Origin of the sequence: Kitasatospora sp. NPDC058115 (assembly GCF_042884635.1) — a bacterium.
Taxonomy (GTDB): domain Bacteria; phylum Actinomycetota; class Actinomycetes; order Streptomycetales; family Streptomycetaceae; genus Kitasatospora.
In genome coordinates this window covers 54,529-222,170 of record NZ_JBHVTL010000007.1, presented here as the reverse complement: position 1 = coordinate 222,170, position 167,642 = coordinate 54,529, and the positions used below count along the sequence as shown (strand labels likewise).

General features: G+C 74.5%; 155 protein-coding genes, 1 tRNA gene and 1 riboswitch (1 of these 157 running past the window's edge). Of the genes, 86 read left to right on the top strand and 70 right to left on the bottom strand.

Translation table 11 applies throughout. The features are described from left to right. The 6 genes from ACFVVL_RS10200 to folE all read left to right on the top strand — a co-directional run. The coding region (locus ACFVVL_RS10200; RefSeq protein WP_387673084.1) for a hypothetical protein at window positions 1-228 on the top strand (228 nt) is incomplete at its 5' end. 1,045 nt (window positions 229-1,273) lie between these two features. After that, a complete protein-coding gene (locus tag ACFVVL_RS10195) occupies window positions 1,274-2,458 on the top strand; it encodes a zinc-dependent metalloprotease (protein ID WP_380295683.1) in 1,185 nt (394 codons plus the stop codon). A gap of 267 nt (window positions 2,459-2,725) precedes the next feature. Continuing rightward, window positions 2,726-3,865, top strand: coding sequence for a tRNA lysidine(34) synthetase TilS (gene tilS, locus ACFVVL_RS10190; protein WP_380295685.1), 1,140 nt, complete (start codon window positions 2,726-2,728; stop codon window positions 3,863-3,865). A gap of 71 nt (window positions 3,866-3,936) precedes the next feature. Then, window positions 3,937-4,491, top strand: coding sequence for a hypoxanthine phosphoribosyltransferase (hpt, locus tag ACFVVL_RS10185; protein WP_350553213.1), 555 nt, complete (start codon window positions 3,937-3,939; stop codon window positions 4,489-4,491). 226 nt (window positions 4,492-4,717) lie between these two features. Then, window positions 4,718-6,772: an ATP-dependent zinc metalloprotease FtsH gene (gene ftsH, locus ACFVVL_RS10180; RefSeq protein ID WP_380295688.1), complete on the top strand. Its 2,055-nt coding sequence runs from the start codon at window positions 4,718-4,720 to the stop codon at window positions 6,770-6,772. A gap of 113 nt (window positions 6,773-6,885) precedes the next feature. Continuing rightward, the gene (gene folE, locus ACFVVL_RS10175) at window positions 6,886-7,491 is read left to right on the top strand and encodes a GTP cyclohydrolase I FolE (protein WP_376096460.1); all 606 of its coding nucleotides are present in this window, start codon (window positions 6,886-6,888) and stop codon (window positions 7,489-7,491) included. On the opposite strand, the gene ACFVVL_RS10170 is transcribed toward folE, so the two are convergent. Both ACFVVL_RS10170 and ACFVVL_RS10165 read right to left on the bottom strand, forming a co-directional pair. Continuing rightward, the gene (locus ACFVVL_RS10170) at window positions 7,478-8,299 is read right to left on the bottom strand and encodes a ferritin-like domain-containing protein (protein ID WP_387673079.1); all 822 of its coding nucleotides are present in this window, start codon (window positions 8,297-8,299) and stop codon (window positions 7,478-7,480) included. The two genes, folE and ACFVVL_RS10170, sit on opposite strands and share 14 nt — an antisense overlap. Before the next feature lie 134 nt (window positions 8,300-8,433). Beyond that, window positions 8,434-9,588 (bottom strand): alpha/beta hydrolase, encoded by a 1,155-nt coding sequence (locus tag ACFVVL_RS10165; RefSeq protein WP_387673076.1) that lies wholly within the window; start codon window positions 9,586-9,588, stop codon window positions 8,434-8,436. A 377-nt stretch (window positions 9,589-9,965) separates the two neighbouring features. Between ACFVVL_RS10165 and ACFVVL_RS10160 the strand changes: the two genes are divergently transcribed. The 7 genes from ACFVVL_RS10160 to ACFVVL_RS10130 all read left to right on the top strand — a co-directional run bounded on the left by ACFVVL_RS10160 (window position 9,966) and on the right by ACFVVL_RS10130 (window position 16,555). Next, window positions 9,966-11,804 carry a phosphatidylglycerol lysyltransferase domain-containing protein gene (locus ACFVVL_RS10160; protein ID WP_380295694.1) on the top strand — a complete coding sequence of 613 codons (1,839 nt, stop codon included), beginning with the start codon at window positions 9,966-9,968 and terminating at the stop codon, window positions 11,802-11,804. 113 nt (window positions 11,805-11,917) lie between these two features. Next, window positions 11,918-12,790: a dihydropteroate synthase gene (gene folP / locus ACFVVL_RS10155; RefSeq protein WP_380295696.1), complete on the top strand. Its 873-nt coding sequence runs from the start codon at window positions 11,918-11,920 to the stop codon at window positions 12,788-12,790. Window positions 12,791-12,814: 24 nt separating this feature from the next. Next, a complete protein-coding gene (locus ACFVVL_RS10150; RefSeq protein WP_380295698.1) occupies window positions 12,815-13,315 on the top strand; it encodes a nuclear transport factor 2 family protein in 501 nt (166 codons plus the stop codon). Window positions 13,316-13,573: 258 nt separating this feature from the next. Continuing rightward, a complete protein-coding gene (gene folB / locus ACFVVL_RS10145; RefSeq protein WP_380295705.1) occupies window positions 13,574-13,933 on the top strand; it encodes a dihydroneopterin aldolase in 360 nt (119 codons plus the stop codon). A gap of 58 nt (window positions 13,934-13,991) precedes the next feature. Then, window positions 13,992-14,591 (top strand): 2-amino-4-hydroxy-6-hydroxymethyldihydropteridine diphosphokinase, encoded by a 600-nt coding sequence (gene folK / locus ACFVVL_RS10140; RefSeq protein ID WP_380295699.1) that lies wholly within the window; start codon window positions 13,992-13,994, stop codon window positions 14,589-14,591. A gap of 170 nt (window positions 14,592-14,761) precedes the next feature. Next, complete coding sequence (locus ACFVVL_RS10135; protein ID WP_380295701.1) at window positions 14,762-15,256, top strand: DUF3180 domain-containing protein; 495 nt, start codon at window positions 14,762-14,764, stop codon at window positions 15,254-15,256. A 123-nt stretch (window positions 15,257-15,379) separates the two neighbouring features. After that, window positions 15,380-16,555 carry a hypothetical protein gene (locus ACFVVL_RS10130; RefSeq protein ID WP_387673070.1) on the top strand — a complete coding sequence of 392 codons (1,176 nt, stop codon included), beginning with the start codon at window positions 15,380-15,382 and terminating at the stop codon, window positions 16,553-16,555. 127 nt (window positions 16,556-16,682) lie between these two features. Here the strand turns inward: ACFVVL_RS10130 and ACFVVL_RS10125 are convergent, their stop codons facing one another. Together ACFVVL_RS10125 and ACFVVL_RS10120 are read right to left on the bottom strand one after the other, a co-directional pair. Next, window positions 16,683-17,258 carry a TerD family protein gene (locus ACFVVL_RS10125; protein ID WP_380290715.1) on the bottom strand — a complete coding sequence of 192 codons (576 nt, stop codon included), beginning with the start codon at window positions 17,256-17,258 and terminating at the stop codon, window positions 16,683-16,685. A gap of 114 nt (window positions 17,259-17,372) precedes the next feature. Then, window positions 17,373-17,870: a hypothetical protein gene (locus ACFVVL_RS10120; RefSeq protein WP_380290717.1), complete on the bottom strand. Its 498-nt coding sequence runs from the start codon at window positions 17,868-17,870 to the stop codon at window positions 17,373-17,375. Between the two features lie 69 nt (window positions 17,871-17,939). Between ACFVVL_RS10120 and arfB the strand changes: the two genes are divergently transcribed. Further along, window positions 17,940-18,374, top strand: coding sequence for an alternative ribosome rescue aminoacyl-tRNA hydrolase ArfB (gene arfB, locus ACFVVL_RS10115; protein WP_380290719.1), 435 nt, complete (start codon window positions 17,940-17,942; stop codon window positions 18,372-18,374). Window positions 18,375-18,402: 28 nt separating this feature from the next. On the opposite strand, the gene ACFVVL_RS10110 is transcribed toward arfB, so the two are convergent. Next, window positions 18,403-18,939: a flavin reductase family protein gene (locus tag ACFVVL_RS10110; RefSeq protein WP_380290721.1), complete on the bottom strand. Its 537-nt coding sequence runs from the start codon at window positions 18,937-18,939 to the stop codon at window positions 18,403-18,405. A gap of 385 nt (window positions 18,940-19,324) precedes the next feature. On the opposite strand from ACFVVL_RS10110, the gene ACFVVL_RS10105 reads away from it, so the two are divergent. Both ACFVVL_RS10105 and ACFVVL_RS10100 read left to right on the top strand, forming a co-directional pair. Next, on the top strand, window positions 19,325-21,199 hold the full coding sequence (locus ACFVVL_RS10105; RefSeq protein WP_387673064.1) for a diguanylate cyclase domain-containing protein: 1,875 nt from the start codon (window positions 19,325-19,327) through the stop codon (window positions 21,197-21,199). A 183-nt stretch (window positions 21,200-21,382) separates the two neighbouring features. Further along, window positions 21,383-22,366 (top strand): hypothetical protein, encoded by a 984-nt coding sequence (locus tag ACFVVL_RS10100; protein ID WP_380290725.1) that lies wholly within the window; start codon window positions 21,383-21,385, stop codon window positions 22,364-22,366. A gap of 70 nt (window positions 22,367-22,436) precedes the next feature. Here ACFVVL_RS10100 and nagA read toward each other — a convergent pair whose 3' ends face one another. Together nagA and ACFVVL_RS10090 are read right to left on the bottom strand one after the other, a co-directional pair. Next, entirely contained in the window at window positions 22,437-23,609 is a 1,173-nt protein-coding gene (nagA, locus tag ACFVVL_RS10095; protein WP_387673060.1) for an N-acetylglucosamine-6-phosphate deacetylase, read from the bottom strand. Further along, window positions 23,606-24,553, bottom strand: coding sequence for an ROK family protein (locus ACFVVL_RS10090; RefSeq protein WP_380290729.1), 948 nt, complete (start codon window positions 24,551-24,553; stop codon window positions 23,606-23,608). Before ACFVVL_RS10090 ends, nagA begins: the two co-directional genes overlap by 4 nt. 346 nt (window positions 24,554-24,899) lie before the next feature. On the opposite strand from ACFVVL_RS10090, the gene ACFVVL_RS10085 reads away from it, so the two are divergent. Next, complete coding sequence (locus tag ACFVVL_RS10085; protein WP_387673057.1) at window positions 24,900-26,183, top strand: extracellular solute-binding protein; 1,284 nt, start codon at window positions 24,900-24,902, stop codon at window positions 26,181-26,183. Between the two features lie 34 nt (window positions 26,184-26,217). On the opposite strand, the gene ACFVVL_RS10080 is transcribed toward ACFVVL_RS10085, so the two are convergent. Then, the gene (locus tag ACFVVL_RS10080) at window positions 26,218-26,568 is read right to left on the bottom strand and encodes a cupin domain-containing protein (RefSeq protein ID WP_380290733.1); all 351 of its coding nucleotides are present in this window, start codon (window positions 26,566-26,568) and stop codon (window positions 26,218-26,220) included. A gap of 103 nt (window positions 26,569-26,671) precedes the next feature. Between ACFVVL_RS10080 and ACFVVL_RS10075 the strand changes: the two genes are divergently transcribed. Beyond that, window positions 26,672-26,980: a DUF3263 domain-containing protein gene (locus tag ACFVVL_RS10075; protein ID WP_380290735.1), complete on the top strand. Its 309-nt coding sequence runs from the start codon at window positions 26,672-26,674 to the stop codon at window positions 26,978-26,980. Window positions 26,981-27,010: 30 nt separating this feature from the next. Next, window positions 27,011-27,862, top strand: coding sequence for a trehalose-phosphatase (gene otsB, locus ACFVVL_RS10070; RefSeq protein WP_380290737.1), 852 nt, complete (start codon window positions 27,011-27,013; stop codon window positions 27,860-27,862). Here otsB and ACFVVL_RS10065 read toward each other — a convergent pair. Together ACFVVL_RS10065 and ACFVVL_RS10060 are read right to left on the bottom strand one after the other, a co-directional pair. Next, on the bottom strand, window positions 27,846-29,315 hold the full coding sequence (locus ACFVVL_RS10065; RefSeq protein WP_380290739.1) for a trehalose-6-phosphate synthase: 1,470 nt from the start codon (window positions 29,313-29,315) through the stop codon (window positions 27,846-27,848). The genes otsB and ACFVVL_RS10065 overlap by 17 nt on opposite strands. 62 nt (window positions 29,316-29,377) lie before the next feature. Beyond that, complete coding sequence (locus ACFVVL_RS10060) at window positions 29,378-30,418, bottom strand: glucosyl-3-phosphoglycerate synthase (RefSeq protein WP_380290741.1); 1,041 nt, start codon at window positions 30,416-30,418, stop codon at window positions 29,378-29,380. Between the two features lie 161 nt (window positions 30,419-30,579). Then, window positions 30,580-30,711, top strand: a riboswitch (SAM riboswitch). Between the two features lie 16 nt (window positions 30,712-30,727). On the opposite strand from ACFVVL_RS10060, the gene thrC reads away from it, so the two are divergent. From thrC to ACFVVL_RS10025, 7 genes are all read left to right on the top strand, one after another. Next, the gene (gene thrC, locus ACFVVL_RS10055; protein WP_387673050.1) at window positions 30,728-32,008 is read left to right on the top strand and encodes a threonine synthase; all 1,281 of its coding nucleotides are present in this window, start codon (window positions 30,728-30,730) and stop codon (window positions 32,006-32,008) included. Between the two features lie 60 nt (window positions 32,009-32,068). Further along, complete coding sequence (locus tag ACFVVL_RS10050; protein ID WP_380290745.1) at window positions 32,069-32,344, top strand: MoaD/ThiS family protein; 276 nt, start codon at window positions 32,069-32,071, stop codon at window positions 32,342-32,344. A gap of 586 nt (window positions 32,345-32,930) precedes the next feature. Further along, on the top strand, window positions 32,931-33,134 hold the full coding sequence (locus ACFVVL_RS10045) for a cold-shock protein (protein ID WP_030289665.1): 204 nt from the start codon (window positions 32,931-32,933) through the stop codon (window positions 33,132-33,134). 315 nt (window positions 33,135-33,449) lie between these two features. Then, the gene (groL, locus tag ACFVVL_RS10040) at window positions 33,450-35,072 is read left to right on the top strand and encodes a chaperonin GroEL (RefSeq protein ID WP_380290747.1); all 1,623 of its coding nucleotides are present in this window, start codon (window positions 33,450-33,452) and stop codon (window positions 35,070-35,072) included. 96 nt (window positions 35,073-35,168) lie between these two features. Continuing rightward, window positions 35,169-35,528, top strand: coding sequence for a hypothetical protein (locus ACFVVL_RS10035; protein ID WP_380290749.1), 360 nt, complete (start codon window positions 35,169-35,171; stop codon window positions 35,526-35,528). Window positions 35,529-35,683: 155 nt separating this feature from the next. Then, entirely contained in the window at window positions 35,684-36,430 is a 747-nt protein-coding gene (locus ACFVVL_RS10030) for an ABC transporter ATP-binding protein (protein ID WP_380290751.1), read from the top strand. Continuing rightward, window positions 36,430-39,192 (top strand): FtsX-like permease family protein, encoded by a 2,763-nt coding sequence (locus ACFVVL_RS10025; RefSeq protein ID WP_387673045.1) that lies wholly within the window; start codon window positions 36,430-36,432, stop codon window positions 39,190-39,192. The genes ACFVVL_RS10030 and ACFVVL_RS10025 overlap by 1 nt, the downstream gene beginning before the upstream one ends. A 54-nt stretch (window positions 39,193-39,246) precedes the next feature. Here ACFVVL_RS10025 and ACFVVL_RS10020 read toward each other — a convergent pair whose 3' ends face one another. Next, window positions 39,247-39,897, bottom strand: coding sequence for a hypothetical protein (locus ACFVVL_RS10020; protein ID WP_387673042.1), 651 nt, complete (start codon window positions 39,895-39,897; stop codon window positions 39,247-39,249). An 81-nt stretch (window positions 39,898-39,978) separates the two neighbouring features. Here ACFVVL_RS10020 and ACFVVL_RS10015 point away from each other — a divergent pair, with 81 nt between their 5' ends. The 3 genes from ACFVVL_RS10015 (at window position 39,979) to ACFVVL_RS10005 (ending at window position 42,192) form a co-directional block, all read left to right on the top strand. After that, complete coding sequence (locus tag ACFVVL_RS10015; protein ID WP_387673039.1) at window positions 39,979-40,371, top strand: PadR family transcriptional regulator; 393 nt, start codon at window positions 39,979-39,981, stop codon at window positions 40,369-40,371. Beyond that, window positions 40,368-41,342 (top strand): hypothetical protein, encoded by a 975-nt coding sequence (locus tag ACFVVL_RS10010; RefSeq protein WP_387673036.1) that lies wholly within the window; start codon window positions 40,368-40,370, stop codon window positions 41,340-41,342. The genes ACFVVL_RS10015 and ACFVVL_RS10010 overlap by 4 nt, the downstream gene beginning before the upstream one ends. Before the next feature lie 163 nt (window positions 41,343-41,505). After that, window positions 41,506-42,192 carry a copper homeostasis protein CutC gene (locus tag ACFVVL_RS10005; RefSeq protein ID WP_380290760.1) on the top strand — a complete coding sequence of 229 codons (687 nt, stop codon included), beginning with the start codon at window positions 41,506-41,508 and terminating at the stop codon, window positions 42,190-42,192. Between the two features lie 64 nt (window positions 42,193-42,256). Here ACFVVL_RS10005 and ACFVVL_RS10000 read toward each other — a convergent pair whose 3' ends face one another. From ACFVVL_RS10000 to ACFVVL_RS09990, 3 genes are all read right to left on the bottom strand, one after another. Next, a complete protein-coding gene (locus tag ACFVVL_RS10000) occupies window positions 42,257-44,308 on the bottom strand; it encodes a HelD family protein (protein ID WP_387673032.1) in 2,052 nt (683 codons plus the stop codon). 193 nt (window positions 44,309-44,501) lie between these two features. Then, on the bottom strand, window positions 44,502-46,139 hold the full coding sequence (locus ACFVVL_RS09995) for a DNA repair helicase XPB (RefSeq protein ID WP_380290764.1): 1,638 nt from the start codon (window positions 46,137-46,139) through the stop codon (window positions 44,502-44,504). 124 nt (window positions 46,140-46,263) lie between these two features. Continuing rightward, complete coding sequence (locus tag ACFVVL_RS09990; protein ID WP_387673028.1) at window positions 46,264-46,668, bottom strand: hypothetical protein; 405 nt, start codon at window positions 46,666-46,668, stop codon at window positions 46,264-46,266. Between the two features lie 129 nt (window positions 46,669-46,797). On the opposite strand from ACFVVL_RS09990, the gene ACFVVL_RS09985 reads away from it, so the two are divergent. Beyond that, window positions 46,798-47,064 carry a hypothetical protein gene (locus tag ACFVVL_RS09985; protein WP_380290769.1) on the top strand — a complete coding sequence of 89 codons (267 nt, stop codon included), beginning with the start codon at window positions 46,798-46,800 and terminating at the stop codon, window positions 47,062-47,064. Window positions 47,065-47,097: 33 nt separating this feature from the next. Here the strand turns inward: ACFVVL_RS09985 and ACFVVL_RS09980 are convergent, their stop codons facing one another. Further along, on the bottom strand, window positions 47,098-49,605 hold the full coding sequence (locus ACFVVL_RS09980; protein ID WP_387673025.1) for a helicase C-terminal domain-containing protein: 2,508 nt from the start codon (window positions 49,603-49,605) through the stop codon (window positions 47,098-47,100). A gap of 198 nt (window positions 49,606-49,803) precedes the next feature. Here ACFVVL_RS09980 and ACFVVL_RS09975 point away from each other — a divergent pair, with 198 nt between their 5' ends. The 3 genes from ACFVVL_RS09975 to ACFVVL_RS09965 all read left to right on the top strand — a co-directional run bounded on the left by ACFVVL_RS09975 (window position 49,804) and on the right by ACFVVL_RS09965 (window position 53,123). Next, window positions 49,804-50,880: a hypothetical protein gene (locus tag ACFVVL_RS09975; protein ID WP_387673023.1), complete on the top strand. Its 1,077-nt coding sequence runs from the start codon at window positions 49,804-49,806 to the stop codon at window positions 50,878-50,880. A gap of 123 nt (window positions 50,881-51,003) precedes the next feature. Next, window positions 51,004-52,683 (top strand): alkaline phosphatase D family protein, encoded by a 1,680-nt coding sequence (locus ACFVVL_RS09970; RefSeq protein ID WP_387673020.1) that lies wholly within the window; start codon window positions 51,004-51,006, stop codon window positions 52,681-52,683. A gap of 53 nt (window positions 52,684-52,736) precedes the next feature. Beyond that, window positions 52,737-53,123, top strand: coding sequence for a VOC family protein (locus ACFVVL_RS09965; protein WP_387673017.1), 387 nt, complete (start codon window positions 52,737-52,739; stop codon window positions 53,121-53,123). 51 nt (window positions 53,124-53,174) lie between these two features. Here ACFVVL_RS09965 and ACFVVL_RS09960 read toward each other — a convergent pair whose 3' ends face one another. From ACFVVL_RS09960 to ACFVVL_RS09940, 5 genes are all read right to left on the bottom strand, one after another. Beyond that, a complete protein-coding gene (locus ACFVVL_RS09960; protein WP_380290779.1) occupies window positions 53,175-53,783 on the bottom strand; it encodes a potassium channel family protein in 609 nt (202 codons plus the stop codon). Beyond that, window positions 53,780-53,977 (bottom strand): hypothetical protein, encoded by a 198-nt coding sequence (locus ACFVVL_RS09955; RefSeq protein WP_387673013.1) that lies wholly within the window; start codon window positions 53,975-53,977, stop codon window positions 53,780-53,782. The genes ACFVVL_RS09960 and ACFVVL_RS09955 overlap by 4 nt, the downstream gene beginning before the upstream one ends. Before the next feature lie 153 nt (window positions 53,978-54,130). Further along, window positions 54,131-54,442 (bottom strand): Sec-independent protein translocase subunit TatA, encoded by a 312-nt coding sequence (tatA, locus tag ACFVVL_RS09950; RefSeq protein WP_380290783.1) that lies wholly within the window; start codon window positions 54,440-54,442, stop codon window positions 54,131-54,133. Between the two features lie 369 nt (window positions 54,443-54,811). Further along, window positions 54,812-55,450: a class I SAM-dependent DNA methyltransferase gene (locus ACFVVL_RS09945; protein WP_387673010.1), complete on the bottom strand. Its 639-nt coding sequence runs from the start codon at window positions 55,448-55,450 to the stop codon at window positions 54,812-54,814. Between the two features lie 200 nt (window positions 55,451-55,650). After that, window positions 55,651-57,192, bottom strand: coding sequence for an MFS transporter (locus tag ACFVVL_RS09940; protein ID WP_387673007.1), 1,542 nt, complete (start codon window positions 57,190-57,192; stop codon window positions 55,651-55,653). Between the two features lie 109 nt (window positions 57,193-57,301). Here ACFVVL_RS09940 and ACFVVL_RS09935 point away from each other — a divergent pair, with 109 nt between their 5' ends. After that, on the top strand, window positions 57,302-57,934 hold the full coding sequence (locus ACFVVL_RS09935) for a TetR/AcrR family transcriptional regulator (RefSeq protein ID WP_387673004.1): 633 nt from the start codon (window positions 57,302-57,304) through the stop codon (window positions 57,932-57,934). 29 nt (window positions 57,935-57,963) lie between these two features. On the opposite strand, the gene ACFVVL_RS09930 is transcribed toward ACFVVL_RS09935, so the two are convergent. Beyond that, entirely contained in the window at window positions 57,964-58,281 is a 318-nt protein-coding gene (locus tag ACFVVL_RS09930; protein ID WP_387673001.1) for a cupin, read from the bottom strand. 172 nt (window positions 58,282-58,453) lie between these two features. Here ACFVVL_RS09930 and ACFVVL_RS09925 point away from each other — a divergent pair, with 172 nt between their 5' ends. Continuing rightward, window positions 58,454-58,720, top strand: a complete 267-nt coding sequence (locus tag ACFVVL_RS09925) for a hypothetical protein (RefSeq protein WP_380290793.1) — start codon at window positions 58,454-58,456, stop codon at window positions 58,718-58,720. Window positions 58,721-58,816: 96 nt separating this feature from the next. Here ACFVVL_RS09925 and ACFVVL_RS09920 read toward each other — a convergent pair whose 3' ends face one another. Together ACFVVL_RS09920 and ACFVVL_RS09915 are read right to left on the bottom strand one after the other, a co-directional pair. Continuing rightward, window positions 58,817-59,974, bottom strand: coding sequence for an acyl-CoA dehydrogenase family protein (locus ACFVVL_RS09920; protein ID WP_387672998.1), 1,158 nt, complete (start codon window positions 59,972-59,974; stop codon window positions 58,817-58,819). A 362-nt stretch (window positions 59,975-60,336) separates the two neighbouring features. Continuing rightward, window positions 60,337-60,645: a hypothetical protein gene (locus ACFVVL_RS09915; protein ID WP_387672995.1), complete on the bottom strand. Its 309-nt coding sequence runs from the start codon at window positions 60,643-60,645 to the stop codon at window positions 60,337-60,339. Window positions 60,646-60,909: 264 nt separating this feature from the next. On the opposite strand from ACFVVL_RS09915, the gene ACFVVL_RS09910 reads away from it, so the two are divergent. The 4 genes from ACFVVL_RS09910 to ACFVVL_RS09895 all read left to right on the top strand — a co-directional run bounded on the left by ACFVVL_RS09910 (window position 60,910) and on the right by ACFVVL_RS09895 (window position 66,497). Beyond that, a complete protein-coding gene (locus ACFVVL_RS09910; RefSeq protein ID WP_380290799.1) occupies window positions 60,910-61,629 on the top strand; it encodes a DedA family protein in 720 nt (239 codons plus the stop codon). Between the two features lie 127 nt (window positions 61,630-61,756). Further along, on the top strand, window positions 61,757-63,649 hold the full coding sequence (locus ACFVVL_RS09905; RefSeq protein ID WP_387672992.1) for a threonine/serine exporter family protein: 1,893 nt from the start codon (window positions 61,757-61,759) through the stop codon (window positions 63,647-63,649). 69 nt (window positions 63,650-63,718) lie between these two features. Then, window positions 63,719-64,816 carry a hypothetical protein gene (locus ACFVVL_RS09900; RefSeq protein WP_380290803.1) on the top strand — a complete coding sequence of 366 codons (1,098 nt, stop codon included), beginning with the start codon at window positions 63,719-63,721 and terminating at the stop codon, window positions 64,814-64,816. Between the two features lie 253 nt (window positions 64,817-65,069). After that, window positions 65,070-66,497 carry a C40 family peptidase gene (locus ACFVVL_RS09895; protein ID WP_387672989.1) on the top strand — a complete coding sequence of 476 codons (1,428 nt, stop codon included), beginning with the start codon at window positions 65,070-65,072 and terminating at the stop codon, window positions 66,495-66,497. Between the two features lie 44 nt (window positions 66,498-66,541). On the opposite strand, the gene ACFVVL_RS09890 is transcribed toward ACFVVL_RS09895, so the two are convergent. After that, window positions 66,542-67,264, bottom strand: a complete 723-nt coding sequence (locus ACFVVL_RS09890) for a dienelactone hydrolase family protein (RefSeq protein ID WP_387672987.1) — start codon at window positions 67,262-67,264, stop codon at window positions 66,542-66,544. Window positions 67,265-67,397: 133 nt separating this feature from the next. Here ACFVVL_RS09890 and ACFVVL_RS09885 point away from each other — a divergent pair, with 133 nt between their 5' ends. Beyond that, window positions 67,398-68,711 (top strand): GNAT family N-acetyltransferase, encoded by a 1,314-nt coding sequence (locus ACFVVL_RS09885; protein ID WP_387672984.1) that lies wholly within the window; start codon window positions 67,398-67,400, stop codon window positions 68,709-68,711. Between the two features lie 42 nt (window positions 68,712-68,753). On the opposite strand, the gene ACFVVL_RS09880 is transcribed toward ACFVVL_RS09885, so the two are convergent. After that, window positions 68,754-69,551, bottom strand: a complete 798-nt coding sequence (locus ACFVVL_RS09880; protein ID WP_380294144.1) for a TetR family transcriptional regulator — start codon at window positions 69,549-69,551, stop codon at window positions 68,754-68,756. A 180-nt stretch (window positions 69,552-69,731) separates the two neighbouring features. Here ACFVVL_RS09880 and ACFVVL_RS09875 point away from each other — a divergent pair, with 180 nt between their 5' ends. Then, entirely contained in the window at window positions 69,732-70,271 is a 540-nt protein-coding gene (locus ACFVVL_RS09875) for a GNAT family N-acetyltransferase (protein WP_380294145.1), read from the top strand. On the opposite strand, the gene ACFVVL_RS09870 is transcribed toward ACFVVL_RS09875, so the two are convergent. Beyond that, on the bottom strand, window positions 70,259-70,744 hold the full coding sequence (locus tag ACFVVL_RS09870) for a macro domain-containing protein (protein WP_380294146.1): 486 nt from the start codon (window positions 70,742-70,744) through the stop codon (window positions 70,259-70,261). The two genes, ACFVVL_RS09875 and ACFVVL_RS09870, sit on opposite strands and share 13 nt — an antisense overlap. A 10-nt stretch (window positions 70,745-70,754) precedes the next feature. Beyond that, window positions 70,755-72,047, bottom strand: coding sequence for an MFS transporter (locus ACFVVL_RS09865; RefSeq protein ID WP_387672980.1), 1,293 nt, complete (start codon window positions 72,045-72,047; stop codon window positions 70,755-70,757). Window positions 72,048-72,209: 162 nt separating this feature from the next. Between ACFVVL_RS09865 and ACFVVL_RS09860 the strand changes: the two genes are divergently transcribed. Then, a complete protein-coding gene (locus tag ACFVVL_RS09860) occupies window positions 72,210-73,175 on the top strand; it encodes a LysR family transcriptional regulator (RefSeq protein WP_387672977.1) in 966 nt (321 codons plus the stop codon). Between the two features lie 229 nt (window positions 73,176-73,404). Here ACFVVL_RS09860 and ACFVVL_RS09855 read toward each other — a convergent pair whose 3' ends face one another. Beyond that, window positions 73,405-74,022 (bottom strand): YceI family protein, encoded by a 618-nt coding sequence (locus tag ACFVVL_RS09855; protein WP_380294149.1) that lies wholly within the window; start codon window positions 74,020-74,022, stop codon window positions 73,405-73,407. Window positions 74,023-74,194: 172 nt separating this feature from the next. On the opposite strand from ACFVVL_RS09855, the gene ACFVVL_RS09850 reads away from it, so the two are divergent. The 4 genes from ACFVVL_RS09850 (at window position 74,195) to ACFVVL_RS09835 (ending at window position 76,922) form a co-directional block, all read left to right on the top strand. Next, window positions 74,195-75,388: a MerR family transcriptional regulator gene (locus ACFVVL_RS09850; protein WP_387672974.1), complete on the top strand. Its 1,194-nt coding sequence runs from the start codon at window positions 74,195-74,197 to the stop codon at window positions 75,386-75,388. Between the two features lie 118 nt (window positions 75,389-75,506). After that, window positions 75,507-75,920 (top strand): helix-turn-helix domain-containing protein, encoded by a 414-nt coding sequence (locus tag ACFVVL_RS09845; protein WP_387672971.1) that lies wholly within the window; start codon window positions 75,507-75,509, stop codon window positions 75,918-75,920. A gap of 20 nt (window positions 75,921-75,940) precedes the next feature. Beyond that, window positions 75,941-76,456 carry a hypothetical protein gene (locus ACFVVL_RS09840; RefSeq protein WP_380294151.1) on the top strand — a complete coding sequence of 172 codons (516 nt, stop codon included), beginning with the start codon at window positions 75,941-75,943 and terminating at the stop codon, window positions 76,454-76,456. A 112-nt stretch (window positions 76,457-76,568) separates the two neighbouring features. Beyond that, entirely contained in the window at window positions 76,569-76,922 is a 354-nt protein-coding gene (locus ACFVVL_RS09835; RefSeq protein WP_380229649.1) for a DUF2516 family protein, read from the top strand. A gap of 102 nt (window positions 76,923-77,024) precedes the next feature. Here ACFVVL_RS09835 and ACFVVL_RS09830 read toward each other — a convergent pair whose 3' ends face one another. After that, the gene (locus ACFVVL_RS09830) at window positions 77,025-78,554 is read right to left on the bottom strand and encodes a SpoIIE family protein phosphatase (protein WP_387672968.1); all 1,530 of its coding nucleotides are present in this window, start codon (window positions 78,552-78,554) and stop codon (window positions 77,025-77,027) included. 238 nt (window positions 78,555-78,792) lie between these two features. On the opposite strand from ACFVVL_RS09830, the gene ACFVVL_RS09825 reads away from it, so the two are divergent. Next, window positions 78,793-79,347 (top strand): O-acetyl-ADP-ribose deacetylase, encoded by a 555-nt coding sequence (locus tag ACFVVL_RS09825; RefSeq protein ID WP_380294153.1) that lies wholly within the window; start codon window positions 78,793-78,795, stop codon window positions 79,345-79,347. A gap of 134 nt (window positions 79,348-79,481) precedes the next feature. Here ACFVVL_RS09825 and ACFVVL_RS09820 read toward each other — a convergent pair whose 3' ends face one another. Next, window positions 79,482-80,315 (bottom strand): class I SAM-dependent methyltransferase, encoded by an 834-nt coding sequence (locus ACFVVL_RS09820; protein WP_387672965.1) that lies wholly within the window; start codon window positions 80,313-80,315, stop codon window positions 79,482-79,484. Window positions 80,316-80,675: 360 nt separating this feature from the next. Here ACFVVL_RS09820 and mshA point away from each other — a divergent pair, with 360 nt between their 5' ends. Together mshA and ACFVVL_RS09810 are read left to right on the top strand one after the other, a co-directional pair. Then, window positions 80,676-81,998 (top strand): D-inositol-3-phosphate glycosyltransferase, encoded by a 1,323-nt coding sequence (gene mshA, locus ACFVVL_RS09815; protein WP_380294166.1) that lies wholly within the window; start codon window positions 80,676-80,678, stop codon window positions 81,996-81,998. 65 nt (window positions 81,999-82,063) lie between these two features. Continuing rightward, the gene (locus ACFVVL_RS09810) at window positions 82,064-82,588 is read left to right on the top strand and encodes a YbjN domain-containing protein (RefSeq protein ID WP_380294155.1); all 525 of its coding nucleotides are present in this window, start codon (window positions 82,064-82,066) and stop codon (window positions 82,586-82,588) included. A gap of 17 nt (window positions 82,589-82,605) precedes the next feature. On the opposite strand, the gene ACFVVL_RS09805 is transcribed toward ACFVVL_RS09810, so the two are convergent. After that, on the bottom strand, window positions 82,606-83,997 hold the full coding sequence (locus ACFVVL_RS09805; protein WP_387672962.1) for an MDR family MFS transporter: 1,392 nt from the start codon (window positions 83,995-83,997) through the stop codon (window positions 82,606-82,608). A 150-nt stretch (window positions 83,998-84,147) separates the two neighbouring features. On the opposite strand from ACFVVL_RS09805, the gene ACFVVL_RS09800 reads away from it, so the two are divergent. Further along, window positions 84,148-84,906, top strand: a complete 759-nt coding sequence (locus ACFVVL_RS09800; RefSeq protein ID WP_387672959.1) for a phosphoglyceromutase — start codon at window positions 84,148-84,150, stop codon at window positions 84,904-84,906. Between the two features lie 268 nt (window positions 84,907-85,174). Next, window positions 85,175-85,762, top strand: coding sequence for a lytic polysaccharide monooxygenase (locus ACFVVL_RS09795; protein WP_380294158.1), 588 nt, complete (start codon window positions 85,175-85,177; stop codon window positions 85,760-85,762). Window positions 85,763-85,882: 120 nt separating this feature from the next. Here ACFVVL_RS09795 and ACFVVL_RS09790 read toward each other — a convergent pair whose 3' ends face one another. Continuing rightward, on the bottom strand, window positions 85,883-86,059 hold the full coding sequence (locus tag ACFVVL_RS09790; RefSeq protein WP_376097053.1) for a hypothetical protein: 177 nt from the start codon (window positions 86,057-86,059) through the stop codon (window positions 85,883-85,885). Window positions 86,060-86,252: 193 nt separating this feature from the next. Beyond that, window positions 86,253-86,936, bottom strand: coding sequence for a phosphate signaling complex protein PhoU (phoU, locus tag ACFVVL_RS09785; protein WP_387672955.1), 684 nt, complete (start codon window positions 86,934-86,936; stop codon window positions 86,253-86,255). A 308-nt stretch (window positions 86,937-87,244) separates the two neighbouring features. Between phoU and ACFVVL_RS09780 the strand changes: the two genes are divergently transcribed. Beyond that, window positions 87,245-88,528, top strand: coding sequence for a sensor histidine kinase (locus ACFVVL_RS09780; protein WP_380294160.1), 1,284 nt, complete (start codon window positions 87,245-87,247; stop codon window positions 88,526-88,528). 2 nt (window positions 88,529-88,530) lie between these two features. Beyond that, window positions 88,531-89,223, top strand: coding sequence for a response regulator transcription factor (locus tag ACFVVL_RS09775; protein WP_030305055.1), 693 nt, complete (start codon window positions 88,531-88,533; stop codon window positions 89,221-89,223). A gap of 89 nt (window positions 89,224-89,312) precedes the next feature. Here ACFVVL_RS09775 and ACFVVL_RS09770 read toward each other — a convergent pair whose 3' ends face one another. Beyond that, on the bottom strand, window positions 89,313-90,002 hold the full coding sequence (locus ACFVVL_RS09770; protein WP_380294161.1) for a DUF461 domain-containing protein: 690 nt from the start codon (window positions 90,000-90,002) through the stop codon (window positions 89,313-89,315). Between the two features lie 416 nt (window positions 90,003-90,418). Here ACFVVL_RS09770 and ACFVVL_RS09765 point away from each other — a divergent pair, with 416 nt between their 5' ends. The 7 genes from ACFVVL_RS09765 to ACFVVL_RS09735 all read left to right on the top strand — a co-directional run bounded on the left by ACFVVL_RS09765 (window position 90,419) and on the right by ACFVVL_RS09735 (window position 97,577). Further along, a complete protein-coding gene (locus ACFVVL_RS09765; protein ID WP_030244332.1) occupies window positions 90,419-90,901 on the top strand; it encodes a CarD family transcriptional regulator in 483 nt (160 codons plus the stop codon). 258 nt (window positions 90,902-91,159) lie between these two features. Beyond that, window positions 91,160-91,918, top strand: a complete 759-nt coding sequence (gene ispD, locus ACFVVL_RS09760; RefSeq protein WP_387673187.1) for a 2-C-methyl-D-erythritol 4-phosphate cytidylyltransferase — start codon at window positions 91,160-91,162, stop codon at window positions 91,916-91,918. After that, window positions 91,908-92,408, top strand: a complete 501-nt coding sequence (ispF, locus tag ACFVVL_RS09755) for a 2-C-methyl-D-erythritol 2,4-cyclodiphosphate synthase (RefSeq protein WP_380294162.1) — start codon at window positions 91,908-91,910, stop codon at window positions 92,406-92,408. The genes ispD and ispF overlap by 11 nt, the downstream gene beginning before the upstream one ends. Window positions 92,409-92,550: 142 nt before the next feature. After that, window positions 92,551-92,943, top strand: coding sequence for a PPOX class F420-dependent oxidoreductase (locus ACFVVL_RS09750; RefSeq protein WP_380294163.1), 393 nt, complete (start codon window positions 92,551-92,553; stop codon window positions 92,941-92,943). A gap of 117 nt (window positions 92,944-93,060) precedes the next feature. Then, a complete protein-coding gene (cysS, locus tag ACFVVL_RS09745) occupies window positions 93,061-94,455 on the top strand; it encodes a cysteine--tRNA ligase (protein WP_380294164.1) in 1,395 nt (464 codons plus the stop codon). Window positions 94,456-94,593: 138 nt separating this feature from the next. Then, window positions 94,594-95,589 carry a 23S rRNA (guanosine(2251)-2'-O)-methyltransferase RlmB gene (gene rlmB, locus ACFVVL_RS09740; protein WP_344344715.1) on the top strand — a complete coding sequence of 332 codons (996 nt, stop codon included), beginning with the start codon at window positions 94,594-94,596 and terminating at the stop codon, window positions 95,587-95,589. Between the two features lie 203 nt (window positions 95,590-95,792). Next, window positions 95,793-97,577 (top strand): DoxX family membrane protein, encoded by a 1,785-nt coding sequence (locus tag ACFVVL_RS09735; RefSeq protein WP_387672947.1) that lies wholly within the window; start codon window positions 95,793-95,795, stop codon window positions 97,575-97,577. A 106-nt stretch (window positions 97,578-97,683) separates the two neighbouring features. Here the strand turns inward: ACFVVL_RS09735 and ACFVVL_RS09730 are convergent, their stop codons facing one another. The 3 genes from ACFVVL_RS09730 to ACFVVL_RS09720 form a co-directional block, all read right to left on the bottom strand. Then, on the bottom strand, window positions 97,684-98,463 hold the full coding sequence (locus ACFVVL_RS09730) for an NDP-sugar synthase (protein ID WP_380290122.1): 780 nt from the start codon (window positions 98,461-98,463) through the stop codon (window positions 97,684-97,686). 121 nt (window positions 98,464-98,584) lie between these two features. Beyond that, window positions 98,585-99,028, bottom strand: coding sequence for a hypothetical protein (locus tag ACFVVL_RS09725; RefSeq protein ID WP_380290124.1), 444 nt, complete (start codon window positions 99,026-99,028; stop codon window positions 98,585-98,587). Between the two features lie 184 nt (window positions 99,029-99,212). Further along, window positions 99,213-100,304 (bottom strand): ABC transporter ATP-binding protein, encoded by a 1,092-nt coding sequence (locus tag ACFVVL_RS09720; RefSeq protein WP_380290126.1) that lies wholly within the window; start codon window positions 100,302-100,304, stop codon window positions 99,213-99,215. A 286-nt stretch (window positions 100,305-100,590) separates the two neighbouring features. On the opposite strand from ACFVVL_RS09720, the gene ACFVVL_RS09715 reads away from it, so the two are divergent. Beyond that, window positions 100,591-100,664, top strand: a tRNA-Thr gene (locus tag ACFVVL_RS09715). Between the two features lie 58 nt (window positions 100,665-100,722). Here the strand turns inward: ACFVVL_RS09715 and ACFVVL_RS09710 are convergent. Continuing rightward, complete coding sequence (locus ACFVVL_RS09710; RefSeq protein ID WP_387672943.1) at window positions 100,723-101,511, bottom strand: hypothetical protein; 789 nt, start codon at window positions 101,509-101,511, stop codon at window positions 100,723-100,725. Between the two features lie 204 nt (window positions 101,512-101,715). Here ACFVVL_RS09710 and ACFVVL_RS09705 point away from each other — a divergent pair, with 204 nt between their 5' ends. The 3 genes from ACFVVL_RS09705 to ACFVVL_RS09695 all read left to right on the top strand — a co-directional run bounded on the left by ACFVVL_RS09705 (window position 101,716) and on the right by ACFVVL_RS09695 (window position 103,965). Then, window positions 101,716-103,035, top strand: a complete 1,320-nt coding sequence (locus ACFVVL_RS09705) for an MFS transporter (protein WP_380290130.1) — start codon at window positions 101,716-101,718, stop codon at window positions 103,033-103,035. 52 nt (window positions 103,036-103,087) lie between these two features. Continuing rightward, window positions 103,088-103,324, top strand: coding sequence for a hypothetical protein (locus ACFVVL_RS09700; RefSeq protein ID WP_387672940.1), 237 nt, complete (start codon window positions 103,088-103,090; stop codon window positions 103,322-103,324). Window positions 103,325-103,416: 92 nt separating this feature from the next. Beyond that, on the top strand, window positions 103,417-103,965 hold the full coding sequence (locus ACFVVL_RS09695; RefSeq protein ID WP_380290134.1) for a methylated-DNA--[protein]-cysteine S-methyltransferase: 549 nt from the start codon (window positions 103,417-103,419) through the stop codon (window positions 103,963-103,965). A gap of 19 nt (window positions 103,966-103,984) precedes the next feature. Here the strand turns inward: ACFVVL_RS09695 and ACFVVL_RS09690 are convergent, their stop codons facing one another. Further along, the gene (locus ACFVVL_RS09690; protein ID WP_387672937.1) at window positions 103,985-105,073 is read right to left on the bottom strand and encodes an ATP-grasp domain-containing protein; all 1,089 of its coding nucleotides are present in this window, start codon (window positions 105,071-105,073) and stop codon (window positions 103,985-103,987) included. Window positions 105,074-105,422: 349 nt separating this feature from the next. Here ACFVVL_RS09690 and ACFVVL_RS09685 point away from each other — a divergent pair, with 349 nt between their 5' ends. Continuing rightward, window positions 105,423-106,841 carry a family 2B encapsulin nanocompartment shell protein gene (locus tag ACFVVL_RS09685; RefSeq protein WP_380290138.1) on the top strand — a complete coding sequence of 473 codons (1,419 nt, stop codon included), beginning with the start codon at window positions 105,423-105,425 and terminating at the stop codon, window positions 106,839-106,841. A 65-nt stretch (window positions 106,842-106,906) separates the two neighbouring features. Next, the gene (locus tag ACFVVL_RS09680; RefSeq protein ID WP_387672933.1) at window positions 106,907-107,956 is read left to right on the top strand and encodes a family 2 encapsulin nanocompartment cargo protein polyprenyl transferase; all 1,050 of its coding nucleotides are present in this window, start codon (window positions 106,907-106,909) and stop codon (window positions 107,954-107,956) included. Between the two features lie 111 nt (window positions 107,957-108,067). Here the strand turns inward: ACFVVL_RS09680 and ACFVVL_RS09675 are convergent, their stop codons facing one another. Next, window positions 108,068-109,108, bottom strand: coding sequence for an NAD-dependent epimerase/dehydratase family protein (locus tag ACFVVL_RS09675; protein WP_380290142.1), 1,041 nt, complete (start codon window positions 109,106-109,108; stop codon window positions 108,068-108,070). A 230-nt stretch (window positions 109,109-109,338) separates the two neighbouring features. On the opposite strand from ACFVVL_RS09675, the gene ACFVVL_RS09670 reads away from it, so the two are divergent. From ACFVVL_RS09670 to ACFVVL_RS09660, 3 genes are read left to right on the top strand one after another with little or no spacing between them, the layout of a single operon-like run. After that, the gene (locus ACFVVL_RS09670; protein WP_387672930.1) at window positions 109,339-110,673 is read left to right on the top strand and encodes a DUF1254 domain-containing protein; all 1,335 of its coding nucleotides are present in this window, start codon (window positions 109,339-109,341) and stop codon (window positions 110,671-110,673) included. A gap of 40 nt (window positions 110,674-110,713) precedes the next feature. Beyond that, window positions 110,714-112,054, top strand: a complete 1,341-nt coding sequence (locus ACFVVL_RS09665; protein ID WP_380290146.1) for a DUF1254 domain-containing protein — start codon at window positions 110,714-110,716, stop codon at window positions 112,052-112,054. A 27-nt stretch (window positions 112,055-112,081) separates the two neighbouring features. After that, window positions 112,082-112,753: a GAP family protein gene (locus ACFVVL_RS09660; RefSeq protein ID WP_387672927.1), complete on the top strand. Its 672-nt coding sequence runs from the start codon at window positions 112,082-112,084 to the stop codon at window positions 112,751-112,753. Window positions 112,754-112,857: 104 nt separating this feature from the next. Here the strand turns inward: ACFVVL_RS09660 and ACFVVL_RS09655 are convergent, their stop codons facing one another. Further along, window positions 112,858-114,780 carry a sigma-70 family RNA polymerase sigma factor gene (locus ACFVVL_RS09655; RefSeq protein WP_387672924.1) on the bottom strand — a complete coding sequence of 641 codons (1,923 nt, stop codon included), beginning with the start codon at window positions 114,778-114,780 and terminating at the stop codon, window positions 112,858-112,860. 202 nt (window positions 114,781-114,982) lie between these two features. Between ACFVVL_RS09655 and radA the strand changes: the two genes are divergently transcribed. Both radA and disA read left to right on the top strand, forming a co-directional pair. Then, entirely contained in the window at window positions 114,983-116,482 is a 1,500-nt protein-coding gene (gene radA, locus ACFVVL_RS09650) for a DNA repair protein RadA (RefSeq protein WP_380290152.1), read from the top strand. A gap of 189 nt (window positions 116,483-116,671) precedes the next feature. Continuing rightward, on the top strand, window positions 116,672-117,730 hold the full coding sequence (gene disA / locus ACFVVL_RS09645) for a DNA integrity scanning diadenylate cyclase DisA (RefSeq protein WP_380290207.1): 1,059 nt from the start codon (window positions 116,672-116,674) through the stop codon (window positions 117,728-117,730). A gap of 87 nt (window positions 117,731-117,817) precedes the next feature. On the opposite strand, the gene ACFVVL_RS09640 is transcribed toward disA, so the two are convergent. After that, window positions 117,818-118,717: a hypothetical protein gene (locus ACFVVL_RS09640; protein WP_380290154.1), complete on the bottom strand. Its 900-nt coding sequence runs from the start codon at window positions 118,715-118,717 to the stop codon at window positions 117,818-117,820. A gap of 182 nt (window positions 118,718-118,899) precedes the next feature. Here ACFVVL_RS09640 and ACFVVL_RS09635 point away from each other — a divergent pair, with 182 nt between their 5' ends. Beyond that, window positions 118,900-119,862, top strand: coding sequence for an A/G-specific adenine glycosylase (locus ACFVVL_RS09635; protein ID WP_380290156.1), 963 nt, complete (start codon window positions 118,900-118,902; stop codon window positions 119,860-119,862). An 83-nt stretch (window positions 119,863-119,945) separates the two neighbouring features. On the opposite strand, the gene ACFVVL_RS09630 is transcribed toward ACFVVL_RS09635, so the two are convergent. Beyond that, entirely contained in the window at window positions 119,946-121,574 is a 1,629-nt protein-coding gene (locus ACFVVL_RS09630) for an MDR family MFS transporter (RefSeq protein WP_380290158.1), read from the bottom strand. A gap of 265 nt (window positions 121,575-121,839) precedes the next feature. On the opposite strand from ACFVVL_RS09630, the gene ACFVVL_RS09625 reads away from it, so the two are divergent. After that, window positions 121,840-122,457, top strand: coding sequence for a TetR/AcrR family transcriptional regulator (locus ACFVVL_RS09625; RefSeq protein ID WP_380290160.1), 618 nt, complete (start codon window positions 121,840-121,842; stop codon window positions 122,455-122,457). A 28-nt stretch (window positions 122,458-122,485) separates the two neighbouring features. Here the strand turns inward: ACFVVL_RS09625 and ACFVVL_RS09620 are convergent, their stop codons facing one another. From ACFVVL_RS09620 to ACFVVL_RS09505, 24 genes are all read right to left on the bottom strand, one after another. Beyond that, window positions 122,486-123,355, bottom strand: a complete 870-nt coding sequence (locus ACFVVL_RS09620) for a M23 family metallopeptidase (protein WP_387672919.1) — start codon at window positions 123,353-123,355, stop codon at window positions 122,486-122,488. Between the two features lie 411 nt (window positions 123,356-123,766). Further along, window positions 123,767-126,115 (bottom strand): immune inhibitor A domain-containing protein, encoded by a 2,349-nt coding sequence (locus ACFVVL_RS09615; protein ID WP_387672916.1) that lies wholly within the window; start codon window positions 126,113-126,115, stop codon window positions 123,767-123,769. Window positions 126,116-126,467: 352 nt separating this feature from the next. Beyond that, a complete protein-coding gene (locus tag ACFVVL_RS09610; RefSeq protein ID WP_350564470.1) occupies window positions 126,468-128,987 on the bottom strand; it encodes an ATP-dependent Clp protease ATP-binding subunit in 2,520 nt (839 codons plus the stop codon). Between the two features lie 661 nt (window positions 128,988-129,648). Then, window positions 129,649-129,999 (bottom strand): Lsr2 family protein, encoded by a 351-nt coding sequence (locus tag ACFVVL_RS09605; RefSeq protein WP_380290164.1) that lies wholly within the window; start codon window positions 129,997-129,999, stop codon window positions 129,649-129,651. A gap of 92 nt (window positions 130,000-130,091) precedes the next feature. Then, the gene (locus ACFVVL_RS09600; RefSeq protein ID WP_344339283.1) at window positions 130,092-130,628 is read right to left on the bottom strand and encodes an amino-acid N-acetyltransferase; all 537 of its coding nucleotides are present in this window, start codon (window positions 130,626-130,628) and stop codon (window positions 130,092-130,094) included. 9 nt (window positions 130,629-130,637) lie between these two features. Beyond that, entirely contained in the window at window positions 130,638-131,075 is a 438-nt protein-coding gene (locus ACFVVL_RS09595) for a BlaI/MecI/CopY family transcriptional regulator (protein WP_380290166.1), read from the bottom strand. Window positions 131,076-131,195: 120 nt separating this feature from the next. Continuing rightward, window positions 131,196-131,318: a hypothetical protein gene (locus ACFVVL_RS09590; protein WP_380290168.1), complete on the bottom strand. Its 123-nt coding sequence runs from the start codon at window positions 131,316-131,318 to the stop codon at window positions 131,196-131,198. A 4-nt stretch (window positions 131,319-131,322) separates the two neighbouring features. Next, a complete protein-coding gene (gene lysX, locus ACFVVL_RS09585; protein ID WP_380290170.1) occupies window positions 131,323-132,879 on the bottom strand; it encodes a bifunctional lysylphosphatidylglycerol synthetase/lysine--tRNA ligase LysX in 1,557 nt (518 codons plus the stop codon). 144 nt (window positions 132,880-133,023) lie between these two features. Next, window positions 133,024-133,797, bottom strand: a complete 774-nt coding sequence (locus ACFVVL_RS09580; RefSeq protein ID WP_387672910.1) for a hypothetical protein — start codon at window positions 133,795-133,797, stop codon at window positions 133,024-133,026. A 128-nt stretch (window positions 133,798-133,925) separates the two neighbouring features. Continuing rightward, window positions 133,926-135,164: an ABC transporter permease gene (locus ACFVVL_RS09575; RefSeq protein WP_380290174.1), complete on the bottom strand. Its 1,239-nt coding sequence runs from the start codon at window positions 135,162-135,164 to the stop codon at window positions 133,926-133,928. After that, on the bottom strand, window positions 135,161-135,931 hold the full coding sequence (locus ACFVVL_RS09570; RefSeq protein WP_387672907.1) for an ABC transporter ATP-binding protein: 771 nt from the start codon (window positions 135,929-135,931) through the stop codon (window positions 135,161-135,163). The genes ACFVVL_RS09575 and ACFVVL_RS09570 overlap by 4 nt, the downstream gene beginning before the upstream one ends. Further along, complete coding sequence (locus ACFVVL_RS09565; protein ID WP_387672904.1) at window positions 135,928-137,592, bottom strand: peptidoglycan-binding protein; 1,665 nt, start codon at window positions 137,590-137,592, stop codon at window positions 135,928-135,930. The genes ACFVVL_RS09570 and ACFVVL_RS09565 overlap by 4 nt, the downstream gene beginning before the upstream one ends. An 88-nt stretch (window positions 137,593-137,680) precedes the next feature. Further along, window positions 137,681-138,655: a hypothetical protein gene (locus tag ACFVVL_RS09560; RefSeq protein ID WP_387672901.1), complete on the bottom strand. Its 975-nt coding sequence runs from the start codon at window positions 138,653-138,655 to the stop codon at window positions 137,681-137,683. Window positions 138,656-138,744: 89 nt separating this feature from the next. Further along, the gene (locus ACFVVL_RS09555) at window positions 138,745-139,707 is read right to left on the bottom strand and encodes a hypothetical protein (RefSeq protein WP_387672898.1); all 963 of its coding nucleotides are present in this window, start codon (window positions 139,705-139,707) and stop codon (window positions 138,745-138,747) included. A gap of 75 nt (window positions 139,708-139,782) precedes the next feature. Then, a complete protein-coding gene (locus ACFVVL_RS09550; RefSeq protein WP_380290184.1) occupies window positions 139,783-140,199 on the bottom strand; it encodes a hypothetical protein in 417 nt (138 codons plus the stop codon). Window positions 140,200-140,312: 113 nt separating this feature from the next. Continuing rightward, window positions 140,313-140,606 carry a LuxR C-terminal-related transcriptional regulator gene (locus ACFVVL_RS09545; protein ID WP_380290186.1) on the bottom strand — a complete coding sequence of 98 codons (294 nt, stop codon included), beginning with the start codon at window positions 140,604-140,606 and terminating at the stop codon, window positions 140,313-140,315. 195 nt (window positions 140,607-140,801) lie between these two features. Further along, window positions 140,802-141,596 (bottom strand): type III pantothenate kinase, encoded by a 795-nt coding sequence (locus tag ACFVVL_RS09540; protein ID WP_387672893.1) that lies wholly within the window; start codon window positions 141,594-141,596, stop codon window positions 140,802-140,804. A 90-nt stretch (window positions 141,597-141,686) separates the two neighbouring features. Beyond that, window positions 141,687-142,679, bottom strand: coding sequence for a carboxylating nicotinate-nucleotide diphosphorylase (nadC, locus tag ACFVVL_RS09535; protein ID WP_380290188.1), 993 nt, complete (start codon window positions 142,677-142,679; stop codon window positions 141,687-141,689). Between the two features lie 4 nt (window positions 142,680-142,683). Next, window positions 142,684-144,360 (bottom strand): L-aspartate oxidase, encoded by a 1,677-nt coding sequence (locus tag ACFVVL_RS09530; RefSeq protein ID WP_387672890.1) that lies wholly within the window; start codon window positions 144,358-144,360, stop codon window positions 142,684-142,686. A 15-nt stretch (window positions 144,361-144,375) separates the two neighbouring features. Then, window positions 144,376-144,825, bottom strand: coding sequence for an aspartate 1-decarboxylase (gene panD, locus ACFVVL_RS09525; protein ID WP_380290192.1), 450 nt, complete (start codon window positions 144,823-144,825; stop codon window positions 144,376-144,378). A gap of 62 nt (window positions 144,826-144,887) precedes the next feature. Further along, window positions 144,888-145,793: a pantoate--beta-alanine ligase gene (gene panC, locus ACFVVL_RS09520; RefSeq protein WP_380290194.1), complete on the bottom strand. Its 906-nt coding sequence runs from the start codon at window positions 145,791-145,793 to the stop codon at window positions 144,888-144,890. Further along, complete coding sequence (locus ACFVVL_RS09515) at window positions 145,793-146,728, bottom strand: Rossmann-like and DUF2520 domain-containing protein (protein WP_387672885.1); 936 nt, start codon at window positions 146,726-146,728, stop codon at window positions 145,793-145,795. The genes panC and ACFVVL_RS09515 overlap by 1 nt, the downstream gene beginning before the upstream one ends. Window positions 146,729-146,848: 120 nt before the next feature. Continuing rightward, window positions 146,849-147,541, bottom strand: a complete 693-nt coding sequence (locus ACFVVL_RS09510; protein ID WP_380290198.1) for a response regulator — start codon at window positions 147,539-147,541, stop codon at window positions 146,849-146,851. Window positions 147,542-147,631: 90 nt separating this feature from the next. Further along, window positions 147,632-148,828, bottom strand: a complete 1,197-nt coding sequence (locus tag ACFVVL_RS09505; RefSeq protein ID WP_380290209.1) for a sensor histidine kinase — start codon at window positions 148,826-148,828, stop codon at window positions 147,632-147,634. A 175-nt stretch (window positions 148,829-149,003) separates the two neighbouring features. Between ACFVVL_RS09505 and ACFVVL_RS09500 the strand changes: the two genes are divergently transcribed. Continuing rightward, complete coding sequence (locus tag ACFVVL_RS09500; RefSeq protein WP_380290200.1) at window positions 149,004-150,059, top strand: SAM-dependent methyltransferase; 1,056 nt, start codon at window positions 149,004-149,006, stop codon at window positions 150,057-150,059. Continuing rightward, window positions 150,056-151,225, top strand: a complete 1,170-nt coding sequence (locus tag ACFVVL_RS09495; RefSeq protein ID WP_387672880.1) for an NADH-quinone oxidoreductase subunit D — start codon at window positions 150,056-150,058, stop codon at window positions 151,223-151,225. Before ACFVVL_RS09500 ends, ACFVVL_RS09495 begins: the two co-directional genes overlap by 4 nt. 44 nt (window positions 151,226-151,269) lie before the next feature. Here the strand turns inward: ACFVVL_RS09495 and ACFVVL_RS09490 are convergent, their stop codons facing one another. After that, on the bottom strand, window positions 151,270-152,097 hold the full coding sequence (locus ACFVVL_RS09490) for a hypothetical protein (RefSeq protein WP_380290211.1): 828 nt from the start codon (window positions 152,095-152,097) through the stop codon (window positions 151,270-151,272). 293 nt (window positions 152,098-152,390) lie between these two features. On the opposite strand from ACFVVL_RS09490, the gene ACFVVL_RS09485 reads away from it, so the two are divergent. The 9 genes from ACFVVL_RS09485 to ACFVVL_RS09445 all read left to right on the top strand — a co-directional run bounded on the left by ACFVVL_RS09485 (window position 152,391) and on the right by ACFVVL_RS09445 (window position 164,140). Then, on the top strand, window positions 152,391-152,750 hold the full coding sequence (locus ACFVVL_RS09485) for a hypothetical protein (RefSeq protein WP_380290204.1): 360 nt from the start codon (window positions 152,391-152,393) through the stop codon (window positions 152,748-152,750). Window positions 152,751-152,855: 105 nt separating this feature from the next. Further along, window positions 152,856-155,915, top strand: a complete 3,060-nt coding sequence (locus ACFVVL_RS09480) for a toxin glutamine deamidase domain-containing protein (RefSeq protein WP_387672877.1) — start codon at window positions 152,856-152,858, stop codon at window positions 155,913-155,915. A gap of 91 nt (window positions 155,916-156,006) precedes the next feature. After that, window positions 156,007-157,314, top strand: a complete 1,308-nt coding sequence (locus tag ACFVVL_RS09475) for an SUKH-4 family immunity protein (protein ID WP_387672874.1) — start codon at window positions 156,007-156,009, stop codon at window positions 157,312-157,314. Window positions 157,315-157,493: 179 nt separating this feature from the next. Next, entirely contained in the window at window positions 157,494-158,456 is a 963-nt protein-coding gene (locus tag ACFVVL_RS09470; RefSeq protein WP_380295945.1) for a Ppx/GppA family phosphatase, read from the top strand. Window positions 158,457-159,022: 566 nt separating this feature from the next. After that, window positions 159,023-159,850 (top strand): sugar phosphate isomerase/epimerase family protein, encoded by an 828-nt coding sequence (locus tag ACFVVL_RS09465; RefSeq protein ID WP_380295969.1) that lies wholly within the window; start codon window positions 159,023-159,025, stop codon window positions 159,848-159,850. 32 nt (window positions 159,851-159,882) lie between these two features. Then, window positions 159,883-160,677, top strand: coding sequence for a class I SAM-dependent methyltransferase (locus tag ACFVVL_RS09460; RefSeq protein WP_387672871.1), 795 nt, complete (start codon window positions 159,883-159,885; stop codon window positions 160,675-160,677). A gap of 39 nt (window positions 160,678-160,716) precedes the next feature. After that, window positions 160,717-161,487 (top strand): class I SAM-dependent methyltransferase, encoded by a 771-nt coding sequence (locus tag ACFVVL_RS09455; protein ID WP_387672868.1) that lies wholly within the window; start codon window positions 160,717-160,719, stop codon window positions 161,485-161,487. Window positions 161,488-161,675: 188 nt separating this feature from the next. Continuing rightward, entirely contained in the window at window positions 161,676-163,520 is a 1,845-nt protein-coding gene (ilvD, locus tag ACFVVL_RS09450; protein ID WP_387672865.1) for a dihydroxy-acid dehydratase, read from the top strand. A 92-nt stretch (window positions 163,521-163,612) separates the two neighbouring features. Beyond that, window positions 163,613-164,140, top strand: coding sequence for a hypothetical protein (locus tag ACFVVL_RS09445; RefSeq protein ID WP_380295952.1), 528 nt, complete (start codon window positions 163,613-163,615; stop codon window positions 164,138-164,140). Window positions 164,141-164,152: 12 nt separating this feature from the next. On the opposite strand, the gene ACFVVL_RS09440 is transcribed toward ACFVVL_RS09445, so the two are convergent. Together ACFVVL_RS09440 and ACFVVL_RS09435 are read right to left on the bottom strand one after the other, a co-directional pair. Continuing rightward, window positions 164,153-165,505, bottom strand: a complete 1,353-nt coding sequence (locus ACFVVL_RS09440; RefSeq protein WP_387672862.1) for a hypothetical protein — start codon at window positions 165,503-165,505, stop codon at window positions 164,153-164,155. Between the two features lie 135 nt (window positions 165,506-165,640). Continuing rightward, a complete protein-coding gene (locus ACFVVL_RS09435; protein ID WP_380295956.1) occupies window positions 165,641-166,075 on the bottom strand; it encodes a hypothetical protein in 435 nt (144 codons plus the stop codon). A gap of 190 nt (window positions 166,076-166,265) precedes the next feature. Here ACFVVL_RS09435 and proC point away from each other — a divergent pair, with 190 nt between their 5' ends. Continuing rightward, entirely contained in the window at window positions 166,266-167,093 is an 828-nt protein-coding gene (gene proC, locus ACFVVL_RS09430; protein ID WP_387672858.1) for a pyrroline-5-carboxylate reductase, read from the top strand. A 31-nt stretch (window positions 167,094-167,124) separates the two neighbouring features. Next, a protein-coding gene (locus tag ACFVVL_RS09425) for an HAD family hydrolase (RefSeq protein ID WP_387672855.1) crosses the window boundary here: on the top strand, window positions 167,125-167,642 show its 5' portion. It continues 136 nt past the right edge of the window; 518 of the gene's 654 nt are visible here — the first part of the coding sequence; it begins with the start codon at window positions 167,125-167,127; the stop codon falls past the right edge of the window.

Below are 167,642 nucleotides of genomic sequence, written 5' to 3'. Positions count from 1 at the left end.
GGCTTCGCCGCTGCCTTCGGCTGGGCGGGCTTCGCCGCTGCCTTCGGCTGGGCGGGCTTCGCCGCTGCCTTCGGCTGGGCGGGCTTCGCCGCTGCCTTCGGCTGGGCGGGCTTCGCCGCTGCGAGGCATCCCTGTTGGCCCGCCCTCTGGGCGGAAAGCGGCAGTCCGGCGACCGGCCGCGGACCGATTTGCCCTGGCGGACCGACCGGGGCGGGCCTGGCCCGCTGAGCCAAGGGTGAGCAGGGCGCGGTGCCACTGCGAGGACCCTCGGCGTGTGGTCGGACGCCCGGTCGGGCGGGGTTCCGCGTAGGGGTGGGCGTGCCGGGCCCAGGACGGATCAGCTGCGGCGCCTCCAGGAGGCGCCGCAGCGCACGGATCCGGTTCGGCCAGAGGCGCGCGTGGCCGGGCGCAGTGGCTCCAGGAGAGCTCGCGCGTTGGCTTGGCGGCACCCTGCGAAGGGGTTCGTGGGCATGCGACGGTGGCCGGCGAACTCCTGCGCCTCGGCTGGGCCGGTCGGGTTGGGCCAGGGTGGGGCTCGTGTGCTGGACGCCGCCGCCTCGGTGGCACTCCGCGGAGGGGCCGTGGGCGGTGTGAGTGCCGGTGTCGGCGCCGGGGAGGGCTCGGGTGGCGCCGGGGCAGGGCTCGCGTGGTGACGGCGGCCGCCTTGGCGGCACCTCGCCAAGGGGCTCGTGGGCGTGCGGCGGTGACCCGGTATCTGCGCGCTTTCGGCTGAGTCGGTCGTGTTGGGGCGGAGTGGGGCTCAGGTGGCGGAGGCGGCCGCTTTTGCGAAGCCTCGCGGGGGGCGCGTGGGTGATGCGAGTTGGGGGTGGGGCTCGGGCGGTGCCGGGGCAGGACTCGTGTGCTGGAGGCGGCCGCCTTGGGGACGCCTCGCGCAGGGGCTCGTGGGCGTGCGGCGGTGACCCGGCATCTGCGCGCCTTCGGCTGGGCCGGGCTACGGCTCGCATGCCGGACCGACTTGGCGGCACTCCGCGGAGAAGCCCCTGGCGTTGTGAGTGCCGGCCCCCGCGCGCCGGAGGCCGCCGTGAGGCCGCCGCAGTGGTGCCACCTCGCGGAGGCGCAGGTGTGCGCGCGGCCACGGGTTTCCGGTCGCGGAGGCGGACGTCGCGCAGGGCCCCGCGTGCCGGCGGTGGGTGAGGCGGTGCCTCCCGGACGGCGGGCACCGGGGGACGGATCCGCGGCGGCCCCCCGGTGGGTGGCCATTGACCGGCCGTTCCGGCTCCCCCCGGCGGGCGGGAGCACGTACGGTGAGGGCATGACGAGCGCGAGCGGCGGTGCTGACATGGTCGACTGGAATCTCGCGGTCGCAACCGCGACCAGGCTGGTGCGGCCGGGGCCGGAGGTGAGCCGGGCCGAGGCGGGCGCGGTGGTCGCCGAACTGCGCCGGCACGCCCTGGCGGCCGAGGAGCACGTCCGGGAGTTCACCGGCATGCGGTCCAGCAGTCTGACCGAGGCGGTCGCGACCCCGGTGCTGATCGTGGACCGGCCCGGCTGGGTGCGGGCGAACGTGGCGGGCTTCCGCACCATCGTGCAGCCGCTGGTGGAGAAGCTGCAGGCGCGCCGGACGACCGGCTCGGCCTCCGCGGTGTTCGGCACGGTGGGGGAGAAGGCCACCGGCATCGAGGTCGGCGCGCTGCTGGCGTTCCTGGCCACCAAGGTGCTCGGCCAGTACGAGACCTTCGCCCCGGCCGAGCCCTCGCTGGAGGCGCCGGACAGTCCGGCCGCGCTGTTCGACAAGCCGCGTCTCGGCCCCGAGGGCCCCGGTCCGGGGCGGCTGCTGCTGGTGGCGCCGAACATCGTGCACGTGGAGCGGGAGCTGGACGTCGATCCGGCCGATTTCCGGCTCTGGGTCTGCCTGCACGAGGAGACCCACCGCACCCAGTTCACCGCGGTGCCCTGGCTGCGCGACCACATCCAGTCCGAGGTGCAGTCCTTCCTGGCCGAGACGGACGTCGACCCCGGGGCGCTGCTGGAGCGGCTGCGGGACGCCGCCGGATCGCTGGGCGCGGGGCTGCCGGGCCTGGGCGGCGGCGGTCGCGGCGACGGCACCTCCTCGGCGGGTCTGCTGGAGATCGTCCAGTCGCCGGCCCAGCGGGAGATCCTCGGCCGGCTGACCGCCGTGATGTCCCTGCTGGAGGGGCACGCGGACGTGGTGATGGACGGCGTGGGCCCGGCCGTGGTGCCGAGCGTCGCGGAGATCCGGGAGAAGTTCCAGCAGCGCCGGGACCGCGGCGCCAACCGGTTGGACCTGGTGCTGCGCCGGCTGCTCGGTATGGACGCCAAGCTCCGCCAGTACCAGGACGGCGCGGTGTTCGTCCGGGGCGTGGTGGAGCAGGTCGGCATGGAGGGCTTCAACCGGGTCTGGACCTCGCCCAACACGCTGCCGACCAAGGAGGAGATCCACGACCCCGCCGCCTGGGTGGCCCGCGTCGCGCGCTGAGACGGGCCGCCCGTGACGCGGTGACGTGCGAACCGGTGGTTCAAACCCGTTCGTACGGGTGGTCCAGTCGTGCACATGGCGGGTGAAGATACGTTTCTTCATTCACCCGAACGTGGGACGGTGGTCGTACCGGTGGCGCGGGTGGCGTAGCGGGTGTCTCCTTTCTGCCACCATCTGTGAGCGCCCGGTAACAGGGTGCTCACAGATGCGCGGTCCCCCGCCGCGCCCACCGTCGTCCTGTCCCCCCTCCGCCGAGGAGTCGTCGCCGTGGGCCCTCACCCCGCCGTCGCCGCGATACGCCTGGCCGTTCGCCGCACCCTCACCGACCTCGCCGCCGAGGCCGGTTCCACCTTCACCGCGCCCGTCCGGCAGCCGCGCGAGCGCACCGGCGGCGCGCCGCTGGCCGCCGCCGCGCTGCCCGCCGCCGTCGGCACCACGCTGATCGGCAACGCCCACCGCCACCCGTCCGGGCTGCCCCGCACCCCCGCCGCGCCCGGCTCGCCGCTGGTCCTGGTCGCCGTCAGCGGCGGCGCGGACTCCATGGCGCTCGCCATCGCGGCCGCCTTCGAGGCCCCCAAGATCGGCTTGCGGGTCGGCGCCGTCACCGTCGACCACGGCCTGCAGCCGGGCTCCGCCGACCGCGCCGCCCAGGTCGCCGGCCGGCTGCGCGAGCTCGGCCTGGACCCGGTCGAGGCGGTCGCCGTGCGGGTCGGCCGCGAGGGCGGGCCCGAGGCCGCCGCCCGGGACGCCCGCTACGCCGCGCTGGACGAGGCCGCCGAGCGGCACGCCGCGCTCGCCGTCCTGCTCGGGCACACCCGTGACGACCAGGCCGAGACCGTGCTGCTGGGCCTGGCCCGCGGCTCGGGCTCCCGCTCGCTGGCCGGCATGCCGGCCCAGAAGGGCCGCTACCGCCGCCCGCTGCTGGAGCTGGACCGGGCCGCCACCCGGCAGGCCTGCTCCGCCCAGGCGATCCCGGTCTGGGACGACCCGCACAACTGCGACCCGGCCTACACCCGCTCCCGGGTCCGCCACGAGGTGCTGCCGGTGCTGGAGAAGCACCTGGGCGGCGGCGTGGTGGAGGCGCTCGCCCGCACCGCCCGGCTGTTCCGCGACGACGCCGACGCGCTCGACCAGTGGGCCGCGCTGGCGGAGCGCGACCTCCGCGCGGGCGACGGCGCCCTGGACGCCGGCAAGCTGGCCGAACTGCCCCCCGCGGTGCGCCGCCGGGTGCTGCGCCGGGCCGCGCTGCGGGCGGGCTGTCCGGCGGGGGACCTGTTCGCCCGGCACCTCGAAACGATCGACCTGCTCGTCACCGGATGGCGCGGCCAGGGGCCGCTGCACCTACCCGGGGGCGTCGAAGCGACCCGGCGGTGTGGCACGCTGGTCTTTCGGCGACAGGGCGACTGACGGGCGGGCATGCCCCGGGGGAGCCGGCCGCCGGCCATCCATACCCCGACACGTTTGAGGACGTATCCCCGGTGGACCAGAACGACATGGGCGCTGACCTCGCGAAGGTGCTCATCAGCAAGGACGAGATCGACGCCAAGCTCCTGGAGCTGGCCGAGCGCATCGACCGGGACTACGCAGGGAAGGACCTGCTGATCGTCGGCGTCCTCAAGGGGGCCGTGATGGTCATGGCGGATCTCGCCCGCACCCTGCACTCGCAGGTGACCATGGACTGGATGGCCGTCTCCTCCTACGGGATGGGCACCAAGTCCTCCGGCGTGGTGCGGATCCTGAAGGACCTCGACACCGACATCGCCGGCCGTGACGTCCTGATCGTCGAGGACATCATCGACTCCGGCCTGACCCTGTCCTGGCTGCTCGGCAACCTGAGCTCGCGCGGTCCGGCCTCCCTGGAGGTCTGCGCCCTGCTGCGCAAGCCGGACGCGGCGAAGGTCGAGATCGACGTCAAGTACGTGGGCTTCGACATCCCCAACGAGTTCGTCGTCGGCTACGGCCTCGACTACGCGGAGAAGCTGCGCAACCTGCCGTTCATCGGCACCCTCGCGCCGCACGTCTACGGCGGCTGAGACCCGTTCGGACGACGGACGGGAACAGGAGCCTGTTCCCGCCCGTTGGATCCGGGGGACCATAGAAGAACGTCGTATCGCGCTGCTCCCGCCACGTGGGGGTCGCACTGCGGTACGGTCCAATAAAACCGCTCTTCACATGAGCACTGACCGAATGCGCCGGCGGCCCACAGCCCCGCGGCGCCGTTGAGTGGCAGGAGGGACGGGGCGGCAACGCCCCGCATGGATGGACGTCAAGCGATACTTCCGTGCGCCGATCATGTGGATCGTGCTGGCCGTCCTCGCCGTCGTCGTGCTGATGCAGGTCGTTTCGGACTCGAACGGCTACAAGACGGTGGACACCGGGCAGGTCGTCGCGGCGATCGACGCGAAGCAGGTCAAGTCGGCGCAGATCACCACAGGTGACTCGAACACCATCAAGATCCAGCTGAAGGACGGCGCCAAGCTGCCCGCCGTGGGCACCGGCAAGCCGCAGTCCGGCAGCAAGTTCCAGGCCTCGTACATCGGCGACCAGGGTGTTGCGATCGCCGACAAGCTGCAGGCCCAGATCAACGACAACGACCAGAGCACGCTCTCCGAGGGCTACACCATCAGCCCGGAGAAGCAGAGCACCCTCGTCAGCCTGCTGCTGTCGATGCTGCCCATTGTGATCATCGTGCTGGTCTTCCTCTTCCTGATGAACCAGATGCAGGGCGGCGGCTCGCGCGTCATGCAGTTCGGCAAGTCGAAGGCGAAGCTGCTCACCAAGGACACCCCGAAGACCACCTTCGCCGACGTCGCGGGCGCCGACGAGGCGGTCGAGGAGCTCCACGAGATCAAGGAGTTCCTCCAGGAGCCGGCCAAGTTCCAGGCGGTCGGCGCCAAGATCCCCAAGGGCGTGCTGCTCTACGGCCCGCCCGGCACCGGCAAGACCCTGCTGGCGCGCGCCGTCGCGGGCGAGGCCGGGGTGCCGTTCTACTCGATCTCCGGCTCGGACTTCGTCGAGATGTTCGTCGGTGTCGGCGCCAGCCGCGTCCGCGACCTCTTCGAGCAGGCCAAGGCGAACGCCCCGGCGATCGTCTTCGTCGACGAGATCGACGCCGTCGGCCGGCACCGCGGCGCGGGCCTCGGCGGCGGTCACGACGAGCGCGAGCAGACCCTCAACCAGCTGCTGGTCGAGATGGACGGCTTCGACGTCAAGGGCGGCGTCATCCTGATCGCCGCCACCAACCGCCCGGACATCCTGGACCCGGCGCTGCTGCGCCCGGGCCGCTTCGACCGCCAGATCGCGGTCGAGCGCCCCGACCTCCAGGGCCGTCTGGACATCCTCAAGGTGCACCAGAAGGGCAAGCCGATCGCGCCCGACGTCGACCTCTCGGCCGTCGCCAAGCGCACCCCCGGCTTCACCGGTGCCGATCTGTCGAACGTCCTGAACGAGGCGGCGCTGCTGACCGCCCGCTCGGACAAGAAGCTGATCGACAACAACATCCTGGACGAGGCGATCGACCGCGTCGTGGCCGGTCCGCAGAAGCGCACGCGGATCATGTCCGACAAGGAGAAGAAGATCACCGCGTACCACGAGGGCGGTCACGCCCTGGTCGCGGCGGCCTGCCAGTACAGCGACCCGGTGCACAAGATCACCATCCTGTCCCGCGGCCGGGCCCTCGGCTACACCATGGTGCTGCCGGACGAGGACAAGTACTCCACCACCCGCAACGAGATGCTCGACCAGCTGGCGTACATGCTGGGCGGGCGCGCGGCGGAGGAGCTGGTCTTCCACGACCCGACCACCGGTGCCTCGAACGACATCGAGAAGGCCACCGCCACCGCGCGGGCCATGGTCACCCAGTACGGCATGACCGAGCGGCTGGGCGCGATCAAGTTCGGCAGCGACAACTCGGAGCCGTTCCTGGGCCGCGAGATGGGTCACCAGCGCGACTACTCGGAAGAGGTCGCCGGGCTGGTCGACGAAGAGGTCAAGAAGCTCATCGAGGCCGCGCACAACGAGGCCTGGGAGATCCTGGTCGAGAACCGCGACGTGCTCGACAACCTCGTTCTGGAGCTCCTGGAGAAGGAGACCCTGAACAAGGAGCAGATCGCCGAGATCTTCGCCCCGATCGTCAAGCGCCCGGCCCGTCCGGCGTGGACCGGCTCCGCCCGCCGGACGCCGTCCACCCGCCCGCCGGTGCAGTCGCCCAAGGAGCTGGCGCTCACCAACGGCGCCACCGCCACCACCGAGTCCGCCCCGGCCGACGTGGTGAAGCTCCCGCCGCTGCCGGTCGACCCGCCCGCCGAGGGCTGACGGGAAGCTCGGACACCCGACGGAATGGATGCCGCGTCACCGGGGTTTGTACCCTGGAGGCGCGGCATCCGTGCTGTTCAACCCTTGTTCGTCAACCAGTTAGCGAGGCCCGCATGATCGACCCGGTGACGCTCGACGGTTCGCCCGCCGTCGGCACCTTCGACCAGAAGCGGGCCGAGAACGCCATCCGCGAACTGCTGCTGGCCGTCGGCGAGGACCCGGACCGCGAGGGCCTGCTGGAGACGCCGGCCCGGGTGGCCCGCGCCTACAAGGAGATATTCGCGGGCCTCTGGCAGGAGCCCGAGGACGTCCTGACCACCACCTTCGACCTCGGCCACGACGAGATGGTGCTGGTCAAGGACATCGAGCTGACCTCGGTCTGCGAACACCACCTGGTGCCCTTCCGGGGCGTCGCGCACGTCGGCTACATCCCGTCCACCAGCGGCAAGATCACCGGCCTCTCCAAGCTGGCCCGGCTGGTCGACGTCTACGCCCGCCGGCCGCAGGTGCAGGAGCGCCTCACCAGCCAGGTCGCCGACGCGCTGATGCGGATCCTGGAGCCGCGCGGGGCGATCGTCGTGGTCGAGTGCGAGCACATGTGCATGTCGATGCGCGGCATCCGCAAGCCCGGCGCCAAGACGATCACCTCTTGCGTGCGCGGCCAGCTGCGCGACCCGGCCACCCGGGCCGAGGCGATGAGCCTGATCATCGGTCGCTGACCGGGTCCCGCTCGGGCTCGTGCCCGCGCTCGGTCTCGGTGTGCGGCGGGGCCGGGGTGCCCAGCGCGTTGCGGCGCGCGGGCATCCTCAGCCGCACCATCCGCCGCCAGCCGTACAGCAGGTCGTACAGGTAGAGCGCGTGCACGCCGGCCGAGACCACGGCCAGCTGCCAGCGCGGCCAGCGCAGGATCCGCGCCATCCGGGACGTCACCGCGAGGCCGACGTCCCGGTGGGTGCGGATCTCGCCGCGGGCGCTGGTCTCCAGCACGTGCCGGATGTACGGCCCGTGGCCCTCGGCGGCCAGCCGCAGCAGCTCCTCGTGGCAGTAGGCGAGGTGGTTGTCCTCGTCGGCCGAGATCAGCCGCATCGCCCGGCCGAGGTCGGGGTTGTCCCCGTACACCTTGACGAGCTGGCGCATCTGCTCGGCCGCGCGCTGCTCGGTGACCCGGCTGTGCGCCAGGTAGGTGATGATCTCGCGGTCGGTCAGCGGGATCCCGCTGGTCAGCCGCTCGTGGGCGAGGCCGACGCCCTGGCGCTCCAGCAGCATGCAGTAGTCGGCCTCGGCGGGCACCTCGACCTTCGGCAGGCCGCGCTTGTGGAGCAGCTGGGTGAAGATCCGGCCGTGTTTGCGCTCGTCGGCGCCGTGCCGGGCGACCTTCGGAGCGAGCACCGGGTCGCGGGTGAGCTCGGTGATCCGCTCGTTCTCCCACCCGCCCTGGTCCTCACCGCCGGCGGCGATGCTGCAGAACAGCTGGTAGGCCTCGTCGTTCCGGTAGATCTGGTCGAAGAGCGATCGGGTGCTGAGCATGGGGCCTCCTGCCCGGATCCGGGACGGCACCGGCCGTCGTTCGGCCGGGGCGGTCGAGATACGTCCCCCGCGGCGGCGGGCGCCGTGCCCGACCCGCCGGTATTCACTCCCCCGGAGGCGTCCGGGGGCCGGGGTCAGCCGAGGTGGTGGCCCATCCACTCCAGCGAGGCGGGCAGCTCGCGCACCCAGCTCTCGAAGTTGTGGCCGCCGTCGTCCAGGTACATCGACTCCGCCTGGAACTGCGGATTGGCGGCGGCGACCTGCTGGGCCAGCTCGACGAACTGGACGGTCTGCGGGTAGTCGGCCTCCTTGCGGGTGGAGACCACCAGCATCGACAGCGGCGGCGCGGGCAGGTTCTGCAGCCGCCAGGCGAGGTCGCTCTGCTCGGCCAGCGCCCTGTCCCCGCCGAACAGGCTGCCGCCGGTGAACTGGTCCTCGTTGACCTTGAAGTCGGCGTGCAGCCCGCCCGCGCTGCCGAAGACGGTCGGGAAGCGCATCGCCAGCCGCAGCGCGCAGCTGCCGCCGGTGGAGTAGCCGAAGACGCCCCAGGAGGCGGGGGAGCGGCCGATCCGGTAGGCGGAGCGCAGCGCGTCGGGGACGTCCTTGGTGAACCAGGTCTCGGTGCGCGGCCCGCCGGTGACGTCCACGCACTCGGTGTTGCGCGGCGGGGCGAGGGTCGGGCGGGCCAGCACCACGATGGCCGGCTGCATCTTCCCGGTGCGCTGGAGCTCCGCCGCGGTCTGGATGACCGGCAGGTCCTTCATCAGGTTGAGCGTGGTGCCGGGGTAGCCGGCGATGGCCAGCATCACCGGGAACCGGGTCAGGCCCAGCTTCGGGTCGAAGTACTCCGGCGGCAGGTAGACGAACATCTGGTCGGACAGTCCGGTCTCCTGGCCGGTGATCCGGACCGACTCGACCTTGCCGACCTCCTCGGGTGCCCCTTTGGGCAGATCCCCGACGCCCTCCATGCCGCCCTCGTCGGTCGGCACCAGGAGGGCGTCGCCGGCCGGGGCGCCGCCCTTGTGGTTCTCGTTGCTGGTGAGGGCGAGCTTGGTGCCGCCGGGGCTCAGCAGGTCGTCCCATGAGGTGTAGAACCCGAAGGAGTTGTTGACGCTGAGTGCCAGCACCGCCAGCACCGAGGCCTGAGTGACGGTCAGCAGGCCGACCCGGCCGAGCACCGGCAGCGGGCGCTGCCGGGCCAGCCTGGGCCAGATCCACAGGGTGGCGACGAGCGCCGCCGATCCCAGGGCAAGCAGCGAGTTCATCAGGGCGTCGCTGGTCAGTTCCATACCGTCGGCCTTCCGGTGGGACACTGTCGGTGCAGGCTTCATCGTCTGGCGGTGCGTCAGCCCCGGCCACCGCGGCTAGGCTGTCCGGACGCCGGGAGGGGCCCGGGAGGCCGACGGCGCGCGTACGCAACCGACGCCCTAAAATGCGGCGTCCACCGTACGTAGGACGCACGCGGGGGCCCGTCGCGCCACGCGGTGAGGGGCTCCGGCACCCACCCCACGGCTCAATTCGCAGTGCCCCCAGGGCGCCGGTTTACCCTTCGTTGCCGGTTCCTTGGTGTGCGTATTGCCTGATGAAGGAAAAGGCATGAAGGTCCATCACGGCTCCCACCCCGGAGTGGCCGGACACCCCGCCGCAGCCTCTACGCTGAATCCCCATGAGCGTTCCCGTGTCCGTTGAGCCGAGCCCCGAGCAGCCGCTGCGCCGTCGCGGCCTGCAGACGCTTCGTACCCAAGCGGCCGCCGTTCCGAGGGCCTGGCTCCCCGGCGCGGTCGGCTACGCCTGTCTGCTGATCGGGCTGGTGGACATCGCCAGCGCGGTGTTCCCCAAGCTGCGGCACACCAAGGTGCACACCTTCGCCGGGCAGCTGCCCGGCGGCACCACCACGCTGGCCGCCGCCGGCACCCTGATGATCGGCCTGCTGCTGGTGCTGCTGGCGCACGCGCTGCGCCGGCGCAAGCGGCGCGCCTGGCGCGCGGTGTGCGTGCTGCTGCCGGTCGGCGCGGCGCTGCACCTGCTGCGCTGGCACCAGCTCGGCCCGGCGGTCATCTCGCTGGTGCTGTTCGCGGTCGTGCTGATCCACCGGCGCGAGTTCTACGCCAAGGCCGACCCGCGCACCCGCTGGCGCGCCGTGGTCAACCTGGTCGTACTGGGCAGCTTCAGCATCGTGCTCGGCCTGCTGATCGTCAGCACCCGGACGAAGTACGAGCTGGGGCACCCCGGCCTGTCCCAGCGGCTGGAGCACGTGGTCTACGGGCTGTTCGGCTTCGAGGGCCCGGTGCACTACAACGCGGACCGGATCGAGGACCTGGTCGGCTACCTGCTCGGCGCGATGGGCCTGATCACCGCCCTCACCACCACCTACCTGGCGCTGCGGCCGGAGAAGCCGAAGCCGGAGCTGACCGCCGAGGACGAGGAGAAGGTCCGCGCGCTGCTGGAGCGGCACGGCGAGCGGGACTCGCTCGGCTACTTCGCGCTGCGCCGGGACAAGAGCGTGCTGTTCTCGCCCACCGGCAAGGCGGCGATCTCCTACCGGGTGGTCTCCGGCGTCATGCTCGCCTCCGGGGACCCGGTCGGCGACGTCGAGGCCTGGCCCGGCGCGATCAAGGTGTTCATGGCGGAGGCCCGCGAGCACGCCTGGGTGCCGGCCGTGATGGGCTGCAGCGAGGTCGGCGGCGAGGTCTGGACCCGCGAGGCGGGGCTGGACGCGCTGGAGCTGGGCGACGAGGCGATCGTCGACACCGCGACCTTCTCGCTGGCCGGGCGGGCCATGCGCAACGTCCGCCAGATGGTCAAGCGGATCGAGCGCAACGGCTACTCCTGCCGGGTCCGCCGGGTCGCCGAGCTGACCCGGGAGGAGAAGCAGCGGATCGCCGACGCCGCCGCCCGCTGGCGCGGCACCGACACCGAGCGCGGCTTCTCGATGGCGCTCGGCCGCTTCGGCGACCCGGGCGACGACGACTGCGTGGTGGTCACCGCCCACAAGGCGCCCGAGGAGGGCGAGGGCGGCGACGACCTCAAGGCCGTGCTGCACTTCGTGCCCTGGGGCGCGGACGGCATCTCGCTGGAGCTGATGCGCCGTGACCGGGCGGCCGACCCGGGCCTCAACGAGCTGCTCATCGTCGCCGCCCTGCAGGCCGTCCCGGCGATGGGGGTGCGCCGGGTGTCGCTCAACTTCGCGATGTTCCGCTCGGCGCTGGCGCGCGGCGAGCGGATCGGCGCCGGGCCGGTGCTGCGGGCCTGGCGCGGGCTGCTGGTGTTCCTGTCGCGCTGGTTCCAGATCGAGTCGCTGTACAAGTTCAACGCGAAGTTCCAGCCGGAGTGGGAGCCCCGGTTCCTGGTCTTCCCGAACAACCGCGACCTGCCGCGGATCGGCTTCGCCGCGATGCAGGCGGAGGCCTTCATCACCCTGGGCATGCCCCGCTTCGGCCGCAAGCCGCAGCGCCAGGGCCTGATGCCGGAGAGCACCCGCCAGGCGGTCGGCGAGGCCGCCTGAGCACCCGTGCGGCAGCGCCGCCGGCCCCCGTCGAGGACGCTCCCCGGCGGGGGCCGGCCGTTTCCCGGGGGTGGGGGCCGGGCGGCCGCGGGGGGCGGTCGGATAATGGGGGTATGAGCAATTCGGTGCCCTTCTCGCTGCCGCCCGGACTGCCGCGGCTGGACCGCTGCGCCGTCATGGGCGTGGTCAACGTGACCCCCGACTCCTTCTCGGACGGCGGGCTGTGGCACGACCCCGCCAAGGCGATCGCCCACGGGCTCGCCCTGCGCGCCCGGGGCGCCGACCTGGTCGACGTCGGCGGCGAGTCCACCCGCCCCGGCTCGCAGCGCGTCCCCGAGGAGGAGGAGCTGCGCCGGGTCGTCCCGGTGGTGCGCGAGCTGGCCGCCGCCGGGGTGGCGGTCTCCGTCGACACCATGCGGGCCTCGGTGGCCGAGCGGGCCGTCGAGGCGGGCGCGCTGGTCGTCAACGACGTCTCCGGCGGCCTGGCCGACCCGGCGATGGCCCGGGTGGTGGCGGAGACCGGCGCGCCGTTCGTGGTGATGCACTGGCGCGGGCAGTCCGCCGACATGGACCGGCTGGCCGTCTACGACGACGTGGTCGCCGACGTGGTGGGCGAGCTGGGCGCCCGGGTCGAGGCGCTGCTGGCCGCCGGCGTCAAGGAGGACCAGCTGATCCTCGACCCGGGGCTCGGCTTCGCCAAGACCTCCGCGCACAACTGGGCGCTGCTCGGCCGGCTCGACGCGCTCACCGCGCTCGGCCGGCCCGTCCTGGTCGCCGCATCGCGCAAGCGGTTCCTGGGTACGCTGCTCGCCGACCCGGAAACCGGGGAGCTGCGCCCGGCGCGGGAGCGCGACGACGCGACCGCCGCGGTGTCGGTGCTGTCGGCCCGGGCCGGCGCGTGGGCGGTGCGGGTGCACGACGTGTCCGGCACGGCGGACGCCGTCCGGGTCGTCGCGGCCTGGCAGCGTGCGGCCGGGCAGGGGTGAGCGGTAGGCGAAGACGGGAGGGTCATGGCGGGTGACGGCAGGTTGAGCGGGGAGACGGCGGGCCGACGGGCCGGCGGCGCGGACCGCGAGGCGGTCCTGGCCGCCAACCGGGCGCTCTACGAGGCGCTGGAGACCGGCGACCTCGCGGCGGTCGAGGACGCCTGGCTGGGCGCCGGCGAGGCGGACGACAAGGGGGGCGTGGTCTGCGTCCACCCGGGGTGGCCGGTGCTGCGCGGGCGGGCCCAGGTGACCCGTTCGTACATGCTGATCATGGCGAACACCGAGTACATCCAGTTCATCCTCACCGACGAGGAGGCGGAGGTGCACGGCGATGTGGCCCTTGTCACGTGCACCGAGAACATCCTTTCCGGCGGCGAGGCCGAACAGGAGGGCGAGCTCGGGCCGCTGGTCGGCGGAAAGGTCGTGTCGACCAATCTCTTCCGGCGCACTCCGGCCGGGTGGAAACTGTGGTCGCACCACGGTTCACCCGTTCTGACCAGCGCCGACGAGGACGACGAGGACTGATTCCGGGCCCCGGCGGGAAATCGCGGGAAAACGTCACCGGCCGGCGGCCGGGGAATTCCCGGCAGGTCACCGAACGTTCACGTCAATCGCCATTCCGGTGCGCGTGGCGACGGTTCGTGCCGGGTAGGACGGTCGGGTGTTGTCGGCGCGCGCGGGTAGATTCGAAAAGGTCAGCGGCGGGCGCGACGTCCGTCTCCGCCCTGTTCGCCTCCCTCCTCCGGGGCGGGGCCCGTCCGACTGGGAGCAGTGATTCGTTTGCTGGACCGCGTCACCCTGCGGGGCCTGCGCGCCCGTGGCCACCACGGCGTCTTCGAGCGCGAGCGGGCCGAGGGCCAGACCTTCGTGGTCGACCTGGTGCTGTACCTGGACACCCGCCCGGCCGCCGCGAGCGACGACCTGACCCGCACGGCGCACTACGGCATGGTGGCCGAGGAGGTCACCGCGATCATCGCCGGCGAGCCGGTCGAGCTGATCGAGACCCTGGCCCAGCGGATCGCGGACCAGTGCCTGAAGCACGAGCCGGTGGAGGAGGTCGAGGTGACCGTGCACAAGCCGGACGCCCCGATCACCGTGCCGTTCGACGACGTGACCGTGACCATCCACCGGACCCGCGGATGACCCGCACCGTCCGTCCGGTGCCCGCCGCAGCGCCCGTCCCAGCCCGAGGGGAAGTCCGATGACCACAAGTGACCCGACCGCCGCGCCGAGCGCCTTCGACCTGGAGCAGCGGGTGGACTCGGTGGACACCACCCTGCACAGCCAGCGCTTCGCCGTGATCGCCCTCGGCTCCAACCTCGGCAACCGCCTGGACACCCTCCAGGGGGCCGTGGACGCCCTCGCCGACACGCCCGGGCTCAAGATCAAGGCCGTCTCCGCGGTGTACGAGACGGAGGCCGTGGGCGGCCCCGCCGAGCAGCCCGCCTACTACAACGCGGTCGTGGTGCTGCGCACCTCGCTGCCGCCGCGCGACCTGCTGGAGCGCGGCAACGCGATCGAGGACGCCTTCGGCCGGGTGCGCACCGTGCACTGGGGCCCGCGCACCCTGGACGTCGACATCCTGGCCTACGAGGGCGTCGTCAGCGAGGACCCCCAGCTGCTGCTGCCGCACCCGCGCTCGCACGAGCGGGCCTTCGTGCTCGCCCCGTGGCTGGACGCCCAGCCGGACGCCGAGCTGCCCGGGCACGGGCCGGTGTCCGGGCTGCTGGAGGCGCTCGGCGGCCCGGACGCCCAGGGCGTGCGGCGGCGCGACGACATCCGGCTGACGCTGCCGGAGTAGGCCCCGCCGCCGCTGTTCGCGGACGGCCCCGTCCGCGCGGGCCGGGAACTCGTGCGGGGCCGCCGGCCGTACCCATGGGTGTCCGCCCCGGTCCGGGACCCCTCGGGCCGGGGCCCGGTACGGTGGCCTGACGCCGTCGTACCCGCCGCCCGGGAAAGGACCTCGTCCGAGTGAAGCTGCTTCGCCTCCGTCTGCTGATCGGCATCACGGCCGCCACGACGGCGCTGTCCTGGGCCGGCGCCAAGCTGTGGGCCTCCCTGGACACGCTGCCCGCGGTGCCGGGCGCGGCGCCGGTGGTGCTGGCCGCGGTGGCGGTGATCCTGCTCGCGACCGCGCTCTCGCTGCGCTCGCGGCTGAAGGCGGCGCGCGAGCGGCAGCCCGGGGCGAAGCGGGTGGACCCGCTGGGCGCGGCCCGGGCGGTGGTGCTCGGGCAGGCCAGCGCGCTGGTCTCGGCGGTGGTCACCGGGATCTACGCGGGCGCCGGGATCTACCTGCTGGGCGAGCTGGACGTGCCGGCCCGCAAGGACCAGGCAATCACCGCGGGCTTCGCGGTCCTGGCCGGCGCGGCCGTGATCGCGGCGGCGCTCTGGCTGCAGCACGTCTGCCGGCTGCCGGAGAACCACGACGACCCCGGTGGCCACGGGCCGGCGGCCACGCATCGCTGACCAGTGCTTTTCCGGTGATCTTGCGTGATTTTCCGGATGCGTCCGGTAAAGCCGGTGCGGTGTCAAGGGCCGAACCGGACCCTGGGCTGACACGGCCCCAATTCGCACGCTAGTTTCTTGAGCATGTCTCGCGGACGCCACCGTCATTCCTCCGTCCTCGGCCGGGTCTTTCCCCCCACCGCCGCCGGCGTGCTCATCGTCGCCGCGCTGGGGGCGTTGCTTTTCAGTCAGGACACCGTGCTGGTCCGTTCGGTGGGCGCGGCCGCGGTGCTCGCCACGCTCGGGTTCGCCGTCCTGCTGCGTCAGCGCGACCGGGCCGCGCGGGCGGCGGCCGAGGTCTCCGCGGCGCAGCGGCTGCGGTCCGAGGAGCGCTTCGAGGAGCAGCTCGCCGAGGCCGAGTACGCGGCCGAGGTGGCCGAGGAGCGGGCGACCCGGTTCGGACGGCGGCTGACCGCCGAGAAGTCCCGGCTGGCGAAGGCCGAGACGGAGATCGCCCGGCTGCTCAAGGAACGCGCGGTGACGGTCGCCGAGCAGGCGCTCAAGGAGGCCGAGGCGGCCCAGCGGGCGCTCGCCGCGAGCCGGCCCAAGCACCCGGCCAGCCCGGCCGCGTACGTCCGCGCCGCGGCCGTGCTGCGGCAGCTGGAGCGGCGCGCCGCGCAGCAGCAGGCGCAGCGGGAGCAGGACGCCCGGCGGGAGGCGGAGCGTGCGGCGGGCGCGGAGGTCGCGCTGCGCGCGCGGACGGCGCCCGCGACGACGTCCGCGTCGGCGCCCCGGCGGGTCACGACGGCGGTTCCGGCGCCGGCCGCGCCCTCGGTGCCCGAGCCCGGTGCGGCGCCCTCCGCGGCCGCTCCGGACGCCCCCGCGGCCCCGGTGCGGCCGGTGCTGACGGCGACCGTCGGGCAGCTCGGCGGGGCTCCCGCCGGGCCGGCCACGCCGGCCGTGCGGCCGGCCGAGCGGCAGCGTCCGCGCCCGGCGGCCGCCCCGGCCGCGCGCCCGCAGGGCTTCAGCTTCTTCGGCCGGGGCTCCGGCGCGGCGGTCCGCGCGGCGGCGCCGTCGCCGGCCGTGCGCAGCGTCGCCGAGCTCGGCGAGCGGGCGGACCTGGCGGACGTGGTCGGCGACGAGGCGGTCGCGGCCCAGGCGCTGGAGCAGACCCGGGAGCAGGAGCGGGCCTCGGCGCAGGCGGCGGCGGAGACCCGGCTGCTGCCGCAGGTCGGCGAGGACGCCCCCGAGGTGGTCGACCTGACCCCGCACGACGAGACCGAGCAGATCGAGGTCCCCGAACTGCGCGCCTCGCGCTAGGAGGCGCCCCCGCCGCGCCCCGCCGCGCGCCGTGGCAGCGCGCGGGTGCGGCGGGCCCGGGAACGGCGCGGCGCCCGCCCCGCCGGGTGGCGGGACGGGCGCCGGACGGCCCGCGGGTGCGGGAGCGTCAGATCTGCACGCCGAAGTCCTGGGCGATGCCGGCCAGGCCGGAGGCGTAGCCCTGGCCGACCGCGCGGAACTTCCACTCGGCGCCGTTGCGGTAGAGCTCGCCGAAGATCATGGCGGTCTCGGTGGCGGCGTCCTCGGAGAGGTCGTAGCGGGCGATCTCGGCACCGCCGGCGGAGTTCACCACGCGGATGTAGGCGTTGCGGACCTGGCCGAAGTTCTGCGACCGGGCGACGGCGTCGTAGATCGAGACCGGGAAGGTGATCCGGGCGGCCTCGGCCGGCAGCGAGGCGAGGTTGACGTTGATCGCCTCGTCGTCGCCGGCGCCCTCGCCGGTGCGGTTGTCACCGGTGTGGACGACGGTGTTGTCCGGCGTGCTGGTGTTGTTGAAGAAGACGAAGTGGCTGTTGGACAGCACCTTGCCGTCCGCGTTCAGCACGATCGCGCTGGCGTCCAGGTCGAACTCGGCACCGGTCGTGGTGCGGACGTCCCAGCCGAGGCCGACGGTGACCGCGGTCAGGCCGGGGGCCTCCTTGGTCAGCGAGACGTTGCCACCCTTGGAGAGGCTCACTGGCATGGTGTGTGCTGTCCCTTCGATTTGCTTGTTGCCGGGGATAACGCGGGAACCTCCGGGGATGGTTCCGCGCGGCCGGTCCTTTTCCGCCGCCGGCACGGCTGGGGTGTTCCCCCGTCAGACCCGCCGGAACCGGCCCTGGAGTTCCCAGACCACCGGATTGTCCGCGAGGTCCGGGTGCATGTCGAAGAGGTCGGCGAGCGTGTCCTGGAGGAAGTCGCGGGCCTCCCGGCGCAGGTCGCCGTGGCGCACCACGGCGGGCGGCTCGTCGGGGAGCCAGGTGGCGGTGATCTCGACCCAGTTGAAGCGGCGGGCGAACCGCAGCAGCTCGGTGTTCTGGGTGAAGTCGAGGTCGGCGCTCTGCACCCGGGCCGCGCGGGCGCCGGCCGGGTCGCGGTCGAGTTCCTCGACGATGTCGCAGAGCGCCCAGGCGAAGTCCAGCACCGGGACCCAGCCCCAGGCCGTGGACAGTCCGGCGCCCTCGGCGTCGAGGTAGACGTCGCCGCAGAACAGGTCGTACCGCAGCTCCCGCGCGCCCGCGGTCCGGTAGTCGGTCTGCGGGGGGTCGGGGAAACGGTTGGAGAGGGAGTAGCCGAGCTCGATCACACCGGACATTGTCGCGGCAGACCGGTCCTGGCCGGATAACCGGGTGACCGGCGCGGCCCGGCGCGGGATGATGGGCGCATGCCCGAGCCCATCCGCGTACGGGGGTCGGTGGTCGTCCCGGACGCCGAGCTCGTCTGGCGCTTCTCGCGTTCCTCCGGCCCCGGCGGCCAGCACGTCAACACCTCCGACACCCAGGTCGAGCTGCGCTACGACCTGGCGGCCTCCGCCGCGCTGCCCGAGGTGTGGAAGCAGCGCGCCCTGGAGCGGCTGGCGGGCCGGCTGGTGGACGGGCGGGTGCTGGTGGTCCGGGCCTCCGAGCACCGCTCGCAGTGGCGCAACCGGGAGGTCGCCGCGGCCCGGCTGGCGTCGCTGCTCGGCGAGGCGACCGCGCCGCCGCCGAAGGCGCGCCGGGCGACCCGGCCGAGCCGGGGCATGGTCGAGCGGCGGCTCAGCAACAAGCGGCACCGTTCCGAGCTGAAGCAGGGGCGGCGCGCTCCGCGCGGGGAGCAGTAGGGCGCGTCCTGACGCCCGGGGCGCCGGTTCAGCCCAGGGTGCGGTAGCCGCCGCGGAAGTACAGCAGCGGACGGCCGCCCGGGTCGGGCACGGTGGCCTCCAGCACGCGGCCGAGCAGCAGGGTGTGGTCACCCGCGGCCATCCGCTGTTCGGTGCGGCACTCCACGGTGGCGAGCGCGCCGTCGATCAGCGGGGCGCCGCTGTGCGGGCCGCGGTGGTGCGGGGCGTCGGCGAACAGCAGCCGGTCGCTGAGCCGGCCCTTCATGGCGAACCGCGAGCCGAGTGCCTTCTGGCCCTCCGACAGCAGGGAGACCGCCCAGGTGTCGGCCCGGCCGAGCACCTCGTCCATCCGGGAGTCCTCCCGGACGGAGATCAGGACCAGCGGCGGTTCCAGCGACACGGAGAGGAAGGACGTGGCGGTCATGCCGACGTCCTCCCCGTCGTCCGGGTCGTGGACGGTCACCAGGCTCACACCGGCGGCGAGCTGGGAGAGCGCCGCCCGGAACTCGTCGGGGGTCGCTTGGGTGGCAGCTTCGGGCTGCGGGGACGGGTACACGTACCGCACGGTAGCCCGCGACCGGGGGCGGCGACATCGGGCCCTGGTCGTAGGACCAGCGGCGCAGCACCGCTCGGCCCCCCGGGGCGGCGGAAAGGTTACGGTCCGCGCCCGCTCTCACCCGCAGGAGTGAAGGGGAGGGCCTGCCGGCGGTCAGGCGCTACAGCGCGCGGCCAATGCGACCGACCACGGGAAATGTTCCGATGGGCGGTGATGTCCCGGTATGGGACGGATGAACTGATTAAGGGCGCATTAGTGTTGTGTGATTTAAGTCACAAGTGCTGACCTATTGCTGACCGAGCGTGCCGAACGCTGTGCTCCCTGTGATTCAGTTCTTCTGGCAATCGGACGATAACCAATCAAGACCTATCCGAAGCAGCCGGGGAGCCCCCGCATGGAAGCCGAGTCGGAGCCGTACGTCCGTCTCGCGACCCTCCGCACCTTGCACCGGGTCGTGGCGGACCTCAACGCTGCCCGCAGCCTGGCGGGCACGCTGCAGGCCGTGGTCGAGGGCGCGGTGCACGGACTCGGTTTCGACGCCGCCGCGGTCAGCCTGGTGCGGCCGGACGGCGACCTCGTGGTGGCGGCCGTCTGGGAGCTGGAGGAGAGCGCCATGGGCGGCCCCTCCGTCCTGCTCGGCCAGGTCGGCTCCCGCGAGTCCTGGGACCGGCTGCTCGGCGTCAGCGACCACTGGGGCACCCTGCGCTTCCTCCCCTACGACCGCGGCTGGGCGGTGGCCAGCGACATCCCGCGCTGGATCGGGGACGGCCCGATGCCCGTCTACGCCAACGACTGGCACCCCGCCGACGGTCTGCTCGCCCCGATGTACAGCGCCGGCGGCGACCTGCTCGGCGTCCTCTCGGTGGACCGCCCGCGCAGCGGCAAGCGGCCCGGCGCCTGGACCCGCGAGGCCCTGGAGATGTTCTCCCTGCAGGCCTCCATCGCGATCGGCAACGCCCGGCTGCGCGCCGAGATGCAACGGGCGCTGGCCCGCCTGGAGAAGGAGCAGCAGGCCCTGCGGGCCAGCGAGGAGAGCTTCCGCCAGGCCTTCGAGTACGCCCCCAGCGGGATGGCCATCACCGAACTGCACGGCGCCGGCCGGGGCCAGCTGACCCGGGTCAACGACGCGCTCTGTCGACTGCTCGGCCGCCCCCGGGCGGTGCTGCGCCAGCAGAGCTTCGCCGACCTGGTCCACCCGGACGACCGGGCACTGCTGGAGCGCACCAGCGCCGAGAGCGGCCGGGCGGAACTGCGACTCTCCCGCCGGGACGGCGGATACCAGTGGGTGTGCCTGCGGAACTCGATCGTGGCGGACGCCGCCGAGGGGCCGAGCTTCCTGCTCACCCACGTCGAGGACATCGAGGACCGCAAGCGGCACGAGCTCCAGCTCGCCCACCGGGCCAGCCACGACGCCCTCACCGGGCTGCCGAACGGCGCCGAGCTCAAGGCGCGGCTCGGGCGCCGGCTCTGCGGGCAGCCGCAGGCGCCCGCCGCCGCCGGGCACCAGGGCGCGCCGGGCGGGACCGGCTACGGCGGCACGGGGTACGGCGACACCGGCTACGGGAGCACCGGGTACGGCGCCGGGGGCCCGGAGGACGGGTTCGCGGGGTACCCGGAGAGCCTGTTCGGCGACCCCCACCGCCCGGGCGACGGCTTCGGCGGCCCGGAGCCGGGGCGCGGCCAGGGCCCGCCGGACGGGTACCCGGTGCCCGCCGCCGACGGCCAGCCGGCCGGGGCGAACGGGTACGGCGAGCACGTGCACGCGGTGGTCCCGGCCGACCACGGCCCGGGCGGCGAGCCGTGGTCCGGCCCGTTCCGCTCCGGCAGCGCGGCCGCCGCCGTCGAGAAAGGGCTCGCGGTGCTCTTCTGCGACCTCGACGGCTTCAAGTCGATCAACGACCGGTTCGGCCACAACGCCGGTGACGCCGTCCTGGTCGAGGTGGCCCGCCGGCTCAGCGCGGCCGTGCGCGACGGCGACACGGTGGCCCGGCTCGGCGGCGACGAGTTCGTGGTGCTCGCCGACGGCATCGGCCGCGACGAGGCGAAGGACCTCGCCCACCGGCTGCGCAACGCGATCATCCCGCCGATGCGGATCGACGGCCGGGGGATGCGGGTCGGCGTGAGCCTCGGCATCGGCTGGGCCGGCTGCGGGATGAGCATCGAGGAGGTCCTGCACACCGCGGACGAGCGGATGTACGACGAGAAGCGGGCCCGCGGCGGCGCGGTGCGCGGGGCCCGCGGCGAGCGTTCGCACCGGCGGGCGGGCTAGGGACCCGCCCTCGCGGAGGCTGGGGACCCGCCCTCGCGGAGGCGGGGCCGGGCGGGGGCTACTCGCCGGTTGTCAAGGGGTCTTTCCGGGGCGTCCGGGGCGGCAGGTAGGGTTCCGGGGTACGAGCGACCACGACCAGCGCCGGCGGCACGGCAGCCCGGCGGCGCGACCGCGATGGGGGAGTTGACCACCGTGACCACCGCCGGCAGCAGCGGAGCGCCCCAGGGCCCGGAGGACGGCGCCCCGCAGGACGACGATCCCTTCGGCTACCTCTACCGTCCGGCCGACGGCGGCTCCGGTCAGCAGGCCGAGCCGCAGCAGGGCGTGCCGCGCACGTCCTACAGCCGCCCGATGGAGGTCGGCCGCGCCCAGTACGGCCAGCCGCCGCGACCGCAGCAGCCCTACCCGCCGCAGCCGGGCTACCCGCAGGCCCCGCCGCCGCAGCCGTACCCGCCGCAGGGCGACTTCGGCGCCGCCCCGACCCAGCAGGCCCGCTACGCCGAGCACTCCCGCCCGCAGCCGGGCGAGGAGCGGCCGCCGAGCGGCGGCCGGGGCAAGGGCGCGGTGATCGGTGCGGTCGCCGTGGTCGCGGCGATCGCGATCGGCGCAGGCATCGCCCTGTCCGGGGACCCGGACAAGGACCCGGACAAGGAGGCCAAGGGCGGCACCACCACGGCGAGCGCCCCGGCGGCCCCGGGCGGCGCCACCGCGAGCGCCGACCCGACGAGCGCCGCCGCGTCGGCCACCCCCTCGGCGACCGCCTCGGGCGGGCTGGGGCCGGTGGACGCCAGTCAGCTGCAGGGGCAGAACGCGCCGTCGGCGAACACCGTCAAGGGCACCAAGTCGGCCGACGGCAGCTACCTGACGCTCAACCCGGGCGGCACGGTCACCTGGACCGGTGACCTGGCGGCGGCCGGGACGTACAAGTTCACCGTGCACTACAACAACCCGGGCGCCGACGTGCGGGCGACGACGGCGGTGAACGGCAAGGACTGGCCGGGCGGCGCGAACTTCAAGAACTACTCGCCGGGCAAGGAGCCCGCCTCGTCCTGGTTCAACACCTACATAACCCCGCCGATGCAGGCCGGCACGAACACCATCGTGATCTCGCTGCCGCCGGGCAGCGGCACGATCCTGATCGACCAGGTGCTGCTGGAAGCGGCGTAGCCCCCGCAGCGCGACGGCCGCCCGTTCCCCGAGGGGAGCGGGCGGCCGTGTCGTGCGCGGGCCGCGCCGGTCAGCCGGCCGCGAGCGGGGCGAAGCGGTCGCCGCCGGTGATCCACTCGCCGCGGCGCATCACGGCGACCAGGTCGTAGGTCGTGGAGTCGACGACCGCGAGGTCGGCGGACTTGCCGGGCTCCAGGCTGCCGATCCGGTCGGCGAGGCCGAGCAGCCGGGCCGGGACGGTGGAGAGCGACTCGACGGCCTGGTTGAGGCTGAGGCCGTTGATGGTGACCGAGCGCTTGAACGCCACGTCCAGGGTGAGCGTCGAGCCGGCGATCGCGCCGCCCTCGACCAGGCGGGCGACGCCGTCCTTGACCTCGACCTGGAGCGGGCCGAGCGGGTAGAGGCCGTCGCCCATGCCGGCCGCGCCCATGGCGTCGGTGATGAGGGCGACCCGGGAGGCGCCGGCGGTGCCGTAGGCGAGGTCGAGCACGGACGGGTGCAGGTGCACGCCGTCGTTGATCAGCTCGACGGTGACCCGCTCGTCCTCCAGCAGCGCCACGATCGGGCCGGGCGCGCGGTGGGCGATGCCCGGCATGGCGTTGAACAGGTGGGTGGCGACGGTGGCGCCGGCCTCGATGGCCTCCAGCGTCTTGGCGTAGTCCGAGTCGGTGTGGCCGACGGCGGCGATCACGCCGAGGTCGGCGAGCATCCGCACGGAGTCCAGGCCGCCGGGCAGCTCGGGCGCCAGGGTGACCATCCTGGCCTGCCCGCGGGCGGCGTCGACCAGCTTGCGCACCAGCGCCGGGTCGGGGTCGCGCAGCAGGTCCGGGCGGTGGGCGCCGCAGCGGTTGTGCGAGATGAACGGGCCCTCGAAGTGGATGCCGGCGAGGACGCCGTCCTCGACGAGCTCGGAGAGCACGGCCGCCTGGCGGGCCAGGTCGTCGATCTCGCCGGTCACGGTGGAGGCGACCGTGGTGGTGGTGCCGTGCTCCAGGTGGGTGCGGGCGACCTGGAGGGCCTCCTCGGCGATGCCGGAGGAGTAGGACGCGCCGCCGCCGCCGTGCACGTGCAGGTCGACGAAGCCGGGGACCACGGTGTAGCCGGTGAGGTCGAGGTCGCCGGGCGTGGCGGAGCCGCCCAGACCGGCGATCCGGTCGCCCTCGACGGCGAGGCGGTCACCCTCGACGACGCCTCCGGGCAGGACCAGCCGGGCGCCGGTCAGTGCGAGTCGGTCCGCGGTCACGCGGTCACCTCCATGGAGAGCAGATCCCAGGCGAGCAGGCCCGCGCCCAGTGACGCGGCGGTGTCTTTGAGCATGGCGGGAACGACCTCGGGGGGCATCTGGAAGGTCAGCCGCTCGGTGACCGCCGCCCGCAGCGGGGTGAAGAGGGTGTCCCCGGCCTCGGCGAGGCCGCCGCCGACGATGACCCGGGACGGGTCGAGCAGGCTCTGGGCGAGGACGATGCCGTCGGCCAGGGCCTCCACGGCGTTCTGCCAGACCGCGATCGCGCGAGGGTCCCCGGCGTCCACCGCGACGGCGCAGGATGCCGCGTCGGCGTCGGGGTCGCCCACGGCCTCGGCCCAGGCGCGGGAGACGGCGGAGGCGGAGGCGAGGGTCTCCAGGCAGCCGCGGGCGCCGCAGCCGCACTGCGGTCCGCCGGGGCGGACCACCACGTGGCCGATCTCGCCGCCGTAGCCGTGGGCGCCCGCCTCGATCCGGCCGTCGATGCCGATGGCGCCGGCGATGCCGGTGCCGAGGGCGATGAACAGGAAGCGCCCGACACCCCGGCCGCCGCCGAGCCGGCCCTCGGCGAGGCCGCCGGAACGCACGTCGTGGCCCAGGGCGACCGGCATCGCGCCGCCGTCCGGGCCGGCCAGGCGCTCGCCCAGCAGCTTGCGCAGCGGGAGGTCGCGCCAGCCGATGTTGGCGGAGAAGACCGCGATGCCGTGCTTCTCGTCGATCGTCCCCGGGACGGCGACACCCGCCGCGAGGGGCGCGGCGCCGAAGCGGCTGCGGCCTTCGTCCGCCAGGTCGGCGGCGAAGTCGAGGATGGCGGTGACCACGGCGTCCGTGCCGTGCTCCCGCCCGGTCGGGCGGCGTGCTTCGAACAGCACGGAGCCGTCCTGGGCGAGCAGCGCGGCTTTCATGCCGGTGCCCCCCACATCGAGTGCGATGACGTGCTTCACGGAGGACAGTTTCCCTTGACCGGGTCTAAGAGGTCTAGTCCAGTTGTCGGATTGGTCTGGTCCAAAGGGGTGAGCTTTGTCGCAGAAGCGTGTGGTGTGCGGCACTTTGCACGAGCCCCTCGACGGACCCCCGGGCGGGGGCGGGACGGTTCTGGCGGGTCGGATCCGCGGATCTGTTGCGCGCTGCGCAACAAATCCCGCACTTCGATAACTACCCGGCGTTCCGGGGTCGGAGGTGTGGACCACCGTGCGCCCGGTTTGGCACCCTTGCGGCCTTCCCCCGGCCGGATCCCCCTGCATCCGGTCCGTTCCACCCCCAGGATCCCCCTCGAAGGCGGTACCCGCGTTGGACAGGCGCGCCCAGGTCCCCACCCGGTTGTTCGGCGTCGCGTTGGCCGGAGCCCTGGCCGGAGCACTGGTGCTCACCGGCTGCGGCGGCCAGGACGACGGCCCGGTCACCCTCAGGCTGGTCGCCGCCGACTACGGCGAGAGCGCGGACACCGGCTCCAAGCTGTACTGGGACGACCTCGCCCGCCGCTTCGAGGCCGCCAACCCGGGCATCAAGGTGGACGTCGAGGTGGCGAGCTGGACCGACATCGGCAAACGGGTCGACGAGCTGGTGAAGAGCGGCAAGTCCCCCGACCTGCTGCAGACCGGCGGCTTCGCCGACCAGGTCGCCGCCGACCGGCTGTACCCGGCCTCGGAGGTGCTCTCCCTGGACACCCAGGCCAACATCATCGAGTCGTTCTCGCACGCGGGGCAGGTGCTCGGCACGCAGTACGGCATCCCGTTCGTCTCCTCCTCCCGGGTGCTCTTCTACAACAAGTCGGTCTTCCAGAAGGCCGGCATCACCCAGCCGCCGGCCACCTGGAACGAGCTCAAGCAGGCCGCCGAGAAGATCAGGGCCAAGGTCCCGGGCGTCCTGCCGTACGGGCTGCCGCTCGGGCCCGAGGAGGCGCCGGCCGAGTCGATGCTCTGGACGCTGAGCGGCGGCGGCAGCCTCTCCGACGACGTCGGCAACTACACCATCGACAGCACCCAGAACCAGGCCACCTTCAATTGGCTGAAGACCAATCTGGTGGCCACCGGTCTGACCTACCCCGAGCCCGGCAAGGTGAACCGCACCCCGGTGTTCAGCGACTTCGCGGCCGGCAAGGTGGCGATGCTCAACGGGCACCCGACGCTGCTGCGGATGGCCACCAACGGCAAGATCGACTTCGGTACGGCGCCGATCCCGCGGAAGGACGGCCTGGCCAAGACCGGCAGCCTCGGGGTGGCCGACTGGATGATGGCGTTCAAGGCCAACGGCCACAAGAACGAGATCCGCCGGTTCCTGTCCTTCGTCTACACCAAGGACAACCAGCTCAGGTTCGACGAGACCTACAACCTGCTGCCGGTCACCCAGGACGCCTTCGACGCGATGACCCGGGACCCGAAGCACGAGGACCTCAAGCAGTTCGCGGCCGGCCTGGCCAACGCCAGCTTCTACCCGTTCGGCGACCCGGCCTGGGCGGAGGTCTCCAACCGCATCAAGGCCGGCATCGGAGCGGCGGTCACCGGTGACGCCAAGCCGGTGCTGGAGGACCTCCAGCAGGCGGCGGTGAAGGAGGCGGCCCGGATCCGCAAGTGAATCCGGGCCGGGCGGGCGCCGGCGGGCGCGAGCGTCAGTGGGTGACCGTGTAGACCTTGCGGAGCGTCTCGTGGACGGTCCAGGTGGTGCGGTCGCCCGCCCGCAGCACCCCGCAGTCGCCCGGGCCGAGCTCCAGCACCGGGCCGCCGTCGACCACGACGGTGGCCCGGCCGCTCAGCACCACGAACACCTCGTCCGCCTCGACGTCGGTGGCCACCCCCGGCGTGATCTGCCAGATGCCGCTCTCCCCGGTGGCGGACCCGGCGAGCACCAGGCCGGACACCTCGGGGGTGCCGGAGACGATCTGCGCCGGGTCGAGCGGGTCGGGGACGAGCTCGGCGCTCGGGACGTGCAGGGCGAAGGCGGCGGGCGGGATGCTGGTCATGGGGGTGACGCTAGCCGCCGGGCCGGGGCGGCACAGGCCGCAGAGTGTGTCGGGTCCGCGGGGGAGAATGACACTCCGTAGCGATGGACGGAGGTGGGCCCCGATGGGCGCGGACGACGAGACGGCACCGGAACCGGCTGCGCCCGGGGCCCTGGACGAGCGGGACCGGGCCGTCCTGGAGCTGGAGGGCCGCTCCTGGCGGACGGCCGGCGCCAAGGAGCGCGCCGTCCGGGAGGAGCTGGGGCTCTCCAGCACCCGGTACTACCAGCTGCTGAACGCACTGCTGGACCGGCCGGAGGCGCTGGCGCACGCCCCGGTCCTGGTCAACCGGCTGCGCCGGGTCCGCGACACCCGCCGGGCGGCGCGCCAGGCCCACCGGCCCGGCGGACCCGGTCCGGCGTCCGGCGGGTGACCCCCGGCCGGGCCGGGTACGGTGCCAGGCATGGGCCTTGCCGACATGACGCGACCGCTGACGGATGCCGGGCGCGCGGGGCTGGCGGCGGTGCTCGCCGCGCCCCGCGACGCCGTGATCGCCCTCGACTTCGACGGGACGCTCGCCCCGATCGTCCCCGACCCGAGCCGGGCCCGGGCGCACCCGGGCGTGGTGCCCGCGCTGCGCGTGCTGGCGCCGCGGGTCGGCGCGGTGGCGGTGGTCACCGGCCGCCCGGCCGCGCTGGCCGTGGAGTACGGCGGGCTCGCCGGGCTCGACGGGGTGGTGGTGCTCGGGCACTACGGCGCGGAGCGCTGGGAGGCCGGTGAGCTGACCGCGCCGCCGCCGCACCCGGGCGTCGACGCGGTGCGCGGGCGGCTGCCGCAGGTGCTGGCGGCGCTCGGCGCGCCGGACGGCACCTCGGTGGAGGACAAGGGCCGCTCGGTGGCCGTGCACACCCGGCGCACGGCCGAGCCGGCCGCCGCCTTCGAGCTGCTGCGCGGGCCGATGGAGGCGCTGGCCGGTGAGCACGGACTGGTGGTGGAACCGGGCCGGATGGTGCTGGAGCTGCGGCCGCCGGGCGTGGACAAGGGCGCGGCGCTGACCGGGCTGCTGCGGGAGCGCGGCGCCCGCTCGGTGCTCTACGCGGGCGACGACCTCGGGGACGTCCCGGCCTTCGCGGCGGTGGAGAAGCTGCGCGGGGAGGGCCTGGCCGGGCTGCTGGTGTGCAGCGGCACGGTGGGCGACGCGCCGGACGCGCCGGTGCGCGAGCTCGCCGACCGGGCGGACCTGGTGGTCCCGGGCCCGGCCGGCGTGGTGGAACTGCTCGGCGCGCTGGGGGAGGAGCTCAGCGCAGGGCGTTGAGCTGGTCGAGGAACCACTGCTGGGGCGGCAGCGCGGTCGCGGCGGCGGCCAGCCGCTTGGTGCGGTCGGCGCGTTCGCCGGCCGCCATGGTGAGCCCGGCGTGCAGCGCCTCGGCGGTGGCCACGATGTCGTACGGGTTGACGCTCAGCGCGTCCTCGCCGAGTTCGGCGTGGGCGCCGGCCTCCCGGGACAGCACGAGCGCGCAGCCCCGGTCGGAGACCACCGGGACCTCCTTGGCGACCAGGTTCATGCCGTCCCTGATCGGGTTGACCAGGGCGACGTCGGCCATCCGGTAGGCGGCCAGCGAGCGCGGGAAGTCGTCGTCGACGTGCAGGACCAGCGGCGTCCAGTCCGGCGTGCGGAACTCCGCGTCGATCTCGGCGGCGAGCGCCCGCACCTGGTCGGTGTAGGCCCGGTACTCGGCGAGGTCGGTGCGGGACGGGTAGGCGAAGGCGATGTGCACCACCCGGTCGTGCCACTCGGGGCGGGTGCGCAGCAGGTGCCGGTAGGCCAGGAAGCCGCGGACGATGTTCTTGCTCAGCTCCGTGCGGTCGACCCGGACGACGGTCTGCCGCTCGCCGACGGTGGCGCGCAGGGCGGCGAGCCGCTCGTCGACGTCGGGGCGGTGGGCGCGCTCGCGCAGGAAGTCGGCGTCGGCGCCGAGGCCGTGGACGCCGAGCGCGGTGGTGCGGCCGGCGTACGTGACGGTGAGCGCCTCGCGGTCGACCGTCGCGCCGAGGAACCGCTCGCAGCAGTCGGCGAAGGCGAGCGCCCAGCGGCGGGTGAGGAAGCCGGCCCGGTCGGCGCCGAGGATGCCGGTCAGGACGGCCTCGGAGACGTCGTCGGGCAGCAGCCGCAGGTACTCCGGCGGTGCCCAGGGGGTGTGCGAGAAGTGGCCGATCCGCAGGTCGGGGCGGGCGGCGCGGAGCAGCGCCGGGACGAGCGAGAGGTGGTAGTCCTGCACCAGGACGGCGGCGCCGGGGGCCGCCTCGGCGGCGAGCGCCTCGGCGAAGGCGGTGTTGTAGTCGGTGTAGGCCTCCCACTCGGTGCGGAAGCCGGCGTCGAAGGCGGGGGCGGTCGGGGTGTTCCAGAGCAGGTGGTGGACGAACCAGAGGGTGGAGTTGGCGACGCCGTTGTAGGCGCGGGCGAAGGTCCGGGGGTCTATGTCGAGCATCCGCACGGCCTGTCCGCCGACGTCGTGGCCGGCCCGGTCGAGGCGGCCGTCCGGGGCCTCCCGGGCGGCCCGGCGGTCGGGGTCGGAGAGCGCGGCACAGACCCAGACGGCGTCCGGGTCGTCGATGGCGGAGAGCCCGGAGACCAGGCCTCCGCCGCCTCTGCGGAGGGTCAGCGTGCCGTCGTCCGCGGTGCCGAAGGACACCGGCCCCCGGTTGGACGCCACCAGGACGGGGGCGGCGCCGGTCGGATTCGAACGCTCGGTCGTGTCAGGGCCCATGGTTGGTTGGTTGCCGGGGGTCCGGGGTGGCAAACCCCCCTGGGCCTGACACGTGGGTCAGGTCACGACCCCCGGCTGACCCGGAAGCCGGGCTCCCGGCGGCGGGTGGCGTACTCGGGGACGGTGTGCATGGGCGGGCGTTCGACGGCGGTCACCGGGTGGGTGTGGGCGGTGAAGGCGCGGGTGCGCGGGTCGCGGGTGAACTGGGTGAGCCGGGGGTGCAGCAGGTCGGCGGAGGCCTTGAGCCGGTGGGCGCGGTCGAGCCGTTCCAGCGCGGTGCGGTAGATGGTGGCGGCCATCCGGCCGAGCGCCTGGCCGTCCTGGTGCCGGTGGTGGCGCACGCCGACGTCCACCTGGGCGAGCGCGTCCAGTCCGGCCGTCTCCAGGGCGTCCACCAGCAGGCCGAGCTCGACGCCGTAGCCGGTCGGGAAGGGCAGCCGTTCGAGCAGCGAGCGGCGGGCCGCGTACTCACCGCCGAGCGGCTGGACGAAACCGGCGAGTTCCGGCCAGTGCAGGTTGAGCAGCGGGCGGGCGACCAGTTCGGTGACCCGGCCGCCGCCGGCCGGCACCACCGCGCCGTCCGTCTCCAGCGGGCGGTCGTACATCGCCTTGACCAGCTGGATGTCCGGTTCGGTGAGCAGCGGGCCGATGATGCCGGAGACCAGGGCCGGGTCGAACTCGCGCAGGTCGGCGTCCACGAAGCAGACGATCTCGCCGCGGGTGACCAGCAGCGAACGCCAGAGCACCTCGCCCTTGCCGGGGGCGGCGGGCAGCCGGGGCAGGATCGCGTCGCGGTGCACGACGGTCGCGCCGGCCCGCGCGGCGACCTCGGCGGTGGCGTCGGCGGAGCCGGAGTCGACCACCACCAGCTCGTCGACCAGCGGCAGCCGCTCCATCAGCTCGCGGCGGATGATCCGGACGATCTCGCCGACGGTGGCCTCCTCGTCCAGGGCGGGCAGCACGACGCTGACCGTGCCGGCCGGGCCGAGCGCGCGCTTGGCCGCCGGCAGCGTGTGCACCGGGCGGTCGGCCGCGCTCCACGAGCGCCGGCGCAGCCAGGACGCCGTCTCGGGGAGGAGCTCGGGGGTCGGTTCGGGGGGCACGGTGCTCTCCTCGGCGGGCTCGGGGACGGGGCCTGGTGGGACGGGGCATCTCGCGTGGCGGACGGTGCCGTTCGGGGTTGACGCCTTCGGATACAGTCTTCGTACAGCGGTCGGACCTTCGCACGCCGGGGTCACCGCTGAGCAGGACCACAACTTCACAGAGCTCATCCAGAGGGACTGAGGGAACGGCCCGTTGACGTCCCGGCAACCTTCTCGCACGGCTGGCGTACGGCCCCGGCGGGACAGGTGCCAATTCCGGCCCGGGCGCGACCGCGTCACGGGGAAGATGAGGAGAGAGGCCTCCGCCACATGTCCATCGACACCGCCGCACCCGTCACGGTCGACCTCGGCCCCGCCGCCCAGCTGTCCTGTCGCGAGTGCGGAACCCGCTTCCCGCTCGGCCCCAGCTTCGCCTGCCTGGAGTGCTTCGGCCCGCTGGAGATCGCCTACGACTTCGGCAGCGAGGGCGCCGAGGAGCTGCGCAAGCGCATCGAGGCCGGTCCCGCGTCCATCTGGCGCTACGCGCCGCTGCTGCCGGTGCCCGCCGACGTCGCGAGCAAGCCGAACCTGAACCCGGGCTGGACCCCGCTGGTGAAGGCCGACAACCTGGGCCGCGAGCTGGGCTTCACCGCGCAGCTGCACGTCAAGGACGACTCCGGCAACCCGACCCACTCCTTCAAGGACCGCGTGGTGGCCTGCGCCATCGAGGCGGCCCGCGCGTTCGGCTACACCACGCTGTCCTGCTCCTCGACCGGCAACCTGGCCGGCGCGGTGGGCGCGGCGGCGGCCCGGGCGGGCTTCCGGTCCTGCGTGTTCATCCCGCACGACCTGGAGCAGGGCAAGGTCGTGATGGCCGGGGTGTACGGCGGCGAGCTGGTCGGCATCGAGGGCAACTACGACGACGTGAACCGGTTCTGCTCGGAGCTGATCGGCGACCCGGCCGGCGAGGGCTGGGGCTTCGTCAACGTCAACCTGCGGCCGTACTACGGCGAGGGCTCCAAGACGCTCGCCTACGAGATCTGCGAGCAGCTGGGCTGGCGGCTGCCGGAGCAGATCGTGATCCCGATCGCCTCGGGCTCACAGCTCACCAAGATCGACAAGGGTCTGCAGGAGCTGATCAAGCTCGGCCTGGTCGAGGACCGGCCGTACCGCATCTTCGGCGCCCAGGCGGCGGGCTGCTCGCCGGTCTCGGCCGCGTTCAAGGCCGGCCACGACGTGATCCGGCCGGTCAAGCCGGACACCATCGCCAAGTCGCTCGCGATCGGCAACCCGGCCGACGGCCCGTACGTGCTGGACATCGCCCGGCGCACCGGCGGCGCGGTCGAGGACGTGACGGACGAGGAGGTCGTGGCCGCGATCCGGCTGCTGGCCCGCACCGAGGGCATCTTCGCGGAGACCGCGGGCGGCGTGACGGTCGGCGTGCTGAAGAAGCTGGTCGAGACCGGCCGGCTGGACCCGTCGAAGGAGACCGTCGCGATCAACACCGGCGACGGCCTGAAGACCCTCGACGCCGTCTCGGAGGCCGGGATGACCGCCGTCATCCGGCCGACCCTGGAGTCCTTCCGGGGCGCCGGCCTGGCGTCCGCCTGATCCCTCCACGCTCCACCCGCCCCCCCGCGCCGCCCCCGCGCCCGCACCGAGGAGACCCCCATGAGCGCCAACGTCCGCATCCCGACCATCCTGCGCACCTACACCGGCGGCGCCAGCGAGGTGCCCGCCGAGGGCACCACCCTGGGCGAGGTCATCGCCGACCTGGAGAAGAACCACGCCGGGATCGCCGCCCGCATCCTGGACGACACCGGCAAGCTGCGCCGCTTCGTCAACGTCTACGTGAACGACGACGACGTGCGCTTCGCCGAGGGCCTGGCGACGGAGATCAAGGACGGCGCCAACATCTCGATCATTCCGGCGGTCGCCGGCGGCTGAGCCCCGCCGCGCCCGTTCCCGCCGGGCGGATGTGCCGTTGACCGGCCGTCCGCGACACGGAATTCCGTGCCGCGGACGGCCGCGCGTATTTTGGCGGGAATATTTTCGGTCCCGGTCGGAGTAAAGTGTCGCTCGACCGGGAACAGGGGCCGCCCTCCTCCCCTTGTCCGGGAACGAATCCACCGCACCGCCACCGCCGTCGCCGGCCGCCCCTCGGGACGGGGCCGGGCGTGGGGCCCCGGGAAACATGTCAGGCCGGTGTCAGAATTCTGACAGGGATTTTGGGTAATACGTCCGCTATGTCCGGTGGGAATTGCGGCTTTCCTGTGGATTGCGCCCGTCCTGTCCGCTGCGGCTCCGGGTGAATTCCCCGACATTGGCCCTGTTGCAGAGGGCGTCGATCCGGATACATTCAGCCGCGGTCGACGCAATCGCCCGTTCGCCGGATGCCGTTCGGCGGACCCGGGAGGATTGCGGCATGCACGGCCGCGCCCAGGGGGGGTTCCCCGGGCCGGCCTCCAACCAGACCCGCGTCCGCAGACCTGCGGGGGCGTGAAGGGCCAGCACAGCACTAGGGGAGTTCGGAATGGCTCAGGGCACCGTCAAGTGGTTCAACGCGGAGAAGGGCTACGGCTTCATCGCGGTCGACGGTGGTGCGGACGTCTTCGTCCACTACAGCGCGATCCAGATGGACGGCTACCGCACCCTTGAGGAGGGCCAGCGGGTCGAGTTCGAGATCTCTCAGGGGCAGAAGGGCCCGCAGGCGGACATGGTCCGCGCGGCGGTCTGACCTTTCCGACACCCAGGAGTTCGGCTCGGCCCATCGGCTGGTGCGCCTCTTGCTTCACGGCGGGCCCGTGCGACACACGTCGCACGGGCCCGCCGTTCATGCTGCCGCGGCTCGCGCGGTTGCCCGCGGGGCTTGCACTCGCCCACCCAGAGTGCTAATCATTGGCGTTAGCACTCTGAGCTTGAGAGTGACAAGCGGACCGGGTCGGTGAGGCCCCCGGGAGCGGTAGGGGAATGGACCCCCGCACACCAGGGCCGTCCGTCGCGGGCACCCCTTGGTCCGAGCAGTCGACCGTGTCCCGGAGGACCACTTCAGATGGCCAAGATCATCGCCTTTGATGAGGAAGCTCGCCGCGGCCTTGAGCGTGGCATGAACCAGCTCGCCGACGCAGTGAAGGTCACGCTCGGCCCCAAGGGTCGCAACGTCGTGCTGGAGAAGAAGTGGGGCGCCCCCACCATCACCAACGACGGTGTCTCCATCGCCAAGGAGATCGAGCTCGAGGACCCGTACGAGAAGATCGGTGCGGAGCTCGTCAAGGAGGTCGCCAAGAAGACCGACGACGTCGCGGGTGACGGCACCACCACCGCCACCGTGCTGGCCCAGGCGCTCGTCCGAGAGGGTCTGCGCAACGTCGCCGCCGGCGCCAACCCGATGGCCCTGAAGCGTGGCATCGAGAAGGCCGTCACCGCCGTCTCCGACCAGCTCCTGGCCCAGGCCAAGGACGTGGAGACCAAGGAGCAGATCGCCTCCACCGCCTCCATCTCCGCCGCCGACACCCAGATCGGCGAGCTGATCGCCGAGGCCATGGACAAGGTCGGCAAGGAAGGCGTCATCACCGTCGAGGAGAGCAACACCTTCGGTCTGGAGCTTGAGCTCACCGAGGGCATGCGCTTCGACAAGGGCTACATCTCGGCCTACTTCGCCACCGACCTGGAGCGTATGGAGACCTCGTTCGAGGACCCGTACATCCTGATCGCCAACTCCAAGATCGGCTCGGTCAAGGACCTGCTGCCGCTGCTGGAGAAGGTCATGCAGAGCGGCAAGCCGCTCGTCATCATCGCCGAGGACGTCGAGGGCGAGGCCCTGTCGACCCTGGTCGTGAACAAGATCCGCGGCACCTTCAAGTCCGTCGCCGTCAAGGCCCCGGGCTTCGGCGACCGCCGCAAGGCCATGCTCCAGGACATCGCCATCCTCACCGGTGGCACCGTGATCTCCGAGGAGGTCGGCCTGAAGCTGGAGAACGCCGGCGTCGACCTGCTGGGCACCGCCCGCAAGGTGGTCATCACCAAGGACGAGACCACCATCGTCGACGGTGGCGGCGACAGCGAGCAGGTCGCGGGCCGCGTGAACCAGATCCGCGCCGAGATCGAGAACAGCGACTCGGACTACGACCGCGAGAAGCTCCAGGAGCGCCTCGCCAAGCTGGCCGGCGGCGTGGCCGTCATCAAGGCCGGCGCGGCCACCGAGGTGGAGCTCAAGGAGCGCAAGCACCGCATCGAGGACGCCGTCCGCAACGCGAAGGCCGCCGTCGAGGAGGGCATCGTCGCCGGTGGTGGCGTCGCCCTGCTGCAGGCCGGTGTCGCCTTCGAGAAGCTGGAGCTGGACGGCGACGAGGCCACCGGTGCCAACATCGTCAAGGTCGCGCTGGAGGCCCCGATCAAGCAGATCGCGACCAACGCCGGCCTTGAGGGCGGCGTCGTGGTGGAGAAGGTGCGCAACCTCCCCGCCGGTCACGGCCTGAACGCCGCCACCAACGAGTACGTCGACCTGGTCGCCGAGGGCATCATCGACCCGGCCAAGGTCACCCGCTCCGCGCTGCAGAACGCCGCCTCCATCGCGGCGCTGTTCCTCACCACCGAGGCCGTCATCGCCGACAAGCCGGAGAAGGCCGCCGCGGCCGCCGGCGGCGGCATGCCGGGCGGTGACATGGACTTCTGATCCGCTGGTCGGATCGGCTGTTCTCGCTCGCACGGGCGGTTCCCTCCGGGGAGCCGCCCGTGCGGCGTTCCCGGAGCTTCTTGGGAGACTGGACGGATGGCTACGACAGACGACATCGAGACGGCGCTGCACTCCGCGCGGGCGCTGATCCTGGCCGACCTGACCGCGCGGGACGCCGCCGACGCCGCCGTGGTGTCGCTGGTGGAGCAGGCCGTGACGCACCGGCGCTGGTGGCTGGAGCAGTGGCCGGACGGCGCCGCGTTCGTGCTGGGCCTGGTGGCCCAGGACGTCCAGGACGCGCTGCTGGAGAGCCACGGGCGCTGGCCGCTGTGCGAGGACTGCGCGGCGGACGGGGATCCGCACGCGCTGGGCGTGGAGCCCGAGCTGGGGCCGGACCCGCACTGGGTGTGCGGCAAGCGCGGCGTCGTGGTCGCCGCGGTGGGGGCGCTCACCTGACCTCCCCTCTCCTCCGGACGCCGGCTCCGACCGTCGTCGTGCCCCTGGGCACGGCGGCGGTTTTTTCACGGCTTGCGGAACCGATGGACGGCATATGTAGTCTACCGACTTATACAGTCCGTCTGAGCCTTCACGGCCAAGCGAGGGGGAGACCCATGTCCCAGTCAGATCCGACCCGGCCCGTCCTGGAGCTGCGGGCGGTCACCCGGGTGCACGGCGCGGGCGCGGCCGAGGTGCAGGCGCTGCGCGGCGTCGACCTGGCCGTCCGCCCCGGCGAGTTCGTCGCCGTCATGGGGCCCTCCGGCTCCGGGAAGTCCACCCTGCTCACGCTGGCCGGCGGCCTGGACCGGCCCAGCCGCGGACAGGTGCTGGTCGAGGGCGTCGAACTCGGCGCGCTGAGCCGCACCGGCCTGGCCGCCGTGCGGCGCCGCTCGGTCGGCTACGTCTTCCAGGACTACAACCTCGTCCCCGCGCTGACCGCCGCCGAGAACATCGCGCTGCCCCGGGAGCTGGACGGCGTCTCCGGGCGGACCGCCCGCCGCGAGGCCCGGGCCGCGCTGGACGAGCTGGGCATCGGCGAGCTGGCCGACCGCTTCCCCGAGCAGCTGTCCGGCGGCCAGCAGCAGCGGGTCGCGATCGCCCGCGCGCTGGTCGGCGACCGGCGGCTGGTGCTGGCCGACGAGCCCACCGGAGCCCTCGACTCGGCCACCGGCGAGGCCGTGCTCGGCGTGCTGCGGGCGCGCTGCGACGCGGGGGCCGCCGCCATGATGGTCACCCACGACGCCCGGCACGCCGTCTGGGCCGACCGGGTGGTCGTGCTGCGCGACGGCCTGGTGGTCCAGGAGACCAGCGGACGGCAGGCCGCGCAGCTGCTGCCGGTCGGCGGGAACGGCGGCCGGTGATGAAGCTCTCCGCCCTGCGCGTCGCCCTGCGGATCGCCCGCCGCGACGCCCTGCGCGCCAAGGGCCGCAGCGCCCTGGTGGCCGCCATGGTCGCGCTTCCGGTGCTCGGTGTCGCCGGCGCCGACGTCGTCCACCGCAGTGGACAGCTCACCCCCGGCGAACGGGTCGAACGGCTGATGGGCGGGGCGGACGCCCTGATCACCGCCCACCGGCCGGGCCGCTCGGTCGACCAGGGACCGTTCGCCGAGGACGGCGTGCAGGTGCTCCAGGAGGACCGGACCGATCCGGCCTCGGTGGCGGCCGCCGCCGCGGCGGGTTCCCCCAGCGGCCTGGTCGCCGGGCTGCTGCCCGCCGGCGCCCTGCTGCTGCCGGCCACCCCCGGGCCGGCGGTCAGCACCTCCACCCGCGAGGGCCTGTTCACCACCTCGACCTCCGAGGCGGACCTCACCGACCGGATCTGGCAGGGCCGGCTCGACCTGGTCGAGGGGAGGGCGCCGAGCGCGCCGCACGAGGCGGCCGTCACCCGGGCCTTCCTCACCGAGGCCGGACTGCGGATCGGTGACTCCACCACGGTCAAGGGCCTCGACACGACGCCGTTCCGGCTGACCGCCGTGGTCGAGTACCCCGGGGACCTCGACAAGGTCGAGCTGGTGGCCCGGCCCGGCGAGCTGACCGCCCCGCTGGCCGCGGCGGCCCCGTCCGCCGCGGGCGGCCCGTCCGGGCTGACCGTGGCCGGGGCGGACGAGGGCCGCCCGGAGCGCTGGCTGGTGCGGATGCCCGGCGGCGCCGCCCTGGACTGGCCCGCCGTCCGCACGCTCAACCGGTACGGCTTCACGGTGACCTCGCGCGCCGTGGCGCTCGATCCGCCGCCCGCGTCCGCCGTCACCTACGACCCCGATCTGTTCAGGCTCCCCGACGCGGACAAGCGGGTCGTGGTGCTGGCCACGGTGGCCGGGATGGCGCTGCTGGAGGTCGCCCTGCTGGCCGGACCGGCCTTCGCGGTGGGCGCCCGGCGCGCGCGCCGGCAGCTCGCCCTGATCGGCGCCGCCGGCGGCGACCGCGGCCACGTCCGCGCGGTCGTGCTCGGCTCCGGGCTGGTGCTCGGAACCGTCGGGGCGGCCGTCGGCCTGGTGACGGGCGTCGGACTGGTCGCCGTGCTGCGGACCTGGGCGGAGGAGGCCGGCGGCAGCCGCTTCGGACACTTCGCGATCGCGCCGCTCGACCTGCTGGCGATCGCCGCCGTGGGAGTGGTCACCGCGCTGCTGGCCGCCGTGGTGCCCGCGGTCCAGGCCGCGCGCCGCGACGTGGTGGCCGGCCTCACCGGCCGGGACGCCGTCGGTGCGCCGAGCCGCAGGCTCCCGCTGCTGGGCCTGGTCCTGGTCGTCGCGGGTGCGGGCCTGGCGCTCTACGGCGCCGGCGGCCAGGACGCCACCGGCCTGCCGGTGTTCCAGGGGCTCACCCGGAAGGCGCTCACCGTGCTCGCCGGGGCGGTCACCGCCGAGATCGGCTTCCTGCTCCTCACCCCGCTGCTGATCGCGCTGTCCGGCCGGCTCGCCGCCCGGCTGCCGCTCGGCCCCCGGCTGGCCCTGCGCGACTCGGCCCGCCACCGCGGACGCACCGCGCCCGCCGTGGCCGCGGTGATGGCCGCCGTCGCCGGAGCCGTCGCCGTCGGCGTCTACACCACCGGCACCGAGGCCCAGGACCGGGCCGCCTACCGGCCGGCCGCCCCGATGGGGGCCGTCGTGGTCGAGGCCCCGATGAAGCCGGACGACCCGCAGCTGCCGCGGCTGCGCGCCGCCGTCGAGCGGGACCTGCCGGACGCGGGCGCGCGCGCCGACGTCCACGGCATGCTGTACGTCTTCTGCGAGGGCTGCTCCAGCGCGGTGCGGGCCAAGGGCACGGGCGGCCGGTTCGAGGACGGCGGCCCCGGGAGCCGCGCGCTGGTCGGCGACGCGACGGTGCTGCGCAACCTGTTCGGGGTGGACGACCGGGCCGTCGAGGAGGCCCTGGCCGCCGGCCGGGCGATCGTCTTCGACCGCGACCGGCTGCACGACGGCCGGGCGGTGCTCACCATGATGGGCGCGGCCGGCGGTGGCCCGGTCCAGCCGGGGGAGGCGCCGCAGCCGGGCGTCAAGGAGATCGCGGTCGACGCGCTCCTGGTCGACAACCCGGACGCAGCCCGGTACGGGGGGCTGCTGATGAGCCCGGAGGCGGTGCGCAAGGCCGGTCTCGCCACCGAGTCGATCGGCTCGGTGTGGCGGCCCGCGCACCCGCCCACCGCCAAGGTGCAGCAGCGCGTGGAGGCCGACGTGGCCCAGGTCGTCCCGCGGGCGACGCTGCACGTGGAACGCGGTTTCCAGCCGAAGGACGACGTGATCGGCCTCGCGCTCGCCGGGTTCGCCGGGGTGGTGGTGCTGGGCGCCGCGGCCGTGGCCACCGGTCTCGCCGCCGCCGACTCCCTGGCCGACCGGGCCACCCTGGCCGCGGTCGGTGCGCCGCCGCGGATCCACCGGGTGCAGGCCGGCCTGCAGAGCACGCTGATCGCGGGGCTCGGGGCGGTGATCGGTACGGTCAGCGGGTTCGTGCCCGCGGCGGCGCTGCTGCGCTCGCACGCGAGCGGGCGGATCGGTGAGCCGGCGGCCGCGTTCACCGCGCCGTGGGGGCTGCTGGTGATGATCACGGTGGTGCTGCCGGTGGTGGCGGGGCTGGGCGCGGCCGCGTTCACCCGCTCGCGGCTGCCGCTGGCGCGCCGGGCGGCGTGACGCCGGGCGGCGTCACGCCGCCCGGCCCGGAGGCCGCCGGCCGGGTGGGTGCGCTCAGCCGGCGGTCTCCAGGCGGGCGAGTTCGGCGGCGAGGTTGGCCCGGGCGGCGGCGTCGAAGCGGGCGTGCGCGGTGGGCGTGCGGTAGAGCGCGGGGAGCGCGAGCAACTGCCGGAGCACGGCCGCGCGCCCGGCGCGGAAGTCCGGCGCCGGCACGAAGGCGTACTCCTCCCGGACGGCCGCCGCGTACGCCGCGTAGTCCTGCGGCGGACCGCCGAGCACGGCGAGGTCGGCGTCGCACAGCACCTCGCCGTCGCGGTCGCCCGGCGCGGGGTGGTGGGTGACGGTGAGCCGGACCAGCCGGGCGACCTCCTCCACCCGGGCCGCCGGCAGCCCCAGCCCGGCGAGCGCGCGGACGGCGAGGACAGCGCTGCGCTCCTCGTTCTCGGAGCGGTCCGGGCGGTAGACGGCGTCGTGGAACCAGGCGGCCAGCCGGACGGCGTCCGGGTCGCCGGCGTGCCCGGCGAGCGCGTCGACGTGGCCCAGCACCGCCCGCAGGTGGTCGGTGGTGTGGTAGCGGCGCTGCGGCTCGGACCAGCGGCGCAGCAGCTCCCGGCCGGCCGGGGCGGGGTCGGCGTGCGCGCCGCAGCGGTGCAGCAGGGCGGTCCAGGCGGCGAGCAGGTCGGCGGGGGCGTCGGCGTCGGGCATGGCGCCATTCTGCTGGGCGGCGCCGCACGAACGGTCGATTCCACTGGACTGGATATGTCGGCGAGAGGTATATGTAGCTCCATGACGGAACGGGCCATGCAGGAACCGACACTGCTTCTGCTCACTGCGCTGGCCGATGCCCCCAGGCACGGCTACGCGCTCATCCAGGAGATCTCCGCGATCTCCGAGGGCCGGGTCAAGATGCGCACCGGCACGCTGTACGGCGCCCTCGACCGGCTGCTCCAGCAGGGCCTGATCGAGGTCGCCTCCGAGGAGATCGTCGACGGGCGGGCCCGGCGCACCTACGCGCTCACCGAGGGCGGACGGGGCGCGCTGGCCACCGAGGCCGAGCGGCTGCGCGCCGTCGCCGAGGAGGCCGAGCGGCGGCTGGCGGCCGTCCGCCCGACCGTCGTCCGGCCCGCCGCGGGGTCGGCCAAGCTCGCATTCATCAAGGTCAGGGGGGCCTACGCATGACGATCCAGTCCTTCCCCGGGATGGTGGCGGACCCGGTGGCGTTCCGCGCCGCGCTCCGGCTCTACCCGGCCCGCTACCGGCGCGAGCGCGGTGACGAGCTGTCCGCCGTCTTCGCGGACAGCACGGAGGGGGCGGGCCGGCTCGCCACCGTCCGGGAGGCCCTCGACCTGGGGTCGTACGGGCTGCGGATGCGCACCGGTCTGACCGCCACCTCGCTCGCGGGCCGGCTGCTCGCGCTGGCCGCGCCGCTGATCGCCGGGGCGATCGCGGGCCTGAGCCTGACCCTGGTCGGGTACGACGCCCTCCGCCCCGGCGGGTACTCCCTGTTGTGGAGGCTGCCGGACCGGCTCGTCCAGGTGCCCTACTTCCTGTGGGGCGTCGGCATGGTGATCGCGCCGCTGCTGCTGGCCGCCGCGGTCCTGGCCGGCCGGTGGCGGCTCGCGCGGCTCGCGGCGCTCGCCGTGGCGTTCGTCGGGCTCTGGGGGGCGGTGTGGGCGGCCGTCGCCTACGCCCCCAACACCTGGCTCTGCTTCCTGGAGATCGCCCAGGCGTCCCCGGCGCTGCTCGCCGGCCTGCTCCTCGCGCTCGCGCCGCAGGAGCTGCTGGAGCGTCCGAGCTGGCGCGACCGGGCCGTGGTGGTCGCGGCGGCGGTGGGTGGCGGGCTGGTCCTGTGGGCGGAGGACTTCTACGGCTCCTTCGTGCTGATGGACGGCGCGGCGGCCGCGGCGCTGCTGCTCGTCCCGCTGTTCGCGCTGCTCTTCGCGGCGCGCGAGCGGTTGGTACCGGCGGCGATCGGGCTCGCGGTGCTGCCGCTGACGGCCGGGTTCAACCTGTTCCGCGTCTGGCAGACGGTCGGCGGCGTGTGGCGGCTGCTCCCGATGGCGGTCGCGGTGCTGGTGGTGCTGCTGGCGGCAGGCCGGCTGCTGCGCCGCGGCGGTGCCGGGGCGGGAGGTGGCCGGAGCCTCGCCTGAGGGCGGGGACGGCCGGGGCCTCGCCGCCCCGCGAACGGCCGGACGACCGGGGTGCGTGACCCGGGCGTCCGGCCGTCGCGCGTTCCCGGGAGGGGCGCGTTGTCCGGCCAACCGGCCGCACGGGGCTCGCCGGGGGGCGGACCGGTGTGGCAGGCTATCCGATATGTCTAGACCAATTTTCGAAGTCATCGCGCTGACGCCCCAGGACGCCCAGGCCGCCGAGTCGGGCGGCGCCGACCGGCTCGAACTGGTCACCGACATGGCCGCCGACGGTCTCACCCCGTCGGCCGAGGACTTCGCCAGGATCCGTGCCGCCGTCGAGCTGCCGCTGCGCGTCATGCTCCGCATCCGGGACGGCTTCGCCCCCGGCGACCTGGACGAGCTGCGCGCCCGCGCCGCCGCGCTGCGGGCCGAGGGCGCCGACGAGTTCGTCTTCGGCTTCCTCGACGCCGCGGGCGCTGTCGACCTCGCCGCCACCGAGGCCGTCGCCGAGGCGGTGGCCGGCTGCCGCTGGACCTTCCACCGGGCGATCGACCACAGCGCCGACCGGGCCGCCGTCCGCGCGGCCGTCGGCGCGCTGCCCGGGCTGGACACCTTCCTCACCTCCGGCGCGGCCGGCGGCGTGGACGCCGGCCGGGACGTCCTGCTGGCCGAGCTGGCCCGGGCCGGCGAGCCCGGCCACACCCAGCGGATCCTGATCGGCGGCGGCCTGCGGGCCGAGCACCTGCCGGGGCTGCGGGCGGCCGGGTTCGACGCCTTCCACGTCGGCGGGGCCGTCCGGGTGGACGGCTGGCAGACGCCGGTCGACGCCGCCAAGGTCGCCGAGTGGCGGGCGATGATCGACGGCTGAGCCGGCGGCCCGCCCTCGGGGCACCGGGGCCGGACCGTCGTGCCGACGGACCGGCCCCGCGCGTTCAGCCCAGCTGCTCCGGCAGCGGCTCGGCGTGCAGCACCTCCAGGCCGGAGACCGCACGGGTCAGCGCCACGTACAGCCGCCGCAGCCCGGTCCGCTCGTCCGGCTCGCCCGCGACCACCGCGGCCGGCTCGTCCAGCACCACGTAGTCGTACTCCAGACCCTTGGCCAGTGACGCCGGGACGAGCGTCAGCCGGGCCTCGGCACTGGTCTCGGTGCCGGGTGCGAGGTGCGCGAGCCCGGCCTCGGCCAGCGCCTGCGCGAGCAGCGGGACGCGCGCGTCGGCCGCGATCAGACCGGTCGACCCCTCCCGCTCCAGCGCCCGCCGGCAGGCCTCGACCACGGCCTCGGTCCGCTCCCCCTCGGTGACCCGGCGGACCGTCAGCGATCCCGGGGCCTCACGCACCGAACTGGCCGGATTCAGCCCGGGGGCGATCGACGGCAGCAGCCGGGAGGCGTACGCGATGACCTCCTCCGGTACCCGGAAGCCCTTGGTCAGCTCCTCGATGTGGGCGGCCGGCTTGCCCAGGTGGTGCAGCGCCTCCGGCCAACTCGCCGTCGCCCAGGGGGTGGTGCCCTGCGCGAGGTCGCCCAGCACGGTCGCCGAGCCGGTGGTGCAGCGGCGGCCGACCGCGCGGTACTGCATCGGCGAGAGGTCCTGCGCCTCGTCCAGCACCACGTGCCCCAGCGAGGGGGTGCGCCGCACCAGGTCCGTCGCCTCGTCGACGAGGACGGCGTCGGCGGCCGTCCAGCGGGCGGTCTTCACCGAGCGGCCCCGCTTGGGCCACAGCACGGCGGCCTGCTCCTCGGCGCTCAGCACGCCCTGCGCGCAGGCGGCCAGGAACTCCGGCTCGGAGAGCAGCCGCAGCACCAGCCTGGCCGGGTCGACGGCCGGCCAGCACGCCCTGACCATCGCCTTCACCGCGGAGTTGCGGGCCACCGCGTCCTGCACCCGGTCGTCCGGGGCCTCGCCGCCCTGCTCCATCTTCAGCAGCACGGCGTGCGCGATCCGCTGCGGCAGCGCCTCCGCGGCCGCCCCGTAGCGGATGTCACGGCCCTTCAGTTCCTCGATGATCGCGACCAGTTCGTGCACCGGGACGCGCCAGCGGCGGGAGCCGCGGACCACCACGCACGGTTCGGCGGGCAGCGCGATGCCGGAGCGCACCGCCCGGCGCAGCACCTCCGCCATCCGGGCGTCGCCCTTCAGGCGGGCCGCCTCGGGGGTGTCCTCGCCGCGCACCTCGACGTGCCCGACCAGCTGCTGCACGGTGGCCTGCGCGACGTCCAGCTCGCCCAGCGCGGGCAGCACCTGCTCGATGTAGGAGAGGAAGGCGTTGTTGGGGCCGATCACGAGGGTCCCGGTGCGGGCCAGCCGCTCGCGGTGCGCGTACAGCAGGTACGCCACGCGGTGCAGGCCGACGGCGGTCTTCCCGGTGCCGGGGGCGCCCTGCACGCAGAGGGTGCCGGAGATGTCGGCGCGGACGATCTCGTCCTGCTCCGGCTGGATGGTCGCCACGATGTCGCGCATCGGGCCGACGCGCGGCTTCTCGATCTCCGCGGCCAGCAGGGCGGAGGAGGTCTCGTCCTCGGCGGGGTCGGAGAGGTGCTCGTCCTCGTACGCGGTGAGCTCGCCGCCGGTGTAGCCGAAGCGGCGGCGGCGCTCGACGTCCAGCGGCTCGGTGCGGCTGGCCCGGTAGAACGGCTGGGAGACCGGCGCGCGCCAGTCGATCACCATCGGGTCGCCGTCCGCGTCGTGCACGTGCCGGCGCCCGATGTAGAAGCTCTCCCCGCCCGATCCCTCGCTCAACTCCTCGCTGATCGCGTGCAGGTAGTCGAGCCGGCCGAAGAACAGCGGGGTGTGCGAGAGGTCGGCCAGGGCGGCGATCCTGGCCTCGATCTGGTTCTGCAGCACGAGGGCGGTGACCCAGGTGCCGGTGACGTCGCGGATGTCCAGGGACTCGACGTCCTCGCGCATCGCGCGCAGCGCGGCCCTGGACGCGGCCAGGTGGTCGCGTTCGCGCTGCAGGGGGTCGGTGGTGGGGGTGGCGGGCACAGCGAACCTTCCCGGCTGCCCCGGACGCGGGCGCAGCGGATCGTAGGAGCTCACGGTGGATACCGGCCGGTTGCCGAACGGCCGGTACCTCCCCCGGCTGCCTGCGCGACTTCAGCAGGTACCACGGTTCGGGAGGGGGCAGACGGACGATCCTAGCCGCGTCCGCCCCTCCGAGCCACCCCCGTCCCCGCCGTTACAGGACGTCGTCCGCGTCGATGATCCGGTAGGCGTAGCCCTGTTCGGCGAGGAAGCGCTGGCGGTGGGCGGCGAAGTCCTGGTCGACGGTGTCGCGGGCGACCACCGAGTAGAAGTGGGCGGCGTGCCCGTCCGCCTTGGGGCGCAGCACCCGGCCGAGGCGCTGGGCCTCCTCCTGCCGGGAGCCGAAGGTCCCGGAGACCTGGATGGCGACGGTCGCCTCCGGCAGGTCGATGGAGAAGTTGGCGACCTTGGAGACCACCAGGACGCCGATCTCCTTGTTGCGGAAGGCGTCGAACAGCTTCTCGCGCTGGGCGTTGCTGGTCTCGCCCTTGATCACCGGGGCGTCCAGGGCCTCGCCGAGCTCGTCGAGCTGGTCGATGTACTGGCCGATGATCAGCGTCTGGTCCTTCTCGTGCTTCTTGACCAGGGCCTCCACCACCCGGCGCTTGGTCGCCGTGGTCGCGCAGAAGCGGTAGCGCTCCTCGGGCTCCGCGGTCGCGTAGGCGAGCCGCTCGGAGTCGGTGAGGGTGACCCGCACCTCGCAGCAGTCGGCGGGCGCGATGTAGCCCTGCGCCTCGATCTCCTTCCACGGGGCGTCGAAGCGCTTGGGCCCGATCAGGCTGAACACGTCGCCCTCGCGGCCGTCCTCGCGCACCAGGGTGGCGGTCAGGCCGAGCCGGCGGCGGGCCTGGAGGTCCGCGGTGAACTTGAACACCGGGGCCGGCAGCAGGTGGACCTCGTCGTAGACGACCAGGCCCCAGTTGCGGGCGTCGAACAGCTCCAGGTGGGCGTAGACGCCCTTCCGCTTGGTGGTCATCACCTGGTAGGTGGCGATGGTGACCGGGCGGATCTCCTTCCTGGTGCCGCTGTACTCGCCGATCTCGTCCTCGGTGAGCGAGGTCCGCCGGACCAGCTCGTGCTTCCACTGGCGGGCCGAGACGGTGTTGGTGACCAGGATCAGCGTGGTCGACTTGGCGTGCGCCATCGCCGCCGCGCCGACCAGCGTCTTGCCGGCGCCGCAGGGCAGCACGACGACGCCCGAGCCGCCGTGCCAGAAGCCCTCCACGGCCTGCGCCTGGTAGGGGCGCAGGCTCCAGCCGTCCTCCTCCAGGTCGATCGGGTGCGCCTCGCCGTCCACGTAGCCGGCGAGGTCCTCGGCGGGCCAGCCGAGTTTCAGCAGCACCTGCTTGATCTGGCCGCGCTCGGAGGGGTGCACCACCACGGTGTCCGGGTCGATCCGGGCGCCGACCAGCGGGACGATCTTCTTGGACCGCAGCACCTCCTCCAGCACCGGTCGGTCGGTGCTGGTGAGCACCAGCCCGTGGGTCGGGTGCCTGACCAGCCGCAGCCGCCCGTACCGGGCCATCGTGTCGGCCACGTCGACCAGCAGCGCGTGCGGCACCGGGTAGCGCGAGTACGTCACCAGGGCGTCCACGACCTGCTCGGCGTCGTGGCCCGCGGCCCGCGCGTTCCACAGCCCGAGCGGCGTCACCCGGTACGTGTGCACGTGCTCGGGCGCCCGCTCCAGCTCCGCGAACGGCGCGATGGCCCGGCGGCAGTCGGCGGCCTTGGGGTGGTCGATCTCCAGGAGAAGAGTTTTGTCGCTCTGGACGATGAGCGGTCCGTCGTTCACGCGGGGGTGCCCTCCACTGGCTGACAGGTCTGTCGGGTCTGCGGGTCCGTCGGGACGCCGACCCTCCAGTGTCGCGCATCCGGACGGGTGGGCGGGACCGCCGCGGGCCGGAAGGGCGGGAAGGCTACTTCCACTCGTGGAACGCGCCGGTGGACTTGCCGTCCGGGGCGACCTCGTACTCGAAGAGGCCGACGACGTGGTTGAGGCGGTCGAGCCGGGGCGAGGAGGTGGTGAAGAAGAGCGAGCCGCGCCAGCTGGTGCCGCCGCCCTCGGTGAAGCGGCCGATGCCGATGCCGCGCCACACGACGCTCTCGCCGTCGGCCGTCATGTCGACGCCCTGGCCCTCGCCGTGCAGGCTGCCGTCGGCGCGCAATTCGGACTCGTAGGTGCCGAAGCCGGTGACGGGGGTGCCGTAGTAGCTGCCGCTGCCCTCGAACGAGACCTCGACGACGACATGGCCGTCCCCGGCGTCGAGGACGCGCCGGCCGGTGTCATGGCCCTGGGTGTTGCCGATCGGATCGCCGAGCATGATGACTCCTTTCGTCACCCCCCGCACTCCGGACTACGCCGGTGGGGGCGGGGCGTCAACTGCCGGTACGGGCGGTGCGGAAGGGGTGGCGGGGGGTGACCGTCGGCGCGGTGGCTCGTTGGGCAGGGCATGAACAAGTCGAAGCGCGTCCTCACCGCTCTCGCCCTCGCCGGCACGGCCTTCGCCGCCACCGCCTCCTCGGCCGGCTCCGCGCACGCGATCGCCGGCGTCGGGGAGGGGCCGGGCGGTCTGCTGGCCTCGCCCGGGTTCCTGCTCGCCGACCTGACCGGGGCGACCTCCGTGATGCCGGTGGGGCAGGGCGACCTCGCCGCCATGGCGGACAAGGCGCTCAAGGAGAAGCAGGCGGAGCAGGCCGCCAAGCAGCAGGGGCACTGAGCCCGTTGCCCGTCGCCCGCTGCGCGGCGCGGGCTACTCGTCCAGTTCGGCGACGCCGGTGATCCGGTGCAGCGCGAAGGTGCGCAGTTCGCCGTCGTGGTGGTCGAAGGCGGTGACGTAGCCGCCTTCGACCTTGACCGGGTCGATGATCCGCTGGCTGGCCAGGCCCTCCGCGTTGAGGTAGCCGATCCACATCCGCTCGCCGAGCAGGACCGCCGTCTGCAGTGCGGCCAGGGTCTCGGCGGCGGCCGTGCGCGGGAGTTGACGCCCGGCCGGGGCGGTGGGCTCGCGGCGGACGGCGGTGGCGGCCCGGTCGCCGGCCCGGATCGCCTTGACCGCGGCGGCGAGCAGGGTGTCGTCCGGTGCGGGCGGGCCGTCCGGGACGGGCACCGGGGCGGCGCGCGGCGGGGTGCGGTGGCTGTCCGGGCGGGTGATCAGCACGTCGCCCTCGGCGGACTCGGCGGCCGGCGCGTACCCCATGGCGCGCAGGCCCGCGAGCAGCACGTCGGGCGCGGCCTGGGCGGCCAGCACGGTGGGGGCGAGCAGCCGCAGCCGCAGGTCGGCGGAGCGGCGGTCGGCCAGGATCTCGTTCAGCAGGGCCGGGTCGTCGCAGCGCAGGTAGGACGAGGCGGCGCCGACCCGCAGCAGGCCGTGCCGCCGGGCGACGTCGTCGATCAGATAGCCGAGCGGCTGCGGCACGGGCGTGCGGGAGTGCTGCGCCAGGAAGGCCCGCAGGTCGGCGGCGGTGCGGCCGGCGTCCAGGGCGCGGCGCACCGAGCCGGGGGTGAACCGGTAGACGGTCGCGCCGCCCTTGGACTCGATGTCGGCGCAGAGCGCGAGCGCCTGGGCGAGCGGGGTGAGCAGCGGGCCGGGGGCGATCGCGGTGAGGTCCGGCTGCAGGATGACGTGGTCGAGGGGCTGCGGCAGCAGCGGGGCGAGCACGGCGGCCGGGTCGTGCTCGGCGGTGAGCAGGGCCCGGGCGGGGGCGGCGAGCGCGCCGCGGCCGGTGACGCCGAGGAGTTCGGCCTCGGCGAGGGTCCAGGCCACCAGCTGGTCGCGCAGGTCGCCGCCGCCGTCGGGGGCGGTCGGTCCGCCGCGCAGCGGGCGCTGCCAGCGCAGCGTGGGCAGCAGTTCCCCGGCGGTGGCCGCGGTGCCGGGCGGGAGTTCGGCGAGCAGGGCGAGGGCGGCGCGGCGGACGGACGGGGCGAGGGTGCGGTCCAGCTCCGGGCCGAGCGCGGCCCGCGGCCGGCCCTTGCCGTCGGGGGCGCTGGCGAGGGCCGGGACGCGGGTGGCGGCGAGCCAGGCGCGGGCGAGCACGGTCCACCGCTCGGCGGTGTCCAGCCGCAGCCACTCGTCGTAGCCGGGGGTCGGCGCCCAGTGCTCGTCGACCTCGCCGTCCGGGGCCAGCAGGCCCGCGGTGTAGGCGAGTTCGAGCCAGAAGGCGGCGACCGGCTCGGTGCTGTCCAGGGCCTGGGCGGTGCGCTTGAGGTCGCGCACGCCGAGGCCGCCGGCGCGCAGGGTGGGCGGCGGGGTGAGGCCCCAGAGGTCGAGCAGTTCCTCGACGGTCCGCACGGCGGTGTGCGCCTGACCGGCGGCGGCGCCGTCCACCACCCGGGCTTCGCGCGGCGCGGCGGCGGGCGCCGGCTCCGGCGGCAGCGGTTCCACGGTGCGGTGCGCGCGGCCGCCGCGCAGGTGGAGGGCGAGTTCGCGGGGCAGCACCACGCTGCCCGGGCTGCTGGGCAGCAGCAGACCGCGGGCCAGCAGCCACTCGACCGGGCTCTGCGCGTCCTCGGCGGTGACCGGGCGGGTGGCGTCCGGGACGGTGCCGGTGGGCGGCCCCCAGACCAGCCGGTCGAGCAGCCGCAGGGCGGGTTCGGGCGCGGTGGCGAGCAGGTCCGCGCAGCGGGCGCGGTCGGAGAGCAGCGCGGTGAACGCGGCGACGGCGGTGACCGGGTCGGGCGTCGCGGGCTGTCCGGCGGAGGCGAGCAACTGCTGCAGGCGGGCCGGGGACATCCCGGTGGTGGCCTCGGCGAAGGTCGGGCCGAGGCCGGTGCGGCCGGGGTTGACGGCGGTCGGGGCGAGCGCCTCGCGGACCGCGATGACCAGGCGCAGGCCGTTGTCCGGGCCCCAGAGCAGTGCGCGGTCACGCAGGGTGGCCAGGGCGCGGGGGAGTGCGGCGGCGACGGCGGACCGGTCGGCGGCGCTCAGCGGGGTGGCGCCGGGGTGCGGCTTCACCTTGACCGGCCCGGCCAGCAGGGTGCGCACGGCGGCGGGCGTGGCGCCGTCGGGCAGGGCGGCGAGGGCCTCGGCGGTCTGCAGGGTGAAGCGGTCCAGCCGCTCCAGCGCGCGCAGGGCGGAGGCGCGGGAGGAGAGCCGGGCGGTGAGCTGGGTGAGGTCGCCGGGCACGGGGTTGAGCAGGTCGGGGCGGGACCGGAGCAGGGCGGCGAGGTCGTCGTCGGGCCGGGCGCGCAGTTCCTCGGCGAGGGTGCGGGGGCCGGCGGCGGACTTGGCCTGGCGTTGGGGGCCCTGCGGTGTGGTCATTCGACCTAGGTTAGTCGGGTGACGGCGGGCCGGGAGGGTCCCGGCGTCGACGCGACGGCCGGTGCGGCGGTGGCCGTCCGGGGCGTTGCGGCTCGCGTGGCGGGGTGGCGGGTGGGTAGCGTCACGGTCGGCGGGGACGACGCCGCGTCCGGGCGCGCGGCGGGTCCGGTTCGGTACGGGCAAGGCGGGGTGTGCGGGATGGCGGACGGCGAGTGGTGGCGCAAGCAGGGGCCCTGGAGCGAGCCGCCGGGTGCCCAGGGGGCCGGGGGCCGGGGCGGGGGTGGTGAGGGGGACAGCGTGTACGCGCAGGAGCCGGCGCCCGCCGCACCGCCGCGCCCCCCGGTGCCGCCGCGCCCTGCCGGACCGCCGTCCGCGCCGCCGTCCGCGCCGGGTGGTGGGGCGGACGGCGGCGCGCCCGCCGCGTTCCTGCCGCCGCCCGCGCGGTCCCCGAAGGCCGCGCCGTCTCCGGGGGCCGGGTCGTCCCCGAAGGCCGCGCCGTCCGCCGCCTCCGGGCGGGACGGCGGCTCGCCGTGGATCGCGAAGCCGGCCGAGGGCGCCCCCGTCGACCCCGAGGCGCTGCCGCCCGCGTACCGCGCCGTGCACACGGGCGACTGGGACTACGTGAGCATCGACTTCGGGGACGGCCCGGTCGCGTCCAACCGGCCGATCCCCGGGCAACGGACCGCCCCCGAGGACGAGACCGGCCCCGGGGCGGGCGGGGACGCCGCGCCGGGCGACCCGCCGGCGCCCGAGCCGGCCGAGCCGCCCGCCGCCCCCGGGACGAAGAAGCGCCGGGCGAAGAAGACCAAGGCGCGCAAGGGCAAGGGCGCTGCGCCGGACGCCGGGGCCGCCTCCGCCGACGGCGCGCCCGACGCCGCAGGCGGGCCCGCCAAGGCCGGGGCGTCCGTCCGCCGCCCCTCGGCGCTGCTGCTGCTCTCCGCCGCCGTGCTGATCGGCGGCGCCGTCACCGGGCAGCTCATCGCCATGCTGATCGGCTGGGCGCTCGGCTACCTCTCCCGCCAACTGTCCGACCTCACCCGCAAGGTGGCCGTGTTCGGGATCCCGCTGATGACGATCAGCAGCAGCTCGCTCTGGTTCTGGGGCCGCGCCCAGGGCCGCTGGGGCACCGCGATGGGCCCGGGCGAGCAGGCCGACCAGGCGGTCTGGGAGGCTGCGCCGGGCGTGCTGCGGGTGGCGGCCGTGCTGTCGGCCGTCTTCCTGCTCCTGATGTCGCTGCTCCGCCGTGGCGGGGGAGCGGACGGCGCGGGCCGGTAACTCCCGGGCGGAGGACGGGAGAAGGGGAAAGGCGTCGTCTCCTGTTCATGGCCGGGCGTACGTCGCTCTGATGGAATGTCGGCCTCGGTGTCCCCGAGCTTCAGCAGCCGCAGGAGGTCTCCCGTGCCGCCGTCCGCATCGTCCACGCCGTCCACGCCGTCCGCGTCCCCGGCACCCCCGCCGTCCGGCCCGTCGCGCCCCCGGTCCGCCGCGCTCAGCCGCCGCGGCCTGCTGGTCGGCGCGGCCGTCGCGGCCGGCGCCCAGGCGCTCGACCTCCGTACGGCGCACGCGGAACCGGTCCGCCGTGACCCGTTCCTCCTCGGCGTGGCCAGCGGCGACCCGCTGCCCGACGCCGTGGTCCTGTGGACCCGGCTGGTCGCCGACCCGTTCGACGCCGCCTCGATGGGCACCCGTACCGTGCCCGTCTCCTGGGAGGTCGCGACGGACCCGGACTTCCGCCGGGTCGTCCGGCGCGGCGTCGCCGCCGCCGAGGCCGGGCGCGCCCACAGCGTCCACGTCGACGTGCGCGGACTCCAGCCCGGCCGCGACCACTGGTACCGCTTCCGGGCCGGGCGCCACCTCAGCCCGGCCGCCCGCACCCGCACTGCCCCCGCGGCCGGCGCCCGCCCCGGCCGGCTGCGCCTCGGCGTGGTCAACTGCCAGGACTGGCAGCACGGTTACTGGCCCGCGTACACCGCGCTCGCCGCCGAGGACCTCGACGCCGTCGTGCACCTCGGCGACTACATCTACGAGACCGACCCGAACAGCGCCCTCCCGGACCGCCTGCACACCACCCCGCAGACCCCGGGCCTCAACCAGCTGGTCACCCTCGCCGACTACCGGGCCCGCCACGCCCAGTACAAGACCGACCCGGCCCTCCGGGCCGCGCACGCCGCCTTCCCCTGGATCGTCACCTGGGACGACCACGAGGTCGAGAACAACTACGCCGGCCTGGTCGACGAGATCGACGACACCGGCGCCGCCCACCAGGACACCGCCGCCATGGCCCGCGAGCGCGCCGCCGCCTACCAGGCGTACTACGAGCACATGCCGCTGCGGACCCCCTACCGCAACGGCTCCCCCGACTACCGGCTGTACCGCCGCTTCGACTTCGGTGACCTGCTGCGGCTCAACGTGCTCGACACCCGCCAGTACCGCACCGACCAACCAGGCGGCCACAGCCAGGACTTCGGACCCGTGGCGGACGGCCTCGGGAACACCGCCGGCACCCTGACCGGCGCGGAGCAGGAGGAGTGGCTGCGCCGCGGCCTGAGCGGCTCCCGGGCCCGCTGGAACGTCATCGCCCAGCAGGTGATGACGAGCCAGGTCCGCGTCCCCAACATCCTGGACCCGGCCCACCCGCTGCCACCGCTCGCCAACCTCGACCAGTGGGACGGCTACGACCCCGCCCGCGCCCGGCTGTTGCGCTTCCTGCGGGACGCCGCGGTGGCCAACCCGGTGGTGCTCGCCGGGGACATCCACTCCTCCTGGTTCAGCGACCTGCGGATCGACCGCGACGACCTCGCCGCCGCCCCGGTCGCCGTCGAGTTCACGGCCACCAGCGTCAGTTCGGAGTTCCCGGCCGCCTTCGACGCGGCGCTCAAGGCGTTCAACCCCTCGCTCAACCCGCACGTGCGCTACTTCGACGGCCTGCGCCGCGGCTACCTGCGGCTGGACGTGGACCGGGAGCGGTGGCTGACCGACGCCCGCACGGTCGACCGCGTCGACGTCCGCGAGTCGCCGGTGCGGACCTCCGCCTCCTGGGCCGTGGCGGCCGGCGAGCCCGGACTGGTCCCCGCCTGACCGTTCACCCGTCCGCCGGACGGGCGGCCCGCCCGTCCGGCAGAATCGGCGGCGTGCTGAGAATCGGTTCGGTGGTGCTCGGGGTGGCGGACGTCCGCCGCGCGGCGGCGTTCTGGGGCGAGGCCCTCGGCTACGTCCCCCGCGACGGCCTGGTCGAGGACCGCTGGGTGGTGCTCGTCCCGGCGGACGGCGCGCCCGGCGTCCAGGTGGCGCTCGGCCGCAGCACCACCCCGCCGCAGCACCACCCGCGCGTCCACCTGGACCTCTACGCGGCCGACGCGGCGGACCAGGCGGCCGAGGTGGCGCGGCTGGTCGCCCTCGGCGCCCGGCGGGTCGACTGGGACCTCTACCCGGAGGACCCGGACTTCGTGGTCGTCGAGGACCCGGACGGGAACCGCTTCTGCGTGATCGACGCCGGCCGCTCCCAGGGCGAGCCCTAGGGTCTGTCTCTTGGATTTTGGCGGACCCGGCAAGGATCCAAGAGACAGGCCCTAAGCCGCGTCGCCCCCGCGGTGCCCGCGGCCGCGGCGGTGCTCGCGGGGGTGCTCCTCCCGGTGGGCGGCGCGGGTCTCCATGCCGCTGCGGACGGTCCGGCCCAGCGCGCCGGCGGCCGCCGCCAGGAAGACGAAGTTGTAGGCGATCTGCAGCAGCACCACCAGCCGCGGCCCCTGTCCGGCCGGGGTGATGTCCCCGTAGCCGATGGTCGCCATCGTGACGACCGTGAAGTACAGCGAGTCGAGCCGGGTCTCCAGCCCGACGAACTCGCCCGGGCGGTCGGCCAGGACGTAGTAGGTGCCGGCGAAGACGGTCAGCGAGAGGCAGATCAGGAAGGCCAGCCAGACTCCGGGGTGACGGCCCGTGCCGCGGAAGGTGTCGACGATCCGGGCCACCAGCAGCCCGGTCAGGCCGGTCAGCACCACCCCGAAGAGCACCCAGCTCAGCCCCGGGCGGTCCTTGCCCAGGACGCGCAGCGGAAGGGTGAAGTAGCCGAGCATCAGCAGGGTGAACGAGCCGAGCAGCAGGCCCCAGGCCCGGAGGTCGGGATTGTCCCGGGAGGGCGACGCGGCCGGGACCGGGGGCGGGGGCTGCCGGGTGCTCATCGCGGTCGGCGCGCCCCGGCCGGACCGGCGCCGGGCTCGTCCGGGAACTCCGGCCGGGCGGGCCCGCCGGTCACCCGTTCGGTGCCGGCCGCCCGGACGGCCGGGCCGCCGTCCGCCCGGGCCCCGACGGCGGCGGGACGGGCGCGCAGCCCGGTGCGCTCGCCGGGCCGGGCGCCGGGCTCCTCGCTCGCCATGCCTGGACTCCGTTCCTCCGGTGGTGCACACCAGGAGACAACGGATCAAAACGGACGGCCAGTCGGGCCCGGGGGCGAGGCGGCCGAACAGCCGGACACGACGAAGCCCCCGCCACGGGGCGGGGGCTCCGGCCGGATTCGGGCCGCTGGGTCTCAGGCGGTGGTGGTGGACCGCGGCTGCTCGGTGGCCTTGGTCACATTGGTCGGGTTCACGGCCTGGCGGGGCTGCTCGGCAGCCGGCTGCGCCGGGGCGGCGGTGCTCTGGGCGGTGCTCTGCGCGGTGCCCTGGGACGCGTCGGCGGCGGGCGTGTCGTCCTCGCGCATCGCCTTCGTCTCCGCCTTGAGGATGCGCATCGACTTGCCGAGGCCGCGGGCCATCTCCGGCAGCTTCTTCGACCCGAACAGCAGGATCACGACAGCCAGCACCACGAGCACGTGCCAGGGCTCAAGACCGTTACGCAGCATCCCTGGCCACCGGTCCCTTCTCGTCTAGAGTGATACGTCACAGTTGGGCAAAGCGCCCGTCCTGGCCAGTATGCCTGCCCGTGGCGGCGAACGTATACACCGGCCGGGAAACGCTGGTCAAAAACCAGATGTTGCGGGGGCGGACGCCGCGCGGTGCGTCACGGCCCGTCCGGGGCACCGCTGTCCGCCGAGGTCAGGCCGGGTGGGACCGGCTCCGGCCGGCCGCCGTACGCCGGTGCCGCCCGGTCCGGCCGGGGAACGCGCGACCGGGGAGCACGCCTCCCGCGCCGGGGCCGCGCCCGCCTTTTGGCCGGTTCCGTCCCCCGCCCGCGGCCTGCCGTCGTCCCTCCCGGCCGCTGGGCCGGGCGGTCAGTCCCGGTGCGCGAACAGGTAGCCGCGGCGGGTCTGCGCCTCCTGCGGGTACGGGCCGCGCTCCAGCCGGGCCGTCACGGTGAACCCGGCCGAGGCGAGCAGTCCGGCCACCGTCCGCTCCTCCAGGAAGTGGAAGTCCAGGTCCACCCGGTGGCCCCACCACTCGTCCAGTCGCCGGACCTCGGTGCCGAGGTGGAACGCCACCAGCAGCACGCCGCCGGGCCGCAGCACCCGCCGGATCTCCTCGAAGGCCGGCCGCAGTTCCTCCGGCTCCAGGTGGATCACCGAGTAGAGCGCCACCGCGGCCGCGAACTCGCCGTCCCCGGCCGGCAGCCCCAGCAGGTCCCCGACCCGGAACTCCGCCCCGGGGTGGTCCCGCCGGGCGACCGCCACCATCGCGGGCGAGAGGTCCACCCCGACCGCGCGGACCCCCTGCCCGGCCAGCCACCCCGCGACATGCCCCGGCCCGCACCCCAGATCCGCCACCGTCCCCCCGGCGGCCCCCTCGACCACCACGCCCAACAGGGCCCGGTCCATCACCTTGAACGCCAGCTCGTCCCCCACCCGCTCCCGGTACTCCTCCGCCACCGCGTCATAACTCCCGCGCACCCGCCCGTGGTTCACCTCGTTGGTCATTCGGGAAGCCTGGCACGCGGCTCCCTCCGGCGCAGCCCGGCGAACCCCGGGCAGCGGCCCCGGGCGACCGGCCGTGCCGGGATCCACCGCGAGGAGCCGGCAGACCGGCGGCGGCCTCGGCCCCGGCGGAAGACGCGGCAGCCCCCGCCCGGGGTGGGCGGGGGCTGCGATGACGCGCTCGCGGGGGATCGGCGGTGGGGTCAGGCGGCGGCCGGCTCGGGGGCGGGGGCGGCGGCGGGGAGGTGGCGCATCAGGCGGTAGGCGAGGAGGGCGGCGCCGGCCGCGAGGACGAGGCCGACCACGGCGGCGACGTGCAGGCCGTCGGTGAACGCGGTGCGGGCGGTGGCGAGCAGATCGGTGCCGAGCCGGCCGGGCAGCTGGGCGGCGACGGCGACCGCGCCGCCGAGGGTGTCCTGCGCGGTGCGGGCGGCCTCGCCGTCCAGGCCGGCCGGGAGGGCGCCGTCCAGGTGGGAGCGGTAGACGGCGGCGCCGGCCGCGCCGAGCAGCGCGATGCCGAGGGAGCTGCCGAGTTCGACGGCGGTCTCGGAGGTGGCGGAGGCGGCGCCGGCCCGCTCGACGGGGGCGGCGGAGACGACCATCTCGGCGGTGAGGGTCATGGTGCCGACGGTGCCGGCGGCCAGCACGCCCGCCGCGGTGAGGATGAACGCCAGCGGGGAGTCCGCGCCGACCTGGGTCATCATCGCGAAGCCGGCCGCGCCGATCAGGAAGCCCCCGGCCATCATCACCGCCGGGCGGACCTTGCCGGCGAGCGCCGCGCCGAGGCCGACCGCGGCGCCCACGCCCACGCTGGGGACGAGCGACCAGAGCGAGGCGGTGAGCGGGCTCATGCCCTTGACCAGCTGCAGGTACTGCGAGGTGAAGAGGGTGAAGCCCATCATCGCGAACATCGCCACCGTGTTGACGCTGATCGCGCCGCTGAAGGTGCGGATCCGGAACAGGGCGAGGTCGAGCAGCGGGTTGGCGGCGGTGCGCTGCCGCCGGTAGAACGCGCCGCCGAGGAGCAGGCCGGCCGGGACGGCGAGCGCGGCGAGCGGGTCCCAGCCGTCCACCGCGAGCGTCTTGACGCCGTAGACCAGCGGAAGGACGGCGGCCAGTGAGAGGGCGGCGCCGAGCAGGTCGAAGCTGCCGTGCTGCGGGGAGCGGTACTCGGGGAGCAGCACCGGGGCGGTGAGCAGCACCAGGGCCATCACCGGCACGGCGAGCAGGAAGGCCGAGCCCCACCAGAAGTGGTCGAGCAGCAGGCCGCCCGCGACCGGCCCGAGGGTGGCGCCGGTGGTCAGGACGCCGCCCCAGGCGCCGAGTGCGATCTGGCGCTGCCTGGGGTCGTGGAACATGGTGCGGATCAGCGCGAGGGTCGAGGGCATCACGGTGGCCCCGGCGACACCCAGCAGGGCGCGGGCGGCGATCAGCTGGCCGGCGCTGTCCGCGGCGGCGGCGAGCAGCGAGGCCCCGGCGAAGCCGGCGGCGCCGATCATCAGCAGCCGGCGGCGGCCGATCCGGTCGCCCAGCGCACCCATGGTGATCAGCAGCCCGGCCAGCAGGAACGAGTACATGTCCATGATCCACAGCTGCTCGGTGCCGCTCGGCGCCAGCGTGGTGGAGATGTAGGGGACGGCGAAGAAGAGCACGCCCATGTCCATGGTCAGGACGAGGGTCGGGAGCAGGAGGACGGCGAGGCCGATCCATTCGCGACGGCCTGCGCGGCCGGTGGTTGCGGTCATGGGGGAGACAGTACGGGCGTGTCAGACGCTTGTCTAGTACGAGCGTCTGAATCGAGTGTGCGAGACGTTCGTGCAAGACGATCGTCTTGATCGGGCGTAGCATGCGGGCATGGGAAATCGCGAGGACCTCATGGCCGGCGCCAAGCGCTGCTTGATCGAGAAGGGCTACGGGCGCACCACCGCCCGGGACATCGCCACCGCCTCGGGCGTCAGCCTGGCGGCCATCGGCTACCACTTCGGCTCCAAGGAGGCGCTGCTCAACGCGGCGCTGATCGAGGCGACCGGGGAGTGGGGCCTGATGGTGGCGGCCGTCGTGGCGCGGGCCGACGAGGCGTCCGACGACCCGGAGGAGCGGTTCGTCGCGGTCTGGGACGGGGTGCGGGAGACCATCGCCGAACACCGGGGTCTGTGGGCCTCGCAGTTCGAGGCGATGGTGCAGGTGGAACGCGCGCCGGAGCTGCGGGAGGCGTTGGCCGGGGTCCAGAAGGACGGGCGGCTCGGGCTGGCGGCCGTGTTCCAGGGGCTCCCCGAGGTGCCGGACACCGCGGAGGAGCTGGCCCGCGGCGCCTTCTACCAGGCGCTGCTGGTGGGCCTGGCCGGGCAGTGGCTGGCCGCGCCCGAACTGGCGCCGGGCGGACGGGACCTGCTGCGCGGACTGGAGCTGGTCGGCGGTTCGGTGCTGAAGCCGGCGTCGGAGCGCGAGCCCGAGCCCGGGCCGGGCTGGCACGGCCCGACGGCCTGAGCGGCGGCCCCGGACCGGCCGGCCCCGGCTCAGACGGTGACGGCCGTCAGCAGCACCACCGAGTCGATGTGGGCCAGCAGGCCGTGCCGCTCCTGCGGGACGGCCTGCAACTGCCCGGCCGAGAGCTCCTGGCGCCGCCCGGCGATGGTGAGCGAGACGCGCCCGCGCAGCACCTGGACGCTGGCGGCGGCCGGGGCGTTGTGCTCGTCGAGCGAGGTGCCCGCCGTCAGCGCGATCACCGTCTGCCGCAGCACCCCGTCGTGCAGCACCAGGTGGGCGCTGCGCCCGTGCGGGCTCTCGGCCGCCAGGGCCGCGTGCTCCGCGACGAGCTGTTCGAGATCGACCATCGCGCGTCCTCCTGCCGTCGGGGTGCCGTCCTGCTGCGCGGGCGCTCCTGCGGCCCAGCGTCCCGGACGCGCCCCGCGCCCGCACGCCGGGGCGCACCGCGGTCCGCGCCGGTCCGCGCCGCGCGGGTGCGCTCGGCGTGCGGCGGCGGCCGACTGCCTCCATCGTGGAGGCATGGCGACCAACGAGCGTTTTCTCAGCGGGTTCCAGGTCAACCGCTCGCTGCTGGCCGGCGGCGCGGTGCTGACGGGCATCGGCGCGCTGTTCGGGACGGCGGGCGCGGTGATGGTGTGCGCGGCGCTGGCCACGGCCGGCCGCAAGTGGGTCCGGCGGCTGGAAACCCCGCCGACCGCCCTGGCCCAGCGGGCCCTGCACGAGGCCAAGGTGGCGTCCTCGGCCGGCTGGGACGCCTGGCGCACCGAGCACCACTCGCCCAACTGACCCCGGCTGCGCACCCGTTCACCCGCCCGTTCACCCGCCCGACTCCGCGGGACGACCGGCTCCGCCGGACGGGTGAACGGGCGTGCGGCCGAGGCCCTAGAGTCCGAGCGACTTGGCGACGATGCTGCGCATGACCTCGCTGGTGCCGCCGTAGATCCGGAACACCCGGTTGTCGGTGTAGAGCCGGGCGATCGGGTACTCCAGGATGTAGCCGTAACCGCCGTGCAGCTGAAGGCATTTGTCGATCACGCCGGACGCCGACTCGGTGCAGAACAGCTTCGCCGCCGCCGCGTCGGCCACCGTCAGCTCGCCGTCCTGGTACAGCTCCAGCGCACGGTCGACCATCGACTGCTGCGCCATCACCTGGGCCTCGCAGTCGGCGAGCGTGAACTTGGTGTTCTGGAACTCGGCGACCGTCTTGCCGAACACCTTGCGGTCCTTGACGTACTGCACCGCGAACCGCACCGCGGCCGTGGAGGCCGCGTACGCGCTGACCGCGATCGCCAGCCGCTCCTGCACCAGGTTGTGGGTCAGGTAGGCGAACGCCCTCCCCTCCTCGCCGAGCAGGTTCTCCACCGGCACCTTGACGTCCGAGAAGGCCAGTTCGGCGGTGTCCGAGGTGCGCAGGCCGATCTTCTGCAGCTTGCGGCCGACGCTGTAGCCGGGGGAGGTGGTGTCCACGCAGAGGATGGAGAGACCGGCCCGGCGGTTCTGCGGATCGTGCGGCGAGGTGCGGCAGACCACCAGGACGAGGTCGGCGAGGACCCCGCCGGTGATGAACGTCTTGGCGCCGTTGAGGACGTAGTGGGTGCCGTCCTCGGAGAGCCGTGCGGTGGTGGAGATGCCGGCGAGGTCGGAGCCGGCGCCCGGCTCGGTCATCGCGATCGCGGTCATCAGGTCGCCGGAGACGAAGCCGGGCAGCCAGCGCCGCTTCTGCTCCTCGGTCGCGTACTCCAGCAGGTAGGGCAGCACCAGGCCGGTGTGCACCCCGGAGGATCCGAAGCCGACCCCCGCCCGCGCCGTCTCCTCGGCGACCACGGCCTGGTACTTGAAGCCGCTCTCGCCCGCGCCGCCGTACTCCTCGGGCACCTCGATGCCGAAGACGCCGAGCGCACCGAGCTGACGGTAGAAGTCCCGCGGCGGGTGGCCCTCCGCCTCCCAGCTCTCGTAGACGGGGACGACCTCGTTGGCGATGAAGTCCCGGATGGTCTCCCGGAAGGCCTCGTGGTCCTCGGTGAACACGGTGCGGCGCACGGCGGCGCCTCCCTTCGACGGTGCCTGACGTTCGGTGGTCCACGTTCGACGGAGCCCGGCGCGGTGGGCCCCGGGGACCCGCCGATCGCCCCACAAGTCAATCCCGGGTAGCTTCGGCTGTCCAGGGTGGGGCCGGGGCACCGGGAGCGGTGTCCGCACGGCCGTGAACGGCCTGGTGACGGGTCCGGCGGGGCCTCGGGTGAACGGCTGCCGGCCTGCCGCGGGCCGGCGCCGGAGCGGCCGGCGGGCGGAGCGGATCCGGCCGTCGAGCGCCCGGCCGGATCCCGGCGCATGCCTGCTGCGCCCCGGCCGGCCGCCTCGGCCGACTCCGGCCGGGGCGGCCGGGCGTGCTCGGCGCGGGGTCAGTCGCCGGCCGGCGGGGCGACCGGGGCGGGGAGGTTGCCGTTCTCCTGCAGCACGCTGACGCTGCCGGTGTTGCCGGCCGTGGCGAGGGCGTTGGACTGGTTGCCCGCGCCGGAGCCGGTGGCGGTCTGCTGGGTGCCGACCGCGTTGCCGACGACGTTGCCGAGGACGTTGCCGGAGCCGGTGTTGCTCACCGTGCTCGTGGTGGACTGGCCGCCCGCGCCGTCGTCGGCGTGGGCGGTGCCGGCGCCTGCGAACAGGAGGGCCCCGAGGGCGGTGACGGCGGCGGCTGTGCGGATACGGGACACGGTGGTCTCCCCGGGGATGGACGGCGAATGGTGGCGGCTGCCGGAACGGCCGCTCCGCGGCCCGTCGCCCGGCGTCGCCCGCCCAGGATTCACCGGGGCCGCGGACGAACTCCACCGCACGGGCGCGGATTCCCCCGATGGTGGGATCCGGATGATGGTCCGACTACTTCCCGGGCCAGGGGCGCCGGATGGTCTCTTGGTGAATGCTTTACTGTTTCATTGCCAAGAGTCGACCTTCCTACAGGCCCTCAGGAGTCCCGCACCGTGACCAGCCTCGCCCTCGGCCCGTCCTGGCTCGATCCGACCCACCTGATCTCCACCTTCGGGCCGTTCGGCATCCTGGCCATCGTCTTCGCCGAGTCCGGCCTGCTGATCGGCTTCTTCCTCCCCGGTGACTCGCTGCTCTTCACCACCGGTCTGCTGGTGGCCGACGGCACCTACCTGCACCAGCCGCTCTGGCTGATCTGCGCGCTGATCGTGGTCGCGGCGGTGGCCGGCGACCAGGTCGGCTACCTGTTCGGGCGGAAGGTCGGCCCGAGCCTGTTCCGGCGACCCGACTCCCGGCTGTTCAAGCAGGAGAACGTGGAGAAGGCGGCGGCCTTCTTCGACCGGCACGGCCCGAAGGCGATCGTGCTGGCCCGCTTCGTGCCGATCGTCCGCACCTTCACCCCGATCGTCGCGGGCGTGAGCGGGATGAACTACCGCGTCTTCGTCCTCTTCAACGTGATCGGCGGCGTGCTGTGGGGCGCCGGTGTCACGGTGCTCGGCTACTTCCTCGGCCAGATCCCGTTCGTCCGGGACAACATCGAGGCGATCCTGGTCGGCATCGTGCTGGTCTCGGTGATCCCGGTGGCCGTCGAACTGCTCCGCGCCCGCCGCTCCGGCCGGTCCGCCCCGGCCGCCGACGCCGCCGGGACCGACGCCGTCCGGACCGACGCCGGGGCCCCGGTGGCCGGGCGCGGCGGCCGCCACCGCGCCGGGTAGGCGTCCGGGAGCGTCCCGGCCCGCCGCCGCGTACATGTGCGTCCCGCAGTTCGATCAGGCAAGGTGTAGGCGGAGATCGATCGGCGGCCCGGGGGACCGGCACCGCCAGGGGCGGCAAGGAGCGGAAGTGCCGAAGCGGGGCCGGCCGGGCGGCGGCAAGAGGGCCAGGGGCGGCCGGGGCGGCCGCCCGCAGCGGCAGGCCCGCCCGGCCGCCGCCGCGCGGCCGGTCCACCCGTCCGAGGCGCCGCCCACCGAGGGGCTGCTCGGACACCCCGCCCCGGTCGTCGAACCGACCGTGGAGATCCCGCTCGCCCTGCCCGTCCCCGAGACCAAGGGCCTGCTGGCCCCCGAGCCCGAGCCGGAACCCGAACCGGAACCCGGGCAGCCGGCCGCCCCCGCGGGCCCGCGGGACGCGGCCGCACGGGGCGCCGGTCCCCGGGACGCCGGCCCCCGGGACGCCGCCGAGGAACCGCGCGCCCCGGTCCACCGCCGCCGCTCCGCGGCCGAGGACACCCTCACCCCCGAGGAGTGGCGGGCCGCCGGCTACACCCCGCCGAGCGGCATCCCGCTCGGCGCCCTCAGCCCGGGCGCCCCCGGCGAGGCGCCCTGGCCGGACCGGATGCGCACCCTGCTGCGCACCCCGATGTCCGAGCGCCCGGCCTTCGAGCGGACCGCCCGCGAGCTGCACCCCGCCGCCGCGGCCGCCCGCAACGTTCCGCGCATCCTCGACCTGACCCTGCGCATCGGCGAACTGCTGCTGGCCAGCGGCGAGGCCGCCGAGGACGTCGAGGCGGCGATGCTCGGCATCGCGCACGCCTACCGGCTGGACCGCTGCGAACCGCAGGTCACCTTCACCCTGATCGGCATCTCGCACCAGCCCTCGCTGGTCGAGCCGCCGATCACCGCCGACCGCGTGGTCCGCCGCCGCACCTCCGACTACACCCGGTTGAACGCGGTGTACGAGCTGGTCGCGGACATCACCGCCGAGCAGGTCAGCGTCAACGACGCCTACCGCCGGCTCGCGGTGATCCGCCGCAACCGGCACCCGTACGCGGCCTGGCTGCTCGCGCTGAACACCGGCCTGCTGGCCGGCGCGGCGACCTTCCTGGTCGGCGGGCGGATCGACGACAAGGCCTGGCTGGTCTTCCTCAGCGCCTTCGTCGCCGCGGTGCTCGGCGACCGGCTGGCCTCGCTGATCGCCCGTCGCGGGCTCCCGGAGTTCTACCAGTTCGTGCTGGCCGCGATGCCGGCCGCGGCCTCCGGCATCGTGCTCTCCTTCAACGACCTGGGCCTGCGCGGTTCCGTGGTGATCACCGGCGGACTGTTCGCGCTGCTGCCCGGACGCGCCCTGGTCGCCGCCGTCCAGGACGGTCTGACCGGCTTCTACATCACCGCCGCGGCCCGTCTGCTGGAGGTGATCTACCTGGTGGCGGGCATCGTCATCGGCGTGATGCTGATCCTCTACCTGGGCGTCGGCTTCCAGGCGAAGCTCAAACCGGACGAGTCGCTGGTCGGGATCAGCTACCCGCCGGTGCAGATGGTCGCCGCCATGGTGCTGACCCTCGCCTTCGCGATGCTGCTGCAGACCGACCGCCGCTCGCTCGCGCTGGTCACCCTGAACAGCGGCATCGGCTGGGCCAGCTACGGCGTGCTGGCCTACAACGCCGGGGTCTCGCCGATCGTGGCGACCGGGGTGGCGGCCGGCCTGGTCGGCCTCTTCGGCCAGCTGATGGCGCGCTACCGCAACGGCTCCGCGCTGCCGTACGTCACCGCCGCGATCGGTCCGCTGATGCCCGGTTCGGCGCTCTACCTCGGCATGCTCTCGTTCGCCCAGGGCCACCCCAGCGGGGGCCTGGTCCAGATCACCAGGGCCGCCGCGATCGCCATGGCGCTGGCCATCGGCGTGAACCTGGGCGGGGAGATCGCCCGGCTCTTCATGAAGCTCCCGGTCGGGGTCGAGCGGCCGTCGCTCGCCCCGGTGATCCCGCGCCGGGCGGCCAAGCGCACCCGCGGCTTCTGACGCCGGCCGTTGGCCCCCGGGCCATGTCGCGGCAGGCCGCACGCAGCACCAGGAACGAAGGTAAGACCCATGACCACACTGCTGGACGGCTACCGCGACCACATCGTCGCCGCGCACAAGCAACCGCTGTTCCTGCTGCTGGTCGGGTTCATCGTCTCGTTCGTGTTCATCCGGTTCAGCGTGCGGATGATCAGGGCGCAGGTGCGCTGGTGGCCGGGCAACGTGACGCCCGGCGGGCTGCACATCCACCACATGGTCTTCGGCCTGGGCTTCCTGCTGGCCGGCGGCATCGGGGTGTTCGCGACCTACGGCGGGCATCCGTGGATCGACCTCTTCGGGCTGCTCTTCGGCATCGGCTGCGGCCTGGTGCTGGACGAGTTCGCGCTGATCCTGCACCTGGACGACGTGTACTGGAGCGAGCAGGGCCGCAAGTCGGTGGACGCGGTGATCTTCGGCATCCTCTTCACCGGCCTGCTGCTCGTCGGCTACGTCCCGCTCGGCGCCGAGCCCACCGGCGAGACCAGGTGGGGGCTGGTGACGGTCATCTCGGTGAACGCGCTGGCGATGGTCGTCACCCTGCTCAAGGGCAAGGTGTGGACCGGACTGCTCGGCATCATGGTGCCCGGTCTCTCCTGGATCGGCGCGGTCCGGCTGGCCCGCCCGAGCAGCCCCTGGGCGCGCTGGCGCTACGCGGCGAGCCCGCGCCTGCGGACCCGGGCGCTCCGGCGCGAGCGCCTGCTGCACCGGCGTGCGGACCGGGCCCGGACCTGGCTCTTCGACCTGATCGCCGGGGCCCCGGACAAGGTGCCGGCCCACCACCCGGCCGCCCACCGGGTGGCCGAGCAGATGGCCGCCCGGGCCACCGCCCACCTGGACGCCCACACCGCCCGGGCGCTGGCCCGGCGCTCCGCCCGGCTGGCCGACCGCCGCTCGGCGGCGGGCGCCGCGGAGCACCCCTCCGGCGGTCACCGCGGCGCCGGGACCTCCGGCGCACCGGCGTACGGCGCGCCGGGTGACCGGGCGGGGCGGCACGACCGTTCCGGGCAGCGGCGGCGAGCGGTCCGGGCCGGCCGCAGCCGGACGTACGCGATCGCCCCGTCCGGCCAGGAGCCCCGCCCGGGCCGGCGGCGCCGGCTGCGGACGCACACCCGCAGGATGAGCCGCTGAATCGGGCGTCCGGAGCCGGGCTTCGGTCGGATCATCCGATGGTCACCCGGTCGGCGGCGCGGGCTTGAAGGGGGAAAGCGGTCCCGCTTGAGACCATGGCGGACAGTGACTGCCCTGTCGCGGAAGGGGATGGTTCGCCGGGTCGCCGGCGGCGCCGGGCACCCCGCCGGTCCCGTCGCCACCCGCCGGTCCTGCGGCGGTGCGCGCGTGCGCGGCCGCTCCACCCCCTCGTGACCGTTCGAAGGGATGAATCGTGGCGCGCAGGCTCCTGCCGACCCTCCTGTTGTCCCTCACCGCCCTGCTCGGCCTGCTCCCCGCCGCGTCGGCCGCCCCGGGGGAGCCGGGCCCGCCGTCCGCCCCCGCCGACCCGTCGGCCGCGGCGGCGCCGGGGGAGCAGGCCTTCCCCTCCGCCGCGGAGATCGACCGGGCCCGGGCCGAGGCCGACCTCCGGGCCGGCACGGTCGCCGCCATCGAGGCCGGGCTCACCGCCGCCAAGGCCGAGGCCGACCGCGCCGCCCGGACCGCCGAACAGGCCGTCGAGGCCTACAACGGCGCCCAGCTGGCCCTCTCCCGGGCCCGCGCCGAGGAGTCCGCCGCCGCCGGCCGGTCGGCCACCGCCGAGGCCGAGCGGGCCGAGGCCGCCGAGGAGGCCGCCGAGCTGGCCGCCGAGACGTACCGGCAGGGCACCACCGCCGAACTCTCCGCGATCAACGCCGTGCTCGGCGCGCGCGGCCCGCGCGAGGCCGGGGACCGGGCCGCGGTGGTCGGGGTCGCCAGCGACCGCACCCGGCAGATCCTCGACGCGGCGGTCTCCACGGCCGCCGCGGCGGCCCGGGCCGCCGCCGCCGCGCGCGCCGCCACCGGGACCGCCGAACGCGCGGCCGCCGCGGTCGGCGCCGCCCGGGGCCGCGCCGAGGCCCGGCTGGCGGACCAGCAGAACCTGGTGGCGGCCACCGGGCTGCGCCGCGAGCAACTGCTCGCCGACCTGGCGGCCGCCCGCCACACCACCGTCGAGCTGGAACGGCAGCGGCGCGAGGCACTGGAGGCGATCGCCGCCCGGGAGGCCGAGGCCGCCGCCCGCGCGGCGGCCGAGAAGGCGGCGGCCGAGCGCGAGGCGGCGGAGCGGGCGGCCGCCGAGCAGGCCGCGGCGGAACAGGCCGCCCGGGAGGCCGAGGCCAGGGCCGCCGAGAAGGCGATGGCGGAGAAGGCGGCGGCCGAGAAGGCGGCCGCCGAAGCCGCCCGGGCCGCCGAAGCCGCGAAGAACACCCCGCCCGCCGCCTCCACCGCCGCACCCCCGCCGCCGCGCCCCTGGTCGGCCGACGGCGCGGCGGCGGCCATCGCCTTCGCCCGCGCCACGATCGGCCTGCCCTACGTCTGGGGCGGCGAGGGCCCGGGCGGCTACGACTGCTCCGGGCTGACCATGATGGCGTGGCGTCAGGGCGGCAAGCGCCTCAACCACTTCGCCGCCGACCAGTACGCCCAGTCCACCCCGGTCACCTACCGCCAGCTCCGCCCCGGCGACCTGGTCTTCTGGAGCACCACCGGCCGCGCCGCCGACATCCACCACGTCGGCCTCTACATCGGCGACGACCAGATGATCGAGGCCCCCCGGGCCGGCATGCCGGTCAAGCAGGCCAGCCTCTGGATCATGGGCACCCCGGACTTCTACGCCCGCCCCTGACCCGGCCCGGCCCCCTGACCCGGGCCGGGCGCGCGCTCGCCGCGTCAGGTCACCGGCAGGCACTCGGCGAGCAGGCCGAGGACGTCGCGCCAGGCGCGTTCCGCCTGCCGGGGGTGGTGGGCGACGCCGGGCCGCACGGCGTGGCCGACCGGCGGGTGGTGGAAGGCGTGCTCGGCCCCGCCGTAGACCACCAGGCGCCAGTCGACGCCCGCGGCCTGCATCTCGGCGGCGAACGCCTCGCGTTGGGCGGGCGCCATGATCGGGTCCTCCGACCCGACCCCGGCCCACACCGGGCAGCGGATGCGTTCCGTCTCGCCCGGCCGGCCCGTGACCAGGCCGTTGACCGTCCCGATCGCCCGCAGGTCCTCGCCGGCGCGTCCGAGTTCCAGCGCGATCGCGCCGCCGGTGCCGTAGCCGATGGCGGCGATCCGGCCGGGATCGGTCCGCGGTTCGTCGCGCAGCACGTCGAGGGCCGCGCGGCCGAGGTCCCGCAGCCGGTCGGGGTCGGCGAGCATGGGCATCACCCGCGCCAGCATCTCCTGCGGGTCGCTGATCCAGCGCCCGCCGTGCAGGTCGAAGGCGAAGACCACGTACCCCAGTTCGGCGAGGGCGTCGGCCCGTCGGCGCTGGACGTCGTTGAGGCCCGGCCCCTCGGGACCGAGCAGGACGGCGGGCCGGCGGCCGGTGCCGGCGGGCAGTGCGAGGTGCCCCAGCATCGTCAGTCCGTCGGCCGGATAGGCGATCGTGCGTGTGGTGACCGTCGTCATGGACCGGACGCTAGTGCGGCGCGGGCCGGCCCGGAACGGTCTTCGCCGTGGGCGGACAACGCGGCCGTGGGGCCGCCCGCCGCCCCGGAATAAATCGGGTGCCGTCGCCGAAATCCCGCCGTACGGTGAGCGAATGGGCAACGAGACGAACGGCGGCCCCGGTGATCCGGGCAGCGGCCGAGTGAAGGAACAGGGCGCCGGCGTCGAGGGGATCGCGATCCGGGCGATCGGCGAGGACGAGGTCGAGGAGTGGGACCGCGCGCTCGCCGTCGGCTTCCTGCGCTCGCACGTCGGCCGGGCGACGGAGTTCCGCCGCCGCCAGTGGGAGCCGGGCCGGATGATCGGGGCGTTCGACGGCGACCGGATCGTCGCCACCTTCCGCAGCTTCGACGCCGAACTGACCGTCCCCGGCGGCGCGGTGGTCAAGGCCGACGCGATCACCGCGGTCACCGTGACCGCCACCCACCGGCGGCGCGGCCTGCTGCGCCGGATGATGACCGGGGACCTCGCGGCCGCCCGGGACCGCGGCGCCGCCGTCGCCATCCTGGTCGCCGCCGAGTACAACATCTACGGCCGCTACGGCTTCGGGCCCGCCACCCGCGGTCACGGCTGGAACATCGACCTGCTCCGCGCCGGCGGCCTGCGGGACGGCCTGCCCACCGTGCCCGGCGGGCGGATCGACCTGGTGAGCATGGCGGAGTTGCGCAAGACCGGTCCCGAGCTGTTCGACCGCTGGCGGGTGACCCAGCCCGGCGCGATCGACCGCGACGAGCTGACCTGGGCGCGCCACACCGGCGAGATCGAGGTCCCCGGCTTCGACTGGAAGGAGCCCTTCGCCGTCGTCCACCGGGACGCCGAGGGTACCCCCACCGGCCAGGCCGTCTACAAGATCGACGACACCTGGGACGGCTCCTACCCGAACTGCACCCTCACCGTCCTCGACTTCTTCGCGCTCGACCGGGCGACCGCCACCGAGCTGTGGCGCTACCTCTTCTCGGTCGACTGGGTGCGCAAGGTCGCGGTGGAGAACGTCGGCCCGGACGACCCGCTGCCGATGCTGCTGAAGGAGCCGCGCGCCGCCACCCCGCACGTCGAGAACGCCGACTTCATGTGGCTGCGGGTGCTGGACGTCGAGGCCGCCTTCAACGCCCGGACCTACGGCGCGCCCGGCCGCGTGGTGCTGGAGGTCGAGGACCGGGACGGCTACGCCGCCGGCCGCTGGGCGCTGGAGACCGCCGCCGACGGCACCGGCCGCTGCGTGCGGACCACCGACGAGGCCGATCTCGCGCTGGACGCCTCGGCGCTCGGTGCGCTCTACCTGGCCGGCGAGACGCTGCCGCGGCTCGCGGTGGCCGGCCGGGTCACCGAACTGCGCCCGGGCGCGGTGGCCGCCGCGGACCTCCAACTGCGCACGCCGCTGCTGTCCTGGAACATCGACGGCTTCTGACGGGCGCTCACCCCCGGTCCCCGCGGCCGGGGGTGGGGTCCGCTACTTCACGGCGTTCTTCCCGATGGTGGGCAGGATGAAGTCCTGGATGAGGCCCTTGGCGTCGCGGACGATCGGCCGGAACACCCGGTAGCGGGAGAGGTTGATCACCCGGGCCGCCATGGGCGTGGACCGCCGCACGAACTCCCGGGTCCGCTCGGTGTCCTCGGTGCGGTCGAACACCCAGTAGAGCACCACGATCATGAGGTAGAGCCAGAGCACGTCGGGCAGCAGCTCGACCAGCTCGGCGTCCAGCTTCGGTGCCAGTTCGGAGCCCTGCAGCACCTCGCGGAACAGCTCGACGGCCGTCGCCCGGGCCGGGTGGGACTCGTTGGAGAACGGGCTGAGCGAGCTGTTCGGGTCGGCGGCCGTGCGGAAGAACTGCGCCGAGAACTCGTGGTACGGGGCGGCCGTGTCGAGCCAGGAGGCAAGGGCGATCTCCAGGCGCTCGGAGAAGTCCCGGGTGTCCGCCATGCGACGCCTGGCGTCCGCCGCGTGGTCGTAGGTCATCCGGTCGTAGAACCCCTGGATCAGGAATTCCTTGGCCGAGAAGTAGTAGTAGGCGTTGCCGACCGAGACGCCCGCCTCGGTGGCGATGGCGCGCATGGTGGTCTTCTCGTAGCCGCGTTCCTGGAACAGCCGCATCGCGGTCTCCAGGATCAGCGCCCGGGTCTGCTCGCTCTTGTCGGTCTTGGGCTGCGCGCGGCTGCCGCGGGCCTCGGCGGAGCCCCCGGCCCCTCCGCCCGCGCCGGTGCTGCCCTTCGCCGTGCTCGTGCCGTTCGTCGCTGCCAGGTCGTCCACGGCCCCGAGCCTAGCCCGACCGGGTCAGTCCCAGCCGGTGTCGGCGCGTGCGGCACCGGATGCCCCCTCCGCATCCGGTGCCGCCGCCGTTCCCGCGATGGTTTCGAACGTGTTCAAAGTCATGGGCCGACCCTAGGTCATCACTTGAACGTGTTCAAGGTCGGGTGGGATGCTGGACGCATGATCACCGTGATCCGGCAGGGCTCCGCCCGGGACGCCGGCGCCGTCGCCGAACTGCACGCCGACAGCTGGCGCACCGCGTACGCCGGCATCGTCCCCGACGAGGCCCTCGGCGACGGGCTGGCCGCCGAGCGGCGCGAGATCTGGGAGCTGCGGCTGGCCGCCGACTACGGCGGCCCGGAGACGACCCCCGAGCTGCTGATCGCCGAACGGGACGGTGCGGTCGTCGGGTTCGCCTACCTGGTGCCGCACTGGGACGGCCGGATCCTGCTCGACAACCTGCACGTCCGCCCCGGGCTGACCGGCGGCGGCATCGGCCGCGAGCTCCTGGACGCCGCCCGGACCCACACGGCCCGCCGTCACCCCGGGACCGACCTCTACCTGGAGGTGCTCCAGGCCAACACCCGGGCGGTCGCCTTCTACGAGCGCGAGGGCGCCCACCGCACCCGCGTGGGCGAGGGGGAGTTCCCCGGCGGCCACCTGCTGCCGGAGTACGAGTACACCTGGCCGGCCTCCGACCTGGCGCGTCACTGGTCGTAGACCGTCACCGGAACCCCCCGGTCGGCCAGCCGGGCCCTCACCAGCGGCTCCACCGACTCCCAGCGCCCGCCCGCGAGCCCGCACCCGATCCGCGGCATGTGCACGGAGGCGCCCAGGCCGAGCGCCTGCCCGCCCAGCGTCGCCAGCGCGGTGTCGATCGCCTCGTAGCGCACCGGCGGCCCGGAGGAGCGGCCCGTGCGGATGCCCCGCTGGCCGATCAGGTTGGCCACCCAGAGGGACTCCCCGACCCGTACCAACTGCACGGCGCCGAGCCCGAAGTCGTTCGACGCGCGCTCCCGGTGCCACCGCCGGTACGCCGCCTCCGGCTCGCTCCAGCGGTTCGAGAGCGCGAGGACGAACCCCTTCCCCCACCCCCCGAGGTCGTTGCAGACGTGCGCGATCACCTTCACGCCCTTGCCTCCGGGCGCCGTGGCATCGCCCCGGACGTACGTGATGGTGCTCGTCTCCGTCATGCCCCGAACGCTAGCGCGCCCCACTGACAAGGCGTTCGGGCTTCCCGGCCGGGGCGGCGCCGTCGACCGGGGCAGCGCCGTCGGCAGGGGCGGCGCCGTCCGCCGGGGCGACCAGGTGGCGGCGGCCCGCGAGGGCGATCAGCAGGGCGAGCGCCGCGGCCCCGGCCGGGATCCAGTAGCCGGTGCCGGGCCCGGCGTGCTCGGCGAGGGCGCCGGCCAGCGCCGAGCCGCCCGAGATGCCGACCAGGATGCCGGACACCGCGACGGCCATGCCCTCGTTCAACTGCCGCCGCGGCAGCATCTCCTGGAGCAGCGTCATGCCGGTGACCATGGTTGGCGCGGTCCCCGCCCCGGCCGTGAACAGCGCGACCCCGAGCAGCGCGAGCCCCGCGCCGCCCAGCCCGGCGGCCAGCGGCAGGAGCAGCAGCCCCGCCATCGCCGCGACGCCCCGCAGGAAGCGGGTGCCCGCCGGTCCGCCCGGCCGCAGCGTGCCGAAGACCAGCCCGGCTACGCAGGACCCGGCCGCCACCAGGGCCAGCAGGCCGCCCGCGACCGGCCGGTGCCCCAGCGCGTCCGCGTAGGCGACGGTGGTCAGGTCCAGCGCGCCGAAGACCATGCCGGTGCTGAGGAAGGTCAGGGTCAGCACCCGCAGGACCGGGACCCGCAGCGGCGAGCCGTGCCGTCCGCCGGCCGGGCGGGCGGCGAGCGGCGGCTCGGTGCGGCGCTGGGCCGCGAAGAGCAGCGCGCCGGTCGCGCCGAGTCCGCCGGCGGCGAGCAGTCCGGCCTCCGGCGCGACCGTGGTGCACAGCACCATGCCGAGCACCGGCCCGGCCATGAAGCAGAGTTCGTCCAGCACCTGTTCGAAGGAGTTGGCGAGGTGCAGCGCGTCCGGCTCGTCCCGCAGCAGGTGGGCCCAGCGGGCCCGGGCCATGCCGCCGAGGTTCGGCGCCGCCGCCCCGGCCGCCCAGCAGGCGTAGAGCGTCCAGTCGGGCGCCCCGGTGCGGACGCAGAGCAGCAGTGCGCAGAGCGGCACCACGTTGTAGAGCGCCGCCGGGACGGTGACCTTCGACTGCCCGAACCGGTCGACCAGTCGGCCGATCATCGGCATGCCGACCGCCCCGGTGATCAGCCCGGCCGCCCCGACGGTGCCCGCCAGCGCGTACGAGCCGCGCCGTTCGGCGAGCAGCACCACCAGGGAGACGCCGGTCATCGACAGCGAGAGCCGGCCGAGCAGCCCGGCCAGGGTGAAGGCGGCGGTGCCGGGGCGGGCGAACAGGCGTCGGTACGGGGCGAGGGCGGGCACGGGACTCCGGCGGACGAGGGGGCGGGGTGGAAGGTCCCCAGCCTCGGGCCGCCGGCCGTGCGCGGTCCAACACCTGTTCTGCCGCATTGACAACAGAACGATGTCGATGTGGCCGGGAGGAAGCGGGACCGCCCGGCCCGGGCGCGTTGCTAGCCTGCCGCCATGCCCCGTGACCTGCACCCCCGCCTGCTCCGCGGTTTCGTCGCGACCGCCGAGACGCTGCACTTCGGGCGGGCCGCCGAACGCCTGCACGTGGCCCAGCAGGCGCTCAGCCGGGACGTCCGGACGCTGGAGCGGCTGCTCGGCGACGCGCTGTTCACCCGCACCACCCGCAGCGTCGAACTCACCGCGGCCGGGCACGGGCTGCTGCCCAGGGCGCGCCGGCTGCTGGCGCTGCACGACGAGATTGTGGCCGGCGCCGCGCACCGTCCGCTGCTGCTCGACCTCAACAGCGATGTCACCGGGCCTGACCTCACCGGTGACCGGCTGCTCCGACGGGCCCGCGACGCCTGGCCGGAGGGCGAACTGCTGGCCCGCTTCCTCGGCGGTCTGGCGGCCGCCGCGAACGAACTGCTCGCCCACCGGCTGGACGTCTCGTTCGGCCGCTTCTCCGGCCTGCCGGCCGGGGTGCGTGCCCGACTCGCCCAGCGTCCGGTCCGGTTGGAGCGGATGTCGGTGATGATGGCGGCCGGTCATCCGCTCGCCGGCCGGGCGTTCCTGCGGCCGGCCGATCTGGCCGGTCATCCGGTGGACGTCTGCGCGGGCAACCCGGCCACCACCGAGTGGGCCGACCTCGGTCTGCGGCTGCTGCGCGAGCACGGTCTGACGCCGGCGGTGCCGCGCGTCCCGCCGGTGGGGGTGGAGGAGACGGCCCGCTACCTCGCCCGGCACGGGGACCCGATGCTGACCACGGTCGGCGGCCCGGTGCTGCCGGGCGCGGTGAACGTGCCGCTGGCCGGTCCGGTGCCGCTCAGCCTGGTGAGCCTGGTGCACCGCCCGGACCTGCGGCATCCCGGGCTGGCCGCGCTGCTCGCCGCGGCCGCCGAACTCGGCGCGCGCGAGGACTGGTTGCGGCGGCCGGCGGGCAGCTGGCTGCCAGCCCCGGACGCCGCGCTGCTGGCGCCCTGAGCGCTCCGCCGGCCGGGCGCGGAGCCCCCGGCGACGGCGGTGTACGAACCTGTCCGGGATCAGGAATCACCCGGCGCCGGACGGTTGTTCGAGCCGGAGACGGCTCCACCCCTGCCGCTCGGGGGTCGGCAGGGGTGGGGCCGGGTGCGGACGCGCAGGTGCTGGGGGAGCGGGCTGCGCGTCCGCGGTCGGGGTGGGCCCGCAGGGCCCGGTGCGGAGCTCGGCCGGGTCAGGCCGCCTTCACGGCGGAGATGTCGAAGGTGAGCTTCACCTTCTCGCCGATCAGCACGCCGCCGGTCTCCAGCGCCGCGTTGTAGGTCAGGCCCCAGTCGGTGCGGTCCAGGACGGCCTTGCCCTCGAAGCCGACCCGGTCCACGCCGTAGGCGTCGACGGCGGCACCCGTGTACTCCAGGTCCAGGACGATCGGGCGGGTGACGTCCTTGATGGTCAGGTTGCCGGTCATCCGGTAGGAGTCGTCGCGCAGCCGCTCGGCGGAGGTGCTGCGGAAGCTCATCTCGGGGAAGGTCTCGGCGGCGAAGAAGTCGCTGGTGCGCAGGTGCTCGTCGCGCTGGGACTGGTTGGTGTCGATGCTGCCGACCTTGATGGTCAGCTCGGCGCTGGAGTTGGTCGGCGTGCTGCCGTCGAGGTGCAGCTTGCCGTCGTACTCGGTGAAGCGGCCCTTGACGTTGGTGACCATCGCGTGGCGGACGGAGAAGCCGATCTCGCTGTGGGTGGCGTCGATGGTCCAGTCACCGGAGAGGTGGCCGAGGTCCGGGCCCTCGGTGACGGCGACGGCGGTGGGGGTCGCGGTGGCGGTGGTGTTCTTGTTGCGGTTGAAAAGGCCCATGGCTCCTCCTCGGGTTCGAAGCCACTTGTTTAGGCTTCAACTTGTTGGCTCCACTGTAGCCCGACTTCGTTCAAAGTTCAACCACTGGAATCGGGGGCCGTCGACGGGGCCGGAACCGGTCCGGCCGTCCGGGCTTGACCCTCGACCCGGTCGAGGCCCCAGAGTCCTTGCCATGGAGAGCGACCTGCGCAGCATCGGAGAGCTGGCCCGCGACAGCGGTCTGAGCGTGAGCGCCCTGCGTTTCTACGACGGCGCCGACGTGCTCACCCCCGCCCGGGTCGACCCGCGCACCGGCTACCGCTGGTACGCGCCCGGCCAGCTCGCCGACGCCCGGCTGCTCGCACGGCTGCGCCGGGTCGGCCTGCCGCTGGCCGGCATCCGGGCCGTGCTCGGCGCGGCCCCCGGCGGCGGCGCGGCCCACCGGGTGCTCGACGTGCACCTGCGCCGGCTGGAGGACGGCCTCGCCGACGCCCGCCGGGAGCTCTCCCTGATCCGTCGGCTGATCGACCAGAGGGAGAACCCGATGACCACCACCCCCGCCGAGTACCGCTTCACCGTCCCCGCCCGCGCCCTGGCCGAAGCCCTGGACGCGGTCCGCTTCGCCGTCGGCGGCGACCCCGGGCTGCCGGTCCTCGCCGGCGTGCTGTTCGACCTGGACGGCGGCCTGCTGCGGCTGGTCGCCAGTGACCGCTACCGGCTGGCCCTCGCCGAGGTCCCCGTCGGGAGTCCCGTCGACGCCCCGGTGGCCGAGGCCCCCGCGGACGGCGTCTCCGTGGACGGCGTCTCCGTGGACGGCCCGTCCGCGGCCGCGATCGTGCCGGCCGCCCTGGCCGACGCCCTCCGCGCCCTGCTCGGCTCCGCCACCGGCGCGGTCGAGCTGGCGCTCGGCGGTGGGGCGGTGCGGATCGAGGTGGACGGCCACCGCATCGAGGGTGCCGCCCTCGACCACGACTACCCCGACTACCGCGCGCTGGTCCGGCTGGATCCCGTCCGCCGGGTCGGGCTGCCCGCCGCCGACCTGCGCGCGGTGGTCGCCTCCGCCCCGACCCGCAGCCTTCCGTCCGGCCCGGACGGCGCCGACTGCGAGGTCGCCGTCCTGGCCGTCGACGAGGCCGGCCGCCTGACCGTCGCCGCCCCCGACGCGGACGGCGATGCGGGCGGCGGCGCGGACGCCGGTGCCGGGGTTCCGGGGCCGGACGCCCTCCGGGTGGCGGTCAACCGGGACTTCCTGCTGGAGGCCCTCCCGGCCGGAGCCGACGGCCCGCTCGTCCTCGAACTCGGCGGCCCGATCGCCCCCCTCGCCATCCGCACCCCCGGCCGGCCCGGCACCTTCTCCGTCCTGATGCCGGTCCGCCTCCCGGCCTGACCCGGTCTGGCCCGGCGGACCCCGCCCGGGCCCGGGCCGGCCCGGGCCCGGGCGGGGGGTGTTTGCTGGTGCTAGCGCCGCGCTTGCAAAAGCAAGCAGCCTGGGGCAGGGTGGTCGCATGGCCTCCCTGAACGTCGGCTCGCTGGGCGAGTACATCCGCGAACAGCGGCGCAACGCGCAGTACTCGCTGCGGCAGCTGGCGGAGGCCGCCGGCGTGTCCAACCCCTACCTCAGCCAGATCGAGCGAGGGTTGCGCAAGCCGAGCGCGGAGATCCTGCAGCAGATCGCCAAGGCGCTGCGGATCTCGGCGGAGACGCTCTACGTCCAGGCCGGGATCCTGGAGGAGCGGCGTGGTGAGGGCCTGGAACTGCGGGCCTCGATCCTGGCCGACCCACTGATCAACGAGCAGCAGAAGCAGGCGCTGCTCGCGGTCTACGACGCCTTCCTCAAGGAGAACGCCGCCGGGCAACCGACCGGCGCGGACGAGGGTGCGGGCGGGAGCGCGGACGAGCACGAGGGCAAGGCACCCTAGACACCACGGGAGGACCGGCCGTGCCGATCACGGACGACATCAAGAAGACCCTGACCGACCCCACCCCGCTGTACGCCCTCGCCGGCGCCGGGGACCTCGCCTACCGGAAGCTGCGGGAGGTGCCGGGCAGGGTCGAGGCGCTCGCGGCCGACCGCAAGGGCGCCCAGGAGAAGGCGACCGCCCGGCTGGCCGAGGCCCAGGCCCGGCTCGCCGAGGCGCAGACCAGGGTCACCGACACGGTCGGCGCACTGCCGGCCGACCTCAAGGTCCTGCAGGAGAAGGCGCAGACCTTCGCGCTCCAGCAGGTCGGCCGCGCCGTCGAGCTGGCGGTGAAGGCCAAGGAGACCTACGACGGGCTGGCCGAGCGCGGCAAGGTCGCGGTCGACCGCGGGCGCGGCGACGGGGCCGTCGAGGAGGCGATCGCCGAGCGGATCGACGCGGAGGCGGACGGGGCCGAGCTCGTCGAGGGCGAGCTGGTCGACGACCCGGCGCCCGCCGCCCCCAAGCGCGGCCGGGCCCGCAAGAACGCGGAGTAGCGCCCGAGGGGCCCGGGCGCATTCTGCGCCGCCGGGTCGTTGACCCCTTGGCGGACGCCCCGCCGTGCCAGGATGGACGGACGGGGTGCCGCAGCGAGACGAGGAGGCCGTGATGGGCGGAGTGGCCCAGATTCTGTTCCTGGACTACCTGAATCCGTTCTGGTGGCTGGCCGTCGCCATCCTGGGCTACAAGCTGTTCGCGCTGATCGACGCCGCCACCCGTCCGGAGGACGCCTACCGGGCCGCCGACAAGAAGACCAAGGGCTTCTGGCTCGCGGTCCTCGGCATCGCGTTCGGGCTGGACCTGCTGTTCGGCGCGAACTTCATGACCAGTTTCCTCACCCTGGCGGGCCTGGTCGCCGCGATCGTCTACGTGGTCGACGTCCGCCCGGCGATCCGGGCGCTCACCAACCGGGGCGGTGGCCGGGGCGACCAGCGGAACATGGGGCCGTACGGGCCCTGGTGACGGCGGAACGGGCGAGCCCCGGCGTCCGGCGGGTCCACCCGCCCGGACACCGGGGCTCGTTGGCGTTCCGGGCCCGGCGCGTCCGGGGCCCGTGCGGCCGTCTCAGCCCAGCAGCAGCTGCACCGGGTTGCGCTCCAGCAGCAGCACCGCGACGTCGTCCGTCAGGGCGCCGCCGTTCAGCTCCTCGACCTCGGCGATCGCGCTGTCGACCAGCCGGCCCCGGGTGAGCCCGGCGGACTGGTGGTCACCGATGAGGTCGGCCAGGCCGTCCTGGCCGAGGCGGCGGGAGCCGGCGCCGATCCGGCCCTCGATCAGCCCGTCGGTGTAGAGCAGCAGCCGCCAGCCGGGGCGCAGCTCGAACCGGTGGGCCGGCCAGACGGCCTGCCCGTCGTCGCAGGGGAGCAGGCCGAGCGCGGGGCCGGCGTGGTCGGCGGGCAGACCGATCGGGGTGTGGTCCTCGCCGAGCAGCAGCGGCGGCGGGTGGCCGGCGAGGTGGAGCCGGGCCCGTTCGGCGGCCTCCGGGGCCTCGGCGTCGGCCGGCTCGATGCTCAGCATGCAGAGCGTCGCGAAGATCTCGTCGCTGCGCCGTTCGTGTTCCAGCACGTGTTGCAGCGTGGTCAGCAGGGTCTCGCCGGTGAGTCCAGCGAAGACCAGGGTCCGCCACGCTATCCGCAGCGCCACGCCGAGCGCGGCCTCGTCGGGGCCGTGGCCGCAGACGTCGCCGATCACCACGTGGACGGTGCCGTCCTCGGTGCGCACGGCGTCGTAGAAATCGCCGCCGAGCAGGGCGCGGCGGCGGCCGGGGCGGTAGCGGCGGGTGAAGGAGAGGTTGGCGCCGTCGAGCAGCGGGGTGGGCAGCAGGTGGCGCTGCAGCCGGGCGTTCTCCTGGCCGCGGAGCTCGGCCTCGACGAGCCGGCGCTGCGACTCGTCGGCGCGCTTGCGCTCGACGGCGTAGCGCAGGGCGCGGGCCAGCAGCGGGCCGTCCGTCTCGTCCTTGACCAGGAAGTCCTGGGCGCCGGCGGCCACGGCGGCCGCGCCGAGTTCGGCTCCGGCGGCGTCGGTGAGCACCACGACGGCGGTGTGCGGGGCCCGGCGGAGCAGTTCGTGCAGGCCCTCCAGGCCGTCCGAGGGGTCGGAGGGGTGCGGCAGGTCGGCGGACGCGGCGAGGTCGAGCAGGACGCAGCTGAAGTCGCCGCGGAGGGGGTCGGGGGTGCGGGAGCGGCCGCGCCGGGAGCCGGGCGCGGCGGGGGCGAGCAGCGCGAAGGCCTGGGCGAGGCCGCGGGTCCAGTGGATCTCGATCGGGGCGCCGCTGTCGGCCACCGCGGCCTTGAGCAGCTGGGCGTCGGTGGCGTCGTCCTCGATCACCAGCAGCTTGAGCGGGGCGCCGGCGGCGGGCTCACGGACGGCGGGCGCGGGGGCGGCCGGGAGCGCGGGCGCGGCGTCCGACCGGGGGTGGGGTATCGGCGCGGGCGCCGTGGCCGGGCCGGCCGGCTGCCGGGGCGGTGCGGGGGAGTGGTCGGGGGCGGGCCGTTCGTGCTCGGACCGTTCGGGGGCGGGTCCGGGGCGGGCGCCGTTCCGGGCGTCCGGCGGGTCCGCGGCACCAGGTGCCCGCCCGTCTCCCGTTGCGGGCATCGGCTGATCCTCCCTTTCCCCGCATGCGTAACGGCCGGCGTCCGTCCGCAGTGCCCGCTTGGCACCCTGCGTCGGGGAACTTCTCGCGACCATAACGTGATCTCCGGGGATTTCTCTGACCGACCGGCACCGGTGTGGCTGGTGCCACGCCGGTGGCGGTGTGTTGGATGGACGGCGGGGGTACGAGTCGGGGCCGGTTCCGGCGGGTGCCGGGCCGGGCGAGGGAAGGGATGATGCGATGACGACGCGGATCACTCTGGTCGAGGGTGACATCACGGCACAGCAGGTGGACGTCGTCGTGAACGCGGCGAATTCCTCCCTGCTGGGCGGCGGTGGGGTGGACGGCGCGATCCACCGCCGGGGCGGGCCGCGGATCCTGGACGAGTGTCGCGCGCTGCGGGCCTCGCGGTACGGGCGGGGGCTGCCCACCGGGCAGGCGGTGGCGACCACGGCCGGCGACCTGCCGGCCCGCTGGGTGGTGCACACCGTGGGGCCGGTCTACCTGGCGGACGAGTACGAGGAGCGGGCGGGGTTGCTGGCCTCCTGCTACCGCGCGTCGCTCCGGGTGGCGGCGGAGCTGGGCGCGCGCACGGTGGCCTTCCCGGCCGTGTCGGCCGGGATCTTCGGGTGGCCGCCTGCGGACGCGGCCAGGATCGCGCTCGGCACCGTCGCGGCGGTGACGGCGGAGCCGGGGGGCGGGCCGGAGGAGGTGCGGTTCGTGTTGTTCGGGCCGGAGATGCACGGGGTGTTCGAGGAGGTCGGACGGGAGCTGGGGCTGACGGGACGGGAGTGAGCACCCGGCCGGGTCCCATGGTGGCGTGACGAGGCGTCAACACGCCAGAGATATTCGATAACTCGTTCGAGTGAAACCGTGGACTCGATCACCGGGCCCGGCCGGGCGGCGGAGCCGGCCGTTCGCCGGACCGCTCAGGGGGCCAGGGCCGTCCACGGCAGGGTGACCTCGCCCTGCCGCCACCGCCCGCGCGCGTCCACCAGCGGCCACGCCCCGGCCAGCGAGGTGCAGGCCGCCACCCAGCGCTGCCGGGCGCCGAACGCCCCGTACGGCGCGGCCGCCGCCCAGGCGCGGTCGAAGTCGCGCAGGAAGGCGTGCACCGGCCGCCCCGGCACGTTGTGGTGGATCAGCGCCTTGGGCAGCCGTTCGGCCAGGTCGGAGGGCCGGTCGAGGCCGCCCAGCCGGGCCGCGAAGGTCACCGTCCGCGGGCCCTGCGGGCCGAGCGCCACCCAGACGTGCCGGCGGCCGATCTCGTCGCAGGTGCCCTCGACCAGCAGCCCGTCCGGGGCCAGCCGGCCGCACAGCCGCTCCCAGACCCCGGCCACCGCCGACTCGTCGTACTGCCGCAGCACGTTGGCGGCCCGGATCAGCAGGGCGGGCGCGCCGCCGTCCAGCGGCACCTCGAAGCCGCCGCGCCGGAAGGTCAGCAGCGGCGGCACCGCGTACGGCAGCGCCGCGGTGACCCGGGCCGGTTCGATCTCGATCCCGACCACCCGGACGTCCGGCCGCACCGCCCGCAGCCGCCCGGACAGCTCGACGGCCGTCCACGGCGCCGCGCCGTAGCCGAGGTCGACGGCGACCGGCGGGTGCTCGGCGGAGCGCAGCGCGGGCCCGAGCGCGTGGGCGATCCAGCGGTCCATCCGGCGCAGCCGGTTGGTGTTGGTGGTGCCGCGGGTGACGGTGCCCACCGGCCGCCCGGCCCGTCCGCGGGCGGGCGCGCTCACGGTGTCGGGGGAGGAGGCGGCCATGCCCCACAGGGTACGGGCCCGGCGGTGGCGGCCGGCGGCGCGGCCCGGGCGCGGTCCGCTCCGGTCTCGGCGTGGCCCATCTCATGCCCCGGCCCGGGAATGCCGGTCGACGATCGCGTGGTTGGCAGACTGGTGGTGGTGTGTGCCCGGACGGGGCAGCGGGCCGGCGTACCGCACCGGGCGTCGGCGGCTGTGCGGCGCGCGGGCGGCAGCGCAACACCGGACAGCAGGCAGAACAGCAGGCGGCAGGCAAGCAGGGCTGCCGAGGCGGGCAGTACACGAGGAGGCTCCAGCCAGGTGATCCAGCACCCCGTCCGTTCGGTACGCCGTGCCCAGCCGGCCACGCCCGCGCGCGGCCGGATCCAGTCGCTCGTCCAGGGCGGCCGCCGCCGCCCGCGCCGGATAGCCATGCTCAGCGTCCACACCTCCCCGCTGCACCAGCCGGGGACGGGCGACGCGGGCGGCATGAACGTCTACATCGTGGAGCTGGCCAAGCGCCTGGCCGAGCTCAACATCGAGGTCGAGGTGTTCACCCGGGCGATCTGCTCGGACGACGCGCCCACCGTGGAGCTGGCCCCGGGCGTGCTGGTCCGGCACGTCACGGCGGGCCCGTACGAGGGCCTGCTGAAGGAGGACCTGCCGGCCCAGCTGTGCGCCTTCACCCACGGCGTGCTGCGCACCGAGGCCGGCCACCGTCCCGGCCACTACGACCTGGTGCACTCGCACTACTGGCTCTCCGGCCAGGTCGGCTGGCTGGCCGCCCAGCGCTGGGGCGTGCCGCTGGTGCACACCATGCACACCATGGCCAAGGTGAAGAACGCGGCGCTGGCGGAGGGCGACACCCCCGAGCCGCCGGCCCGGGTGATCGGCGAGACCCAGGTGGTGGAGGCGGCCGACCGGCTGATCGCCAACACCACCGAGGAGGCCGCCGAGCTGGCCCGGTTCTACGCGGCGCGCCCCGACCAGCTGGCCGTCGTCCACCCGGGCGTCAACCTGGACGTGTTCCGCCCGGCGGCCCCGGGCACCGCGGAGGCCCGCCGGGCCGCCCGGGCCCGGCTCGGGTTGCCCGCCGACGCCGCGGTGCTGCTCTTCGCCGGCCGCATCCAGCCGCTGAAGGCCCCGGACGTGCTGCTGCGCGCGGTCGCCGTCCTGCTGGAGCGGCGCCCCGAGCTGCGCGAACGGCTGGTGGTGCCGGTGGTCGGCGGCCCGTCCGGCACCGGGCTGGCGCGGCCGGAGAGCCTGCACAAGCTGGCCGCCCAGCTGGGCATCGGCGACGTGGTGCGGTTCCACCCGCCGGTGGGCCAGGCGCTGCTCGCCGAGTGGTACCGGGCCGCGACGGCGCTGGTGATGCCCTCGTACAGCGAGTCGTTCGGGCTGGTCGCGCTGGAGGCCCAGGCCTGCGGCACACCGGTGGTGGCGGCCGCGGTGGGCGGCCTGCCGGTCGCCGTCCGGGACGGCGAGACGGGCACCCTGGTGGGCGGCCACGACCCGGTGGACTGGTCGCACGCGCTGGAGCCGTACGTCACCGACCCGGAGCTGGTGGCCCGGCGCGGCGCGGCGGCGGCCCGGCACGCGGCCGGCTTCGGCTGGGACACCGCCGCCGCGACCACCGCCGAGGTGTACGCCGGCAGCCTGGTCCGGTCGATCGGCCGGCTCGCCGGGGCGCGCCAGCGGCGGGCCTGAGCCGCGCGGCGGCCGCGTCCGGTGCGCTGCTGCGCGCGGAGGTACCGCCGAGTAACGTCACCCCCATGGCAATCCGCACCAAGGACGAGGCCCTGACCCTCCTGCGCACCGCCCTGGACGAGGCCGGGGTGGCCTGGGAGCCGGCCCCCACCGACCCGTACACCCTGGTGGCGACGCTCCCCGGCACCCGGAAGCTGAGCACCACCTGCGCCCTGCGGGTCGGCGACCACACCCTCTCGGTGAACGCCTTCGTGGTCCGCCGCCCGGACGAGAACCACGAGGCGGTCTACCGCTGGCTGCTGGAGCGCAACACCCGGCTCTACGGCGTGGCGTACGCGGTCGACCGGCTGGGGGACGTCTACCTGGCGGGCCGGCTGCCCCTGGAGGCGCTGACCCCGCAGAGCGTGGACCGGCTGCTGGGCACGGTGCTGGAGAACGCCGACGAGCCGTTCAACACGCTGCTGGAGCTGGGCTTCGCCACGGCGATCCGGCGGGAGTGGGAGTGGCGCACCAAGCGCGGGGAGTCCACCCGCAACCTGGCCGCCTTCGCCCACCTCGCCGCCCCGGCCGAGGCGCCGGCCGCCGAGTAGGGGACGGCCGGGGGGCGTCAGCCGCCCGCCGCGGCCCGCTCCGGCCCGGCGGCCGGCGCCGTGTCCGGCACCTTCGCCGTGTCCGGAACCTTCACGGTGCCCGGGACCGCGTCCGCGACCTGTGCCGCGCCCGGGACCGGGGCCGCCTCCACCACCACCGCGGACTTCGCCAGCGCCGCCCCCGGCCGCCGCCCGAGCAGCACGTACCCGCCGGCGGCCACCGTGCCGAGCACCGCGCACGCCCCCCACATCACCCCGCTGCCGGCCCGCTCCAGCAGCACCCCGCCCACCGCCGGGCCGAGGAACGAGGCGAACGACCAGGAGAGCGAGTACACGCCCTGGTAGCGGCCGCGCGCCTCGGCCGGCGACAGCTCGGCGACCAGGCCCATCATGGTCGGCGCGTTGAGGATCTCGCCGAGCGTCCAGACCGCCACGGTGAAGGCGTAGAACCAGGCGGAGGAGCCGGCCAGCGCGGTCAGCCCGAAGCCCCAGCCGATGAACAGCGCGCTGGCGACCAGCAGGGCGGTGCGGTCCCGGCCCTCCATCCAGCGGGTGATCGGGATCTGCAGCACCACGATCAGCAGGCCGTTGAGCCCGATCACCAGGCCGTACTGGGTGGAGGTGATGCCGGCCCGGCCCATGTCCACGGCCAGCGTGGTGGAGCCCTGCTGGGCGACCAGGGCGAGCAGCAGGTTGAGCACCACCACCGCCATGAAGCGGCCGTCCTGGAACACCTCGGCGAGTCCGATCGCCGGCCGCTGCGCCGCTCCGCCCCCGGCCGCCGCGGGCGTCTTCGACGCCTCGGGCCTGGTCTCGGGGATCCGCACGAAGATGACGACCGCGCAGACCACCGTGGACAGCGCGTCCAGCAGGAAGAGCGTGAGGTAGCCGTGGGTGGCGATCAGTCCGGCGACCGCCGCGGAGAGGCCGAAGCCGATGTTGATCGCCCAGTAGTTGAGTGCGAAGGCACGGACCCGGTCCTCGGCGGGCACGATGTCCGCGATGATCGCCGAGGTCGCCGGCCGGGTCGCGTTGTTGCAGAAGCCGACCAGGAAGGCGACCACCGCGATGGCCACCTGCCCGTCGGTGAAGCCGAGCAGCGCGGTGAACAGGGCGGTCCCGAGCTGGGCGGCGACCAGGGTCGGCCGCCGGCCGATCCGGTCCGCCAGCACCCCGGCGACGACCGAGGCGAACGCCGAGCCCAGGCCGAACAGCGCGGCGACCAGGCCCGCGTACGAGGCCGAGTAGCCCCGTTCGGTGGTCAAGTAGAGTGCCAGGAAAGTGACGACGAACGCGCCCAGCTTGTTGATGAGCGTGCTGGTCCAGAGCCACCAGAACTGGCGCGGCAGCCCGGTCACCGCCTCGGCGACGGCTCTGGAGACGCGGGCGGACAGGGCGGAGTCGGGCATGTGGGGGCTCCCGGGCAGGCTGACGTCCGCTGAGCCGCACGGGCAGGACCGCTCAGCGGGAGGGTAAGAGTCTCTGGCGCGGAGCACACCTTACTCGCAGCGGCGAGGTCCCGGCCAGGGGGTTTTCCGGGCTCCACTAAGCTGGGGGCCATGGCTGACACGACGTACCGACTCATCCTGCTCCGCCACGGCGAGAGCCAGTGGAACCAGAAGAACCTGTTCACCGGTTGGGTCGACGTCGACCTCAACGAGAAGGGCGAGAAGGAGGCCGCGCGCGGTGGCGAACTGCTCGCCGCCGAGGGCTTCCTCCCGGACGTGCTGCACACCTCGCTGCTGCGCCGCGCCATCCGCACCTCGCAGATCGCCCTGGACAAGGCCGACCGCCACTGGATCCCGGTCAGCCGCAGCTGGCGCCTGAACGAGCGGCACTACGGCGCGCTCCAGGGCAAGGACAAGGCCCAGACCCTGGCCGAGTTCGGCGAGGAGCAGTTCCAGCTCTGGCGCCGCTCGTACGACACCCCGCCGCCGGTGCTGGCCGACGACGCCGAGTACTCGCAGGCCGGCGACGCCCGCTACGCGGAGATCCCGAGCGAGCTGCGTCCGCGCACCGAGTGCCTCAAGGACGTCGTCGACCGGATGCTGCCGTACTGGTACGACGCCATCGTCCCGGACCTCGCCGCGGGCCGGACCGTCCTGGTGACCGCCCACGGCAACAGCCTGCGCGCGCTGGTCAAGCACCTCGACGGCATCTCCGACGCCGACATCGCCGGCCTCAACATCCCGACCGGCATCCCGCTGGTCTACGAGCTGGACGCCGACTTCAAGCCGCTCACCAAGGGCGGCCGCTACCTCGACGCCGAAGCCGCCGCCGCCGCGATCGAGGCCGTCAAGAACCAGGGCAAGAAGTAAGCCGCTTGCCGCTACGGCCCCCCACCTGCGCCGATCGCGCCGGTGCGGGGCCGTCGTCGTTCCCGGGCCGCCTGCGGGCCGGGGCCTTTCGTGGGCAACTCGGTTGTGGGTGGGGCGAGTTCACCGTGCCGTAAAAATGGTTCAGACCATTGACGGTGCCGGTGGCGGCTCCTACCGTGTGAGCACCGACCCGGCGCAGGCATGCCATCCCCCACGCGCGCGTGTCCGCGCCCGGCGCACTCTCCATCCACCCCCACGGAGGAGCACCATGCGCACACGTCATGTCGTCGGAGCCGTGATCGCCGCCCTCGCGGTGCCGGTCGCGGTCGCCCTGCCGGCGCAGTCACACGGCTACATCACCACTCCGCCCAGCAGGGCCGCGCTCTGCGGTGCGGGCACGGTGACCGGATGCGGCGACATCCGCTGGGAACCGCAGAGCGTCGAGGGCACGAAGGGCTTCCCGGCCTCGGGGCCGGCCGACGGCACCATCTGTGCCGGGGGCAACAGCCGGTTCGCCGAGCTGGACGACCCGCGCGGCGGCGCCTGGCCGGCGACCGCCGTCTCGGCGGGCCAGCGGCTGACCTTCACCTGGCGGTTCACCGCCCGGCACGCCACGTCCGGCTTCCGGTACTACCTGACCAAGCCCGGCTACAGCGCCACGCAGAAGGTCACCCGGGCCAACCTGGAGCTGACCCCGTTCCTGAACGTCCCCTACAACGGCACCCAGGTGCCCAGCACGCTCAGCCACACCGCGACGCTGCCGTCCGGCCGGACCGGTCACCACGTGGTCGTCGCGGTCTGGGACGTCGCGGACACCGGCAACGCCTTCTACTCCTGCACCGACGTCACCTTCTGACGCAGCGGACCCCGTCGGCGCCCCGGCGGTGAAGGAGACCGGGGTGCACGGCCGTCTCCCACGGCAGCCGTGCACCCCGGAGCTCCGCGGCGGCACCGGCGGGAGGGACGGACGACCGCCTCAGTGGCCGCAGCAGCCGCCGTCGACCCCGCCGCACTGGCAGGGTGCGCCGGACTGGCAGCCGCAGCCGCAGCCCGGGCCGCAGCCGCAACCGGCCGCGAGGACGGGCAGCAGCTTCGGGGCGGGTGGTTCGATGGTCTCGGGAGCCGATGCCGGGCCGGTCGGGTTTGCCTTCATCGCGCTGACCCCTCCTTCTGACGGGCACACCTCGGTGCCTACGGGTTCGAGTGAAACCGCAGACCGGAGGGAGCGTCAACGGGCGCGCAGTGGTGGGGAGTCCGGCTGTCCGTGCTTCCCCACCACCCCGGCCCGGGGGTTTACCGCGCCCGCGTTCACCGCGCCGGCGTGTGCCCGGGACCGCGCCCGGAGGTCACTCGACCGCGGCCGCCGCCTCGGTGGCCGCGACGAACTCGTCCACGTGCTCGCCGGTCACCAGGTACACCACGCGCTTGGCCACCGAGACCGCGTGGTCGGCGAACCGCTCGTAGTAGCGGCCGACCAGGGTGACGTCCACCGCGGTCTCGATACCGTGGTGCCAGCGCTCGTCGATGAGGTGCGCGAACAGCTCGCGATGCAGCGCGTCGATCGCGTCGTCGTCCTGCTCCAGCTCCAGCGCCTTGTCGACGTCCTTGGTGGCGATCACCAGGCCGGCCTTGGCGACCAGCCGCTGCGCGAGCTGCCCCATCTCCAGGACGGTCGCGTGCAGGTCGCCGGGGACGGCCGACTCGGGGTAGCGCAGCCGGGCGACCTTGGCGACGTGCCGGGCGAGGTCGCCGCAGCGCTCCAGGTCGGAGCTCATCCGCAGCGAGGTGACGACGATGCGCAGGTCGGTGGCGACCGGCTGCTGACGGGCGAGCAGGTCGATCGCCCGGTTCTCCAGCTCGTGGTGCAGGTCGTTGATCTTCTCGTCGGCGGCGATCACGCTCTCCGCCAGCGCCAGGTCCGCGTCGAGGAGCGCGGTGGTGGCCCGCCCGAGGGCCGAACCGACCAGCCGGGCCATCTCGACCAGGCTGTCGCCGATCGAGTCGAGTTCCTCGTGGTACGCGTCGCGCATGTTCTCTCCTCAGTAGCTGTGTCGGTGGCGGTGCCGACCGGTCATCCGGTACGACGCTCCGAACGACGTATGGATGGCCGCTGCTGGTGGCGCGCATCGTACGCGCACACCCCGGGGCGGCGGATGGCCGTCCGGCCGGACCGCCCCTCCCACACGGGCTCCGGCGCCCACTCTCGGCCGTCCGGGCGACCACGCACGACCCGTTCGGTGAACCGGCAGCTACTTGAAGGTGAATTCTCGGCAACGCGTGGCCGATCCCTTGATCGGGCCCATGGGGAGTGCTCGCACCGTGCGCTTAGGCTGGCGTCATGGACGTGAACGTGGCCGCCGCCGCTGCCTGCGCCATAGCCGGGCTCGGCGTCGGCCTCACGGCCTCGATCGCCTTCCGTTGGAGCGAGCGCGAGCAGGCCAGGGGCAGGTACGGCGGAACCAACCGCAGCCAGGGCCGCAACCAGGGCCTGGGCCCCGCGCAGGAACCCCCGCTGCCCCCGGGGGTCGACACCGTGCTCTCCGTGCTGCGGTCCTGCGCGATCGTGCTCGGCGAGAGCGACGACGTGGTCAAGGCCAGCTCGGCGGCCTACGCGATGGGCCTGGTGCGCGGCGGCGCGGTCGCCGTCGACCAGCTGCTCGCGCTGGCCCGCTCCACCCGCCGGGACGGCGAGATCCGCCAGCTCGAACTGGAGCTGCCCCGCCCGGGTGCGGCGCGCGCCGTCGAACCGCTCGCGGTCTCGGCCCGGGTCGCCCCGCTGGGCTCCCGGCTGGTGCTGGTGCTGGTCGAGGACCAGACCGAGCGCCGCCGGGTGGAGGCGGTCCGCCGCGACTTCGTCGCCAACGTCAGCCATGAGCTCAAGACCCCGGTCGGCGCGCTCTCGCTGCTCTCCGAGGCGGTCGCGGACGCGTCCGACGACCCGGAGGCGGTGCAGCGCTTCGCCGGCCGGATGCAGATCGAGGCGACCAGGCTGGCCAGCCTGGTCCAGGAGATCATCGACCTCTCCCGGGTCCAGGACGACCGGCTGATGGTCGACCCGGAGCCGGTCGCGGTGGACGAGCTGATCGCCGAGGCGATCGACCGCTGCCGCCAGCAGGCCGCCGCCAAGCAGATCCTCATCGCGGCCGGCGGCATCGCCGGCCTCTACCTGCACGGCAACCGCGGCCAGCTCGCCGCGGCGCTCGGCAACCTCGTCGAGAACGCCGTCAACTACAGCCCGCCGCGGACCAGGGTCGCGATCGCCACCCGCCGGATCTCCAGCGCCGCCGCGCTGGGCGAGGCCGACGGCGAGCTCATCGAGATCTCGGTGACCGACCAGGGCATCGGCATCTCCGAGAAGGACCGCGAACGGGTCTTCGAACGCTTCTACCGGGTCGACCCCGCACGCTCCCGGCAGACCGGCGGCACCGGCCTCGGCCTCTCCATCGTCAAGCACGTGGCCGCCTCGCACGGCGGCACCGTGTCGGTGTGGAGCGTCGAGGGCCAGGGCTCCACCTTCACCCTCCGCCTGCCCGCCGGGCAGGCCCCCGTGGACCGGCCCCGTGCGGGGGAGTCCGCGGAACCCCTGTCAGAAACAACCCCCCAGCTTGCCCCGGAGGCCTGATCGTGACCCGAGTACTGGTGGTCGAGGACGAGGAGTCGTTCAGCGACGCCCTCTCGTACATGCTTCGCAAGGAGGGCTTCGAGGTGGCCATCGCCGCCACCGGCCCCGATGCCCTGGAGCAGTTCGAACGCAACGGCGCCGACCTCGTCCTGCTCGACCTGATGCTGCCGGGGCTGCCCGGCACCGAGGTCTGCCGCCAGCTGCGGGTCCGCTCCAACGTGCCGGTGATCATGGTCACCGCCAAGGACAGCGAGATCGACAAGGTGGTCGGTCTGGAGATAGGCGCGGACGACTACGTCACCAAGCCCTACTCCACCCGTGAGCTGGTCGCCCGGATCCGCGCGGTGCTGCGCCGCCGCGGCGAGAACGAGGGCCCCGGCGACGGCGGCGGCCCCGGCGCCCTGGAGGCGGGCCCGGTCCGGATGGACGTCGACCGGCACGTGGTGACCGTGGACGGCGCCAAGGTCGACCTGCCGCTCAAGGAGTTCGACCTGCTGGAGATGCTGCTGCGCAACGCCGGCCGGGTGCTCACCCGGATGCAGCTGATCGACCGGGTCTGGGGCGCGGACTACGTCGGCGACACCAAGACGCTGGACGTCCACGTCAAGCGGCTGCGGGCGAAGATCGAGCCGGACCCGGGCGCGCCGCGCTACCTGGTCACGGTCCGCGGCCTCGGCTACAAGTTCGAGCCGTAGACCCGGCCGTCCGGCCGCGGACACCCGAACGCCCCTCCGGTACCGGCCGGAGGGGCGTTCGCGCTTCAGCGGTGCGGCGGGGCCGGGCCTCAGTGGGCGGCCGGGACCGCCGGGGCCGACGCGCTGCCCGTGGCGGGGGCCGCCGGGGCGGTGGCCGTGCCGCTCGCGGCGGGAGCGGCCGGAGTGGTGGCACCGGCGGCCGGGGTGGCGGCACCGGTGGCGGGCGCGGCCGGGGTGGCGGCCTTGCTCGGCACGGCGGCCGGGGCGGTCGGGCCGAAGCCCTTGTACAGGTCCTTGTTCGGGCTGACCTGCGCCTCGGTGTCGAGCTTGTCGTGGTTCTTGAACGTGAAGGAGGTCGCCACGTAGCCGCCCACGGTCACGGTGGTGGAGGCGACCCTGGCGGTCGGGTTGCCCGGACCGCCGAGCAGCACCGCGCCGCCGGCCGGGACGGAGATGCTGGTCAGCGGGGCGCCCTTGTCGTCGGCGAAGGTGGCGGGGGAGCCGCCGGCGACGGTGATGGACTGCAGCTCCAGCGCCTCGGTCCCGCTGTTGCTGATGTTCACCGTCACGTTGGCGGGGCCGGTGTGTTCGCCGGAGGACTCGTCCCCGGTGACCACGACGATGTTGTTCAGGCGGACGTCGGTGCCCAGCGTGGCGGCCGCGTTGTCCGGCTTGATCTGCAGGGTTGCCGGGGTGTTCCCGGCGGCGCAGGCGGACAGCGGGGCGATGGCCAGGGCGGCGAGGGCGGCGATGCTGCCGCGTCGAAGGCTGCGGCTCACGGCGGCGGCTTCTCCTAAGTCACGTGTCGGAAGGTCAGGTCTCAGATTATCGACCTCGCTTATGCCGTCCTCACGGGGTGGTCCCTTCGTGTCGCGCGCCCGGTGCGGACGGGCGTCCGGACGGCGGCACGTCTGCGTGTCCAGGTCAAGCGCCGACCAAGATCGGATCACGATCCGGAAACGACCTGATAAACGGTGAAAACCCAAGATCAAATCACGGTTTCGGGCGTGTTGCCAGAGGTTTCAGCGGGCGGCGGAACCGCCTCCGACCTGCGGGAAGCCCTCCTCGAACACCGGTCGCAGCACGTCATGGGGGTCCTTGTCAAGCCCCGAGACCGGCCCTGACCTGCGAAAACGCCCTTCGGGTGCGCCGAAAAGCGTGTTATTCTGGAAAGCCACGGAAGGGGTCCTGTCACATGACGTTCAAGGTTGGCGACACGGTGGTCTACCCCCATCACGGGGCCGCGCTGATCGAGGCCATCGAAATTCGCCAGATCAAAGGTGTGGACAAGACCTACCTGGTGCTCAAGGTGCAGCAGGGAGACCTGACGCTCCGCGTGCCCGCCGAGAACGCGGAGTTCGTCGGCGTGCGCGATGTGGTCGGCCAGGAGGGTCTGGACCGGGTCTTCGAGGTGCTGCGCGCACCGTACACCGAAGAGCCGACCAACTGGTCCCGTCGCTACAAGGCGAACCTGGAGAAGCTCGCCTCGGGTGATGTCATCAAGGTCGCCGAGGTCGTCCGCGACCTGTGGCGTCGCGAGCGCGAGCGCGGCCTCTCCGCCGGTGAGAAGCGCATGCTCGCCAAGGCGCGCCAGATCCTCGTCAGCGAGCTCGCGCTGGCGGAGAACACCAACGAGGACAAGGCGGAGACGCTGCTCGACGAGGTGCTCGCCTCGTAGCGGCCGTCCGCTCCACAACGCTCACAGCGCCCGATGCCGGCGCGCCGCCCACCGGACCACGGGTCCGCGGGTGGTGCAGTGGCACTTCGGGCGCTGAGGCGTGTCCGGACGACGCCCCCGCACCCGAGCGGCCTGGCCGGCCTCGGGTCCGCATGACCGTTTCTGCTGCTGTGCGGGCGGAAGACGGTGGTGCTTCGGAAGGGGTCCGCGCCCGTCGTGCACGCCATGGCCATACCCACTTCGCCGAAGGAGTGAAACCTGAACGCCACAGCAGCAGTCGCAGCAGCAGTGGTGCCCGCCGCCGGCCGCGGTGAGCGCCTGGGACCGGGTGCCCCGAAGGCCCTGCGTGAACTGGGGGGCGTGCCGCTCCTGGTGCACGCCGTCCGGGCGCTGACCCGCAGCCGCGCGGTCGGCCTGGTCGTGGTCGCCGCGCCCGCCGACGGGGTGGCCGAGGTGGTCGCCCTGCTCGACAGCCACGGGCTGGAGGACAAGGACATCCGGGTGGTGGCCGGCGGGGCGACCCGCCAGGAGTCGGTCCGGCTGGGCCTGGCCGCCATCCCCGCCGAGGTCGGCATCGTGCTGGTGCACGACGCCGCCCGTCCGCTCGTCCCGGTCGAGGTGGTGGACGCGGTGGCGTCCGCCGTCCGGGCCGGCGCCGAGGCGGTGGTGCCGGCGGTGCCGCTGGCCGACACCGTCAAGCGGGTCGAGCCGGTGGCGGGCGGGCCCGAGCCGGTGCTCGACACGCCCGACCGCGCGACCCTGCGCGCGGTCCAGACCCCGCAGGGCTTCCGCCGGGAGACGCTGGCCGAGGTGCACGCCAAGGCGCTGGCCGAGGAGACCGCGCAGGACGGGGCCGGCCTGCCGCCGGTCACCGACGACGCGGGCCTGGTCGAGCGGTTCGGCGGCCGGGTGGTCGTGGTGCCCGGCCACGAGGAGGCGTTCAAGGTGACCCGTCCGCTGGACCTCGTGCTCGCCGAGGCCGTACTCGCCCGCCGGAGGGCCGCCGATGCCTACTGATCCGCAGACCCCCGTCCTCCCCCGGGTCGGCATCGGCACCGACGTGCACGCCTTCGAGCCCGGCCGCCCGCTGTGGGTGGCCGGGCTGGAGTGGCCCGGCGCCGAGGCCGGTCTGGCCGGGCACTCGGACGCCGACGTGGCCGCCCACGCCGCCTGCGACGCGCTGTTCTCGGCCGCCGGGATCGGTGACCTGGGCGCGCACTTCGGCACCGACCGGCCGGAGTGGGCCGGCGCGTCCGGGGTGAAGCTGCTCGGCGAGGCGGCCCGGCTGGTCCGCGCGGCGGGCTTCGAGATCGGCAACGTCGCGATCCAGGTGATCGGGGTCCGGCCGAAGATCGGCAAGCGCCGGGCGGAGGCGCAGGCCGCGCTCGGCGCGGCGGTCGGCGCCCCGGTCTCGGTCTCCGGGACCACCACCGACGGGCTCGGTCTCACCGGGCGCGCGGAGGGGCTCGCGGCGATCGCCACCGCTCTGGTGTACGAGCGGCGTTGACGTCCGCGGAGGAGGCCCGGGAACAATCCGCGACTGACGGGTGTTCACCGGGTGTCCTGCGGGCCCGAGTCGATAGTGTTCGTCCGGGCCCGCGCGGGCTTCCCCTCGGGCCGTACCCGCCGCCGACGAGATGAGGTTTCCGATGAGTGCCCAACTCTCCGACCGGGCCAAGGCCCTGATCGACGCCAAGAGCTTCGCCGTGGTCTCCACGATCCAGCCCGACGGCAGCCCCCAGTCCTCCGTGGTCTGGGTGACGCGCGACGGCGAGGACATCCTGTTCTCCACCGTCGAGGGGCGTCGCAAGCACCTCAACCTGCTGAAGGACCCGCGGGTCTCGCTGGTGGTCAACCCGCCGGAGAACCCGTACACCTACCTGGAGGTGCGCGGCGAGGTCTCGCTGACCCGGGAGGGCGGCCGGGAGCTGATCGACGAACTGTCCCGGAAGTACCAGGGCAAGGACTACGACTACGACGGCCCGGAGGACGTGCGCGTCGTCGTCCGGATCACCCCGCGGAAGGTGGTCGGCTCGATCTGAGCCACCCGGCGCGGCGGGGGCGGTCCCGGGCCCGACCCGGCGGAAAAGGCTCCGCCGGGGGTCTTGACATTCCAGAATGTCGCGGGGCACCCCCCGCCGCCCACTACGCTTGACGCTGTGAGCATTCGACTGTACGACACCAGCACCCGACAGGTCCGCGACTTCGTCCCGCTTGTCCCGGGTTGTGTCTCGATCTACCTGTGCGGCGCTACCGTCCAGTCGGCGCCACACATCGGGCACGTCCGGTCCTACCTCAACTTCGACGTCATGCAGCGGTGGTTCGCCTACCGCGGCTACCAGGTGACCTTCGCCCGGAACGTCACCGACATCGACGACAAGATCATCGCCAAGGAGCGCGAGCTCGGCACGCCGTGGTGGCAGATCGCCTACGAGAACGAGCGCGCCTTCAACGACGGCTACAACGCCCTCGGCTGCCTGCCGCCGACCGTCGAGCCGCGCGCGACCGGGCACATCCCCGAGATGATCGAGATGATGCGCGGCCTCATCGAGAAGGGGCACGCCTACGAGGCGGACGGCAACGTCTACTTCGACGTGAAGTCGTACCCCGACTACCTGGCGCTCTCCAACCAGAAGCTGGACAACCTCCTGCAGCCCTCCGGGGAGGGCGAGACCGGCAAGCGCGACCCGCGCGACTTCGCGATGTGGAAGTCCGCCAAGCCGGGCGAGCCGAGCTGGGAGACCCCGTGGGGCCGCGGCCGTCCGGGCTGGCACCTGGAGTGCTCCGCGATGGCCCACAAGTACCTGGGCGCGGCCTTCGACGTCCACGGCGGCGGGCTCGACCTGATCTTCCCGCACCACGAGAACGAGATCGCCCAGTCCAAGGCCTTCGGCGACGACTTCGCCAACTTCTGGGTGCACAACGCCTGGGTCACCATGGCCGGCGAGAAGATGAGCAAGTCGCTCGGCAACTCGGTGCTGGTCTCCGAGATGGTCCGGCAGTGGCGGCCGATCGTGCTCCGCTACTACCTGGCGGCGCCGCACTACCGCTCGATGATCGAGTACAGCGAGGAGTCGCTGCGCGAGGCCGAGGCCGGCTTCGGCCGGATCGAGGGCTTCGTCCAGCGCGCCGTGGAGCGCTGCGGCGCCGTCGACGCGGCGCCCGAGGTGCCGCCGGCCTTCGCCGAGGCGATGGACGACGACCTGGGCGTGCCGCAGGCGCTCGCGATCGTGCACACCGCCGTCCGCCAGGGCAACAGCGCCCTCACCGCGGACGACAAGGAGAGCGCGGTGGCGCGCTTGGCCGAGGTCCGTGCGATGCTCGGAGTACTGGGTCTGGACCCGCTCGACCCGCAGTGGGCCGGGACGGAGCGCGGCGAGGACCTCCACGGCGTGGTCGACTCGCTGGTCCGGCTCGTCCTGGACCAGCGCCAGGCGGCGCGGGCCCGCAAGGACTTCGCCACCGCGGACGCCATCCGTGACCAGCTCGGCCTGGCCGGGCTGGCGATCGAGGACACCCCGTCCGGCCCGCGCTGGACGATCAACAGCCAGTAACCCCCCGGCGACCGAGGGGTGAGGTGGGCCGTACCGGACCGGTGCGGCCCTCCCGCATGACGGAGCGCATGCCGTCGGGCGCCACCGGTACGTCCGGAGCGGCCGGCCATGCCGGACAGACAGACAGGAAGTACAGCCATGGCCGGCAACAGCCAGCGCAGGAACCGCCGCAACCCCGGGTCGAAGAAGGGCGCGAGTGTCGGTACCGGCGGCCACAGCCGGAAGGCGCTCCAGGGCAAGGGCCCGACCCCGCCCGGCGAGGAGCGCAAGGGCCACCCCAAGCAGCGGGCCGCCAACGCCGCGCTGAAGCGCGAGCGGGACGCCAAGGCCCGGGCCGGCATGCGCCGGGCCGGGGGCGGCGGGCGCGGCGGCCGCGGCGGCGCGGGCAGCGCCGAGCTGGTCTTCGGCCGCAACTCGGTGGTCGAGGCCCTGCAGGGCGACGTTCCGGCCAACGCGCTGTACGTCCAGCAGTTCATCGACACCGACGACCGGGTCCGCGACGCCTTCCAGGCCGCCAACGACCGCGGCATCCCGCTGATGGAGGCCCCGCGCCCGCAGCTGGACCAGATGACCGGCGGGATGAACCACCAGGGCCTGGTGCTGCAGGTCCCGCCGTACGAGTACGCGCACCCCGAGGACCTGCTGGACGAGGCCGCGGACTCCGGCCGGGACGCGCTGATCGTGGCGCTGGACGGCGTCACCGACTCCCGCAACCTGGGTGCCGTGGTCCGTTCCGCCGCCGCCTTCGGCGCGCACGGCGTGGTCATCCCGGAGCGCCGGGCGGCCGGCATGACCGCCGGTGCCTGGAAGACCTCCTCCGGCGCGGCGGCCCGGCTGCCCGTCGCCCGGGCGACCAACCTGACCCGGGCCCTGGAGGCCTACCAGAAGGCCGGTCTGATGGTGGTCGGCCTGGCCGCCGACGGCGAGGCCGAGATCGGCGACCTGGAGGCGCTGACCGGGCCGGTGGTGATCGTCGCGGGCAGCGAGGGCAAGGGCCTGTCCCGGCTGGTCTCGGAGACCTGCGACCTGCGGGTGCGGATCCCGATGTCCGGGCTCACCGAGTCGCTGAACGCGGGCGTCGCGGCCGGCGTCGTGCTGTACGAGGCGGCCCGGCTGCGCGCCAAGGTCGGCTGACCTCCGGGGCGCGCGCGGGCCTGAGCACGGCCCGGGCGTCCGGCGCAAGGCGTTCTCCGGAACCGCCTCCCGTTCGCCCGCAAGTCAGGGGAAAGCGATCGGATCCGACAGGGTCCGGTCGCTTTTTTCCTGATCCCTTCAAGGGAGCTCCCGACATCCACCCGGGAGAGTGTCCTAACCGGGTGTCACCCGGTTAGACGGTCGTGGACACCAGAACACCTCGGCGCCCGCTCCTGGGCGGTGGCAGCACCGGGATCGACGCGGGCCCCGGCCTCAACACGGTCAAGGTGCCGTCCGACCCGGCGCGCCTCAGCAGCACCCAGGCGAGCTTCCGGCTCAACCTCGCCACTCCGGTGGCGCCGCTGATCGACGCCCCGGCCGGACTGCTGTCCACCGGTGCGGCGTTCGGCGACCCGTACGGCACCCAGGGACTGATCCGCCGCCCGCTGGTCACCCCCCAGGTGGTCGTCCCCGCCGACGACGTGCGCGCGCTCGCCGCCGGCTTCGCCGGGGCGCCGCCGCGCCGCAAGGGCCGGGTCACCCCGGTCACCTGGACCGGCGAGGCGCGCCCGGGCGACGTCGCGGCCACCCAGCTCCTGGAGGCGGTCCGGCTCGGCGCCGTCCCGGCCGGGGTCGGCGGGCGCGGCGGACGGTCCGGCGGCTCCCTGGCGGACGCGGACACCCGGGTGCTCCCGTCGTACGGCGGCGCCCGCGCGGTGCCGCGCCAGTCGCGCGAGGGCGCCGGCACCGCCACCGAGGGCGGCGTCGGCCCGGTCGGCGCGCCGCAGGGCTGGACGCCCAGCGGCGAGCTGCCCGAGGTGTCGGCCGCCGGCGCCGAGGGCAGGCAGCCCTGGTACCCCGGCCGCCGGGTCGACCTCGGCCTGGTCCTGCTGCCGCTGCGCGCCGTGCTCGGCTCGCTCTCCGTCTACGCCGGGTTCAGCAAGCTCTGCGACCCGGTGTACTTCGATGGCGGCGAACGCGGCTCGATGATGCGCTGGCTCTCCTCGCTGCACCCGTGGAAGGTCGCCGAACCGCTGCTGGCCTTCGGGATGGCGCACCCGGTCGGCGCGGGCCTGGTGGTGTCGTTCACCGAGATCGTGGTCGGCGTGCTGACCGTGCTCGGCCTGTGGCAGCGGCTCGCGGCCGGTGCGGCGATGGCGCTGTCCGCGGCGCTGCTGTTCACGGTGAGCTGGCGGGCCGTCCCGGTCTACGACACCCCCGACCTGATCTTCCTGGCGGCGTGGAGCCCGCTGCTGATCGCCGGGGCGCCGTTCGCCTCGCTGGACGGCCGGCTCAACCTGGAGGCCTGGCGGCACTACGGCGCGGACGCCCCGGCGGCGCTGCGCCGCCGGGTGCTGCGGCGCGGCTCGGTGGTCACCTCGGTGGTCGTCGGCCTGACCCTGCTGCTCGGCTCGATGCTGGGCGCGGCGGTCCGCACCGGCGCCCGCCCGCAGCCCCCGGCGCCGTCCCGGCCGGCCGACGACTACGGCACGCCGGTCTGGCCGGGCGGCGGACCGTCCGCCACCCCCGGCGGCAAGGCCCCGGCCACCTCGGCGCCCTCGCCGGCGCCGTCCCGGCCGGCCGCGCCGAGCGCCCCGGCCACCACCGCGCCGCCGTCCGGCGGCCCGACCACGGCGAAGCCGAGCGCCACGGCCACGCCGAGCGGCAAGACGAAGCCGTCGGCCCGGCCGGAGACCGGGGCGCCCGCCTCGGGGGCCCCGGCGGCGCCCGGGTCGTCCGCACCGGCGCCGTCCGGTTCGGCGCCCTCGCAGCGGGCCACCCCGGCCCCGCCGTCCGGCAGCGGGCCGGCGTCGAAGCCGGCGCCGAGCGCCGGGACCGGCGGCCAGGGCGGCGCCCCGAGCGGCTCCGGCGGCTCGGGCGGCTCGGGGCTGCTGGGCGGGGTGCTGGGCAGCGCGCCGCTGGCCGAGCTGTCCGGCGGCGGTGCCCGCCCCTCGGCCGCCCGCCCGGTGGCGGCGACGGCCACCTGACGGGCCGGGCGAACGGCCCGGTGACGGCGACCGGCCGGGTGCTCCGTGGGGGAGCACCCGGCCGGTCGCGTTGCGGGTCGCGTTGCGGGTCGCGTTGCGGGGGCGGCTACCGCGGGGCGCGGCCGGCGCCCGAGGCGAGCTCCTTGGCGGCCTCGGTGAGGTCCTTGGCGGTGTCGATGGCCCGCCAGTAGACGCCCTGCGGCAGCTGGTAGCCGGCCAGCCGCTTGCCACGGGCCAGCTGCGGGAAGGTGGTCCGCTCGTGGTCGCCGACGTCCGGCAGCAGTTCGGCGAACTCCGGGCTGAACACGTAGAGGCCGGCGTTGATGAGGAAGGGCGACGGCGGGGCCTCGATGAAGTCCAGCACGTTGCCGAACTGGTCGGTCTCCACGGCGCCCCACGGGATCCGCGGCCGGGCCAGCGCGAGGGTGGCGACGGCGGCGCGCTCGTGGTGGAAGGCGGCCATGTCGCGCAGGCTGAACCTGGTCCAGATGTCGCCGTTGGTGGCGTACCAGGGCTCGTCGGGGCGGGGCAGCGCCTTCGCGGCGTACTTGAGCCCGCCGCCGCGGCCGAGCGGCTCGGCCTCGACCACCGTGCGGACCCGCAGCGGCAGGTCGGCCTTGTCGAGCCAGTCCTCCAGCACCTCCGCGAGGTGGCCGCAGGAGATGACCACGTCGGTGACGCCCTCGGAGGCGAGCCAGGCCAGCTGGTGGCCCAGGATCGGGGTGCCCGTGCCGGGGATCTCCACCAGCGGCTTGGGGCGGTCGTCCGTGTAGGGGCGCAGCCGGGAGCCCTGGCCGCCGGCCAGGATGACGGCCTGGGTCACCGGCACCGGGCGGGCGGCGGAGGTGTGCGGGGGAGTGGCCGTGGGGCCGGAGTCAGCGGTCATGGCTGAACAATAGGCGCACCCGCCGCGGCGGTGTACGGCCCTCCTCGGCCTTCGCCGGCCTTCCTCGGCCGGGTGCGGCCCCGCGCGGCCCCGCGCGACCCCGTGCGGCGCGCGGCTCGGCTCAGCCGGCCGCGCCGGCGGCGAAGGAGCCGTCGCAGACCGGGCGGGCGAAGGAGCGGGCCCGCTGGACGTCGCCCTGGTACTTGCGCACCGCGGCGCGGCCGAGCTCGGTGGCGAGCGAGCTGCAGTACGGGGTGAGCCCGGGCTGCTCGCGCATCGAGCGCTCCAGCAGGTCGAGGGCGCTGCCCGGGTTGTGGGCGCGCAGCTCGTCGAGGAGCGTGACGCGCAGCGCGTCCTGCGGGGCGAGCCCGTCCTGGGACCGTCCGGCTCCCGTCGTCCGGCCGATCCCGGCGCCGTCCCCGCTGGACGCCGCCACGACCTGCTGGTCCAGCGAGGTCGGCGGGGCCCACGGCACCCTGGTCACGGCGAGGGTGCCGGTGGTCACCAGGACGACGGGCAGGGCGAGGGCGACGGTCTGGCCGATGCGGCGAACTAGCTGCTTCACGCACAGGAGCGTAGCGGTGGGTAGGGCCTCCATGGCCCTCGGTGACACCATCGGGTGACACGGTGTCCCGGTTCGTCCCGGCGCCGGGTTGACGGCCGTCACCCGTGGGAGTGGCCGGGGAACGGCGGGAGCCCCGCCGGACCGGATGACGGTCCGACGGGGCTCCGCGGCGGGGCCGGTCGCCTCAGCTGGAGAGGCGGGCGCCGGTGCTGGTGGAGAAGACGTGGGTCTCGTTGGCGATCGGGACCACATGGATGGTCTCGCCGCGGGACGGGATCTGGCGGCCGTGCACGCGGACGACCAGCTCCTTGTCCTCGCCGCCGATCTTGGTGGTGCCGTACACGAAGCCGTCCGAGCCGAGCTCCTCGACCACGTTGACGGTCACGGCCACGCCCTCGATGCCGCCGCCGGAGACGACCTCGAAGTGCTCCGGGCGGATGCCGACGGTCACGGTCTTGTCGGTGCCGGCGCCGGCCAGGTCCTCGCGGGAGATGTTGACGACCGAGCCGCCGAACTTCACGCCGCCGTCGACCAGCGGGACCTCGACCAGGTTCATCGCGGGCGAGCCGATGAAGCCGGCCACGAAGAGGTTGGCGGGCCTGTCGTACATGTTGCGCGGGGTGTCGACCTGCTGCAGGACACCGGCCTTGAGCACCGCGACCCGGTCGCCCATGGTGAGCGCCTCGGTCTGGTCGTGGGTGACGTAGACCGTGGTGATGCCCAGGCGGCGCTGCAGGCCGGCGATCTGGGTACGGGTCGAGACGCGGAGCTTGGCGTCCAGGTTGGACAGCGGCTCGTCCATCAGGAAGACCTGCGGCTCGCGGACGATCGCGCGGCCCATCGCGACGCGCTGGCGCTGACCGCCGGAGAGCGCCTTCGGCTTGCGGTCCAGGTACTCCGTCAGGTCGAGGATCTTGGCGGCCTCCTCGACCTTGGTGCGGATCTCGCTCTTGTTGACGCCGGCGATCTTGAGCGCGAAGCCCATGTTCTCCGCGACGGTCATGTGCGGGTACAGCGCGTAGTTCTGGAACACCATCGCGATGTCCCGGTCCTTCGGCGGCAGGTGGGTCACGTCGCGGTCGCCGATCCGGATGGCGCCGCCGTTGACGTCCTCCAGGCCGGCCAGCATGCGGAGGCTGGTCGACTTGCCGCAGCCGGAGGGACCGACCAGGACGAGGAACTCGCCGTCGGCGATATCCAGGTCCAGCGCGTCCACCGAGGGCTTGGTCGCCCCGGGGTAGACACGGGTCGCCTTGTCGTACGTCACAGAAGCCATGGTCGTGCTCTCCTCCACCGGCAGGAACGTGCCGGACGATCCGAGTAAAGGGCGGGTGGTGCCGCTTCCGCCGGCCGCCCCAGTGGTCTGAACCACTGGACGAACCGACTCCCGGCGACGCTACCTGCGCTTCCGCCGCTTGTCAGCCCCCGGTCGGCCCGATTTCGGCATCGGTTCCATCACGCCCACCCCTCCCGCCCGGCCCCCGGATATCCCCACACCGCCCGCGCCCCGCCCGGTAGACTGCCCCCGGTGCCGCCGTGACCTCGTCGCGGACGGTCACCATGCCTCCTTAGCTCAGCTGGCCAGAGCACCGCTCTTGTAAAGCGTAGGTCGTCGGTTCGAATCCGACAGGGGGCTCCGAAGGTCCCTCCTCGAAGGCCCCCCGGCATGCCGCCGGGGGGCCTTCGTCGTTCCGTCAGGGGCGCGTCGGGCGGAGGCGGCGCAGGGTGAGGGCGGGGGCGTGGGCGGTGAGGAGTTCGGCGGCGCGGCGGTAGGAGAGGCGGGCGCGGCGGGTGTGGGGGCAGCGGTCGGCGGCGGGGGTGGCGGCCGGGGCGCGGCGGGTGGTGAGGAAGAGCGGGCCGGTGGTGCGGCCGGCCAGGAGCAGGGGGAGCAGCCGGGCGGTGGCGGCCTGCCAGCCGAGCGGCGGGGCCGGGGGCCGGGTGCGGCGGTGGACGAGGTCGAGGTCGTCGACGTCGAGGGCGAGGACGGTCCCGACGGTGGCGCCGCTCTCGTGCAGGAGGCGCCAGAGGACCTGTTCGCGCAGCGGGGCGCGGAGCGCGAACAGGGCGCGGAGCTCGTCCGGGGCGAGCGGGGCGGGGCCGTCGGCGGGGGCGGGGAGGGGGTGGTGGCGCAGGCCGTCGGCGGGGTCGGTGCGGATCCAGCCCTGTGCGCGCCACCAGGCGAGGGCGGCGCGCAGGGTGGAGAGCTCGCGGTTGAGGGTGCGCGGGTCGGTGGCCAGCGAGCGGTGGCCGACGGCGGCCCGGAGGCGGTCGGCGGCCTCGGGGCGGTCGAGCAGGGCGAGCGGCAGGACGGGCGGGCGGGAGCGGCGCCGTTCGGCCCCGGTGGGGGCGGGGCGGCCGGCCAGTGCCCAGGCCCAGGTGCGCAGGGCGATCCGGTAGACGCGGCGGGAGCCGTCGCCGAGCCCGGAGGCGGCCAGGTAGCGCTCGACGGCGACGGCGTACTCGACCGGGGGCGGGGGAGCCATTCGGACCTGCTTTCCGCAGTAAACGACGAGGAGTGGGGCCGGTGAGAGAATAGCCCGTGGCGCAGTAAAGAGCAGGTGGAACAGGGTTTTCCAGGGTATTTACTGCGGCGGCGAGGGGGGTGGTGGAAATTGACGGTAAAAGGCTCAGGTTTTTCTCCGGAAAGCCTTGCCGGGGGTTTCCGTCCGTGGGCAGACTGAGCGACCATGACAGGGGAGAAGGAGCGTGCTCCGGCCCGCCGCCGACGGCTGACCGGCCGTCTGGCCGTGCTGGGCGAACGCGATTTCAGGTGGTTCTTCGCCGGGTACGCGACCTCGCTGCTCGGCTCCTCCATGGCGCCGGTCGCGGTGGCGTTCGCGGTGCTGGACGGCGGGGGCGGCGGGACGGAACTGGGCTGGGTGATGGCCGCCCGGATCCTGCCGATCGTGCTGGTGATGGTGGCCGGAGGGGTGGTCGCGGACCGGCTGGGCAGCCGCCGGGTGATGCTGGCGGCGGACGTGCTGCGCTGCGCGGTGCAGGGGGCCTTCGCGGCGCTGCTGATCGGCGGGCACGCGCCGGTGGCGGCGATGGCGGCGCTGGTCGCCGTCTGGGGCCTCGGCGAGGGGGTGTTCCTTCCGGCGCTGGGCGCGCTGGTGCCGGCCCTGGTGCGCCGCGAGGAGCGCCTGCCGGACGCCAACACGCTGCTGGGGCTGGCCCGTTCGGTGTCCACGGTGGCCGGCCCGGCACTCGCCGGGGTGATCACCGCCGGGTTCGGGCCGGGGGCGGTGCTGCTGATCGACGCGGTGACGTACGGGGTCGGGGCGCTCGCGCTGGCCCGGCTGTCCGCGGTGGCGCCGGCCGGCCCGGACGGCGCCGGGGACTCGCTGTGGACCGATCTCCGGGACGGCTGGGGCGAGTTCCGCTCCCGGCGGTGGCTCTGGGTGACCACCGTGCAGATGGCGCTGTTCAACCTGCTGGTCTGGGCGCCGTTCCTGGTGCTGGGGCCGCTGACCGCGCAGCGCGAACTGGGCGGGGCGCGGGCCTGGGGGCTGGTGATGGGCGTGTACGGGGTCGGCGCGGTGCTGGGCGGGCTGCTGATGCTCGGGCGCCGGCCCGGCCGGCCGCTCGCGGTGGCGACGGTGGCGACGCTCGGCTGGGCGCTGCCCTCGGCGGCGCTCGCGGCCGGGCTGCCGCCGGCCTGGACGGCCGCGGCGGCGCTGGTGGCGGGGGCCGGATCGGCGGTCTGCGGCTCGCTGTACGACTCGACGCTGCAGAGCTGGGTGCCGGCGGAGGTGCTGGCGCGGGTGACGGCCTTCGGCGGGCTGGGCGCGTTCGTGCTGGGGCCGCTGGGCCTGGCGGCGGCCGGACCGCTGGCCGACCGGGTGGGGGTGGCGGCCGTGCTGGCCCTCGGTGCGGGGTGGCAGCTGGTGGCCGGGGCGGCGGTGCTGGCGGTGCGCGACGTGCGCGGCCGGCGCTGGGAGGAGCCGGACGGGGGAGCGGTGCCGGGGGCCGGGCGGCCGGCCCCGACGGCGGCGGGTGCCGGCTGAGCCGGACGGTCGTACCGTGGAGGGGTGCGGGGGCGAACGGAGGAGGCAGGACATGCCCGGTTCTCTCACCATCAGCCACCACGAGACGGCCGCGACCCTGGACCACGCGGACGCCGTGCGGCTCGCCGCCGTCCTGGACGAGCTGGCGTACCTGCTGGGGATCCCGGGGCCGAACCGGATCAACGACGCCCAGCTCGCCGCCCTGTGCGAGGGGCGGGCCCCGGACCGGGCCGACCTGGCGCGGTGGTCGCGCGGGCTCGCCGCGGAGCTGAGGGGCCGGCGCCCCTGACCGCGCAGGTGTCGGAGCACCCGCCGGACCCGCCGTACGATGGCGCGCGGGGCGGGTGGTCCGCGCGCACCGCGGAGGGCGGGGGGAACGACGTGGCAGAGCGTACGGCGCCGATGGCCTGGCTGACGGTGGACACCCCGTTGCCGAGCGGCCCGCTGCACGTCGCGGTGACCGCGCAGGGCGTGGCGGCCGCCGGCTACCTCGGCCGGGAGGGCGAACTCCCGCGCTGCGCCGACGAGTCGAAGATCTCCGCGGTCACCGGCCGGGTCGGCGAGTACCTCGCGGGCCGCCGCCGGCAGCTGGACCTGCCGATCGACTGGAGCCTGAGCACCGGCCCGCACCGGGCGGTGCTGCAGACGCTGCTGCGCGAGGTGCCGTTCGGGAGCACCATCACCTACGGCGAACTCGCGGACCGCAGCGGGGTGTTCGGCGAGATCGAGGAACCCGGGCTGGCGGCCCGGACGGTCGGGCAGATGATGGCCGCCAATCCCGTCGCGCTGCTGGTGCCCTGCCACCGGGTGGTGGCGGCGGACGGGATCGGCGGCTTCGGCGGCGGCCGGGTCGGGATCGACGTGAAGCGCTGGCTGCTCACCCTGGAGGGTGTGCTCGATCCGACGCTGGACTGGAACGGCCCGCTCTAGCAGCCGTGATGACGGGTCGTCAGTGCACCAGCTGGCCGGCGCCCGCCGCCAGTCCGGCCGGCCCGCCCGGGGCGAGCGGCGGCAGCACCGGCTGGATCCCGGAGACGAGGGTGTACTCGATGCCCGCCGGGTCCCCGGTCCACTCGGTGTCCGGCCGTTCGCCGAGCGCCAACTGCACCGCGTTCCAGGGCAGGTTGAGCCCGCACAGGCGCAGCTGGTGCAGCCCGCCGGAGGGCCGGGTGTTGACGTCGATGACCACCGGCTCGCCGCGCAGGTGCCGGAACTGCACGTTGGAGAGGTAGGCCATCCCGGTGGCCTCGACCAGCCGGCGGGCGGGTTCGAGGTACTGGGGCGCGGTGGTGAAGCTGCGCCGGCGGCGGTGCTTGCTGCGGCCGACGGCGGCGAGCAGGGTGCCGTCCAGGTCGGCGAGGCAGTCCACCGAGACCTCGGGGCCGTCGAGGTAGGGCATGACCAGCAACTCGGTGGTGGCGTCCGGGTTCTCGCGGGCCGCCCGGTCGAGCGCGGCGACCACCTGGTCGACCTGGACGCGGCTGTCCCAGCCGGCCAGCCGGTGCAGTCCGAACGGCTCGCGGGTGAGGACCCGGAAGCCCTCGCCGCCGGCGCCCGAGGCGGGCTTGAGGCAGGCGGTGAGGCCGGACTCCTCGATCCGGTCGACGGCGCCGACCAGGTCCCCGGCGGTGCGCACCAGCCACCAGGGCGGGGTGGGGAGTCCGGCGTCGGCCATCGCCGCGTAGCCGTCGGCCTTGCTCTCGAAGGCGGCGATCGCGGTGGCCGGCGGGCAGGCGAGGGCGGTGCCGACGGCCTCGAACTCCTGGCGGTGCAGGGATATCGCGAGCTGGTGCAGCCGGGGCACGAAGACGTCGACGCGGTGGCGGGCGCAGTGGTCGAGGGCGAAGGCGACGTAGGCGTCGGGGGTGAGGTCGGCGGGTTCCAGGCCGGCCGTGTCGGCGGCGGCGAGGACGGGGGAGTCGGGGTCGGCGTGCGTCGCGTGGATCCGGACCGGGCGCGGGGCGGCGCGCAACTGTTCGATGAAGAACACGTTCTCGGCGTACGTGCGGTTGAGCCAGACGGTGACGGGGGCGCTCATGGGGCCTCCCAGGGCAGGGGTGAACGAGGGGAAGGGCTGTCTCGCGGCCGCGCTCGTCCAGTGGCCCGTGGCCCTTTGAGGTGGCACCTTAGCGGCCTCCCGAACGGGCGCGTACGCGGGGTGGGCCGGTGGCGCACGGCCCGGGGAAGCAGACCGGAGGGTTTCATTCCGGAAAGAATTAGATCACTTGATCGAATGAATATCGATCAGACATTCTATTCGTACTATTTTTTCGGTTATCCCGACCACCCGAAAGAGTGATTGCGGCGCCCCTCCGAACGGGGTCACCATGATTGTTGCAAGTTGCAAGGCGACACTTCATCGGGTACGGGCACGCGAAGGGCTTCCTATGTCGACCGAAACCAACGTCGGTATTCCTGCACCGGGCGGTGAAGCACAGGCCGGGGAGCAGCAGAGTCTTGCCACGGCCGCCGCGCGGAACCTCGCGACGACGACCAAGTCCGCGCCGCAGATGCAGGAGATCAGCCCCCGTTGGCTGCTCAGGGCACTCCCCTGGGTCCAGGTCTCGGCCGGCACCTACCGCGTCAACCGCCGGCTGCGGCACGCCGTCGGCCGCGGCCGGGTCAGCTTCGACCGGACCGGCAGCGAGGCCCGGATCCTGGCGCCGACCCTGCGCGAGGTGCCGGTGCTGCGCGGCTTCCCGGACGACGCCGTGCTGGAGGAACTGGCCGGGCGGTTCGTCCAACGCGAGTTCTCCGCGGGTGAGGTCCTGGTCTCGGCGGGGTCGCCGATCGACGAGGTCTTCATCATCGCGTACGGAAAGCTCAGCCGCCTCGGTACGGGCAAGTACGGCGAGGAGGCCGTCGTCGGCACCCTGGCCGACGGCGACCACCTGGGCGACGAGGTGCTCCAGCAGGAGAACGCCACCTGGCCCTACGCCGTCCGGGCGGACACCGCGGGCACCCTGCTGTCCCTGCGGTTCTCCGACTTCCAGCAGCTCGCCGACCGCTCCGAGGCGCTCCAGCTGCAGGTCATGGAGTACCTGGCCGGGTTCCAGCAGCCGCAGAACAAGCACGGCGAGGCGGCGATCGACCTCTCGGCCGGCCACCACGGCGAGTACGAGCTGCCCAGCGCCTTCGTGGACTACGAGCTCAAGCCGCGCGAGTACGAGCTGAGCGTCGCCCAGACGGTCCTCAAGGTGCACACCCGGGTGGCCGACCTCTACAACCAGCCGATGAACCAGACCGAGCACCAGCTGCGGCTGACCATCGAGGCCCTGCGCGAGCGCCAGGAGCACGAGCTGGTCAACAACCCGGAGTTCGGCCTGCTCGCCAACGCCGACTACGACCAGCGCATCCAGACCCACTCCGGCCCGCCCACCCCGGACGACGTGGACGAGCTGCTGAGCCGCCGTCGCAGCACCAAGCTCTTCCTGGCCCACCCGCGGGCCATCGCGGCGTTCGGCCGCGAGTGCAACCGGCGCGGCCTCTACCCGGACACCGTCGAGGTGCAGGGCCGCCGGGTGTTCGGCTGGCGCGGGGTGCCGGTCTTCCCGTGCAACAAGATCCCGATCGTCAACGGGACCACCTCGATCCTCGCCATGCGCACCGGCGAGGACAACCAGGGTGTCATCGGGCTGCACCAGACCGGAATTCCCGATGAAGTCGAGCCGAGCCTTTCGGTGCGGTTCATGGGCATCAACGAGAAGGCCGTCATCTCCTATCTGGTGAGCGCCTACTACTCCGCCGCGATTCTGGTGCCGGACGCCGTCGGCGTGCTGGAGAACGTCGACATCACGCACCGCTAGGGCCGACCGCGGCGGGGCCGGCCCGACCCCGGGCCGGCCCGTCGCACCACCAAGGGGGAGGACCCATGGGAATGTTCACGCTGGAGCGCGACCATCGCGAGGGGAACGAGGCGCAGGACGTCCTCGCCCGCGCCCGCACCCTGGTCGACCCGGTGCTCCGGGCCGCCGTGGACTCGCTCCCCGGCACCATGCGCCGGGTCGCCGGCTACCACTTCGGCTGGTGGGAGGCGGACGGCTCACCGTCGACGGCGTCCTCCGGCAAGGCCATCCGGCCCGCCCTGGTGCTCGCCGCCGCCCAGGCCCTGGGCGGCGACCCCGCCGCGGCCACCGCCGCGGCGGCCGCCGTCGAGCTGGTGCACAACTTCACGCTGCTCCACGACGACATCATCGACCGGGACGAGACCCGGCGGCACCGCCCCACCGCCTGGCTGGTGTTCGGCACCACCGAGGCCATCCTGGCCGGGGACGCCATGCACGCGCTGGCCCTGCGGCTGCTCGCCGAGGACGGCCACCCGGCCGCGGGCGACGCCGTGCGCCGGCTGGCCGACTGCGTGGTGGAGCTCTGCGAGGGCCAGCAGATCGACTGCGCCTTCGAGCAGCGCAACGACGTCTCGCTGACCGAGTGCCTGGCGATGGCCGAGGCCAAGACCGGGGCGCTGCTCGGCGCCGCCTGCGCCATGGGCGCCCGGTACGCGGGCGGGTCGGAGGCGGCGGCCAAGGCGATGGACGGCTTCGGCCGGGAGATCGGCCTGGCGTTCCAGCTGATCGACGACCTGATCGGCATCTGGGGCGACCCGGCCGTCACCGGCAAGCCGGTCGGCGCGGACCTCCTGGTCCGCAAGAAGTCGCTACCGGTGGTCGCGGCGCTGGGCTCCGGCACGCCCGACGGGGCCCGGCTGGCCGAGCTGTACGCGCTGGAACGGCCGCTCACCGGGGAGGAGTTGGCCGCCTGCGCGGCCGCCGTCGAGGGCGCCGGCGGGCGCGCCTGGTCCCAGGGGGAGTCCTGCGACCGGATGGCGGCGGCGATGACCCAGCTGGCCCTCGCGGTGCCCGAGCCGTCGGCCGCCGACGAGCTGCTCGCGCTCGCCGAGCTGGTCACCCGCCGCACCCACTGAGCCGGCGCCCGCCGGGGCAGCGGGACGCCGCGAGGAGCGCCGGGGGTGCGGGGGCGCCGGGGGAGCGGCCCGGCCGCCGCCTGCCCGCCGGGCGGGACCGGTCCCGCCCGGTCAGCGCGCCGGGGCGAGCGCCTCCAGCAGGCGCCGCTCCTTCGCCGGCTCGATGCCGTGCAGGATCCGGCCGCGCTTGCGCCCGTCCGGCTCCGTGTCGTCCGCCGGCCCGCGCTGCCGCAGCCACTCCCAGGTGTCCGCGGCGGTCTCGGCGAAGGGCCGGCAGCGCAGCCCGGCCGCCTCGGCCCGGCGGGTGTCGGCCCGCCAGGTGCCCGCCGCCTCCGGCACGTCGGGCATCCAGAGCGGCAGCTCGCTCCACGGCCGGACGCTGTCCGGTCCCTCGGCCGTCAGCGGCCCGTCCGCGACCCAGACGAGTTCGACGCTGCCGTCACCGGCCGCCGCGGCGCAGCCCGCCAGGAACTCCCCGTAGGTGAGCCGGCCGGGCGGCGCCGTGGTGATGAAGCGGCCGGCCGTGCCCGCCGTCAGCCGGTCCAGCCCGAACACCGCGAAGTCCCGGACGTCGATCAGCTGCATCGGCCGCCCCGGCTCGCCGGGCGCCAGCACCCGCCCGCCCCGGGCCATCCGCTCCAGCCACCACGGCAGCCGGCCGCCCTGCTCGTGGGGGCCGATCAGCAGCCCGCTGTTGAGGAGCAGCGCACGGCCGGCGCCGAAGTGCTCCAGGACGGCCCGCTCGCAGCCGGCCTTGAGGGCGGTGCCGAACTCCTGCCCGGGCGGGGTGTCGGCCGGACACGGGTGCCGCGGGGAGGTCTCGTCGACCACCCGGGCCGGCCAGTCGGTGAAGGCGTGGACGGAGGAGACCAGGGTGTAGTGGCCGGCGCGGTCGCGCAGCAGCCGGGCGGACCGCGCGGCCTGGGCGGGCTGCTGGGCCGAGGTGTCGACCACGGCGTCCCAGGACCGCCCCTCGGCGAGCCGGGCCAGGTCGTCGGCCGCGTCGCGGTCGCCGCGCACCGCTTCCACACCGGGCAGGTCGGAGGCCGTGCGGCCGCGGTTGAAGGTGGTGACCTCGTGGCCGCGGGCGAGGGCTTCGGAGGCGAACGCCCGCCCCAGGAAGGACGAGCCGCCGAGCAGAAGGATCTTCATACCGGCAAGGCTGTCCCGGCCTCCACTGCCGCATACCGGCGTTCGCCACGGGCGGAGGCCGGTGCCCGTCCGGGCGGCCCCGGATGGCCGGGGGAGGGCCCGCGGCGGCCGAGATGCCGACCCCCGGGGGCCCGCATAGCATCCGATTCGTACTGGTACGTCCCTCCGCCCCGTCCGTCACGCAGCCGCCGCGCCCCGCCCCGGGGCACGGCGCAGGGAAGAGCGCCACCATGGTCAACCCGGCACTCGTGGACCCGGACACCATCCGCGCGACCGCCGCCGAGGCGTGGATCCGCGGCTACCCGGTCCTGCAGAACTACCGCACCCTGTACACCCAGGCACTGGACGACGCCGACCCGCGCCACACCGGCGGCTTCGGCGTCTTCCGGCACTACCCGCGCCCCGCCACCCCGGCCGACACCGACGTCGTCACGCCCAACAACGACACCCCGTACTCCTGGGCCTGGCTCGACCTGCGGACCGAACCCTGGGTGCTCTCCGTCCCCGCCACCGACCGCTACTACGTCCTGCCGGTGCACGAACTCGACACCGTCTACGCCGGGTTCGTCGGCTCCCGGACCACCGGCCAGGAGGCCGGCGACCACCTGGTGGCCGGCCCCGACTGGCACGGCGAACCCCCGCCCGGCGTCAGGAGCGTCATCCGCACCACGACCCGGCTGGCCGGCATCCTCGGCCGCACCCACCTCGGCGGGACGTCCCCCGCGGACATCGCGGAACTCGCCGCGGTCCAGCAGCAGTACCGCCTCCGTCCGCTGCACGCCTACGCCGGCACGCCGGAGCCCGAGCCCGCCCCGCAGCCCGTCTGGCCGGTCTGGCGCGACGAGGTGCTCGACACCGTCGAGTTCTTCGTCTTCCTCGACTTCCTGCTCGGCTTCCTGCCCGCCGAGGCCGCCGCGCCCGAGGAGGACGGGCTGCGCGGCCGGCTGGCCGACCTCGGCATCGACGGCCGCGGCGAGTTCGAACCGGCCGCCCTGCCCCTGGCGGTCCGCGCCGAGATCGAGCGCGGCATCGCCGACGCCAAGGCCGGACTCGCCCGTGCCGCCACCCGCGCCGAGTCCTCCGTCGGACTCTTCGGCACCCGTGAACAGCTCGGCACCCGGTACCTCGACCGGGCGGTCGGCGCGCTCACCGGCCTGTACGGGCTGCCCGTCGAGGAGGCCTGGTACGGCGGCTGGCAGGCCGACGCCGCCGGCCACCGCCCGCCCGACGCGAGCGAGCACGACCACCTGCTGCGCTTCCCGCCGGACGCGCTGCCGCCCGCCCGGCACTTCTGGTCGGTGACCATGTACGCGCTGCCCGGGCTCCACCTGGTCGACAACGCCCTGGACCGCTACTCCGTCGGCGACCGCACCCCCGGCCTGGTCCACGACCCGGACGGCGGGCTCACCCTCTACGTCCAGCACAAGCGGCCCGCCGACGCCGACCACTCGGCCAACTGGCTGCCCGCCCCGGACGGCCCGTTCACCGTCGTGATCCGTCTCTACGGACCGGACGCGTCCGTGCTCGACGGCCGCTGGACGCCACCGCCGCTCACCCTGCGCTGACCCCCGCCCCCGCCCGCCCCGGCACCCGGGAAGGACCCCCATGAACCAGCCCGAGCTGGAGGCCCTGGCCGCCGACGCCTACGTCTACGGCTATCCGCTGGTCGCCGGCCTCACCACGGTCGACCGCTTCGTGCACGGAGGCCTGGGCGTCCTGCCGCCCACCCCGTTCAACCGCTTCGCCCACGCCACCCGGCTGGCGGGCCCGGACGACGACTTCGCCTCCGTCAACAACGACGTCCTCTACTCGGTCGCCCCCCTCGACCTCTCCGAGGGCCCGCAACTGCTGCACCTGCCCGACACCGCAGGCGCCTACCACGTGCTGCAGTTCGTCGACGCGTGGACCGACAACTTCGCCTACCTCGGCAGCCGCGCCACCGGCGGCGCGGCCCGCACCTGGCTGGTCGTCCCGCCCGACTGGCACGGCACCCCGGCCGACCCCGACCGGGTGATCGCCGCACCGACCACCGTCGCCACCCTCGTCGGCCGCTTCGCCTGCGCCGGGCCGGACGACCTCCCGCGGGTCCGGGCCCTCCAGGAGGGGCTCGTCCTCGAACCGCTGGAACCCGGCGGAGTCGCCGCCGGACTCCCCGCCCCCGACCCCGACGTGCCCGAGCGGCTGGCCTTCTTCGAACGGCTCCGGGTCTGGCTGGCCGCCTACCCGCCCGCCGCCGCCGACCGCGACTACCAGCAGCGGTTCGCACCGCTCGGCCTCCTCGACACCGGTCCCTCGCCGTACCGCGCCGCCGCCCCCGACTGGACGCTCGCCCTGGCGACCGGACTCGCCGCCGGGCGCGAACGCGTCGAGGACGCCACCCGGCCGCCCGAGGACCACCCGCCCGGCGAATGGCGCGCCGCCCTCCACCTGTTCGACCACAACACCGCCTTCCTCGGCCCCGGCACCCGCGACGAACCCGAGTGGCGGATCCCCGACCGCCGCGCCGCCTACCTCAGCCGGGCCGCCGCCGCCCGCGCCGGCCTCTGGGGCTGCCACGCGTACGAGGCCCTGCACGCCGGCACCACCGACGACGCCGACGGCCGCCCCCTCGACGGCACCCACCCGTACACCCTGCGCTTCCCGCCGGACGGGCTGCCGCCGGCCGAGGAGTTCTGGTCCCTCACCGTGTACGGCCTCCCGGACCAGCACCTGGTCGCCAACCCGGCCGCCCGCTACGCGATCGGCAGCCGCACCCCCGGCCTGCGCCCCGACCCGGACGGCGGCCTCACCCTCCACCTCCGCCACGAGCGCCCCACCGCCCCGTCCGAGGCGGCGAACTGGCTCCCCACCCCCGCCGGCCCGTTCCGCCCGGTGATCCGCCTCTACCGCCCGGGCCCCACCGTCCTGGACGGCACCTACCGCCTCCCGCCGCTGCGCCGGGCGTAGGGCGCGGCCCGCCAGGAAGGACGCGCGATGGGTGATGCCGTCGGCCGGATGCTGGCCTCGGCCGCGGGCATCGCGATCACCCCGATGGCGCTGATCGCGACCGTCCTGCTGCTCGCCACGCCCCGGGGCCCGGCCAACGGGCCGGCGTTCGCCGCCGGCTGGGCGGCCGCGCTGACGGCGGTGACGGCCCTCGTGGTGCCGCTCGGGTCCCGGCTCGCCGGGGACGTCGCCGGCCCGGACTGGTCGTGGTGGTTCGAGCTGGCCGTGGGCGGTCTGCTCCTGCTGCTCGGCGCGCGCCAATGGTGGGACCGTCCCCGCGAGGGCCGGGTGCACGGGCCGCCGGCCTGGATGCGGACGGTCGACCGGTCCACCCCCGCCCGGTCCGCCGCCCTGGGGGCGGCCCTGCTGGCGGGCGACCCGAAGAACCTGCTGCTGGCCGTCGCCGCCGCCGTCGCCGTCGGAACCGGCGGCAGCCCGGCCCCCGGCAAGGCGGGGGCCGCCGCGCTGCTGGTGCTGATCGGGTCGCTCGGCACCCTGCTGCCCCTGGCCGTCCATCTCCGCGGCGGCTCCCGTGCCACCCGCCGGCTGGACGAGTGGAGGGCCTGGGCCGCCACCCACAACACCGCGATCCTGCTCACCCTGCTCCTCACCCTCGCCACCGCCCACCTGGGCACCGCCCTGTCGGGCCTCACCACCTGACCCCGACCCGGCCGCCGCGGTGCGGCACGCGGTTCGCGGGGCCGCGTCCTGGGGTTGTGGCCTGATCGTGGGCGTCGTCCTCGTGCGGCGGAGGGTGTCCGGCTTCATCGGGGCGTGGGACCCGGGGTGGCGGTGGACGTGGACGTGGACGTGGACGTGGAGGGGGAGGGGGACGCCGGAGCGGTCGGCTCGGGCGTCGGTGTGGCTGTCGGCGTGGGAGCCGGCGTCGGCGTCGGCGTGGCGCTCGGGGACGGGGTGGTCGTGGGGGCCGGGGTGGGGGCGGTGGGGCTCGCGGTGGGTTCGGCGGTGGCGGGGGCCGTCGGGGACGGGGTGGCGCCGCCGCGGTGCCGGGGGCCGCCCTCCAGGGTGACCACCGCCTGCGAGGGCGGCAGCGCGATCCGGGCGGTCCAGCGGGTCGCGGGGGCGAGGTCCTCGTCGACGCCGACGATCACCGTGATCCGCTGTCCGGGCGCGAGCGTGCCCGCGTCGCGGCTGAGCCGCAGCCAGGGCGCGTCCACGACGGCGTGCCAGTGGATCTCGGTGCCGCCGGAGTTGGTGAGGGTGAGCACCGTGCGGTTGCCGTACTCGCCCGCCTCGACGGTCAGCAGACCACCCGACGCGGGCGCCTCCTCCGCCGCCCCGCCCGTGCCGCCCGCCCCTCCCGCGCCGCCCACCGGGGCGGCGGGGACCGGCGTGGGCCCGGCCGCCGGGGCGGCGACCAGGGCGGGGCCGCCGAGCGCGCTCGCCCCGTGCGCCGGGACCGGGACCAGCGGCCCCTGGACCCCGGGCAGCAACGTTTCTGCAGTGAGCGGTCCTGCCCCCGCCAGCTCCATCCCGGCCACCGCCGGACCGGACCCGCGGTAGGCCCCGCCCGCCGCCCCGATCGCGGCGCCGACCGCCCCGGTGGACCCCGGGGAGCCACCGGCGGTCGCCGCGCCGCCCGCCGGTCCGCCCGCCCGGCCCCCCGTCGAACCCCCTGCCGCACCCCCCGCCGAGCGCTCCCCCTCGACCCGGACCGAGGAGACCGCCGCCACCCCGGGCCCGCCGCCGCCCCGGTGCCCGGCCCACAGGGCGACGACCGGCGCGGCCAGTACGGCGGCCAGCACCCCGGTGGTCACCACCCGCCGCCGCACCGTCGGCCCCCGCCCGGCGTCCGGCGCGCGGTGCCGGGGGAACCCGCCCTGGTCGAAGCGGAGCCCTGGCTCGGCCACCGGCGCGGGTGCCGGCGCCCCCCGCCCGGGGCGCCGGGCCGCCGAGGGCAGGAACACGACGGTCCCGCCCGGGACCGCGCTGCCGCCGGACGGCGCGGCGAGCACCGGCAGCCCGGACAGGCCCGCCGTCCCGTCCTCCGGGACCTCGCCCGCGACCCGCTCCGCCGTGCCCCGGCAGGTCGGGCAGTCCACCACGTGCTGCACCAGCTCCCGGCGCAACGCGGGGCCGAGCACCCAGTCCCGCCAGCTCTCCGCCCCCGCGCCGCCGAGCCGGTCCAGCTCGGGGCAGCTGCCGACGCCGAGCACCAGCAGGGCGGCCCTGGTCCGGCCGACCTCGGCCCGTGCGGAGGCGAGCAGCGCCCGGACGGTCTCGAACGGCTGTCCGAGGACGGCTGCCACCTCGATCGGGGTGAGCCGGTGCCGGACGGACAGCTCCAGGGCCTCGCGCTGCTCCGGGCCGGTGCCGGCCGCCTCGGGCCAGGCCAGCGAGGCCAGTTCGCGCCGCCGCCGGACCGCCTCCGCCCCGCCGTCCCGGCCCGCCCCGCTCCGGTCGCCGCCCGTGGCCGTGCCCGCCGCCCCGTCGGCCAGCCGCCGCAGGCAGCAGTACCGGGCCAGCGAGTACAGCCAGGCCCGGACCAGCCCGGGTTCGGCGAGCCGGCCGCCGTGCCGGACCGCCAGCTCGCGCACCTCCCGCAGGGCGGCCTCGGCGGCGTCGTGCTCGCACAGCACCGAGAGGCAGTAGGTGAAGAGGCCGTCCACCTGTCGCTCGTACGCCGCGAGGACGGCGTCGCGCGGCCCTTCCGTACTCGTCGTCACCCGTCCGACGGTAGAGAGCGCACCAGCCCTGCCTGGGCGATTCCGCCCGGTTGTACTTCTTTCGGGTAACAACATCGCCCATGCGTGGACCCCGCCCGGCGGCCTCACGGGTCCCGGCCCCGGCCCGCTGCTCCGCCCGTCGCCCCGCCCGCTGCTCCGCCCGTCGCCCCGCCCTGTCGTACCCAGGCGCTACGGTGACCGCATGGCTGCCCGTACCAAGACCACCGCCAAGCCGCGCCCGGCCTACCGCTGCACCGAGTGCGGCAACCAGCTGCCCAAGTGGGTCGGCCGCTGCCCGGAGTGCAACGCCTGGGGCACGGTCGAGGAGTACGGCGCGGTGCCGATCCGGACCACCGCCGCCGGCCCGGTCAGCGCGCCCGCCCGCCCGATCGCCCAGGTGGACGGTCAGGTGGCGACGGCGCGCTCCACCGGCGTGCCCGAGCTGGACCGGGTGCTCGGCGGCGGCCTGGTCCCGGGCGCCGTGGTGCTGCTGGCGGGCGAGCCCGGCGTCGGGAAGTCCACCCTGCTGCTGGACGTCGCCGCCAAGGCGGCCACCGCCCAGCACCGCACCCTCTACGTCACCGGCGAGGAGTCGGCCGGCCAGGTCCGGCTGCGCGCCGACCGGATCAACGCGCTCTCCGAGCACCTCTACCTGGCCGCCGAGTCCGACCTCGGCGCCGTCCTCGGCCACATCGAGGCGGTCGGCCCCGGTCTGCTGATCCTGGACTCGGTGCAGACCATCGCCTCCGCCGAGCTGGACGGCGCACCCGGCGGCCCGGCCCAGGTCCGCGAGGTGGCGGGCGCGCTGATCCGGGCCTCCAAGGAGCGCGGCATGGCCACCCTGCTGGTCGGCCACGTCACCAAGGACGGCCAGATCGCCGGCCCCCGCCTGCTGGAGCACCTGGTGGACGTGGTGCTGAGCTTCGAGGGGGACCGGCACGCCCGGCTGCGGATCATCCGCGGGGTCAAGAACCGCTACGGCGCGACCGACGAGGTCGGCTGCTTCGAGCTGCACGACGAGGGCATCGAGGGCCTGGCCGACCCGTCCGGCCTCTTCCTGACCAGGCGTGACAAGCCCGTGCCGGGCACCTGCCTGACCGTGACCCTGGAGGGGAAGCGGCCGCTGGTGGCCGAGGTGCAGGCGCTGATGGTGGATTCGCAGATCCCCTCGCCGCGCCGGACCACCTCCGGCCTGGAGTCGCCCCGGATCGCGATGATCCTGGCCGTGGTCGAGCGTCACGGCGGGGTGAAGCTCGGCAAACAGGACATCTACACCGCCACCGTCGGCGGGGTGAAGCTCTCCGAGCCCTCGGCGGACCTCGCGGTGGCGCTCGCGGTGGCCAGTTCCTCCTCCGACACCCCGCTGCCCAGCAACCTGGTGGCGATCGGCGAGGTCGGTCTGGCCGGCGAGGTGCGGCGGGTGACGGGTGTGCAGCGGCGGCTGGCCGAGGCGCACCGGCTGGGCTTCACCCACGCGCTCGTCCCGCCGGACCCGGGCAAGGTGCCGCCGGGCATGAAGGTGGTCGAGGTGGCCGACATCGGCGAGGCGCTGCGGGCGATCCCGGGCCGCCGCCGGGCCGCCGCCAGGCCGAAGGCTGAGTCCCCGTCGGCGCCGCCGGCGCCCCGCGCGCCCCGGCCGGCGGCCCACCCGGAGGAGCTCATGGACGGGTGGGAGCCGCTCGACTCCGACGAACTGCGCTGACCCAAGCCCTGTCGTTGCCGCACGCAGTTAGACTTTCCCCTGTCTCATTGGTGATAAGGCAGTACTAAGCGACAGAGCAACAGACCGCAGGCCGGCGCCCCGTGCGAGGGCGGGCGGTACGGGGTCGACCGGAGGAGTCACGTGGCAGCCAGCGACCGGGCGGACAAGTCCTCCCGCGAGGAGGCCCTGCTGCGGGCCTCCCTCACCGCCATCGCCCCCGGCACCGCGCTGCGCGACGGCCTGGAGCGGGTGCTCCGGGCCAACACCGGCGGCCTGATCGTGCTCGGCTTCGACAAGACCGTCGAGTCGCTGTGCACCGGCGGTTTCGTGCTCGACGTCGAGTTCACCGCGACCCGGCTGCGCGAGCTGTGCAAGCTCGACGGCGCCGTGGTGCTGGACAAGGACATCACCAAGATCGTCCGGGCCGGCGTCCACCTGATGCCGGACTCCACCATCCCGACCGACGAGACCGGCACCCGGCACCGCACGGCCGAGCGCGTCAACCGGCAGACCGGCTTCCCGGTGGTCGCGGTCTCGCACTCGATGCGGCTGATCGCCATGTACGTCAACGGCACCCGCCGGGTGCTGGAGGACTCCACCACCGTGCTGTCCCGCGCCAACCAGGCGCTGGCCACCCTGGAGCGCTACAAGCTGCGCCTGGACGAGGTGGCCGGCACGCTCTCCGCCCTGGAGATCGAGGACCTGGTGACGGTCCGGGACGTCACCGCCGTCGCCCAGCGGCTGGAGATGGTCCGGCTGATCGCCACCGAGATCGCCGGGTACGTCCTGGAGCTCGGCATCGACGGCCGGCTGCTCTCGCTCCAGCTGGACGAGCTGATCGCGGGCGTGGAGCCGGAGCGCGAGCTGGTCGCCCGGGACTACTTCCCGGAGCGCGCCGCCAAGAAGGGCCGGACCGTCAACGAGGTGCTGGCCGACCTGGAGGCGCTGACCCACGCCGAGCTGCTGGACCTCCAGACGGTGGCCAAGGCGCTCGGCTACTCGGGCTCGCCGGAGTCGCTGGACTCGGCCGTCTCGCCGCGCGGCTACCGGCTGCTGGCCAAGATCCCGCGCCTGCCCAACACGGTGATAGAGCGCCTGGTGGAGCACTTCGGCGGTCTGCAGAAGCTGCTGGCCGCGAGCATCGACGATCTGCAGACGGTCGAGGGCGTCGGCGAGACCCGGGCCCGCTCGGTCCGCGAGGGGCTGTCCCGGCTTGCCGAATCGTCCATTCTGGAGCGCTACGTCTGAGCCGGGCGCACCGCCCGTGAACGCCGGAGCCCGGACCGCCTGAGCGGTCCGGGCTCCCTGCTGTCGTGCCGTGCCGGTGAGGGCGGTTCAGTTCTCCAGGCGGATCGAGGAACGGGCCGAGGCCTGGCCGCCGGAGAGGCCGGTGAGGTCGGCGACCACCAGGTAGGTGCCGGCCGGGGCGGGCGCCGGGTCGGCGGTGGCGCACTGCGGCTTGCTGCGGACCCGGTCCCAGCTGAAGGTCTCGGTCAGCCCGCCGTTGGCGGGGAGCTGGACCCAGCTGCTGTTCTTGTCGGCCGGGCAGTCGCCGGAGGACCAGATGCGCTCGCCGTTGCTGGCGGTGACGGTGATCGCCGAGGCGGTCCGGCCGAGGTCCAGCCGGCAGGTGGTGGCCGAGGAGTTGTTGATGGTCAGCGCCAGCTTGGGCTTGTCCTTGGGCTGGTAGGCGTTCTGCGCGCCGGCCAGATTGAGCGTCACCTGCGAGGAGGCGCAGACCGGCAGGGCCATGATCTCCGGGGTGTTCACCGGGGGCGGGCCGCCGGTGCCGCCACCGCCGGTGCCTCCGCCGCCCGCGCCGCCGCCGGTGGCAGCGCCGCTCGCCCCGCCGGCCGCCGCCCCGCCCGCCGCGGGTGCCGGGCTGCCCCCGCCGGTGGTGCCGCCGGTGCTCACGCTGACGTCGCCGCCGCCCCCGCCGCCGACGGCACCGCCGGAGGCGCCGCCCCCGCTGCTGCCGCTGCCGGGGCGGGAGTTGTTGGCGGGCCCGGTCGGTGAGGCGCCCGGCGTGATCGCCTGGGCGGGCGTCTGGCTCTGCGACTGGGTCGGTGCGGCCTGCGCGGCCTTGTCCTTCGGGCCGTCGTCACCCCCGCCCTGATCGGTCATCAGCCAGATGACGAGGGCGGCGACCGCGACGACGGCGACGAGCACGACGATGCGCCGACGCCAGTAGATCGAGGCCGGCAGCGGTCCTACGGGTTGACGCAGAGAGGGCACGCCCAAACTCTACGAGACAGTGTGTGCCCCTTGACGCACCAACACCGCACAGTCACCCCTTCCTTCACATGATCCGCCATTTGCGCCGTTCGAGGGAGGCCGAATGGGGTGTTTTGCGCCCCGGTCCGGAACACCGTGATCCGCTTCGGCTCCCGACCCGGGCATGGGAGGATCGAAGGGCCATGGCTGCCATCACCGTCACCCCCGCCCTCCCCGCCCCCGCGACCCCGGCCGAAGCGCCGGAGCCCGCCGGGGTGCCGGGGCTCGCGCTGCCGCTGCCCGTCCTGCACACCACCGTCCTCGGCTGGTACGAGGAGAACGCCCGCGACCTCCCCTGGCGCACCCCGGACGCCTCGCCCTGGGCCGTGATGGTCAGCGAGTTCATGCTCCAGCAGACCCCGGTCAAGCGGGTCCTGCCCGCCTGGGAGGCCTGGATGGAGCGCTGGCCGACCCCGGCCGCCCTGGCCGCCGAGGCGCCCGGCGAGGCCGTCCGGATGTGGGGCCGGCTGGGCTACCCGCGCCGGGCGCTGCGCCTGCACGGCGCCGCCGTCGCGATCACCGAGGACCACGGCGGCGAGGTCCCGGACGACCACGCGACGCTGCTCTCGCTGCCCGGCGTCGGCGAGTACACCGCGGCCGCGGTGGCCTCCTTCGCCTTCCGCCGGCGGCACGTGGTGCTGGACACCAACGTCCGCCGGGTGTTCGCCCGTGCGGTGACCGGCGTGGAGTACCCGGCGCAGGCCACCACGGCGGCCGAGCGGCGGACGGCGACCGCGCTGCTGCCCGAGGCCGCCGGGACGGCCGCCACCTGGGCGGTGGCCGTGATGGAGCTGGGAGCGCTGGTCTGCACGGCCCGCGGGCCGCGGTGCGGGGACTGCCCGCTGTTCACCGTCTGCGCCTGGCAGCGGGCCGGCCGCCCGCCGTACGAGGGCCCGGCCCGGCGCGGGCAGTCCTACGAGGGCACCGACCGGCAGGTGCGCGGCAAGCTGCTCGCGGTGCTGCGCGAGGCGCACGGCGAGGTGCCGCAGGCCCGGCTCGACGCGGTCTGGCCGGACGCCGTGCAGCGGGCCCGCGCCCTGGACGGCCTGGTCGCCGACGGCCTGGTCGAGCCGGTCGAGCAGGGCGTCTACCGGCTGCCCCGGTAGGCCCGCCGGCTCCGGGCCCCGGACACGCGCGAGGGCCCCCGTCCGCCGGTGCGGCGGACGGGGGCCCTCGGCTGCGTCCGGTGTCAGATCGCGACGGCCTCGATGGTGTCGGCCGCGGGACCCTTCTTGCCCTTGCCGCCCTCGGCGTCGGCCGACGGGGTGCCGGCCCCGCGCAGCGGCACCTCGCGCATGAAGACCGCGGCGGCGACCGCGATCACCGCGACCGCGGCACCCCACAGGAAGACGGTGTGCATGCCGTTGGCCACCGCGTGGTGGTAGGCGTCCTGGACCGGCGCCGGCAGCGCCTTGAGCGCGGCCGGGCTCAGCTGCGCCGGGTCGCCGCCCTGGGCGGAGCCCGCCCCGGCGGCCGAACCGAGCCGCTCGTTCATGGTCTCGGTGACCCGGTTGTTGAACAGCGCGCCGAACAGCGCCACGCCGAACGAGCCGCCGATGGTGCGGAACAGGGTGGCGGTGGAGCTGGCCACGCCCATGTCCTTGAGCTCGACGCTGTTCTGCGCGACCAGCATGGTGATCTGCATCAGGAAGCCCATGCCGGCACCGAGCACCACCATCCAGCAGGCCGAGACGAAGCCCGAGGTGTCGGTGGAGAGGGTGGAGAGCAGCACCATGCCGGCGGTCATCACGACGGTGCCGATGATCGGGTAGATCCGGTACTTGCCGGTCTTGGTCACGGCCTGGCCGACCACCAGCGAGATCACCAGCATGCCGAACATCATCGGCATCAGCAGCAGGCCGGAGTTGGTCGCCGAGGCACCCTGCACGGTCTGCTGGTAGAGCGGCAGGAACACGGTCGAGCCGAACATCACGAAGCCGACCACGAAGCCGATGATCGAGACCAGGGTGAAGTTGAGGTTCCGGAACAGCGACAGCGGCAGCATCGGCTCCTGGACCCGCTGCTCGACGTAGCAGAAGCCGATCAGGGTGGCCGCGGCCAGCGCGGTCAGGCCGAGGATCTGCTTCGAGCCCCAGTCGTACTCCTGCCCGCCCCAGGTGGTGATCAGGGTGAGCGAGGTGATGCCGGTGGTGAGCAGCACCGCGCCGAGGTAGTCGATCCGGGCCTTGCTGCGGACCTTCGGCAGCTTCAGCGTGACGATCACGACGGCGAGCGCGACGGCACCGAGCGGCAGGTTGATGTAGAAGGTCCAGCGCCAGTTCAGGTGGTCGGTGATGAAGCCGCCGACCAGCGGACCGCCGATGGTGGCCAGGGCCATCACCGCGGCGAACATGCCCTGGTACTTGCCGCGGTCGCGCGGCGGCACGAGCGCGCCCATGATCGACATCACGCCGACCATCAGACCGCCGGCGCCCAGGCCCTGGAGGGCGCGGAAGCCGATGAGCTCGTTCATGTCCTGGGAGAGGCCGGAGAGCGCCGAGCCCGCCAGGAAGATCACGATCGAGATGAGGAAGGTGCCCTTGCGGCCGTACATGTCGCCGAGCTTGCCCCAGATCGGGGTGGAGGCGGCGGTGGCCAGGGTGTACGAGGTGACCACCCACGACAGGTGCTCGGCGCCGCCGAGCTCGCCGACGATGGTCGGCATCGCGGTGCCGACGATCAGGCCGTCGAGCATGGCGAGCAGCATGGTGACGACCAGGCCGATCATGACCAGGCGGATCTCTCGGGCCGAGCGGGGCTGCTCCTCCTCGGCCGGTTGCTTCTCGGGGGCGCCGGTGTCGGCCTTTGGCTGTGACATGGGTGGGTGTCTCCCGGACAGGACGTCGGGCGACCGGCGCGGCCTGCGACGGCCTCCTTACTTGTCGCCCGGCTAGTTTGTGGACCGTCGGCACGGTAGGTTGTGCACTAGCCGGTCGTCAAGCCAGTTTTCGGGCAGGCGCCCTGGGCAGGAAGAATGGACGCAGGGGCGGCCGCCGAACGGATGTCCGCCGCTGCGCCGCGGCGGCCGTCGGCCGGTGCGGGGAACCGGATCACGACGCAGTCAGAGGCAGGCGATGGGCACGATGCACGGCCCCCGTAGCGACACCCGGGCGCGCATCGTCGCGGTGGCCCTGGAGCTCTTCTCCGAGCACGGGTACGAGCGCACCTCGCTGCGGGAGATCGCGGACCGCCTCGGCGTCACCAAGGCCGCGCTCTACTACCACTTCAAGACCAAGGAGGACATCGTCCAGGGCATCGTGGCGGCCACCGCCGCCCCGATCCACGAGCTGATCGCCTGGGGGCGCGAGCAGACCTGGACGCCCGAGGTGCGGGACGAGCTGATCCGCCGGTTCGCGGCCGGGATGTCCGAGCGGGCGCTGCTGCTGCGCTTCTTCCAGGAGAACCAGCCCGCCCTGCGCGACCTGCCGGCCGGGCAGGAGTTCCGGGACAGCATGATCGCGCTGGTCCGGCTGATGCACGGTCCGGGGGCGAGCTTCGAGGACCGGCTGCGCGCGGCGATGTCCCTGTTCACCATCAACTCGGCGCTCTTCCTGCTGCAGCAGGACAACCGGCCCGGGGCCGACCCCGCGGTCGCCGGGGTGCCGGTCGCGGAGGCCACCCGCGAGGAGGCGATCGTGGCCGCCCAGCACGTGGCGCTGGAGATCTGCCGGCTGATCGGCAGACCCGCGCCGACGGACTGAACGGCCGCGACCCGGTCCGGACGGGGGGTCAGAAGTCGGTGACCCCGCGCGCGGACAGGTAGGCGATCGGGTTGATCACCTTGCCGTACTGGTTGGCGGAGCGAATCTCGAAGTGCAGGTGCGGCCCGGTCGAGTTGCCGGTGTTGCCGGAGCGGCCGATCTGCTGGCCGGCCGCGACGCGCTGGCCCGCCGACACCGAGATCGACGACATGTGGGCGTACTGGGCGTACCGGCCGTCCGACAGCCGCAGCACGACCTCCTTGCCGTACGCGCCGTCCCAGCCGGCCGACACCACGGTGGCGTTGCCGACCGCGAGCAGCCGGGTGCCCGGGGAGACCGCGAAGTCCACGCCGGTGTGGTAGCCGGCCGCGTAGTGGACGTTGCGCACGCCGTACGGGTTGCTGGTCGGCGCGCCCGGGACCGGGGCGGACCACTGGGGGGCCGGAGCCGGAGCCGGGGCGGGCGCGGGGGCCGGGGCCGGGGCGGGTGCGGGCTCGGGAGCGGGCTCCGGGGCGGGCGCGGGAGCGGCGGGCGCCTCCGGAGCGGCGGGCTCCGGCTGCGGCTCGGCGGCCTGCTCGGTGCGCAGGTTGGCCGCGACCGCCACGTACTCCTGGGCCGAGTCCTGCTCGGACGGCAGGGTGTACGGGCTCGGGCCGGCGACCTGGACCAGCCCCGAGGCGGGCGACGCCCCGTGCGGCGCGGTGAACGCCGAGCTTCCGGGGGTGGTCGGGTCGACCGTCTGCGCCGAGGCGCTGCCCGAGGCGGCGAGGAGCAGGGCGCCGGTCAGCACGGCCGCACCGGCCGCGGCCGCGGTGGTGGAGTGGTTGCGGCCGGTCTGCCGGAGGAAGGAATCGGCGAGCCGGCACAGGGCCGGCCCCAGAGGCGGGACGGAAGGCATGGAGCTCGACCTCTTGTACGTACGGGGACAGCACACTGAGCCCGGTCGGGCGTGCTGAGCGGGGGACCACTCAGGTGTAACCGTCACCGAGCGGAGTCCCAAACCGTGTGACGTACTACGGCGTGTAGTCATCGTCGCGCCGGAATTCGATCCGACGGAGTAACGATCATGCGGTCGGATCGTCCGCTCATGGGCCGGCGGCCGGCGGGCCCCGCCCGGTCGCGCTACTACGCCCGCTCGTACCGGTCCCGCGGGTTGTGAGCAGCACCACCCGAGGGGTGGGTTTGAAGGCGCCCCGCGCGCCCGCCGCGCCCGGACACGAAGAATCCGGCCCGCCCCCGCGGGTGCGGGAGCGGGCCGGATCGGCTCAGCGGTGCCTGGTCAGGGACCGGGCGTCAGAGCTCGGTCGGATCAGTTGTCGACCGGGCGGACGCGGATCCAGGTCTCCAGGTAGTTCGAGGACTCGTTCTCGACCTCGATGCTGGTGCCCGTCTTCGGGACGATGACGCTGCTGTACGGGTTGTCCTTCGACCAGTAGGACTTCAGGTCGGAGAACTCGTCGACGCCCTTGGCCTTCGGGACGACCGTCTCGACGCCGGCGCGGTGCAGGGTCAGGCCGTCGACCTTGCGGGAGCCGAAGGTGGAGTCGTAGCCGTTGATGCGCGGGCGCATCAGCGTGCCGTCCTTCCACTTCAGCGGGGTCGGGTGCGAGTCGACCGGCAGGATCAGGCCCTGGCCCGGGTGGTTGGTGACGTTGTTGTCACTCTGCGACTCGTCCCAGTACCAGATCAGCAGACCGGGCTGGTACGGGTAGTGCTCGACCCAGAGCGGCTTGTCCGCGAAGCCGAAGTTGTACGGGCCGACCTTGAGGGTGCGGTCGTACGAGACGTACTGGCGGTTCTCCGCGATGTAGTACTGGTTGTAGTCGTTGGTGAACGACCCGGTGGTCCGCGAGAAGCCCTTGGCGGTCCAGCCGTTGTCACCGTTCTCGGCACCGTCGGTGAAGACGGTGGCGCCGTTGGCGGTCACGACCAGGTCGTCCAGCGCCAGGCCCTTGAGGTGCAGGCCGCCGTCGGTGACGTAGCGGAAGCGGACCTTGACGGCCTTGCCGGCGTAGGCGTCCAGCGGGAGGACGAGGTCGCCCCACTTGTCGCCCGAGCTGCCGGTCAGCGAGGCGTTGCCGGAGGGGTCCTTCGGCAGCGCGACGCCGTTGTAGGTGCCGGCGAGGGCGGTCCAGCTGGTGCCGCCGTCGGTGGAGACCTCGGCGTAGCCGTAGTCGAAGTCCTGCTCGATGTCGTACCAGGCCTTGGCCGCCAGCGAGGCGGAGGTCTTGCCGGTCAGGTCGATGTCGCGGGTCAGCGTGACGTTCAGGTCGTCCGCGCTGCCGCTCCACCACTCGTTCGCACCCGCGTAGGGCTTGTTGATGGTGGTGGTGACGGCCTTCTTCGGCAGGTCGACGACCAGCGCCTGCGGGAGCTTGCTGTTGTACTCCGCCGGGCCGATGTGGTGGGTCGACTCGGTGCCGGCCTTGGCCTTGTCGAACTTCAGCCAGCCGAGCTTGAGCTTGCTCCACGCGTCGAGGTCGTTCGGCATGTCGCCGATCGAGTTCTTGCCCTCGCCCAGCCAGGAGCCCGACGACATCAGCGACCAGAAGCCGACCGAGTTGTCGATGCCGCTGCCGGAGGTGTCGTAGAGGTCCGGCAGACCGAGGTCGTGGCCGTACTCGTGGGCGAAGACACCGAGGCCGCCGTTCTCGGGCTGCATGGTGTAGTCGCCGACCCAGACGCCGGTGCCGCCGACGGGGGTGCCGCCGAGCAGGTTGCCGGACGGGCCGGTGCTGCCGGCGCCGGTGCCGTAGACGTACGAGCGGTGGGCCCACAGGGCGTCAGTGCCCTGCTTGCCGCCGCCGGCCGACTGGTCCTCACCGGCGTGCACGATCTGGAAGTGGTCGATGTAACCGTCCGGCTCGTTGAAGTTGCCGTTGTGGTTGAAGTCGTACCGGTCCCACTGGTCGTACTGCGCGATGGTGGCCTTGATCTGCGCGTCCGTCTGGCCCTTGGCCTTCTGGTCGGCGACCCAGGTGTCGATCGCGTCGCGGATCAGGTCCTGCGCGTTGGCGCAGACGTGCTGGCCGCAGTAGTCCGAGCCGTAGCGGGCCTCGTTGTACTTGACCTTCACCCAGTCGGTGACCTGACCGTCCACCGAGTAGCGGCCCGAGGACTGCTTCTCGTAGTAGGTCTTCAGCGAGTCACCGGACTTGTCGAAGTACAGGTCCTGGTAGTGCTGCTGGTTGTAGTCAGCCTGCCAGAGGGTCGAGTTGTTGGTGGCCGCGTCGGGCTTCTCGATCTGGTTGCGCTGCGGACCGGGGGTGCCGCCGTACTTGATCCGGCCGTCCGGCGTCTTCGTGGTGTTGTCGACCTCGTCACCGAACTCCACGAGGATGGTGAAGATCTTGTCCGTGCGCTCACGGGCGAGCTCGACGTACTTGTCCTTGCCCAGCTTGATGCTGGAGCCGCCGCCGTGCTGCTCGATCTTGGCGGTGCCGGCGAGCAGCTGCTCGGTGGCGGCCTTCGACTCGGCCTCGACCTTCTCGGTCAGCGGGCCCGGCAGGTTGTGCTCAGTGCTGGTCTGGACGGCATCGGCCGGGTCCTGCGGCACGGGGGCGGAGCCGGCGGCGATGGCCGTGCTCGGGAGCAGCCCCGCGCCGAGCGCGGCTATGACCGCCGCGGCCGAGGCGACCGCAGCGGCTTTCCTGGTCATCTTCAACGTTGTGACGTCCTCCCCAAACCGGTCCGGCTCTTGGCCTTCCGGTAAACCAATGAAAGACAGGTGGACGTCATTTGATCCAAGCGTGGACGGAAAAGATAGACCTTGACCGTGACATGGCCACAGCGCTATGCTCCGCAACTTCGTATCAACTGACGCACCGTCAACAACATTGTCATTAAAGATGACCACGACTTCGATCGCACCCGCACCGGCCCCCCGTGCGGCCCCCGACCTGCCGCTTCGTGGGCCTGATCACAGCTTCGGCAGCGGTGCGGAAAACGGTTCGGGCCCCCGGCGAGAACGCCGGGGGCCCAAACCGTTTGCTGTTATCTGTTAAATGTTGCTACTTCGTCAGGTCGGGACCCGGCGAGGCGACCGCGGCCGGAGTGTCCGCGACCGCGGACTTCTCCTCGCCCCGGAAGGTGAACTTCGCGTCCTTGCCCTCGCCCTCGACGCCGACGACCACGATGTGGCCGGCCCGCAGCTCGCCGAAGAGGATCTTCTCGGAGAGGTGGTCCTCGATGTCGCGCTGGATGGTGCGGCGCAGCGGACGGGCGCCCAGGATCGGGTCGTAGCCGCGCTTGGCGAGCAGCTTCTTGGCCTCGACGCTGAGCTCCAGGCCCATGTCCTTGTCCTTGAGGCGCTCGTCCACCTTGGCGATCATGAGGTCGACGATCTGGATGATGTCGTCCTCGGACAGCTGGTGGAAGACGACGATGTCGTCGACGCGGTTCAGGAACTCGGGGCGGAAGTGCTGCTTGAGCTCCTCGCCGACCTTCGCCTTCATCCGCTCGTAGCCGGTCTGGGTGTCGCCCTGGGCCGCGAAGCCCAGGTTGAAGCCCTTGGAGATGTCCCGGGTGCCGAGGTTGGTCGTCATGATGATGACGGTGTTCTTGAAGTCGACCACGCGGCCCTGGGAGTCGGTCAGGCGGCCGTCCTCCAGGATCTGCAGCAGCGAGTTGAAGATGTCCGGGTGGGCCTTCTCCACCTCGTCGAAGAGGACGACGGAGAACGGCTTGCGGCGCACCTTCTCGGTCAGCTGGCCGCCCTCCTCGTAGCCCACGTAGCCGGGGGGCGAACCGAAGAGCCGGGAGACGGTGTGCTTCTCCGAGAACTCCGACATGTCGAGGGCGATCAGCGCGTCCTCGTCGCCGAAGAGGAACTCGGCGAGCGTCTTGGACAGCTCGGTCTTACCGACGCCGGACGGGCCGGCGAAGATGAACGAGCCGCCGGGGCGCTTCGGGTCCTTGAGGCCCGCGCGGGTGCGCCGGATGGCCTGGGAGAGCGCCTTGATGGCGTCCTTCTGGCCGATGACGCGCTTGTGCAGCTCGTCCTCCATGCGCAGCAGCCGGGAGGTCTCCTCCTCGGTCAGCTTGAAGACCGGGATGCCGGTGGCGGTGGCCAGGACCTCGGCGATGAGCTCCTCGTCCACCTCCGCGACGACGTCCATGTCGCCGGCCTTCCACTCCTTCTCGCGCTTGGCCTTGGCCTGCAGGAGCTGCTTCTCGTCGTCGCGCAGGGACGCGGCCTTCTCGAAGTCCTGCGCGTCGATCGCGCTCTCCTTCTCGCGGCGCACGTCGGCGATCTTCTCGTCGAACTCGCGCAGGTCCGGCGGCGCGGTCATCCGGCGGATGCGCATCCGGGAGCCGGCCTCGTCGATCAGGTCGATGGCCTTGTCCGGCAGGAAGCGGTCCGAGATGTACCGGTCGGCCAGGGTGGCGGCGGCGACCAGGGCGGCGTCCGTGATGGAGACCCGGTGGTGGGCCTCGTAGCGGTCGCGCAGGCCCTTGAGGATCTCGATGGTGTGCGGCAGCGACGGCTCGGCGACCTGGATCGGCTGGAAGCGGCGCTCCAGCGCGGCGTCCTTCTCCAGGTGCTTGCGGTACTCGTCGAGCGTGGTGGCACCGATGGTCTGCAGCTCACCGCGGGCCAGCATCGGCTTGAGGATCGAGGCGGCGTCGATGGCGCCCTCGGCGGCGCCCGCGCCGACCAGGGTGTGCAGCTCGTCGATGAACAGGATGATGTCGCCGCGGGTGCGGATCTCCTTGAGGACCTTCTTCAGGCGCTCCTCGAAGTCACCGCGGTAGCGGGAGCCGGCCACCAGGGCGCCCAGGTCCAGCGTGTAGAGCTGCTTGTCCTTGAGCGTCTCGGGGACCTCGCCCTTGACGATCGCCTGGGCCAGGCCCTCGACGACGGCGGTCTTGCCGACGCCGGGCTCACCGATCAGCACCGGGTTGTTCTTGGTGCGGCGGGACAGCACCTGCATGACCCGCTCGATCTCCTTCTCGCGCCCGATGACCGGGTCGAGCTTGGCCTCGCGGGCGGCCTGGGTGAGGTTGCGGCCGAACTGGTCGAGGACCAGCGAGGTCGACGGGGTGCCCTCGGCGGGCCCGCCGGCCGTGGCCGACTCCTTGCCGCCGGGGGTCTGGTAGCCGGAGAGCAGCTGGATGACCTGCTGGCGGACCCGGTTGAGGTCGGCGCCCAGCTTCACCAGGACCTGGGCGGCGACGCCCTCGCCCTCGCGGATCAGGCCGAGCAGGATGTGCTCGGTGCCGATGTAGTTGTGGCCGAGCTGCAGGGCCTCCCGGAGCGACAGCTCCAGGACCTTCTTCGCCCGGGGGGTGAAGGGAATGTGACCGGACGGGGCCTGCTGGCCCTGGCCGATGATCTCCTCGACCTGCTGGCGAACGGCCTCAAGAGAAATCCCGAGGCTCTCCAGGGCCTTAGCGGCGACACCCTCACCCTCGTGGATCAGACCCAGGAGGATGTGCTCGGTGCCGATGTAGTTGTGGTTGAGCATCCGGGCTTCTTCCTGAGCCAGGACGACAACCCGCCGCGCGCGGTCGGTGAACCTCTCGAACATCGTTTATCGCTCCTCAGAGCGGTCGGGCAGTTCGGGGTCCGTCCCCGCCCTGTCCTTCCGCATGCTAGTCCCGCTCAGCGGCGCGGCCCACGGATTCGCTCCCTCGAAGGGGAGCGAGATGCTGCGCGACCAGCCGACACCAATCCCAACCCGATGCTGGGAGACGGTGTTCCCGCACGCGGGCCGGATGCACCGGATACCGCTACGCCATCGGCGAACAACCTCCGCCGCGACGCTGCCGGTGGGTGTCCGACCGGTCACGCGTCCTGCCCCGGGCGGAGTCACGGACCCCGTCCCTCTGCATTCATACCCGGTATCGGGGCGGTTCTCGCGCAGTTTCCGCGGTGGCGGTGTTCGCCTGGCGAGAAGTCGGCCCGCCGCTGACGGTGGATCAGCCGCGGCCGGCCGGCCGGTGCGCCGTCCCGGTGCTGTCCGCGTTGCCGCTTCGCCCTTACAGCGTTGCACAGGCCGCGACCCTCCCGCCGCCCGGACCGCGGCCGGGCCCGCTGCCCGAAGGGGCAGCCGCGGCCGTGCCGGGCCCCGGCCGGAGGTGTGCCGCGGGGCGCGGAGGGGGCCCCTCCGCGCCCCGCGCGTGCACCTCGGACGCCTCATCCGGCGCCCAGGACCCCGCACCCGTCCGGGCTGCCGGGCGTCGCCCGGTTCAGGACGCGTTGGCCTTCTCGTAGGCCTCGCGCACGTTGCTGGGGACGCGACCGCGGTCGTTGACCTCCAGGCCCTGCTCCTTGGCCCACGCGCGGATCTTGGCGGTGTCCGGGACGCTGCCGGACGGACGCGGCGCGGAGCTGCGGCCGGTGCGGCGGGTGCCGGCGAGGCGGCCGCTCTGCTTGCGCCCCTTCTCCACGTACGGCGCCAGCAGGCCGCGGAGCTTGTCCGCGTTGGCGCTCTTCAGGTCGATCTCGTAGGCAACGCCGTCGAGCGCGAACGTGACCGTCTCGTCCGCCGAGCCGCCGTCGAGATCGTCTTCAAGAATGACCTGCACCCTCTGTGCCACGGGCTTCCCTTTCCGCTAAACGACCCATTGCCTAAGGAAAGGAAAGCGCCTTTCTCCGGAAAACACAAACCCCTGGCCGTCACGGGGGCGGCTCACAGGTGCAGCAGCATGCGCGAGTTGCCCAGTGTGTTGGGCTTCACCCGCTCCAGGTCGAGGAACTCGGCGACACCTTCATCGTACGAGCGGAGAAGTTCTTCATAGACATCCGTAGCGATCGCCGCCGGGTCTGTCGTACCATCATCGGTTTCCTGGAGCTCCCCGATCTCCACGAAACCGTGTTTCGCGAAGAAGGCGACCTCGAACGTCAAGCAGAAAATCCGACGGACGCCGAGCCAGCGGGCGGTCTGCAGCAGCTTCTCCAGCAGCAGGTGTCCGACCCCGTGCCCGCGGCAGGACCGGTCGACGGCGAGGGTGCGGACCTCGGCGAGGTCCTCCCACATCACGTGCAGCGCGCCGCAGGCGACCACGGTCCCGTCGTCGTCGCGTTCCGCGACCCAGAACTCCTGGACCGATTCGAACAGCGTGACGGTGGGCTTGTCGAGCAGAATGCCGTCGCGGGCGTAGGCGTCGATGAGCCCGCGTACGGCCCGTACGTCCGTGGTCCGCGCCCGGCGGATGGTGACCTCCATGGCGGGACGTTATCGTGCCGGCCCCGGGCGGGTCTCCCCGGTATCCGCTCCGCCCTCCGGGGAATCCGGTGCGGCCGGATCGGACGGGGACGGAGCGGCCACCCGCAAGGCGTCCCGCAGTGCCTCCCGTTGCTCGGGTGACATCAGGCCGAAGAAGTGCACCAGGGCCGCCGCGGGATTGTCGCTCGTGGCCCACGCGTCGTTCATCAGGGCCGCCGTGTACGCCTCGCGCGAGGAGACCGGTTCATATCGATAGGCCCGCCCCGCGCGCTCCCGGCGGAGCCAGCCCTTTCTGTGCAGCTTGTCCAGGACGGTCATCACCGTGGTGTACGCGATATCGCGTTCCGACCGCAGATCCAGGAGAACCTCGCGAACCGTGACCGGTCGGTTCCACTGCCACACCCGGGTCATGATGGCGTTCTCAAGTTCGCCGAGTTGCCGGACCATAGTGCGGCCAGGATAGGGAGTGAATGGGGCAAATCTTGTGAAGTGCCGCCAAACCGGCGCGCCGCCACCCCCGGGAATCCGGGAATGGCGGCGCGCGGTGCTCGTGGACGGCCGACGGGGTCAGTCGGCCACGTCCTCCTTGGTCTTCTGGGCCCCGCCCTGGCTGCGGATGATGGCCCGCACCAGGAAGCCGAAACCGATCGCCATGACCAGCGGCGGGACGATCGCGCTGACGTAGTCCATCAGGTCACTCCTCCTCGGTCTTCTCCGCCGTGCCGGCGGACGCCTTGGGCTCCGGCTTCACCAGCGGGAAGAGCACCGTCTCCCGGATGTTCTTGCCGGTGAGCAGCATGATCAGGCGGTCCACCCCGAGACCGAGGCCGCCGGTGGGCGGCATCGCGTACTCCAGGGCCCGCAGGAAGTCCTCGTCGACCTGCATCGCCTCGACGTCGCCGCCGGCCGCGAGCAGGGACTGCGCGGTCAGGCGGGCGCGCTGCTCGACCGGGTCGATCAGCTCGGAGTAGGCGGTGCCGATCTCGGTGCCGAAGATCACCAGGTCCCACTTCTCGGCCACGCCCGGCACCGAGCGGTGCTGGCGGGTCAGCGGGGAGACCTCGGTCGGGTAGTCCTTGATGAAGGTCGGCCGGACGGCGTTCTCCTCCAGCAGGCGCTCGACCATTTCCAGCACGATCTGGCCGTGGCCCCACTCCTTCTCGAAGGGGATGCCGTGCTCGGCGGCCAGCGCGCGCAGCTCCTCGACCGGGGTCTGCGGGGTGACCTCGGTGCCCAGCCGGGCGGAGATGCCCGGGTACACCGAGACCTCCTCCCAGGGCTCGGCCAGGTCGATCTCGTGCTCCACGCCGTGCGGGTCCAGGCCCTTGATCACCGTGGTGCCCAGCGCGTCCCGGGCGGCGTTCACGATGGTGGCCCGGATCAGCTCGGCCTGGGTGTCGTAGTCGCCGTAGGCCTCGTACGACTCCAGCGAGGTGAACTCGGGGTTGTGGGTGGAGTCCGCGCCCTCGTTGCGGAAGTTGCGGTTGATCTCGAAGACCTTCTCCGCGCCGCCGACCACCAGCCGCTTGAGGTACAGCTCGGGGGCGATCCGCATGAAGAGGTCGATGTCGTACGCGTTGATGTGCGTCTTGAACGGCCGCGCGTTGGCACCGCCGTGCACCGGCTGCAGCATCGGGGTCTCGACCTCGATGTAGCCGCGCTCCTCGTAGGTGCGGCGGATCGAGCGGACCACCCTGGAGCGCAGGTGGAGGATCTCGCGGGCCTCGGGGTTGACGATCAGGTCGACGTACCGCTGGCGGACCCGGGCCTCCGGGTCGGTCAGGCCCTTGTGCTTGTCCGGCAGCGGGCGCAGGCACTTGGCGGTGAGCTCCCAGCGGTCCACCATCACCGACAGCTCGCCGCGCCGGGAGGTGATCACCTCGCCCTCGACGCCGACCTGGTCGCCGAGGTCGATGTCGGACTTCCAGGCCGCCAGCCGCTCCTCGCCCAGCTTGTCCAGGGAGAACATCACCTGGAGGTCGCCGGAGCCGTCGCGCAGGGTGGCGAAGCAGAGCTTGCCGCCGGTGCGGGAGAGGATCACCCGGCCGGTGATGCCGGCCCGTTCACCGGTGGCGGTGTCCGGGGCGAGGTCCGGGTGCTTGGCCCGGAGGTCGGCGATGGTGCTGGTCCTGGGGAAGCCGACCGGGTAGGGGTCGACACCGGCGGCCCGGAGCCGGTCCAGCTTCTCGCGCCGGACGCGCATCTGCTCGGGAAGGTCGTCGGTCGCGGGGATAGGGCTCTGATCGCTCACCCCACCAGGGTAGCCAGCCGGGACCGGTGCTCCGCCACGGGATTACCGTGCCGCGCGGTGCGGCGGGGCCGCCGCGCACGGAACCGGGGAGGCCGGGCCGGACGGATCCGGCGCGGCCTCCCCGGGAGGCGCGGGCGGGCGGGCTCAGCCGGTGCCGGTGGCCAGCTCCAGGTCCTCGGGCGCGGGCGGCGCGGCCGGGGCGGCCGGCGGCTTGGGCCGGCGGCCGAACAGCTCGGCGGGGGTGGGCATCCGGTGCGGCCGGGCGGGCGTGCGGTCGTGGGGCGCGCGGGGGTCGGCGGACTGCTCGACGGGGGGCTCGGTGCTGCTCATCGGGATCCGTCCTCCAACAGGGGTGCCAACGGGGATGGGGACAACGGGGATGGGAGAGGTGCTCGGGGGTGCGGCGGGGCTCGGTACGGCGACGAGGTGGCGCTGGCCGGTGGTGAGGGCGAGCCGCTCGCGGACGGCGGCCTCGGCCAGCGCGTGGCAGCGCCCGGCCAGCCGGGAGCGGCGGGAGCGCTCGCCCTGGCCGCAGGGCTGGCGGCTCAGCCCGCGCAGCGCGGTGAGGTCCTCCGGCCCGGGGAGGTAGCCGTCGGTCACCGCCTCCTCCAGCCGTTCCAGGTAGCCGCTGACGCTGCCGGGCAGGGCGGCCCGGTAGCGGGCGAGGTCGGCGAGGAGGAAGGCGCGCAGCCGGCCGCCCTCCTGGACGGCCTCGTCGATCGCCTCGGTCAGGCGCAGCGCGTCCTGGACGTCCTCGGCCCACAGCGCGGCGCCCGCGTCGGCGTGCGACGGCCGGCCGGGGAACTGGAGGTGGACGGGGACGGCGGGGTGCAGGGCTTGGGCGAGGGCGCGGCGCAGCACGCGGACTTCGTCGGCGCTGAAGGCCATGCCGCCGCGCGATCCGTGTGGCGTAGGCATGGGCTGACACTACGTGAGGAATATCCGATTTGTCGGTAGCGTCGCGCCGACGCCCCACGTTTGCCCCGGGAACGTCCTGCGGGCGGGCCGCGGGGGCCCGCCCGCAGGACGGCCGGTCCGGGCGCCGGTCAGCGGCGCAGCGCCTCGGCGGGCTGGATCCGGGCCGCCCGCCAGGCCGGGTAGACCCCGGCCAGCAGCCCGGTGAGCAGGCCGATCGCGGGTGCGGCGGCCACCGTCGCCGGATCGACCACCGGGGTCCAGTCCCGGGCCAGCGCCACCCCGAGCACCGTCAGCACTCCGAGCGAGGTGCCGACCAGGCCGCCGATCAGCCCCAGCGAGGCCGATTCGGAGAGGAACTGGCCGGTGATGTGACGGCCGCGGGCGCCCAGCGCCCGGCGCAGGCCGATCTCGCCGGTCCGCTCCAGGACGGCGACCAGGGTCGTGTTGGCGATCCCGACCGCGCCGATCACCAGGCAGATCCCGGCCAGCAGCAGGAACAGCTGGTTGAGGTCGGAGGTGACGTTGGAGCGCAGGGTGCGCGGGTCCGGCGGCGGGATGGGCTTGAAGTACTCCGGGTGCGCCGGGTCCAGGGCGAGCGGGGCCTCGGCGGCGATCTGCCGGGCGGCGCCGATCCTGGTCGAGATGAGCATCTTGGCCCGGTCGCGGTCCGGTTCGCCCCAGAGCCGGGCGGCGGCCCCGCGCGGCACCGTCACCGAGAGCAGCAGGTCCGCCTTGCGCTTCACGTCGTCGACGATCCCGATCACCGTGAACGGCTTGTTCTCCAGGAAGATCGCCGGCTGGGTGTCCAGCGTGGTGATGCCCAGCCGGGACGCCAGCGCCGCGCCGATCACCGCCACCTGCCGGCCGGTGGAGTCGTGCCAGCCGTCGAAGGTCCGGCCCTGCACCAGGTGCGGTTCGGCGGCCGCGAGCACACCGGCCGAGGCGGCCACCACCGAGACCTGCTCCCCGCCGCCCTGGCGGCCCACCGGCGCGGCCCGGACCGCGCCGGAGGCCCGGGACACCGGCCAGTAGACGCCGGCCGCCTCGACCCCGTTCAGCCGCTGGATCCGGGCGTCGGCGTCGGCCGGGAAGGCGAGCGGCACCAGCTCCGGGCGGGCGCCGCCGATGTCCTCGACGCTCACCTCGGTCGCGCTCAGCACGCTGAACCGGGAGTCGATCTGCGAGGAGGTGGTCGCGGTCAGCCCCAGGATGGCCACGAAGGTGCCCACCCCGAGGACGGTGCCCAGACCGGTCAGCGCCGAGCGGGCGGGCCGCTGGAGCACCCCGGCCAGGGCCTCGGCGAGCAGGTCGCGCAACGGGAACCGGGAGGGCTCGACCACCCGGTCGCGGCGGCGGATCGGCCTCACGCGGCGGCCACCTCCTCGCGCAGCAGGCCGTCCCGGATCGCCACCGTGCGCCGCCCGCGGGCGGCCACCTGCGGGTCGTGGGTGATCAGCAGCACCGTCAGCCCCTGGGCGTGCAGTTCGTCCAGCAGGGCCAGGATCGACTCGGCGGTGACGGTGTCCAGGTTGCCGGTGGGCTCGTCGCAGAGCAGCAGCGAGGGCCGGCCGACCAGCGCCCGGGCGATCGCCACCCGCTGCCGCTCGCCGCCGGACAGCCGGGTCGGCAGCGCGTCCAGCCGGTGGCCGAGGCCCACCCGGACCAGCGCCGCCCGGGCGAGTTCGCGCCGCTCGGCGGCGGCGCGCCGGCCCCGGGTGGCGGTGTAGAGCATCGCCAGGGCGACGTTCTCGGCCGCCGAGCGGTGCGGGAGCAGGTGGAAGGACTGGAAGACGAAGCCGATCCGGCGTCCGCGCAGGGCGGTGCGGTCGGCGTCCGGGAGCCGGCCGGTGTCGATGCCGTCCAGCAGGTAGTGGCCGGTGGTGGGGGCGTCGAGCAGACCGGCGATGTTCAGGAAGGTGGACTTCCCGGAGCCGGACGGGCCGATCACGGTCACGTACTCGCCGGGGGCGACCGCGAGGTCGCACGGCCTCAGGGCGGCCACCGGCGGCGGGCCCGGGTAGGTCAGGCCGACCTGGCGGAACTCGATGACGGGGGCGGCGGCGTCGCTCGCCCCGGACACCCCGGTCACGGCGGTCGGGCCGGCCGGGCCGGTCAGGTCGGTCGGGTCGGTCATTTGGCGCCCGCCCCGGTGGCGTCCTTGACGCCGACGATCACCTGGTCGCCCTCCTTCAGCGTGCCCTCGGTCAGCGGCCGGACCTCGGTGCTGCCGCCGCCGACCGTTCCCGGGGTGACCTCCACCCGGCGGCGCTGGCCGTTCTCGTACACCGTCACCACCGTCCTGCCGTCCGCCGTCGCGGAGACCGCCGACAGCGGGACGACCAGCACCGGGCCGGCCGAGGAGGCGGCCTGCACGGTCAGCCGGACGTCCTGACCGGCCAGCCGCGGGTCCAGCGGGGCGTCCGGCTGGACCACCATCGGATAGCCGTTGGCGGCGGCGCCCTGGGCCGGGCCCGGGTTCTGGCCGCCACCGGGCCCGGCCCCCTGGGCGGCGCCGGCCGGCTGGCCGTCCCCGGGGGTGTCGGCCACCGTGCCGACCTTGCCGGTGGCCTTGAGGCCGGTCACCTCGGAGAGGACCTCCACCACCTGCCCGGGGTGCACCAGGCCCTTGTCGGAGACGGTGAGGCTGCCCTTGACCACCAGCGCCCCGGCCGAGACGGTCAGCACCTTGCCGGAGACCTCGCCGCCGATCCGGCCGGCCACGGTGTCGACCCGGGCCGGGAAGCCGGAGAGGAACAGCAGCTCGGCGGCCGGGACCATCGGCCCGGCGGCGGCCTTCGCGTCCGTCGCCTTCCCGCGCAGCTTGGCGAGGTCCTCGGTGGCCCGGTTCACCTGCTTCTGGGCGGTGTCGACGGCGGTGCGGGCCCCGTCCACCGGGCTCTCCCCGGCCGGGGCCGGTGCCGCGCCGCCGGAAGCGGCGGGGCGGCCGGTGCCGCCCGTCCCGGTGGCCGCTCCGGCGCTCGCTCCGGCGCTCGGCGCCGCACTCGGCGCGGCGCTCTGCTGCGCCTCGGCCTGGGCCTGGGCCTGGGCCTGCTGCCGGGCGGCCGTCACCGCGTCGTCGTAGTGCTTCTTCGCCAGCTTCAGCGCGTCCTTGGCGTCCGCCAGCGCGCGCTCGCCGCCGGTGACGGCCTCCTGGGCGGCGCTCACCTGGGTGTCCCCGTCCGGCGTGGCGGGCAGCGGGTCGTAGCCGCGTGCCGCGTAGAACGCCTTCACCGCGTCCTTGGTGGCGGCGCCGTAGGTGCCCTCCGGGTCGCCGTCCGAGCCGAACCCCAGCTCCTTCAGCGCCTGCCGGAGCTGCTTGACGTCCTGCCCGGTGGCCCCCGGCTTGAGGTCCCGGTACACCGGCAGGTCACCGTGCAGCGCGAACACCGGCCGCCCGGCCACCTCCAGCACCGGCTGTCCGGCCTGCACCTGGTCGCCGACCTTGGCCGGCAGTTTGGTGACCACCGGCTTGGCGCCCGTCGTCCCGCCGCCCCCGGCCGGCGCGACGTCCACCGACTGTCCGGCGCTCACCTGCCCGCGGATCACCACGGAGTCCGTCAGCACCCGCCTCTCCACGGCCGCCGTCAGCACGTCCGGCGCCGGCGGCTCGCTGTCCGCCGCCGCCTGGGCGGGCGACTTGATCATCGTCGACGCCGCCACCCCGCCCCCGGTCAGCGCGACCGCCGCGGCCATCACCAGCACCAGCGCCCGCCGGCGCCGTCGGACCCCCCGTCCGCCGCCCACCTCGTCGTCCGCCGCCTCCGGCGTGACGTCCGGCCCCTCGAACTCGGCCACGACCCACCCTCGTTCCGAAAATCGATCCAACTGTCCGACCATGACGATCCCCTGATGCGCATTCAGGAGCTCCGCCGATTCTCCGGGCTCACCCGGCCACCGCCTGACTCGCCTCCCGCGCGAGGCGCTTCTCGGAGTCGGCGGCCTCCTTCAGCAGCTGGGCGTTCTGCTCGACCAGGCGCTGTTCCAGCTGCGAGCGCACCTGGAACCACACCTCCGCCGGCCGGCTGCCCGCCCGGCACTCGGCGTCCGCCCGGGCGATCGCCAACTCCTGCGCACCGGCGGCGCCGACCACCTTCTCGAACTGCTGCGCCGCCTGGAGCGGGCTCGCGTACGTGTAGCCGCTGGGCCGCATGCACTGCGACCACTGGGCGAGCGCCGCGACCATCCGGGGATCGGCCTCGGTCTGCTCGCCCGCCTGCGTGATCAGGTCGTTCAGCCGCCCCTTGGCCGAGCTCTTGCCCGAGTCGGTCGCCGCCAGCCGGACCGTCACCTCCTTGGCGCACTTGCCCTGGGCGGTCTCCGCCGCCGAGTCGGCGGCGACGGGCTGCCCCGTCTCCGGGGGCTTCGCGTCCCGGCCGTGGGCGGACCCGGCGTAGCCGAAGTCCTTCAGCGCCTGGACGGACGGCCACGCGTACGGGTTCACGCTCGTGCCCTGCGCCTTGTCCCGGGCCAGGATCTGTTCGGCCGTGACCGCCGGCCGTTCGGTGACCTGGTACCCCTGGTCCCGCGCGCACTTCGCGGCGAGCTTGTTCACGGCGTTGGTGAAGACGGCCTGGCTCTCCGCATCCCCCCGCATCGCCGCCTCCAGCGGCAGCCCCTCGTCCCGCGAGGCCTCGGTGGCCTGCGACCCGGACGGCGCGGCCGCGGGTGCCGCGGGGCCGGCGCCACCGCCGGTGCCGCCGGAGGAGCATCCGGCCAGTGCCAGCACCGCCGCCGCGGCCGGCAGCAGCGCCCACCGGCCGTGTCGGCGCCGGACCCCCCGTCCGCCGTCCGCCGCCGCGTCGTCCGCCGCCGTCGTCGTCGCTGCCGGCCTCACGTCCGGCCCGTCGAAATCGGTCACGCCCCACCCTCGTTCCGGTCATCCGTACCAACTGTCCTTCCAGGAAGACCGGTTGGCGGACCATCCGGGTTGTCGCCGATTTTCCGGGATCAGCCGGCCGCCAGGGACCGGGACGCCGTGCGCAGCCGGTCCTCGTTGTCCTTGCGGATCTGGGCGAGGGCCGGGGCGTTCTGCTCGATCAGCAGGCTCTCGTAGGCCGCCTCGACGGCGAACCAGACGCCGACCACATTGGTCTGCTCCTTGCAGGCGACATCGGCCACCGCCGTGGCGCGCTCCACCTCGGTCGGCGCGGGGGAGGCCCAGCGCGGGTCGTCGAGCACCTTGATCGGGTCGGGGTAGTCGTAGCCCCTGGTCCTCATGCAGGCGGACCAGGACCGGAAGACGCCCAGCACCCGCTCGTCGGTCTTGGACTTCTCCCGGGCGCCGGCGTCGATGTCGCGGGCGAGCTGGGCGTCGCCGCCGCCGTTGTTGGCCGGGCCGGCGCCGAGCCGGTCCTTGCTCTCGCCGAGGCAGCCGCCCTTGGGCACCGGCGTGCCGTTGTAGTCCTGTCCGCCCTGGCCGTTCTTGGCGTTCGCGTCCGCGCTGCCGGTCAGCACCAGCCGGGTGGCGTCGGAGAGCGGGGGCGGCGGCGGGGCGGCGGTGGGCCGGTCGCCCTCCGCCCCGTGGTAGCCGTTCGCCCGGGCGCCGGCCGCGGTCATCTCCAGGTACCGGCGGTCGGTGCGGCTGCGCGGCCGGTTCCCGGCGGGCATCTGCGGCGGGGCCTGGTACTGGATGCCGAACCGCGCCATGCAGCGGCTCACCAGCACGGACGCGGCCCGCTCCAGCTGGTCCCGCTGCTCGTAGCTCAGCAGATAGGGGTCGATCGGCAGGGCCCGGTCGGCGGCGGAGGCGATGGTGGGCGGCGCCGAGACCGGCGGGACCCCCTCGACCTGCGTCGACGGGCCCCTGTGCGACTCGGACGTGGTGCTGGTGCAGGCCGTCGCGAGCAGCGCGACGGCACCCGCGAGGGCCAGTCGGACCGCGGGCGCCGGGGCCGGGCGGGAGTGCGTCATGGCGTGGAGGTCTCCGTGGGTCGCGCGAAGGGCCGGGCGGCCGGCGGTGCGCAGGGCGGGCCGCCCGGCCGCCGGTCAGCCGGTGAACTTGGCTCCCGCGTTGTTGTCGTGGGTGACCGTCAGGTCGGCCTCGCCGTACCGGGCGATCCAGTCGACCCGGCCGCTGCCCCCGTTCGCGCTGAACTCGTACACGGTGAAGGCGGAGTCGGGGTTCCAGTTGTCCGCGTAGGCGGCGTGGTTCTTGACGTACACGCCGGCCCCGCCGCTGCCGTGGGTGCTGGGCTGGAAGCGGTAGGTGGTGCCGTAGTTCGTGATGTCGCCGGTCTGCTCGAAGTAGGCGCCGTACCCGTACCCGCTGGAGTTGTAGTACAGGCAGGCGCTGTACAGGTAGCAGTCCCCGTCGAGGGCGGAGGCCTGCGGGGCGGCCGCCACGCCCAGCCCGACGGCGGCGAACAGCGCCACGCCGGCGCCGGTGATTCGCTTGAGGTTCATCGGAGAATTCCTTCGAACTGCCCGCCGGTGTCGCACCGGCGGGACCGCGAAGGAGAGGAGCGCACAGTGCTCCCCCCCAAGAGCTGCCGGAAGGCGGGAGAGCGCCCCGGCGGTCATGAATCTAGGCGGTCGTTCGCGTCATGACCATTGTCCGCGGGGACAGTGGTCATGCGGTGGTAGAGCGCGACCATGGCGAGGCGCAGTCGCGAGTGGACGCCGAGACGGTCCATCAGCGCGGCGACGTGGGCCTTGACGGTGCGTTCGGTGATGCCGAGGTGGTCGGCGACCTGCTGGTTGGAGAGGTCCAGGACCAGGAGGTGGAGCACCTCTTCCTGGCGGTCGCTCAGGCTGCCGATCCGGGACGCCGAGGTGCGCAGGTCGCCCAGGGCGTCATCGACGGCCGTCATGGTTGCGTGCATGTGTTTCCCCCCTCAGTGCCTGCCGCTCCTCGACGACGGGAAGCGGCGGGTGTGACGGGGCCCCGTCGTTCGAAGCTAGCACGGGGCGGGGTGTGGGGGATGATCACCCGTGGTCGCGATGGGGGGACCGTGCGTGAATGTCCGCCTTCGCGAACGTGTGATCCGCGTCACACGTCTCCGGGCTCAGCTCGGGCGGTTGCGCTCGTAGACCAGGCGCAGGCCGATCAGGGTCAGCCAGGGCTCGTGGACGTCGATCGAGCCCGCCTCGCCGAGGACCAGCGGCGCCAGGCCGCCGGTGGCGATCACCTGCACGTCGTCCGGGTCCTTGGAGAGCTCGCGGGCCATCCGGTCGACCAGGCCGTCGACCTGGCCGGCGAAGCCGTAGAGGATGCCGGACTGCATGCCCTCGACGGTGTTCTTGCCGATCACGTTGCGCGGGCGGGTCAGCTCGATCTTGCGCAGCAGGGCACCGCGGTTGCCGAGCGCCTCGACCGAGATCTCGATGCCGGGGGCGATCGCGCCGCCGACGTAGTCGCCGCGGGCGTTGACCGCGTCGAAGGTGGTGGCGGTGCCGAAGTCGACCACGATGCACGGGCCGCCGTAGAGGTGGTTGGCGGCCAGCGCGTTGACGATGCGGTCGGCGCCGACCTCCTTGGGGTTGTCCATCAGGACGTGCACCCCCGTCTTCACCCCCGGCTCCACGATCACCGCGGGGACGTCGCCGTAGTAGCGGCGCGTCACCTCGCGGAACTCGTGGAGCACGGAGGGGACGGAGGAGCAGATCGCCAGGCCCTCGACCTTCGCGTCGGCGATCGCGGTGCGCGACCCCTGCGAGCCCATCAGGCCGTGCAGCAGCACCGCCAGTTCGTCCGCCGTGCGGCGCGGATCCGTGGAGATCCGCCAGGTCTCGACGACCTCGTCACCGCCGAACAGGCCGAGGGTGGTCTGGGTGTTGCCGACGTCGATGGTGAGCAGCATGGGGTGCTTTCTTCGTCGAGGGCCAGCGGACGGACGGGCGGACCGGGTGGAGCGGGTGGAGCGGACGAACGGGCGGAGCAGACGGACGGGTCAGGCGCGCAGGTCCAGGCCGATGTCCAGGATCGGCGAGGAGTGGGTCAGCGCGCCCACCGCCAGGAAGTCGACACCAGTCTGGGCGACCTCGCGCGCGGTGGCCAGGGTGAGTCCCCCGGAGGCCTCCAGCTCGGCCCGGCCGGCCACCAGGGCGACCGCCTCGACCAGCTGCGGCACGGTGAAGTTGTCCAGCAGGATCAGGTCGGCCCCGGCCTCCAGGACCGGCGCGATCTGCTCCAGGGTGTCGACCTCGACCTCGACCGGCAGCTCCGGGTAGGCGGCCCGGACGGCCCGGAACGCCTCGGCGACACCGCCGGCCGCGACCACGTGGTTGTCCTTGACCAGGGCGGCGTCCGACAGCGCCATCCGGTGGTTGGCGCCGCCGCCGCAGCGGACCGCGAACTTCTCCAGCGCGCGCAGGCCCGGGGTGGTCTTGCGGGTGTCGCGGACCACCGCGCCGGTGCCCTCCAGGGCGTCCGTCCAGGCACGGGTGGCGGTGGCGATGCCGGACAGGTGGCAGAGCAGGTTGAGCGCGCTGCGCTCGGCGGTCAGCAGGTCCCGGGTGCGGGAGCGGACCGAGAGCAGCACCTGGCCGGCCTCGACCCGGTCGCCGTCCTGGACGTGCCGCTCGACCTCGAACTCCTCCTCGCAGACCAGTGAGACGACGGCCTCGGCGATCCGCAGGCCGGCCACCACGCCCGCCTGACGGGCGGTGAAGTCGGCGGTGGCGACGGCGTCGGCCGGCACGGTCGCCACCGAGGTGACGTCCTCGCCGCCGGCGAGGTCCTCGGCCAGCGCCAGGGTGGCGATGTCCTCGACCTCGACCGGGTCCAGGCCGGCCTCCTCCAGCAGCTCGGCGAGCTGCGGGTCCAGGCCGGTCTCGTAGCCCTCGCCGTCCCCGCAGGCGCAGCCGTCGCCGCAGCCGCCGGCCAGCGGGAGCTCCTCGTGCTCGTGCTCGTGCAGGTGGGTCACGTCGGTCGCGTCGGTCATGGTGTTACTGCTCCTCGGGGGTGCTGACGGGGCCGCCGGAGGCGGTGAGGGTGGTGATCAGGTGGCGTCGCCAGCGCGCGTCGTCCCGCTCCGGGAAGTCCTCGCGCCAGTGGCAGCCGCGGGTCTCCTCGCGCTGCGCGGCGGCGGTGACCAGGGCGTCGGCGACCAGCAGCAGGTTGGCGGCCTCCCAGGTCTCCACCCGGGGGTCGGCCGGCTTCTGCTCGGCGGCGTCGGTGCGGGCGTCCTCGGCGAGCCGTGCCAGCCCCTGCGCCGTGGCGGCCATCGACGCGGCCGAGCGCAGGACGCCCGCACCCCGCGACATCAGCCGCTGGATCTCGGCCCGCGCCTCGGGCGCGGGCAGCGGCACCGGGCGGGCGGCGCGGGCGGCGGCCACGTCGACGGTGCGCTCGGGCAGGTCGCCGGCCGTGTGCCGGGCGGTCAGGCCGGCGGCGATCCGCTCGGCGAAGACCAGGCCCTCCAGCAGTGAGTTGGAGGCCAGCCGGTTGGCGCCGTGCACCCCGGTGCAGGCGACCTCGCCGCAGGCGTACAGGCCGGGGACGGAGGTGCGGCCGTGGACGTCGGTGCGCACCCCGCCGGAGGCGTAGTGGGCGGCCGGGGCGATCGGGATCGGCTCGGTGACCGGGTCGATGCCGTGCGCCCGGCAGGACGCCAGGATGGTCGGGAAGCGCCGCTCCCACATCTCGGCGCCGAAGTGCCGTCCGTCCAGGTACATGTGGTCGGTGCCGTGCAGCTGCATCCGGCGGGTGATCGCCTTGGTGACGATGTCGCGCGGGGCGAGCTCGGCCAGCTCGTGCTGCCCGACCATGAAGCGGACGCCGTCCGCGTCGACCAGGTGGGCGCCCTCGCCGCGGACCGCCTCGGAGATCAGCGGCTGCTGGCCGTGCGCCTCCGGGCCGAGCCAGAGCACGGTGGGGTGGAACTGGACGAACTCCAGGTCGGTGACCCCGGCGCCGGCCCGCAGCGCGAGCGCCACGCCGTCGCCGGTGGAGACCGGGGGGTTGGTGGTGGCCGAGAAGACCTGGCCCATGCCGCCGGTGGCGAGCACCACCGCGCGGGCCCGGACGGCGCCGACGCCGTCGCGCCGGCCCTCGCCCATCACGTGCAGGGTCAGTCCGGCGGCGTGCCCGTCGGCGTCGGTGAGCAGGTCGAGGACGAGGGCGTGCTCGATGAGCTCCACGCCGGGGTCCTGCCGGACGGCGGCGACCAGGGCCCGGGATATCTCGGCGCCGGTGGCGTCCCCGCCGGCGTGCGCGATCCGGTTGCGGTGGTGGCCGCCCTCGCGGGTGAGCAGGATCGCGCCGTCCGCGCCGCGGTCGAAGGCGGCGCCGACCGCGATCAGCCGGCGGACCGCGTCCGGGCCCTCGGTGACCAGGGTGCGGACGGCGTCCTCGTCGCACACCCCGACGCCGGCGACCAGGGTGTCGGCGAGGTGCTGCTCGGGGGTGTCCCCCTCGCCCAGGGCGGCCGAGATGCCGCCCTGGGCCCAGCGGGTGGAGCCGTCGTCCAGCATCGCCTTGGTGACCACCAGGGCCCGCAGGCCGGCCTTGCGGACGTTGAGCGCGACGGTGAGCCCGGCCACGCCGGAGCCGACCACGACGACATCGGTGTCGGTGGTCCAGCCCGGCGCGGGGGCGGTGAGACGGTGCGTGACGGCGGACATGACGGTGACGGCTCCTTAGCGCGCGGCGGCGTCGACGGCGCCGCTGTCGCCACGGTACGCCGCGTCCCCGCGCAGCAGTCCGGTGCCCTCCCCGGCCTCGGCCGGGTCGCCGCCCGTGCCGGTGATCCGGTTGTGTGCGTCGACGAAGACGACCTTGGGGAGGTAGCCCTTGGCCTCGGCGGTGTCCATCTGCCCGTAGGCGATCAGGATGACGAGGTCGCCGGGGTGGACCAGCCGGGCGGCGGCACCGTTGATGCCGATGACCCCGGAGCCGCGCGGGCCGGCGATGGTGTACGTCTCCAGCCGGGCGCCGTTGTTGATGTCGACGATGTGGACCAGCTCGCCGGGGAGCAGGTCGGCGGCGTCGAGCAGGTCCTCGTCCACCGTGACCGAGCCGACGTAGTGCAGGTCGGCCTGGGTCACGGTGGCCCGGTGGATCTTGGACTTGAGCATGGTGCGGAGCATTGCGGGTCACGCCTCCTGTGAGTGCATGCCTGGGGAACTGCCTGCGGACGTACCGGGTGGTACTACCGGACGATGATGCGGACGTTGTCGATCAGGCGGGTCGTGCCCACCTTCGCGGCGACGGCCAGCACCGCCTCGCCCCGGAAGTCGTCCGGCGCTTCGGTGAAGTCGTGCGGATCGATCAGGGCGAGGTAGTCGAGGTCCACGCCCTCGGCGGCGTCCAGCACGGCCGAGGCGGCCTCGCGCACGGCCTTCGGGCCCTGCGCGGCCGCGTCCCGGCCGGCGAACAGCGCGCCGGACAGGGCGAGGGCGCGGGTGCGCTCCTCCGCCGAGAGGTAGCGGTTGCGGGAGGAGAGCGCCAGGCCGTCCTCCTCGCGGAGGGTCGGCACGCCGACCACCTCGACGTCGAAGTCGAGGTCGGCCACCATCCGGCGGACGATCGCCAGCTGCTGGGCGTCCTTCTCGCCGAAGAAGGCGAAGTCCGGGTCGGTGATGTGCAGCAGCTTGGCGACCACCGTCAGCACGCCGTCGAAGTGGCCGGGGCGGGTGGCGCCCTCGTAGCGCTCGCCCATCGGGCCGGCGGCCAGCCGCACCTGGGGCTCGCCGTTCGGGTAGACCTCGTCGACGGACGGCGCGAAGACCACGTCGGCGCCGTTGGCCTCGGCGAGCCGCACGTCCTCGTCCAGGGCGCGCGGGTAGCGCTCCAGGTCCTCGCCGGCGCCGAACTGCAGCGGGTTGACGAAGACGGTGACGGCGACCCGGCCGTCCCGGCCGACCTGCTTGCGGGCGGCGCGGATCAGCGAGGCGTGGCCCTCGTGCAGGGCGCCCATCGTCATCACGACCGCGTTGTCGACCGGCTGCTCGTCCGGCCAGAAGGCCGCCTCGAAGTCGTCGACGGTGTGGGTGACCACGGCCCGGTGGACCTTCGGGGCGCGCTGGGCCTTGCCCGGCTGCTTGCCGCGTGCCATTACTGCTTCTCCTCGTTCAGTACGTCCAGCAGCGCCGCCGCCGACGTCTCGTCGATCGTCCCGTGGGCCAGGGCCCGCTGGGCGGTGGCGCGGGCCATCGCCCGGTAGGCGGCCGGGATGTCCGGGGACACCGTACTGAGCTGCGCCAGGTGGCGCCGCACGGTGCCGGCGTCGCCCCGGGCGACCGGGCCGGTGAGGGCCGCGTCGCCGGAGCGCAGCGAGTTGTCCAGCGCGGCGCCGAGCAGCGGGCCGAGCATCCGGCCGGGCTCGGCGACGCCCGCCCCGCGCAGCAGCTCCATCGCCTGGGCGACCAGGGTGACCAGGTGGTTGGCGCCGTGCGCGAGGGCGGTGTGGTACCGCGGGCGGACGTCCTCCGGCACCCACTCGGGCTCGCCGCCCATCTCCACCACCAGCGCCTCGGCGACCGGGCGCAGTTCCTCGGGGGCGGTCACCCCGAACGGGCAGCCGGCCAGGCGGGCGAGGTCCACGGAGGTGCCGGTGAAGGTCATCGCCGGGTGCAGCGCCAGCGGCAGCGCACCGGCCCGGGTGGCCGGCTCCAGCACGGTCACGCCGTGCGCGCCCGAGGTGTGCACCAGCAGCTGGCCGGGGCGGACGGCGCCGGTCGCGGCGAGGCCGGCGACCAGGTCGGCCAGCGCGTCGTCGGGGACGGTGAGCAGGACGAGGTCGGCGGCGGCCAGCACCTGCGGCGGGGTGACGACCCGCACGCCCGGCAGCAGGGCCTCGGCGCGGCGCCGGGAGGCGGCGGAGACCCCGGAGGCGGCGACCACCTTGTGGCCGGCCAGCTGGAGGGCGGCGCCGAGCGCGGGGCCGACCCGGCCGGTGCCGACCACGCCCACGGCGAGGCGGGCGGGGCGGTTGCCGGGGTCGGCGGGGTCGTCGGGCAGGGCCGGATCGCCGTAGTCGGACTGACTCACGCACCCACCTCTGTCCAGGGCTTTCCGTTCCGGTCCGCTCGACGGGTACCGGACGTACCGGCCCATTCTACGGGGGCCGGGAGCGGGCCCGGGCGGTCCCGAGCGGCGCCCGGGGCGGGCTCAGTCGGTGGCGCCGGCGCGGATCAGGCCCGCCTCGTAGGCCAGGACCACGGCCTGGACGCGGTCGCGCAGGCCCAGCTTGGCCAGGATCCGTCCGACGTGGGTCTTCACGGTGGCCTCGGAGAGCACCAGCCGGGCCGCGATCTCCCCGTTCGACAGGCCCTGCGCGACCAGCAGGAACACCTCGCGCTCGCGCTCGGTGAGCGGGCCGAGGGTGTCCGCGCGGCCGGGGCCGCTCTGCGGGGTGGGCAGCACCTCGGCGAAGCGGTCGATCATGCGGCGGGTGGTGGTCGGCGCGACCACCGCGTCCCCGCCGTGGACGGCGCGGATCGCGGCCACCAGCTCGGTCGGCGGCACGTCCTTGAGCAGGAAGCCGCTGGCGCCGGCCTTGAGCGCGGCGAAGGCGTACTCGTCGAGGTCGAAGGTGGTGAGGATGAGCACATGCGGGGCGCCGGGCAGCGGGCTGCCGTCCTCGGCCAGGCAGATCTGCCGGGTGGCCTGCACGCCGTCCAGCCGCGGCATCCGGACGTCCATCAGGATCACGTCCACCGCGGTGTGCCGGAGCTTCTCCAGGGCCTGGGCGCCGTCCCCGGCCTCGGCGGCGATCTCGATGTCACCCTGCGACTGCAGGATCATCCGGAATCCGGTACGCAGCAGCTCCTGGTCGTCGACCAGCATCACGCGGATGGTCAAGGGTGGCTCCTAGCTCCTCGGGGGGAACGGCGGGGGTGCTGCGGGGTGCGACAGGGGGCGGAGCGGGCCGGCGGGGGCCCGGGGCCGCGGTCAGTGGGCGGCCTTCAGCGGCAGCACGGCGCGGATCCGGAAGCCGCCGCCGGGCCGTGGCCCGACGTCGAGGCTGCCGCTGACCATGCCGACCCGCTCGCGCATGCCGATCAGGCCGTGGCCCTGGCCGTCGGTGCCGCCGGCGGCCAGCTGTTCGTCGGTGCTGCCGCGCCCGTCGTCCTCGACCAGCACGGCCAGCTCGCGCTCGCCGAAGTCGACCGCGACCCGGGCGTGCACATCGGGTCCGCCGTGCTTGCGGACGTTGGTCAGCGCCTCCTGGACGATCCGGTAGACCGTCAGCTCGACGCCGCGCGGCAGTTCGCGCGGGTCGCCCGAGGTCGCGAAGTCCACCTGGAGACCGGCCGTGCGGACCTGGTCCAGCAGCTCCGGCAGCTCCTCGACGCCCGGCTGCGGCACGTACTCCTCGCCCTTGGTGTCGGCGGTGCGCAGCACGCCGAGCAGCCGGCGCATCTCGACCAGCGCCTGCCGGCCGGTGGAGGCGATGGTGCCCAGCGCCTCCTTCGCCTGCTGGGGCGAGTTGTCCAGCACGTACGCGGCGCCGTCGGCCTGGACGATCATCACCGAGACGTTGTGCGCGACCACGTCGTGCAGTTCGCGGGCGATCCGGGCCCGCTCGGCGGCGACCGCCACCTTGGCCTGGGCGTCGCGCTCGCGCTCCAGCCGGGCCGCCCGGTCCTCCAGCTCCACCAGGTAGGCCCGGCGGACCCGGGTCAGCCGCCCCCACGCCCAGCAGAGGATGAACGGGGTGGTCATCATGCCCGCGAAGAACAGCGCCTCGGGGAGGGAGTACTCGACGTAGCTGATGTCGCCGTCGGGCAGCCGGGTGGCCTTCTGCGGGTGGAGCCGCCAGAACACCAGCGGTCCGGCCAGCAGCCCGGCGGCCAGGGCCACCCGGGACGTCCACGGCCGGCCGAAGGCGGCGCCCGTGTAGGCGAACACCAGATAGGCGATGCTGGAGATCGCCGGGTTGACGTCGAGGGCCACCTGGCCGAGGCCGACCAGGGTCGCGGCGGTCACCGTCAGGTCGGGGAAGCGGCGGCGGAAGACCATCAGCAGCGGCAGCACGACGGCGACGACGAAGCCGGCGACGGCCCGCCAGCCGTAGTTGCCGCTCCCCTCCTCCGGCAGGATGCCGAGGACGAGCACCAGCGCGGCCCAGGCGGAGTCGACCACCATGGGGTGTCGGCGGAGCCACGCGTTGAGTCGATGCACGGATCAAGCGTAGGCAGGTGCGGCGTGTTCCCAGGTCCGCCGGGAGGGCGATCCGCCCTACTCCCTAGGTCGGAGAGGGGGGCGTACCGATGCCGTACGGATTGGGCGGGTACGGACCGGGTGTGTAGCGTCCCGCCCCATGACCTGGATGCGGTGGGCGCCCGCGACGGAGCGCGCCCTCTACGGACCCGACACCGGCTTCTACCGCAGGCCGGAGGGCCCCGCCGGGCACTTCCGCACCTCGGTGCACGCCTCACCGCTGTTCGCCGGGGCGGTGGCCCGGCTGCTCCTTGAGGTGGACGCGGCACTCGGCCGTCCGGAGGAGCTGGCGTTCGTGGACGTCGGGGCCGGGCGGGGCGAGCTGGTCGCCGGGGTGCTGGCCCGGCTGCCGGAGGCGGTGGGGGAGCGGCTGCGGGTGTACGCGGTGGAGCTCGCCGACCGTCCGCCGCTGCCGCCCGCCGCTCCGTCCACAGGGCTGTGGACGGAGCGGCGGTGGGACGCGGTGGTGTGGACGGACGCGGTGCCGCGCGGCGTCACCGGGCTGCTGTTCGCCAACGAGTGGCTGGACAACGTGCCGCTGGACACCGGCGAGGTCGGCGAGGACGGGCTGCTGCGCTACCTGGAGGTGGACACCGCGACCGGCGAGGAGCGGCTCGGCGCCCCGGTCGACGCCGCCGACGCGGCCTGGGCCGCGCGCTGGTGGCCGGCCGAACGCCCCGGGGACTTCACCGAGTTCGGCGCCCCCCGGGACGCCGCCTGGGCGCACGCGGTGGCCGGGCTGGAGCGCGGGCTCGCCGTCGCCGCCGACTACGGGCACACCGCCGCCCGCCGCCCGCCGTTCCCCACCCGCACCGGCTTCCGGTCCGGCCGCGAGGTGGCTCCGGTGCCCGACGGCTCCTGCGACGTCACCGCGCACGTCGCGCTGGACGCCGTCGCCGTCCCCGGTCTCCACAGCCTGTGGACGACGCAGCGGGAGGCGCTGCGGGCGCTCGGCGTCAGCGGCGCCAGGCCGGCGCTCGCCCTCGCCTCCACCGACCCGGCCGGCTACCTGCGGGCCCTCGGGGGCGCCGGCGAGGGGGCGGAGCTCACCGACCCGGCCGGTCTCGGCGCGTTCGGCTGGCTCGCGCAGACCGTCCGGATGCCGGTACCGGCGAGCCTGGAGGCGCTGCCGGGATGGCAGACTCTCACCCCATGAGGGAGACCACGGTCGGCATCGGGGCGGGAGCCGAGAACTTCACGGGCGAGGCGGGCGCCACCGACATGGTGCTCAACATCGGCCCGCAGCACCCCGCCACCCACGGCGTGCTGCGGCTGCGGCTGGTGCTGGACGGCGAGCGCATCGTCGCCGCCGAGCCGGTGATCGGCTACATGCACCGGGGCGCCGAGAAGCTCTTCGAGGCCCGGGACTACCGGCAGATCATCATGCTGGCCAACCGGCACGACTGGCTGTCGGCCTTCTCCAACGAGCTGGGCGTGGTGCTCGGCGTCGAGCGGATGCTCGGCATGGAGGTGCCGGAGCGCGCGGTGTGGATCCGCACCCTGCTGGCCGAGCTGAACCGCGTCCTCAACCACCTGATGTTCCTCGGCTCCTACCCGCTGGAGCTGGGCGGGATCACTCCGATCTTCCACGCCTTCACCGGCCGCGAGGACCTCCAGCACGTGCTGGAGGAGGCCTCCGGCGGCCGGATGCACTACATGTTCAACCGGGTCGGCGGCCTGAAGGAGGACCTCCCGGCCGGCTGGCTCGGCCGGGTCCGCGCCGCCGTCGCCGTGGTCCGCTCCCAGCTGCCGGTCTTCGAGGAACTGGTGCTGGGCAACGAGATCTTCCGCGCCCGCACGGCCGGGGTCGGCGTGCTCACGAAGGCGCAGGCCGAGGCGTACGGCGTCAGCGGCCCGATCGCCCGGGCCAGCGGCCTGGACTTCGACCTGCGCCGCGACGAGCCCTACCTCGCGTACGGCTCCGAGGAGCTGCGGCGGGTGCTCACCGTGGTCACCCGCGAGGAGGGCGACTGCCTGGCCCGCTTCGAGTGCCTGCTGGAGCAGACGGTCAACGCGCTGGACCTCGCCGACGCCTGCCTGGACAAGCTGGCCGGGCTCGCCCCCGGGCCGGTCAACCTGCGGCTGCCCAAGGTGCTCAAGGCCCCCGAGGGCAGCACCTACGCCTGGACGGAGAACCCGCTCGGCGTCAACGGCTACTACCTGGTGTCGCGCGGCGACAAGACGCCGTGGCGGCTCAAGCTGCGCTCGGCGTCGTTCAACAACATCCAGGCGCTCACCGAGCTGCTGCCGGGGACGCTGGTCGCCGACATGGTGGCGATCCTGGGCTCGATGTTCTTCGTCGTCGGCGACATCGACAAGTGAGGACGGACGAGGGGGCGGGCGGGTAGCCGCCCGCCCCCTCGGCGCTACGCGTTCTTCGGCGTCCTGGGCTTCTTCGCCGGGTCGGCCGGGTGCGGGGCCACCTTCCGGTCGCCCTTGGTGGCGATCCGCTCCTCGCAGAGCCCGGCCAGCACCCGGTACGCGGCCGGGCCCATCAGCTCGGTGAGCTCCGGGCGGTAGCTGACGTAGACCGGGTCGGCGCCCTGGTGGGCGTCCGGGCTGCCGGTGCACCACCAGTGCAGGTCGTGGCCGCCGGGGCCCCAGCCGCGCCGGTCGTACTCGCCGATGGTGACCTGGAGGTAGCGGGTGTCGTCCGGGCGGTCGATCCAGTCGTAGGTGCGGCGCACCGGCAGCTGCCAGCAGACGTCCGGCTTGGTCTCCAGCGGCTCGCGGCCCTCCTTGAGCGCGAGCGCGTGCAGGGCGCAGCCCGCGCCGCCGGCGAAGCCGGGGCTGTTCACGAAGATGCAGGCGCCGTTGACCCGCCGGGTCTGGCGGTCGCCGTCCTCGTCGAACATCGTGATGCCGCCGTCGGTCCTGATCCGGCCCTTGGCGTCGGTGCCGTGCGCGTGGTTCTCCCACAGCTCGGGGGTCAGCCGGGCCGCGTGGCCGGTGACGCGCTTCTCGTCGTCCTCGTCCGAGTAGTGCGCGCCCAGCGTGCAGCAGCCGTCGGACTCGCCCCGGCCCTCGCGGATGCCCTGGCAGCCCTGGCCGAAGATGCACGACCAGCGGGAGGTCAGCCAGGTCAGGTCGCAGCGGAAGACCTGCTCCCCGTCGTCCGGGTCGGTGAACTCGACCCAGGCACGCGGGAAGTCGAGCGGCACCTCGGGGCGGAGCTCGGAGCGGAGGACCGGCATCGCGAGGTCGACGGCGGCCGGGGTGCCGGCCTTCCGCTTGGCCTTCTTGCCCTGGGAGGTGCTGCTGCTGTGCTGGGACGTGTCTGCTGCTGCCACTCGGCAAGGGTAGAGCCTTCGCGCGGTGGCGGACCGACCGTGGCCACCGGGTCCACGAGGAGTTCACCGCCCGGCGCCCGGCCGCGGCGGGTGCGGGGCCGCGGTGAAGGCGGGGTGAAGGGCCCGTCGGCGCACGCCGGGCGGGGCCGCGGGCGGCCCTAGGATGGCTGCCGGTCCAGCACACGGGGAGGTCCGCGATGGCCGGTGGCAGCAGCGAGTTCGTCATCAAGCCGTGGGAACTGCACGGCGAGGGGCGGGAGTTCGAGCGGATCTCGGCGGACTTCGGGAAGGCCGCCACCGCCCTGGAGCAGGGGCTCGCCGCCCTCGGCAGCCCGTGGGGCGCGGACGCCCCGGGCAGCGGGTTCGCCGCCGCGTACCGGGAGGCGCACGGCGCTCTGGTGGGCGGGCTGCGCGGGCTGGCCGGGCGGCTCGGGACGGTCGGCACGGGTCTGCACGGCATGGCCGAGCGGACCGCCGACGCCGACACCTCGGCGGCGAGCGGCTTCGCCGGCGGTGCGCCGGGCGGGCGCGGCACCGGCAAGGACCGGTCGGCCTGACGCCGGTGGTGGACGCGCGCACCGTTCGGGGCCCGGCGCGCGTCCTTCCCCCGGGGCGGAGCGCCGCCCGGTAGCGCAGGGCCTGTCCGTCGAAGGGGGAGACACGTGTCCCGGAAACTGCCCGAGGAACTCGTCCCGGTGCTGGCCCGGACCGGCCACCGGTGGCCGCTGGCCGACGAGGAGGGGCTGCGCAGGGCGGCGGGCCTCTGGCGCGAGTTCGGCACCGAGGCGGACCGGCTGGCCGGGCGCGGCGGCGACGCCGTGCGGCGCGTCACCGGGGACAACTCGGGCCGCGCCGTCGAGGCCTTCGCCACCTACTGGCAGGCGTTCCGCGGCGGCGGCAAGGGGCACCTGGACGACGCGCACGCCGCCGCCGGGCTGGTCGCCGGCGCCTTCGACGCGGCCGCCCGCGCCGTCGACTCCGCCAAGGCCGACATCGTCGCCGCCCTCAACGAGCTGGCCGCCGAACTGGAGCAGGCCGAGGAGGCGGTGGCCCGGGCCCGGGCCCGGGCCGCGGCGGCGTCCCGGGCGACGCCGGGTCCGGGTCCGGGGCCGGTGCCGGGCGGCGTGTTCGACGCGGTGCGGCAGAGCGTCGACGCGGTCGCCGAACGGACGGCGCGGGCGGTGGCGGCCGCCGCCGTCGAGGCCGCCGGGCTGAGGATCGGCGGACTGCTCGACGAACTCGGCCGGGCGATGAAGGACGGCCTGGGCACCGCGCTGCGGGAGCCGGCCGTGGTCGCGCTGCTGCGGCTGGCGCCGCCCGGCGCCGACGGTGTGCGGGCGGCCGGGTACCCGGGCGGCGCCGCCGGGGCCTTCGACCCGGTGGCCGCCGGGCTGCCCGCCGTGCTCGGCGAGCCGGGGGTGCTCGGCGGCCCCGGCGGGACGGGGCTGACCGTGGTGCCGGGGCAGGACGGCCGGCCGGTGGTGGGCGTGCCCGGGCTGGCCGTGAAGCTGGACGAGGCCGGGCGGCCGGTGCTGGACGAGCACGGTGAGCCGGTCATCGTGCGGGCCGACGGCACTCCGGTGGCGGACGCCGGGGGGCTGGTCGTCGTGCCCGGGGCGGACGGCCGGCCGGTGGTCGGGGTGGAGAACCTGGCCGTGAAGCTGGACGAGCACGGACAGCCGGTGCTGGGCAGGGACGGGCAGCCGGTGCTGACCGGCCAGGACGGCCGGGAGATCACCGGGGTGCCGCTGGCGGGCTCGCCGTCGGGACCGCTCCCCGGGCCGCCGCCCGGACCGGGGGAGGGGGACGGGCGGCACGGCCACGGCGCCGGCGGTGGTGACGGCGCCGGCGGTGCGCAGGACGACGGTGCGGACGGCGAGGGCCACGGCCACGGGCGCGGGGCCGGCGGGGGCGGGCCGGTGACGGCGGTGGCGGCCGGAGTGGACGCGGTGCTCGGGGCCGGGGCCCCGGGGGCGTCCGGCGGCGGTCCGGGCGACGAGGACGGCGTGACCGCTCCCGGTCCGGGCGGGCACGGGCCCCGGCCGGGGCCGGAGGGCTTCGCGGACGCCCCGGCGGGCGGGTCCGGGGGTTCCTCCGGTGGCGGCGGTGGCGGTGGTGGCGGCGGGGACAGGGCTCCGGCCGGGCCCGGGCCGACCCCCGTCCACCACGCCGACGGGGGCGGGGGCGGGGGAGCGGGCGGCGGCGGTTCGACCGGCTCGCCCGGGCACCCCCGCGCGGCCGACGGCGACTACCTGCTGCCGCCGGCCGCCGCGCCCGCGCCCTCGCCCGCGCCGGGTCCGTCGCCCGGCGGGGGCGGTGGTGGGGGGTACGCCGCGGGTCCGGTGACCGTGCGGACCGACTCGGTGCTCGCGCCACCCGCGCCCCCGCCCGTCACCGGGCACGACCTCGCGGCCCCGGCCCCGGCGCCCGCCACCGCCCCCGGGCCGGCTCCGGCGGCGGGCGGCTGGACGCCCGCGCCGCACGTCACCGCCCACCCCGGCTCCTACGCCGCACCGTTCACCGCGCCGCCGGGCGCCGGTGGCGGCGGCCCGGTCGGGCCCGGACCGCTGGCCGTGGGCGCGGCCCCGGGCCCGGCGGCGGCGCCGGGAGCGCCGGGTGCGCACGGCCCGGCGCCGTTCGGCAGCGGGATCGGCGCGGGTGCCCCGGCGGCCCCGCCGTCACCCGCCGCCCCGGCGCCCGGCTCCGCCCCCGGCTCCCCGGGTGCCCCGGGCGGTCCGGCCCCGCGCGCCGCCGCCGGGGCCGGACCGGGGGCGGCCCACCCGGCCGTCCCGCCGGTGCCGGTGCCGGTTCCGCTGCCGGTGCCTCCGCCCCCGGCGGTCCCGCCGTCGATCGGGCCCGGTGCGGGTACGGCTCCCGCGCCCACCCCCGCGCCTGCCCCCGGACCCGGCCCCGCTCCCGTGCCCGGGCGGTCCGACGACCACCCGGACGGCCACCACCCGCACCGCCGCCGGACGGACGCGGCGTCCGCCGACGGCCAGTCCGCGCTCGCCTGGGGCGCGGTGCCGATGGCCACCGCGCACGCGACCGCCCTGCACCTGGCCATGCGCGCGCTGCGCGGGGACGGCGTGGCGGGCGCGCCCGTCGTCCGGCTGCGGACCATCGCGGACAGCCGCCCGACCGGCCTGCCCGGCGGCCTCGGCCCGGTCGACCCGGAGCACCAGCGCGAGATCGAACGCCGGGCCCCCCGGGACGCCGACGGCCTGCCGGCCCGTCACCCCGATCCGGCGCAGGGCGGCTGGACCGAGGTGGTCAACGACGGCGGGTACCGCGAACCGGGGCGGGCCAACAACAGCCTGGAGATCGCCCTCTCCGCCGTCGACACCTTCACCGGCCGGCCGACCTGCGCCGCGCCGCGGATCCCCACCGAGGGGGACGCGGGCGAACGCGGCGGCCGCGACCGCGCCGAGCGCGAACTCGGCGCGCCGTTCCGCGACCTCGGCGACGGCGACCAGGCCTTCGCCCGCCTCGCGGGCGAACTGCGCCGGGCCGGCCACGGCGCCCAGGCCGTGCTGCTCACCCTGGACGGCTTCGGCCGCCCGCACGCCTGGAACGCGGTGAACCACCGGGACACCGTGACCTACCTCGACCACCAGGCGGGCCGCCGGGACCCGGCCCCCCTCCACCCGGCCGACCACGGCCTCTGGGCCATCGCCCTCGGTCCCGAGGGCCGCCCCCTGGACCTCCTCGCCCCTGCCCCGTGAGCGGGGGACGGTCCCGGCCGCGGGCCAGGACGCGGACCGGTCCGGAGAATCGGCTTGAGGGGCGGGCAACGAGCGAGTGGAGGTGGCCGCGGTGGCGGTGACGAGGGCGGCGGCGATCGAGGCGGCGCATCGGTGGATCAACGGGGACCTGCCGGCGGCGGGCGCCCGGCGGGTCCGGTCGCACGAGTTCGAGCTGGGCTGGGTGGTCTGGGCCGAGCCCCCGCCGGTCGGGGTGGACCCGCGGACCGGGGAACGGCGCGCACCCGAGGAGATCGGGGCGGCCTGCGCCGTGGTGGACCGGACGGACGGCCGGTTCACCGTCTGGCCGTCCGTCCCGGTGCCCGAAGTGGTCCGGCTGTACCGGGACTTCGTCGGCGCGGGCGGGTACGACCCGGCCCGGCCGCCCGCCACCGGCCGCGGCACCCGCGCCGAACTGACCTACCGTGACCCGGGCGGCGAGCGCCGGGTGCTGGCCCTGCGGTCGGCGCCGGGCCTCGCCCACCCGGCGCTGCGCGGCTGGTGGTGGCTGCGCGAGCAGGGCGTCCGGCCCGAGGAGGTGCTCGCCGTCCGCACCGACCTGCGGCCGAGCGCCCTGCCGGGCGGTTACTGGGCGCACGCGCTGGCGGCCGAACTGCCCGGCGTGCGGCTGGAGTCCGACCTGCCGTACGGCCCGCGCTTCGACCACCGGGCGGCGGTCGTGCGCGCGCTGCCGCACGGGGAGGGGGACGGTCCGGCCCGCAACCGGGTGCCGTTCCCGCGCGCCGTCCCGCGCCCGCCCGCCGAGCCCGCGCACGCGCTGGCCGAGCGGCTGACGGCCCGCTTCGGGCCGGACGGCGTCCGCCGGTTCGCCCCGGCGGACGTCGCCCGCGCCGACCTGCCGGCCGAGGCCGCCCGCGTGCTGCTGACGGTCGGCGTGCCGGCGGGCGTCGACGGCTACTTCGCCCTGCACGACCCGCGCCCGGAGCCGGTCGTCGGCGGCGTGCCGCACGACGGCGCCCGCCTGCGGACCGTGCTCCCGCCGCTCGCCGACCACCTGGCGGCGGTGGGCCGCGGTACCCGGGTGGCCGAGCGGGAGCGCCGGGCGCTGGCCCCGCAGGTGGTGCTCGGCACGGACGGCTGGGCGCTGATCACCCTGGACACCGCCTGCGGCGCCGTGCGCGCCGTCGACCCCGACCACGCCACGGCCCGCCACTGCAACGCCTCCGCGGCCGCCTTCGTGAGCTCCCTCGACGTCTTCGCCGGCCGGCTGCCCGGTCTGCGCGGGCTCGGCCCGGAGGCCGCCGGAGCGGCCGTCGCCGACCTTCAGGACGCCCTCGCGGCGGTGGACCCGGAGGTCTTCGCCGACCCGGAGAACTGGTGGGCGGTGATCGTCGAGCAGCTCTGGGACGGCCTGCTCTGAACGGCCCGCCCGCCGGGCCGTCCGGGTGAACGCCGGAACAACGCCGTCCGAATACTGTTCGAACGGCGTCACCGGACGGGCCCCCGGCGGCCCCCCGGAGCTGCGATCAGTGCCCGGACCAGCAGAAACAGCGGCACGGCCGGTCTCCTCCGGCCCGGGATCGCGTAGCGTGGAGAGTTATGCGACTCGGTGTTCTCGACGTAGGTTCCAACACGGTCCACTTCCTCGTGGTGGACGCCCATCCGGGCGCCGCCCCCCTGCCCGCCTACTCCCACAAGGCCGAGCTGCGGCTCGCCGAACTCCTCGACGAGCAGGGTGCGATCAGTGAGACCGGCGTCGAGCGGCTGATCGGCATGGTCGCCTCCTCGCTGCGGGTCGCCGAGGACAAGGGTGTGGTCGACATACTGCCCTTCGCGACCTCCGCCGTGCGCGAGGCCGCCAACGGCGAGGCGGTGCTGCGCCGGGTCGCCGAGGAGACCGGCGTCGAGCTGCGGGTGCTCTCCGGTCAGGACGAAGCCCGGCTGACCTTCCTGGCGGTCCGTCGCTGGTTCGGCTGGTCCTCCGGCCGGCTGCTCAACCTCGACATCGGCGGCGGCTCGCTGGAGATCGCCTGCGGCCTGGACGAGCAGCCGGACGCCGCCTGCTCGCTGCCGCTCGGCGCCGGCCGGCTGACCGCCCGCTGGCTGCCCGGCGACGTCGCCGACCCCGAGCAGCTGCGCGGGCTCCGGCGGCACATCCGCGCCGAGATCGCCACCGTCGTCGGCGAGATCTCCCGGCTCGGCGCCCCGGACCACGCGGTCGCCACCTCCAAGACCTTCAAGCAGCTCGCCCGGATGACCGGAGCCGCCCCGGCCGACGCGGGCCCGTACGCTGACCGCCGGCTCACCCGCGGCAACCTCGCCGCCTGGCTGCCCCGGCTCTCCGCGATGACCGTCGCCGAGCGGGCGCAGATCCCCGGCGTCTCCGAGGGGCGCGCCAAGCAGCTGCTGGCGGGCGCGCTGGTCGCCGACGCCGCGATGGACCTGTTCGGCCTCGACGAGCTGGACGTCTGTCCCTGGGCGCTGCGCGAGGGCATCATCCTGCGCCGCCTGGACGCCATGGACAACGCCGCCGACCGCCGCCGGCCCGCCCTCACTCCCTGAGGTCGCCCCTTGACGGACGGCGCCCGCGGTGGTCGGGCGGGCTCCGGCCCGCTCCCCGTTCCGGGCGCCGTCCGCTTACGCTGTCTCCCGTGGCGCACCCAGCGGACGAGGACGGAACGCGGGAGGGCCGCGCTCCCGAGGACGGGCAGCCGCGGCCGGACACCCCGCGCCGCGCCGAGCCGGAAGGGCCGGCCCGCCCGGCCGACCGGGCCGCCCCCGCCGCCGGACCCGCCCGCCCCCGCAAGCTCGGCAAGGCCGCCCGTGAGGCCGCCGGCGGGGTCGCCGAGAAGGCGGCCCGCAAGGCCGCCACCCGGGCGGCAGGAAAGACGGCGGGCAAGGCGGCCGAGAAGTCGGCGGGCAAGGCGGCCGAGAAGCCGGCAGGAAAGTCGGCGGGCAAGCCGGCCGGGAAGCCGGCCGCCACCGGGGCCCCCGACGCCCAGCCCGCCCGCGGCACCCGCACCGCCCGGGCGGCCGGCGCCGCCAAGGCCGCCGTCCAGTCGGTGAAGTCCGTCAAGGCCGCCCGCCAGGCCGCCGCCCGCCCCCCGCTGCTGCGCACCACCGACCGCCTGGTGCTGCCCGCGCACCCCTCCCTGCACATCCCGGACACCAAGGTCGCCCTCTCCACCGCCTCGGTCTACCCGGCCAACACCGCGATCGCCTTCGAGCTCGCCGCCAAGCTCGGCTACGACGGGGTCGAGGTCATGGTCTGGAACGACCCGGTCAGCCAGGACATCGAGGCGCTGCGCCGCCTCTCCGACGTCCACGGCATGCCGATCCTCGCCGTGCACGCGCCGTGCCTGCTGATCACCCAGCGGGTGTGGACCACCGACCCGTGGACCAAGCTGGTCCGCGCCCGCGCGGCGGCCGAGAAGCTCGGCGCGAGCGCGGTCGTCGTCCACCCGCCGTTCCGCTGGCAGCGCCAGTACTCCCGGGAGTTCGTCGAGGGCATCCACCGGATGGCGGGGGAGAGCGACGTCCGGTTCGCCGTCGAGAACATGTACCCGTGGCGCTACAAGGACCGCGAGGTGCTGGCCTACGCGCCGGGCTGGGACGTCACCGACGAGGAGTACCGGCACTTCACCATTGACCTCTCGCACGTCGCCACCTCACGGGTGGACGCCTTCGCGATGGTCGACCGGATGGGGGACCGGCTCGCCCACATCCACCTGGCGGACGGCTCGGGCTCCGGGAAGGACGAGCACCTCATCCCCGGCCGGGGCAAGCAGCCCTGCGCCGAGCTGCTGGAACACCTCGCCCGGACCGGGTTCGACGGCCACGTGGTGCTGGAGGTCAACACCCGCCGGGCCGCGTCGCCCGCCGAACGCGAGGCCGATCTCGCCGAGGCGCTCGCCTTCACCCGCTTGCACCTGGCCACCCCCGCGCGCGTACGCTGACAGCACACGAACTGCCGGACTCAGGGGGAGACATGGCGGACCGGAACGGGACCGGAGGCGACTTCCGCGGGCTCGCGGAGTCGTTCGGTGGGGTGGCGGCGGAGTACGACCGGGCGCGGCCGTCGTATCCGCAGGAGTTGTTCGACGAGGTGGAGCGGCTTTCCGGGCGGGGTCTGCGGGGGGCGCGGGTGCTGGACGTGGGGGCGGGGACGGGGATCTCGACGCGGTTGCTGGCGGCGCGGGGTGCCGAGGTGGTGGGGGTGGAGCCGAGTGCGGGGATGGCGGCGCAGTTCCTGGCGAGTGGTCCGGGGCTGGCGCTGGTCCGGGGGAGCGGTGACGAGTTGCCGTTCCACGATGGTTCGGCGGACTTCGTCACCTATGCGCAGGCGTTCCACTGGACGGATCCCGCGCGTTCGGTGCCCGAGGCGATCCGGGTGCTGCGGCCCGGTGGCGCCCTCGCCGTCTGGTGGAACGTGAAGGACAGCGGCGTCACCTGGGTGCGGGCGATGGGCGAGCGGCTCGCCGCCGCGCTGCCCGCGACGTACCACCACTACAGCGCCACCAAGGAGATCGCCTCCCACCTCGCCCCGTACGGGCTGCGGTCGGGGAAGGCCGTGCTGCACTGGGAGCGCCGGGTCACCGTCGACCACCTGATCACCGACCTCTCCTCGCGCTCCTACCTCGCCGCGCTCACCCCGGAACAGCGCGAACCGCTGCTGGCGGTCGAGCGCGCGGCCCTGCTGGCGGAGTTCCCGGACGGCTGGGTGATCGAGCCGTACGTGCTGGACCTCACGGTGGCCCTGACCCCGGCCCGGCCGCTCGCGTAGGCTGACGTCCGGCGTGAACTGCCGCTCGGGGGAGGGGACATGACGGACGTGCAGGAGTTCCGCAGGCTGGCGGAGTCGTTCGGTGGGGTGGCGGCGGAGTACGACCGGGCGCGGCCGTCGTATCCGCAGGAGTTGTTCGACGAGGTGGAGCGGCTTTCCGGGCGGGGTCTGCGGGGGGCGCGGGTGCTGGACGTGGGGGCGGGGACGGGGATCTCGACGCGGTTGCTGGCGGCGCGGGGTGCCGAGGTGGTGGGGGTGGAGCCGAGTGCGGGGATGGCGGCGCAGTTCCTGGCGAGTGGTCCGGGGCTGGCGCTGGTCCGGGGCAGTGGTGACGAGTTGCCGTTCCACGATGGTTCGGCGGACTTCGTCACCTATGCGCAGGCGTTCCACTGGACGGATCCCGCGCGTTCGGTGCCCGAGGCGATCCGGGTGCTGCGGCCCGGCGGCGCCCTCGCCGTCTGGTGGAACGTGACGGACCAGGAGGTGCCCTGGGTCCGGGCCGCCGGTGACCGGGAACGCGCGCTGCTGCCCGGGGCGGTGCGCCAGTTCGACGAACTGGAGACGGCCGGCGAGCAGTGGCGCCGCCTCGGTCTGGACTCCGTCGCCACCGTGCTCCGCTGGGAGCGCCGGACCACCGTCGACGACCTGATCACCGACCTCTCCTCGCGCTCCTACGTCGCCGTCCTCGACGAGGACCGGCGCCGTGCGGTGCTGGAGAGCGAGCGCGAGGCGCTCCGGGCCGAGTTCCCGGACGGCCGGATCACCGTGCCGTACCTCCTCGACCTGACCCTCGCGGTCGTCCCCGGCTGACCGCCTCGCCGCCCCGTCGCCGTCCCGTCGCCGGGCCGTCCGCGCCCGCGCCGCCGCCCGCGCCGCTGACCGCATCGCGGACGCGGCGTCCGCCGCCGGGACGGCGGGCGTAGGCTCGACGGACACCGTGGCCCCGCACCCTCCGAACGACCGGGGCCGCCAGCCAGCCTCCGAAGGAGTGGAGCACAGTGCCCGAGCTGAGGTCCCGTACGGTCACCCACGGTCGCAACATGGCAGGCGCCCGGGCGCTTCTCCGGGCCGCCGGCGTAGCCCGCGAGGACTTCGGCAAGCCGATCATCGCGGTCGCCAACTCCTTCACCGAGTTCGTCCCCGGCCACACCCACCTCCAGCCGGTCGGCCGGATCGTCTCCGAGGCGATCAAGGAGGCGGGCGGCATCCCCCGCGAGTTCAACACCATCGCGGTCGACGACGGCATCGCGATGGGCCACGGCGGCATGCTCTACTCGCTGCCCTCGCGCGACCTGATCGCCGACTCGGTCGAGTACATGGTCAACGCGCACTGCGCCGACGCGCTGATCTGCATCTCCAACTGCGACAAGATCACCCCCGGCATGCTGATGGCCGCGCTGCGCCTGAACATCCCGACGGTCTTCGTCTCCGGCGGCCCGATGGAGGCCGGCAAGGCCACCCTGGTCGACGGCACCGTGCGCAAGCTCGACCTGGTCGACGCGATCTCCCAGGCGGTCAACGAGAACGTCTCCGACGAGGACATCGCGATCATCGAGGAGAACGCCTGTCCGACCTGCGGCTCCTGCTCGGGCATGTTCACCGCCAACTCGATGAACTGCCTCACCGAGGCGATCGGCCTCTCGCTGCCCGGCAACGGCTCCGTGCTCGCCACCCACACCGCCCGCCGCGCCCTCTACGAGCGGGCCGGCCGCACCGTGGTCGAGATCGCCGGCCGCCACTACGGCCAGGACGACCACTCCGTCCTGCCCCGCTCGATCGCCAACCGCGCGGCCTTCGAGAACGCCATGGCCCTCGACATCGCCATGGGCGGCTCGACCAACACCATCCTCCACCTGCTCGCCGCCGCCCAGGAGGCCGAGCTGGACTTCGACCTGCGGGCCATCGACGCGATCTCCCGCAAGGTGCCCTGCCTCTCCAAGGTCGCGCCCAACGGCTCGTACTACATGGAGGACGTGCACCGGGCCGGCGGCATCCCGGCCATCCTCGGCGAGCTGTACCGCGGCGGGCTGCTCAACGAGGACGTCCACACCGTCCACGCCGACTCGCTCGCCGAGTGGCTGAAGACCTGGGACGTCCGCGGCGGCTCGCCCTCCGCCGAGGCCGTCGAGCTGTGGCACGCCGCCCCCGGCTGCGTCCGCTCCGCCGAGGCCTTCTCGCAGTCCGAGCGCTGGGAGTCGCTGGACACCGACGCCGCCGGCGGCTGCATCCGCAGCGTCGAGCACGCGTACTCCGTCGAGGGCGGCCTCGCCGTGCTGTACGGCAACCTCGCCGAGGACGGCTGCATCGTGAAGACGGCCGGCGTCGACGAGTCGATCTGGACGTTCAGCGGCCCGGCCGTCGTCGTCGAGTCCCAGGAGGACGCGGTCGAGGCGATCCTCGCCAAGCGGGTCAAGGAGGGCGACGTCGTCGTCATCCGCTACGAGGGCCCCAAGGGCGGCCCCGGCATGCAGGAGATGCTCTACCCGACCTCCTTCCTCAAGGGCCGCGGCCTCGGCAAGGCCTGCGCGCTGGTCACCGACGGCCGCTTCTCCGGCGGCACCTCGGGCCTGTCCATCGGCCACGCCTCCCCGGAGGCCGCGTCCGGCGGCACCATCGCGCTGGTCGAGGACGGCGACACCATCGCCATCGACATCCCGGGCCGGCGGATCTCCCTGGAGGTGCCCGCCGAGGTCCTGGACGAGCGGCGCCGCGCGCTGGAGGCCGCCGGCGGCTACCGGCCGAAGAACCGCGACCGCCAGGTCAGCCAGGCCCTGCGCGCGTACGCCGCGATGGCCACCTCCGCCGACAAGGGCGCCGTCCGGGACGTCAGCAAGCTCGGCTGACCCCGGCCGCGCCCCCGCAGCGACACGAGGAGCCGTCCCGGCCACCGGGACGGCTCCTCCGGTGTTTCCGCCCACCGGGGATAATCGGACCCGTGACCCAGGAACCCAGTCCCTCCGCCCAGCCCGCAGGCGCCCCCGAGCCGGAGCCGATCCGCTGGTTCGGCACCAGCTGGGTCGAGCGCGGCGGCGACTACCGGCTGCGCCGCGTCCTCGTCCCGGCCGGCGCCCTGCTCGCCGCCGCGGCCGCCGCCCTCGTGCTGCGCTTCGCCGTCGACGGCATCCGGATCGCCGACAACGGCGGGTTCCTCAACGGGCTGCTGGTCGCCGCCGTGGGCATCTGCTCGATGCTCGCCGCGCTGCGCACCTGGAAGCTGCTCGCCGAGGGCAAGGAGAGCCTGACCGGCTGGATGGCCGAGGAGAAGTCGCTCGGCGTGGTCTGGATCATCGGCGGGGTCGGCTCCCTGCTCGCCTACTTCGTCCGCGGTCTGCGCGAGGCGCCGGGCGAGGCCGTCCGGCGCGCCCGCTACGAGCAGGAGCTCGCCCGCTACGAGCGCCGGCAGGCGGGCCGCAGCGGCCGGCCCGGCGCCAGGACGCCGGGCCGGGCCAAGCGCAAGCGCTGAGCCGGACCGCGCTCAGCTGCGGCTGACCGTCCCGCAGACATCGCTCGGGTCCGGCGGCTGGGTGAGGTCGTACGGGTCCGAGGTCGGCCCGGACTGGTTCGGGTCCGGCGCCTGCGCGGCCGCGAACTGGTCGAACTGCGGGTGGTAGTAGCCGTCGCCGGCATCGCACTCACTGTTGGCGACGTCGGACCGGTTGCTCTCGAAGTAGATCTTGCCGCGCTCGACCTCGTACTTCGCCGGGTCGTAGAAACGGAACGTCGCGATCCGGCGCACCAGGGTCCGCGCGGTCCAGGTGTCCCCGGCCACGTCGTCCACCGGGGTGAGCAGGCCCACCGGCTTGACCGCGCCGTCCCCCGCCCCCGGTCCGGTCGGGGCCGGGGCGCCCGACGGCCGCGGCGGCCGGGAGGGCTTGGGCGCCATCGCGCGCTTGGCCGCGTCCGGGCCGGGCCGCACCGGGTACACGAAGGTGAAGTCGGTGTGCACCAGCACGCCCCGCTTGCCGTCCCCCTCCACGGTGATCCACCCCTGGAGCCGGTAGGTGTCGCCGACCGGGATCGCGTCGCGCGCGTCGAAGCGGCTGAACCAGCTGGTGGGGTCGGACTCCTGGGAGGGCCCGGCGAGCGCCTTCTCGGCGTCCTGCCGGGTCTCGGAGTCGAGCATGGCCAGGGCCGCCTCCGGGCGGCCGCCGGCCACCACCTTCGGGTCCAGGTTGGTCGCGGCCAGGTACTCCTTGACCAGCGCGACCTGGGCGGCCACCTGCTGGGCGGTGAACACCCCGGTGGCCGCCGGCGGCTCCTTGGGCTCGAACACCGTGATGCTGGTGGGCCACCCCTCGGCGGGGGAGCCGGCCCACGGGCGGTCGACGGTCGGCTGCTTCGGGTCGACCTGCGGCGGCGCGGTGGTCGGCGGAGCCGTCGCCGGGGCGACCTGTTCGACGGGCGCCGCGCTTGCCGAGTCGCCACCGGTGCGCTCCTCGTACCAGTTCCGCAGCCCGTCGATGTTCAGCGCGGCGAGCACCAGGGCGACGGCCAGCACCACGAACAGCGGCGTGCGCCACTCCGGGGAACGGCGCGGCCTCGGGTTGCCGAAGGCGTCGACCGGCTGGCCCTTGCGGGCGAACCGTTTCTTCGGCGGCCCGTCGTTCACCGAGCGGCGGCCGCCCGGGTCGACCGGCGGGGTGTGCTTCCACTGGGCGGCGAGCATCCGGGTGCGGCCCGCCTGCTCCTTGACGGAGGCACCCTGGACGAACTCCTCGTCGAGGACGAGGTCGGCGAACGGGTCCTTCCCGTCCGGCCCGGACGGGGCGGTCCCGTCCGGTTCCCGGCCCTCGGACGGGCGCGGTTCTGGATCTTCGGCGATCGGCATCGCGCCAGTATGCCGACGGGGGGTGACGGGTTTTCGATCGGGGCCGCACCGTCGGGTGAACGTCCCGGCGGTGTGCGGGGATCAGGCCGGTTTTGTCCCCCCCCCCCGGGGGGGGCGTCCGCCGCCGAGCCCCCGTCAGCCCTTGCCGCGGGCCTTCTTCACCGATCCGACCACGCCCGCGACGGTCACCAGCGCGACGGCCGGGAACAGCGACTCGAAGAACGCCTCGAACACGCCCGCGTCGCCGAGGAACAGCTGCGCCAGCATGTTCAGCACCAGCAGCCCGCCGCCCGCCGGGAGCGCCGCCTGCCACGGGTGCTCGTTCGCCCACTGCTGCAGCCGCCGGTCGCTGCCCTCCCGGCGCAGCCGGGCGCCGACGGTGCCGACCAGGAAGAAGAAGAACAGGCCCCAGCCGGCCGGACCGGCCAGCATGCTCAGCGACCAGTCCCCGTCGATCAGATCGATCACCAGGTCCGTCGCCCCCACCACCGCACCGACTCCCGCGGCCGTCCGCCACGGTCCCAGGGTCGCCGCGGCGACGGCGACCTGCCGGTTCTCACGTCGGGACATCTCTCCGTGTGCCATGACTCCACGGTGCGCCCGCGCCCACCCCCGGGCCATAGGGGAGATCCCGGAGTTTCGCCCTAGGGGCCGTCCCCCTCGGGCCGTGCCCGCAGAGTGGACGCTGCCGCCCGTGCCGGTCGCGCGGTGCGAGGATGGGCGCGGTACGGGGACGCGGCACCGGAGGCAAGGAGCGGCCATGACCAGCAGCGCGGCGCACGGACAGAAGATCGCCTTCCTCGGCACGGGCAAGATCGGGGAGGCCCTGCTCTCCGGTCTGCTGCGGGCCGGCAAGGACCCCGCGGACGTCCTGGTGACCGCCCGCCGCCCGGAGCGGGCCGCCGAACTGGCCGAGCGGTACGGGGTCGGCGTGGTGGGCAACACCGAGGCCGCCAAGCTCGCCGACACCCTGATCCTCGCGGTGAAGCCGCAGGACATGGGCACCCTGCTGGACGAGCTGGCGCCGCACGTCGCCCCGGACCGGCTGGTGATCTCGGCGGCGGCCGGCATCCCCACCGCCTGGTTCGAGGCCCGGCTGGCGACCGGCACCCCGGTGGTCCGGGTGATGCCGAACACGCCCGTCCTGGTCGACGAGGGCATGAGCGTGATCTCCGGCGGCTCGCACGCCACCGAGGCCCACCTGGAGCGGGCGGAGGAGATCTTCCGCTCGGTCGGCAAGGCGCTGCGGCTGCCCGAGTCCCAGCAGGACGCGGCGACCGCGCTCTCCGGCTCCGGCCCGGCGTACTTCTACTTCCTGGTCGAGGCGATGACCGACGCCGGCATCCTGCTCGGCCTGCCCCGGCAGGTGGCCCACGACCTCATCGTGCAGTCGGCGATCGGCGCCTCGGTCATGCTGCGGGACTCCGGCGAGCACCCGGTGAAGCTGCGCGAGGCGGTCACCTCGCCGGCCGGCACCACCATCGCGGCCATCCGCGAGCTGGAGAACCACGGGGTGCGGGCGGCCCTGCTGGGCGCCCTGGAGGCGGCCCGGGACCGCTCCCGGGAGCTGGCCTCCGGCGGCAGGTGACCGCCGCGACCGGGCCGATAGGGTCGAACGCATGACCTATGAGCTGGTGATCTTCGACAACGACGGCGTTCTGGTGGACAGCGAACCGCTCTCCAACCGGCTGCTGGCCGAGTACCTCACCGAACTCGGCTACCCGACCACGATCGAGGACTCCTACCGGGACTTCATGGGTACCGCCGCCCACCGGGTGCATGACGTGATCGCCGAGCGGTACGACGGCGCCCGGCTCCCCGAGGGCTTCGACGACGCCTTCCACGGCCGGGTCTTCGACGCCTTCGCCACCGGCCTGGCCCCCGTCCGGGGCGCCGACGCGCTGCTGAAGGAGCTCCGGCGCCGCGCCGTGCCCTACTGCCTGGCCTCCTCCGCCCACCACAGCTGGATCCGCGCCGCGCTGGACGTCACCGGCCTGCGCGGCCACCTCGCGGAGGAGCGGATCTTCAGCGCCCAGGACGTCGGCGTGGGCAAGCCCGCGCCGGACCTCTTCCTGCACGCGGCCCGCACCCTCGGCGTCGACCCGGCGGTCTGCCTGGTGCTGGAGGACAGCCCCAA

Coding starts and splice junctions, on each gene's coding strand:
- ACFVVL_RS10195 (WP_380295683.1), top strand. CDS start 1,274: ATGACGAGCGCGAGCGGCGGTGCTGACATGGTCGACTGGAATCTCGCG.
- ftsH (WP_380295688.1), top strand. CDS start 4,718: ATGGACGTCAAGCGATACTTCCGTGCGCCGATCATGTGGATCGTGCTG.
- folE (WP_376096460.1), top strand. CDS start 6,886: ATGATCGACCCGGTGACGCTCGACGGTTCGCCCGCCGTCGGCACCTTC.
- ACFVVL_RS10170 (WP_387673079.1), bottom strand. CDS start 8,299: ATGCTCAGCACCCGATCGCTCTTCGACCAGATCTACCGGAACGACGAG.
- ACFVVL_RS10165 (WP_387673076.1), bottom strand. CDS start 9,588: ATGGAACTGACCAGCGACGCCCTGATGAACTCGCTGCTTGCCCTGGGA.
- ACFVVL_RS10160 (WP_380295694.1), top strand. CDS start 9,966: ATGAGCGTTCCCGTGTCCGTTGAGCCGAGCCCCGAGCAGCCGCTGCGC.
- folP (WP_380295696.1), top strand. CDS start 11,918: ATGAGCAATTCGGTGCCCTTCTCGCTGCCGCCCGGACTGCCGCGGCTG.
- ACFVVL_RS10150 (WP_380295698.1), top strand. CDS start 12,815: ATGGCGGGTGACGGCAGGTTGAGCGGGGAGACGGCGGGCCGACGGGCC.
- folK (WP_380295699.1), top strand. CDS start 13,992: ATGACCACAAGTGACCCGACCGCCGCGCCGAGCGCCTTCGACCTGGAG.
- ACFVVL_RS10130 (WP_387673070.1), top strand. CDS start 15,380: ATGTCTCGCGGACGCCACCGTCATTCCTCCGTCCTCGGCCGGGTCTTT.
- ACFVVL_RS10125 (WP_380290715.1), bottom strand. CDS start 17,258: ATGCCAGTGAGCCTCTCCAAGGGTGGCAACGTCTCGCTGACCAAGGAG.
- ACFVVL_RS10120 (WP_380290717.1), bottom strand. CDS start 17,870: ATGTCCGGTGTGATCGAGCTCGGCTACTCCCTCTCCAACCGTTTCCCC.
- arfB (WP_380290719.1), top strand. CDS start 17,940: ATGCCCGAGCCCATCCGCGTACGGGGGTCGGTGGTCGTCCCGGACGCC.
- ACFVVL_RS10105 (WP_387673064.1), top strand. CDS start 19,325: ATGGAAGCCGAGTCGGAGCCGTACGTCCGTCTCGCGACCCTCCGCACC.
- ACFVVL_RS10080 (WP_380290733.1), bottom strand. CDS start 26,568: ATGACCAGCATCCCGCCCGCCGCCTTCGCCCTGCACGTCCCGAGCGCC.
- ACFVVL_RS10075 (WP_380290735.1), top strand. CDS start 26,672: ATGGGCGCGGACGACGAGACGGCACCGGAACCGGCTGCGCCCGGGGCC.
- otsB (WP_380290737.1), top strand. CDS start 27,011: ATGGGCCTTGCCGACATGACGCGACCGCTGACGGATGCCGGGCGCGCG.
- ACFVVL_RS10065 (WP_380290739.1), bottom strand. CDS start 29,315: ATGGGCCCTGACACGACCGAGCGTTCGAATCCGACCGGCGCCGCCCCC.
- thrC (WP_387673050.1), top strand. CDS start 30,728: ATGTCCATCGACACCGCCGCACCCGTCACGGTCGACCTCGGCCCCGCC.
- ACFVVL_RS10050 (WP_380290745.1), top strand. CDS start 32,069: ATGAGCGCCAACGTCCGCATCCCGACCATCCTGCGCACCTACACCGGC.
- ACFVVL_RS10045 (WP_030289665.1), top strand. CDS start 32,931: ATGGCTCAGGGCACCGTCAAGTGGTTCAACGCGGAGAAGGGCTACGGC.
- groL (WP_380290747.1), top strand. CDS start 33,450: ATGGCCAAGATCATCGCCTTTGATGAGGAAGCTCGCCGCGGCCTTGAG.
- ACFVVL_RS10035 (WP_380290749.1), top strand. CDS start 35,169: ATGGCTACGACAGACGACATCGAGACGGCGCTGCACTCCGCGCGGGCG.
- ACFVVL_RS10030 (WP_380290751.1), top strand. CDS start 35,684: ATGTCCCAGTCAGATCCGACCCGGCCCGTCCTGGAGCTGCGGGCGGTC.
- ACFVVL_RS10025 (WP_387673045.1), top strand. CDS start 36,430: ATGAAGCTCTCCGCCCTGCGCGTCGCCCTGCGGATCGCCCGCCGCGAC.
- ACFVVL_RS10020 (WP_387673042.1), bottom strand. CDS start 39,897: ATGCCCGACGCCGACGCCCCCGCCGACCTGCTCGCCGCCTGGACCGCC.
- ACFVVL_RS10015 (WP_387673039.1), top strand. CDS start 39,979: ATGACGGAACGGGCCATGCAGGAACCGACACTGCTTCTGCTCACTGCG.
- ACFVVL_RS10010 (WP_387673036.1), top strand. CDS start 40,368: ATGACGATCCAGTCCTTCCCCGGGATGGTGGCGGACCCGGTGGCGTTC.
- ACFVVL_RS10005 (WP_380290760.1), top strand. CDS start 41,506: ATGTCTAGACCAATTTTCGAAGTCATCGCGCTGACGCCCCAGGACGCC.
- ACFVVL_RS09990 (WP_387673028.1), bottom strand. CDS start 46,668: ATGCTCGGCGATCCGATCGGCAACACCCAGGGCCATGACACCGGCCGG.
- ACFVVL_RS09985 (WP_380290769.1), top strand. CDS start 46,798: ATGAACAAGTCGAAGCGCGTCCTCACCGCTCTCGCCCTCGCCGGCACG.
- ACFVVL_RS09980 (WP_387673025.1), bottom strand. CDS start 49,605: ATGACCACACCGCAGGGCCCCCAACGCCAGGCCAAGTCCGCCGCCGGC.
- ACFVVL_RS09975 (WP_387673023.1), top strand. CDS start 49,804: ATGGCGGACGGCGAGTGGTGGCGCAAGCAGGGGCCCTGGAGCGAGCCG.
- ACFVVL_RS09960 (WP_380290779.1), bottom strand. CDS start 53,783: ATGAGCACCCGGCAGCCCCCGCCCCCGGTCCCGGCCGCGTCGCCCTCC.
- ACFVVL_RS09955 (WP_387673013.1), bottom strand. CDS start 53,977: ATGGCGAGCGAGGAGCCCGGCGCCCGGCCCGGCGAGCGCACCGGGCTG.
- tatA (WP_380290783.1), bottom strand. CDS start 54,442: ATGCTGCGTAACGGTCTTGAGCCCTGGCACGTGCTCGTGGTGCTGGCT.
- ACFVVL_RS09945 (WP_387673010.1), bottom strand. CDS start 55,450: ATGACCAACGAGGTGAACCACGGGCGGGTGCGCGGGAGTTATGACGCG.
- ACFVVL_RS09940 (WP_387673007.1), bottom strand. CDS start 57,192: ATGACCGCAACCACCGGCCGCGCAGGCCGTCGCGAATGGATCGGCCTC.
- ACFVVL_RS09935 (WP_387673004.1), top strand. CDS start 57,302: ATGGGAAATCGCGAGGACCTCATGGCCGGCGCCAAGCGCTGCTTGATC.
- ACFVVL_RS09930 (WP_387673001.1), bottom strand. CDS start 58,281: ATGGTCGATCTCGAACAGCTCGTCGCGGAGCACGCGGCCCTGGCGGCC.
- ACFVVL_RS09925 (WP_380290793.1), top strand. CDS start 58,454: ATGGCGACCAACGAGCGTTTTCTCAGCGGGTTCCAGGTCAACCGCTCG.
- ACFVVL_RS09900 (WP_380290803.1), top strand. CDS start 63,719: ATGACCACACTGCTGGACGGCTACCGCGACCACATCGTCGCCGCGCAC.
- ACFVVL_RS09890 (WP_387672987.1), bottom strand. CDS start 67,264: ATGACGACGGTCACCACACGCACGATCGCCTATCCGGCCGACGGACTG.
- ACFVVL_RS09885 (WP_387672984.1), top strand. CDS start 67,398: ATGGGCAACGAGACGAACGGCGGCCCCGGTGATCCGGGCAGCGGCCGA.
- ACFVVL_RS09875 (WP_380294145.1), top strand. CDS start 69,732: ATGATCACCGTGATCCGGCAGGGCTCCGCCCGGGACGCCGGCGCCGTC.
- ACFVVL_RS09870 (WP_380294146.1), bottom strand. CDS start 70,744: ATGACGGAGACGAGCACCATCACGTACGTCCGGGGCGATGCCACGGCG.
- ACFVVL_RS09860 (WP_387672977.1), top strand. CDS start 72,210: ATGCCCCGTGACCTGCACCCCCGCCTGCTCCGCGGTTTCGTCGCGACC.
- ACFVVL_RS09855 (WP_380294149.1), bottom strand. CDS start 74,022: ATGGGCCTTTTCAACCGCAACAAGAACACCACCGCCACCGCGACCCCC.
- ACFVVL_RS09850 (WP_387672974.1), top strand. CDS start 74,195: ATGGAGAGCGACCTGCGCAGCATCGGAGAGCTGGCCCGCGACAGCGGT.
- ACFVVL_RS09845 (WP_387672971.1), top strand. CDS start 75,507: ATGGCCTCCCTGAACGTCGGCTCGCTGGGCGAGTACATCCGCGAACAG.
- ACFVVL_RS09835 (WP_380229649.1), top strand. CDS start 76,569: ATGGGCGGAGTGGCCCAGATTCTGTTCCTGGACTACCTGAATCCGTTC.
- ACFVVL_RS09830 (WP_387672968.1), bottom strand. CDS start 78,554: ATGCCCGCAACGGGAGACGGGCGGGCACCTGGTGCCGCGGACCCGCCG.
- ACFVVL_RS09825 (WP_380294153.1), top strand. CDS start 78,793: ATGACGACGCGGATCACTCTGGTCGAGGGTGACATCACGGCACAGCAG.
- ACFVVL_RS09820 (WP_387672965.1), bottom strand. CDS start 80,315: ATGGCCGCCTCCTCCCCCGACACCGTGAGCGCGCCCGCCCGCGGACGG.
- ACFVVL_RS09810 (WP_380294155.1), top strand. CDS start 82,064: ATGGCAATCCGCACCAAGGACGAGGCCCTGACCCTCCTGCGCACCGCC.
- ACFVVL_RS09805 (WP_387672962.1), bottom strand. CDS start 83,997: ATGCCCGACTCCGCCCTGTCCGCCCGCGTCTCCAGAGCCGTCGCCGAG.
- ACFVVL_RS09800 (WP_387672959.1), top strand. CDS start 84,148: ATGGCTGACACGACGTACCGACTCATCCTGCTCCGCCACGGCGAGAGC.
- ACFVVL_RS09795 (WP_380294158.1), top strand. CDS start 85,175: ATGCGCACACGTCATGTCGTCGGAGCCGTGATCGCCGCCCTCGCGGTG.
- ACFVVL_RS09790 (WP_376097053.1), bottom strand. CDS start 86,059: ATGAAGGCAAACCCGACCGGCCCGGCATCGGCTCCCGAGACCATCGAA.
- phoU (WP_387672955.1), bottom strand. CDS start 86,936: ATGCGCGACGCGTACCACGAGGAACTCGACTCGATCGGCGACAGCCTG.
- ACFVVL_RS09780 (WP_380294160.1), top strand. CDS start 87,245: ATGGACGTGAACGTGGCCGCCGCCGCTGCCTGCGCCATAGCCGGGCTC.
- ACFVVL_RS09765 (WP_030244332.1), top strand. CDS start 90,419: ATGACGTTCAAGGTTGGCGACACGGTGGTCTACCCCCATCACGGGGCC.
- ispF (WP_380294162.1), top strand. CDS start 91,908: ATGCCTACTGATCCGCAGACCCCCGTCCTCCCCCGGGTCGGCATCGGC.
- ACFVVL_RS09750 (WP_380294163.1), top strand. CDS start 92,551: ATGAGTGCCCAACTCTCCGACCGGGCCAAGGCCCTGATCGACGCCAAG.
- rlmB (WP_344344715.1), top strand. CDS start 94,594: ATGGCCGGCAACAGCCAGCGCAGGAACCGCCGCAACCCCGGGTCGAAG.
- ACFVVL_RS09730 (WP_380290122.1), bottom strand. CDS start 98,463: ATGACCGCTGACTCCGGCCCCACGGCCACTCCCCCGCACACCTCCGCC.
- ACFVVL_RS09720 (WP_380290126.1), bottom strand. CDS start 100,304: ATGGCTTCTGTGACGTACGACAAGGCGACCCGTGTCTACCCCGGGGCG.
- ACFVVL_RS09710 (WP_387672943.1), bottom strand. CDS start 101,511: ATGGCTCCCCCGCCCCCGGTCGAGTACGCCGTCGCCGTCGAGCGCTAC.
- ACFVVL_RS09705 (WP_380290130.1), top strand. CDS start 101,716: ATGACAGGGGAGAAGGAGCGTGCTCCGGCCCGCCGCCGACGGCTGACC.
- ACFVVL_RS09700 (WP_387672940.1), top strand. CDS start 103,088: ATGCCCGGTTCTCTCACCATCAGCCACCACGAGACGGCCGCGACCCTG.
- ACFVVL_RS09690 (WP_387672937.1), bottom strand. CDS start 105,073: ATGAGCGCCCCCGTCACCGTCTGGCTCAACCGCACGTACGCCGAGAAC.
- ACFVVL_RS09685 (WP_380290138.1), top strand. CDS start 105,423: ATGTCGACCGAAACCAACGTCGGTATTCCTGCACCGGGCGGTGAAGCA.
- ACFVVL_RS09680 (WP_387672933.1), top strand. CDS start 106,907: ATGGGAATGTTCACGCTGGAGCGCGACCATCGCGAGGGGAACGAGGCG.
- ACFVVL_RS09675 (WP_380290142.1), bottom strand. CDS start 109,108: ATGAAGATCCTTCTGCTCGGCGGCTCGTCCTTCCTGGGGCGGGCGTTC.
- ACFVVL_RS09670 (WP_387672930.1), top strand. CDS start 109,339: ATGGTCAACCCGGCACTCGTGGACCCGGACACCATCCGCGCGACCGCC.
- ACFVVL_RS09665 (WP_380290146.1), top strand. CDS start 110,714: ATGAACCAGCCCGAGCTGGAGGCCCTGGCCGCCGACGCCTACGTCTAC.
- ACFVVL_RS09660 (WP_387672927.1), top strand. CDS start 112,082: ATGGGTGATGCCGTCGGCCGGATGCTGGCCTCGGCCGCGGGCATCGCG.
- radA (WP_380290152.1), top strand. CDS start 114,983: ATGGCTGCCCGTACCAAGACCACCGCCAAGCCGCGCCCGGCCTACCGC.
- ACFVVL_RS09635 (WP_380290156.1), top strand. CDS start 118,900: ATGGCTGCCATCACCGTCACCCCCGCCCTCCCCGCCCCCGCGACCCCG.
- ACFVVL_RS09630 (WP_380290158.1), bottom strand. CDS start 121,574: ATGTCACAGCCAAAGGCCGACACCGGCGCCCCCGAGAAGCAACCGGCC.
- ACFVVL_RS09625 (WP_380290160.1), top strand. CDS start 121,840: ATGCACGGCCCCCGTAGCGACACCCGGGCGCGCATCGTCGCGGTGGCC.
- ACFVVL_RS09620 (WP_387672919.1), bottom strand. CDS start 123,355: ATGCCTTCCGTCCCGCCTCTGGGGCCGGCCCTGTGCCGGCTCGCCGAT.
- ACFVVL_RS09615 (WP_387672916.1), bottom strand. CDS start 126,115: ATGACCAGGAAAGCCGCTGCGGTCGCCTCGGCCGCGGCGGTCATAGCC.
- ACFVVL_RS09610 (WP_350564470.1), bottom strand. CDS start 128,987: ATGTTCGAGAGGTTCACCGACCGCGCGCGGCGGGTTGTCGTCCTGGCT.
- ACFVVL_RS09600 (WP_344339283.1), bottom strand. CDS start 130,628: ATGGAGGTCACCATCCGCCGGGCGCGGACCACGGACGTACGGGCCGTA.
- ACFVVL_RS09595 (WP_380290166.1), bottom strand. CDS start 131,075: ATGGTCCGGCAACTCGGCGAACTTGAGAACGCCATCATGACCCGGGTG.
- ACFVVL_RS09590 (WP_380290168.1), bottom strand. CDS start 131,318: ATGGACTACGTCAGCGCGATCGTCCCGCCGCTGGTCATGGCGATCGGT.
- ACFVVL_RS09580 (WP_387672910.1), bottom strand. CDS start 133,797: ATGCCTACGCCACACGGATCGCGCGGCGGCATGGCCTTCAGCGCCGAC.
- ACFVVL_RS09570 (WP_387672907.1), bottom strand. CDS start 135,931: ATGACCGACCCGACCGACCTGACCGGCCCGGCCGGCCCGACCGCCGTG.
- ACFVVL_RS09555 (WP_387672898.1), bottom strand. CDS start 139,707: ATGACGCACTCCCGCCCGGCCCCGGCGCCCGCGGTCCGACTGGCCCTC.
- ACFVVL_RS09550 (WP_380290184.1), bottom strand. CDS start 140,199: ATGAACCTCAAGCGAATCACCGGCGCCGGCGTGGCGCTGTTCGCCGCC.
- ACFVVL_RS09545 (WP_380290186.1), bottom strand. CDS start 140,606: ATGACGGCCGTCGATGACGCCCTGGGCGACCTGCGCACCTCGGCGTCC.
- ACFVVL_RS09540 (WP_387672893.1), bottom strand. CDS start 141,596: ATGCTGCTCACCATCGACGTCGGCAACACCCAGACCACCCTCGGCCTG.
- nadC (WP_380290188.1), bottom strand. CDS start 142,679: ATGACCGACGCGACCGACGTGACCCACCTGCACGAGCACGAGCACGAG.
- ACFVVL_RS09530 (WP_387672890.1), bottom strand. CDS start 144,360: ATGTCCGCCGTCACGCACCGTCTCACCGCCCCCGCGCCGGGCTGGACC.
- panD (WP_380290192.1), bottom strand. CDS start 144,825: ATGCTCCGCACCATGCTCAAGTCCAAGATCCACCGGGCCACCGTGACC.
- panC (WP_380290194.1), bottom strand. CDS start 145,793: ATGGCACGCGGCAAGCAGCCGGGCAAGGCCCAGCGCGCCCCGAAGGTC.
- ACFVVL_RS09505 (WP_380290209.1), bottom strand. CDS start 148,828: ATGGTGGTCGACTCCGCCTGGGCCGCGCTGGTGCTCGTCCTCGGCATC.
- ACFVVL_RS09500 (WP_380290200.1), top strand. CDS start 149,004: ATGACCTGGATGCGGTGGGCGCCCGCGACGGAGCGCGCCCTCTACGGA.
- ACFVVL_RS09495 (WP_387672880.1), top strand. CDS start 150,056: ATGAGGGAGACCACGGTCGGCATCGGGGCGGGAGCCGAGAACTTCACG.
- ACFVVL_RS09490 (WP_380290211.1), bottom strand. CDS start 152,097: ATGCCGGTCCTCCGCTCCGAGCTCCGCCCCGAGGTGCCGCTCGACTTC.
- ACFVVL_RS09485 (WP_380290204.1), top strand. CDS start 152,391: ATGGCCGGTGGCAGCAGCGAGTTCGTCATCAAGCCGTGGGAACTGCAC.
- ACFVVL_RS09470 (WP_380295945.1), top strand. CDS start 157,494: ATGCGACTCGGTGTTCTCGACGTAGGTTCCAACACGGTCCACTTCCTC.
- ACFVVL_RS09460 (WP_387672871.1), top strand. CDS start 159,883: ATGGCGGACCGGAACGGGACCGGAGGCGACTTCCGCGGGCTCGCGGAG.
- ACFVVL_RS09455 (WP_387672868.1), top strand. CDS start 160,717: ATGACGGACGTGCAGGAGTTCCGCAGGCTGGCGGAGTCGTTCGGTGGG.
- ACFVVL_RS09440 (WP_387672862.1), bottom strand. CDS start 165,505: ATGCCGATCGCCGAAGATCCAGAACCGCGCCCGTCCGAGGGCCGGGAA.
- ACFVVL_RS09435 (WP_380295956.1), bottom strand. CDS start 166,075: ATGTCCCGACGTGAGAACCGGCAGGTCGCCGTCGCCGCGGCGACCCTG.
- proC (WP_387672858.1), top strand. CDS start 166,266: ATGACCAGCAGCGCGGCGCACGGACAGAAGATCGCCTTCCTCGGCACG.